Annotated in this window: 228 protein-coding genes, 6 tRNA genes, 1 other RNA gene and 1 pseudogene (2 of these 236 running past the window's edge); 163 read left to right on the top strand and 73 right to left on the bottom strand. The window is 46.6% G+C overall.

Features of this window, described 5'->3' with window-relative positions:
* The 11 genes from A1s21148_RS00270 to A1s21148_RS00320 all read left to right on the top strand — a co-directional run.
* A protein-coding gene (locus tag A1s21148_RS00270; protein WP_095670508.1) for a cytidylyltransferase domain-containing protein crosses the window boundary here: on the top strand, positions 1-305 show its 3' end. The gene continues 421 nt to the left of window position 1, outside the view; only the last 305 of its 726 coding nucleotides appear in the window; the start codon falls outside the window, past its left edge; the stop codon is at positions 303-305.
* A complete protein-coding gene (locus tag A1s21148_RS00275) occupies positions 293-973 on the top strand; it encodes a class I SAM-dependent methyltransferase (protein WP_095670509.1) in 681 nt (226 codons plus the stop codon). Before A1s21148_RS00270 ends, A1s21148_RS00275 begins: the two co-directional genes overlap by 13 nt.
* 314 nt (positions 974-1,287) lie before the next feature.
* Positions 1,288-1,989: a class I SAM-dependent methyltransferase gene (locus A1s21148_RS00280; RefSeq protein ID WP_095670510.1), complete on the top strand. Its 702-nt coding sequence runs from the start codon at positions 1,288-1,290 to the stop codon at positions 1,987-1,989.
* 147 nt (positions 1,990-2,136) lie between these two features.
* Positions 2,137-3,366, top strand: a complete 1,230-nt coding sequence (locus A1s21148_RS00285) for a class I SAM-dependent methyltransferase (protein ID WP_095670511.1) — start codon at positions 2,137-2,139, stop codon at positions 3,364-3,366.
* The gene (locus A1s21148_RS00290) at positions 3,356-4,465 is read left to right on the top strand and encodes a DegT/DnrJ/EryC1/StrS family aminotransferase (protein ID WP_095670512.1); all 1,110 of its coding nucleotides are present in this window, start codon (positions 3,356-3,358) and stop codon (positions 4,463-4,465) included. Before A1s21148_RS00285 ends, A1s21148_RS00290 begins: the two co-directional genes overlap by 11 nt.
* Positions 4,452-5,183, top strand: a complete 732-nt coding sequence (locus A1s21148_RS00295; RefSeq protein ID WP_095670513.1) for a cephalosporin hydroxylase family protein — start codon at positions 4,452-4,454, stop codon at positions 5,181-5,183. Before A1s21148_RS00290 ends, A1s21148_RS00295 begins: the two co-directional genes overlap by 14 nt.
* Before the next feature lie 18 nt (positions 5,184-5,201).
* Complete coding sequence (locus tag A1s21148_RS00300; RefSeq protein WP_190276888.1) at positions 5,202-6,182, top strand: NAD-dependent epimerase/dehydratase family protein; 981 nt, start codon at positions 5,202-5,204, stop codon at positions 6,180-6,182.
* A gap of 163 nt (positions 6,183-6,345) precedes the next feature.
* Positions 6,346-6,762: a sugar 3,4-ketoisomerase gene (locus A1s21148_RS00305; protein ID WP_190276889.1), complete on the top strand. Its 417-nt coding sequence runs from the start codon at positions 6,346-6,348 to the stop codon at positions 6,760-6,762.
* Complete coding sequence (locus tag A1s21148_RS00310) at positions 6,762-7,694, top strand: NAD-dependent epimerase/dehydratase family protein (protein ID WP_095670516.1); 933 nt, start codon at positions 6,762-6,764, stop codon at positions 7,692-7,694. The genes A1s21148_RS00305 and A1s21148_RS00310 overlap by 1 nt, the downstream gene beginning before the upstream one ends.
* Positions 7,691-8,254 (top strand): dTDP-4-dehydrorhamnose 3,5-epimerase family protein, encoded by a 564-nt coding sequence (locus tag A1s21148_RS07600; RefSeq protein WP_095670517.1) that lies wholly within the window; start codon positions 7,691-7,693, stop codon positions 8,252-8,254. The genes A1s21148_RS00310 and A1s21148_RS07600 overlap by 4 nt, the downstream gene beginning before the upstream one ends.
* Positions 8,255-8,272: 18 nt before the next feature.
* On the top strand, positions 8,273-9,346 hold the full coding sequence (locus A1s21148_RS00320) for a TIGR00180 family glycosyltransferase (RefSeq protein ID WP_095670518.1): 1,074 nt from the start codon (positions 8,273-8,275) through the stop codon (positions 9,344-9,346).
* An 86-nt stretch (positions 9,347-9,432) separates the two neighbouring features.
* On the opposite strand, the gene A1s21148_RS00325 is transcribed toward A1s21148_RS00320, so the two are convergent.
* Both A1s21148_RS00325 and rfbB read right to left on the bottom strand, forming a co-directional pair.
* Entirely contained in the window at positions 9,433-10,089 is a 657-nt protein-coding gene (locus tag A1s21148_RS00325; RefSeq protein ID WP_190276890.1) for a class I SAM-dependent methyltransferase, read from the bottom strand.
* Between the two features lie 210 nt (positions 10,090-10,299).
* Complete coding sequence (rfbB, locus tag A1s21148_RS00330) at positions 10,300-11,232, bottom strand: dTDP-glucose 4,6-dehydratase (RefSeq protein ID WP_095670520.1); 933 nt, start codon at positions 11,230-11,232, stop codon at positions 10,300-10,302.
* 17 nt (positions 11,233-11,249) lie between these two features.
* Between rfbB and A1s21148_RS00335 the strand changes: the two genes are divergently transcribed.
* The 4 genes from A1s21148_RS00335 (at position 11,250) to A1s21148_RS00350 (ending at position 14,866) form a co-directional block, all read left to right on the top strand.
* Positions 11,250-12,128: a sugar nucleotidyltransferase gene (locus A1s21148_RS00335; protein ID WP_095670521.1), complete on the top strand. Its 879-nt coding sequence runs from the start codon at positions 11,250-11,252 to the stop codon at positions 12,126-12,128.
* 2 nt (positions 12,129-12,130) lie between these two features.
* Positions 12,131-12,934 (top strand): FkbM family methyltransferase, encoded by an 804-nt coding sequence (locus tag A1s21148_RS00340; protein WP_095670522.1) that lies wholly within the window; start codon positions 12,131-12,133, stop codon positions 12,932-12,934.
* 110 nt (positions 12,935-13,044) lie between these two features.
* Positions 13,045-13,938 (top strand): hypothetical protein, encoded by an 894-nt coding sequence (locus A1s21148_RS00345; RefSeq protein ID WP_095670523.1) that lies wholly within the window; start codon positions 13,045-13,047, stop codon positions 13,936-13,938.
* Position 13,939: 1 nt separating this feature from the next.
* Positions 13,940-14,866: a glycosyltransferase family protein gene (locus A1s21148_RS00350; RefSeq protein WP_095670524.1), complete on the top strand. Its 927-nt coding sequence runs from the start codon at positions 13,940-13,942 to the stop codon at positions 14,864-14,866.
* On the opposite strand, the gene A1s21148_RS00355 is transcribed toward A1s21148_RS00350, so the two are convergent.
* A complete protein-coding gene (locus A1s21148_RS00355; protein ID WP_095670525.1) occupies positions 14,844-15,743 on the bottom strand; it encodes an O-fucosyltransferase family protein in 900 nt (299 codons plus the stop codon). The two genes, A1s21148_RS00350 and A1s21148_RS00355, sit on opposite strands and share 23 nt — an antisense overlap.
* A gap of 159 nt (positions 15,744-15,902) precedes the next feature.
* Between A1s21148_RS00355 and A1s21148_RS00360 the strand changes: the two genes are divergently transcribed.
* Positions 15,903-16,964 carry a glycosyltransferase family protein gene (locus tag A1s21148_RS00360; protein WP_095670526.1) on the top strand — a complete coding sequence of 354 codons (1,062 nt, stop codon included), beginning with the start codon at positions 15,903-15,905 and terminating at the stop codon, positions 16,962-16,964.
* On the opposite strand, the gene A1s21148_RS00365 is transcribed toward A1s21148_RS00360, so the two are convergent.
* The 3 genes from A1s21148_RS00365 to A1s21148_RS00375 are packed head-to-tail and all read right to left on the bottom strand — an operon-like array spanning position 16,961 to position 20,030.
* Positions 16,961-18,040 carry a glycosyltransferase gene (locus A1s21148_RS00365; RefSeq protein WP_095670527.1) on the bottom strand — a complete coding sequence of 360 codons (1,080 nt, stop codon included), beginning with the start codon at positions 18,038-18,040 and terminating at the stop codon, positions 16,961-16,963. The genes A1s21148_RS00360 and A1s21148_RS00365 overlap by 4 nt on opposite strands.
* Positions 18,040-18,972: a UDP-glucuronic acid decarboxylase family protein gene (locus A1s21148_RS00370; RefSeq protein ID WP_095670528.1), complete on the bottom strand. Its 933-nt coding sequence runs from the start codon at positions 18,970-18,972 to the stop codon at positions 18,040-18,042. Before A1s21148_RS00370 ends, A1s21148_RS00365 begins: the two co-directional genes overlap by 1 nt.
* A 41-nt stretch (positions 18,973-19,013) precedes the next feature.
* The gene (locus tag A1s21148_RS00375; RefSeq protein WP_190276891.1) at positions 19,014-20,030 is read right to left on the bottom strand and encodes a glycosyltransferase; all 1,017 of its coding nucleotides are present in this window, start codon (positions 20,028-20,030) and stop codon (positions 19,014-19,016) included.
* Between the two features lie 127 nt (positions 20,031-20,157).
* Between A1s21148_RS00375 and A1s21148_RS00380 the strand changes: the two genes are divergently transcribed.
* Positions 20,158-21,162 carry an NAD-dependent epimerase/dehydratase family protein gene (locus A1s21148_RS00380; protein ID WP_095670530.1) on the top strand — a complete coding sequence of 335 codons (1,005 nt, stop codon included), beginning with the start codon at positions 20,158-20,160 and terminating at the stop codon, positions 21,160-21,162.
* On the opposite strand, the gene A1s21148_RS00385 is transcribed toward A1s21148_RS00380, so the two are convergent.
* Positions 21,148-22,176: a glycosyltransferase family 4 protein gene (locus tag A1s21148_RS00385; protein ID WP_125932374.1), complete on the bottom strand. Its 1,029-nt coding sequence runs from the start codon at positions 22,174-22,176 to the stop codon at positions 21,148-21,150. The two genes, A1s21148_RS00380 and A1s21148_RS00385, sit on opposite strands and share 15 nt — an antisense overlap.
* Before the next feature lie 95 nt (positions 22,177-22,271).
* Positions 22,272-23,144: a glycosyltransferase family 4 protein gene (locus A1s21148_RS00390; protein ID WP_190276892.1), complete on the bottom strand. Its 873-nt coding sequence runs from the start codon at positions 23,142-23,144 to the stop codon at positions 22,272-22,274.
* A 468-nt stretch (positions 23,145-23,612) separates the two neighbouring features.
* Between A1s21148_RS00390 and A1s21148_RS00395 the strand changes: the two genes are divergently transcribed.
* Both A1s21148_RS00395 and A1s21148_RS07605 read left to right on the top strand, forming a co-directional pair.
* Positions 23,613-25,391: an ABC transporter ATP-binding protein gene (locus tag A1s21148_RS00395; protein WP_223299395.1), complete on the top strand. Its 1,779-nt coding sequence runs from the start codon at positions 23,613-23,615 to the stop codon at positions 25,389-25,391.
* Entirely contained in the window at positions 25,392-25,502 is a 111-nt protein-coding gene (locus tag A1s21148_RS07605; RefSeq protein ID WP_125932375.1) for an NAD-dependent epimerase/dehydratase family protein, read from the top strand.
* A gap of 73 nt (positions 25,503-25,575) precedes the next feature.
* Here the strand turns inward: A1s21148_RS07605 and A1s21148_RS00400 are convergent, their stop codons facing one another.
* Both A1s21148_RS00400 and A1s21148_RS07470 read right to left on the bottom strand, forming a co-directional pair.
* Positions 25,576-26,496 (bottom strand): hypothetical protein, encoded by a 921-nt coding sequence (locus A1s21148_RS00400; RefSeq protein ID WP_095670534.1) that lies wholly within the window; start codon positions 26,494-26,496, stop codon positions 25,576-25,578.
* Between the two features lie 24 nt (positions 26,497-26,520).
* A complete protein-coding gene (locus A1s21148_RS07470) occupies positions 26,521-28,554 on the bottom strand; it encodes a DEAD/DEAH box helicase (RefSeq protein ID WP_190276893.1) in 2,034 nt (677 codons plus the stop codon).
* A 343-nt stretch (positions 28,555-28,897) separates the two neighbouring features.
* On the opposite strand from A1s21148_RS07470, the gene A1s21148_RS00410 reads away from it, so the two are divergent.
* The 5 genes from A1s21148_RS00410 (at position 28,898) to A1s21148_RS00430 (ending at position 36,332) form a co-directional block, all read left to right on the top strand.
* Positions 28,898-29,695 carry an FkbM family methyltransferase gene (locus A1s21148_RS00410; RefSeq protein ID WP_095670535.1) on the top strand — a complete coding sequence of 266 codons (798 nt, stop codon included), beginning with the start codon at positions 28,898-28,900 and terminating at the stop codon, positions 29,693-29,695.
* A 133-nt stretch (positions 29,696-29,828) separates the two neighbouring features.
* On the top strand, positions 29,829-31,196 hold the full coding sequence (locus A1s21148_RS00415) for an RNA polymerase sigma factor (RefSeq protein WP_223299396.1): 1,368 nt from the start codon (positions 29,829-29,831) through the stop codon (positions 31,194-31,196).
* 173 nt (positions 31,197-31,369) lie between these two features.
* The gene (locus A1s21148_RS00420) at positions 31,370-33,289 is read left to right on the top strand and encodes a hypothetical protein (RefSeq protein ID WP_095670536.1); all 1,920 of its coding nucleotides are present in this window, start codon (positions 31,370-31,372) and stop codon (positions 33,287-33,289) included.
* A 125-nt stretch (positions 33,290-33,414) separates the two neighbouring features.
* Positions 33,415-35,130 (top strand): O-antigen ligase family protein, encoded by a 1,716-nt coding sequence (locus tag A1s21148_RS00425; RefSeq protein WP_095670537.1) that lies wholly within the window; start codon positions 33,415-33,417, stop codon positions 35,128-35,130.
* Positions 35,127-36,332: a nucleotide sugar dehydrogenase gene (locus A1s21148_RS00430; RefSeq protein ID WP_095670538.1), complete on the top strand. Its 1,206-nt coding sequence runs from the start codon at positions 35,127-35,129 to the stop codon at positions 36,330-36,332. Before A1s21148_RS00425 ends, A1s21148_RS00430 begins: the two co-directional genes overlap by 4 nt.
* Here A1s21148_RS00430 and A1s21148_RS00435 read toward each other — a convergent pair.
* Both A1s21148_RS00435 and A1s21148_RS00440 read right to left on the bottom strand, forming a co-directional pair.
* A complete protein-coding gene (locus A1s21148_RS00435) occupies positions 36,319-37,659 on the bottom strand; it encodes a hypothetical protein (RefSeq protein WP_095670539.1) in 1,341 nt (446 codons plus the stop codon). The genes A1s21148_RS00430 and A1s21148_RS00435 overlap by 14 nt on opposite strands.
* Before the next feature lie 25 nt (positions 37,660-37,684).
* Entirely contained in the window at positions 37,685-38,638 is a 954-nt protein-coding gene (locus A1s21148_RS00440) for an NAD-dependent epimerase/dehydratase family protein (RefSeq protein WP_095670540.1), read from the bottom strand.
* A gap of 94 nt (positions 38,639-38,732) precedes the next feature.
* Here A1s21148_RS00440 and A1s21148_RS07475 point away from each other — a divergent pair, with 94 nt between their 5' ends.
* The gene (locus A1s21148_RS07475) at positions 38,733-38,897 is read left to right on the top strand and encodes a hypothetical protein (protein ID WP_190276894.1); all 165 of its coding nucleotides are present in this window, start codon (positions 38,733-38,735) and stop codon (positions 38,895-38,897) included.
* Here the strand turns inward: A1s21148_RS07475 and A1s21148_RS00445 are convergent.
* Positions 38,871-40,622 (bottom strand): M23 family metallopeptidase, encoded by a 1,752-nt coding sequence (locus A1s21148_RS00445; protein WP_095670541.1) that lies wholly within the window; start codon positions 40,620-40,622, stop codon positions 38,871-38,873. The genes A1s21148_RS07475 and A1s21148_RS00445 overlap by 27 nt on opposite strands.
* A gap of 90 nt (positions 40,623-40,712) precedes the next feature.
* Between A1s21148_RS00445 and A1s21148_RS00450 the strand changes: the two genes are divergently transcribed.
* The 7 genes from A1s21148_RS00450 to A1s21148_RS00480 all read left to right on the top strand — a co-directional run bounded on the left by A1s21148_RS00450 (position 40,713) and on the right by A1s21148_RS00480 (position 48,249).
* Positions 40,713-41,204 (top strand): heme-degrading domain-containing protein, encoded by a 492-nt coding sequence (locus tag A1s21148_RS00450; protein WP_095670542.1) that lies wholly within the window; start codon positions 40,713-40,715, stop codon positions 41,202-41,204.
* The gene (locus tag A1s21148_RS00455) at positions 41,201-42,106 is read left to right on the top strand and encodes a carbohydrate kinase family protein (protein WP_095670543.1); all 906 of its coding nucleotides are present in this window, start codon (positions 41,201-41,203) and stop codon (positions 42,104-42,106) included. The genes A1s21148_RS00450 and A1s21148_RS00455 overlap by 4 nt, the downstream gene beginning before the upstream one ends.
* An 11-nt stretch (positions 42,107-42,117) precedes the next feature.
* Complete coding sequence (locus A1s21148_RS00460) at positions 42,118-42,882, top strand: aldose 1-epimerase (RefSeq protein WP_095670544.1); 765 nt, start codon at positions 42,118-42,120, stop codon at positions 42,880-42,882.
* A 24-nt stretch (positions 42,883-42,906) separates the two neighbouring features.
* A complete protein-coding gene (locus A1s21148_RS00465; RefSeq protein WP_095670545.1) occupies positions 42,907-44,265 on the top strand; it encodes a transaminase in 1,359 nt (452 codons plus the stop codon).
* Between the two features lie 210 nt (positions 44,266-44,475).
* A complete protein-coding gene (locus A1s21148_RS00470) occupies positions 44,476-44,898 on the top strand; it encodes a hypothetical protein (RefSeq protein WP_095670546.1) in 423 nt (140 codons plus the stop codon).
* An 84-nt stretch (positions 44,899-44,982) separates the two neighbouring features.
* Positions 44,983-46,539, top strand: coding sequence for a hypothetical protein (locus A1s21148_RS00475; protein ID WP_095670547.1), 1,557 nt, complete (start codon positions 44,983-44,985; stop codon positions 46,537-46,539).
* A gap of 3 nt (positions 46,540-46,542) precedes the next feature.
* Positions 46,543-48,249 carry a hypothetical protein gene (locus A1s21148_RS00480; protein WP_095670548.1) on the top strand — a complete coding sequence of 569 codons (1,707 nt, stop codon included), beginning with the start codon at positions 46,543-46,545 and terminating at the stop codon, positions 48,247-48,249.
* Here the strand turns inward: A1s21148_RS00480 and A1s21148_RS00485 are convergent.
* Together A1s21148_RS00485 and A1s21148_RS00490 are read right to left on the bottom strand one after the other, a co-directional pair.
* The gene (locus A1s21148_RS00485) at positions 48,246-48,719 is read right to left on the bottom strand and encodes a GNAT family N-acetyltransferase (protein WP_095670549.1); all 474 of its coding nucleotides are present in this window, start codon (positions 48,717-48,719) and stop codon (positions 48,246-48,248) included. The genes A1s21148_RS00480 and A1s21148_RS00485 overlap by 4 nt on opposite strands.
* A 5-nt stretch (positions 48,720-48,724) precedes the next feature.
* Entirely contained in the window at positions 48,725-49,438 is a 714-nt protein-coding gene (locus A1s21148_RS00490) for a response regulator transcription factor (protein ID WP_095670550.1), read from the bottom strand.
* A gap of 18 nt (positions 49,439-49,456) precedes the next feature.
* On the opposite strand from A1s21148_RS00490, the gene A1s21148_RS00495 reads away from it, so the two are divergent.
* From A1s21148_RS00495 to A1s21148_RS00535, 10 genes are all read left to right on the top strand, one after another.
* Entirely contained in the window at positions 49,457-49,870 is a 414-nt protein-coding gene (locus A1s21148_RS00495; protein WP_095670551.1) for a thioredoxin family protein, read from the top strand.
* A gap of 83 nt (positions 49,871-49,953) precedes the next feature.
* Positions 49,954-50,373, top strand: coding sequence for a DUF4395 domain-containing protein (locus A1s21148_RS00500; protein ID WP_095670552.1), 420 nt, complete (start codon positions 49,954-49,956; stop codon positions 50,371-50,373).
* 25 nt (positions 50,374-50,398) lie between these two features.
* Positions 50,399-50,806: a Fur family transcriptional regulator gene (locus A1s21148_RS00505; RefSeq protein ID WP_095670553.1), complete on the top strand. Its 408-nt coding sequence runs from the start codon at positions 50,399-50,401 to the stop codon at positions 50,804-50,806.
* Position 50,807: 1 nt separating this feature from the next.
* Positions 50,808-51,713, top strand: a complete 906-nt coding sequence (gene ygfZ / locus A1s21148_RS00510; RefSeq protein ID WP_095670554.1) for a CAF17-like 4Fe-4S cluster assembly/insertion protein YgfZ — start codon at positions 50,808-50,810, stop codon at positions 51,711-51,713.
* Positions 51,714-51,806: 93 nt separating this feature from the next.
* Positions 51,807-51,941: a hypothetical protein gene (locus tag A1s21148_RS07585; RefSeq protein ID WP_257789606.1), complete on the top strand. Its 135-nt coding sequence runs from the start codon at positions 51,807-51,809 to the stop codon at positions 51,939-51,941.
* Positions 51,942-52,442 carry a heme-binding beta-barrel domain-containing protein gene (locus tag A1s21148_RS00515; RefSeq protein WP_095670555.1) on the top strand — a complete coding sequence of 167 codons (501 nt, stop codon included), beginning with the start codon at positions 51,942-51,944 and terminating at the stop codon, positions 52,440-52,442.
* A gap of 14 nt (positions 52,443-52,456) precedes the next feature.
* Positions 52,457-53,380, top strand: a complete 924-nt coding sequence (locus A1s21148_RS00520; protein WP_095670556.1) for an asparaginase — start codon at positions 52,457-52,459, stop codon at positions 53,378-53,380.
* Positions 53,381-53,446: 66 nt separating this feature from the next.
* Complete coding sequence (mshA, locus tag A1s21148_RS00525; RefSeq protein ID WP_223299397.1) at positions 53,447-54,706, top strand: D-inositol-3-phosphate glycosyltransferase; 1,260 nt, start codon at positions 53,447-53,449, stop codon at positions 54,704-54,706.
* 2 nt (positions 54,707-54,708) lie between these two features.
* A complete protein-coding gene (locus tag A1s21148_RS00530; protein WP_095670557.1) occupies positions 54,709-55,191 on the top strand; it encodes a type III secretion system chaperone family protein in 483 nt (160 codons plus the stop codon).
* Positions 55,192-55,223: 32 nt separating this feature from the next.
* Complete coding sequence (locus A1s21148_RS00535) at positions 55,224-55,973, top strand: phosphoglyceromutase (protein WP_095670558.1); 750 nt, start codon at positions 55,224-55,226, stop codon at positions 55,971-55,973.
* Here the strand turns inward: A1s21148_RS00535 and A1s21148_RS00540 are convergent.
* Positions 55,939-56,475 (bottom strand): hypothetical protein, encoded by a 537-nt coding sequence (locus A1s21148_RS00540; RefSeq protein ID WP_095670559.1) that lies wholly within the window; start codon positions 56,473-56,475, stop codon positions 55,939-55,941. The two genes, A1s21148_RS00535 and A1s21148_RS00540, sit on opposite strands and share 35 nt — an antisense overlap.
* Positions 56,476-56,581: 106 nt before the next feature.
* Between A1s21148_RS00540 and A1s21148_RS00545 the strand changes: the two genes are divergently transcribed.
* From A1s21148_RS00545 to A1s21148_RS00575, 7 genes are read left to right on the top strand one after another with little or no spacing between them, the layout of a single operon-like run.
* Positions 56,582-57,064 (top strand): CarD family transcriptional regulator, encoded by a 483-nt coding sequence (locus tag A1s21148_RS00545; protein WP_095670560.1) that lies wholly within the window; start codon positions 56,582-56,584, stop codon positions 57,062-57,064.
* Positions 57,065-57,080: 16 nt separating this feature from the next.
* A complete protein-coding gene (gene ispD, locus A1s21148_RS00550) occupies positions 57,081-58,202 on the top strand; it encodes a 2-C-methyl-D-erythritol 4-phosphate cytidylyltransferase (RefSeq protein ID WP_095670561.1) in 1,122 nt (373 codons plus the stop codon).
* 23 nt (positions 58,203-58,225) lie between these two features.
* Positions 58,226-59,629: a cysteine--tRNA ligase gene (gene cysS, locus A1s21148_RS00555; protein WP_095670562.1), complete on the top strand. Its 1,404-nt coding sequence runs from the start codon at positions 58,226-58,228 to the stop codon at positions 59,627-59,629.
* Complete coding sequence (rlmB, locus tag A1s21148_RS00560; RefSeq protein ID WP_095670563.1) at positions 59,630-60,568, top strand: 23S rRNA (guanosine(2251)-2'-O)-methyltransferase RlmB; 939 nt, start codon at positions 59,630-59,632, stop codon at positions 60,566-60,568. It begins immediately after the preceding gene.
* Between the two features lie 13 nt (positions 60,569-60,581).
* Positions 60,582-61,358, top strand: a complete 777-nt coding sequence (locus tag A1s21148_RS00565) for an SGNH/GDSL hydrolase family protein (protein WP_095670564.1) — start codon at positions 60,582-60,584, stop codon at positions 61,356-61,358.
* 55 nt (positions 61,359-61,413) lie between these two features.
* Complete coding sequence (locus A1s21148_RS00570) at positions 61,414-63,480, top strand: RNA degradosome polyphosphate kinase (RefSeq protein WP_095670565.1); 2,067 nt, start codon at positions 61,414-61,416, stop codon at positions 63,478-63,480.
* Positions 63,477-64,382 carry an NUDIX hydrolase gene (locus tag A1s21148_RS00575; RefSeq protein WP_095670566.1) on the top strand — a complete coding sequence of 302 codons (906 nt, stop codon included), beginning with the start codon at positions 63,477-63,479 and terminating at the stop codon, positions 64,380-64,382. The genes A1s21148_RS00570 and A1s21148_RS00575 overlap by 4 nt, the downstream gene beginning before the upstream one ends.
* A gap of 42 nt (positions 64,383-64,424) precedes the next feature.
* Here the strand turns inward: A1s21148_RS00575 and A1s21148_RS00580 are convergent, their stop codons facing one another.
* On the bottom strand, positions 64,425-65,342 hold the full coding sequence (locus tag A1s21148_RS00580; RefSeq protein ID WP_095670567.1) for a Ppx/GppA family phosphatase: 918 nt from the start codon (positions 65,340-65,342) through the stop codon (positions 64,425-64,427).
* A 96-nt stretch (positions 65,343-65,438) separates the two neighbouring features.
* On the opposite strand from A1s21148_RS00580, the gene A1s21148_RS00585 reads away from it, so the two are divergent.
* Positions 65,439-65,510: transfer RNA gene (locus tag A1s21148_RS00585), tRNA-Thr, on the top strand.
* A gap of 36 nt (positions 65,511-65,546) precedes the next feature.
* Positions 65,547-66,065, top strand: coding sequence for a beta-class carbonic anhydrase (locus A1s21148_RS00590; RefSeq protein ID WP_095670568.1), 519 nt, complete (start codon positions 65,547-65,549; stop codon positions 66,063-66,065).
* Here the strand turns inward: A1s21148_RS00590 and A1s21148_RS00595 are convergent.
* Both A1s21148_RS00595 and A1s21148_RS00600 read right to left on the bottom strand, forming a co-directional pair.
* The gene (locus tag A1s21148_RS00595) at positions 66,043-66,822 is read right to left on the bottom strand and encodes an alpha/beta fold hydrolase (RefSeq protein ID WP_095670569.1); all 780 of its coding nucleotides are present in this window, start codon (positions 66,820-66,822) and stop codon (positions 66,043-66,045) included. The two genes, A1s21148_RS00590 and A1s21148_RS00595, sit on opposite strands and share 23 nt — an antisense overlap.
* Positions 66,823-66,836: 14 nt before the next feature.
* Complete coding sequence (locus tag A1s21148_RS00600; RefSeq protein ID WP_095670570.1) at positions 66,837-68,069, bottom strand: NAD(P)/FAD-dependent oxidoreductase; 1,233 nt, start codon at positions 68,067-68,069, stop codon at positions 66,837-66,839.
* A 23-nt stretch (positions 68,070-68,092) separates the two neighbouring features.
* On the opposite strand from A1s21148_RS00600, the gene A1s21148_RS00605 reads away from it, so the two are divergent.
* The 6 genes from A1s21148_RS00605 to A1s21148_RS00630 all read left to right on the top strand — a co-directional run bounded on the left by A1s21148_RS00605 (position 68,093) and on the right by A1s21148_RS00630 (position 74,159).
* On the top strand, positions 68,093-69,589 hold the full coding sequence (locus A1s21148_RS00605; RefSeq protein ID WP_095670571.1) for an SDR family oxidoreductase: 1,497 nt from the start codon (positions 68,093-68,095) through the stop codon (positions 69,587-69,589).
* Positions 69,576-70,922 (top strand): pyridoxal phosphate-dependent decarboxylase family protein, encoded by a 1,347-nt coding sequence (locus tag A1s21148_RS00610; RefSeq protein ID WP_095671777.1) that lies wholly within the window; start codon positions 69,576-69,578, stop codon positions 70,920-70,922. Before A1s21148_RS00605 ends, A1s21148_RS00610 begins: the two co-directional genes overlap by 14 nt.
* A gap of 57 nt (positions 70,923-70,979) precedes the next feature.
* The gene (locus A1s21148_RS00615; protein WP_095670572.1) at positions 70,980-71,246 is read left to right on the top strand and encodes a DUF3263 domain-containing protein; all 267 of its coding nucleotides are present in this window, start codon (positions 70,980-70,982) and stop codon (positions 71,244-71,246) included.
* A 134-nt stretch (positions 71,247-71,380) separates the two neighbouring features.
* The gene (gene groL, locus A1s21148_RS00620; RefSeq protein WP_095670573.1) at positions 71,381-73,003 is read left to right on the top strand and encodes a chaperonin GroEL; all 1,623 of its coding nucleotides are present in this window, start codon (positions 71,381-71,383) and stop codon (positions 73,001-73,003) included.
* A 5-nt stretch (positions 73,004-73,008) separates the two neighbouring features.
* A complete protein-coding gene (locus A1s21148_RS00625) occupies positions 73,009-73,680 on the top strand; it encodes a DUF3027 domain-containing protein (protein WP_095670574.1) in 672 nt (223 codons plus the stop codon).
* Between the two features lie 95 nt (positions 73,681-73,775).
* Positions 73,776-74,159: a cold-shock protein gene (locus tag A1s21148_RS00630; protein WP_095670575.1), complete on the top strand. Its 384-nt coding sequence runs from the start codon at positions 73,776-73,778 to the stop codon at positions 74,157-74,159.
* A gap of 11 nt (positions 74,160-74,170) precedes the next feature.
* On the opposite strand, the gene A1s21148_RS00635 is transcribed toward A1s21148_RS00630, so the two are convergent.
* The gene (locus tag A1s21148_RS00635; protein WP_095670576.1) at positions 74,171-74,371 is read right to left on the bottom strand and encodes a DUF2530 domain-containing protein; all 201 of its coding nucleotides are present in this window, start codon (positions 74,369-74,371) and stop codon (positions 74,171-74,173) included.
* Positions 74,372-74,389: 18 nt separating this feature from the next.
* Here A1s21148_RS00635 and A1s21148_RS00640 point away from each other — a divergent pair, with 18 nt between their 5' ends.
* Entirely contained in the window at positions 74,390-75,658 is a 1,269-nt protein-coding gene (locus tag A1s21148_RS00640; protein WP_095670577.1) for an MFS transporter, read from the top strand.
* A gap of 51 nt (positions 75,659-75,709) precedes the next feature.
* Here A1s21148_RS00640 and A1s21148_RS00645 read toward each other — a convergent pair whose 3' ends face one another.
* From A1s21148_RS00645 to pdxH, 3 genes are read right to left on the bottom strand one after another with little or no spacing between them, the layout of a single operon-like run.
* Positions 75,710-76,873, bottom strand: coding sequence for an MFS transporter (locus A1s21148_RS00645; protein WP_095670578.1), 1,164 nt, complete (start codon positions 76,871-76,873; stop codon positions 75,710-75,712).
* A 7-nt stretch (positions 76,874-76,880) separates the two neighbouring features.
* Positions 76,881-77,999: a phosphoserine transaminase gene (gene serC / locus A1s21148_RS00650; RefSeq protein WP_095670579.1), complete on the bottom strand. Its 1,119-nt coding sequence runs from the start codon at positions 77,997-77,999 to the stop codon at positions 76,881-76,883.
* 9 nt (positions 78,000-78,008) lie between these two features.
* On the bottom strand, positions 78,009-78,668 hold the full coding sequence (gene pdxH / locus A1s21148_RS00655) for a pyridoxamine 5'-phosphate oxidase (RefSeq protein WP_095670580.1): 660 nt from the start codon (positions 78,666-78,668) through the stop codon (positions 78,009-78,011).
* Between the two features lie 107 nt (positions 78,669-78,775).
* Here pdxH and A1s21148_RS00660 point away from each other — a divergent pair, with 107 nt between their 5' ends.
* Positions 78,776-79,891: a citrate synthase 2 gene (locus tag A1s21148_RS00660; RefSeq protein WP_095670581.1), complete on the top strand. Its 1,116-nt coding sequence runs from the start codon at positions 78,776-78,778 to the stop codon at positions 79,889-79,891.
* An 11-nt stretch (positions 79,892-79,902) separates the two neighbouring features.
* A complete protein-coding gene (locus A1s21148_RS00665; protein WP_095670582.1) occupies positions 79,903-81,267 on the top strand; it encodes a cryptochrome/photolyase family protein in 1,365 nt (454 codons plus the stop codon).
* Here the strand turns inward: A1s21148_RS00665 and A1s21148_RS00670 are convergent.
* The 5 genes from A1s21148_RS00670 to A1s21148_RS00690 all read right to left on the bottom strand — a co-directional run bounded on the left by A1s21148_RS00670 (position 81,236) and on the right by A1s21148_RS00690 (position 87,127).
* Positions 81,236-82,621, bottom strand: coding sequence for a GGDEF domain-containing protein (locus tag A1s21148_RS00670; RefSeq protein ID WP_095670583.1), 1,386 nt, complete (start codon positions 82,619-82,621; stop codon positions 81,236-81,238). The genes A1s21148_RS00665 and A1s21148_RS00670 overlap by 32 nt on opposite strands.
* 87 nt (positions 82,622-82,708) lie before the next feature.
* Complete coding sequence (locus A1s21148_RS00675) at positions 82,709-83,332, bottom strand: hypothetical protein (RefSeq protein WP_095670584.1); 624 nt, start codon at positions 83,330-83,332, stop codon at positions 82,709-82,711.
* 81 nt (positions 83,333-83,413) lie between these two features.
* Positions 83,414-84,178, bottom strand: a complete 765-nt coding sequence (locus tag A1s21148_RS00680; protein WP_095670585.1) for an SDR family NAD(P)-dependent oxidoreductase — start codon at positions 84,176-84,178, stop codon at positions 83,414-83,416.
* Positions 84,179-84,196: 18 nt separating this feature from the next.
* A complete protein-coding gene (locus A1s21148_RS00685; protein WP_095670586.1) occupies positions 84,197-85,870 on the bottom strand; it encodes a GMC family oxidoreductase N-terminal domain-containing protein in 1,674 nt (557 codons plus the stop codon).
* 15 nt (positions 85,871-85,885) lie between these two features.
* A complete protein-coding gene (locus tag A1s21148_RS00690) occupies positions 85,886-87,127 on the bottom strand; it encodes a saccharopine dehydrogenase family protein (protein WP_095670587.1) in 1,242 nt (413 codons plus the stop codon).
* Positions 87,128-87,231: 104 nt separating this feature from the next.
* On the opposite strand from A1s21148_RS00690, the gene A1s21148_RS00695 reads away from it, so the two are divergent.
* Positions 87,232-87,307, top strand: a tRNA-Arg gene (locus A1s21148_RS00695).
* Between the two features lie 8 nt (positions 87,308-87,315).
* Here A1s21148_RS00695 and purU read toward each other — a convergent pair.
* The 3 genes and pseudogenes from purU to A1s21148_RS00710 all read right to left on the bottom strand — a co-directional run.
* Positions 87,316-88,155, bottom strand: coding sequence for a formyltetrahydrofolate deformylase (gene purU, locus A1s21148_RS00700; RefSeq protein ID WP_095670588.1), 840 nt, complete (start codon positions 88,153-88,155; stop codon positions 87,316-87,318).
* A 36-nt stretch (positions 88,156-88,191) separates the two neighbouring features.
* Complete coding sequence (locus A1s21148_RS00705) at positions 88,192-90,300, bottom strand: MMPL family transporter (RefSeq protein ID WP_095670589.1); 2,109 nt, start codon at positions 90,298-90,300, stop codon at positions 88,192-88,194.
* Positions 90,301-90,771: 471 nt separating this feature from the next.
* A pseudogene (locus A1s21148_RS00710) lies at positions 90,772-90,975 on the bottom strand (FmdB family zinc ribbon protein); the annotation flags it as partial.
* A gap of 124 nt (positions 90,976-91,099) precedes the next feature.
* Here A1s21148_RS00710 and A1s21148_RS00715 point away from each other — a divergent pair.
* The 3 genes from A1s21148_RS00715 to A1s21148_RS00725 are packed head-to-tail and all read left to right on the top strand — an operon-like array spanning position 91,100 to position 94,628.
* Positions 91,100-91,624 carry a copper resistance CopC family protein gene (locus A1s21148_RS00715; protein WP_223299399.1) on the top strand — a complete coding sequence of 175 codons (525 nt, stop codon included), beginning with the start codon at positions 91,100-91,102 and terminating at the stop codon, positions 91,622-91,624.
* On the top strand, positions 91,621-93,474 hold the full coding sequence (locus A1s21148_RS00720; RefSeq protein WP_095670591.1) for a bifunctional copper resistance protein CopD/cytochrome c oxidase assembly protein: 1,854 nt from the start codon (positions 91,621-91,623) through the stop codon (positions 93,472-93,474). Before A1s21148_RS00715 ends, A1s21148_RS00720 begins: the two co-directional genes overlap by 4 nt.
* A gap of 2 nt (positions 93,475-93,476) precedes the next feature.
* Positions 93,477-94,628 carry an acyl-CoA dehydrogenase family protein gene (locus A1s21148_RS00725; protein ID WP_095670592.1) on the top strand — a complete coding sequence of 384 codons (1,152 nt, stop codon included), beginning with the start codon at positions 93,477-93,479 and terminating at the stop codon, positions 94,626-94,628.
* Positions 94,629-94,634: 6 nt separating this feature from the next.
* Here A1s21148_RS00725 and A1s21148_RS00730 read toward each other — a convergent pair whose 3' ends face one another.
* A complete protein-coding gene (locus A1s21148_RS00730; protein WP_095670593.1) occupies positions 94,635-95,192 on the bottom strand; it encodes a 5-formyltetrahydrofolate cyclo-ligase in 558 nt (185 codons plus the stop codon).
* Between the two features lie 45 nt (positions 95,193-95,237).
* On the opposite strand from A1s21148_RS00730, the gene A1s21148_RS00735 reads away from it, so the two are divergent.
* The 3 genes from A1s21148_RS00735 to A1s21148_RS00745 are packed head-to-tail and all read left to right on the top strand — an operon-like array spanning position 95,238 to position 97,596.
* Positions 95,238-96,164: a molybdopterin-binding protein gene (locus A1s21148_RS00735; RefSeq protein ID WP_095670594.1), complete on the top strand. Its 927-nt coding sequence runs from the start codon at positions 95,238-95,240 to the stop codon at positions 96,162-96,164.
* 20 nt (positions 96,165-96,184) lie between these two features.
* Complete coding sequence (locus A1s21148_RS00740; RefSeq protein ID WP_095670595.1) at positions 96,185-96,769, top strand: GNAT family N-acetyltransferase; 585 nt, start codon at positions 96,185-96,187, stop codon at positions 96,767-96,769.
* Between the two features lie 50 nt (positions 96,770-96,819).
* Positions 96,820-97,596, top strand: coding sequence for a hypothetical protein (locus A1s21148_RS00745; RefSeq protein ID WP_095670596.1), 777 nt, complete (start codon positions 96,820-96,822; stop codon positions 97,594-97,596).
* A 6-nt stretch (positions 97,597-97,602) separates the two neighbouring features.
* Here A1s21148_RS00745 and A1s21148_RS00750 read toward each other — a convergent pair whose 3' ends face one another.
* The gene (locus A1s21148_RS00750) at positions 97,603-98,877 is read right to left on the bottom strand and encodes a dolichyl-phosphate-mannose--protein mannosyltransferase (protein ID WP_223299400.1); all 1,275 of its coding nucleotides are present in this window, start codon (positions 98,875-98,877) and stop codon (positions 97,603-97,605) included.
* Positions 98,878-98,905: 28 nt separating this feature from the next.
* On the opposite strand from A1s21148_RS00750, the gene rsmI reads away from it, so the two are divergent.
* From rsmI to A1s21148_RS00775, 5 genes are read left to right on the top strand one after another with little or no spacing between them, the layout of a single operon-like run.
* Positions 98,906-99,748 carry a 16S rRNA (cytidine(1402)-2'-O)-methyltransferase gene (rsmI, locus tag A1s21148_RS00755; protein WP_095670598.1) on the top strand — a complete coding sequence of 281 codons (843 nt, stop codon included), beginning with the start codon at positions 98,906-98,908 and terminating at the stop codon, positions 99,746-99,748.
* The gene (metG, locus tag A1s21148_RS00760) at positions 99,745-101,307 is read left to right on the top strand and encodes a methionine--tRNA ligase (RefSeq protein ID WP_095670599.1); all 1,563 of its coding nucleotides are present in this window, start codon (positions 99,745-99,747) and stop codon (positions 101,305-101,307) included. The genes rsmI and metG overlap by 4 nt, the downstream gene beginning before the upstream one ends.
* Before the next feature lie 6 nt (positions 101,308-101,313).
* Complete coding sequence (locus tag A1s21148_RS00765) at positions 101,314-102,186, top strand: TatD family hydrolase (protein ID WP_095670600.1); 873 nt, start codon at positions 101,314-101,316, stop codon at positions 102,184-102,186.
* Positions 102,183-103,022, top strand: a complete 840-nt coding sequence (gene rsmA, locus A1s21148_RS00770) for a 16S rRNA (adenine(1518)-N(6)/adenine(1519)-N(6))-dimethyltransferase RsmA (protein ID WP_095670601.1) — start codon at positions 102,183-102,185, stop codon at positions 103,020-103,022. The genes A1s21148_RS00765 and rsmA overlap by 4 nt, the downstream gene beginning before the upstream one ends.
* A gap of 1 nt (position 103,023) precedes the next feature.
* Entirely contained in the window at positions 103,024-103,944 is a 921-nt protein-coding gene (locus A1s21148_RS00775) for a 4-(cytidine 5'-diphospho)-2-C-methyl-D-erythritol kinase (RefSeq protein ID WP_095670602.1), read from the top strand.
* On the opposite strand, the gene A1s21148_RS00780 is transcribed toward A1s21148_RS00775, so the two are convergent.
* Positions 103,941-104,435: a MarR family winged helix-turn-helix transcriptional regulator gene (locus A1s21148_RS00780; protein ID WP_095670603.1), complete on the bottom strand. Its 495-nt coding sequence runs from the start codon at positions 104,433-104,435 to the stop codon at positions 103,941-103,943. The two genes, A1s21148_RS00775 and A1s21148_RS00780, sit on opposite strands and share 4 nt — an antisense overlap.
* A 79-nt stretch (positions 104,436-104,514) precedes the next feature.
* Here A1s21148_RS00780 and A1s21148_RS00785 point away from each other — a divergent pair.
* From A1s21148_RS00785 to pth, 5 genes are all read left to right on the top strand, one after another.
* A tRNA-Gln gene (locus A1s21148_RS00785) sits at positions 104,515-104,586 on the top strand.
* A gap of 73 nt (positions 104,587-104,659) precedes the next feature.
* Positions 104,660-106,096 carry a bifunctional UDP-N-acetylglucosamine diphosphorylase/glucosamine-1-phosphate N-acetyltransferase GlmU gene (gene glmU, locus A1s21148_RS00790; protein WP_095670604.1) on the top strand — a complete coding sequence of 479 codons (1,437 nt, stop codon included), beginning with the start codon at positions 104,660-104,662 and terminating at the stop codon, positions 106,094-106,096.
* A 5-nt stretch (positions 106,097-106,101) separates the two neighbouring features.
* Positions 106,102-107,082: a ribose-phosphate diphosphokinase gene (locus A1s21148_RS00795; protein WP_095670605.1), complete on the top strand. Its 981-nt coding sequence runs from the start codon at positions 106,102-106,104 to the stop codon at positions 107,080-107,082.
* Positions 107,083-107,223: 141 nt separating this feature from the next.
* Entirely contained in the window at positions 107,224-107,844 is a 621-nt protein-coding gene (locus A1s21148_RS00800; protein WP_095670606.1) for a 50S ribosomal protein L25/general stress protein Ctc, read from the top strand.
* A gap of 17 nt (positions 107,845-107,861) precedes the next feature.
* Complete coding sequence (gene pth, locus A1s21148_RS00805; protein WP_095670607.1) at positions 107,862-108,446, top strand: aminoacyl-tRNA hydrolase; 585 nt, start codon at positions 107,862-107,864, stop codon at positions 108,444-108,446.
* A 1-nt stretch (position 108,447) separates the two neighbouring features.
* On the opposite strand, the gene ppc is transcribed toward pth, so the two are convergent.
* Entirely contained in the window at positions 108,448-111,174 is a 2,727-nt protein-coding gene (gene ppc / locus A1s21148_RS00810) for a phosphoenolpyruvate carboxylase (protein WP_095670608.1), read from the bottom strand.
* Positions 111,175-111,333: 159 nt separating this feature from the next.
* Between ppc and mfd the strand changes: the two genes are divergently transcribed.
* The 11 genes from mfd to A1s21148_RS00865 all read left to right on the top strand — a co-directional run bounded on the left by mfd (position 111,334) and on the right by A1s21148_RS00865 (position 122,265).
* Positions 111,334-114,819 carry a transcription-repair coupling factor gene (mfd, locus tag A1s21148_RS00815; protein ID WP_095670609.1) on the top strand — a complete coding sequence of 1,162 codons (3,486 nt, stop codon included), beginning with the start codon at positions 111,334-111,336 and terminating at the stop codon, positions 114,817-114,819.
* On the top strand, positions 114,816-115,421 hold the full coding sequence (locus A1s21148_RS00820) for a putative periplasmic lipoprotein (protein WP_095670610.1): 606 nt from the start codon (positions 114,816-114,818) through the stop codon (positions 115,419-115,421). The genes mfd and A1s21148_RS00820 overlap by 4 nt, the downstream gene beginning before the upstream one ends.
* Before the next feature lie 19 nt (positions 115,422-115,440).
* On the top strand, positions 115,441-116,085 hold the full coding sequence (locus A1s21148_RS00825) for a nucleoside triphosphate pyrophosphohydrolase (protein WP_095670611.1): 645 nt from the start codon (positions 115,441-115,443) through the stop codon (positions 116,083-116,085).
* Positions 116,086-116,147: 62 nt separating this feature from the next.
* Positions 116,148-117,428, top strand: coding sequence for a phosphopyruvate hydratase (gene eno / locus A1s21148_RS00830; RefSeq protein ID WP_095670612.1), 1,281 nt, complete (start codon positions 116,148-116,150; stop codon positions 117,426-117,428).
* Positions 117,429-117,441: 13 nt separating this feature from the next.
* Positions 117,442-117,882 (top strand): FtsB family cell division protein, encoded by a 441-nt coding sequence (locus A1s21148_RS00835; RefSeq protein WP_095670613.1) that lies wholly within the window; start codon positions 117,442-117,444, stop codon positions 117,880-117,882.
* A gap of 2 nt (positions 117,883-117,884) precedes the next feature.
* Positions 117,885-118,376 carry a DUF501 domain-containing protein gene (locus tag A1s21148_RS00840; protein ID WP_095670614.1) on the top strand — a complete coding sequence of 164 codons (492 nt, stop codon included), beginning with the start codon at positions 117,885-117,887 and terminating at the stop codon, positions 118,374-118,376.
* Positions 118,367-119,275: a Ppx/GppA phosphatase family protein gene (locus tag A1s21148_RS00845; RefSeq protein WP_095670615.1), complete on the top strand. Its 909-nt coding sequence runs from the start codon at positions 118,367-118,369 to the stop codon at positions 119,273-119,275. The genes A1s21148_RS00840 and A1s21148_RS00845 overlap by 10 nt, the downstream gene beginning before the upstream one ends.
* The gene (locus A1s21148_RS00850; RefSeq protein ID WP_223299402.1) at positions 119,268-119,960 is read left to right on the top strand and encodes a uracil-DNA glycosylase; all 693 of its coding nucleotides are present in this window, start codon (positions 119,268-119,270) and stop codon (positions 119,958-119,960) included. The genes A1s21148_RS00845 and A1s21148_RS00850 overlap by 8 nt, the downstream gene beginning before the upstream one ends.
* A gap of 10 nt (positions 119,961-119,970) precedes the next feature.
* Positions 119,971-120,043 (top strand) — tRNA-Leu (locus A1s21148_RS00855).
* A 326-nt stretch (positions 120,044-120,369) separates the two neighbouring features.
* Positions 120,370-121,356, top strand: coding sequence for a hypothetical protein (locus tag A1s21148_RS00860; RefSeq protein ID WP_095670616.1), 987 nt, complete (start codon positions 120,370-120,372; stop codon positions 121,354-121,356).
* Positions 121,357-121,512: 156 nt separating this feature from the next.
* A complete protein-coding gene (locus A1s21148_RS00865) occupies positions 121,513-122,265 on the top strand; it encodes a Bax inhibitor-1/YccA family protein (RefSeq protein WP_223299403.1) in 753 nt (250 codons plus the stop codon).
* Positions 122,266-122,274: 9 nt separating this feature from the next.
* Here A1s21148_RS00865 and A1s21148_RS00870 read toward each other — a convergent pair whose 3' ends face one another.
* Positions 122,275-123,495 carry an MFS transporter gene (locus A1s21148_RS00870; protein WP_095670617.1) on the bottom strand — a complete coding sequence of 407 codons (1,221 nt, stop codon included), beginning with the start codon at positions 123,493-123,495 and terminating at the stop codon, positions 122,275-122,277.
* Positions 123,496-123,569: 74 nt separating this feature from the next.
* Here A1s21148_RS00870 and A1s21148_RS00875 point away from each other — a divergent pair, with 74 nt between their 5' ends.
* Both A1s21148_RS00875 and A1s21148_RS00880 read left to right on the top strand, forming a co-directional pair.
* The gene (locus A1s21148_RS00875) at positions 123,570-124,562 is read left to right on the top strand and encodes an ATP-binding cassette domain-containing protein (RefSeq protein ID WP_095670618.1); all 993 of its coding nucleotides are present in this window, start codon (positions 123,570-123,572) and stop codon (positions 124,560-124,562) included.
* Positions 124,559-125,350: an ABC transporter permease gene (locus A1s21148_RS00880; RefSeq protein ID WP_095670619.1), complete on the top strand. Its 792-nt coding sequence runs from the start codon at positions 124,559-124,561 to the stop codon at positions 125,348-125,350. The genes A1s21148_RS00875 and A1s21148_RS00880 overlap by 4 nt, the downstream gene beginning before the upstream one ends.
* Here A1s21148_RS00880 and A1s21148_RS00885 read toward each other — a convergent pair.
* Both A1s21148_RS00885 and A1s21148_RS00890 read right to left on the bottom strand, forming a co-directional pair.
* Positions 125,347-126,099, bottom strand: coding sequence for a hypothetical protein (locus A1s21148_RS00885; protein ID WP_095670620.1), 753 nt, complete (start codon positions 126,097-126,099; stop codon positions 125,347-125,349). The genes A1s21148_RS00880 and A1s21148_RS00885 overlap by 4 nt on opposite strands.
* 119 nt (positions 126,100-126,218) lie before the next feature.
* Positions 126,219-127,925, bottom strand: coding sequence for an IlvD/Edd family dehydratase (locus tag A1s21148_RS00890; protein ID WP_095670621.1), 1,707 nt, complete (start codon positions 127,923-127,925; stop codon positions 126,219-126,221).
* 64 nt (positions 127,926-127,989) lie between these two features.
* On the opposite strand from A1s21148_RS00890, the gene A1s21148_RS00895 reads away from it, so the two are divergent.
* Both A1s21148_RS00895 and A1s21148_RS00900 read left to right on the top strand, forming a co-directional pair.
* Positions 127,990-129,006, top strand: coding sequence for a zinc-dependent alcohol dehydrogenase (locus A1s21148_RS00895; RefSeq protein WP_095670622.1), 1,017 nt, complete (start codon positions 127,990-127,992; stop codon positions 129,004-129,006).
* A gap of 9 nt (positions 129,007-129,015) precedes the next feature.
* Positions 129,016-129,777 (top strand): SDR family NAD(P)-dependent oxidoreductase, encoded by a 762-nt coding sequence (locus A1s21148_RS00900; protein ID WP_095670623.1) that lies wholly within the window; start codon positions 129,016-129,018, stop codon positions 129,775-129,777.
* Between the two features lie 3 nt (positions 129,778-129,780).
* Here the strand turns inward: A1s21148_RS00900 and A1s21148_RS00905 are convergent, their stop codons facing one another.
* The 3 genes from A1s21148_RS00905 to A1s21148_RS00915 form a co-directional block, all read right to left on the bottom strand.
* Positions 129,781-130,734, bottom strand: coding sequence for a trypsin-like serine protease (locus tag A1s21148_RS00905; protein WP_190276895.1), 954 nt, complete (start codon positions 130,732-130,734; stop codon positions 129,781-129,783).
* A gap of 112 nt (positions 130,735-130,846) precedes the next feature.
* Positions 130,847-131,323: a transcription elongation factor GreA gene (greA, locus tag A1s21148_RS00910; RefSeq protein ID WP_095670625.1), complete on the bottom strand. Its 477-nt coding sequence runs from the start codon at positions 131,321-131,323 to the stop codon at positions 130,847-130,849.
* 24 nt (positions 131,324-131,347) lie between these two features.
* Positions 131,348-131,737 carry a DUF4307 domain-containing protein gene (locus A1s21148_RS00915; RefSeq protein ID WP_095670626.1) on the bottom strand — a complete coding sequence of 130 codons (390 nt, stop codon included), beginning with the start codon at positions 131,735-131,737 and terminating at the stop codon, positions 131,348-131,350.
* A gap of 25 nt (positions 131,738-131,762) precedes the next feature.
* On the opposite strand from A1s21148_RS00915, the gene A1s21148_RS07480 reads away from it, so the two are divergent.
* From A1s21148_RS07480 to A1s21148_RS00940, 6 genes are all read left to right on the top strand, one after another.
* Complete coding sequence (locus tag A1s21148_RS07480) at positions 131,763-131,906, top strand: hypothetical protein (RefSeq protein WP_190276896.1); 144 nt, start codon at positions 131,763-131,765, stop codon at positions 131,904-131,906.
* Positions 131,884-132,600: an SURF1 family cytochrome oxidase biogenesis protein gene (locus tag A1s21148_RS00920; RefSeq protein ID WP_095670627.1), complete on the top strand. Its 717-nt coding sequence runs from the start codon at positions 131,884-131,886 to the stop codon at positions 132,598-132,600. The genes A1s21148_RS07480 and A1s21148_RS00920 overlap by 23 nt, the downstream gene beginning before the upstream one ends.
* Positions 132,597-132,896: a DUF3817 domain-containing protein gene (locus A1s21148_RS00925; protein ID WP_095670628.1), complete on the top strand. Its 300-nt coding sequence runs from the start codon at positions 132,597-132,599 to the stop codon at positions 132,894-132,896. Before A1s21148_RS00920 ends, A1s21148_RS00925 begins: the two co-directional genes overlap by 4 nt.
* The gene (uppS, locus tag A1s21148_RS00930; RefSeq protein WP_095670629.1) at positions 132,877-133,653 is read left to right on the top strand and encodes a polyprenyl diphosphate synthase; all 777 of its coding nucleotides are present in this window, start codon (positions 132,877-132,879) and stop codon (positions 133,651-133,653) included. Before A1s21148_RS00925 ends, uppS begins: the two co-directional genes overlap by 20 nt.
* A gap of 137 nt (positions 133,654-133,790) precedes the next feature.
* Positions 133,791-135,119: a PhoH family protein gene (locus A1s21148_RS00935; RefSeq protein WP_095670630.1), complete on the top strand. Its 1,329-nt coding sequence runs from the start codon at positions 133,791-133,793 to the stop codon at positions 135,117-135,119.
* Between the two features lie 242 nt (positions 135,120-135,361).
* The gene (locus A1s21148_RS00940; protein WP_095670631.1) at positions 135,362-135,970 is read left to right on the top strand and encodes an aggregation-promoting factor C-terminal-like domain-containing protein; all 609 of its coding nucleotides are present in this window, start codon (positions 135,362-135,364) and stop codon (positions 135,968-135,970) included.
* 10 nt (positions 135,971-135,980) lie between these two features.
* Here A1s21148_RS00940 and A1s21148_RS00945 read toward each other — a convergent pair whose 3' ends face one another.
* From A1s21148_RS00945 to xseA, 3 genes are read right to left on the bottom strand one after another with little or no spacing between them, the layout of a single operon-like run.
* Positions 135,981-137,639, bottom strand: a complete 1,659-nt coding sequence (locus tag A1s21148_RS00945; protein WP_095670632.1) for a fumarate hydratase — start codon at positions 137,637-137,639, stop codon at positions 135,981-135,983.
* Positions 137,639-137,842 carry an exodeoxyribonuclease VII small subunit gene (locus A1s21148_RS00950; RefSeq protein ID WP_095670633.1) on the bottom strand — a complete coding sequence of 68 codons (204 nt, stop codon included), beginning with the start codon at positions 137,840-137,842 and terminating at the stop codon, positions 137,639-137,641. Before A1s21148_RS00950 ends, A1s21148_RS00945 begins: the two co-directional genes overlap by 1 nt.
* Positions 137,843-137,851: 9 nt before the next feature.
* A complete protein-coding gene (gene xseA, locus A1s21148_RS00955; RefSeq protein WP_095670634.1) occupies positions 137,852-139,057 on the bottom strand; it encodes an exodeoxyribonuclease VII large subunit in 1,206 nt (401 codons plus the stop codon).
* Between the two features lie 26 nt (positions 139,058-139,083).
* On the opposite strand from xseA, the gene A1s21148_RS00960 reads away from it, so the two are divergent.
* Together A1s21148_RS00960 and A1s21148_RS00965 are read left to right on the top strand one after the other, a co-directional pair.
* A complete protein-coding gene (locus tag A1s21148_RS00960) occupies positions 139,084-140,037 on the top strand; it encodes a 4-hydroxy-3-methylbut-2-enyl diphosphate reductase (RefSeq protein ID WP_095670635.1) in 954 nt (317 codons plus the stop codon).
* A gap of 9 nt (positions 140,038-140,046) precedes the next feature.
* The gene (locus A1s21148_RS00965) at positions 140,047-141,543 is read left to right on the top strand and encodes a hypothetical protein (RefSeq protein ID WP_095670636.1); all 1,497 of its coding nucleotides are present in this window, start codon (positions 140,047-140,049) and stop codon (positions 141,541-141,543) included.
* On the opposite strand, the gene A1s21148_RS00970 is transcribed toward A1s21148_RS00965, so the two are convergent.
* Both A1s21148_RS00970 and A1s21148_RS00975 read right to left on the bottom strand, forming a co-directional pair.
* On the bottom strand, positions 141,540-141,953 hold the full coding sequence (locus A1s21148_RS00970; RefSeq protein WP_095670637.1) for a hypothetical protein: 414 nt from the start codon (positions 141,951-141,953) through the stop codon (positions 141,540-141,542). The two genes, A1s21148_RS00965 and A1s21148_RS00970, sit on opposite strands and share 4 nt — an antisense overlap.
* Positions 141,950-143,107 (bottom strand): DNA recombination protein RmuC, encoded by a 1,158-nt coding sequence (locus A1s21148_RS00975; RefSeq protein WP_095670638.1) that lies wholly within the window; start codon positions 143,105-143,107, stop codon positions 141,950-141,952. The genes A1s21148_RS00970 and A1s21148_RS00975 overlap by 4 nt, the downstream gene beginning before the upstream one ends.
* Positions 143,108-143,158: 51 nt before the next feature.
* Between A1s21148_RS00975 and ychF the strand changes: the two genes are divergently transcribed.
* Positions 143,159-144,232: a redox-regulated ATPase YchF gene (gene ychF / locus A1s21148_RS00980; protein ID WP_095670639.1), complete on the top strand. Its 1,074-nt coding sequence runs from the start codon at positions 143,159-143,161 to the stop codon at positions 144,230-144,232.
* Here the strand turns inward: ychF and A1s21148_RS00985 are convergent, their stop codons facing one another.
* The gene (locus A1s21148_RS00985; RefSeq protein ID WP_095670640.1) at positions 144,233-145,585 is read right to left on the bottom strand and encodes an aspartate aminotransferase family protein; all 1,353 of its coding nucleotides are present in this window, start codon (positions 145,583-145,585) and stop codon (positions 144,233-144,235) included.
* Between the two features lie 205 nt (positions 145,586-145,790).
* Between A1s21148_RS00985 and typA the strand changes: the two genes are divergently transcribed.
* The 3 genes from typA (at position 145,791) to A1s21148_RS01000 (ending at position 154,112) form a co-directional block, all read left to right on the top strand.
* Positions 145,791-147,695: a translational GTPase TypA gene (gene typA / locus A1s21148_RS00990; protein WP_095670641.1), complete on the top strand. Its 1,905-nt coding sequence runs from the start codon at positions 145,791-145,793 to the stop codon at positions 147,693-147,695.
* Between the two features lie 64 nt (positions 147,696-147,759).
* Complete coding sequence (locus tag A1s21148_RS00995; RefSeq protein ID WP_095670642.1) at positions 147,760-150,906, top strand: ATP-dependent helicase; 3,147 nt, start codon at positions 147,760-147,762, stop codon at positions 150,904-150,906.
* Complete coding sequence (locus tag A1s21148_RS01000; protein ID WP_095670643.1) at positions 150,903-154,112, top strand: ATP-dependent DNA helicase; 3,210 nt, start codon at positions 150,903-150,905, stop codon at positions 154,110-154,112. The genes A1s21148_RS00995 and A1s21148_RS01000 overlap by 4 nt, the downstream gene beginning before the upstream one ends.
* Here A1s21148_RS01000 and A1s21148_RS01005 read toward each other — a convergent pair.
* A complete protein-coding gene (locus tag A1s21148_RS01005; RefSeq protein ID WP_095670644.1) occupies positions 154,105-154,923 on the bottom strand; it encodes an endonuclease/exonuclease/phosphatase family protein in 819 nt (272 codons plus the stop codon). The genes A1s21148_RS01000 and A1s21148_RS01005 overlap by 8 nt on opposite strands.
* Positions 154,924-154,951: 28 nt before the next feature.
* Here A1s21148_RS01005 and nudC point away from each other — a divergent pair, with 28 nt between their 5' ends.
* The 7 genes from nudC (at position 154,952) to A1s21148_RS01035 (ending at position 160,672) form a co-directional block, all read left to right on the top strand.
* Positions 154,952-155,923: an NAD(+) diphosphatase gene (gene nudC, locus A1s21148_RS01010; protein ID WP_095670645.1), complete on the top strand. Its 972-nt coding sequence runs from the start codon at positions 154,952-154,954 to the stop codon at positions 155,921-155,923.
* The gene (locus A1s21148_RS01015) at positions 155,914-157,602 is read left to right on the top strand and encodes an ATP-dependent helicase (RefSeq protein ID WP_190276897.1); all 1,689 of its coding nucleotides are present in this window, start codon (positions 155,914-155,916) and stop codon (positions 157,600-157,602) included. The genes nudC and A1s21148_RS01015 overlap by 10 nt, the downstream gene beginning before the upstream one ends.
* Positions 157,603-157,708: 106 nt before the next feature.
* Positions 157,709-157,882 carry a hypothetical protein gene (locus A1s21148_RS07485; protein WP_190276898.1) on the top strand — a complete coding sequence of 58 codons (174 nt, stop codon included), beginning with the start codon at positions 157,709-157,711 and terminating at the stop codon, positions 157,880-157,882.
* Positions 157,883-158,006: 124 nt separating this feature from the next.
* A complete protein-coding gene (locus A1s21148_RS01020; protein ID WP_095670646.1) occupies positions 158,007-158,345 on the top strand; it encodes a WhiB family transcriptional regulator in 339 nt (112 codons plus the stop codon).
* Between the two features lie 145 nt (positions 158,346-158,490).
* A complete protein-coding gene (locus tag A1s21148_RS01025; protein ID WP_095670647.1) occupies positions 158,491-159,828 on the top strand; it encodes a hypothetical protein in 1,338 nt (445 codons plus the stop codon).
* 21 nt (positions 159,829-159,849) lie between these two features.
* Positions 159,850-160,245, top strand: coding sequence for a VOC family protein (locus A1s21148_RS01030; protein ID WP_095670648.1), 396 nt, complete (start codon positions 159,850-159,852; stop codon positions 160,243-160,245).
* 28 nt (positions 160,246-160,273) lie between these two features.
* Complete coding sequence (locus A1s21148_RS01035) at positions 160,274-160,672, top strand: hypothetical protein (RefSeq protein ID WP_095670649.1); 399 nt, start codon at positions 160,274-160,276, stop codon at positions 160,670-160,672.
* 7 nt (positions 160,673-160,679) lie between these two features.
* On the opposite strand, the gene A1s21148_RS01040 is transcribed toward A1s21148_RS01035, so the two are convergent.
* The 5 genes from A1s21148_RS01040 to A1s21148_RS01060 all read right to left on the bottom strand — a co-directional run bounded on the left by A1s21148_RS01040 (position 160,680) and on the right by A1s21148_RS01060 (position 165,866).
* A complete protein-coding gene (locus A1s21148_RS01040; protein WP_095670650.1) occupies positions 160,680-162,020 on the bottom strand; it encodes an ABC1 kinase family protein in 1,341 nt (446 codons plus the stop codon).
* A gap of 68 nt (positions 162,021-162,088) precedes the next feature.
* Positions 162,089-163,210, bottom strand: a complete 1,122-nt coding sequence (locus A1s21148_RS01045; RefSeq protein WP_095670651.1) for a hypothetical protein — start codon at positions 163,208-163,210, stop codon at positions 162,089-162,091.
* Positions 163,211-163,370: 160 nt separating this feature from the next.
* Positions 163,371-163,535, bottom strand: coding sequence for a DUF5679 domain-containing protein (locus A1s21148_RS07490; protein ID WP_095671782.1), 165 nt, complete (start codon positions 163,533-163,535; stop codon positions 163,371-163,373).
* Between the two features lie 85 nt (positions 163,536-163,620).
* Positions 163,621-164,214, bottom strand: a complete 594-nt coding sequence (locus A1s21148_RS01055) for a M48 metallopeptidase family protein (RefSeq protein ID WP_095670652.1) — start codon at positions 164,212-164,214, stop codon at positions 163,621-163,623.
* A 281-nt stretch (positions 164,215-164,495) separates the two neighbouring features.
* A complete protein-coding gene (locus tag A1s21148_RS01060) occupies positions 164,496-165,866 on the bottom strand; it encodes a zinc-dependent metalloprotease (RefSeq protein ID WP_095670653.1) in 1,371 nt (456 codons plus the stop codon).
* A gap of 91 nt (positions 165,867-165,957) precedes the next feature.
* On the opposite strand from A1s21148_RS01060, the gene A1s21148_RS01065 reads away from it, so the two are divergent.
* The 5 genes from A1s21148_RS01065 to A1s21148_RS01085 all read left to right on the top strand — a co-directional run bounded on the left by A1s21148_RS01065 (position 165,958) and on the right by A1s21148_RS01085 (position 170,639).
* Complete coding sequence (locus A1s21148_RS01065; protein WP_095670654.1) at positions 165,958-166,224, top strand: hypothetical protein; 267 nt, start codon at positions 165,958-165,960, stop codon at positions 166,222-166,224.
* A gap of 5 nt (positions 166,225-166,229) precedes the next feature.
* Positions 166,230-167,042 (top strand): S16 family serine protease, encoded by an 813-nt coding sequence (locus A1s21148_RS01070; protein WP_095670655.1) that lies wholly within the window; start codon positions 166,230-166,232, stop codon positions 167,040-167,042.
* Positions 167,039-169,849, top strand: coding sequence for a UPF0182 family membrane protein (locus A1s21148_RS01075; RefSeq protein WP_095670656.1), 2,811 nt, complete (start codon positions 167,039-167,041; stop codon positions 169,847-169,849). Before A1s21148_RS01070 ends, A1s21148_RS01075 begins: the two co-directional genes overlap by 4 nt.
* A gap of 78 nt (positions 169,850-169,927) precedes the next feature.
* Positions 169,928-170,001 (top strand) — tRNA-Met (locus A1s21148_RS01080).
* Positions 170,002-170,033: 32 nt separating this feature from the next.
* Entirely contained in the window at positions 170,034-170,639 is a 606-nt protein-coding gene (locus A1s21148_RS01085; protein ID WP_095670657.1) for a DUF4389 domain-containing protein, read from the top strand.
* Positions 170,640-170,644: 5 nt separating this feature from the next.
* On the opposite strand, the gene A1s21148_RS01090 is transcribed toward A1s21148_RS01085, so the two are convergent.
* From A1s21148_RS01090 to aroA, 4 genes are read right to left on the bottom strand one after another with little or no spacing between them, the layout of a single operon-like run.
* Entirely contained in the window at positions 170,645-172,984 is a 2,340-nt protein-coding gene (locus tag A1s21148_RS01090) for a heavy metal translocating P-type ATPase (protein WP_095670658.1), read from the bottom strand.
* Entirely contained in the window at positions 172,974-173,774 is an 801-nt protein-coding gene (locus tag A1s21148_RS01095; RefSeq protein ID WP_095670659.1) for an inositol monophosphatase family protein, read from the bottom strand. Before A1s21148_RS01095 ends, A1s21148_RS01090 begins: the two co-directional genes overlap by 11 nt.
* Positions 173,775-173,778: 4 nt before the next feature.
* Positions 173,779-174,810: a ribosome small subunit-dependent GTPase A gene (gene rsgA, locus A1s21148_RS01100; protein ID WP_095670660.1), complete on the bottom strand. Its 1,032-nt coding sequence runs from the start codon at positions 174,808-174,810 to the stop codon at positions 173,779-173,781.
* Positions 174,807-176,087 (bottom strand): 3-phosphoshikimate 1-carboxyvinyltransferase, encoded by a 1,281-nt coding sequence (aroA, locus tag A1s21148_RS01105; protein ID WP_095670661.1) that lies wholly within the window; start codon positions 176,085-176,087, stop codon positions 174,807-174,809. Before aroA ends, rsgA begins: the two co-directional genes overlap by 4 nt.
* A gap of 23 nt (positions 176,088-176,110) precedes the next feature.
* Here aroA and A1s21148_RS01110 point away from each other — a divergent pair, with 23 nt between their 5' ends.
* The 4 genes from A1s21148_RS01110 to A1s21148_RS01125 are packed head-to-tail and all read left to right on the top strand — an operon-like array spanning position 176,111 to position 178,360.
* On the top strand, positions 176,111-176,851 hold the full coding sequence (locus A1s21148_RS01110; protein WP_095670662.1) for an SOS response-associated peptidase: 741 nt from the start codon (positions 176,111-176,113) through the stop codon (positions 176,849-176,851).
* Between the two features lie 60 nt (positions 176,852-176,911).
* Complete coding sequence (locus A1s21148_RS01115) at positions 176,912-177,538, top strand: sigma-70 family RNA polymerase sigma factor (RefSeq protein ID WP_095670663.1); 627 nt, start codon at positions 176,912-176,914, stop codon at positions 177,536-177,538.
* The gene (locus A1s21148_RS01120) at positions 177,535-177,933 is read left to right on the top strand and encodes an anti-sigma factor family protein (RefSeq protein ID WP_095670664.1); all 399 of its coding nucleotides are present in this window, start codon (positions 177,535-177,537) and stop codon (positions 177,931-177,933) included. Before A1s21148_RS01115 ends, A1s21148_RS01120 begins: the two co-directional genes overlap by 4 nt.
* A 10-nt stretch (positions 177,934-177,943) precedes the next feature.
* Positions 177,944-178,360 (top strand): thioesterase family protein, encoded by a 417-nt coding sequence (locus A1s21148_RS01125; RefSeq protein ID WP_095670665.1) that lies wholly within the window; start codon positions 177,944-177,946, stop codon positions 178,358-178,360.
* A gap of 10 nt (positions 178,361-178,370) precedes the next feature.
* On the opposite strand, the gene sodN is transcribed toward A1s21148_RS01125, so the two are convergent.
* Positions 178,371-178,769, bottom strand: a complete 399-nt coding sequence (gene sodN, locus A1s21148_RS01130) for a superoxide dismutase, Ni (protein WP_095670666.1) — start codon at positions 178,767-178,769, stop codon at positions 178,371-178,373.
* A 67-nt stretch (positions 178,770-178,836) separates the two neighbouring features.
* Between sodN and A1s21148_RS01135 the strand changes: the two genes are divergently transcribed.
* Both A1s21148_RS01135 and A1s21148_RS01140 read left to right on the top strand, forming a co-directional pair.
* Positions 178,837-179,181, top strand: coding sequence for a S26 family signal peptidase (locus tag A1s21148_RS01135; RefSeq protein WP_095670667.1), 345 nt, complete (start codon positions 178,837-178,839; stop codon positions 179,179-179,181).
* Positions 179,182-179,231: 50 nt separating this feature from the next.
* Complete coding sequence (locus A1s21148_RS01140) at positions 179,232-180,488, top strand: hypothetical protein (protein ID WP_095670668.1); 1,257 nt, start codon at positions 179,232-179,234, stop codon at positions 180,486-180,488.
* A gap of 7 nt (positions 180,489-180,495) precedes the next feature.
* Here the strand turns inward: A1s21148_RS01140 and A1s21148_RS01145 are convergent, their stop codons facing one another.
* Entirely contained in the window at positions 180,496-184,212 is a 3,717-nt protein-coding gene (locus A1s21148_RS01145; protein ID WP_095670669.1) for a multifunctional oxoglutarate decarboxylase/oxoglutarate dehydrogenase thiamine pyrophosphate-binding subunit/dihydrolipoyllysine-residue succinyltransferase subunit, read from the bottom strand.
* A 188-nt stretch (positions 184,213-184,400) separates the two neighbouring features.
* Here A1s21148_RS01145 and A1s21148_RS01150 point away from each other — a divergent pair, with 188 nt between their 5' ends.
* Entirely contained in the window at positions 184,401-185,162 is a 762-nt protein-coding gene (locus A1s21148_RS01150) for an SDR family NAD(P)-dependent oxidoreductase (protein ID WP_095670670.1), read from the top strand.
* Positions 185,163-185,177: 15 nt separating this feature from the next.
* Here A1s21148_RS01150 and A1s21148_RS01155 read toward each other — a convergent pair whose 3' ends face one another.
* On the bottom strand, positions 185,178-185,564 hold the full coding sequence (locus A1s21148_RS01155) for a hypothetical protein (RefSeq protein ID WP_095670671.1): 387 nt from the start codon (positions 185,562-185,564) through the stop codon (positions 185,178-185,180).
* A gap of 18 nt (positions 185,565-185,582) precedes the next feature.
* On the opposite strand from A1s21148_RS01155, the gene A1s21148_RS01160 reads away from it, so the two are divergent.
* From A1s21148_RS01160 to ssrA, 14 genes are all read left to right on the top strand, one after another.
* Positions 185,583-186,017 carry a GGDEF domain-containing protein gene (locus A1s21148_RS01160; RefSeq protein WP_095670672.1) on the top strand — a complete coding sequence of 145 codons (435 nt, stop codon included), beginning with the start codon at positions 185,583-185,585 and terminating at the stop codon, positions 186,015-186,017.
* A 60-nt stretch (positions 186,018-186,077) separates the two neighbouring features.
* Positions 186,078-187,118, top strand: coding sequence for a TadA family conjugal transfer-associated ATPase (locus A1s21148_RS01165; RefSeq protein WP_095670673.1), 1,041 nt, complete (start codon positions 186,078-186,080; stop codon positions 187,116-187,118).
* A 7-nt stretch (positions 187,119-187,125) separates the two neighbouring features.
* Complete coding sequence (locus A1s21148_RS01170) at positions 187,126-187,872, top strand: type II secretion system F family protein (RefSeq protein ID WP_125932376.1); 747 nt, start codon at positions 187,126-187,128, stop codon at positions 187,870-187,872.
* Positions 187,869-188,666, top strand: coding sequence for a type II secretion system F family protein (locus A1s21148_RS01175; protein WP_095670675.1), 798 nt, complete (start codon positions 187,869-187,871; stop codon positions 188,664-188,666). Before A1s21148_RS01170 ends, A1s21148_RS01175 begins: the two co-directional genes overlap by 4 nt.
* An 87-nt stretch (positions 188,667-188,753) precedes the next feature.
* Positions 188,754-189,038, top strand: coding sequence for a hypothetical protein (locus A1s21148_RS07535; protein WP_223299404.1), 285 nt, complete (start codon positions 188,754-188,756; stop codon positions 189,036-189,038).
* A gap of 53 nt (positions 189,039-189,091) precedes the next feature.
* The gene (locus A1s21148_RS01185; RefSeq protein WP_125932377.1) at positions 189,092-189,397 is read left to right on the top strand and encodes a hypothetical protein; all 306 of its coding nucleotides are present in this window, start codon (positions 189,092-189,094) and stop codon (positions 189,395-189,397) included.
* Positions 189,394-189,798, top strand: a complete 405-nt coding sequence (locus A1s21148_RS01190) for a TadE family protein (protein ID WP_095670677.1) — start codon at positions 189,394-189,396, stop codon at positions 189,796-189,798. The genes A1s21148_RS01185 and A1s21148_RS01190 overlap by 4 nt, the downstream gene beginning before the upstream one ends.
* A gap of 56 nt (positions 189,799-189,854) precedes the next feature.
* Positions 189,855-190,343, top strand: a complete 489-nt coding sequence (locus A1s21148_RS01195; RefSeq protein ID WP_095670678.1) for a hypothetical protein — start codon at positions 189,855-189,857, stop codon at positions 190,341-190,343.
* 19 nt (positions 190,344-190,362) lie between these two features.
* Entirely contained in the window at positions 190,363-191,469 is a 1,107-nt protein-coding gene (gene prfB, locus A1s21148_RS01200) for a peptide chain release factor 2 (RefSeq protein WP_095670679.1), read from the top strand.
* A gap of 150 nt (positions 191,470-191,619) precedes the next feature.
* Positions 191,620-192,309, top strand: a complete 690-nt coding sequence (gene ftsE, locus A1s21148_RS01205; RefSeq protein WP_095671784.1) for a cell division ATP-binding protein FtsE — start codon at positions 191,620-191,622, stop codon at positions 192,307-192,309.
* Positions 192,310-192,335: 26 nt separating this feature from the next.
* Entirely contained in the window at positions 192,336-193,238 is a 903-nt protein-coding gene (gene ftsX / locus A1s21148_RS01210; protein WP_095670680.1) for a permease-like cell division protein FtsX, read from the top strand.
* 27 nt (positions 193,239-193,265) lie between these two features.
* Positions 193,266-193,745 (top strand): SsrA-binding protein SmpB, encoded by a 480-nt coding sequence (gene smpB, locus A1s21148_RS01215; RefSeq protein ID WP_095670681.1) that lies wholly within the window; start codon positions 193,266-193,268, stop codon positions 193,743-193,745.
* Positions 193,746-193,775: 30 nt separating this feature from the next.
* Positions 193,776-194,300 carry a GNAT family N-acetyltransferase gene (locus tag A1s21148_RS01220; RefSeq protein WP_223299446.1) on the top strand — a complete coding sequence of 175 codons (525 nt, stop codon included), beginning with the start codon at positions 193,776-193,778 and terminating at the stop codon, positions 194,298-194,300.
* A gap of 117 nt (positions 194,301-194,417) precedes the next feature.
* Positions 194,418-194,789, top strand: a transfer-messenger RNA (tmRNA) gene (ssrA, locus tag A1s21148_RS01225).
* A gap of 8 nt (positions 194,790-194,797) precedes the next feature.
* On the opposite strand, the gene A1s21148_RS01230 is transcribed toward ssrA, so the two are convergent.
* The 3 genes from A1s21148_RS01230 to A1s21148_RS01240 are packed head-to-tail and all read right to left on the bottom strand — an operon-like array spanning position 194,798 to position 197,129.
* Positions 194,798-195,142 (bottom strand): hypothetical protein, encoded by a 345-nt coding sequence (locus tag A1s21148_RS01230; protein WP_095670683.1) that lies wholly within the window; start codon positions 195,140-195,142, stop codon positions 194,798-194,800.
* 2 nt (positions 195,143-195,144) lie between these two features.
* Complete coding sequence (locus A1s21148_RS01235; protein ID WP_095670684.1) at positions 195,145-195,717, bottom strand: GNAT family N-acetyltransferase; 573 nt, start codon at positions 195,715-195,717, stop codon at positions 195,145-195,147.
* Between the two features lie 14 nt (positions 195,718-195,731).
* Positions 195,732-197,129, bottom strand: a complete 1,398-nt coding sequence (locus tag A1s21148_RS01240; protein ID WP_095670685.1) for an HNH endonuclease signature motif containing protein — start codon at positions 197,127-197,129, stop codon at positions 195,732-195,734.
* 133 nt (positions 197,130-197,262) lie between these two features.
* Between A1s21148_RS01240 and A1s21148_RS01245 the strand changes: the two genes are divergently transcribed.
* Both A1s21148_RS01245 and trhO read left to right on the top strand, forming a co-directional pair.
* On the top strand, positions 197,263-198,306 hold the full coding sequence (locus A1s21148_RS01245; protein ID WP_095670686.1) for a pirin family protein: 1,044 nt from the start codon (positions 197,263-197,265) through the stop codon (positions 198,304-198,306).
* A gap of 22 nt (positions 198,307-198,328) precedes the next feature.
* The gene (gene trhO / locus A1s21148_RS01250; RefSeq protein WP_095670687.1) at positions 198,329-199,237 is read left to right on the top strand and encodes an oxygen-dependent tRNA uridine(34) hydroxylase TrhO; all 909 of its coding nucleotides are present in this window, start codon (positions 198,329-198,331) and stop codon (positions 199,235-199,237) included.
* Positions 199,238-199,260: 23 nt separating this feature from the next.
* On the opposite strand, the gene A1s21148_RS01255 is transcribed toward trhO, so the two are convergent.
* From A1s21148_RS01255 to argF, 4 genes are read right to left on the bottom strand one after another with little or no spacing between them, the layout of a single operon-like run.
* Positions 199,261-200,637 carry an NAD(P)(+) transhydrogenase (Re/Si-specific) subunit beta gene (locus A1s21148_RS01255; RefSeq protein WP_095670688.1) on the bottom strand — a complete coding sequence of 459 codons (1,377 nt, stop codon included), beginning with the start codon at positions 200,635-200,637 and terminating at the stop codon, positions 199,261-199,263.
* The gene (locus tag A1s21148_RS01260; RefSeq protein ID WP_095670689.1) at positions 200,634-200,927 is read right to left on the bottom strand and encodes an NAD(P) transhydrogenase subunit alpha part 2; all 294 of its coding nucleotides are present in this window, start codon (positions 200,925-200,927) and stop codon (positions 200,634-200,636) included. Before A1s21148_RS01260 ends, A1s21148_RS01255 begins: the two co-directional genes overlap by 4 nt.
* Positions 200,927-202,063 carry a Re/Si-specific NAD(P)(+) transhydrogenase subunit alpha gene (locus A1s21148_RS01265; RefSeq protein WP_095670690.1) on the bottom strand — a complete coding sequence of 379 codons (1,137 nt, stop codon included), beginning with the start codon at positions 202,061-202,063 and terminating at the stop codon, positions 200,927-200,929. Before A1s21148_RS01265 ends, A1s21148_RS01260 begins: the two co-directional genes overlap by 1 nt.
* A 21-nt stretch (positions 202,064-202,084) precedes the next feature.
* The gene (gene argF / locus A1s21148_RS01270; protein ID WP_095670691.1) at positions 202,085-203,023 is read right to left on the bottom strand and encodes an ornithine carbamoyltransferase; all 939 of its coding nucleotides are present in this window, start codon (positions 203,021-203,023) and stop codon (positions 202,085-202,087) included.
* A gap of 36 nt (positions 203,024-203,059) precedes the next feature.
* Here argF and A1s21148_RS01275 point away from each other — a divergent pair, with 36 nt between their 5' ends.
* From A1s21148_RS01275 to A1s21148_RS01325, 11 genes are all read left to right on the top strand, one after another.
* Positions 203,060-203,329 carry a DUF3039 domain-containing protein gene (locus A1s21148_RS01275; protein ID WP_095670692.1) on the top strand — a complete coding sequence of 90 codons (270 nt, stop codon included), beginning with the start codon at positions 203,060-203,062 and terminating at the stop codon, positions 203,327-203,329.
* A complete protein-coding gene (locus A1s21148_RS01280) occupies positions 203,295-205,064 on the top strand; it encodes a glycosyl hydrolase family 18 protein (protein ID WP_095670693.1) in 1,770 nt (589 codons plus the stop codon). The genes A1s21148_RS01275 and A1s21148_RS01280 overlap by 35 nt, the downstream gene beginning before the upstream one ends.
* Positions 205,064-205,360, top strand: coding sequence for an ATP-dependent Clp protease adapter ClpS (clpS, locus tag A1s21148_RS01285; RefSeq protein ID WP_095670694.1), 297 nt, complete (start codon positions 205,064-205,066; stop codon positions 205,358-205,360). The genes A1s21148_RS01280 and clpS overlap by 1 nt, the downstream gene beginning before the upstream one ends.
* Positions 205,357-205,911 carry a DUF2017 domain-containing protein gene (locus A1s21148_RS01290; protein ID WP_095670695.1) on the top strand — a complete coding sequence of 185 codons (555 nt, stop codon included), beginning with the start codon at positions 205,357-205,359 and terminating at the stop codon, positions 205,909-205,911. The genes clpS and A1s21148_RS01290 overlap by 4 nt, the downstream gene beginning before the upstream one ends.
* A 12-nt stretch (positions 205,912-205,923) precedes the next feature.
* A complete protein-coding gene (locus A1s21148_RS01295; protein WP_095670696.1) occupies positions 205,924-206,340 on the top strand; it encodes a M67 family metallopeptidase in 417 nt (138 codons plus the stop codon).
* Between the two features lie 25 nt (positions 206,341-206,365).
* Positions 206,366-206,638 (top strand): MoaD/ThiS family protein, encoded by a 273-nt coding sequence (locus tag A1s21148_RS01300; protein WP_095670697.1) that lies wholly within the window; start codon positions 206,366-206,368, stop codon positions 206,636-206,638.
* A 1-nt stretch (position 206,639) separates the two neighbouring features.
* On the top strand, positions 206,640-207,590 hold the full coding sequence (locus A1s21148_RS01305) for a PLP-dependent cysteine synthase family protein (protein WP_095670698.1): 951 nt from the start codon (positions 206,640-206,642) through the stop codon (positions 207,588-207,590).
* A 24-nt stretch (positions 207,591-207,614) separates the two neighbouring features.
* Positions 207,615-208,418 carry a glutamate racemase gene (murI, locus tag A1s21148_RS01310; RefSeq protein WP_095670699.1) on the top strand — a complete coding sequence of 268 codons (804 nt, stop codon included), beginning with the start codon at positions 207,615-207,617 and terminating at the stop codon, positions 208,416-208,418.
* A gap of 25 nt (positions 208,419-208,443) precedes the next feature.
* A complete protein-coding gene (gene rph / locus A1s21148_RS01315) occupies positions 208,444-209,169 on the top strand; it encodes a ribonuclease PH (RefSeq protein WP_095670700.1) in 726 nt (241 codons plus the stop codon).
* A 10-nt stretch (positions 209,170-209,179) separates the two neighbouring features.
* Positions 209,180-209,812, top strand: coding sequence for an XTP/dITP diphosphatase (locus tag A1s21148_RS01320; protein WP_095670701.1), 633 nt, complete (start codon positions 209,180-209,182; stop codon positions 209,810-209,812).
* 61 nt (positions 209,813-209,873) lie between these two features.
* The gene (locus A1s21148_RS01325) at positions 209,874-210,746 is read left to right on the top strand and encodes a hypothetical protein (RefSeq protein WP_095670702.1); all 873 of its coding nucleotides are present in this window, start codon (positions 209,874-209,876) and stop codon (positions 210,744-210,746) included.
* Between the two features lie 93 nt (positions 210,747-210,839).
* On the opposite strand, the gene A1s21148_RS01330 is transcribed toward A1s21148_RS01325, so the two are convergent.
* The 4 genes from A1s21148_RS01330 to A1s21148_RS01345 are packed head-to-tail and all read right to left on the bottom strand — an operon-like array spanning position 210,840 to position 215,345.
* Positions 210,840-212,591, bottom strand: coding sequence for an acyltransferase family protein (locus A1s21148_RS01330; protein WP_095670703.1), 1,752 nt, complete (start codon positions 212,589-212,591; stop codon positions 210,840-210,842).
* Positions 212,592-212,596: 5 nt separating this feature from the next.
* On the bottom strand, positions 212,597-213,400 hold the full coding sequence (locus tag A1s21148_RS01335) for a hypothetical protein (RefSeq protein WP_095670704.1): 804 nt from the start codon (positions 213,398-213,400) through the stop codon (positions 212,597-212,599).
* A 46-nt stretch (positions 213,401-213,446) separates the two neighbouring features.
* Positions 213,447-214,115 carry a PAQR family membrane homeostasis protein TrhA gene (trhA, locus tag A1s21148_RS01340; protein ID WP_095670705.1) on the bottom strand — a complete coding sequence of 223 codons (669 nt, stop codon included), beginning with the start codon at positions 214,113-214,115 and terminating at the stop codon, positions 213,447-213,449.
* Between the two features lie 9 nt (positions 214,116-214,124).
* Complete coding sequence (locus A1s21148_RS01345; RefSeq protein ID WP_095670706.1) at positions 214,125-215,345, bottom strand: MFS transporter; 1,221 nt, start codon at positions 215,343-215,345, stop codon at positions 214,125-214,127.
* A gap of 266 nt (positions 215,346-215,611) precedes the next feature.
* On the opposite strand from A1s21148_RS01345, the gene A1s21148_RS01350 reads away from it, so the two are divergent.
* Together A1s21148_RS01350 and A1s21148_RS01355 are read left to right on the top strand one after the other, a co-directional pair.
* Complete coding sequence (locus tag A1s21148_RS01350) at positions 215,612-216,373, top strand: bacteriorhodopsin-like (protein ID WP_095670707.1); 762 nt, start codon at positions 215,612-215,614, stop codon at positions 216,371-216,373.
* A gap of 71 nt (positions 216,374-216,444) precedes the next feature.
* Complete coding sequence (locus tag A1s21148_RS01355; RefSeq protein WP_095670708.1) at positions 216,445-216,711, top strand: hypothetical protein; 267 nt, start codon at positions 216,445-216,447, stop codon at positions 216,709-216,711.
* A gap of 29 nt (positions 216,712-216,740) precedes the next feature.
* On the opposite strand, the gene A1s21148_RS01360 is transcribed toward A1s21148_RS01355, so the two are convergent.
* Both A1s21148_RS01360 and A1s21148_RS01365 read right to left on the bottom strand, forming a co-directional pair.
* Complete coding sequence (locus tag A1s21148_RS01360; protein WP_095670709.1) at positions 216,741-217,073, bottom strand: helix-hairpin-helix domain-containing protein; 333 nt, start codon at positions 217,071-217,073, stop codon at positions 216,741-216,743.
* Positions 217,074-217,111: 38 nt separating this feature from the next.
* Positions 217,112-217,193, bottom strand: a tRNA-Leu gene (locus A1s21148_RS01365).
* A gap of 130 nt (positions 217,194-217,323) precedes the next feature.
* Between A1s21148_RS01365 and xylA the strand changes: the two genes are divergently transcribed.
* From xylA to prmC, 11 genes are all read left to right on the top strand, one after another.
* Positions 217,324-218,481 carry a xylose isomerase gene (xylA, locus tag A1s21148_RS01370; protein WP_095670710.1) on the top strand — a complete coding sequence of 386 codons (1,158 nt, stop codon included), beginning with the start codon at positions 217,324-217,326 and terminating at the stop codon, positions 218,479-218,481.
* Between the two features lie 26 nt (positions 218,482-218,507).
* A complete protein-coding gene (gene argS, locus A1s21148_RS01375) occupies positions 218,508-220,172 on the top strand; it encodes an arginine--tRNA ligase (RefSeq protein ID WP_095670711.1) in 1,665 nt (554 codons plus the stop codon).
* 2 nt (positions 220,173-220,174) lie between these two features.
* A complete protein-coding gene (gene lysA / locus A1s21148_RS01380; RefSeq protein WP_095670712.1) occupies positions 220,175-221,491 on the top strand; it encodes a diaminopimelate decarboxylase in 1,317 nt (438 codons plus the stop codon).
* Positions 221,492-221,495: 4 nt separating this feature from the next.
* Positions 221,496-222,794: a homoserine dehydrogenase gene (locus tag A1s21148_RS01385; RefSeq protein ID WP_095670713.1), complete on the top strand. Its 1,299-nt coding sequence runs from the start codon at positions 221,496-221,498 to the stop codon at positions 222,792-222,794.
* Positions 222,791-223,876, top strand: a complete 1,086-nt coding sequence (gene thrC, locus A1s21148_RS01390; RefSeq protein WP_095670714.1) for a threonine synthase — start codon at positions 222,791-222,793, stop codon at positions 223,874-223,876. Before A1s21148_RS01385 ends, thrC begins: the two co-directional genes overlap by 4 nt.
* Positions 223,877-223,880: 4 nt before the next feature.
* Entirely contained in the window at positions 223,881-224,807 is a 927-nt protein-coding gene (gene thrB / locus A1s21148_RS01395; protein WP_095670715.1) for a homoserine kinase, read from the top strand.
* Between the two features lie 223 nt (positions 224,808-225,030).
* Entirely contained in the window at positions 225,031-226,548 is a 1,518-nt protein-coding gene (gene rho / locus A1s21148_RS01400) for a transcription termination factor Rho (RefSeq protein ID WP_420022008.1), read from the top strand.
* A 114-nt stretch (positions 226,549-226,662) separates the two neighbouring features.
* The gene (locus tag A1s21148_RS01405) at positions 226,663-227,055 is read left to right on the top strand and encodes a hypothetical protein (RefSeq protein ID WP_095670716.1); all 393 of its coding nucleotides are present in this window, start codon (positions 226,663-226,665) and stop codon (positions 227,053-227,055) included.
* A 166-nt stretch (positions 227,056-227,221) separates the two neighbouring features.
* Positions 227,222-227,458, top strand: a complete 237-nt coding sequence (rpmE, locus tag A1s21148_RS01410) for a 50S ribosomal protein L31 (protein ID WP_095670717.1) — start codon at positions 227,222-227,224, stop codon at positions 227,456-227,458.
* 122 nt (positions 227,459-227,580) lie between these two features.
* Positions 227,581-228,669, top strand: a complete 1,089-nt coding sequence (gene prfA / locus A1s21148_RS01415) for a peptide chain release factor 1 (protein WP_095670718.1) — start codon at positions 227,581-227,583, stop codon at positions 228,667-228,669.
* Positions 228,670-228,686: 17 nt separating this feature from the next.
* Positions 228,687-229,458, top strand: partial view of a peptide chain release factor N(5)-glutamine methyltransferase gene (gene prmC / locus A1s21148_RS01420; protein WP_095670719.1) — the 5' portion only. It continues 41 nt past the right edge of the window; the window shows 772 of its 813 coding nt (coding positions 1-772); its start codon is at positions 228,687-228,689; its stop codon lies beyond the right edge, outside the window.

Consider the following 229,458-nt stretch of genomic DNA (forward strand, 5'->3'; position numbering starts at 1 on the left):
CAATAGGCATCGGCGGGGAGTCCATGTCACGATATCTAGCAGAGAATTTATTTACAGGAAAAATGTTTGCCCTTGCAAATTTTGAGCATGTAACTTCTGATTTATATCAAACCATGCCAGAAAATTGTAAGTTTATAGAAACCTTCCCTGAAAAATACTTTGAATCCTCCTTTGACTTAACTGTAGATACTGCGGAGGATCTGAAAATGTTGAATCAATTAGTTGTTGATTTTCATATAATTCCGGGAGGGGATATTTCTGCGAGCCAATACAGAGAGATAGGAAACTTTCTATGCAAAAAATAGAGTTCGGGGACGAGTATTTTAGTAAACGAAATTTGAATGACTTAAGCCGCATGAAGTCCTTTGCCCTTGAAGCCCAGTTTATGCACAAATATGTTGACAATACTGGAATAGTCTGCGATGTTGGATGCAGCACTGGAGAATTTCTCAAATTCATTAATTGGCAAGGCAGAAAATTTGGTATTGAAATTAATTCTTATGCTGCGAAGGAAGCAAAAAAATCGTCCATTCAAATAATTGAACAGCTGCAGGATGCTATTGAAATTTTTGACGTGATTGTTCTGCGAGGAACCATTCAACACCTCCCTTCACCTTTTGAGACAATAAAAACCGCTTTCGATAAACTACGACCCGGCGGAGTCTTATTTTTAATTGCGACTCCTAACACAGACTCGATCTACTTTCGCATTTTTGGCGACTTACCTGCCTTTGATTTTCCGCGTAACTATTGGTTACCAGGTTTTAAACAGTTGAAACTTGTTTGCGAACGTGAGGGCTTCTCTTTTTCGGGAGTCCAATACCCGTACTTAAAGTCCGGTTACGCTTCGAGATGGGATTTCGTCAAGTTTATCGCAAGAATTTTCCTTAGAACACCTCGACTAGGTTGTGCATTTCCTAGAAATATGATGAATCTAGCCTTTACAAAACCTATAACCAGAGACAACGCATAGGAACCGTTTTTGTCTTGATAGAATTGAAAAATAAGGAAGAAAAAAATTTAATGGCGAACCTTGATTAAAATTAATTTTACAGAATTGTTTCTACTCCAGATTTTAGTATATTGAGTGAGCGATTTGCCAAAAAACTTCTTGTATTTTAGGAAAAGCTGAGTAAATTATTTTGAGCACCCGATCATCTCTCGACCACTAGAAACTAATTTCCATGCATCCAACTTCTCACTATGACCAAGTATGTCAAACGTAGAAACAACGAATCAAAATGTTCTTGCGGAATACAGGAAGGTTTCACGTGATATCGTCTTCCCGTGGAGATCTTTCAGGGAAAATTTGAATCACTTGAAACCGCACTTAGAGAGCAAAAATTTATTAATCCCAGTGATGCGTTTTCTACAGAAAGATGGAAGACTCGCCAGCAATTATTTTTGGATATGTCTAGAGAAGGGATCTCACCGAGACATTCAAGCCTTGTTCGTTTTTTAGAAGAGAATGAACAAATCGAAATCGTTTTAGATATTGGAGGAGGTAGTGGTTGGATTTTCCACTTACTCCGAGCGAGGATTCAAAGACCTTTAACTTACATTAATTTAGAAATTAAAGAAATTTGCGATGAATTTTCAAAAGAATTTAAAGAGACGCACCTAGTACAGTTTGTAGATTCCTGGGAACCAATCTTTCGACTAGAAAAAATCTCTCTCGTTTACTCCAATTCTACATTGCAATATATTTCTGATGAAATATTTTTTGAAAACTTCAAAAAGATTCATCATCCTCAATATCTAGTGCTTGACGATTTTATTGCTACAAGTTCACAAAGTTATTGGACGCTTCAAAACTACTATGGAAATTTTATTCCGTATTGCTTCCGAAATTTAAATGAATTCAATCAAAAACTGCTAGCACAAGGATATTCGGTTGTATCGGCGGAAGATTATCCACAAACTCTGGCATCTGGATTTGACTATGGGAGTGAAAGGATGCCCCAAACGATGGTTTACAAACTATTATGATGAGCAACTCTCCATTATGTTAAATTTGAGCATTAACTAAGAATTAGGTTGACTAACTGCCAAGTCCGAAGCGGGCATTCGAAAACCATGGGGTATATTCGGTGTCAACGATAAGCTAAAAAGCTACAAAAGAACAGGAGTTCAGAATTGCAATGCAGAATTTGTAGCAAAGACATTGAAAATGTGGTCGATTTTGGATCGATGCCGATTGCCAACAACTTCGTCAAAGAGATTGAAAGTGACAATTACAGGTTCAACCTATCTGCTTCATTCTGCCAAGATTGCCATCTCTTGCAAATAGATGAACAACCCGTTAAAGAATTAATGTTTCATGACGAATACAAGTTCTTTACTGGATTATCGGAACACATGCGAATTCACTTTCATGAAATGTTCGAGGAATATTTTAATGAAGTTCTCGCTGATTCAAAGGAAGTCTTTATTGTTGAAATTGGATGTAATGATGGAACACTTCTAGAAGCAGCAAAAAATCGCGGTTTGCGTCACTTAGGCATTGATCCATCTGCAAATGTTGTGGCAAGAGCAAGGGAACGTGGAATATCAACCGAAATTGCTTTTTTTGATTCAACTGTGGCAAAGAATGTTAAAACTAGTTATCAGAGTGCTGACTTGATATTTGCGGCAAACGTTGTGTGTCATATCCCGGATCTATTGGATTTTGCAACTGGAATCAATATGTTACTTCATGAAGACGGAAAGTTTATTTTCGAGGAACCTTATGTAGGAAGCATGATTGAAAAAACATCCTATGATCAGATTTATGATGAGCATGTTTACATTTTTGGAATCCTAGCAATTCAAAAAGTTTTCAACTTGGTTGGGTTGGAATTGATAGATGCCATTCCACAATCAACTCATGGTGGTTCAATGAGATACGTAATTGCACATCGTGATAAATTTCAAATTAGCGACAATGTGGCTAGGCTTATTGATCAGGAATTAGAACGTGGATATGACCAAGTTGAAACTTACAAGAAGTTTGGATCTGAGTGCGAATCTAGAAAGTTTGAACTTTTAAAACTGCTGAAAAAACTAAACTCACAAGGCTACAAAGTAGCTGGGTACGCGGCGACTTCAAAAAGTACAACAGTGTTAAATTACTGCAAAATTGATTCGCAATTAATTAGCTATATCTCCGATTCCACTACGGATAAACAAGGCAAGCTGTCTCCTGGAATGTATATCCCAGTGGTTTCGCATGAAACCATGCGTGCCAATCCGCCGGATTATTTAGTTCTGTTTGCATGGAATCATGAAATTGAGATCCTTCGAAAAGAGTCCATGTTGACGTCACAGGGAATGAAATGGATTAGATTTGTTCCAAAAGTTGAAGTAGTGGAATTTCATGAAAACTAAACTCTCGTTTGCTAACCCAGCTAAACAAAATGAGAAAAGCCGCCTTCAAATTTTTGAAGCGATTGAAAGAGTAGTGTATTCAGGAAATTATATCTTAGGCTCAGAAGTGCAAGACTTCGAGATTGCATTCGCTGAATATATAGGGGCCAGAAATTGCGTGGGAGTAAATTCAGGAACAGATGCCCTTATTTTGTCGTTGAGGGCGCTAGGAATCGGCCATGGAGATGAAGTCATCACTCCATCTCATACGGCGGTTGCTACCGTAGCTGCTATATGCACAACTGGCGCAAAACCTGTTTTTGTTGATGTAGATCTAGATACATTTACTTTGATTCCCGAATTGGCCGAGCGAGCCATAAACAGAAGAACAAAAGCAATAATTGCCGTGCATCTATATGGGCACCCCTGTGATATGGATCGCCTATTGGAATTGGTTGATAGGGTGGGTATTCATTTAATTGAAGATTGCTCGCAGGCGCACGGTGCTGAATGGAATGGAAAAAAAGTTGGATCATTCGGATCGGTATCGTGTTTTAGTTTCTACCCCACCAAAAACTTAGGTGCAATTGGAGATGGCGGTGCAGTTTTAACAAATAATGATGAACTGGCCGAAAGAATTCGACTTATTCGCGAATATGGCTGGGATTTAAATAGGACGTCATTAGAAATTAGCGGAGTTTCAAGATTAGACGAGATTCAAGCAGCAATTCTGAAAGTAAAGCTCGCTGATTTAAAAAAATCGATTGAACGTCGAAATGAAATTGCTATGTTGTATAGAAATGGAATAAATAATTCTGAAGTTATCTTGCCAACAACTTCAATTAACGCTATTCATGCTTTTCATTTATTTGTAATTAGAACAAACATCAGAGAAAAAATGATTAAAGATTTTAGCCGACTTGAAATATTTCCAGGAATACACTATCGGAAGCCGGTACATGCGCAACCAGCATACTTAAAGTATCAACCGATGGACGGGGACTCGTTGGCAAATACAAACCATTTAGCTGCAACCGTGCTTTCGTTACCGATGTATCCGGAATTAGATGAAAGCGATGTCAACCGAGTTATTGAAGGGATAAACAATGTTCAATCGTGAGGAATTTGAAAATGATAAAGTTATTGATATTCAGAATGCCTATTTAGACTCAGATCTTAGGAGAAAAGGTCTAGATTTCGTCATTCAGTCAGATAAGCATAAATATGGTTATTTTTGGACTTGGATGGGATTGCCGATAATTCAGATGCCAGAAGATATAGTGTTAACTCAAGAAATTATGTGGGATACCAAGCCGGATGTAATCATAGAAGCTGGTATTGCATGGGGCGGAAGTTTAGCCATGTACGCTGGATTCCAAGAACTCCAAGGATTCGGACATACGTTTGGAATTGATGTAACGATTCCCGATCACAATCGGGAAGCAATTCTAGGAATTCCAGTTGCTGATCGAATAACTTTGATTGAGGGATCATCCACTGACCCTTTAGTTTTTTCTAGAATAGCTAATGAAATTCCTGCCGACGCAAATGTAATGCTTGTTTTAGATAGCAACCATACCCATGAGCACGTCCATGCTGAATTGAAACTTTGGTCTCCATTATTAAAGAAAGGCAATTACATAATAGTTTCTGACACAATTGTAGAGAAGATTCCTCTTCAAACTCATCGTCCTAGGCCATGGGGACCGGGGAATAACCCAATGACAGGAATGCATGATTTTCTTAAAAATAATTCGAATTTTACTTTTGAAAACATGTATTCTAAGAGAGCTATAAATTCATTCAATCCAAATGGCTACTTACTTTGTACGGAATAGTTTCTAAGGGGAATGGGTTTGCCAACTCTCGATGAGAATAATTCTTCAATTAAGCGAGCTCTTGTAACTGGTTCGTCTGGAAATATCGGCAGCACTCTAGTCCCAAGATTACTTGCTGAAGGCTGGGAGGTATTTGGTGTTACAAGTCGGCCAGGTATCTCCAGCCATCCGTTATTTCATGAGATTTATTTTAATTGGCATGCCCCTAAGAAGATTTTAGTGCCTCAGATAGATGTAATTTTCCATCTCGCTTCTCAGAATAGCGCCTATGAGGCGCGAGAAAATGTGGTAAAAAATGTCACAAATACTCTTTTAAGTTTTGTGACAATTATTGAAAGCGTGAAGGAGTCTGGCTCTAGACCGGTCCTAATACAGACAGGATCGATTAGTGAATACGGACTGGAAATGCCTGCTTCTACTGATACAAGCTACCCAAATCCCCAAACTTTCTATGAGTGCAGCAAGTTAACTACGCAGGTCTATGGTGATCAATATGTAAGGGAAAATATTGTTAGCCAAAATTTTGTACTCCGCCTTTCAAATGTTTACGGAAATAATCAGAGGACAGATGGCGCTCAACGAGGTTTTCTAGACCGTTGTATCAGATTGGGAATATCTGGACAACCTCTGACTTATTTCGGAACCGGCAACTATGTTCGAGACTACATTCATATTCAAGATGTCATTAATGCACTTCTTACTTGTTATGAATATCGACGAAAACTAGAGCATCGATCTTACGATATTGGAACGAATGTGGCGACAAGTGTTTTTGAAATGCTTCAAATAGTCATTCGAGAAATAGACGATATTGCTAAAATTCGAACAAAACTTTACCAAAAAGATTTTCCAGCGAATAGCTATGATATTGAAAAGCGCAATGGATTTGTGCGGCAAACCACGTTCGGGTATGAAACAGGTTGGAAAGCAAAGATAACTCTGTCTGAAGGTATACGAGAGTCTGTATACTCGATTTTTACAAGGGACTCAAAGATTTAACTCAATCTAAGTCTGTTCGATTACTATTCTAAGAGCGGATTATCAAACCATTGAAATTGTTGGGTTAATTTTAAATCTACGAAGGAGACCCCGGTGACTTAACTTCATCGCCGGTTCCGCAGAGTTAACTTCGCCAACAAGGATAATGGTATATCTTTTACCAATGGAATACACAACTTCTTCAATTAACGATGTCTTATTGCAAGATTTAGACGTTATTAGTGATGATAGAGGTCAATTGACTGTTATAGAAATTCAAAAAACCTTCAAAATTCTGTTAAGTAGAGTTTTCTTTATTCAAACTGACGGCCTAACTACAAGGGGTGGTCACGCACACAGATTATGTAATCAAATTTTTATATGTAACTCAGGAAGCGTAAATGTTTTATGCTCCGATTCAAAAGAGATTACAAATTACTATCTACAAGATTCTACCTTTGCTCTTTTTGTTCCTAAAGGAATTTGGGTCGAACTTGAGTTTCAAAGTCCAGCACTTATCACAGTGCTTTGTGATCAACCGTATATGGAAGCCGAATATATACGAGACGTAGAATCTTTTAACTTAGAAAAGAGTATTTAATGAAAATCATTATAACAGGAGGTTTAGGTCACATAGGGTCACGACTAATTCGTGAAATACCCGAATTAATTGACGTATCTGAGATTGTAATAATTGATTCCCTAACCACTCAGCGCTATTCGTCACTCTTCGAGCTCCCATTGAAAACGAAATATACTTTCATACAAGATGATATTCGCCGACTTAACGCTTCCAGTATTGCAAGGTGTTCAGATGCTAATTTGTTAATCCATTTAGCAGCGATAAACGATCTAACTTCTGGAAAACTAACTTATGCCGACTTAGAAGCCAATAATCTGGCCGCTACCCTTGCTGCTATTTCATTGTGTGAAAAGTTTGAAATACCATTAATCTTTCCTTCAAGCACTAGCATCTATACATCAACAGGCTTAAATATTCTAGAAACTGAACCACTTGAGAGTAATCCGAACATATATGCGCGATGTAAGACAGTCGAGGAAGAGTCTGTAAATAATTTTTTCGCTCGAGGAGGGAAGGGAGTCATTTTTAGACTTGGAACGATTCATGGAAAATCTGAGGGTATGCGATTTCATACAGCAATCAATAAATTTTGTTTTCAAATTGCAATCGGAGAGCCGATAAGCATATGGAGGTCAGCGCTAACTCAAAAAAGACCCTATCTTGGACTGATTGACTTTGTGAATGCAATTTGTTTTGTTATTTCGAATAAAGCAATTTATAATGAAACTTATAATCTAGTCACCAAAAATTATTCGATCACTGATATCCTGCAGATTTTCGAAAGTGTCACAAACAAGAGCATTAATATAACTATAGAGGATAACGATCGTATGAATGATTTAGATCTTCAGGTATCAAATGAAAAATTCGTAAGCACCGGCTTCAGTTATAGAGCGTCGATTGAAAATGATATCTCTGAAACCTTAAAGTTATTGGGTGATTTAAGGTGACCACGAATGACGATTTTCAGAAGAAGTATTCCAAAGTCTGGACGCGGAAAATCAACCGATATTATGATGATAGGGGCCATTTTCTAGAGCACTTCAGACAAAATCAAGCTATAGATATTGATGTTAATTTCGTTCAAGACAGTGTCAGTTTTTCGCACAAGAACGTGCTAAGAGGTTTACATATTCAAGAGAATCAATGGCAATTATCTACTTTATTAAGGGGATCAGTAAGGTATTTCGTTCTAGATGTAGATCCGAAATCCAGTGACTATTTAAAGTTACATATACTAGATCTCTCTACTGAAGGTACATCTCAGGTCTTGGCAGCGCCTGGAGTGGCTCATGGCTTTTTTGCCGAAAGTTCAGAAGTCGTGATGGCATACAAGACCTCCACGTACTATGACGATTCATTACAGTACGGGATTAACTTCTCTAGTTTTAGTGATCTAAACATTACATTCGGCAATTCTATTAGATCAATACGCGATATGAAGTTTGTTGGACTAACAAAGATTCTTAGTAATGAAAAATTTAACGAATTTCAATCTAGAATTATCTGATCGAATCATTGATTAATTATGATGAAACCGAAGGAAGATATAACAATTTTACTATTGGTCAAAGATAGATTTGACTTTTCGAAGAGATGGTTAGACTACGCCGCTCTAACTCATCAGAAATTTCCGGTTGTGGTTGCAGACGGAAGTACAGAAGACCAACTCCGCCATGAAGTTGAAAAAATATCAGGTCTTCTTGACATTAAGTACATTTATCCAGGTCCAGATTTGAGCATTTCAGATTTTATTTCGAAAACGATTATTGCGTTGAAATCAGTTCAGACAAAATTCACATTTATGGCCTCCGATGATGACTTCTATTTTAGTGATGCACTTGAAAAATCAATGATTTTTCTCGAATCAAGAGCTGATTTTGTTTTATGTAATGGAGGTGCTTTAGATTTCGGTCTATCAGTTCGCCCTACGTCGAAAAATTCCATATTTGGCGAAATACGTTATGTCCGCAAGCTTGGCCAATTTGACTCTTATTTAGAAGACGATCCATTCAAGCGTATATCAAGCTATCGAAAGACTAAGCGTTCATACTGGCATTCTGTGATTACTACCAAATCCCTATTGAGATCATGGGAGATTGCAGCGGAATTGAAATTGACTCGCTATGACACATTAGAAGATTTCTTAAATCTATACTGGCTTACACAAGGCAAATACATGAATTTAGAAGGTGAAACATTATTGTTTCACCAAGTTCACGATACTATGATTTCTCAGACTCTCGAAAGTGATATTTCAAGAGAGAGTAATGAAGTGTGGAGAGCGGAGAATCGGAGAGTCGAGGACTATATTTCCTTGATTCTGGGTGGTAAATCGATTCAAGGGGAAGCGGCTCCGATTTTAGTTCAATCGAAGAACCCCAAGAAATTTTCTTTATTTAAGCATCTAAATCGGTCCTGCAATTTCACCTCTACGCTGCTTAAAAAAATTCAATACAAAATTAAGGAGAGGTTAAATATAGAACCAAAATTGGTTCTAACTGGACTACAAATATCAGAAAATACACTCCTTCAAATCAAAGAAATTCAAAATTTTCTCACAAATGTTAAAAAGCGGACTTTCGACCGAGACATGAGCTAATTTAGAACTGTCTTCCCATTCACATCACCCATTGGGATCCGCTGGCACTCATTTCTTTCTAAACGCATTCGGATGGACGCAAGTTGCTAAATATCTTGTCTCATGAATGATATTCCTATCCCAGCTCCTGGATACCAGTGATCTTTGGGCACCTCGCGAAAAAAAACATATTGTCTATTATTTGCGATAGAAAAATTTCGAAGCGAATCGGAAACATGAGAGTTATCTCCAAGAATAAATGATTCTTGTTTCAAACTCTTTTTGATTGTTTCATATTCGCTTCTTTCATAATCAAAATCATGATTCGAGTCATTAATAAACAAATCAATCGTAACATTAAGTTCTTTAAGCGATTGAATTGAGTCCCCATAAATTATTTCACCAAAACTTGAATAAGGCTCTGAATACATGCCCCCTGCATTCGGATCAATATCAGTTCCGTAGTAATACCCCTCAGCTCCGTCCTTTGCATTATTCATAAGAGCTAAGGACAAGATGCAGCTCCCCATTCCTTGCGCTACGCCAGTTTCTACGATTGTCGCTGGCTTCAAGATTCTTGCAATTGCATACCAACCTATCCGTCTCGCGTACTCAGCTTTTGAATCTCTAAGCTTGCTATTTTGGGCGAAATATTTCGCGATATGAGCGTGGAGACTTCCATCGTTACGAACTTCAGAGAAGTAATACATTACTAATTCATACTTAACATTAAGAATAAGTGCCAGTAACGAAGCCAAATCCATGAGATTTGATTCCTCAAGCTCATAGTAGAAATTGCTAAACTCAGTTCTACTTGATGACCAATCTTCGATCTCTTCTAATTTCTTTGAATAGTAGGTCAGCGCTCGTTTTCTTCTCGTCAAGTAGTGCTTTAAAATTAGAACGTTTCTCGGCGTAAGTCTAAACATATTCTCATCTCCAATTCATTAAGCCTATTGGATAATCGCGATCTCTCATATTTTTATGAGTCTGCGAATCTCATCGCGAATATTTAGTACAGGTGTCCAGTTAAGCTCACTACGAATTTTATTTGAGTTGATCGCATATCTAAAATCGTGGCCAAGACGATCTTGTACAAATTCGATTCTTTCTTTTCCAAAACTAAATTCATTTAATATTATCTCGACTAGTTCTAAATTAGTTAGATGTTCTACATCTCCGACATTATAAATCTCTCCCGATTTACCATGGTGGAAAACCAAATTTATCGCTTTGCAGTGGTCATCGACATGAATCCAGTCCCGCGTATTCAATCCGTTTCCATATACGGGGACTTGTTTTCCTTCTTTAAGCAATTTAATAAAAAATGGAATTATCTTCTCTGGAAACTGATTAGGACCGTAATTGTTTGAGCATCTGGTGATTACGACATCTGAGTTAAAAGTTTTTTTATATGAAAGCACAAGGAGGTCTGCAGCTGCTTTAGAAGCGCTGTATGGAGATGAGGGATCCAGTGAATCAGACTCAACTGAGTACCCATTCAAAACGCTCCCGTAGACCTCATCGGTTGATATTTGCAAATATCTTTTGGAGTATTTATGAATTGACTGAAGAATATTTGCAACCCCTAGATAATTGGTTTCGATGAATTCACGTGGTGAAGATATTGATCTATCTACATGTGTTTCTGCGGCAAAATTAATTATTCCATCTGAATTTCGAATCAAATCATCAATCACTGGAGCATCTAGAATGTTACCGTGAACGAATTTAAACCTTTTATTTTCCTCAAATCCAACTATGTTTTGATAACTTCCAGCATATGTAAGGGCATCAATTACAATGACGTCCCAGTCCTCAAACCCCGGAAGGTCGTTTTCCAATAGCAACGCAACAAAGCGTGATCCTATAAATCCAGCACCACCAGTCACAATTATTTTGGGCATGGAGGTACTATAACCTTATGAAGTCCCAAGGAATACTATTAGCTGGCGGATTAGGAACAAGACTTGGCCCTCTGACCAAGTCGGTAAATAAGCATTTTTTGCCGATATTCGATAAACCAATGATTTTCTATTCAATAAGTACGATGCTACTTGCGGGAGTAAAGAGTCTGACGCTCATAACAAATGCTGAGCATGTTGAATCGTTTCGAAACCTACTTGGCGATGGAAGTCAATGGGGCATCGAGATAAATTTCGCAATCCAGAATAGTCCAGAAGGAATTCCACAGGCTTTTTCTATAGCTGAACCGTATCTGGAAGAGAACACTCACATTATACTGGGGCTTGGAGATAATATTCTTTATGGTCTAGGTACGGGTAGAAGTCTTTCGGCGAATGTAATCCCAGAAAAAGCTTCAATATATTGTTTTTCGGTTTCTAATCCAACTGATTTTGGCGTCGTTGAAATCAATACACGCGGAATGATCATGTCTCTAGAAGAAAAACCATCTCTTCCGAAGAGTAACTTGGCAATCACCGGATTCTATTCTTTTCCTTATGATGCGATTGAAGAGAGCAAGAAACTCGTAAAATCTGCGCGAGGTGAGTTTGAGATAATTGACCTACTTAAAGTTTATGAAAGTCAAGAGAGATTGCACGCGAATGTTTTACCGCGGGGCACCGCCTGGTTGGATGCTGGATCTCAGGAGGGACTTCTTGAATCTTCAGAGTTTGTCCATGCATTACAGAAACGCCAGGGGCTACTTGTAGGGTCCCCAGATGAAGCCGCCTGGCAAATTGGAAACATAGACTCTGAACAACTAGCCCGTAACGCAACCAAATATGGAAAATCGGAGTACAGGACAGCACTTTTAGCCTTAATTGAAGGGGCAAACTAGTTTTGAGAAGATTACCAGACTGGTTATCTACAAAAATTCTTGGTCATAGCCTGAAAGAAGAGTCCGGCGATCGATTGATTAGATACGGATCTTCATATGGAGGTTGGACCATTTGTCGATGCGCCAAGCACTTTAGTGATGAAGGAATTTTGATAAGCGCTGGAATAGGCGAAGATATATCCTTTGATGTGGATTTACTCAGAACCTCAAACTTGTTGGCAATTTTGATAGATCCAACTGATAGGGCTGAGAATCATGTGAAAGCTTACCTATCATCCTCGGAACAACTTGCGGAACCCACCTACACAAATGATGGAAATCAGTTAATTTCTAACTATTTCTCAAATGATAACGTTAAGCAGCGAGTCAATCTAATAAAGAAAGCCTTATGGATAGGAAATGATGGCGTTAATCTTTATCCACCGCAAAACGATACACACGTTTCGTATAGGTTGGCCCGAAACCGAGAATCAAAGAATCACTCAAGTAAGTTTCCTTCAATTGATCTTAACACAATTATTGCTCAGAAAAAAAGTGAAAGAGACTATTTCTACGAAACTAATTTTTTCATTTTGAAAATGGATATAGAAGGTTCAGAATTCTCTGTGCTAAAGAATCTGAAAAAGACATCTACTCGACCACGGCAGATACTAGTTGAATTAGATTTTATGAGAGAAAGAAGTCCGATCCTGAAAATATTTAAATTATTTGCATTTCTCAAAGTTATGAAGAAATGTGACTATAGGCTCTCAAAAATTGAAAAACTTAACTGTCTATTTCTTGATACGCGTGATTCAACTTTATGAAAATACAAAATACAAATTTCTGCACTCATTTTTCGAGTAGCTATATTCCACAGGGTGTTACATTATTGTTGTCCGTAAGGGAGCATTACCCCGATTCAATAATCTGGGTAATGCCGTTAGACGATATCTCTAGATTGACTCTGTCCGAATTGAATATTGAAAATGTCAGGATACTCACGATAAGCCAAGCACCAGCGTTGTTCGCAAATTTCGAAAAATTTCTATCAGTCAGATCCTTTGCAGAATCAATATTTTCAATCAAGCCACAGATTATCGAACACGTAATCCAAAAATCTCCAGAAGAAGCGTTACTGTTTTATTTAGATGCCGACACCTTTATTTTTGCGCCCTTGGAATTGCAGGAGGACTTCCAAGAGAAAAGTATTTTTCTTAGCCCTCATTACTTCACCCAAATGTCTATTGGGAGTGAAAGTTCCGGCAGATATAACGCTGGACTAGTTGGCTTTAGGAATAATGATTTTGGTCGAGCTTCAATTAGGTATTGGAGTGACCTTTGTGAGGAGTGGTGTTCCGTGATACCTGAGTTGGGAAGGTACGCAGATCAAAAGTATCTAGAAGAAATCAGAAACAAATGGAATACAGATGTTGGAATTCTGGAGTACGGAAATAATTTCGGTACATGGTCTTTCGCCCAGGATCTGCAAGTTGAGAGTAGAAATCAAGATATTTACATTAATGAAAAGAAATTAACATCATTTCATTTTCACGGACTAAAGATTTCTAGATTATTAATTCGGACCGGCATTACCATGTACGGACATTTTCCGGCTGAGACGAAGATTAAAAAACTGATTTATGCTCGGTATAGAATTTATATCAACCAAGTTTTAGAACTTCTTGCTGGAATCGAGACAAAAGGAACGTATAAAAATGAGAATATTTTCCCAAAAGTAGGCGGATTACGAAATTTTCTTGCCCTTGTGCGCAGACGGGACTTCATACTTATGAAGAAGGTGCCAATTATCTTTGTGAGAAAAAATTAATATGAAACCTGCTCCTATATTGGTCCTTGGCTACAACCGGCCTGATTATTTGAAGAATCTTCTTGAATTTCTGAAAGACCAAAAGAATTTAAGGCTATACATATCCATAGATGGCCCAGTTTTGAATAATCCTCGCGATGAATTCCTAGTAAAAGAATGTCAGAAGTTGGCAATTGAATCAAAGGAATGGGCTGAAACGAAACTCTTATTCTCTGGTTCAAATAATGGTTGCTATTTAGGAGTGACAAAAGCAGTCGATTGGTTTTTCGCAAACGAAGAGTTCGGAATCATTTTGGAGGATGATCTGGTGTTTGACTCCACAGCGATTACATTCCTTACGCATGGTCTCTCACAGTTCTCAAAAAATGTGGAAATTGGTGCAATCTGTGCCTTCAGTCATTTATCCCCGCATTCGATTTCCGATGCACCAATTTCAACTCAAATGGTTTCGTTTCCATCGAGTTGGGGATGGGCAACCTGGAGAGATCGTTGGGCGAAATTAGAACGAGATTTTTCTAGCTATTCATATCCATTGTTTATTTCTAGGTCCATAAAGTATGGTGGTTTATCCGGGGTGAGAACCTGGTTACAGATTAGAAAACGCCTCGAAGATGAAAAATTGGATTCTTGGGCATACAGGTGGCTGCTTACACATTCTCGATATGGATGGAAAGTGGTTGTGCCTTCACGCAGTCTTATTACTAATATTGGATTTAGGCAAGATGCCACCCATACCAAAAACAATAAACCGATTCTAGGTATTCAGAGTTTTATCAAAGAAGTAAGCACTCCAAAATTCATTTTTAGTAACCATATAGACCAAGACTACGATAGATTCTTGTTAAGAAACATTTATGGAGTTATTCCAATAGGGGAAAAAATTATCGCCAAAATCAAAAGTGTTTTCAATAAAGGGATAAAGATATAAATTCAGAAGAATCAATTACGTTATGTCTAATATGGTTCATCGAACCGTTAGGGAGAGAAACCTTACTCGCTTTATCTTGATTTAACTTCAGAATCGCAACCCATACTGATATCTTTGAGTTTGTCCCGATGAAAGTGCCACCCGATGAAAGGTTCCGTATCGTACCCCACGGATCTTGGACAATAGGACTGATTGTGTCGAAAGGATACTTTTCGAGGAAATATTCCAAGGCTATTTCTGGAGAATCAGATGATAGATAGATAAGTCTGGAATTAGAGTCTTTCGTTTTGTATTGTTCAATCGCGGAATAAATTCTTTCAAACGACAACGGACCTTTACTTTCAAGCAACAAAAGGTCTCCAAGTCTTACGTGCACTCGCAAGACATCTAAGCTGATTGAATCTGAATTATCATCAATAAGCCAACTCTTTCCACATCGTTCCGCTCTTGATTTCATCAATAGTAGAGTTTCTTTCGAAATCGTACGATAAGAGTAATGTCCACGAATTTCAGTGGTCCAGTTACGTATTTTTTTGTACTCATGATTCGTATTCGCAGTTGCCAAGAAACCCAGTGTCCGCAAAGCAAACTTGACTAATTTAGAAATTCCGAATTTATTTATAAAGTTTTTCTTACCGGAACCATAATTTGGCCTAAACGAATTACTAAAATCATCAACAACTTCCAGTGGTAATTCTAGACTAAGAAAATCTAAATCGGATTGCCGTTTCGTTACACCAGAATTATGAAGTACTAATTTGAATTTGCGTTTCGGAAAATCATGTATCAGATCTTCAAGAAGTGCCCAAGCATATAGTTGGGAACCTAAACCACCCCAACAATGGACTCTTACGCTGGTACGTTCCTTTAGAAACATTCCGAGATTGTATGTCACTTTGTTACATTAAACCCACCTATAAGACATAGAATCGCTCTGACTCGATTTTCAATTCAGTGCGGACGTATAAGACATAATGAGATTACTGCTGGAAACTAGAGAATTAGATGTCGAGTATTGGAAAGGTTATAGGCGGCTATGGAAAATAAAGACAGATACTCATTCTTCTCGCTGGCGGGATTTTCATATTCTCGAGGTGCAGTTTATCTGAATGGAGGTGAAAGGTTATTTTCTAGTAATTCTAAATTCACAGAAGTTCCTAGCAAACTTTTGACAGACCTGCCTAGTCTGATTTCAAGAATTCGATCAGCCGCATCACAGAATTCAAAAATCGTGGTGCTTTCACCAAGTCACCTACTGGTGCCTGTCATAAAAATCATTACAGGTAAAAGCATAATCCTTGATGCAGGCTGGTCGCTCACAGAAGCAGAAATTGCTAGATGGCACGGAATCGGTAGCGTCCCGAGAATAGTAAAATGCCTAATCATTGATTTCCTGGCATTTCAACTTGCATCTAAAATTATTGTTGAAACAAATCACCAAAAATCATTCATTTCTTCAAGATTCCTGATACGAAAGAATAAAATAATTGTATTAATGACTGGCTTTGATGAAGTGAATTTTAATGAGAAAAGCAAAAAACCATTCGAGCTTGAGGACACTAATGGAACTGTGTCACAACCCATCGTGCTATTCAGGGGCTCATATACAAACGAAGCAGGATTTGAACTATTGTCTGAAGTAAGTAAGAGAATGGAAAATATAGATATTCAATTTATTATTTCAAGTAACCGAATACCAAGAGAATTAGTTTTTGGAAAGAATACAATATTGATATCAAGGCGGATATCGAATCGCGAAATGAAATACTTATACGAAATAGCAACAGTTTGTATTGGACAAATTACTAACAGGCCGCGACTGAAAAACACAATTCCGCATAAGGCATTTGAAGCGGCATTTTTTGGGAAACCTTATCTGAGCTCGGATACTTTAGGAATTCGTGAATTCTTGCCCGAGAATAATCAGTGCTATTACTTGGAAGAATCATCGGTTGCATGTTTAGAAAAAGCAATACTAGAAATCACAGCCAATGCTAAAATACAATCTGATTTGTCACTCAATATTGCCAAGCGCTACAAGGAAGTCGCTACTCAAGCGACTTTGAGCCTAAAGTTTTTTGAAATAATTTCCAATTAGATATTGTGGTCCAATTGATTGTACAAAGCTTTGATTCTATTACTCATATCTCTCGCATCAAATTTCTCTAACCTAAGGATCTGTCTTTGAACAATTGTCTTCCTTGATTGCAAAGAAAGACTGGCAAGAATTTTTTTTGATAAATCCAAATAATTTCCAGTTTCAAATAGCGTTTCGGGAAACTCACCAATCACTTCAGGAATAGCTGAGTTATTTGCGGCAATAATCGGAACTCGATTTGCCATTGCTTCAAGCAGAACCAACCCAAATCCTTCATAGCTGCTTGTCAACAGGAACAGGTCAATATTTTGCAGGTATTTATCGATATCACCTCTCTTGCCTTGCCAATCAATTTTGTTTCTAATCCCAAGCTCTTCAGCGAGTTCCTTTAGATCTCTTTCCAGTGGCCCAGATCCTACAATCGACAAAGTGGCGTTGGGAACATCCCCAACAATCAGTGCGAATGCTCGAAGTAGGGTTGGTAAGTCTTTTTGAGGCACTAATCGAGCTATGGTTCCAATCTGATAACTTTTGCTCGCATCATAAAGAATTCGTGAATTCAGAATCCTGTTCTTTTGATATCCGTAAAGGACAACTGCAGAGATAGATTTAGGCGAAATTTCATTATTTCTTTCCAGATAATTCTGTACCGCTTTTGATATTGCGATACATAAATTTGCCCTTCGAGTCACAAATCTCGATATAAGAATGGAGAAGAATCTAGGAGCACCAGGAAAGAATGGTTCTGCATTATGCCGGCTAACAACAAAGATCTGGTGAGCGACTGAGAAACGAGTAATTAGTTCGGCCCTTGGAAGGTGAGCGTGAATAATCATATTTTGATTTGAAATGTACTTCCGAATGAGAACGGTTTGTCTCAAGGGATTCAAGTTAGCAAATTGAGAAATTACTTCGACTCCCAAATTGGTAAAGTCTTCTTCTAGATCAGGATTATCTTTAAGGTAAAGAACCGAAACCTTTTCGCCGCTTGCAACTTGCTCTCCTGCGAGTACGAGAAGTTGGTTCTCTGCACCCCCACGACTGATCGTCGTAATTACATGCAAGATCGGCTTCATTATTTAATGATTGACTTAAAATGTGCGATAGTTCTCAAAAGTCCCTCTTCAATTTGTATTTTTGGCTCCCAAGACAAAACACTTTTGGCTCTTGAGATATCAGGCTTACGTTGCTGGGGGTCATCTAAAGGAAGTGGCATGAAGACAATTTTTGAAGTTGATTGGCAAAGTTTCACTACTAAGTTTGCAAGTTCAAGCATCGTAAATGTTCCAGGGTTTCCAATATTTATAGGTGCATCGAGTGGCGCTTTTAATGCAAGTGTGCCGATAATTCCCTCTACCAAATCGCTTACGTAGCAAAAAGAACGAGTCTGGGTTCCTTCCCCATAAATTGTTATGTCTTTGCCTTGAATTGCTTGGACTATAAAATTACTGACTACGCGTCCATCATTTGGAGACATATTTGGGCCGTATGTATTAAAAATACGAATCACTCTTGCATCTAAACCATATTGCCTTTGATAGTCAAAGCACAGTGTTTCTGCTGCGCGCTTTCCTTCGTCATAGCAGGATCGAATTCCAATCGGGTTTACGTTTCCCCAGTAGGTTTCCTTTTGTGGAGATTCTGTGGGGTCACCATAAACTTCGCTAGTTGATGCTTGAAGAATAATCGCACCTGATTCTTTGGCTAGGTGCAGCAGATTTATGATTCCAAGAAAATTAGTTTCAATTGTTCGAACAGGATCCAACTGATAATGAATTGGTGAAGCTGGGCAGGCAAAATTTAAAATAGCATCAATATCAGTTGTGTAAGGTTTACGCACATCATGTTTGACAAATGTAAAATCACGATGCCGTAGTAGATGTTCTATATTTTCGAGTGAACCTGTAGATAGGTCATCTAAGGCAATAACATGATGACCATCATCAATTAGCCGCTGGCTCAGATGAGAACCCAAGAAACCCGCTGCACCTGTAAGGAGAACCTTCATGTAACTACTTTACACAGCAAGATGGGAGATTCCTTGAAGAATCAATCCCGAACCAATATTTTCGATATTTGAAGGGCCCAGTTATTAAGGGAGTGTCCTTGAATAGCAACAATTCTTCTATTTTCTACCTCCCTGGTTATGTCAATCATCTGCATATTCAATATTGCTTCTAATTCATTTTCGAGTGTCAGTGAATCCAAACTTTGCTTCGACCAGGAACCAAAGATCGCGAGATATTCAGGATTTGTTGTAATAACTGGAATGCCTACAAAGGTTGCCTCAACAATCGACTTATCGAGTGATCCATTGTAAGCATGCAAAAAAGCATCGTAATTCTCTAAAGTTTTTGAAACTCCAGAGCGACGAATAGAAGGTTGAAATTTTAACCATCCTTCCTTGATTGCCTGGGCAAACTTCTGATTAGTATGTGCAAAATAAGAGTGAGCTGCCTTTGTGGTAGGCGATCCTATCTGCGTGAAGGTCAATTCAACATTTTTACAGGTTGCTATCTTTTTCACTACTTCAATAATCTCAGAAATATTCTTACTCTGATCAAATCTACCGATATGAACTAAATCATTAATGTTAGTTTTTTTCTTTTGTGAAAACCCAAAATTATCAATATTAATTGCTTGACCAACTGAAAAGACTTTATCACTTTTAATAGGGCAAGAACCCTTGGTTGAAGTAATAATCCCATTCGCAAAATAATGATTGATAGTCAGAAATATTGATTTATAAGTATGTGCATACCAAAGGAAGTGAGGTATGCGCAAAATTCTCAATGGAATAGATAACATTGCACTCTGTACTTCCGTCATATGGGAAAACACTACACAATTCCTATTTCTTCGTATGAATTTGCTCGCAAGCTTGGCAAACTTAATACCGCTTTTAATAGGCTGTCCTACAATCCAATTGCTACTAAGAATCTGGACATTCGTAGAAACCTCGTGAAGCCCGACTCTTCCCGTAATTACTGTTACTTTCTCAAAGTATTTAGAGAGTTCGTTTACAGCCTCAACTTGGTGCGACAGGAGCGGATCTTCGAGGTCCATGCAGTAATTGAAGACAAGAAGAGTTTTCCTTTGCAACATGTAGGCTTTCCTTTATTTGCGGTATCGCAGGGCTATTGTAGGAGACATAGTATCTTTACGACTCAGACTAATGGGAAGTTGGGCCTAAATGAAGATAATCGTGACAGGTGGAGCCGGTTTCATCGGATCATCGTTGTCCAAATATTTAGCGATGATGGGACATGAAGTTTTGGCCGTTGACTCCATCACTTCATACTATTCCCAAAGCTTGAAAGAGCAGCGAGTTGAATCAATTTTGCGGCCTGCAGATGTCTCATTTCAAAAACTTGCCCTTGAAGATGAGATCGGTTTCCAAAAAGTAATTTCAAAATTTGCTCCTGAAACGGTAATCCATTTGGCTGCTCAACCAGGGGTTAGAATCCCAGTAGAGAGTTCGGCAATTTACGTTCGTGATAATCTCGATGCATTCTCCAATGTGCTGATTAATGTGATTAGGAATGAAGTACCAAATTTTCTATTCGCTTCATCATCCAGTGTTTATGGCAACAACTCAAGAATCCCATACTCAGAAGATGAACTCGGGCTATCACCTGTCAGTTTTTATGGGGCAACAAAACTTTGCAATGAAATCTTATGCCGCAGCCTGATTTCGCGAACAAAAACTCGAGCGCGCGGGTTGAGATTCTTTACCGTTTACGGACCTTGGGGCCGTCCTGATATGGCTTATTTTCGACTCGCAGGTCATAAATTAGGTAAGTCTAAGTTTGTATTGAACGGTGATGGAAGTACTTTACGAGACTTTACATATATAGATGATGTGACAAGGATGATAGAAGGAATGATGACCGAAGTAAGCCACAGAGATTCTGGCTTTTTTGATGTTACAAACATAGGCGGCGGACAACCTAGGTCCATGAATGAACTTATCGACCTAGTCCTAGGCGAAGGTAATTCCTCGAGGTCACTTTCAAAGCAGTCAAACAATCCACTTGATGTAAATGCCACTGTCGCAAATGTTACATATCAAAAGAGCTTGATCTCTACCATCCCTTACATTTCGTTGGAAGATGGAATTTCGAATTTTATGGAATGGGTAGTTTCTGAGCAGGTATTAGAAAATATAGGAGACTGGATTGATTCAGTAGATCCATGATTTCGCAAGATTAGTAATGGATTCTTGATCAACCTTTAATTGACGCTCTTGATTGTAATTAGCAGTTTCTTTGGAAAGTCTTTTGTCTCTGAATTTTTCCATCAAAGCTGCTGCCTCATCAACGGTCTTAAAAAGGTAAACGGATTCGGGGAAAAGTTCCCTAGCTTCTCTAGTTCCCTTATTTTCAAGAGCGATTACAAATACACCTTGTATAATAGCCTCCCTTATCGAAAGCCCATAACCCTCCTGTGGTGCGCAGACCAATAAACAATTCAATTTTCTGTAAAATTCAACCAATTCAGAGTTTGGGATGCGCCCCTCAAAGTCTACAAATTTTTGCAATTCATTCATTGCGATATTAGATCTCAATTTAGAAGATTCAGGTCCGTCTCCGATAATCGATATACGAAAATTCAAATTTTGTGATGCCATTTTGTTGATTATTGCTAGACACAGGTCTGTCCCTCTTTCAGGGTGCAACCGGCCTATGAAGCCAATATTTAATCCTTTTACTTTTTTCAATTGGACCGGAAAGTGGGAGATTTGGACCGGGACTGGAGAAACCACAATTTTGGATCGCAAATTATTGTTTCGAGAGACCAAAGTTTCACGTAAATGCGGTGAGACTACTCGAATAGAAGTGGAATAATTTATTGCAAGACTATAAATTGATCTTCTTAAGATCATTAAAAAAAGATTTGAGCCCTTCGGCAATAATTCGCCATGAATTTGAAATTGAATTCGGTGACGTGGTTGAGATATAAAACTAACAAAAAGGCAGGAAATAAATCCACGCCATGGATCACCCGAGATCAGAATTGTAGGTTTAATTTTAAATTTCTTTAGTTTAAACGTCGATAGTATAGAAAATCCTAAGGTGCCAAGTAGATTATTTTGCAGGGAAAAAATTCTTAGATTTGGGAACGTAGATTCATTTATTTGTAAATCTTGCAACCGACTTGATGAAATAACTACCACTAGTTCTGAATATTTACCATTTGAGATTACTGCCATTTGTGTCGCGTAACGTTGGAGTCGTTTGAATACTTCGTTAATATCGACCGAATTGCCAGAGTATTTGGGTAATAAGATAACAGGACAAAGTTTTGTCACGGCGTCACCCTAGAATCATCTAATAATCCGTGTATGCGACCAAATATAGTCTTACGATCAAACTCACGTATTGTGTGCAATCTCGCGAGTACTCCAGCTTTTGTTAAATCAAATTCATTCCCGAGAACATACTGAAGTGCGTTTTCAAGAGTAAAGCCCGTCGTTACGCCACAGAGAATTCCGTCCACAAGATGATGAATGACTTGTTCACTTCCCGTACCGCAATTTGCAATTGAGGTTAGACCGGAAGACCTCGCTTCTAAAAGCGCGTATGACGTGGCCTCTATTTGACTATTTAGTACAAACACTTTCGACTGCTGATAAATCAAAGGTAGTTGCTCTTGATTTTTGAGTCCAAGAAAGGTGACATTAGCCTTTTGTTTGATGGCCAATGCTTGCAAGTCAGTAAAAAGTGGGCCATCTCCTACGATCGCTAATCTAAGCTTCAATTTTGCACAGACTGCAATCAACTCATCAATTTGCTTTACAGGAACAAGTCTAGAAACAGTGACCACATCGTAAATCTTTTCTACATTAGAGTCAGGTTGATAAAGTTTAGTGTCCACAGTATTCCCTATTTCAACAATCTTGCTTTCTTTAATACCCCATGAAAGACATAAATCCCTAAGATACGGTGCGGGAACTATTACCTTCTCAGATCTTTTTAACGATCTTGAAAAAAGATACCGAAGAAGTTTATATTTATAATTCAGATTAATTGTTTGAAAAGCAAATACATCAACTGATGTATAACCCGAACTACAAGCGCGCTCCCAAACAATATCACCAGGTATTTTCGAAAAATATTTTGCTTTTCTTGATGCAAGAAAGGAACCAAAAAAAGTTTCCAAGAATGCACCATTAGCCATCAATACATGCGAGGATCTAAAACTCTTTCCAATTTCATATGCAAGTCTAAAAGTTCTAAAAAAGATACTTGATCTCCTACTGAATAAATTGATGACTACGAATTCTGATGATCGGAATTTAAGTCTTTGATATTCATGCGTAGATATAACATTAACTCTGATTTTTCTATCGGAGAGATATCCAGCAAATGCCTCAGAAAAAGTGGCAGGACCTCCAACATCCGGAGGGTATATTCCAGATACGATAGTTATCTCCTCGGGCATAGGGAAAATTTACCGCATCAAAAGATGTAAGAGCTAAAAACATGGATTTAGACTGAAGAATGTATCCACCTACTCATCGATGTACCAAAAAGCTACTCGGCACGGTTAGAATGAAGTATGAATAAGTCTATGAACTTCACTTCTCATCTAAAACAAGTCAAATTAGATTTACGTTCGAACACAGTAATTCGTTGCCTAAGAACCTTGTCACTCAAAGATCAAAAATTGGTATTCGCGGTTTTGCTTATTCAAGTTTTCCTAAGTTTACTCGATTTGGCCGGGGTAGTGATTGTTGGCCTATTGGGATCTCTAACGATCAGCGGAGTCGGCTCAAATCAGCCTGGCGATCGTGTTATTGCTTTCTTAAAATTCTTAAGATTATCAGATAATTCTTTTCAATTTCAGGTGGGAGCACTTGGAATTCTGGCTGCAACTTTACTAACATCAAAAACACTTATTTCATTGTACTTTTCTAGACGGACACTTTATTTCTTGAGTCGTAGCGGAGCTAGACTATCTTCAATTTTACTTTCAAAATTGCTTGGGCAAAATTTATTGAAAATTCAAGAGAGATCTATCGCAGAAACCCTCTATGCAGTGACTCATGGAGTTTCAGTAATAAATATTGGCGTTATCGGAGCCGCTGTTTACTTAATATCGGATATTTCATTACTAATTATTCTAGGGGCGGGCCTGTTTGTAGTTGATACTACCATTGCAATTTCAACTCTCTTAATGTTTACGTTAGTAGCATTCACGCTGTACAAAAGAATGCATGTTTCTATGAAAAATATGGGAGTAAATTTTGCAGATATCTCAGTAGTTAGAAGTGAAAGAATTACTGAAATTATGAATTCTTACAGAGAACTTGTTGTCAAAAACCGAAGAAGTTACTATTCAAATGAAGTTGCAAGAATGCAGACGAAACTCGCTGACTTATCAGCGGGTATTTCATTTCTGTCAAACATAAGCAAGTATGTAATTGAATTGACAGTTGTTATTGGCTCATTAGTGATTGCAGCCGTCCAGTTCTCGACGCAAACAGCAACGCATGCAGTGGCTGTACTTTCAATCTTTTTGGCGGCCAGTACAAGAATAGCGCCAGCGGTCCTACGCGTACAGCAAGGATTATTACAAATGAAAGGAAGTATTGGAATTGCCGCCCCAACTCTGAAATTGCTTGAAGATTTAGGCAATGAAGAGTCGATTGAAAAAACTACAGATGAGATTGATTTCGAACATAAAGGGTTTGTTGCAAATGCATTATTGGAAAAAGTATCTCTGACCTATCCCGGTAAAGCAATGCCTGCGATATCAAATATTGATCTAAAAATAGAAGAAGGCTCAATTATTGCGTTAGTTGGCCCTTCGGGTGCCGGAAAAACCACTCTAGTTGATGTCCTACTGGGAATTTTACAGCAAGAAAGTGGGACAGTCGCTATTTCTGGAATGGAACCTTTATTGGCCATTTCCAGTTGGCCTGGAGCGCTCGGCTATGTACCTCAGGATGTTGTGATTTCAAATGGAACAATTCGTGAGAATATCTGTATGGGATACCCAATAGATATTGCGACGGATGATCTAATCATCGAGGCCCTAGATATCGCACAATTAACTAACTTTGTCAGAAGCCTTCCACTAGGACTCGATACTCCCGTTGGTGATCGTGGAACGAAGATAAGTGGTGGACAAAGGCAGAGACTTGGAATCGCCCGCGCGATGTTTACTAAACCACGCTTCCTGGTGCTGGATGAAGCTACTAGCGCTCTTGATGGAGAGACTGAAGCGAATATTGCAGATGCGATTCAAAATATGAAAGGTAAGGCGACCGTTATTATGATTGCTCACAGACTTTCTACAGTCCGCGAAGCAGACAAATTAATATATTTAGAGAATGGAAAAATAGTCGCGACGGGAACTTTTGAAGAGGTTAGACGAACCGTTCCAGATTTTGATCGACAAGCTCAGCTTATGGGGCTTTAAGTGACAAAGCGGCTAGTCACTGGAGGGGCTGGATACATAGGTTGCCACCTTGTGCGAGCAATACAATCATCAAACCTAGAAGAAGTAATTATTGAATTACAAGTTAATTGATACGATTCCTAGAGGTTGTCTTTATACACGAGTGACATTTCAAATCGTGAATTCTTAAAAATATTGAAAGGTCTTATCTGTAACTATTCGAAGCCATTAACTTTAGAATTTTTCTTATGATTGAAGACTTTCGAATTAGAAAGCGCGTATATCGTATCAATATAAAACGATTAACATTGTACGTATTCCAATACGCATTAATTAGTGCAGGATTTATATAGAGCTTAGAATCAGGAATCTTTAAATGGAGGTCAACGTGTTCGCTTACCAAAGCACCGGTTCTATCCCACGAGTCGTAGTTATGGTCAAAGAATATAGCCGACTTGTAAATCCCAAAACCACCAAATGCAGAATCTACCTGGATCCAAGGTAATGACTTCGGAATTCTTCTCATCTTTGAATAAATCGTAGACTTTCGAATTTTATTTCTATTAAGTAGAGATCTCAAATTCTTGAAAAAGAAATGCTTATTGCTTTCATTCATAAAGGCAGTTCTTTTGTTGTGTAATTCCGCGAAACAGTCGCCGTCTTGCCAATCTTTACAACGGAGTGCATAAATATCTGAATAACCACCTAATTGATTAGAAAAACATGCGTCCCAAACTATTTCATCCTGAAAGCAACTTGAAACTCCAATTTCACTGATTTTGGAATTCATTCCGTCAAGATCGGCAACTATGACGTAACTTAGGTTTTTCTTTGAATATTCTCCCCTGATGTGATTGACATAAGTATTACGGCAATACCTCAATCTTTCAATGCGGTTAGGAATGTCAGGTGAAAGCGTTCCTAAAGTTACGTAAGAAAAGTTTGGTATCGTCTTCGAAAGGGAGTTCAAAGTTTGTAATGTCGAATCTGATGAATCAGATTCGACTAAGAAAACATCGACCTCAGAAAAATACGTAAGAGCGCTTAAAACTCGCTTCAGTTCATTTTCAAGAACGGAAGCCACGTTTGAAACAGTCCCAACCAATAGAACCTTACCCGTGCTCATTTGCAAATATCCTAGAAGTATTTCTTATCTAGGACGGCGGCGACGCTCAGACGAATTAGGCCGAGGTTTTCTAGAGCCACGGGACGGTCCCTTGCTTTCTACAACTGGCGTGACATAAGGAATTCCCGAAGGTTCTTGAGCGCCAGTGATTCTCATTAAATCTTGATCTAACGGTTTAACGCCTACAAACTTAGGAGTAACTCCAGCGCGCGTGGTAAGCCCCCCAACAGATTTCTGCTGTTTAGTTGTTGCCAGAGTAACAACCGCACCGGCTTCTCCCGCACGAGCAGTACGTCCTGAACGGTGTAGATAATCTTTATGGTCGGTAGGTGCGTCAACATGTACAACAAGAGAGATGCCATCCACGTGAATACCACGCGCTGCCACATCTGTTGCTACTAGTGCAGCATTTGCCTGCTGCTTGAACAATGCAAGTGTCCGAGTACGCACTGCCTGTGACTTGCCACCGTGAAGTGCTCCTACAGGAACACCCGCATGCGCAAGTTTGTCAGCAAGACGATCTGCGCCACGTTGAGTTTTTACGAAAAGAATCGTCTTTCCATTGCGTGCTGCAATCTGATTTGTGATGTCATCTTTATCGCCAGGGTGCATCACGAGAACGTAGTGCTCCATTGTTGAAACAGATGCTCGGTCATTTTGTAGAGAATGAGTCTTAGGATTATTTAAGTACTGACGAACCAAAGCATCGACACCTCGATCAAGAGTGGCAGAGAAGAGAAGTCGCTGACCATTTGGTTTAGCTTGGTCAAGAATTTCTTTAACAACTGGCAAGAAGCCCATGTCGGCCATTTGATCGGCCTCATCGAGAACCGTGATTTCAAGGTCATCAAGTTGCACTTCGCCTTTGTTGAGCAAGTCAATTAGTCGTCCAGGAGTTGCAACGAGAATCGCTGTTGCTTTACGCATTGCAGTTATCTGTTTGGCATAAGGCATTCCACCTGCGATAACTACTGAATCATGACCGATTGCGCGGGCGAGAGGGGTTAGAACCTCATCAATTTGCTGGGCAAGTTCGCGAGTTGGTGTTAGAACTAAAGCCAATGGCCTATGTGGCTTAGCTGCTTTCCCACTGATATTTGTGAGCAAAGCAAGGCCAAAAGCAAGGGTTTTACCTGATCCGGTTTGTCCGCGGCCAAGGATGTCGTGACCGGCAAGTGCGTCAGGAAGTGTTGCAATCTGAATTGGGAATGGATTTGTGATGCCTTGGGCGTTCAGTGCATTAGCAAGTGCCGGTGCGATACCCAAATCACGGAAAGTAGTTGTTACTTCAGATAAAGGTGTTGCATCAATCAAATTAGCATCAGCTAAGTTTGCAGAGATGTAATTGTCATCTGCACCGAAATCGACAGCTGCGTTGTTATGAGTCTTGAATGCTTTGCGATCATCGCGGGCATAAGCAGGTGAATCGTTGCGGCGATCACGAACTGGCTTGGCAGGACGTTCGGCACGGTAGTTCGATGCTGAAACATCTGGTGCAGATTTATGTTTTGCAAAAGTTTGCTTTGATGGTGCCCCTGGCTTGTATTTCTCGCGCTTGCCAGGAATAAAGTTTGGACGCCCATCATCTGTGCGGGCAACACGTTCTTTAGCTGCATCGCGACGAGTTGTTGGACGAGTATCTGGTTTCTTGAATTCTGGACGTGCCGTTCGCTCGTTACGATCTGAAACAAATTTCTTTGCACGTGATTCTGGCTTAACAATTTCTTCACGAACTTCGCGTGGCTTTGATGCTGTCTTTTCTTGGTATCGCTTTGCTCGCATCTTTGAGCGTTCTGTTAAACGAGCATCTTTCTTAGAAAGAGTTGATGTGTCGATATCTGAATAACGTTTTGTTGATGGCCTGCTAGCCGGCTTAGAAGAAGCGGCTTTAAATGGTTTTGCTGCTGTGCCTTTACGTGCTGATTTTTCTGCAATTGTGTGGCGTGGCTTTGAAACTGGGGTTCCAGCAGAAGACTTCTTGGCGCGGGGCTTGCCGGCTTTGGCAGATGCTGCTCTGCGGGCTTTTCCGGGCGCGGTTGTACGTGGCTGTAGAGACATAGAAATGCATACCAATCGAGACGACAAGCGCGTCTCGGGTATGGCCTCGAATGGGCCAGGGCGGTGATAAGACTCGCAAGTAAGTGGCCATCTGGCTCACTTTGGGGGGAAGTTCATCGATGCGGGGCGCGTCGATGAACATAGGGTAGCGCAATCTATAAAGATCTCCAAAATCTCTAAAAAGTGATCATGAGAGCCAGTTTTACATGAATTGTTGCCGTGGTGCGCATCGAGATTCGCTACTTAGTGGCGAGTAGGTTTATTGGCCGTCTTGTTTTAACCTTACATAGTGGAAATCAGACCATGCAATTAAAATTTTCCCCAATTATAGGCGTAGTTGTAGATGAGTGACTTTGTGACGCTGAGTTGCCCTGCTGAGCTCCAATTTCTTCGCCCAGTAATTGTTGAAGACCTTTGCAGAGTGGGGAATTTGTCTGACGGTGGCTATGCCATGACCCTTTCTGCCATCGAAGGATGCAATCGCTTTATTTCTCTGGGTCTTGGTGAGAATTGGTCATTCGAAAAATCAGTTTCCAAGCTCAAACCGAATGCAACAATAGATATTTTTGACCATACAGTTTCCCTTACTTTCTTTGCAAGGAAGGCGTTGAAGGGATTAGTTAAATTTCTTTTATTTCAAGATTCGAAAGAGAATCTTCTGGAACGGTTTAGTAGATTGAGAAGCTATTATTTTTTTTGGATTAAGAATAATAAGAATAATCACCATAAAATTAAAATTTCGAGAAATTCTCTGGAAGAAGCTTTATCGAACTACTCAACAGCCGAAGTGTTTGGACTTAAAATTGATATTGAAGGTTCAGAATGGGAAATTTTGGATTTGATTGCCGAGAATCAAGCCAGATTTGAATTTATATTAATCGAAGTCCATGAATTTGATCGACACACTGATCAATTGAAGTCTTTTCTCAACGTTCTATCTGACAGTTTCGTTCTTGCCCATCTCCATGCCAACAATTTTGAAAATTTGGGAAGCAACGGATTTCCCAGAGTCTTTGAGATCACTTTGCTAAAGTCGCCAGGAGCCACAAATCCAGCTGGCTACCGGAGCGAACTGCCGATTCCTGGCTTGGATGTTCCGAATGCCAAAAATCGACCGGATTTCCTTATCAAGTTTCAGTAAATGCACTGTCTTGCTGGTGAAATGTCCGTTTTGTCCCTTCCCCGCTACATATAGGGCTAGGATTCGTAGAAGGCTATAGAGGCACCGACGGGTGTCGCTGAAGTACAAAACCGGTTAAGAAGGAAGTCCCAAAGTGGCATTTAAGAAGTCTGCAGCCTCTGCAGGTCCTCGTGTGTGGACCGTCGCAGAGCTCGGTGCTTTCTACACAGAGCACCGTTCAGAGCTTCTCGCCCACGCTAATCGCGTCCTAAAGGATTCCGCTAAGGCTGAAGAAATCACCCAAGATGCCTTGATTAAGTTCATGCTTGCTGCTCCAGAACTTGAATCAAAAGATCATGCACTTTCTTATTTGCACCGCACCATCGAAAACCTCTGCATCGACTTGTTCCGCCTTGAAGGTCGTCGCCCTAACCTTGTGGTTATCGACGATGCCCAGGCTGAGGTTGAAGCTGCATGGCAGGTAGACGGGGATCATTCACAAGCTATTTCTGCTGCAGAAGATGCAGCAATCATTCGTCAGGCTTTGGCACTTCTTTCTCCTGCAGAGCGCGCAGCGCTTGTTATGTGGGAAATGGAAGGCCGTTCAACAGAGGAAATCGCAGCAGAACTTGGAATCAAGGAATCTGCAGTGCGCCACACTGTTTCTCGCGCTCGCACATCACTTCGCCGCGTGCTTTCAGAGCTCGTTATCGACGAAGAGCGTGGCCTAACAGCGCTTGACATGCTTTCTACTACTTACAAGAAGGCAGCAGAGCTTGCCCAGAAATCTTCCAAGGTTGCTCTTTCACTCCTATTAGTTGTCACCGCTTTCCTTGGCTTTAACGCAATGACCGGCCGCGAAGGAGTATCGATTACTCCTTCTGCTCCATCAGAGATCGCATCTGGCCCAGTTGCTGGCTCATCTGATGCGGTTGCTCCAGTTGAGGCAAGCACTCCAACACCTTCTATTTCAATGCCAGCTAAGAAGTCCAGCACCATGGTCTCAGGCGTGGCAATCAAGTCAGCCAAGCTGGTCTTCCCAGGCTTGGACGAAAAGGGCATCCCAACAGGTTTCACTGTTGCGACCCAGGACGGCACCCCAGGCACCATCCGCGTAAATAAAAATACGCCGGTAGCCACTGAAGCCGGAACAGAGTTGACCACCCAGGCCATAACAGCGGTCGGTGGCCCAAATGTGATGATCTCTCAGAGCATCACAGTGGATGGCAACGGCACCACTTACCTCGTAAATGGGGTTTCAGCTGGTGTTGCAGGAAGCTGGACCCCACTCAACCTAGGCGCCACAACTGCCGATTTTGAGCGGATGTCCAACGGGCAGTACCTTGTGACCGTTAGAATTCTCGTAGTCTCAACCCCAACTTCAGAGTTCTATATTCCCGTGGGCAACCGCGGCTTCGACCTAACAGGTCCTATCAAGTCGATTACAACTCGACTAGTTCTTAATGCAGGCAAGACACAAATTTTGGCTCAGTCAATTCTTGTGACTGAAGACAAGAAGTAAAAGGTAAAAAGGTGAAGCACGTGAAATTTCACCTAAATAGATTTCTCCGTCGCGTCCGGATACACGGCGGGGAATTTGATACATCAGCACGTGCGATGTATCGAGAAGGAGTGACTAGTTCACTCCGAGCCGACCTACGGATCGTCCGTAGATCGACTATCGAAAGGAAACAAATGTCTACAAAGACAACTTTCAAGCGCATTGCGCTTGTAACAGTTGCTGCGATGGGCTTTGGTGTTATGTCAGTTGTGCCTTCAACGGCTGCAACTTCAGCGGACACACTAACTCTCTCATCGGCTACAGCATCAATGAAAGATAGCGAAACATCGACAGCTACAACTGCGACTCTCGCTTTCTACGGTGCATTAGCTTCTGACTCAATGTCAGTAACAGCTTACGTAACTTCATCACCAGCAGGAAGCACAGCTGTTCCACAGCTGACACTTGCTGAAACTTCAAACGCTTTTGTTGACACAGTTGCAATGACTGCGGCACAGGGCCTAGTTGGCGATGACCTTGCTCAACTTGCTTATGTTGCTCCATCTGAAGCCGTTAAGTATGTGTCTGCAAAGTTCAAAATCAACATGGTGGCATCAACTGGTTCACAAGATGCAGGTGTAAAGGTTGGAACATACGTTCTTACACTTGTCCCAGCCGTAACAGCTGGTGGCGGACTTAAGAACGCTTCCAACGCAACATTGACAATCACTGTAACAGCGGATCCTTTGACAGATACGGTTGCAACTTCTGCAACTTCAATCATCACAACATCAGCTGACACCACTGTTGCTTCAGATGCAACTGTTACTGCTGTAAAGACAGCGAAGACTGCAGCGACGTCTGCAATCTCAGCGGCATCTAACCAAGTTGCTTACATCAAAGTAACTTTGAAGAATGCTTCAGCGGTTACAACAACTGGTGAGTCTTACACAGCTATTGTTAAGTCAGGACCTGGTCTTCTAGGTTCAGGCGCAATCACAAATACTTACGCAACTAAGTCAACATTATCTGGAACAGCAGATGCACGTGGTCGTGCAATCGCTGTTGCAGCCGGCGACGCGGTAGCAGTATATGGTGATGGCTCTTCAGGAGTTTCAACAATTGAAATCCAATCAAAGGCTGGCGTTGTTCTCGCAACTGAGACAATTACATTCTTCGGTGATGCAACAACAGCAACAGCAACAGTCGAAAAGGCTGTTATTGGAGTCTCAGCTCAGGGTGCAGATGCTGTTCTTGTTAAGCTTGCTGATGCAGCAGGTACAAACATCATGACAACACCTGTTACTTTCTACGTAACTTCTTCAGATACAACAAAGATCTCAGGAAATTACACATCACAGTCAGTCGCATACGACACTACTGAAAAGGGCTACCTAGTAGACCTAACAGCAGTAGCTGCCGGAACTGCATCAATCACAATTGGTACTAAGTCATCTGCAACAGCCACTACTGGTGTAAATGCAGCAGCTGTATCAGTGCGTGTTGGTGGAGGAGCAACAGCTCTTGACGATATCAAGGTTGCATTCGACAAGACTTCATACCTTCCAGGTGAACTAGCAGTAATCTCTGTAACACCTGTTGACAAGGACGGCCTTGTTCTTGCTGATGGCGAAACCTACACAGTATTCGCAACAGGCGGAATCGTTGCTCCAGTACAACTAGGTGGCGGTTCAGCGACTATCACTGGAACACAGCTAACAGGAAGCGGCCTTGGCCTAACTTCAGGCGTACAGACCTTCAAGATCTACATGCCTGCATACCAGGGAACATTCACCTTCAAGTACACAACAGGAACATTCGCTACAACTGCTAAGTCAGCAGTAGCAAAGACTGTTTCAGCTGATGTAGTTGCGGCAGATGGTGGAGCAGCAGCTGCTGCAGCAGAAGAAGCAACAGCAGCAGCGAACGATGCTACTGATGCAGCTCTATCTGCAGCAGAGGCAGCAGAGGCAGCAACAGCTATGGCACAAGAGGCCGTAGATGCAGTTGCTGAGCTTTCAGCACAGGTCACACAGTTGATCTCAGCACTTCGTGCACAGATCACTACATTGACTAACCTCGTAGTAAAGATCCAGAAGAAGGTAAAGGCTTAATTAGCCTCGATCTTCTAAAGATCTAGAACCGAAACCCGGTTCCCTCTTCGGAGGGGCCGGGTTTCGGCTTTCTGGGGGCAAGTTTGTGGGTAATAAGTAGTTAAGTAGAAAGTAAGATTAGGCTTATGTTGAACTCGGTTGCAGAGAAGTCACTTGCCCGCCTATTGATGGTCGGCTCAACCTTTATAACCATCTTTGTAGTTTGGGGCGCCGTTACTGATCCGGTAAATGTGACCAAGCTACTTGCCCTTGGAGGGGTTGCCGGCGCAGCCATAACGCTTGCTATTTCATTTGGGGCTAGAGATCTTTGGGCAAACTACAAGGTGGCTATTGCCTTGGCTGTTGTTTTCTCATTCACTGTTATTAACTCGGTTGTGCAAAGTGATGCACCAATGTCGCAACTTGTTTATGGTGCATACGGAAGAAATACGGGTCTCGTAACTTACTTCTTACTAATTCTACTTTTTGTTTCAGCCCTTGCGTTATTCCAGAAGGCTAGCTTTCTAAAGGTCTCCTACGGCCTGCTTGCTGCTGGCGCTGTGAATGCCATTTACTCCTTATGGGTAATCACCTTCGGAGACTTTATTGGCTGGACCAACCCGTACGGAAATATTCTAGGCACGTTTGGTAATCCAAACTTTATTGGCGCATTTCTTGGGATGTTCGCAAGCGTTTTATTTGCCTTAACAATTAAACCGAATCTTGATTGGAAATTTAGAGCACCATCAATCGTATTGCTTTTGATTACATTCATTGAGATTGAGTCATCGAGTGCTATTCAGGGAATTGTCGTTGCAGCTGGTGGCATGTCCCTTGTTGGTTTCTTTTTCCTTAGATCTAAATTTGCTTCTCCACTTATCCCGAGTGTTTATTCTCTCCTCGTGTTGATTGGCGGAGTAATCGCTACGCTGGGCGCTCTTCAAAAGGGACCGCTCACAAGTTTGATTTATAAGAATTCAGTTTCACTTCGTGGAGAATATTGGCAAGCCGGATGGAATATGGCTGAGAAGTTCCCATTTTCAGGCGTTGGTATGGATACTTACGGTGATTGGTATAGAAGGCTTCGAGATGATCAAGCGCTGATAAATCCGGGGCCTAACACCATCTCTAACGCTGCACACAATGTGGTTCTTGATCAACTGGCTTATGGTGGTTGGCCAATGTTCATTGCATACATCGCAATTATTATTTTGGTCACAATCGCAATTGTTAAAGTGGTGCTGCGGAATAAATCTTACGACTTCACCTTCATAGGACTTGCAGTTGCTTGGATTTGCTATCAAGTTCAGTCGATCATCAGTATCAATCAGATCGGCTTGGCCATCTGGGGCTGGTTACTTGGCGGCACATTGATTGCTTACGAGCGCGCCACACGAATTTCTGATTCAAAAGATGGTGCGAATCAAGGTAATATTGGGTCAATAAAAAGCAAGAAGACAAAGCAGAGCGTTGGACTTTCTCCATTCATGGTCGGAGCACTTGGCGCTGTAGTTGGTTTATTGATAGCCGTTCCTCCGTATAGTTCTGATACAAAGTGGAAAGCCGCACTTAGCAGCGGAAGTGTTGAGCAAATAGAAAAGGCGCTGACGCCTGGATATTTAAATCCACAAGGTTCTTTCCGCTATGCAAATGCAACACAACTTTTTGAAGCCAATAAACTTTATGATCAAGCGTACAAATACGCGAAAATTGGAGTCGATTTTAATCCTGAATTTTTCGATGCTTGGAAAATGCTCTATTACATTCAGAAGTCAACTCCCGAAGAGAGAGAGTTAGCGAAGAAAAATTTGCTACGAATTGATCCTATGAACAAGAACATTTTTGACGTGCCAAAACAATGAAGATAGCGATCATCGGACAAGGTTATGTCGGACTTACAATCTCGGCATTCGCCTCCAAACACCATCAGGTTATCGGATTCGATAACAATCTTGAGAATGTCGAGCGGCTTAACAAAGGCATCTCTCATATAGAGGGTGTTGAATCAAAAGATATTGCTGAAGCGATTTCTCATGGAAAATATCTTGCGACAAGTAGCCCATCCGATATTTCAGGTGCAGATATCGTAGTGATAGCTGTTCCCACACCCCTAACTCAAGATAGAAAGCCAGATCTTGGATATATTGAATCTGCGTGTAAAACTATTGGCTCTTCTCTTTCGAAACAGGCACTGATTATTAATGAATCGACATCTTTCCCCGGAACACTTCGCGACTACATAAAGCCACTTGTTGAAATGTACTCAGCAAACAAAGTGGATCATTTATATGCGATATCCCCAGAACGCGTTGATCCAGGCCGTACCGATTGGAATCAAAAGAATACCCCAAGGCTCTTCGCAGGATTAACGCAAGAAGCGACCGATAAAACTAGAGAGTTTTACTCAACATTTTGTGACAACTTGGTAGAAGTTTCTTCACCAGAAGTCGCCGAAGCCGCAAAGCTTTTCGAAAATACTTTCCGGCAAGTTAATATTGCGCTTGTAAATGAATTTGCAGAGATTTCACATGCGCTTGGAATCTCAGTTCATGAAACTTTAGAAGCGGCGAACACGAAGCCCTACGGATTTATGAAATTCAACCCTAGTGCCGGTGTAGGTGGACATTGCATACCTGTTGATCCTTCTTATCTTGCCCACGTTGCGGCTGAAAAAGGTGTTCCAGCAACTTTTATTGAGCGAGCAAACGAAGTAAATCTTGAAATGCCAAAATACATAGTTGAACGCGTAAAAAGTGATAACCAAGGAACACTAAATGGTAAAAAAGTTCAAGTGGTTGGTGTTGCCTATAAACCAAATGTTGCAGATGTTCGTGAGACTCCAGCAGAACTTGTTATTCAAGCATTGAAAGCAGAGGGCGCTTTGGTGACTTGGCACGATCCGGTGGTTAAAATCTGGCGAGGCCGAGAATCTTCTGCTTTGGGCGGTGCAGAAATTGCAATTGTTGTAACTCTACATTCAGTTATTGACATCGAATCCGTAAAGAAATCGGCTCCGTATGTATTTGATACAACTGGCAAAATCAGTGGAGCTAAAGGGCTTTAGTAATTCGCTGACGGATCGCAAGTATTCCCGCTACCTGCAATAAAATACTAAGGCTCATCGTTGGAATTCTAAACCGATGATCGCCAATTGTTCCCAATGTTATTAGCCAAGCAAGTGCTATTGGTGTTAAAGCGAGCACTGCTACTTGCATTTCAAACTTCCCTCGGCGCTTAAGCGAAAAGAATCCCCAAACTAGTAGAGCTAGTTGTCCAACAAGCCAAGAGTAGGAAATGAACTTTCCAAATCCCCCTCGGACAAGATTGGCACCATCTACCGACTTCTGCATGTTCTGGACAGGTGAAATCTTTAGCCAAGGATTTCTGGCCATCGTTCCTTCGGCAACTGGACCAGACCATGGAGACCAGAAATAGAGAGATTTATTGAATGCGAGCTTAACTGTCTTTGAAGGGTTAGATAAATACCATTTCACGATACAGAGAACTAGTTCGTTTTCTGAAACTTCTGCACCAGGAGTTTTCGGTTCGCATGCAATCCCAGGGCCAATTCGGTTATAGCCACCAAGAGTATCTTCGCCAACCCCAAGATACATCGTCACACCTAAATTGGTTGAGATAGTTGCCTTATCTACAGCTTGGGCGTTTCTGAATACTAATAAAGCCGGAAGCAGGACGATTGCAATAGCACCTACAGCTATGAACTTAACATTCAGTTTTTTTCCATATAGATAAAACGTATGAATCAATAGAAATACAACCCCAACCAATAGAAATCTCGGTTGAACAAAACTGGCAAGCCCGAACCAAAGGCCAATAAAAGCAGCTATACGCAAAGATTTATTATCTTCATCAGGCTTCGTCAAAGATTTGATTGCTAGACCGAGAGCCATCATCATGCAGGATGCAACGGGAGTCTCATATCCAATGGCCAAACTTCCCAAGGCAAGAGTCGGGTTGAAGCTAATCAGTAAACTTGCTGTAAACGCCAGGTAAGAAAGAGTCGATTTTTGAATAGCTTTACTCAAAAAGTAAGTTGAATAAGCAAAGAAAAGTGATTGAACAATGCTCAACATATAGAGAAATTTGGTCAAGGAAATTGCTGCGAAAGGCCAAATCAGAATTGGATATCCGGCTGGCCAGTAAGTGAGCTTTTCTTGAGTGGAAAAGAATCCTTGATTTAATAGACCGTCAACACCGGCCAGGTAATTTTCTCCATCCGCGCCAGCCCAGCCACCGGCTTGGATATTGAAAATGACAATTAGCTTGATTAGGAGCGCGATTGCAGGGAAAACAATCAGGTATTTGTTTAATTTTCGGTCGCTCTTTGCAAGTTCAACAATAGACTTCTTTGACTTTATTTGCTTAGCCATTTCCCTACTCCTTTATGTGACTTTCTTACTTATTCATTTCAGAAGATACGTCGTCAATGATTGAATCCAAATTGTTTTCTGGTGACCAACCGATTGCGTTCATTATCTTTGTGATATCCGGAACGCGGCGCTGCATATCTTCATAGCCAGCCGTGTAAGCCTGATCGTATGGCGTGTAAGTCAGTGTTGAAGTTGATTTTGTGCGCTCGATGATCTTTTCAGCAAGTTGGTTGATTGTGGTTTCGCCAACTCCACCGATGTTGTAGACCTCACCGATTGTTGAATCGGTCTTGGCAATTGTCAGGATTGCACGGACAGCGTCCGCAACATGGCAGAAGACTCGGGATTGGGTTCCATCGCCGTAGATTGTGATTGGTTCGTTTTTGAGTGCAGACTGGATAAAGCGTGGAACAACCATTCCATAGTGGCCGGTTTGACGTGGGCCCACGGTATTGAAGAGGCGAACGGTGGTTACTTTGAGTTCCTTGGTTAGAAACAGTGCGTGAGCGATGGCTTCTTCGAGAGCTTTGGCATCTGAATAAGTCCAACGAATCTTCTGTGGAGCACCGACTACGCGGTCATCGGTTTCAGATAAAGGTTGCTTAGGGTTCTTTCCATAAACTTCAGAAGTACTTGCGATGATGATTCGCTTATTGAGTTTGGTTGCGGCATTTAGAACTACCTCAGAACCTGTGAAATTTGTTGAAACAGATTCGATTGGGTTTTCCAGGATTGTGTTAACGCCAAGAGCTGCTGCCATGTGCAGAACTAGGTCGGCAGGGGCCATCGCTTTTTCGACGAGGGCGACGTCGCGGATATCGCCTTGGTGGATTTCGATCTGGTCTTTGATGTGGGCGATATTGGCTGCAGATCCCGTGGACATGTTGTCGAGGATCGAGACCTGGTGGCCTTCTATAAGCAGGGCATCACAGAGGTGAGAACCGATAAAACCGGCTCCACCGGTGATGAAAACGCGCATAGGGTGAAGTCTATCGGGGCAAGTGTGGAAATTTAGGGGCTGGCTCTCGGGTATCGCCCAGATAGTTCACAGAGTTATAAGGCAGGCTTTGCATATGACATCGGTAGCGGGCGTTCGTAAGTATTCGAGTGCGGGCACCGATTGGGCTGCGTGGTTGTTGGGTATTGGCTTGGGGCTCACCTTGGCGTTGCAGTTAACGACGATGAGCCATAGCGATATCACATCGGTTTATTCAGCGATTGTAGGTGCGCTTTGCTGAAGTAAATGAAGTAAAGCCTGAAATTGAAGACAACGATGTATTCAACTCGAGACTCAAAGATCCATCTGCATTTACTTGAAGCGCAACCACCCCACGATCACGGCCTGTGACGATGGTGTAACCAACCGGCCAAGGAGCCATACTTCCTGGAGGATTTGTGGCAACACCAGCCGGTGGTGCATAGGAAAGTTGTGCAAGTTTGTAGACAACCATTCCACTAGCTGCTGTTAATTTATCTGGCGCAACCTGACCGGATGCAACAACAAGTACGGCTTGATCAGCATCACCCTTTGGATCGTTCCACCAACCAGATGAAAAGACCCATGCTTTGGTATCGACTTGGTGGGGCGCAATAGCAAGGTGGCTCCAGGAATAATCGTTCTTCCCAGGAACGCTTCCGCTACCCAACATTGCGGTTGCATTTTCATAATCACTGTTTAATCGACCAGCGTAACCATTTGTTCCAGCCAAGAACCAGTTTCCTGACGCTGTTCCAGCGATATCGTAATCAATCTTTCCAATGCGTGGTGAACTTGTTTTCTGGAGCTGTGCTTCCATCGCCGTTCTGATTTCACTAGTAAAGAAAGGTAAATAGTCAGCTGTGTATGGTTTCCATGTATCCAAAGTCAGATATGCCTGCGGATTCTGGAACCCTGAAAGCCAAGTTGTTCCATCAAATATGTTGAAGTCGAGCATAGTTTCGGCTTGTCGCCCAAACTCTTCGCCCGCTTTAACTTTGACATTAGCCCTTAGATATCCATTGTTACTTGCTTTCGTAGCAAGAGATGCCAGTACGCCAGTTACTTTATTCATAACCATATAGACAGAGAAAACGTTACAACCATGGTCAATTACTACTCGATGCGAATTAGGCGATCCAAGGTTTGAAACTTCGGTGATTATTCCATCTGCCGGTGAAGTTACCGGAACATAATCAGCGGCTGTGAGTTGTGATGCGGATTTCGAGAGTGACTTCAAACCTATATAAGCGTGATCAATCGGCGTTACGTGTGTCGTAATCATGTATCCATAAGGAATTGATGGGGCTAATTGATCTAGCGGAAGTATTGGAGAAGTGAACTTAATTGTTGAGGGAGAACAAGTTGGTTCTTTGGCACTTGGTCCACCAAGAATCTGCGCAAGAGTTGGATACCAATCAGGGCGTGATGTGTAACCGCTCGCTGGTGTTTTTGGAACATCGGTTGCGAGCACGTAACTAACTTTTCCATTCTTACATATTGCAGTGATTAAACCATTCCAACCTATTTCACCATTTTTGCTGCAAGAAGATCCGAGCTGACCTAATTTGAAAGAGGTGTTTTGGTTATTTCCACCGCCTCCGCCGCCTCCGCCGCTTCCGCCTCCGCCAGTTCCAGATCCACCACCACTGCCTTGTTGTGCTTGTGGTCGCCATGAACTTTTTCCATCCCCACCTTTTGTGCAATACAGAGTTGTTCCATTTGCACTCTTTGTTGGTGCGCTGCCTTCAGTGCAGAGAAAACCTTCTGAAGCGCTTTTATTGGCAGCGGGTTTGGCTGATGCAACGCCAGCGTTCCAAACCAACTTGGATCCTTTTTTCACACACGTGAATGTCTTGTCTGCGAAATTAACCTTTTGATTTAACTTCGTACAAGTGGCTCCTGCCTTCGGATTCGCTGCGACTGCTGGTGAAGTGCCGAAAACTGAAATAGTTGCGGCAAGGGCAAGGGCTAGGACTCTTTTCATGCGAAGAAGGTACTCCCGGGGGCTGGGGATGCCTAGAGGTGCTCGGTTAAAAGTTCGTTAATTAATAGGGTCAACCCTTAATCTTGGTCAATGGTCGAAACTACCGGGGGCTTTACCGGCGCAGGGCTTGCGCGCGAGGCCGAGGCTTTGATTTTGCCGTCTTTGACTCAGGCGCAAGCGATTGAAATTGGCGAGATTGGTTTTGCTAAAGCTAGTGCACGGGCGCTGCCGATAATTGTGGAAGTTCGTTTGGGCGACTGGACTGTTTTTAAAGTTGCTCTGCCAGGTTCGAAACCAGATAACGATTCTTGGGTGGCGCGTAAGGCGCGAGTTGTTATGGCGACAGGTAAGTCGACGATGCATGAGCGAGTAGCTGCTGAAGAACGCGGTGTTGATTGGTATTTGGAGACCGGTTTGAGTGAAGAGCTCCATGCAATTCACGGTGGCGGCTTGGCGTTAAATGTTGCGGGTAAAGGTTTGGCAGGAATTTTGTTGATTAGCGGATTGCCGCAAGTTGATGATCATTTGTTGGGCGTTGAAGTAATTACCGAATATTTGGCACGTCAAGGAGAGAACGCATGAGCATCTGGGTTTGCGGAGAAGTATTGATTGATTTGTTGCCGGGCACACCAGAACGTGTGGCTGTTGTTGGTGGCGGACCTGCAAATACCGCAAAGGCGCTGGCGCGACTTGGCCATGATGTTCACTTTATTGATGGAATTTCAACCGACGATTACGGGGTTTCTGCTCGTGCGGAGTTGTTGGCTGATGAAGTAAAACTAGATTTAGCTTTGACCAGTGATAAACCAACTTGTTTGGCGATTGTTTCGCTCGGCGCCGATGGTGGTGCGACATACGAATTTAAGATCGATGGCACAGCAACATTTGATTTCGATTTAAAGTGGTTGCCGGATCCTTCAGTGCATAAGCCAAATGTGCTCCATATCGGCACGCTGGTAACGATTATCGAGCCCGGGGCAAGTGTTTTATACGACTGGGCGCTGCAGGTGGCGGAGTTTGCACCGATCGTCTTTGATCCAAATATTCGCCCATCTGTAATGGGAGATCGCGATCTTTATCAGGCAGCCGTTGAAAAATGGGCGGCAATCTCAAGTGTTATCAAGGTCAGCGATGATGATCTGGCTTGGCTATTTCCTGATCAAAAGTTTGAAGACGTAGCCAAGCGCTGGGTTAAAGATGGTGCCGCACTTGTGGTTGTTACGCGTGGTGCAAATGGTTCGATCGGTTTTACTGAAGGCGGAAGCGAAGAAACACCTGGTGTGAAAGTAGAAGTTGTCGACACGGTTGGCGCTGGTGACACTGTTGGCGCGATCATCGTTGAAGCGATGATTCAAGATGGAATTATGTCTTTGCAAGGTGAAGGTTTAAAGAAAGTCTTGGCGCGCGCAGCAGCAGCTGCCGCGATCACATGTTCTCGTGCGGGGGCGCAACCTCCTTACAAGCACGAGCTCGCAAAACTCTAAGAGGGTGCGCAATGCAATATATCGATGATGCAGAATTTCAAATTGCAATTGATTTAGATAACGGCGCGCGCATTACATCGATTACTTGGCGCGATATGCAATTTGCAGTTCCTTATCGTGGAGACCCTTTAACTCACGGTTGGTATGCGATGGGTCCATGGGCTGGGCGCATACGTGATGGAATCATGTTCGGTGCGGATGGTGAAGAGATTCAGTTGCCCACAAATGTTGTGCCGCCGCATGCGATTCATGGTTATGGATTTACTTCTTCGTGGCAAGAGATTGGTCCGGGACGTTCTTTGCTTCATCTGCCAAAGCCTTACGGTGGCGCAACTATCGAACAAACTATTGAAGTTTTAGATGATGCTGTGCGCTGGTCACTTGAATACGATCCTGGTGATTGCACCTTGCCGGCATGGCTTGGAATGCATCCTTGGTTTCCGCGCGATCTCGATCGGGGCGGCAGTGCAGAGATTGAATTTAAAGCAGCAAAGATGCTCAAGCGTGATGAAGATGGAATTCCAACCGGTGAATATGTTCCACAACCTGCGGGTCCGTGGGATGACGCATTCACTGAAATACAAGGTGTTCCGGCGGTTATCTGGGAAGACTGCGCGCGCATTGATGTTGAATCCGATGCGGCTTGGTGGGTTGTCTATAACGAAGATCCCGAAGGTGTTTGTATAGAGCCACAGACGGCGCCACCTGATGCGCAGAACTTAGGCATAAGTGGTGAGCATTACATCGAAGCGCTCTTCGTATTTTCCGAAGCGTAAAAAGAGAAAACGTAGGATTGGGTTATGTCTACACAAATCGATCGTGGCCGTTTAGCGCAGCTTCGCAAAGTTGAAGAAGAGCGCTTTTTAGCAAATCACAAGAAGAGCGCGGAAGCTTTCGCTGATTCGCAGAAGGTGATGCACGAAGGTGTGCCGATGTCATGGATGGCTAAGTGGCCTGGTGCGCATCCGGTATTCGTAAAGGAAGCAAAGGGCGCGAAGTTCACCGATATTGATGGCAACACTTATATCGATTTCTGTTTAGGCGATACCGGTTCTATGACTGGCCACTCACCAGATCCAACTATTGCTGCGATTAAGCGCCAGGCAGATATCGGAATCACTTCGATGTTGCCAACCCTTGATGCAGCCGTTGTTTCAAAGGAACTTGCTTCACGTTTTGGTCTGCCAAAGTGGCAATTTACGGTTACTGCAACCGATGCCAATCGCCACGTCATTCGCTACTGCCGCCTGATTACTGGGCGTAGCAAGATCATCGTTATCGATCGCTGCTATCACGGCAGCGTTGATGAAACTTTTGCAACTTTGGATGATGCAGGAAATACAGTAAAGCGCGAAGGAAACCTCGGCGCACCTGTAGATCTTGATGTAACAACTCGCGTAGTTGAATTCAATGATTTGGCTGGCATGGAAGCGGCGCTAAAGCACGGTGATGTTGCGGCAATTTTGATGGAACCTGCGATGACCAATGTCGGCATTGTTCTGCCCGAAGATGGTTATCTATATGCGGTTCAGGATCTTGCCAAGAAGTACGGCGCACTGTTGATCATTGATGAGACTCACACAATTTCTGTTGGTCCTGGCGGAATGACGCTAGACCTTGGACTAAAGCCTGATTTCTTAACTATCGGCAAGGCCATTGCTGGCGGTATTCCAGTTGGCACATTTGGAATGACTGACGATGTCGCTAATTCAATTAAGAAGTTAGTTGAACTAGAAATTATTGACACTGGCGGAATTGGCAGCACCTTGGCAGGCAATGCAATGTCACTTGCTGCTATGCGTGCAACGTTGAGTGAAGTGTTAACAGCTGCGGCATTTAAAGAGATGATCGCACTCGGTGATCGCTGGAGCGATGGCGTTGATGCGGCGATTGCAGAGTTTGATTTGGATTGGCACTGCAACCGTTTAGGTGCGCGCGGTGAGTACATCTTTAAAGGTAAGGCGCCGCGCACTGGTCGCGATGCTGCTGAATCAGGAGATTTCGAACTCGAGCAATACATTCACTTGCGCTTGCTAAACGATGGTTTCTTGTTGACGCCATTTCACAATATGGCGCTGATGTCACCGGCAACAACCGCCGCTGACGTCGATGCGCATACTGCGGCATTTCGCGCCATGTGCGCTGAATTAGTCGGCTAGTTTCTCTAACAAAAGAGAAAGCCCCACATCACTGTGAGGCTTTCCCATCCCGCTTAAGTCATCTGATTCGCAGAATAAGACTTGAGCTTATTGATTCGAGCGATTTAGCTTTCGCCAGTGATCTCACTCCCGAACCGTTGAGAAAAGTATAAAGATCGGGGCTGTGGATCACAACCTAATTTTGTCTGTGGTGTGGACGAAGGTACGCGAATGGAAAAATTCTTAATTCGCTATAGCCAGACCTACATTTTGATTGGACAACTTGAATTGATTTTGCGTTCAAGGCTAGTTAAAACTCTCAGTACTTTTTCTGAAGAAAAAGGTTACGCAGAGTGGCATCAAGTCCTTGATTCAAAAACCACCTTCGATGTAAACAGCCCGAATCCAGGTTTTGGTCTTTGGAGAGATGTTTTATCTCAGCGAAATTTCACGCGCCTCTGGCTGCCATGCACCAGACACGCCTTCTTGGATCTGCCCTTCCCAGAATCCTTTAAGACTTATCAAAAGATCGATAACCGGATGCACTATGCGACCGGGACAAGAAATCGCGCTTGTCACTTCAATTTTGCGAATGCCCGCAACGTTAAACATGAAGAAGCCAATTTAAAGTGGTTAATAAATGCCCTGGGGTAGCGATTTCCCTAGCAATAGTGGTGCCGAGCGCATAAATTTAGCCTGAACTGGCGGACTACTGAGTAGTCATACTGAGAGGCGGAAATGAAGAAAAGTTGGAAGCTGATCCCAATCGTGGCTCTTGCCATTGGTTTGATCATTCCTGTTTCCGCACCTGCCGCTGAAGATACAGAGGCATTTTTTGCAGCGTCAATCACCAGAGAAAACCCTAGTGACAAGATATTTTCTATCAGCGATGATGTTGGAATCAATTTTTCGCAACTTGGTAACTGGCCTGACAAACTATGTAGTTCTACCAAGGATCCCAAGTGTAATTTCAACGCCGTCGATAACCGTGAAGAAAACAGAATATCTGCAACCCCAATGCTAGGCCTCTGTGAGGCAGCGGCTAATGATGACTGTATTGAAAGTATCGAAATTAGTAACGATGCAACATCATTTAGAAATCTAACTTTCGAAAGATATATGCCCGATGGATTTTCAAGTCCGCTAGATGGAAATACTTTTCCTTCTGATTATTCAAAGAACTTGCCGCGCGGTGCAAATGCATCAATCTGGGTTGATAAAGAAGATGTTTCGGTATCGCCACTGAAGTACATTGCTTACTTTTCTTACGGTATGAACTACTCACCCGCATCAGGAAAATTCGAGGTAACCGATGTAAATCTTGCGATTAGACCGTTTAAAGAGATCAACGGTTTTAGGTGGGATGCTCTTTGGACAGGTAGTGGGAAGAGTGGAATTCTTTTTGACTTTAAACCCAATTCGACATTTAGAGTGGCTGTTCACGTGTCGAATGAGACTTCAGGATGGTTTAAAGCAAGATTAAAAGACTTATCAATAGAAATCACGAAACTGAATCCTAGAAACAATCGCTTAGTAGTTGCCGGGACTTCCGTGACAGTTCCGAATTTTGGAGTCGCTCGTCAAGCGGAAGGCTTAGCAAGTAAAGAGGCTGAACTCGCGCAATATTTTGGCTATTTGAAAGGTGTAGTTAGCGCTGCACCAGGGAATGAAAGAATCTTTGAATATTTAGAGTATTGGCGTCCCATTCTGAAAGATATTGCTCCGAAGACAAACACTTTCTGGACCTTAAACTCGACGCGCTGGACGAGTTCGAATAAATGCCTGAGTGATAAAACGCGCGTCTTAGGTGTCGTATCAACCAACTCGATGGGTTATGACGGCAACGCCCCTAAGTTTGTTGACGGATTCCTAAACTATCGCGTTGCGGGACTTCACTTTGCAGCAGATGGAAAGACTCTAAATCTTGGCACCTATGACCTTGTCATGCGCAGTGATGCAGCTCGTTGTCTCTACGGATTTTCAAACGCTCCAGTTTCTGCAACAGTTTCAATTGCTGGGGCTGATGGCGCACAGAACGTTGCGACAACTGTTGTAACTGAAAAAGATGGCTGGCTAAAGATGAAAGCTGCCGGATTTACATTCAGCGAGAAGCAGATAAAGGTGAAGATAACTCAGGAGCCTTCTGCGGGTGCCACTCCTGCACCAGTTGCGTCTGCAGCCCCTGTTGCAGTTGCGAAGAAGAAATCCACGATCACTTGCGTTAAAGGCAAGACAACAAAGAAGGTAAGCGCTGTTTCGCCAAAGTGTCCGGCCGGATTTAAGAAGAAGGCTTAGTCGATGAAGAGAGCTTTGGCGGCAATAGTGATTGCCTTGTTTGCTTTGGCACATCCTACGGTTACGACCGCCGCGGGTGTTATTGATGAACAATATTCGCTTAACGGCCAAGGTGACAACAGAAATAAAGTTGGCGTGTTTTTTGAAGAAAGCGTCGATACGTTGCGTATGCCTACGTTGCTCTTCGCTAATGCTATGGATAAAGATAAACCTTCGCAGGGAATCGATTTCTGTTCAAGTTTGGAAGATCCAAAATGTAGCACTGCGCAATCTGTGCTTTATTACGCACTTCTACCGCCATGCAAATCACTTTTGGAAGCGGATTGCATCGAAAGTATTTATGCAATTGTTCCAGGTTCACCCGCTCGAATTAGGGGTGTATATCGCGAATCGGTACCAAATAAAGTTGCCAATCCATATAAGGCGGATCCTGAAAATGGTTTGCCCCAAGGTTCGGTTGCAGGTGTCTGGGAAATTCCAAATGTAAAACATGGTGGAAACACAGCAGATTATGTGGCAATAGTTTCCCGTGTAGGAGCGATTAAGCGCGAAGGAACAAAATGGGTTGCAACATCAAACGGGAAAATCTCCAGAGACGGAGATTTTAGAGCTGCGATTTTTCCAACAAAAATAATCAGAGATGCGCGCTATAAATCCAATACTGCAAAAATAAGTCCAAGGTTAGACGCCAACTTTAATAGCGTACAGATTGGCCATCCAAGTCAGCTCCCATTCGATGTATGCGCTGTAGTTGGAGATGGCGTTTGCGCAATGCGTCAAGCATTCCCAGGAAACATCAAATTTGGAATGGTAATTAGATTCTCAAAGGTGATTAATGGGTGGATGCATGGACGTATTGATTCACCTGAAATTGATTACGAACTGACTAGTTACGGAACTCGAATTGATATGAAAGGAGAAGCTACCCGAGTACCTATTTTAGCTGGTTGGGCTATTCCTAGTGATTTTTCTGAGTCTGACCGCCGCCAGCACTCATACCTAAACAATGCTGATGGTTCAGGTATTTATCCTGGCGCTAGCGGGGATTACTCAATGGATCAGTTAATCATCTGGTCGAAAGTATTGAAAGACAAGGCGGTAGCAAATCCAACACAATGGATTTTCTACGATCTTTCAGAACGTGATATTGCTAGTTCCAGCGCTTGTATAAAGTCTTCAAAAACGCTTGCAGGTTTTGTAACAACAAACTCAACGACTTATACAGCTACTCCACCGATTTATAACGAGCAAACCGGAACTCTGGACTACAAAGTAGCCTCTCCGCATTTTCTTGCCGATGGAAAAGTCTTCCAAGGAAAGTACAACCTGTATATCGATTCAAAGGTTGCACGTTGTATCTATAAATTTAGTAACGCCCCAATCTCAGCATCGGTGAGTATTACTTCCTCAGATGGAGGCCAGCAGAACGTAGCGACAACAGTTGTAAATGAAGATAACGGTTGGCTCCATTTAAGTGCGACAGGATTTACATTTTCATCACCGACTTTGAAAGTAAAGCTGACTCAAGATGGATCAATTGGAACGCCAACTCCACAACCGAGTGCGGAACCTTCGGCTAGCGCTGAACCTCAAGTAGCTGCGATTCCGGTGATGAAGAAATCCACGATCACTTGCGTCAAAGGTAAGACAACAAAGAAGGTAAGTGCTGTCTCGCCGAAGTGTCCAGCTGGATTTAAGAAGAAGGCTTAGTTAAAGCCCAGGCTTGTATAAAGCGCTAAACCTTTTTCGTTATCGGCATCGACGTAAAGCATCGAGTGCTTTAAGCCTTTTGCAACGAGGTAATTAATCGCAGCAACAGAAACTGCGCGGCCGATGCCTTGATGTGCATGATCTGGATCAACTCCGACAACGTAAAGCTCGCCAACTGGCTCTTGATTTACGAAATCTTGATGGATCTTGGTCCAGCAAAAGCCAACTACTTCTTCACCTTTTACCGCGAAGAAAAAGCCTTCGGGATCAAACCAATTTTCGGCCATGCGGTTTTCTAGATCCTGCATCGCCCAATTTCCCTGATCTGGGTGGTGGGCAAATATCTTGTTATTTAGGTCGAGCCAACGTTCTTTATCGAGTGCAGGATCAAAGGTGCGAAGTGCGTATTCGCGTTTTGCAGTTGGGAGTGGATCGGTTAACGAGCGGTGGATCTTGAGAATATGGCGCATGGTGGTTAGACCCGCTCAGTAATAGGGCTCTCTTTGCCACCGTTAGGAAGTGTGAAGCGATAACCAACGTTACGAACTGTTCCGATAATTGCTTCGAATTCTGGGCCGAGTTTGGAACGCAGGCGACGTATGTGAACGTCGACAGTGCGTGTGCCTCCGAAATAATCATAACCCCAAATTTCTTGCAACAACTGTGCGCGAGTAAATACGCGTCCTGGATGCTGTGCGAGATATTTAAGAAGTTCAAACTCTTTAAATGTTAAATCAAGTGAACGGCCCTTGATCTTTGCGGTGTAAGTGCTTTCATCAATTACAACATCGCCTGTGCGAATTTCACCGGCGGTTGGATCTGCTGCAGTTAGCGCGGCAAGGTGAGTACCAATACACATACGGATACGTGCATCGACTTCGGCAGGGCCTGCGGTATCGAGCATGACATCGTCGACGCCCCAGTCTGCGCTCATCGCAGATAGGCCACCTTCAGTTGTAATTGCAATTACAGGTGCACCAACGCCGGTTGATGTAAGTAAACGTGTGAGGTTCTTTGCAGCAGGCAGATCGCGACGCGCATCAACAAAGACGATATCCATAACTGGCGAATCGATTAGGACGCTGGCTTCAGCCGGCAAGATTTTTACTGTGTGCTGCAAGAGAGCAAGTGATGGAAGAACTTCCGCGCTCGCGCCATTGGTGTTTGTCAGTAACAACACCTTGGCCATGGGATCTAGACTACCTTTGTGAAAACATTCGTTCCACTTCTTATTGTGCTGGCTGGCGCCACTGGCTTTGGCATCTGGTTTCAGCGCACGCGTGGGGAATTTCGCAAGAAGAAGACGGTAAATGGGCCGAAGTTAACGGCTGCGATCGTGGGAACCGAGCTTGGGTCGCGGGCAACGATGGTGCAGTTTTCATCAGCGTTCTGTACTCCATGCCGGGCCACTAAGGCGTTGCTCGAAGATATGGTCAAAACGATGCCAGATGTTCGCTATGCCCACATCGATGCTGAATCGCACCTCGAATTGGTGCGTGAGTTAAATATCTTGTCGACGCCAACCACTTTGTTTCTAAATGGTGCAGGCGTTGAAGTTGGTCGCGCTATGGGCACGCCTAAGTGTGCACAAGTGCATACCGCGCTCGCTGCTATTCATTAACGCCAGTTATTGCGAAATATTCGCAAGTAGCGTTTAGCGCTGATGCTCTTTATCCTTAATGAATTCAAGTAAAGGAAGAGAATATGTCAGTACAAATAGATGCAAGAGGACCAAGATTTTCGGCGGCGATTACAACTGTGGTTTTAGCAGTCGCGCTAGTTACATCAAATATTTGGGTGGCTGCATTTCAAGCAGTTGTCTTTGCGATCGGTGCAATCCGTGGTCCGCAATTTACTCCTTACGCAGTTATCTTTAAGAAGTTAATTAAGCCGCGTCTAAAGTCAGAAACAACGTTTGAAGATGTGCGTCCTCCGCAATTTGCACAGAGCATTGGTCTTGCTTTTGCACTTGTTGCCGTGATCGCATCTGTGACCGGTGCCGATGGGCTCTTTACAATCGCAGTTGGATTTGCACTTGCCGCAGCGTTTTTAAATTCAGCATTTAACTTCTGCTTGGGCTGCCAGGTATATCTACTGCTCGTACGCGCACGCGTAGCCAAATAAATCACTTAGAAGGTAGGCTCTAGCCATGGCAGATCAACACGAACTCCGCGATAAAGGCTTGCGTTTAACACCTCAGCGCGAATTAGTTCTCTCTGCGGTACGCGAACTCGGACATGCAACTCCTGAAGAAGTTGCTGAAAAAGTCCGCACGACACATCCCGGTATCAATCTTTCAACTGTCTATCGCAACCTAGAAACCCTCGAAAACGTTGGACTTGTCCAGCACACTCACTTGGGCCACGGTGGCGCGACTTATCACGCAGCTGAAGAGTTAACTCACCTTCACTTGGTTTGCGGAACTTGCGGTTCTGTTGGCGATGCGCCAATCGATGTTGCCGCAAACTTTGTTCAGAATTTATCTGATGATTACGGCTTTAAGACAGATGTAACTCACTTTGCAATTTACGGCACCTGCGCAGCCTGCGTAAAATAACATGACTGCGGTATTTGTCGAAGATGGCGTCGATAAGGGCGCCATTTGGCATTTTGGCGAACCGAATAAAGAACAGAAGGCTCTGCTTGAAGGCAAAGCGTGGGCTGATCTTTCACACCTGCAAATAATCGCAGTCAGTGGCGTTGATCGCCTGAAGTGGTTACATGATTTAACAACCCAGCATTTATCTGAACTTCCGGTTGGCCAATGGACTTCAGCGCTGATCTTGGATCCGCAAGGCCACGTCGAATATCAATTTAACTTGGTTGATGATGGCGAAACATCTTGGTTGGTTTTAGATCCTGGTTACATCGAAACTTTGATTGCTTATCTGCAGAAGATGAAATTTATGTTGCGCGTTGATGTTCGCGATGCAACAAGTGAATACGTTGTTTTGCGCGCTCCCGGTTTGGTCAATGAAATTGGTGGACCGTTTGCACTTGTTCCACGTGCCGAACTTGGGCAGATGCAAGAAACTTTTGGTGCAACCGCGATGCAGGTTGGCACTTGGGCACTTGATGCCGAACGCGTTGCGGCAGGCCGACCACGAATTGCCTTTGAAACCGACCATAAATCAATTCCAAATGAGCTTGGCGTACTTAACAAATCAGTGCATATGAATAAAGGTTGCTACCGCGGCCAAGAAACTGTTGCGAAGATCTTTAACCTTGGAAACCCACCACGTCGTTTAGTTCTGCTGCATTTAGATGGCAGCCAAGTTGTTATGCCTGCGCCAGGAACGCCTGTTATAAATGGTGAAGTACAAGTAGGTTTTCTTGGCACAGTTGCGCGCCACTTTGAATTAGGGCCAATCGCTTTAGCAATTGTTAAGCGCAATACCCCGGTTGATGCGCAGTTAACTGTCGAGGGTGTGGCCGCTTCCCAACAAGTGATTGTGCCTGCGTAAATGGCCACGATTGCACAGGGTTTAGTTGTCTTCGCCGCGATGATGGTCATCATCTGGACGGTTAGCAAGCTTTAAAGGCCGTAAGATTAAGGCGTGGAAATCGTTAGCGCCGTCTTATTGGGTTTAATCTCATTAGCAATTGGCGTCGGACTTTTAATTTACGGTTTCCGAGGACGTCGCGAATCTCAAGCACGTGATTCGCGTACATATCGAAGGGGCAGACTCTAAGTGGCTTTTACAATTCCAGAAGGTCTGCATGCAGATTTAAATCCACTTGCCTGGTTGGTTGGCACTTGGCGCGGTAAAGGGCGCGGTGAATACCCAAATATTGAAGGCTTTGAATACGCACACGAAGTTGTCTTTAACCATGATGGTCGCCCATTTCTTAACTATTACTCACGCTCTTGGATCATCGATGCCGAAGGCGAAATCATTCGCCCGGCTGCATCTGAAACAGGTTTCTGGCGCGTTAAGCCAAACAATGTTCTAGAAGTTTTGATTTCACATAACACCGGAATCACCGAAGGTTGGGTCGGGCAGTTTGATGGTCCAAAGATTCAGTTAGTTCTTGATCAAGGTTATTCAGCGCCATCTGCAAAGATTGTTACAGCGGGCGTGCGTTTATACGGTCTTGTTGCTGGCGAACTCTTCTTTGCTTACGACATGGCCGCTGAAGGACAAGAACTTCAGGCACATATCTGGTCATCGCTCGAACGTCAGTCTGAGTAAACGGTAAATAAATTATGTTTAATGACGCTGTTTTGGCCGAATACGTTCGCGATGGATTTGTAGAGTCCGAACACCGCGGTTTCTTGGCGATGTTAAATTCTGATGGTTCACTCTTTAAATCATTGGGCGATATCGATACTCAGATCTTTCCGCGTTCGACAGTTAAATGCGCACAAGCATCAGCGATGGTGCGCCATGGTCTGCAGTTAGAACCACGTTTATTAGCACTTGCCGCGTCTAGCCATTCAGGCGCTGCAATGCACATCGAAGGTGCACGCGAAATTTTGGCGAGTGTTGGACTAGGTGAAAACGCACTGCAATGTGCACTCGATCGCCCACTTGGAGAAAACGAACGTCGTGCTTGGGGAGATAACCCACCAACTCGTATCGCCATGAACTGCAGCGGAAAACATGCGGCTATGTTGGCTACTTGTGTGAAAAATGGTTGGCCTATTGAAAGTTATTTAGAACAATCTCATCCGCTGCAAGTTGCAATCAAAGAAGAGCTTGAAAAACTAGCTGGGGAAAGAATTTCTTTTACTTCAACTGATGGCTGTGGTGCACCGTTGTTTATGCTTTCGGTAATTGGTTTAGCTCGCGCAATCCGTGCGATAACTATTTCAACGGATCCAATCCATCAAGATGTTATGGATGCAGCTCGCAAATTTCCAGAAATGGTTGGTGGCGCAGGTCGCCATAACACTGAGATGATGCAACAGGTGCCTGGCTTATTTATGAAAGATGGCGCAGAAGCGGTCAATGTCTGTTCATTGGCTGATGGGCGCACATTCGTATTTAAAGTAAGCGATGGCTCACTCCGTGCATTCCGAACGATCGTGCATGCCTGTTTAAATGAATTTGGAATCGATACACTGCTAACCCCAGAAAAAGTCATGGGCGGCCCGCGTGTAATCGGCACTATTCGCGCAACGATTTAACTAGCCATAACAAAGAGGCGTACCCTAGCAATTCCTTCGCTCGGCATACTGGCGTATCCTTCGAGTATGCAACGCCGCGTAGCCATGTTGATGGTTCACACCTGTCCGCTAGAACAAGCGGGTATTGGTGATGCTGGCGGTATGAATATTTATGTTGCTGAAAGTGCAGCACGTATGGCGGCGCAAGGTGTGGAAGTAGATATCTTCACGCGCCGCGATCACTTAGATCTTCCAGCAGTTGTTGAACTTTCACCCGGTGTAAATGTCCATCACCTAGATGCGGGCCATGATCTGCATTTAACTAAAGAGCAAGTTCCACAGTATTTTCCTGAGTTAAGTGCCGAGCTAAAGAAAGCGCTATCTGGCGATCGCCACTACGACCTGATCCATTCGCATTACTGGTTATCCGGAAAAGTAGCGATGCAAGTTGCTAAAGATTTAAAGATGCAGCTAGTCCACACCATGCACACCATGGCGCGCGTTAAGAATTTGAATCTTGCCGAAGGTGAAACCCCTGAACCAATGATCCGCGTGCAAGGTGAAACACAGATCGTTGCTGCAGCAAATGCGTTAACCGCTAATACCGATGCAGAAGCAGCGAGCCTAGTTTCGCTCTATGAAGCTTGCCCTGACATTGTTCACGTGGTTACACCTGGTGTGGATCTATATAACTTCACACCGGGTGCGGGTCGTCAGGATGCTCGTAAATCACTCGGGATTGATGCCGATGCCCAAGTAATCACTTTTGTTGGGCGTATCCAGCCACATAAGGGCCCTGAACTATTAATCCGTGCAACATCCGAGATGCTTTTGCACTCTCCACAGCTGCGTCCAAAGCTTCGCGTTTACATAGTTGGCGGAGCATCTGGTGCAAATGGCAGCGAAGTAGAACGCCTAAAAGAACTTGTTATCTGGCTTGGTATTGATGATGTTGTTAAGTTCAATCCGCCGGTTCCACGTAGCGAACTTCCTAACTGGTATCGCGCCGCTGATTTAGTCTGCGTTCCAAGTTACTCTGAAAGTTTTGGACTCGTTGCACTTGAGGCACAAGCTTGTGGCACACCGGTTGTAGCAACTGCTGTTGGCGGACTTCGCACCGCAGTTGCCGACGGCATCTCTGGCGTACTTGTAGATGGCCATGATCCACGCGCATGGTCATCTGTTTTAGCGCGTTTGCTGCAAGAACCACAGCGCCGTGTGCTGCTTTCCATGGGCGCGATTGAACATGCATCTCACTTCGGTTGGGATGCCACCGCCCGCGGCACTTTAGATATTTACGATCAAGTTATCTCTGATGCAGCGCGCTCTGCCAAGTCGATCGGTTAATAGTGGCTGCTATTGATCCACGGATTGTGATCGAAGAATTTCTTGATTCACACGATCTCGAGTTTGACCAGAAAGATCCCAATACCTTCCTGATCACCTTGCCAGGTGAGAAGAAGTTACAGACCCACTGCGCGCTAATTGTTGGTGATCATTCTTTAAGCATCAACGCATTTGTGATTCGCAAACCTGATGATAACGAGGCTGCAGTTCATGCTTGGTGCATGGCTAAGAATGCGGCCATGTACGGAATCGCATTTGCTACAAATGAACTCGGCGATATCTTTTTAGTTGGGCGTTTGCCGCTTGGCGCAGTCACCGATCGTGAGATTGATCGTTTAGTTGGCGCTGTTCTGCAATATTCAGATTCATCATTTAATCCACTGCTAGAACTTGGTTTTGCCAATTCAATTCGCCGTGAATGGGCTTGGCGGGTAAATCGTGGTGAATCACTGGCAAATCTCGACGCCTTTAAGCATCTAATTTAAATATTTGCACTCAACATGGCAAGATAAGCGCCATGTCGAACTACGAATTAATCCTTCTGCGCCATGGCGAATCCGAATGGAACGCCAAGAATCTCTTCACCGGTTGGGTAGATGTTCGTTTATCTGCAGCAGGTGAAGCCGAAGCAGCACGTGGTGGAAAGCTATTGGCAGAGCGCAACCTTCTGCCTGATGTAGTTCACACATCTCTTCTACGCCGCGCAATTCACACTTCACAGCTGGCACTTGACGCATGTGACCGCCACTGGATTCCAGTTCGTCGTTCTTGGCGTTTAAATGAACGCCACTACGGCGCACTGCAAGGCAAGGATAAGAAAGAGACGCTCGCTAAATACGGCGAAGAACAATTCAAGTTATGGCGCCGTTCTTACGATACGCCGCCTCCAGCAATTGAGGCCAACGATCCTTATAGCCAAGCAAACGATGCGCGTTATGCTGATTTAGGTTCAGATTTGCCTGCGACAGAGTGCTTAAAAGATGTAGTCACGCGCATGATGCCTTACTGGCAAGAGTCAATCGTTCCTGATCTAAAGGCTGGCAAGCGCGTACTTGTTACTGCGCACGGTAATTCACTGCGTGCGCTAGTGATGCACCTAGATGGAATTTCACAGTCAGATATTGCTGAGCTAAATATTCCTACTGGAATTCCGCTGCTCTATAACTTGGATGCAGACTTTAAGCCCGTCAAAAAAGGCGGAGAGTATCTAGATCCTGAAGCTGCGAAGGCTGCTATTGAAGCGGTTGCGAATCAGGGGAAGAAGTAGGCGCTGGCGTAGCAGCACCTGAAGTAACGTTGCGGTAATCATCGCGCTTGTCGCGAATGATTACTTCTGCAGTTACATAACCAGCGCGGGCAAAGCCAAGTGATAACTTCACATGGCGACCTGCAACAGGTGAAACACCGTAGAAGACTGCCTTAGCGTTTGCGGTATCACCTTCAAAACGAATTGGTTGATTCTTCTTTAGCGCGCTCTCGCCAGTTAAAACCGCTTGGTTTGAACCAACGGCAATTCCGAGCAATTTATCTTCAGTATCGCCTTGGTTAACAATTGTTCCAACGAGAACCGCGTCGCCTGTTTCAGTCGCAACTAAAAGCAGATTTAAAATCTCAATATCTACGCCATTATCTTTTAGCGAGAGTTCAACACCATCTGTTACTTGCTTAATCATGCGAGTTGGCGCATCTTGTCCTGGCCCACATGCAGTAAGTGTTAGCGCAAGAGAAATAGCAATAAGTGATGTAAGTGCTTTTTTAGTGCGAGGCATAGGGCATATTCTCTCATGCGTTTTAAGCGCTTATTCCCTTTGATTTATTGGGGTTTTCTCACCTTAAAATGGCTGGTAGAATTGGTCGTCTAGCGAAGGGCAACACATGACATTTAAGGTCGGCGAAACCGTTGTTTATCCCCATCACGGAGCAGCTCTTATCGAAGCGATTGAAACTCGCATCATCAAGGGCGAAGAACGTACCTACCTAGTCTTGAAAGTTGCACAAGGAGATCTCACAGTTCGCGTTCCTGCAGACAATGTAGATCTAGTCGGAGTCCGCGATGTTGTCGACAGCGCCGGCCTTGATCGCGTATTTAACGTACTTCGTCAGCCTTACACCGAAGAGCCAACAAACTGGTCACGTCGTTACAAGGCAAACCTCGAAAAACTTGCATCAGGAGATGTCATTAAGGTCGCAGAAGTTGTGCGCGATCTCTACCGTCGCGATCTCGATCGTGGACTCTCTGCTGGTGAAAAGCGCATGCTCGCCAAGGCGAAGCAGATCCTTATCTCTGAGCTAGCTCTTGCTGAGCGCACAGATGAAGAAAAGGCTGCAGTTCTCCTTGACGAGGTTCTCGCTTCTTAAGTAACAAACTCTTCTCATGATCGCCGCAATCATTGCTGCTGCAGGTAGCGGCGAAAGATTCGGCGCAGCAATTCCCAAAGCCTTAATCCAACTTGGTGATCGCACCCTTATTGAGCATGCCGTTTCTGCTATCTCTTCAGTTGCTGATCAAATAATTGTTACCGCACCTAGCGGGTATGAAAAAGAGATTCAAACCCTGGTTGGCGATGGCATAACTGTTGTAACCGGTGGCGCTACACGTTCTGAGAGCGTTCGCATCGGTTTATCTAAAGTTTCTGCAGACGCTGAGTACGTTTTGATCCACGATGCTGCTCGTGCACTTGCTTCTCCTGATTTAGCAAAGCGCGTTGTTGCAGCTCTTAAGAGTGGTGACGTCGCTGTAATTCCAGGACTTGCCCAAACAGATACCGTAAAAATTGTTGATGCCAGCGGAATTGTTACATCAACTCCAGATCGCGCTGCTATGCGTCGCGTGCAAACTCCCCAAGGCTTCACATATAAATTGATTAGCCAAGCACACGCCCAATCTGGTGAAGCAACAGATGATGCAGCCCTTGTTGAATCACTTGGTAAACCAGTTCGCGTAATCGAAGGCGAAGAACGGGCGATCAAAATTACGACTCCTGCCGATATGGCAACAGCGCTGCAGTTCTTAGGAAAATCAACGAACTTTAAATCTGGTGTTGGCGTGGATGCTCATCACTTCGAAGCCGGACGCCAACTATGGCTCGCAGGTTTGTTATGGCCAGATCAAGATGGCGTCGAAGGCCACTCTGATGGCGATGTTGCAGCGCATGCAATTTGCGATGCTTTATTTGCCGCAAGTGGACTCGGTGATTTAGGTTCAAACTTCGGCACAAATAAACCGGAATACAAGGGTGCATCTGGAACAACACTGCTTAAGGAAACTCTCGCACTAGTTGAAAAGAGCGGATACGCAATTTCACATGTATCAGTGCAAGTAATCGGCAATCGTCCAAAGATCGGTTCACGTCGCGCCGAAGCGATTGCATCGCTTTCCACGGCTTTGGGTGGTGCAGAAGTAGCGTTACTTGCAACAACTACCGATGGAATGGGCCTAACCGGTGAAGGCAAGGGCATTGCAGCCATTGCATCTGCGCTGATTTATTCTAAATAAGCCTTGCAAGATAGACTTAGCCAATGAGTTCGCTATCTTTATATGACACGCTAACGCGAACCACATCCCCATTTGTTCCGCTAAAAGCTGGCGAAGTCGGCATTTATCTCTGCGGTGCAACTGTTCAGGCACCTCCTCATATCGGCCATGTGCGCTCTGGCGTTAACTTCGACATCTTGCGTCGTTGGTTAACTAAATCTGGTTACAACGTAACTTTTATCCGCAACGTCACTGATATCGATGACAAGATTTTGCATAAGGCTGTGCACGAAAAAGCGCCTTGGTGGGCAGTCGCGATGAAATACGAACGTGCTTTCACCGAAGCTTATGCAGCGCTAAATGTGCAACCTCCAACTTACGAACCACGCGCAACTGGTCACGTCACCCAGATGATCGAGTTAATGACACTGCTTATCGAACGTGGTGCGGCATATGCACCAGGCAATGGCGATGTTTATCTTGAAGTTCGCAAACTTCAATCTTATTTAACGCTTTCTCGCCAGAAGGTTGATGATCTACAACCGGCTGCTGATGCAGATGAGACTTACAAGAAAGATCCACGTGACTTTGCGCTTTGGAAAGCGGCAAAGCCCGGAGATCCATCTTGGCCAACTCCCTGGGGAGCAGGACGCCCTGGTTGGCACCTCGAATGTTCTGCGATGGCACACACTTACTTAGGTGAAGCATTTGATATTCATGGCGGCGGACTTGATTTAATCTTCCCGCACCACGAGAACGAGATCGCGCAGTCGGAAGCTGCAGGTTACGCCTTTGCAAAGCGCTGGGTGCATAACGCTTGGGTGACCGCATCTGGTGAAAAAATGTCGAAGTCGCTTGGCAATTCGCTACAGGTCGCAGAGTTGTTAAAGACAGTGCGCGGTATTGAATTGCGTTGGTATTTAGGCAGTGCGCATTACCGTTCGATGCTTGAGTTTTCACACGAAGCACTTGCCGAATCTGCGACAGCTTTCCGTCGCATCGAAGGTTTCCTAACTCGCGCCACTGAAATCCTTGGTGCGCAGCCAACACCTGTTATTTCTCAAGGTTTTACCGATGCTATGAATGATGATTTAGCAGTGCCAACAGCGCTTGCGGGCATCTCTGAAGCGCTTCGCTTAGGCAATAGCGCAATTACTTCCGGCGATAAAGCGCAGATTTCGCAATCCGCAAATGAAATTCGCGGTGCGCTAGAAATACTTGGTTGCGATCCCTTTGATCCAGTATTTGTGACAAGTGGTGGCGCTGATTTAACAGATGCACTCGATGGCGTGATTCAATTGGCTTTGGCCCAGCGAACAGCAGCGCGCGAACGCAAAGACTTTGCCGCATCAGATCAGATTCGCGATGGATTAGCGGCACTTGGAATTATTATTGAAGACACAGCACAAGGGCCACGTTGGTCTATCTCACAGATAAGCGAGAAGTAAATGGCCGGCACTGCAAAACCTCGTGGCGCAGCTCGATCAAGTTCTAAAAAGGGACCAACTGGTGGCACTGGTGGAAAAAACAAACGTCGCTTAGAAGGTAAAGGTCCAACGCCTAAGGCAGAAGATCGTCCGTACCACGCAGCGGCAAAGCGTAAGAAGGCTGCCGAAAAGAAAGTTTCGCCGCGTACTCGCACTGGTCGAAGCGAACGACCAAAGGGAGAAATTGTTTCTGGTCGTAACGCAGTCCTTGAAGCACTTCGTGCCAGCGTTCCGGCAACCGAGTTAATCGTTGCACGCAGTATCGATGTCGATGATCGCGTCGCTGAATCATTGCAACTTGCGCTGCATCACCAACTTCCGATTCGTGAAGTACACCGTGCAGAACTTGAAGGCATCAACGCTAATAGCCAAGGAATAATCTTGGCGATTAAGCCTTACCAATACTCTTCATTCCAAGAAATTACCGAACGCGCAAACCACCCGATCTTGATTGTGGCACTCGATGGCGTAACCGATCCTCGTAACCTCGGTGCAATTGTGCGAAGCGCAGCAGCATTTGGTGCAGCAGGAGTTGTTATGACCGAACGTCGCGCAGCGGCAATGACCGCATCCGCTTGGAAATCTTCAGCTGGTGCTGCAGCGCGTCTGCCGGTTGCACAAGTAACCAATATGGCGCGCACAATTGATGATGCCAAGAAGCTGGGCTGCTTTGTTATAGGCCTAGATGGCGAATCTGATGAGACTTTGAGCGGTATGAAGGTTGCGAAAGAGAATGTAATGATCGTTGTTGGCAGTGAAGGAAAAGGTCTTTCCCGCCTAGTGCGCGAAAAGTGCGATCTTGTTGTCTCAATCCCAATGCGTGCAACTACCGAATCTCTAAACGCCAGCGTTGCAACTTCAATCGCGCTCTTCTGGGTAGACGAGCAACGTCGCAAGTAAAGGTCACAGATAGATGAAGTACACACGTTTAATTGTCTGTGGAGATTCGTACTCCGAAGGTATGTCCGATGAAATTATCAATGGGCAATATCGCGGTTGGGCCGATCGCCTTGCAGATGTAATGGCGAAGGAGGTAGATGGTTTTAGTTACGCGAATTTAGCCATCCGTGGAAAGTTGTTAAAGCAGGTAATTGATGACCAACTTCCTGTGGCGCTTTCCTATGTAACAGGGCCAGAGACGTTGCTGACTTTTCACGCAGGTGCCAATGATGCGCTTCGCCCAAGTTATAAACCTGAAGTCGCGCAAGCTTTATATGCAGACGCTGTACGTCGCGCCGCCGCATCCGGTGCAACCCTCATGCTCTTTACAGTTTTAGAACGCACGGGAAATACAGGACGTGGTTCAGATGTATGGGCAGCGCGCTTTAGCGAATTCAATAAGATCGTTCGTAAAGTTGGAGCAGAAGTTGGAGCAATTGTTATCGATGCAAATGGAGAGGCGTTCTTTAGCGATAGCCGTTTCTTAGCATTTGATCGTTTACATTTAAATGCCGAAGGCCACCACCGAGTTGCGCAAGCGTTGTTAGAAAAGTTGGGTTACCAATTCGATCCGGCTTGGCGAATTCCACTTCCACCTGCTCAGCAAACTCCCTGGTTAAAGAAGCGCGCAATATCTGCGATCTGGTTCTTTACCTTTGCACTTCCATGGGTCTGGCGCCGTCTTCGCGGAAAATCATCGGGTGATGGACGCACCGCTAAGTACCCAACCCCCACAAGCTGGCCCGTTTAGCCGCTGTCCACCTACCGATTACTCAATATTCACTTAAGCAAGAGAGACTTAGCCCATGCCTGAAGCTGCTCATTTAATTGATCGAGAGCTAAGTTGGCTCTCCTTTAACGAGCGTGTGCTCGAAATGGCTGAAGATAGTTCAATTCCAATTCTTGAACGAGTTCGCTTCCTAACAATTTTTGCATCAAATTTAGATGAGTTCTATATGGTTCGAGTTGCTTCAGTTCTTGGCAAACTTGAATCTAATCCGCACCTGGTTAACTCTGCCGGTTATACCGCAGCTGAATTAATTGCCGCAATCTCAGAGCGAGTTAAAGAGTTAACGCTGCGCCATGCAAACCTCTTTAAGAAAACGATAACCCCTGAACTTAAGAGCCACGATATCGAGATTATTCGCTGGGATGATCTATCCGATGATGAACGAAACCACGTCTCACGTATTTTTAGCGATCGCATCTTTCCGGTACTTACGCCGCTAGCCGTAGATCCATCTCACCCATTTCCATATATCTCTGGGTTATCTCTAAACCTGGCAGTTATCGTCAAGAACCCGAAGAGCTCTGAAGAGTACTTTGCGCGCGTTAAGGTTCCACCGATACTTTCGCGCTTAGTTTCAGTAAGCCCGGCAGCAAATAGCAAGCGCTTTTTACTGCTAGAAGATCTGATTTCAATTCACCTACAAGAACTCTTCCCAGGAATGTTGATTCAAGATCACTACACATTTCGTATTACGAGAAATCAAGATATTGAACTTGAAGATGAAGACACTGAAGATTTACTTGATTCACTAGAGCAAGAACTTGCCCGCCGCCGTTTTGGTCCGCCGGTTCGACTGGAAATTGAAGAAGGTATTGATAAGCACTTACTAGATAAACTCTGCCAGGAGTTAGATATAAACCCTGCAAACGTTCTTTCGCTTCCCGCGCCCTTGGATTTAACCGATTTAACAAAGATTGCAGATTTAGATCTACCAAAGTTGAAGTACCCAGCATTTAGATCAAGAACTGCCGCGGCCCTTAGTGAAGTAGATTCCGAAGAGCCAGATCTTTTCTTTGCCGCGATTCGCCAGGGTGAAATATTGCTCCACCACCCCTATGAATCCTTCACTTCTTCAGTAGTTCAGTTCTTGCAGCATGCCGCACAAGATCCGAATGTGCTTGCGATTAAGCAGACGCTCTACAGAACATCTGGTGATTCACCAATCATTGAAGCACTGATTGAAGCTGCCGAGGCGGGTAAGCAAGTTCTAGCAGTTATTGAAATTCGTGCTCGCTTTGACGAGCAGGCCAATGTGCGCTGGGCGCGAAAGTTAGAAGCAGCTGGTGTGCACGTGGTTTATGGATTGATGGGCCTTAAAACTCATGCCAAACTCTCACTCGTCGTGCGTGATGAATCGCAAGGCCTACGTCTCTACTGCCATATTGGTACTGGAAATTACAATCCAAAGACTGCGCGCTTTTATGAAGATTTAGGAATTCTTAGCGCAGATACTGTTTTAACGGAAGATCTAACAAAACTGTTCAACCAATTATCAGGTTTTGCACCTCACTCAACTTACTCAAGGCTATTAGTTGCTCCACGTACCCTTCGTACCGGCTTGTTAGAAAAAATCGAAAATGAAATCGCAAATGCGAAGGCTGGCAAGCCAGCCGGCATTCAGATGAAGCTCAATTCACTGCTTGATGAAGAATTTGTAGAAGCGCTATATCAGGCATCTTCTGCTGGTGTAAAAATCGATTTAATCATCCGCGGTATATGTGCGATCCGCCCTGGCATTAAAGGTCTATCTGAAAACATTCGAGTTCGATCAATTTTGGGAAGATTCCTTGAGCATTCTCGTATTTATCATTTTGTTAATGGCGGCGATAATGAATACTGGATCGGTAGTTCAGATTTAATGCACCGAAACCTTGATCGCCGAGTAGAAAGCTTGGTGCGTATTGAGCGCCCAGCGCATAAGAGCTCATTGCAAGAGTTAATCGATCTTTCCATCAGCGACGAAACAGCAAGCTGGCACCAGGACGCCGATTCCTGGAAGCGGGTAACGACAGATAAATCAGGTGAGCCTTTGCAAGATTTGCAGGGTATTTACGTAAAGCGTTATCGAAAGGCTAGGCCATGAGTAAAGAAGATGGCGCACCGCTAATCCAAGCCGCAGGCGCTGTTTTATGGCGTAAAAGCTCTGAATCCGAAATCGAGATTGCCGTTATTCACCGTCCTCGTTATGACGATTGGTCACTTCCTAAAGGCAAAGTAGAAAATAACGAATCACATATCGCAACTGCTTACCGTGAAGTTTTGGAAGAGACTGGCTACACATCTACTTTCGGTCCTGAAATTGGCGTAGTTGTTTACAAGCTGGAAGGTGCACCTAAAGAAGTGCGTTACTGGGCGGCGCAAGCAAGCGATATTCAAGAAGGATCTCCTAATCCAGAAGAGGTAGATCAACTCGAGTGGCTTTCACCAAAGCTAGCCAAAGAGCGTCTGACAAATAAAGATGATCGAAAGATTGTTGATTATTTCTTGGAGTTTGGAACAGATACCTTCCCAATCATTTTGTTGCGCCATGCCAAAGCGTTAAAACGTACCGAGTGGAGCGGCGATGATGGCGATCGTCCTCTCGAGCATAAAGGTCAGTTACAGGCAAAGCGCTTGCTCCCAATTTATCTTCCATACGGGATAAAAGAAGTTCACACCTCTGATGCTCTGCGCTGCACCGAAACTGTTGAACCATTGACTCGCGCTATGGAGATAATTCCAATCTTCTCTGCCGATTTATCTGAATACGGGTATGAAAAGGATAAAGAAGTCTCATTGGATTACATTCAAGATTTAATGGATCGTGGTATTCCAGCGATAGTTTGTAGCCATAACCCAATTATTCCTAAGTTGGTTAAGAAATTAGTTGGCAAAAAGTACTTTAAATCAATGGATCGCGAATTGGAGCCAGCCCAAGCAATTATCTTGCATTGCCGTACTGGAGAAGTTATTGCCTGCGATTGGATAGACGAACCCATAGTTTAAAACAAGGTCTAAAACAAGGTCTAAAACAAGGTCTAAATAAAGTTAGCGTTCCATCCAGTCTAGCCAGCGTAAAACAATACCTTCGCGCAGAGCCCAAGGGCAGATCTCAAGTTCATTGATATGCAAACGTTCCATGGTTGTTCGGGCAACAATCGCACCAGCGACAATCTGCCGTGCGCGGCTCTGTGAAACTCCGGGTAGCTCAGCACGTTCCTTATTGGACATCGCCTGAAGCTTCGGAATCATTTTTGTGAGCGAGTTAATCTTTAAATATTTTGGATTGTCATCAAACCAATGTTCGCCAAGACGAGCCAGCGTTCTAAAAGTTTTACTGGTTGCAACGAAGTGATCTGCGATATGTTCCATAATATCTTCGGGTACCGAACTCTTCACTGCCTCAATTACATAATTTTCCAAAGACTTTATCTCTTTAGAAGTGTGTGGATCCGAAGAAAGATATTCACGTGTCAGGCGTGATGCACCAAGTGGCAACGAAACAGTTGCTTCGGCGCTCTCGTCATCACCTACAGCAATTTCAAGCGATCCACCGCCAATATCTAAAACTAAAAGTCTCCCGCTCGACCAACCGAGCCAGCGGCGCACTGCTAAAAATGTCATTCGAGCTTCATCATCTCCAGAGAGCACTTGTAGATCTATATCGAACTTCTTATTGATCTGAAGCAATATTTCTTTTCCATTTTTAGCATCACGTATAGCAGATGTCGCAAATGCCAAGATTTCTTCAGTCTTAAACTCTTTAGCGTGTGAAATTGCATCGGCTATCGCAGTTTCAAGCAACTCAACGCCTTCGGGAGCTATCTCGCCAGAAATGTTTAAATACTCGTGAAGGCGTAGTTCAACTTTTTGATTAGTTGCTGGGCTTGGTCGTGCTCCTGGGTGGGCATCAACTACTTGGAGGTGGACGGTATTAGAACCCACATCTAGAACGCCCAATCGCATGCGGCCAAACCTACCTGTCTAGCGCCCTAATCTCGTTGATTTTTACATTGCGCCAATAACTGCCATAATTACGCCCGTTGCCTTAATCGGTAGCAAGCCTCTCTAGCTCAGTGGTAGAGCAGCGCACTTGTAATGCGCAGGTCGTCAGTTCAATCCTGACGGGGGGCTCTGGAAAGTTTTGACCCGATAGAAGAAGGGGTAACGATGAAAGATTATTCGTTTCCTCACGAACAATTTGATGATCTGCTCGCCGCGAATGCTGAATACACAAAGTCGTTTCAGTACTCCGAATTAACCGGTTCAGCGGCAAAAGGTTTAGCGATCGTAACCTGCATGGATTCTCGTATTAATCCGCTTTCAGTTGTGGGCATGCGATCTGGCGATGCCAAGATCCTACGCAACGCCGGGGCTCGAGTTACAGAGGACGTTATCCGCACCTTGGTGCTCGCTACATATCTTTTAAATGTAAAGCGCATCCTGGTTATGCCACATACCGATTGCGCGATGGCGCGTGGCGATGAAGCAGATATCCATGCGCTGATTGACGAGAAATTCGGCGTCGATACGCGCTCACTTGAATTTCGTACTACGCGTGATCAAAAGGCGGCGCTAGCGGTCGATGTAAACCGTATTCGCGCTTATCCACTTTTGCGTGATGGCGTCACCGTTGCCGGTGCAATTTATGATGTTAAGACCGGAACTATTGTTCCGGTTGATTGCTAACTCGCCGAATCGGCATCTTGGTTACTGGATAATTGAGATCCATTAAGAATTGATGGACAATCGCAATAAATAGCGCTGGTTTTTCCTTAGGTGCAATATGTGATGTTCCTGGAATTATCGCTAACTGGCTTAACTCGACCGCGCGATACATATCGAGGGTGTGTTCGTGAGAGAAAACATCATCATCGCCAGCAATAAAAAGCGTTGGACATTCGATTTTTGCTAATTCTGTAAGAGGGACGTCAGGCTCAGATTCCCAAATCTTTAACATTTTTTTAATTTTTTCATTTTGAGTGTGTGGAGCATCGGGTGAAGTTGCAGCATATTCAGCCTTATCTTCTTCGCTTGGTTCTACAAAAGGAAGATGAGTCACTGCTCCAGACGGGTGGTAGTTAGCCCCGACGAGAATCAGCGATTTAACTAGCTCGGGGCGAGCAATCGCAACCGACATCGCAATGATTCCGCCATCTGACCAACCAATTAAATGTGCGGGCTCTTTGACGACATCTTCTAGATAGGCAATTGCTTCACGGATTTGAAAATCAAAATGAAAAGAACCTGCTTGATCGCCCGTGTAGCCATGTCCAGTGCGATCGTAGGCAAATAAATGAAAATCAGGTTCTAGATCAGGCGTTAAGACATAATCCCAGTGCGAAGTTTGGCTTAAGCCACCGTGCAGAAGTAGAACTGCTTCACCGTTGTTCTCCCATTCGTATGAATAGGTTTGGTGTCCACGTAAATCAATGTAGTCAGGCATGGTTGCTGCTTTGGCTACAGGCTATCCATGATGTGGCGATTGCCGCGGTCGAATGTTAAATAGTTCCAGGTCCAATCGGCGATAGTGCCGATCTTGTTGCGCCCGCCAAGTAAGTAGAACAAATGCAACCACAACCAGGCATACCAAGCTGGAATTCCTGTGATCTGAATGCCTTTAAATTGCACAACTGCTTTGTGGCGACCGATCGTTGCCATTGAACCTTTATCCAAATACTTGAAATCTTGTAGCGCGTGTCCGCGCGCGGCACGCATAATCTGTTTTGCAACCCAACGTCCTTGTTGCATCGCAACTGGTGCAACCATCGGCAAGAAACCACCATCTGCGCCCTTTGCGCTAGAGATATCACCGATCGCCCAAATATGTGGGTAGTGATTAACCTGCAAGTTCTGCGCAACGCTGATGCGGGTTCCTTCAAGTGGCAAGTTAAGTAGCCCACCAGTTGGTTCACCTTTAACGCCGGCTGCCCAGATGGTTACCTCTGATGGAATTACAGATCCATCCTTAACAAGAATCTGACGTGGCTTTACTTGTTGCACAGCGGTATTGAGCAGAACCTTGACGCCAAGTTTCTCTAAATCTTTCTTAGCTCGCGCAGACAACTTTTCGCTAAACATCGGCAAGATTCTTGGCCCTGCTTCAATCAAGTAGATATCGATATGTTCTGCGGCATTTGCCTCATCGTTCTTAAGGGGACCACGTTTTAGCTCAGCAAGAGCACCAGCCATTTCAACGCCAGTTGGACCGCCGCCGACAACGCTAAGTGAAAGTCGGGTCTGATCTTCAAAGCGACAGAGATCCTCAAAACGGCGCATTACCTCAGCGCGAATACCAATTGCTTCATGCACGCTCTTCATACCAAGTGCATGCTCATTTACACCTGTAACTCCGAAATCTGCAGTTGCTGAACCGAGTGCAACGATTAAATGATCGAATTCAAGTACTTCTGATGAATCAAGCTTTACTGATTTGTTTTTGTGATCAACCGAGATTGGGGAACCCATTCGGAATTTCACGCCGCTCTTGCGCAGTGCGCCTCGGACTGGATGCGCCACATGGTCTGCAGCAAGGCCAGCAGTTGCTACCTGGTAGAGCAAAGGCAGAAATGTTTGAAAGTTGTGGCGATCAACAACGGTTACATCGGCGTCTTTCGATAGCGCCTTGGCTGCGGTTAGCCCGCCAAAGCCTGCGCCTAGAATTACGACGCGAGGTCGATTAGAAGAAGCCATGTGCAGAGTCTAGGCTCTCCACCATGAACTCGCAGAACTCAGGGCGTTTGATACTTGTAACTGGCGCATCGGGCTATGTCGGCGGCCGTTTGGTACGCGACCTCGTAAGCGATAAATGCGATGTGCGAATTTTGGTACGCGATGCGCAGAAAGTTGCCGATCAACCGTGGGCTAAGGATGTCAATATCGTTGAAGGCAACGCCACTGTAATTTCAGATTTGGATCGCGCTCTCAAGGGCGTGCATACCGCTTTCTATCTTTTGCACTCTATTAATTTAGGTAAAAACTTCGACGATATTGAATCTGAGATGGCGCGTAATTTTGCAGTTGCTGCAGAAAAGCAAGGCGTTAAGCAGATCGTTTACTTAGGTGGAATTGCTAACGATAAGAACCGTAGCCAGCACTTAGCATCTCGCATGAATACAGGTGCACAGTTAGCTTCAACATCTGTTCCTGTTTTAGAACTTCGCGCTGGAATCATTATCGGTTCGGGATCAGCTTCCTTTGAGATGTTGCGCCACCTAACTCACCGCCTGCCGATTATGACTACGCCAAAATGGGTCTCGAATTTAACGCAACCAATTTCCATCCGCGATGCGCTGTATTACTTGCGTAAAGCTGCTTCACTTGAAAAGCCGGTGGGCAAGGTTTGTGACATCGGCGGCAAAGAAGTTCTCTCTTACGCTGACATGATGCAGAAATTTGCCAAGTTATCTGGCCTGCGTAAACGTTGGATTGTTCAGGTACCAGTTTTAACCCCAAAACTTTCTTCACTATGGATCGGTTTTGTAACGCCAGTGCCAACATCGCTTGCACGCCCACTTGTTGAATCTTTGATTAGCGAAGTAGTTGCAGATCCAGCAAAGAGCATTGACGCAATTATCGCGCCACCACCAGAAGGTTTTATCGATGTCGAAGGCGCAATCACCTTGGCGCTTTCTCGTATTGCAGATCGCGATGTGATTACTCGTTGGTCTGATGCCGCATTTCCAACTGCGCCTTGGCAGAAAGCGCAAGGTGATCCCGAATGGGCGGGTGAAATGGTTCTGCGCGATCGTCGCGAATCAAATACTGAAGCAAGTGCAGCCTCCGTGTGGCAGGCAATTGAAAGTATTGGCGGCGAAAACGGTTACTACGGCGCCGATTTTCTCTGGTTCTTACGCGGTTTATTAGATCGCATCTTCGGTGGAGTCGGACTTCGCCGTGGCCGGCGCGATCCGCTAACTCTGCGCGTTGGTGACAGTTTAGATTTCTGGCGCGTTGAAGAGTTAGAACGCGGTAAGCGTTTAAAACTTTATGCCGAAATGGTTCTGCCGGGAAAAGCTTGGCTTGAATTTAGCGTTATCGATAACGGAACCGATCGCACTGTTGTACAAGAAGCTAGCTTCTCGCCACGTGGTTTAGGCGGTCAGTTGTATTGGTACTTTGTACTTCCCTTCCACATCTTTGTTTTCCCAACGATGATGCGAAATCTGATTCGAAAGGCCAATCGCACCGACCATGCCAATTCACGCCTTTAATTCAGAGGTCGAATCCCTTGCCAACGAGATCCTGGCATACAGCCTGCTGCGCTTAAAAGATGATCCACCGCTAGATGGTCCGCGTACCGCTGAAGATTTATTTCAAGAAGTTGGCAACACCATCACCGCAAAAGGTTTAGGCGGACATGAAGCACTCGAAGTATTTACAAATGTTTTAGCAAAGGCCTGTATCTCAACAGATCACCCGCGCAACTTAGCCTTTATTCCATCTGCACCAACTGAATACTCGAATCTCTTCGACCTAGTTGTTGGTGCCAGTTCACTTTATGGGGGATCTTGGCAAGAAGGTGCGGGCGCAGTCTTTGCTGAAAACCAAGCACTTCGTTGGATCGCAGATTTAGCTGGACTTCCACAATCTGCCGGTGGTGTTTTTGTGCAAGGTGGAACTATTGGAAATCTTTCTGCGCTGGTTGTGGCGCGCGCTGCAGCACGCACGAAATATCCAAATACTTCACGTTGGGCAATTGCCTGCAGTGCAGAGGCTCATTCATCAATTGCTAGCGCTGCACAAATCATGGACGTTGAACTTCTAAAGATTGAGCCAGGTGCTGATCGCAAGATGCATGGCGATGCACTTGGTGCGGCAATTGATCAATTGCATGCCACAACGCAAACCCGCGTCTTTGCTGTTGTTGCAACTGGCGGAACTACAAACCTCGGAATCATTGATGACCTAGCAACAATTGCCGAAGCAACACATGCTCGCGATATTTGGTTCCACGTTGATGGCGCTTACGGTCTTGCAGCGCTTTGTGCACCGTCTGTGCGCGCGAAATTTAACGGTGTAGAACAAGCCGACTCTTTAATCGTTGATCCACATAAGTGGCTCTTTGCGCCATTCGATGCCTGCGCACTTATCTATCGCAATCCAGATCTTGCCAAAGAAGTTCACACTCAGCACGCTTCATATTTGGAAACTTTGCATGATGACACTTGGTCACCGGCGGATTATGCAATTCACTTAACGCGTCGTGTCCGCGGATTACCTTTCTGGTTTTCACTTGCAGCACATGGCACAGATGCTTACACCGAAGCGATGGAGGAAACACTTACCGTGGCTCGCGATGCCGCCGAACTTGTTCGCCAACATCCCAATTTAGATTTGATTCACGAACCTGAACTTTCTATTGTTGCCTTTACTCGCAAAGGTTGGGCGCCAAGTGATTATCAAAAGTGGAGCGATAAATTATTGGCTGATCAGATCGGCTTTATCCCACCATCATCAGATAAAGGCCAATCAATCTTGCGCTTTGCGATAGTTAACCCTTGGACGAAGATCACAGATATATCTATGATCTTGGATACTCTTTAAAATTTAGTAAGGTGTAAATCCCACAATTTCTGCTACTGCTGGTTTAAGATTTACTCCATGTCAGCGCTCGAAAATAATGATGTGCAGGGTTCTTCACTCTCCGACCTCGAAGTACGCATCCTTGATTTCGAGAGCAATTGGTGGCGCTTTGCCGGTGCAAAAGAATCTGCAATTAAAGAGCTCTTTGACCTCACCGCTCCTCGTTACTACCAACTACTCAATGACCTGATCGACCGGGACGATGCCCTAGCGGCCTCTCCAATGCTCGTTAAGCGCCTGCGCCGCCTCCGTGAGGCTCGTATGAGTGCGCGTTCAGCCCGATAACAACCAATTCACCGCCCTCGTTTTGCGACAGGGAATAAGACCGTCTAGATTTGGCGTTAGCACTCTCGGGGTGTGAGTGATAAAACGCCCCCAAATGGCAGAAACTAAATGAGTTACAAACAAGGAGTAATTACATGGCAAAGATGATTGCCTTTAATGAAGAAGCCCGTCGCGGACTAGAACGCGGAATGAACGTTCTCGCCGATGCAGTCAAGGTAACCCTTGGACCTCGCGGACGTAACGTTGTTCTAGAGAAGAAGTGGGGCGCCCCAACAATCACCAACGATGGCGTTTCAATCGCAAAAGATATTGAACTCGATGATCCATGGGAAAAGATCGGCGCAGAACTCGTAAAGGAAGTTGCCAAGAAGACAGATGATGTCGCAGGCGACGGAACAACAACTGCAACTGTTCTAGCTCAAGCACTTGTGCGCGAGGGCTTGCGCAACGTTGCTGCCGGCTCAAACCCAATGGCGCTAAAGCGCGGCATCGAAAAGGCTGTTGCAGCGATCGTTGCAGAGCTTGCCTCGATGGCCAAGAGCGTTGATTCGAAAGAGCAGATCGCAGCTACTGCATCTATCTCAGCAGCCGATGCAACTATCGGTGACATGATCGCTGAAGCGATGGATAAGGTCGGTAAAGAAGGCGTAATCACTGTTGAAGAGTCAAATACATTCGGTCTCGAACTCGAGCTAACTGAAGGTATGCGCTTTGATAAGGGTTACATCTCTCCATATTTCGTAACCGACCAAGATCGCATGGAAGCAGTCCTTGAAGATGCTTACGTATTGATCGTTAACTCAAAGATTTCAAATATCAAGGATCTCGTACCGGTTCTTGAAAAGGTTATGCAATCAGGTAAGCCACTTGCAATCATCGCTGAAGATGTTGAAGGCGAAGCACTTGCAACTTTGGTTGTAAACAAGATTCGCGGAATCTTCCGCGCAGCAGCAGTTAAGGCACCTGGCTTCGGAGATCGTCGCAAGGCGATGTTGCAAGATATTGCAATCCTTACAGGGGCCACAGTTATCTCTGAAGAAGTTGGCTTGAAGCTCGAAACAGCTGGCCTAGAACTTCTTGGTCGCGCTCGCAAGGTTGTTATCAGCAAGGAAGAGACAACTATTGTTGAAGGCGGCGGAGATGACGCACAGATCAAGGGCCGCGTTGCTCAGATCCGTTCTGAAATCGAGAAGTCTGATTCAGATTACGACCGCGAGAAGTTGCAAGAACGTCTTGCCAAGCTCGCAGGTGGCGTTGCTGTAATCAAGGCAGGCGCTGCAACTGAGGTAGAACTCAAAGAGCGCAAGCACCGCATCGAAGATGCAGTACGTAACGCAAAGGCTGCAGTTGAAGAAGGCATCGTCGCTGGTGGTGGCGTCGCGCTCTTGCAGGCTGCTACACAAGCATTTAAGAAGTTAAAGCTTGAAGGCGAAGAAGCAGTTGGCGCAAAGATCGTAGAACTTTCGATCGAAGCTCCACTAAAGCAGATCGCAATCAATGCCGGTCTTGAAGGCGGAGTCGTTGTAGAGAAGGTACGTCACCTCGAAGTAGGTTTCGGACTTAACGCTGCAACTGGCGAATACGTCGACATGATCAAATCTGGAATCATTGATCCTGCAAAGGTAACTCGCTCTGCGTTGCAGAACGCGGCATCAATCGCTGCGCTCTTCATCACAACGGAGGCGGTAATCACCGACAAGCCAGAGAACAAGCCAGCTGCCCCAATGGGTGGCGACGGCGGCGGAATGGATTTCTAAGCTAAATGACAAAAGGGTTCGACGCAGAAGATTTAGCAAGAAGTGCTGCACTTGGCGATGCCGAAAAGCCATCGCAAGTCGGTAACTTCATCTCTGTCGAATTCGATGACGAAGATCGCGTTGCAAGTTATTTATTCGACGCAGATATTCAGGGTTATAAAGGTTGGCGCTGGTGCGTCACTGTTGCAAAGGTAGATGCATCAGCGCAACCAACCGTTTGTGATGTTGTTGTTCTTCCTGGTCCAGATTCACTTATGGCACCAGAATGGATCGAATATAAAGATCGCATCTTGCCTGAAGATATTCAGCCGGGTGTAATTGTGCCAAGCGTTCTAGATGACACTCGTTTAGTCCCTGGTGCAAACGCACTTATTCAAGATGAAGATTTAGATGCGGCGCAGATTTACGAACTTGGTTTAGCTCGTCCACGTGTACTTTCAATTGAAGGTCGCGATCAAGCAAGTAAGCGTTGGTACACAGGCGATCGCGGACCAAATACGCCGCTGGCGCAGAACGCACCAAAGCCTTGCAACTCATGCGGATTCTTTATTCCTATCGCAGGTTCGCTACGCGCCTCATTTGGCGTATGTGCAAATGCGATCGCTCCAGATGATGCCCGCGTAGTTTCAGTCGATCACGGCTGCGGCGCGCACTCTGAAGCCACGCTCCCTAATTAATAGGGGTTCCCGCCCCTCTTTGCTTGCGATAAACTTGGATCCTGCCCGCGCCCCTGCGGCTACACGAGTACTGAAATTCTTATAAGGAGAACGCCATGCCTACAGGTCGCGTTAAATGGTTTAGCCTCGAAAAGGGTTTCGGATTTATCTCAAATGATGAAGGCGAAGATGTTTATCTTGCTGCATCATCTCTTCCAGAAGGCGTTCCTTCGGTAAAGCCTGGCACAAAGGTTGAGTTCAGCATCATCGATAGCCGTAAAGGTCCACAAGCGATGTCGATCCATATCGTTGAGGCACCGGTTTCACTCGCGGAAAATTCACGAGTCAATAACGATGACCTTGCTGCGATGATCGAAGACACAATTAAGATTTTGGATAAAGTCGGAAATGGTTTGCGCCATGGACGTCATCCATCTGGCACCGATGCAGAACGCCTTGGTCGCGTTTTGCGCGGTATTGCTAGCCAGCTAGAAGCTTAAATACTTCTGATCTAAATGCCGCTGCGCGCTGCGCGGCGCTTTGAGTAACGAATACCCCATGCACCAAGTGCTGCACCTGCAACGCATGTCCAAATTAATTTGCTCTCTGCACCTGTGATCGCAAAATATAAAGCTGCGATAACCCACGCAATGGTGCCTAAAGTGATTAGAGTTACGACAGACTTGATTTCTGAATTATTGTTTAAAACCACAAAGGAAGCATACAAGCGATGGCGGTAAAAGCAGACGGTAACTGGCGTTCTTTTCGCCACCGTAATTACCGCATTCTCTTTCCGGCAAATGCCGCATCCAATATCGGCACCTGGGCACAACGCATCGCTCAAGATTGGTTGATTCTGCAGTTAACTGGCAATAGTGGAACATATCTTGGCTTGGTTACCGCGGTGCAATTTGCTCCGGTTCTCTTCTTCTCACTGCACGGTGGTGTACTCGCAGATCGAGTGAATAAACGCAAACTCCTTATTGCAACTAACTTCATCGGCGCACTTTCTTCCCTTGGTTTAGGAATTCTTGTTTTGCTCGGCCAAGTACAGATCTGGCATGTCTTTTTCTTTGCTTTAGCCCTGGGAATTTCTTCAGCGCTAGATGCGCCAATTCGCCAATCATTTACCTCAGAGATCGTTGGCCATTCCGATATCGCCAATGCGGTCAGCTTAAACTCGGCCAATTTCAACGCCGGGCGCTTAGTTGGCCCTGCGCTATCTGGCTTTCTTATCGCGCGCTTTGATACAGGTCCATCATTTGTTATCAACTCAATTACCTATGTTTTTGTCATCTTTGCCTTGATGCAGATGCGCGAATCAGAGTTCTTTATCTCAGAGAAGAAAGAGACGCTCGGGACCATCCGCGAAGGAGTTAATTACGCACTCGCACGCCCTGATCTATATGTCGTAATGCTGGTGGTCTTCTTCGTTGCCACCTTCGGTTTAAATAACCAGATCTTCAACGCACTTATGGCAACTGAAGCATTTGGTAAGGGTCCGGCATCTTTTGGTTTGCTTGGCACGTATCTAGCAATTGGTTCGTTATCAGGTGCGCTATTTTCGGCGCGCCTAGAGAAATTTCGCAAAGCCACCTTTGTTATTAAGTTAGGAATCGTTTTCTCTACCGGGGTAATCATTCTCTCTATGGCGCCAACCTTTACTTGGTATGCGATCTGGTTGCCTTTCGTTGGCTTCTGCGCACTTACCTTGTTGATCACTGCAAATTCGTTGATTCAAGTTAATTCAGATCCAGCGATCCGCGGTCGCGTTAGTGGAATTTACTTACTTATCTTTATGGGTGGAACGCCCTTTGGTTCACCAATTATCGGCTGGCTCGCTGAGGTCATCGGTATTCGTCAAACAATTGCATTATGTGGAGCCACCGCACTAACTGCTTGCCTCATAATTTGGGTTGTCTTTAGAAATAAAGTTAAAGTGCCGAAAGATATTTCGGTTGAAGGCGTACTACCTGCCACCTATGACGATCAGCGCTAATAAACCGATCAAGGTAAGTACGGTTACTAAACGGCGAGTGCGATAGTTCATTTAAATATTATTCGCGCCCAGGTGCTTCGATGGTGAAAGTGCAACCATCGTGAAACCAAGTGCAATCAGCACCGGAACCATGATGTAAGCGCGTGAAATACCGAAGTTATCGCCCAAGATTCCGAGCAATAACGGTGAGCAAGCGATTGCGATACCTGCAGCGATTGAGCTCTTGCCCATAGCCAAATCTGGACGGCCTTCGCTAAATGCCACCATGCGCAGCGTAAATAGTGGGAATTGCACTGAGATTCCAAGTCCAACCATAAATAGCGTGATTAAGCACAGCGCCAAGATGTGAGAAGACCAGAAGAGTCCGAAGGCAACAAATTGCAAAGCAAGTGCGATCTTTAACTGTTCATCCGCATGGAAACGCTTTAGAACGCGACCGGCATACCAGCGCCCTGTTCCAACGCCGGTACCAAAGGCGATTACCGCAAGCGTTGAAATAGCAGCACTTGCATCGGTGCGATCACTAATCAACGATGCTGACCAGAAAGATGTTGCAAACTCTGCACTGATCGAGATAAAGAATCCGGTAAATGAGAACCAAAAACCGCGCGATAACTTTCCGCGTTGTGGACCATCTTCATCAGGCGTATGCGAATCTGGTTCGTGCTTACGCCCCAAAATAAATAGCGCCACGATAAAGGGAATGGTGATCAACATTCCAACGCGCCATTGATCGCGGACAATATTTGCAGTTGATCCAATTACAAAGTTTCCAGTAACAAATCCTGCAATTGCCACAGCATTGATCTGTGCGACCGCAGTATGTGAACGTTCTGCGAAGGCATGAGAACCAGCTGTATTTACATTGTTAATAACAACGGAGATTCCCCAACCTGCAATAAGTGTTGCTAGCAGAGTTAGTTGTACTGGGGGAGCAAAGACGAAAAATACAATGCCGATTGAAAATACTGTTAAACCGATCCAAGTTGTATTTGAACGACCAAAGCGGTGGACCAACTTCGAATTCATACCACCGGCGATAATTGCGGCAACGCCCATTGCAGTTCCGTGAAGTCCGGCAACGCCAAGTGATGTGCCTTGATCTTCGCGAAGTAAAGCCTGTGATGGGCCAAAACCGCCAGTAAAGAAGTTAACAGTCGCTACTTGAAGTGCGAGCAGCCAGAACTGCCCGTTACGCTGAAATGTCTTTGGCATCTGAGCTTTAGAGCGCTGCTACAACGAAATCAATTGAGGCAGTTAGCGCATCAATATCACTTGGATCAACGGCCGGGAACATACCAATGCGAAGTTGGTTCTTACCTAGCTTGCGATATGGCTCGGTATCAACGATTCCGTTAGCTCGCAGGGCTGCAGCAACTGCAGTTGCATCAATTGATTCATCAAAGTTAATTGTTCCGACAACCTTTGAACGCATTGCAGGGTCTGTGACGAAAGGAGTTGTGTAAGAAGTCTTTTCTGCCCATGAGTACAACTTGGCAGAAGATTCAGCGCTACGGCCGGCTGCGAATTTAAGACCACCATTGCTGTTCATCCATTCGATCTGATCTGCAAGGAGCATCAACGTCATAAGAGCTGGCGTGTTGTAAGTCTGATCAAGGCGTGAGTTTTCAATCGCAATTCCAAGATCAAAGAACGCTGGCACCCAACGGCCACTTGCCTTGATTTTTTCAGCGCGCGCAATTGCCGCAGGGCTCATTAGCGCAAGCCAAAGCCCACCATCAGATGCAAAAGATTTCTGAGGTGCAAAGTAATAAGTATCAAATTCTTTTGCATCAACTGCGAGTCCACCTGCAGCACTTGTTGCATCAACCAGAACTAGCGCACCGTCGGTTCCGGCAGGGCGCTTGATTGGCATTGCAACGCCAGTCGAAGTTTCGTTATGTGTAAGTGCGTAAACATCAACGCCAGCTTCGGCAACTGCTTGTGGGTGTGAACCAGGTTCTGACTTAATAACAGTTGGCTCGCCAAGAAATGGTGCTTCCTTTGCAGCAGATGCAAACTTTGAAGAAAATTCACCGAAAACTAAGTGTTGTGATTTGTTTTCAATTAAACCAAATGTTGCGATATCCCAGAACGCAGTTGATCCGCCGTTTCCGAGTACAACTTCATAACCTTCTGGCAGCGTAAATAGTGAGTTAAGTCCTTCGCGCACGCGATGAACCACGTTCTTAACTGGCTTTTGGCGGTGAGATGTTCCGAGAATCGATAAACCAGATGCGCCGAGTGCAGCAAGTGCTTCCGGGCGAATCTTTGATGGACCACAACCGAAACGGCCATCACGTGGTTTGAGATTATCTGGGATCTTAATATCTGCGCTCATGGGCTAAGACTACGGGTAGTAGCGAGTGATCTCCCACTCGGTTTCGCTGTTAGCCCGCTCATAGCGCAAGCGATCATGCAGCCTTGAATAGCGCCCTTGCCAGAATTCAATACTCATCGGTGTAACGCGATAGCCGCCCCAATGTGGTGGCTTCGGAACGATGCTGCCCTCGGGCCATTTCTCAGATGCACCGGCGAAGCGTTGTTCTAGTTCTTCGCGCGATGAAAGTGGGGATGATTGCGCACTTGCCCATGCACCGATTTGGCTGGACCACGGACGCGTTGCAAAGTATTCGGCTGATTCACTTTCGGAAATCTTTTCGACAAATCCACTTATCGAAACTTGGCGTTCCATCGCAAACCAGGGAAATAAAAGTGTGACTTGCGAATTTAGCTCCATCTCCTGTGCTTTACGCGATGAGTAATTTGTAAAGAAGGTGAAGCCGCCTTCCGAGATATCTTTTAATAAAACGGTGCGCGTAGAGATATGTTCGCCAGCACCCAAGGTTGAAAGCACCATCGCGTTGGCTTCGACGATGACGGCATTTGCCGCGGCCTCATGGAGCCAGGTATTGAAAGCGGCGAATGGATCGGCGGGTAAATTCTCGAGTCCAACCTCGCCGTAAGAACGGCGCATGGCACGGATCGCTTCACGGTCGAGTTCGCTCATAGATGTATCGAACCTCACTTTTACCTCTGCGTCATCTTCTAGGACTTCCTAGTGATTTCCTGGATGGGTGGTCGTCAGCACCCCCTCGGACGGTGCAGAATTGGAGCATGTCAGATGATTTCAAACCCGGCCTGGAAGGCGTTATCGCCTTCGAATCACAAATTGCAGAACCAGATAAAGAAGGCAGCGCACTGCGTTATCGCGGCGTTGATATCGATGACCTTGTTGGTCGCGTTACCTTCGGAAACGTTTGGGGTCTACTCGTAGACGATCTCTTCAATCCAGGTTTACCAAATGCTGAACCGTTCCCACTACCTGTTCACTCAGGTGATGTGCGCGTAGATATCCAATCAGCGATTGCGATGTTGGCACCAGCATGGGGTTTCAAACCACTACTTGATATTTCAGATGAAGAAGCGCGCAGCAACCTGGCACGCACATCTGTAATGGTTCTTTCATATTTGGCACAAGCTGCTCGCGGTACTTGGCAGCCAATGGTTCCGCAATCAGAAGTTGATAAGGCGCACACAGTTGTTGAGCGCATGATGATCCGTTGGCGCGGAGAGCCTGACCCACTTCACGTTCGCGCGATCGATGCTTACTTTGTATCAGCTGCAGAGCACGGAATGAATGCATCAACATTTACCGGTCGCGTAATTGCTTCAACTGGTGCAGATGTTTGTGCAGCAATCTCTGGTGCAATCGGTGCGATGTCAGGTCCACTTCATGGTGGCGCTCCATCACGTGTATTACACATGATTGAAGAAGTAGAAAAGTCTGGCGATGCAACCGCTTACGTAAAGGGCTTACTTGATCGCAAAGAGCGCTTGATGGGATTCGGACACCGCGTTTACCGCGCCGAAGATCCACGCGCTCGCACACTTCGTCGTACTGCTAAAGAACTTAACGCACCACGTTACGCGGTTGCAGAAGCGCTTGAAAAGGCTGCTCTGCAAGAGCTTCGTGAGCGCCAACCAGATCGCGTCTTGGAGACAAACGTTGAATTCTGGGCAGCGATTATCTTGGACTTCGCACAAGTACCAGCACCACTCTTTACATCAATGTTTACTGCAGCTCGTACTGCAGGTTGGTCAGCACACATTCTCGAGCAGAAGCGCACTGGTCGTTTGATCCGTCCATCTGCACGTTATGTTGGCAAGGGCCCACGTAAACCTGAAGATGTTGATGGCTGGGATGACTCAGTCGGAATGCTCCACCTCTAAAGCGCAAAGAAATGGCTATACGTCGAAACATCGTTTGGTTTCGACGTGATCTGCGTATTTCTGATCATCCTGCTTTAGTTGCAGCGATCGAAAATAGCGATGAGATAGTTCCTGTCTTCATCCTTGATAAAGCACAGATTGCTGAAGCCGGCGAAAAACTCCTCGCTTACATGGGGCAATCACTTCGCGCGCTTGATGAATCACTTGGCAATAAGTTGCACATTATTGAAGGCGATCAAGTTGAAGTCTTAAAAGAACTTATCGAGCTATATGGCGTAACTGAAGTTCATATCTCAACTGAATACGAACGCTACGGCGCAGAACGCGATCTACGTGTTGAAAAAGCGGGCATCAATTTAATTCGTACCGGAAGTCCTTACGCAGTTGCACCGGGACGCGTTGTAAAGCCAAGCGATGGAACTCCGTATCGCGTTTACACACCGTTCTATCGCGCTTGGTGTGTTCATGGTTGGCGGGCACCTGCCAAGACTCCGAAAGAGATTAAAGCTCCAACTCCACCTGCTAAGTACCGTGCTTTTCCTGATTTTCCGATGCCAGAAGGCGTTGAAGTAATTAAGGCCGGAGAAGCTGCAGCCCTTGCACGCTTTAAAGAGTTTGTTAAGAAGGGCCTCGATAGTTACGACGAGAACCGTAACTTTGCCGGAATTGATGGCACATCCAAGATGAGTACTTACCTAAAGTTTGGCGAGATCCATCCGCGTACCTTGATCCAAAACTTAGGCGATTCCAAGGCGCACGATACTTTCCGTAAAGAGATTGCTTGGCGCGAGTTTTATGCTGATGTTCTCTTTAACAACCCGCACACCGATACCGATTACTACGCACCACAATTTAAGGCGATGCGTTATGACAAACCCGGCAAACAATTTAAAGCTTGGTGTGAAGGCAAGACCGGCTACCCATTTGTTGATGCCGCGATGCGTCAGTTGGTTCAAGAAGGTTGGATGCACAACCGCACACGAATGGTTGTGGCCTCTTTCTTGGTTAAGGATTTGCACCTTGAGTGGCAACTTGGAGAACGTTTCTTTGCCGAACATTTAGTTGATTTTGATCCCGCATCAAATGCTCATGGCTGGCAATGGACTGCCGGCACCGGCACCGATGCTTCACCTTATTACCGCGTTTTTAATCCCATCGAACAAGGTCGACGTTTTGATGAAAACGGCGATTACATTCGCAAATATGTTCCCGAACTAGCCCATTTATCTGCGGCGGAGATACACGAGCCATGGCTTTACTTAGATGGATATTCCAAGGGATATGCAGAACGAATTGTTGATCACGCTGCCGAACGTCTGGAATCTCTAGAAAGACTTAAGGAAATTAAGGCTGATAAACCGCTGCCTCCACAATAGCTACACCGCTGCGCTTTGCTTCATACATTGCCGCATCTGCACGTTGCAGTAAATCACCGTTCTTATCATTTCTTACATGGCCGATACTTACGCTAATTGAGATTTGATTTCCACCGACAGTAAATGGATAACTCAACGTTGCTCGCAAAGCATACGCAACTTCTAAAGTTGTATCGGGGCTACCGAGCACGATTACTCCAAACTCATCCCCGCCAAGTCTTGCCAGCACAGATCCCGTTGGAAGCGACCGACTAAAGCGCATCGCAACTTGTTGCAGAATTTGATCGCCCATCTCATGTCCGTATTGATCGTTAACTGGTTTAAATCCATCTAGATCCAATAAAAGTAGCGCACCTTCCACGCCACTTAGCGCGCCGATTTCAGCAACTAAACGGCGACGATTGGGTAGTCCAGTTAACTCATCTGTTCGTGCCAAGATCTTCTCTTCACCTAAATTACTGGCTTGCCTGATCACTAGAGTCATTCTTATAAAGGCCATAAACAACGTAGCGATAGTTGGAATAACAACATAGATCGGGAAGTAATCAGGACGGAGCGCAATTGCAGATAGCAGCGCCGGGCTGATAAAGATAGAGACTGCAATTAACGCTGGATGTATTTTGGTTTCAGGCTGCAGATTATTTGGCGCTTCCCATAAAGAGAAGGTGATGATGGTTATTCCGAGCAACCAACCGTTATCGCTGATCTGTCCAAATTGGTAGGAATTAGTAATTTGCGCCCAAAGAAAATAGAAATCAGTGATTGCAAAAATCATAACTCCAGAAATCAAAAGCGCTGATCTATTTGAAAATCCAGAGACAACTGCGCTAACGATGGCGATTACAACTAAGGCGATGTCGCAGACGGGATATAAAACTGCAAAGAAGGCGCTCGTGCTATCCCCAGGGATATTGGAGATAAATTGAATAAGAATCAACGCAGTAACTATTGAACTCAAGCCCAGCCCAAAGATCGCCGCATCTAGCAGCTCAAGTAAACGCAGCCGCTGCCTCCGGCCAAGAATGCGTGGAATTGCCAAGAAAGCAAAAGGATAGAAGAGCGCATATGCGATATTTGAAAACAATAAAGAATTAGCGCTGAAGTTAAAGAATTGAGCAAGGCTCGAATAGAGCGAACCGATTCCCCATGAGGCAATTGCTAGCGCAGTGAAAGAGATGGCAAATGGATCACTATGCAGCGGTGCGCGGATTAGCGAGATAATCGCGGCAACGATAATTAAGTTAAAGAGAAATAGATCTAGAACAATTCCAGCATTTATCTGCAGAATTTTGGCGACGGTATGCCCGACCAGAATTGCTGGAGCGAACCATTTCCAGATTAGATGCGTGCGCACCCACGTAAGTTAAGGCGCGCGATTAAGCAAAACGAATAGGGCTAACCTAAGGCTTGCTCAAACTAACGAACGGCTTACGTTAAAGAGTTAGAAACCCTTGCTGCAGATCAACTTGGCCATGCCAAGTGTGGTCTCAATATCGGTCTTTGAGCTCTCATATTGGCTGAGCGCTTGTTCTTTTGCTCGCTCACTGCGATCACCCTGCTTACCAACAGTTGAGTAGGCCTTAATCGCTGCTTCATAACTACGAACCGCTGCGGCGTACTTATCGATAGTCGCCTTGTTCTTAGTTAGATTTGCAGTATCTGCTCGCAGCGCAGTTAGCGCAGTGTTGATCGTTGCAATCTTTGCCTGATATTCAGGGATCAATTTATTGGCTTTCTCAGTTTCGATCGCTTGCTTGGCCATATCTGCATCTAGCTTTGCAACAGTTTCATCTGTCGCAGCTTTGATCTTTGGCAAGTTTGCAACTGCCTTGTTATAAGTATTAGCTGTGTTAAGGCAATCCAGTGACAACCAAGTTAGCTTTGAATTCTTGACCAATGGGTTCTTTGCACAACGGTATGAAGAACCGCTTACCTTTGTGGTTTGGCCAGCCTTTTTACAAGCAACGCCATTGCTGACCTTGGTTGCAGCACTTGCTGGTACTGCAGTGATAGATGCGAGTACGAGAGCGGTGGCTCCGGCTACGACGATGGCCTTACGAAACATGAAAACCTCCATTGATGATGTCGTTATTTTAGCCAATGAGTGCTTGCATATCGGGGATGCAAGCGGAGAAAAGCATGTGAATTAGCGTTGTTTGACTCGCAAATTCATTCCGACCCTGCGAACCAGTGGTCGTGGAGCCAGAGTGATGAAACCCACCAAGAGTTTGTACTGCCATCCCGGAACCGAGACTGCCTTTCCTGCCTGCGCATCCTTCCAAGCCTGTGCGACAAGTCGATCCGAGTTAAGCCACATAAACTCTGGTAATCCCGCCATCTTCATACGGCCGCGTTGATGAAACTCGGTACGAGTAAATCCCGGACAGAGCGCGGAAACTTTTATCTTGGTAGCTGCAAGTTCGGTATGCATTGATTCGCTCAAAACAGTTAGATACGACTTCGAAGCGCTGTATGCACCACCCGCAATAAAACTAGCAACCGATGAGACGTTAATTACCGTTCCAGAATTGCGTTCTTTCATTCCGGGAAGTGCAACATGCATCAAGCGCATGGGCGTGCGCACCAATACTTTGAGGACTTCTTCCTCTTTTGCTAAATCACTCATCGTGAATGCCTTATTGATTCCAAAGCCAGCGTTATTAATCAGTACTTCAATCTCATTGTTTTTAACAAACTCTTCAGCTTTGGCACATCCAGATTCAGTTGCTAAATCAGCGACGATAACAACTGATTCGGCACCGAATTTATCCTTCAACCCTTGCGCTCGTTCGTGTAGACGAGCCTCATCGCGTGCGACCAAGACCAGGTTAAAACCTTGCGCCGCAAGCAAGCGAGTAAAGCTCTCACCTATTCCGGCAGTTGCACCTGTTACTAGCGCCCACTTTTTCATTTCGCCTCCGCAACTAATTTACTTAAGAGCGCCATAAGCGCTGGCCGGAACAACTGGATCGTTAGGTCGTATTGGAGCAAGATACTTGTAAGGAGCGTTTTGTGCGGGACGCTGATCAGCCTCACCTTTATTTGGCCACAATGACATTGCGCGCTCTGCTTGTGCAGTAATTGTTAGCGATGGATTCACACCTAGGTTTGCGGTGATGGAAGCCCCGTCTACTACATGAAGAGTTGGGTAGTTATAAACGCGGTGGTACGGATCGATAACTCCAGTTTTTTCATTTGCCCCAATTACACAGCCACCAACAAAGTGAGCGGTAAATGGTGCGCTAATTAAATCCCCAATATGCCCGCCTGCGATTCCACCATATTCATTTGCGATATGTCGCACCGCTTCATTGGCCGCGGGAATATAAGTAGCATTTGGCTTATCGCTATCGTTCTTGGAAGTTAACTTAAATCCAAATAAGCCGCGCTTTCCCTTTACGGTTACGGCAGAGTCAACATCTTGCATAACAAGTGCGATTACCGTCTTCTCGCTCCAGTGGCGCACATCAATTATTCGCAAAAGCAGCGAAGGCTTGGCTAAGAACTGCTTTAACCAATCGCGGCGCCTTTCTTTTCCAGTAAACCCATCGGTCATGATCGTTTGCAGCAATCCCATGAAGTTGCTTCCTTTGCCATAACGAACAGGTTCAATATGGGTATGTTCATCAGGAAAGAAGGAAGAGGTTATAGCTGCGCCACGACTGAAATCATTGTCGTGGTTATCCATAAGTGCACCAGTGAGGGCTTCACTATTTGTTCGGGATAGCGCGCCCAGGCGATCTGAAATGAGTGGTAATTGTTTACGTTTCATCTTATGCAATAACTTCTGAGTGTTAAATGTTCCGGCAGCAACCACAAGTTGATCTGCAATAAAGGTTGGTCCGCGCGAACCATCCCAAGCTCCGGTCTTCTCTGTTTTAACTATCCATTTTCCATCGCTGCGCTCTTCGAATTCTGTAACCGTTGTCATTGGAAATACTTTTGCACCTGCGCCCTCGGCAAGTCCCAGATAATTCTTGGGCAGAGTGTTCTTTGCGTTGTGGCGACAACCGGTCATACATTCACCGCAGTTTGTGCAGCCTTTGCGATCTGGTCCTTTGCCACCAAAGTAAGGATCACTCGCTGCTACGCCTTCACCTTTTCCAAAGTAAATTCCAAGTGGTGCCATCTTAAAAGTTTGTCCAACGCCCATCTTGGTTGCCGCAGATTTCATAGCCGCATCAGATGGCGAGAAGTAAGGATTCTCTTCAACTCCCAACATGCGTCGTGCTTGTTCATACCAAGGTTCGAGTTCGCGTTTCCAATCAGTGATATCTGCCCACTGTTTATCTTGGAAGTATTTATCGCCAGGTTGGTACAAAGTATTGGCGTAGACCAGTGAACCTCCGCCAACGCCTGCGCCACAAAGGACAAGTACATCGGGGAGGATATGAATTCTTTGGATTCCGAAACAACCGAGTGCTGGCGCAAATAGAAATTTATTTACGCGCCATGAGGTCTTAGGGAAGTCCTTATCTGCAAATCTCTTTCCGGCTTCAAGGACAGCTACGGTGTAACCCTTCTCGCGCAATCGAAGCGCAGTAACGGATCCACCAAAACCGGATCCGATTACTACGACATCGAACTGCAATTCCTTCGCCATCGCAGCCTCCCGTTTTTAAACGGTTAACTCCGCGACTGAGATTCCAGCTGTTGATTCATCACGAATATGCCAACTGGTTCCATACTCTTCAAGTAGATCAAGGAAAGGCTTGGCATCAAACCATTCTGGGCCGTTTACGCCTTCTGGTTTCCAAGTTCCTTTATGCAATAACTCCATCGCAATAACTGGATTAATTGCAGTCTGCCAAACAACTGCTTGATCTCCATAGTTAGCCATCGACCATTCGTTATCTACAACGTTGTACATGTAGCACGCATATGGTTTGCCTGACTTATCAAGGCCTTTAACTAAAGTGCCGGCGCAAGTTTTTCCGCGCATACGTTCACCAAGAGTTGCTGGATCTGGAAGAGATGCGGCAAGCAGATCGCGCGGTGAAACAGGATGGCCTTGAACTTCAACTGTCTCTTTACGATCCATACCAAGCATATGAATTGTCTTGAGAGTCGTGATGAATTGCGCACCAAGTCCGTATTTGAAGTTAACTTTCTTGGCATCGACTTTCTGCGGAATCAAAACAACTTCTTCGTGCTCAACGTTTACGCACTCAACAGGCCCGATTCCTTCAGGGAAATCAAAGACCTCGAGTTCACTAAATGGTTCAGTTGTAAACCAACCGCGACCATCTTCCCAAACTAGTGGCGGATTCAAACACTCTTCAATAGTTGTCCAGATTGAAAAAGATGGAGCAAAGTCAGCGCCTTCAACTACCAAGTTAGAACCATCGAGAATAGTTACTTCATCGATTCGGCTAAAGAGATGGTCAGATGCATATTTAGCAAAGACATCGCTCATTCCTGGCTCGATACCCATACCGACTAGCGCGTAAATACCGCGTTCGCACCAGTTCCAGTCACGAGCGAATTGTTCATCGCCGAGCTTTACTCCAGTTTCAGAATTTGGGTAATGCGGATGCGGACGAGAAAGAGACATCGCCATATCCATGTAATTTGTATTTTCAATTTCACAAGCTAAGAAGATCGGCATAACAAAGCGCGGATCTACGGCGTTAATGACAATATCTGGATTGGCCTTGCGAATCAGTGCGCGAATATCCTCGAGCTCTGCGGCGTTCACCTCCGCAGCTGAAAAGCGGGGATCTTTTACTCTTGCTACTGCTTCTTCGGCGCGTGACAGGTGGCGATCTGCAATGACCATTGAGGTAATAAATGGTCGACGAGATGCGATATTTGCTATTGCCCTGCCAACTCCGCCTGCGCCGATAACGAGCGCTTTCATGGGTGGCCTTTCATTCTTTAATACACACGATTCGTTGTTGAACGCGTTAGCCCTATGTTAATCGTAGAGATAACCTTTGCCAAGCGAAGATAACTTTTACGCAGGTCCCCGTAGCTCAGTGGATAGAGCAACCGCCTCCTAAGCGGTAGGTCGCAGGTTCAACTCCCGCCGGGGACACCATAAAAACTTTAACTGAAAATTACAGTGCGATGCCCAACGATAAAGATGCGATCTTCTGCATAGAGTTTTACCGCTTTAGCAAGTACGCGACGCTCGATATCACGACCAAGTGCGATCAATTCTTCAGGTGAAGATGAATGAGTTACATGTGCAACATCTTGTTCGATGATTGGACCTTCATCTAAATCAGCAGTAACAAAGTGCGCTGTTGCACCGATGATCTTTACACCGCGATCATGGGCTTGGTGATAAGGCTTAGCGCCTTTAAATCCTGGCAAGAACGAGTGATGAATATTGATGATCTTGCCTGGAAGTGCCGCGCAGAAATCGTTAGATAGAACTTGCATGTAACGCGCTAGAACTACGAAATCAATCTTTAACTCTGCAACTTTCGCCAGCAACGCTTTCTCTTGAGCAGCCTTATTTGAGGCATCAACTGGCAGATACATAAATGTAATTCCATGAGATTCAACTAACTGCTTTAGATCTTCACGATTGGAAACAACGAGTGGTATCTCAATTGGTAGCTCGCCGAGTTCAAGCAAATACATTAGATCGCGCAGGCAGTGGCTCTCTTTAGTAACCATAACGAGCGCGCGTGGTTTCTTAGCGGTTTCACGAATATGCAGAGCTGGTGAGAATTTTCCAAGTCCATCGCCCAGGCTCTTCTCTGCAGCTGCCAGGCCTTGCGAGGTTTCAAAGCGAGTGCGCATCACAAAGGTATTTGTCGTGTGATCTGTGAACTGTTGGTTTTCAATGATGTTGCCACCGCAGTTAAGCACGGCAGTTGTCATCGCATGGACAATGCCTGGTTGGTCTGCGCATTGCAGATTTGCGATGAGATCCATGACGTAAGGGTACGCGTTAGCGGTTATAGATAGAAATTAGTGCGTCATGGTGAAGCGGCGCAGCGGCTTTGGCGCCCACCAGTTGGTCTCACCAAAGAGCCTCATCAACGCTGGAACTAACAAGGCGCGAATTAGCGTGGCATCTAGCAACACGGCGAGTGAAACTCCAAAGCCCAACATCTTGATCGATGTCACGCCGCTAGTCATAAATGCAGCGAAGACGACTGCGAGAAGGAGCGCTGCTGCAGTAATTATTCGTGCAGAACGTTGCAGTCCAGTTGCTACTGATTCGATATTGCTCTTGCCAGCCATATGTTCTTCGCGAATGCGAGAGAGCAGGAAGAGTTCATAATCCATAGAAAGTCCAAAGACAACCACTGCAACCAAAATAACGGTTCCAGAATCTAGCGTTCCGGTAACGGTGAAATCACCCACTAACCATTTGAGATTACCGTCGATAAATATCCACGTGACTGCGCCAAGAGTTGCAGTTAGCGATAGAGCATTTAGCAATACCGCTTTAATCGGCAAGATAATTGAACCGGTAAAGATAAAGATCAAGATCATTACCCAGAATGCGATCCAACCAAGTGCCAGCGGCAAAGTTCGGGAGATTCCACTTTGCGAATCTGTGAAATCGGCAGCTGCGCCACCAATAAGAGCGCCATCTGGTTTATCCAAGGCGCGAATTTCTTTAATCAATCTTTCAGCATCCATGGTGCGAGAAGATTGGCCCGGAATGACTTGAATACGTAAATCACTTCCGTAAGTTTCGATTTCGCCGACGCGTGCAATTCCGTCAACTTTGGCAACCGATGTAAGGAAATCACTTACTTGGCTTTCTCTTCCGACACCGTTGGGAATAACAACTTCGATGGGGCTACCTTCAAATCCGCTAAATCGTTCGGTGATCTTTGCTGATCCAATCGCAGCAGGATCACTAGCTGGCAGAACGCGAGAATCTACCTGTGCAAATGCAATATTTGTAATTGGCGCAGCCATTACTCCAAGCAACAGAAGTGAACCAATCACAACTGGTACTGGTCGCTTCATGACATTGCGCGCAGTGTGCGCCCAACGACCATCTTCCTTAGGAGTTATTCCACCTTTTCGTACAGCGCCCTTATCAATCTTGTGTCCAAGCAGCGCCATGATTGCAGGTAGCGGAATTAACGCACCAAGAACTGCCAAGGTAACAACGCTTACCCCGGCATAGCCAAATGACTTAAGAAAATCTAAAGGAAAGAATAAGAGCGCGCTAAGCGTTACAAGCACAGTAAGACCTGAGTAGAAGACAGTCTTACCCGCAGTGTTAATAGTTGTGCGCACCGAGTCTTCAACGCTCTTGCCAGAGTGCAACTCTTCGCGGAAGCGATTGACCATTAATAAGGCGTAATCAATACCAAGACCTAGCCCAAGACCGGTGATCAAGTTAAGGGCAAAAATGCTCACATTGGTAAAGAGGGTAATTAGATAAATAATAAAGAAGGCGCCGAGGATTGCGCTAATTCCAACTACCAGTGGCATCGCTGATGCAACGAGCGCTCCAAATACAAAGATAAGTAATAAGAAAGTCAACGGAATCGCGATGGATTCGGCAAGTAACAAATCTTGTTCAATTTTATGGTTAATCGCATAAGTGACTACACCGGCACCTGCTGCATAGATCGTCAGATCTCCGCGCTTGCCATCGAAAGCAGCTTGAATATCTTTACCAATTTGTCCGATCGAATCAAAGTCACCTACCTCGGTATTTGCATAGGCAAATAAAAATGCCGCCTTACCGTCAGTTGATTTCAAGTTAGGTGCGCCACCAGTTGACCAGAAAGATAAAGTCTTTGAAATTCCAGCAATTTGCCCGACTTCTTTCTCAACTGCAAGTGCTTCTTGTGAAATCGCAGCGGCATCAACGCTCTTGTCACCGCTATCAATAATTAAAATAGCAACAGGTTCTTCAACTTTGAACTTTTCAGATAAGTATGTTGCCGCTTTTGCAGATTCGCTATTGAGATCTGAATAGCCACCCGAATCTAATTTTCCAAAGGCGAGTGAGCCAATACCACCGGCGAGGAGAATTCCGAGAGTGAAGAGGATTAAAACACGCTTGCTGCGCTTAACAATGAAATGACCGAGGCGTTCGAACACAAGCAAACTATGTAGGATTAGCCTTAGTTAGGCAATTGAGAATTGCGTATTGAGGGGGTGAAACGCGTCATGTCACAACTGTTCCCAGAATCTTCTAAAGATGAACGCGATCCGCGTGAGGATGAAAACGAATCAAAGCGACGCGAGGAAGAGATTAAAGGTGATAAGCCGCCTCATCACGACGACTGATCTCAGCAACTATTCAGATTTGAAGAGGATTAAAACACGCTTGCTGCGCTTAACAATGAAATGACCGAGGCGTTCGAACACAAGCAAACTATGTAGGATTAGCCTTAGTTAGGCAATTGAGAATTGCGTATTGAGGGGGTGAAACGCGTCATGTCACAACTGTTCCCAGAATCTTCTAAAGATGAACGCGATCCGCGTGAGGATGAAAACGAATCAAAGCGACGCGAGGAAGAGATTAAAGGTGATAAGCCGCCTCATCACGACGACTGATCTCAGCAACTATTCAGATTTAGATGGTGTCGCAGGTTTTGGTGCTGAATCTGTTTTATAGAAACCAGATCCTTTAAATACAACGCCAACTGCAGAATAAACTTTTTTAACTTCGCCCTTACATTCTGGGCAGGAAGTTAGAGGCTCATCAGAGAAGCTCTGGAACGCCTCAAAGGCGTGCTCGCAAGCAGAACATTGATATTGATATGTAGGCACGCGCTATCACTCCTTCTCTTATTCTTTTAAATCACAGCCCCAAATCACAGGCTAGGGGCTGGTGGTTAAGTCTAAGGAAGTGAGACGATAGAGGCGAATTAAGAGGAGATTTGAGAGAGGGCAGGTGTCACAAGTGAAGCGTTTAGCGGCAGTTATTGCAGCGCTGGGATTTACCGTTCTTCTAGCAGCGCCTGCGCTTGCTAACTCTCTTGTTGCCACATCACCAATCGCTGGTTCGACTCTCAAAGTAGAGCCAAGTGCAGTGACGATCACTGTTGAAATCACACCTATGGATATGGGCAATGAAGTAACTGTCACAGATCCATCCGGTCGTCGCGTAGATGATGGCACCTTAACTGTCGCCGGAAACGATTTGATTGTTGGAATGAAACCAATTACTCAGTCAGGTGTTTATAAAGTCTCTTACAACATTATCTCCGAAATGGATCTGCCACTCGAAGGATCTTTCGTCTTTAACTTTTCAACTCCAACAATTTCCGTGCCAGAAGAAGTGGTTCCAACAACGCCTGCAAAGATAGAAGGCAGCGACTTTGGAACCAACTTATTTGTAATCGGACTGCTTGTTGCCTCACTTGCAGTTCTGATTGCACTTGCGCTCTATGCGCGAAAGATATTTAACGAGCGATGAATTTACTGGAGATAAGTAAATTCTTATCCCTAGCTGCGGGCATCACCACAATCGGTTTGCTCCTGGCCATCGCCTTCTTTTTAAATGATGTTGAGGGAAAACTTGGCGAGAGAGCCAAAGCCCTAAGAAACATAACTTCATTTGCAGCACTAGCTTGGGCGATAGCAACTGGTATTTCGATAGTTGCCACATTGGCGAATATTCTCGGAACAGATCTATCTGGGGCTTTAGATCCAACTTCAATGCGTTCCTTTATCTCGCAGATAACGCTCGGTAAATATATGTTTGCGCAACTTTGTCTGGCGCTGCTCGTTGCGACGATTGTGGCTCGCATCAAAGGCGTTGCCGGAGCAAACGCACTGCTCTTGCTAAGTCTGGCGGCGATCATCGCACCAGTCTTTGAAAGCCATTCTGCATCTAGCGGTTCACATGCACTGGCTATTGGATCTCTAGTTGTACACGTCGTCGCTATTTCACTCTGGGTTGGTGGTTTAGTAGCGATCACCTTCTTAAAGGCGCAAGATCGTGCAATGGCGCTGCCACGCTTTAGCGCTTTGGCTTTATGGGCGGCGATAGCAGTATCAGCAAGTGGAACTGCAAATGCGTGGGCCAGACTTAATTTTCAAAGCGCTTGGAGCTCAGACTATGCGCGCTTAGTTCTCCTAAAGATTTTATTAACGGCAGTACTTATCTTCTTTGGCTATTTAAACCGCCGCCAATTAAAGGGATCGCTCAAATTAGATGGCAAGCAGTTGGGCCGTTTACTTTCAGTTGAAGTCTTCATCATGGCTGTAACTACCTTCGTTGGTTCAAAACTTTCAACGATGCAGCCACCTTTGCGTTCCGAAAGTTCCGTGCTCGATCCTGGCTTGGCAGTTGCTGGAATCGCAACGCCACCACCTCCAAACCTTTGGCGCTTGATCTCGCTCTACGATCCTGATGCGTTGATGATTGGTGTATTGGTAACTGCCGTCGCACTCTATATAAGAGGAGTAATCATTCTTACGCGCCGCGGAGATAAGTGGCCAGTAGGACGAACCGTTGCCTTTGCACTTGGAATTAGCGCAATTGATTATGCGACAAGCGGTGGCTTAGGTGTTTACGCCAAGTTCTCATTCGAGTATCACATGATCGCGCACATGCTTCTCGGAATGGTTGCACCAATCGGAATCGTTTTAGGAGCACCAATTACCTTGGCGCTGCGCACTTTGCCACAAGGTCGTACGAGTGAAGAACGCGGAGTTCGTGGAACGCTAATTGCATTACTTCATTCAAAACCTGCGGCGGTATTCACAAACCCAGTCTCTGCTCTGGCCCTCTTTGATGGCTCACTCTTTGTTCTATATATGACGCCGCTCTTTGGAAATTTGATGCAGTCGCATCTCGGCCATCTTGTAATGAGCGTTCACTTCTTACTTGCCGGAATTCTTTTCTTCCACGTAATAATTGGCATTGATCCAAATCCCCGAAAAGTTCCACACATTGTGCGCATAGTTATTCTCTTTGCAGCTATGAGCATCCACGCCTTCTTTGCGGTCGCACTAATTTCCACTTCGACTCTGCTCGATCAGGGTTACTTTGCTTCGCTGCAAACACCATGGAATTTAGATTTGCTGGCAGACCAGCACGCTGGTGGTTCTGTGGCATGGGCGATGGGCGAGATCCCAATCCTGCTTGCGCTGGTTGCCACTTTTATTCAATGGATGCGCGATGACTCTCGCGAGACCAAGCGCATTGATCGAAATGAAGCGCGCTTAGCGGCCATGGGTGAACCTGATGAACTTGCTCAATACAATGCATACTTATCTAACCTTGCAGAACAAGACCGAGATAGAAAAGGCAGAGGCTAACGATGAGCGCGAACGATCTTTACGCACTTCCATCTGAGTACAACGATCTACGTGAGAGCGTTCGCGCGCTTGCTGAAAATGAGATTGCTCCACATGCTGCAGCTGTAGATGAAGACCATCGCTATCCGCAAGAAGCGGCAGATGCTCTGCTTAAGGCTGGCCTAAGCGCGGCGCATGTTCCGACTGAATTTGGTGGAGAAGGTGCAGATGCACTTGCCGTAGTAATAATTATTGAAGAAGTTGCCCGGGTTTGTGGTTCGTCATCACTTATCCCTGCAGTAAACAAACTTGGATCGCTGCCACTAATTCTGAGCGGAAGCAAAGCGCAGAAAGAAAAGTGGCTGCCACAACTTGCAAAAGGTAAAGGATTTTCTTACTGCCTCTCTGAATCTGAAGCTGGCTCAGATGCATCTGCACTTAAAACTAAGGCAGAGTTAAAAGATGGATCTTGGGTAATCAATGGAAGCAAGAAATGGATCTCTAACGCTGGCGTATCTGAGTTCTATACAGTTATTGCGCAGACCGATCCAAGTAAAGGATCTAAAGGAATAACCGCCTTTATCGTTGAAAAATCTGACCCTGGAGTTTCTTTTGGCGCCCCAGAAAAGAAGATGGGTTTTCGCGGATCTCCAACTCGCGAAGTGTATTTCGATAACGTAATAATCGGAGATGATCGCCGGATCAGCGAAGTCGGCGCAGGGTTTGCACTTGCGATGGATACTTTGGATCACACTCGCATCACCATCGCGGCACAAGCGCTGGGTATTGCACAGGGTGCGTTAGATGTTGCAACCAAGTACTCACACGAACGTAAACAATTTGGTAAAGAGATCTTTGATTTCCAAGGTGTGCAATTTATCTTGGCAGATATGGCGATGAATATTGAGGCTGCTCGTCAGTTAACTTACGCTGCTGCAGCACGTAGCGAACGAGGCGATAAAGATCTGAAATTCTTCTCTGCAGCAAGCAAGACATTCGCGAGCGATGTTGCCATGAAGGTAACAACAGACGCAGTGCAGGTTTTGGGCGGATATGGCTATGTCTCTGACTATCCAGTCGAACGCATGATGCGTGATGCCAAGTTAACTCAAATTTACGAAGGCACTAATCAGATTCAGCGAATTGTTATGGCGCGCAATCTACCTAAAGGTTAATTGAAGCTAAGAATTGAATCTAAGAATTAGATCTGGTGTTGCTGCAGCGTTTAACGGCACATCAAATTCTTCGCGAGGTAAATCAACGCTAGAAATCTCATCTGGATGAATCAATCCAATACTCCATGCAGAAAGTTTCGGAAGTGCGCGATCGTAGAAGCCGCCGCCTTGTCCTAAGCGATATCCAGATCTATCAATGCGTAGCGCTGGTACAACAATTAAATTGATCACTGAAAGATCGGTAAGCGCGGCACCGGTTGGTTCAAGAAGCTGTTTTGATAATTTGCTTGGTGCAAGTTGATCGCTCGCTCCGCTCCAACGCACCCATGCGAGATCGACTCCGTTTACTCGCGGCAGGTAAAGATCTTTGCCGCTCTTCAATAACGCTTCATTTAGCTCTTGCGTATTTGGTTCATCGCCATAAGAGATATAACTGGCGATAGCGCTTGCCTTAGAAAATTCTGAAGATGTAGCAAGGTGTGAAAAAGAGTGATCTAGATATCTTTCGTGGCGTTCAAAGCGATAGCGAGTGCGAAGTTCAGACTTCTCGCTTGTTGCACTCATCTAAATCCCCAATTATCTACTGCACTAGAAGTATTGTTTCCGATTATGTCAGACCGCACTCGTGTAGATGAGTTTCTCTCCTCTCTATTAGCGATCTGTCGACCACTCGAAGCGTTCGAGATGTCCCTGCTAGATGCGCATGGCGCAACTCTTGCCGAGGATATTTATGCCGGAGAACGTCTAGTTCTCAAATCCGGTTCCAGAATTCGTTCAACTCAGATCGGACTTGCCGCATCTATTGGGCGCGATCATTTGCCTACGCGTCCGCACCCGCGCGTTGTTGTGCTTTCAGCAGGTCCAGATTTAGTTGAACCAGGTAAAGAGTTAAAGGCCGGCGAAGAGTACGAGACTAATTCGTGGTTGCTCACTACTGCAGTACGTGAAGTTGGAGCAGTTGCATATCGCGTCCACACAATTCCTGACGACGAAGCTCAACTTCAGGCGGTTATTGAAGATCAATTAGTTCGCGCTGATTTAATTATTATCAGTGGAGAACGCCACGATGATTCATTTGATTTGATTACCCGCACACTTTCGGCAATGGGTGAAATAAACACCGTCGATATCGCTATCGAATCTAGCGGCCGCCATAACTTTGGCGTTATTGGTCCGGATAAGACTCCGGTCGTAACTCTGCCAGGTGATCCAGTCGCCGCTTACATCTCATTTGAACTTTTCATCCGGCCGATGATTCGCACAATGCTTGGTGCGGCAACAATTCATCGCCCATCGATTAAGGCAAAGCTGGAGAAAGCAATTACCTCTTCTGGCGGATATCGTTCTTATATCCGCGCAGTCTTATCTGAAGATGGAAAATCAGTTCTCCCATTGTTATCTCAAGGTTCAAGTACTCAAGATGAACAAGCCACTCTCTCTGATGCCAACGCATTTATTGCAGTTCCAGAAGGTGATCTAAATATCACCGCAGGAAGTGATGTCACAGTTGTCGTGCTCGAGCGCCGTTATATATAAGTATTGATATAGGTCTAAATATGTCTGAGCACTGGCCGATTTTCTTAACTGATGGCGAGTTGCAATTACGCCCGCTGCGAATCCGCGATCGCCGACGTTGGCTTCATGTTCGCTCTGAAAATAAAGATTGGCTCTCTGATTGGGAGGCCACCCTTCCGAAAGTTCCGGGAGAGAAGAACTCCAGCCAACTCCCTTCATTTAGCGAGATGGTGAGATGGCATCGCCGTGAAGGGCGCAACGGACGCTCATACTCATTAGCTATCTGGCAGATTAACGAGCAAGGGCGCAACCTAATCGGGCAGATAACGATGGGCGGTGTTTCATATGGAGCGATGCGCGGGGCGCATATCGGCTATTGGATAGATCGCGCATATGCCAACCGTGGATTTACAACACAAGCGGTAAATATGTTGACCCGCTTTGGCTTTGAAGAACTGGCCTTGCATCGAATCGAAATAAATATTCGCCCCGAAAATGCACCTTCGATAAAGGTCGCCGAGAAAGCTGGATATATTTTTGAAGGGCTACGTCCTAGGTATTTACATATCGATGGAAAATGGCGTGACCATCACTGTTATGTGAAAGAAAATTTCCAGGTCATTTAAGCCTCTAAATCCACAGGGTGGCAGGGGTGCTCCCCTAACCTTTACCTATCATGGCTTCTGGAATTATTTATCTTTCGATAATCGGCATGTGGGTGGCTTACTTCCTCCCACGCTGGGTGCACGATCGAAACGAGTTCTCTGGAAAAAATGTAGAGAGATATAAAAGCGCGCTTCGCATAGTTGCAGAAAATTCTCCAGGTGGAAGTTCTGGAACCGGGGTAATTCACACCGACCTAGATCGAGAAGCAAAAATTGCCCAACAACTTATGCGCCGCAGAATTATCTTCTTATTAATTATTATCGCTTTCGTAATGACGACAGTAGGTGCGATTATGCAAACTCTTGCAATTTCATTTATAGGAGTGCCAGTTGTTGGGTTAGTTCTCTACTTGGTACATGTTCGCCACCAAACAACAACCGACCGAGCGCGTCGACGTCGCGTTACTCAGATTCATCGCACAACAGTTGGTGTCTCATCAACAAATTTGGCAGATGTTGTTGCACCGAAACCTTCAACTGAACATTGGATTCCACTTTCCGAACGCGAACTTACTGGTGTAACGCTTTTGCCTAAGGGAACAGCAGCTGCTCGCGGAGAATGGCAACCAAACTCTGTGCCGGTTCCAACTTATGTAAATGCTCCTAAGGCGATTACTCCAAAGCGAGTAATTGATCTGACAACACCTGGCCAGTGGAGTGAAGAACAAGAGCGCCTAGAACGCGAAGCCCTTGCCGCGGCTGCGCCATCGCGCGATGAAATATTTGATCAACAACTTGCAGATGAAGCTGTTGAGCGCATGAAGCGCAACCGCGCCGCTAACGAATAGTTAGATTTAAACCCAGGAAGGCAGCCACATACGCGCCTGCCATGAATCGTAAGTAATCACATCTCCTGTGAAAAGCGGCAGGAAGAATATGAAGTTTATAAAGATCGCAAAGGCGATAAAACCCAAAACCAGATAGGTATTTCGCTTACTTTCAAAGTGCATGAGTAGCGCGTAGGCGCAGTAAATAACGGCGAGAATCAAGAAGGGCTGAAAGACAATTGCATAGAAGGTAAATACTGTCCGCTCTTGAAAGAAGAACCAAGGTAGATATCCAGCAGCCATTCCAGCAATAATTAAATTAAGTGGCGGCTCATAACGTTTAACGGCTATCGATCTAATCCAAAAGCCAACAACTACAGCAAGTGCGATAGTTCCCAACCACCAGAGCAGCGGAGTTCCAAGCGCTAAAACTTCTTGCGAACAATTATCTGCCCCGCAGGTCTTTGGGGTTTCGTAGTAGAAAGAGGTTGGTCTTCCCATTATCAACCAACTCCAAGGATTGGATTGGTAAGAATGTTTTTCGACTAACCCGGTGTGAAAGCCCAACATTTGGGAGTGATAGTGAAGGAATGATGTAATTATATTTTCGGAGTAATCGCGCGCCCATCCGCGGCTACTGGCAAACCAACCAGACCAAGAAGTTATATAAATTGATATTGGTAGCAACCCATATTGCGCTGCGGTCTTTACAGTCGGCTTGAATAAATCGCGCCCAGTGTTATGTGCAAATGCTCGGTAGAGCGCAACAACTGCAAATAGCGCAAGGAAATACAGCCCACTCCATTTGGTTGCAACCGCTAGACCGAGTGCGATACCAGCCCACCAGTGCCAACGCGCTAAGAAGAAATAAGTCGCAAGCAGAATGAAGAACGAGAGATAGATATCCAGTAACGCGGTACGAGAATGTACTAATGCCAATCCATCCATCGCCATAAGTGCACTTGAGGCAATTGTTAGATAGGAATTTCTAAATAAACGATTTGCGATAAGGGCGATTAAAACAATCATGGCAGAGCCAAGAAGTGCGCCCATAAAGCGCCAACCAAATTCGTTATTCCCGAATAGCTTTATACCTAGCGCTATCAGCCACTTTCCAACCGGTGGGTGAACGACAAATTCCGGGTCATCTCCAGATATTTCAACGCCGTGTGCCAAATAATCGCGCGCGCCATCTACGTAATAAACCTCGTCAAAGACGAAGCCCTTCGGAGTTCCGAGATTGAAGAGCCGCAAGGCAAGTGAGATCAAAGTGATCGCGCCAACGTAGATGCGGGTTTTCACATACCTAGCGTACTGAGAGGATGTACCCATGGCGCTCACGTTGGCAGCAACTCCTCTGGGAAATCCAGGCGATGCAAGCCCACGCCTAAAAGATGCGATCGCAAACGCTGAAGTTATTGCTGCCGAAGATTCACGCCGCTTTCATCGCTTATGTTCTGATATCGAAGTTACCTTTACTGGTCGCGTTATTTCATTCTTTGATGGCAACGAAACAGAACGCACGCAAGAGATTCTTGAATTATTACGCGCTGGTAAAAATGTATTAGTCGTATCGGATGCTGGCATGCCAACAATTAGCGATCCGGGATTTCGTTTGGCACGTGATGCGATCGCTGAAAATTTAGCGGTAACAGTAATTCCTGGACCAAGTGCCCCAGTTATGGCGCTTGCGTTATCTGGGCTTGCAACAGATCGCTTTACCTTTGAAGGGTTTGCACCGCGCGCACTTGGTGCACGTCAAGCACTCTATGAATCACTCCGCTTTGAAGAGCGCACTATGGTTTTCTTCGAAGCTCCACATCGCATAACCGAATCACTGCAAGATGCCCTTGCGGTATTTGGTAGGGATCGCAAGGCGGCGATCTGTCGCGAGATGACCAAGACTTATGAAGAAACAGTTCGCGGAACACTTGCTGAACTAGTTGCTTGGTCCACCTCAAAAGAGATTTTGGGAGAGATAACCATGGTCATCGCCGGTGCGGCTGTCGGAACGGCAGAAGTGACCGCAGAACAGATGGTTGCGCGAGTTCGTGAATTTGAGGCGGCGGGCATGGATCGTAAGGCGGCAATTGCAACTGTGGCCGATGAATTCGACCTGCCTAAGCGGATCGTTTATGCAGCGGTAGTTGATGCGAATAAGATGCGTTCGTGAAATCTTTCTACCTAACAACGCCGATTTACTATGTAAATGATGCGCCACATATTGGCCATGCATATACAACCGTTGCCGGCGATGTCTTAACTCGTTGGCATCGCCAACGCGGCGAATCTGTCTGGTTCTTAACAGGCACCGACGAGCATGGTCAGAAAGTAATGCGTACCGCTGAGCAAAATAACGTTGCTCCACAAGCTTGGGTAGATCGCTTGGTGCAAGAAGCCTGGAAGCCAAATTGGACTGCGCTAAATATCGCAAACGATGATTTCATCCGTACCACTGAAGCCCGTCACACCGAACGTGTGCAAAAGTTTTTGCAATCACTTAAAGATGCTGGGCATATTTATGCTGGTAAATATGAAGGCCCATATTGCGTTGGCTGCGAAGAATTTAAGCTGCCTGGCGATCTAATCGATGCCGATGGACAGAAGCTCTGTCCAATTCATAGCAAGCCGGTTGAACTCGTAAATGAAAATAACTGGTTCTTCCGTTTATCTGCATTTGTTGAACCTTTACTTGAGCACTACCGCAAAAATCCAGATGCCTGCCAACCAGAAAGTGCGCGCAACGAAGTTGTCTCATTCCTTGAAGGCGGCGTTTCTGATCTTTCAATTTCACGTTCTACATTTGATTGGGGAATTCCAGTTCCTTGGGATACCGATCAAGTTGTCTACGTTTGGTTCGATGCGCTCCTTAACTACGCAACTGCAGTCGGTTTAACTGATGCGCCGGAAACAGAAGGCGGCAAGAAGTTTGCACAGACTTGGCCAGCAGATGTTCACTTAGTTGGAAAAGATATTTTGCGCTTCCACGCGGTTATCTGGCCGGCGATGTTGATGGCTGCAGGTTTAGAAGTTCCTAAGAAAGTATTTGCTCACGGTTGGTTGCTAGTTGGCGGCGAGAAGATGAGTAAGAGCAAGCTCACCGGTATCGCACCTTCTGATATCACCGATCACTTCGGCGTCGATGCTTTCCGTTATTACTTCTTACGCGCTATTCCTTTCGGCAGCGACGGCTCTTTCTCTTGGGAAGATATGTCAGCTCGCTATACATCAGAGCTCGCAAATGACTTTGGCAACCTGGCTTCACGCTTGGCTGCGATGATTGAAAAATACTGCGAAGGTAAAGTGCCGGCGAAAGCTACCGATGCCGGACTTTCTGCAGCGCTAACTAGCACCGTTGAAAAAGCCGATGCTGCAATGGTCGCACTTGATTTCCAGGGCGGAATCAACGTGGTTATGGATTTCTGCAAGAAGGTAAATGGCTATGTCACCGAGAAAGAGCCATGGATCCTGGCGAAAGATCCAGTAAATAAAGCAGCGCTAGAAGAAGTTTTATATAACACCGCCGAATCACTTCGCGCACTTGCCGTCTTGTTGCATCCAGTAATGCCGGCAACAACAGAAATCTTGTGGGAATCACTTGGTGCCAATGCAACTATTGGTTCACTTGCAGATCAGCAGATCTCGAAGGTTGCACAATGGGGACAACTTCCCGAAGGAACTCTTGTAACTAAGACTCCAGTGCTATTTCCACGACTCGAGATTAAAGAGTAATTTCCTATGGCAGATCGCCACAATCGCGATATTGATCGCCCACTGGCGCCAGCGCCGAAACCACTTCCTGTTCCAACGGTAGATGCGCATGCGCATTTAGAAATCGTTACCGATGCTGCACCTGATTCGGCAGAAGTAAAGCAAGTTTTAGATGATGCAAAAGCCGCTGGCGTAGATCGCGTTGTACAAGTTGGATATTCGGCAGAACAATCAAAATGGTGTGTTGCAGCAGCCGAACACTTTAACGACCGCGTGCTTGCCGCAGTTGCGCTGCATCCCAATGAAGCGCCCGTTGTTCCTGATTTAGAAGCCGACTTAAAGATCATCGAAGAACTTGCGAGCCACCCACGCGTTCGCGCAATTGGTGAGACTGGATTAGATTATTTCCGCACTCCACCAGAACTTCGCAAACGCCAACAGGATTCATTTAAATGGCATATTGAATTAGCAAAGAAGACAAAGAAGGCGTTAGTAATCCACGATCGCGATTCACATGATGATGTCTTATCTATCTTGCTTGAAGTCGGCGCTCCCGAAAAGACTGTCTTTCACTGCTTCTCAGGCGGGGTAGATATGGCCAAGCTCTGCATTGATCGCGGATACATACTCTCTTTTGCAGGCACGCTAACTTTTAAGAACGCCCCCGAACTTCGCGATGCGGTAAAACTTGTGCCACACGATCAACTATTGGTTGAAACAGATTCACCTTTCTTATCTCCTATGCCAAATCGCGGCGCGCTAAATACTCCAGCGCAGATCGCAAATATCGTTCGCGCTATGGCTGAAGAACGTAACGAGAGCGTTGGTGCATTGGCCCAATCACTTTCCGATAACGCCGAACGCATCTTTGGATCATTTGCCGCAGGTTCTACGTTATGACCCTGCTTGGTGCTGCAGAAATTCGCGCCCTTGCTGAAAAGTTAGATTTAAAACCTGCCAAAGCACTTGGCCAGAACTTTGTAATTGATGCCAACGTTTGCCGCAAGATAGTTCGCACCGCAGGCGTTACTGCCGGCGATGTCGCACTTGAGATCGGTCCGGGCCTCGGTTCGCTAACTCTTGCGCTGATGGAAGAAGCAACCAGCGTAATTGCTGTTGAAATTGATTCACGTTTAGCTAACCAATTGCCTATAACAGCTGCGCTACATAGCGATCGCAGCGAAATTCTCACTGTCATCAATCAGGATGCCCTGCAAGTTAAATCGCTTCCAGGTGAGCCAACAGTCTTAGTTGCGAACTTGCCTTACAACGTTTCAGTTCCCGTCTTCTTACATCTTCTAGAAATTCTTCCAACTCTGCGCAGCGGCGTGGTTATGGTGCAAGCCGAAGTTGCAGATCGCTTGGCCGCAAAGCCAAATACCAAGGAATATGGAATTCCGAGCGTTAAAGCGGCATGGTGGGCAGATGTATCAGGCGCTGGTTCAGTTTCACGTTCGATCTTCTGGCCGGCGCCAAATGTGGATTCAAAGTTAGTTGGATTTAAACGTCGTGCAACACCAGGTAATGAAACTCTGCGCAAAGAAGTCTTTACGATTATCGATCTAGCATTTGCACAACGTCGCAAGATGCTCCGTGCTGCTCTTTCATCTCGCTATGGCGGTTCCGCTGCCGCTGAAGCGCACTTAATCGCAGCGGGAATCGACCCAACGTTGCGCGGTGAATCACTCGACATCCATGGCTTCTGCAAAATTGCCCAACAAGGATTAGAGTCTTAGCGTGTCCAAAACTAACCGCAACTCTGTCACCGTACGAGTTCCTGCCAAGGTAAATCTGCAATTGGCAGTTGGCCCACGTGAGGCCGATGGTTTCCATAACTTAGTTACTGTTTTTCAAGCGATCTCAATTTATGACGATGTCACAATCACAAAATCTGCACCAGGTAATGGAATAACTATTTCAATCATCGGCGATCACACTCATGGCGTGCCAGCCGATGCCACTAATTTGGCGGTAAAGGCAGCGCAGTTAATCGCCGACGACTACGACTTTGTCATTGATGCCCATATAGAAGTGAATAAATCGATCCCTGTTGCAGGTGGCATGGCCGGCGGAAGCGCCGATGCCGCAGCAGTAATTGTTGGTGTAAATGAACTTTACGAACTCGAGATGTCACGAGAAGAGATGCATGAATTCGGCTCACAGCTTGGTAGTGATGTTCCTTTTATGATTTCTGGCGGCACAGCAATTGGCCAAGGTCGAGGAGATCAATTAACGGCAGCGTTATCGCGCGGCACTTATCACTGGGTATTAGCGCTCTCAACTGTTGGTTTATCAACTCCTGCGGTTTATCAAGAGTGCGATCGACTGCGCGCTGGTTTAGATATCGCAGCGCCACAAACTAGCGATGCGCTGATGCAATCTTTACTTGCTGCAGATTCGAAAGCAGTAGGTCAGGCGCTACATAATGATCTGCAATCGGCGGCTTGTTCGCTGCGCCCGGCGCTAACTTTAGTTCTAGATGTCGGCGAAGAATATGGCGCACTTGGTTCAATTGTTTCTGGCTCTGGGCCAACAGTTGCATTCCTAGTTGCCGATGAAGATCAGGGTTTAGATCTAGCAGTTGCGTTAACTTCTAGCGGAGTTGTTGGCAGCGTTGCCCGAGCTTATGGCCCAGTGCACGGTGCGAAAGTTATTTAGTTTTCTTCCAAGTGCGCAGCGAGTGCGCTAAGCAAATCTGCCAGCGCTACTTTCTGATCACGGGTTAAGCCCTTTAACAGTTCACGTTCTTGTTCAAGCAAACCTTCTAGCGCCTTATCAACTGCGCGCATTCCGGATGCGGTTAAAGTAACGAGTGATCCACGGCCATCATCAGGATCTGGTTGGCGAGTGATTAATTTCAATTCTTCTAAGCGATCTAAACGATTTGTCATGGTGCCGCTTGTGACAAGTGTTTCTTGCATAAGTGCGCCAGGGGAGAGTTGATATGGATCGCCAGAACGACGCAGTGCAGCTAAAACATCGAAGCCCGAAGTTTCCAGGTCAGCGAAAGCATCACGACGGGCGATATCTAAATTTCGAGAGATACGTGAAATACGGCTAAGCACCGCAAAGGGGCTGATATCTAAATCGGGGCGCTCGCGCTTCCAATCCGCGATTAGGCGGTCGACTTCATCACGGTGCGCGCTCATAGGTCTAGAGGATATATCGCTTACGGGGATCGCCCTGAAATGGTCGCGAGCACACATAGATATGAGGGAGAATATGCGTTCCGCCATTGTGTAGTGGCTAGCACATGGGCCTTTGAAGCCCAGGGTCCAGGATCGATACCTGGTGGCGGAGCAATATTTATTGCCCGCCGATGGAGCTAGCGGAGCCATCAAGTAGATCAAGAGCAACCAGTTAGACTTACTACATGAGTGCAAATCTCGAAACGGTTGTTGTTCTCGCCGCCGGTGAAGGCACTCGCATGAAATCAGCAACGCCAAAGGTATTGCACGAAGTTGCCGGCCGCTCACTTGTTGGCCACGTTCTTAACGCCGTTAGCGCGCTCGCCCCAAAGCAAGTACGAGTTGTAGTTGGTGCAGGTCGTGAAGCAGTTGAAGAACATCTGCGCGAAGTCGCACCGAATGTCACAACAGTTTTCCAAGAACGTCGCGGTGGCACTGGCCATGCAACGCAGTTGGCGCTCGCAGGTACAGATATTTCAGGAACTATCTTGATCTTGGCGGGCGATACGCCGATGCTTACCGGGGAATCACTTAAGCAACTCCTTGCTACTCACCACGAAGGTGGCTTCACCGCATCGGTTTTAACTGCAGAACATCCTGACCCAACTGGTTACGGACGCATTGTTCGCGGCGATGATGGCTCACTTCTTCGTATCGTTGAAGAACGCGATGCTGATGACTTTGTTAAGGAGATCTACGAAGTCAATTCTGGGGTTTACGCATTCGATGCCAAGAAACTTGCTGGCGCAATTGGCAAGCTAACTAACGATAATTCGCAGGGTGAGCTCTATCTGACTGATGTCATCGAAATTCTGCGCAATGAAGGCGGCACAATCGCAGCGGCGCTAATTGAAGATTTCATCGAAATCTTGGGCGTTAACGATCGCGTGCAGTTAGCAGAAAGCGCTGCTTTGCTCCGTGATCGCATCAACGAAGGTTTCATGCGCGCAGGAGTAACTATTGTCGATCCGACAACAACTTGGATTGATGCAACTGCTGAAATCGCAAACGATGTAACTATCTTTCCTGGCACTGCGATCTTGGGATCTTCAAAGATCGCAACTGGCGCAGTTATTGGACCTCGCACCACGCTCGAATCTTGCAAGGTGTTTGAGGGCGCAAACATTGTTGAATCGAATTGTTTTGAAGCAACTATCGGCGCCAGTGCAAACGTTGGCCCGTACTCATATCTGCGTAAAGGCACAGTTCTTGGAACTGGCGCAAAGGCTGGCGCATTCGTTGAAATTAAGAATGCAAAAGTTGGCGATGGTTCTAAAGTTCCACATCTTTCATATGTGGGCGATGCCACCATCGGTGAAGGCTCAAATATTGGCGCAGCCACGATCTTTGTTAACTATGACGGAATAGATAAGCATCACACCACTATCGGAGATCACGTCCGCATCGGTAGCGATTCGATGTTAGTTGCACCTGTTTCAATTGGTGACGGGGCTTACACCGCGGCTGGTTCTGTAATTACTGAAGATGTTCCGGCCGGTGCCATGGGTGTCGCTAGAGGTAAGCAACGAAATGTATTAGGTTGGGTCATGCGCAAGCGATCCGGCACCAAATCAGCAATTGCTGCCGAAGCTGCCGAAAAACGCGACGAGAAGAAAGGCTAATTTCCTTGAGCGAAATTCGTTTGTCCTCAGAGAAAAAACTTCGACTCTTTTCAGGCCGCGGATTTCCTGAGCTGAGCGAAGCAGTAGCCGAAGAACTTGGTATTCCGCTAACACCAACATCTGCATATGACTTTGCCAACGGCGAAATTTTTGTTCGCTTCGAAGAATCAGTTCGTGGTTGCGATGCCTTTGTGATTCAAAGCCACTCTGCCCCAGTTAATAAGCAGATCATGGAACAACTAATCATGGTTGATGCCCTTAAGCGCGCATCTGCAAAGCGCATCACAGTGGTCGCACCTTTCTATGGTTATGCACGTCAAGATAAGAAGCACCGTGGTCGCGAGCCAATCACTGCGCGTCTGATGGCAGATCTCTACAAGGCAGCTGGCGCTGACCGCCTGATGGTTGTTGATCTTCACACTTCACAAATCCAAGGTTTCTTTGACGGACCAGTTGATCACTTATTCGCACTGCCAATGCTGGCAAATTATGTTGGCAGCAAAGTAGATCGCAGTCGCTTAACAATTGTTTCTCCTGACTCAGGCCGCGTACGCGTTGCCGAACGCTGGTCAGAACTTCTCGGTGGCTGCCCAATCGCATTTATCCATAAAACCCGCGATCCACGTATTCCAAATGAATCAGTTACTGGAAAAGTTGTTGGTGAAGTCGAAGGCCAGACATGTGTAGTAATTGACGACATGATCGATACTGCAGGAACAATTACCAAAGCAGTAGATGCCTTATTTGCAGCAGGAGCAAAAGAAGTTATCGTCGCGGCAACTCACGCAGTCTTTTCTGGCCCAGCAGTTGATCGCCTAAAGGCTTCAAAGGTCACCGAAGTTGTCGTGACCGATTCACTTCCGATCGATGAAGATAAGCGCTTTGATGGGCTGACCGTCCTCTCAATCGCGCCGCTTCTGGCTCGTGCGATCCGCGAAGTCTTCGAAGATGGGTCTGTAACAAGCCTTTTTGACGGACACAGCTAAGCCGCGCTAACCTTTGCCCAGGTTTCCGGCGAGGGTGAAAAACTCCGTAATCGACGGTAAGGATTTAACTCCTGCTGGAACTTCGTGTTAAAAAAGTAAGGCCCCGAAGTATTCAGATCAAAACAAACAGGAGTAATAAAAATGGCTGAAATCAAGATCACCGGAACAACTCGCACAGAGTTCGGTAAAGGCGCATCACGTCGCGCACGCGTTGCAGGTCTAGTTCCTGCAGTTATCTACGGCCATGGCGAGAAGCCACAGCACATCACACTTCCAGCGCGCGAACTCGGCGTTGCTTTGAAGCAATCAAACGTTCTCCTTCAAATCGATATCGATGGCAAGGATCAACTAACACTTCCAAAGGCGATTGTTCGCCATCCACTTAAGCAGATCCTTGAGCACATCGACCTCGTTGCTGTTCGTCGTGGTGAAAAAGTTACTGTTGGCGTTCCTGTTCACACAGAAGGCGAACACGATCGTGACGGAATTCTTGAGCACGTTAACCACACAATTGAAGTTGAAGTTGAAGCAACTGCTATTCCTTCATTCTTCACACTTGATCTAACAGGTCTTGCAGCTGGTCAATCACTCTATGCAGAAAACGTTGCACTTCCTGCTGGCGTTAAGTTGATCTCTGACCCACGCACAATCGTGGTTCACCTATCTGAGCGTTCAACTGCGGTTGAAGAAGTTGCAGTTGTTGCACCTGCAGCAGATGCAGCAGCGGCACCAGCAGCTGATGCAGAGAAGAAAGACGCTTAAGCCTTACTCTTTACCTCGTGAGTACATCTCCTTGGATAATTGTTGGCCTCGGTAACCCGGGCGAACAATATGAAGCCACTCGCCATAACGTTGGCCAGATGGTTATTGATGAACTCGCTAAGCGTCACAACGTAAAGCTAAGTACACATAAGTCACGCACCGACATCGCCGCCTACAAGTTAGGCGTCGGTGTCGATGCTTTTTCTGTGATCCTTTCAAAATCAAAGAGTTACATGAACGAATCTGGCGGACCGATTAAGGCTCTCGCTAACTTCTATTCAGTTGAACCACAACAAGTAATTGTTCTTCATGATGAGTTAGATATTCCCTTTGCCGCAATTCGTTCCAAGATCGCAGGCGGAGATAACGGCCATAACGGTTTGAAATCGCTCACCTCAGCATTTGGCACCGCTGAGTACTACCGCGTTCGCCTTGGCATAGGTCGCCCCATGGGACAGCAAGATCCAGCAGACTTTGTATTGAAGCAATTTAGTAAGGAAGAGAAGAAAGATTTAGGAGAATTTCTAGATCGTGGCGCAGATGTTGTTGAGTCGCTAATTACTAAAGGTCTTGATTTAACTCAATCGCAATTTAATTCTTAAATCAGCCAGTATTACGAAGGCCAGCGGCAACACCGTTAATAGTCAGCAGTAGAGCGCGAACCAACATCGCATCTGGCGCTTCTCCAGCAGTGCGCACACGGTGCAAGAGGTTTACTTGGAGCAAATGCAGTGGAGAAAGATATGCATCGCGCACCTGCAAGGTACGAGCCAGAATTGGTTGATCTCCCAGCAGCGTCTCTTTCTCAGTAAGAGCAAGGATCTCTTTAACCGTTAACTCAAATTCCTCAGTAATTGTGTCGAGGAAGTGATGAAGCTCGGTAGGAACCAGAGTTTCTACATAGCGTTTTGCAGTTACTAAATCTGTCTTAGCTAAAGTCATCTCCACATTACTAATGAAGGTATGGAAGAAGTGCCATTCCTTAAGCATCTTCTTCAAGACATCTGATTTACCAGCCTCGCGCGCAGCCTTTAGTCCAGTACCAACGCCGAACCAACCCGGCACGATCTGTCGTGATTGGGTCCAACCAAATACCCACGGAATCGCACGCAGTGAATCAAGCCCGCCTGCTGCATCTGGGCGACGCGATGGACGTGAACCTAAGAAGAGATTTCCAAGTTGTTCTACCGGTGTTGAGGCATAGAAGTAAGCAGGAAGATCTGGGTGATCAATCAACTTTCGGTAGCGCGCAAAAGAGTTATCGCTGATCAAGTTCATGCATTCATTCCACTGCGCTAAATCTGCTGGGCTTTGACGAGCCGCGCGGTTAAGAATCGTTGCCTCAAGAGATGCGGCAAGTGTTAACTCAACATTCTCGCGAGCAAGAGCTGGAAGTGCGTACTTGTCGCTAATAACTTCGCCTTGTTCAGTCATCTTGATCTGTCCATCAACTGAGCCCCATGGAAGTGCAACCAAAGCATCGTAAGTTGGTCCGCCGCCGCGACCCACAGAACCACCGCGACCATGGAAGAGACGAAGTTTCACACCGTACTTCATCGCGACATCACGAAGCGCACGTTGTGCACGGTGGATCTCCCACTGACTTGTTGCAATACCTGCATCTTTATTTGAATCTGAATATCCCAACATCACTTCTTGCACATCATCGCGCAGCCCAACGAGCGAGCGATAAGTTGGATCAGAAAGGAGTTTTTCTAGAATTTCCCCAGCAGCACGAAGTTCTGCAACTGTTTCAAGCAGTGGTGCAAAACCGATCTTGGCGATCTTCTTATCGAGATCGACTAAACCGGCAGCCTTACCAATTACCGCTGCGGCAACTAGATCATCCGCACCCTTTGTCATTGAGATGATGTAAGTCTCGATTACCTCAGGGCCAAATCTTGCGATTAGATCATCAATTGCTTTAAAGGTATCGAAAGTCTTCTTTCCGGCTGCATCTAAAGTCGTTAGATCTAGTGGACTCTTCTTCGCTAACTCTGAAATAAGTACCGGAAACTTTTCATTATGTGACAGGTCAATGTAACCCGCAGGCATTACTTGCTTTAAAAGGTTGTGGTGGGCATCAGAATGTTCGCGAACATCGAGAGTTGCATGGGTAAGACCGAAGGCGGCGATACTGCGGATTGTGCGCTCTAGAAAGCCGGTTGCGATTAGCTCGCCACGATGGGCAGCCAATGAATCGCGCATCAAAGTTAAATCTGCGATTAGTTCTGCAGAATTTGCATAGTCTCGCCCTGGAACATGTGGAGCCTGAGATGCATGGCGATTGCGTGTAAATATAAGTCGGTGCGCGATAGCAGTTGCCTTTAAGCGATACGGCTCCTGCTGATTTAAACGTAGGAAGCGTGGCTCAAACTCTGGAATATTCTTTAGATCTTCTTCAATAGAGGCTTGTAATTCAGGAGTTGTACCAACTATGCGAGTCGAAATAGAGAGCATCTGACGCAGCTCATCCATCGCTGAAATCGAAGTGCGGATCGCGTGGGCAACTTGGAGCGCAATCGCATCTTCAGTAACTTGCGCAGTGATATTTGGATTACCGTCGCGATCGCCACCGATCCAGGTACCGAAGGTAAGTGGACGGGCAGTTACTGGCAGATCGATATCAAGGCGCTTTAGTTCGCGCGCAAAATCATTTAAAACTTCTGGAACGGTATTTAAAGCAAGATCATCTAAGTAATAAAGAGCGTTCATCGCTTCATCCAGAGGTTCTGGACGATTTAAACGAAGTTCATCGGTCTGCCAAAGGAGATCTACAGTTTCTGCCAAGCGCTCGTTCTGGCGCGGATTTAAATCTTGGTCTAACAACTTTGCAACTTCACCGAGTTTATTTAGGATCGAACGGCGCGCAGCTTCGGTTGGGTGTGCGGTAAATACGGGGCGAACCATAAGTTCGCTAACCCATTGTTCTAAATCTGCGTGAGTAAAGGAATGGCCCGGAGTTTGTGCTTTATAGGCCTCTTCAATTTTATCGATTGCGCGGCTTAGCCAAGAGCCACCTACTGCGCGAGATTGCGCAAGAACACGTGCGCGGTGAACTTGTTCTGCAACATTTGCTAAATGGAAGTAAGTACTAAAGGCGCGCACCAATTGCACAGAATCTTCGACGGAGAGTTTTTCTAGTAATTCAATACCGCCGCCTTCGCGGACCGCTTTACGCACAGATTCCACGAGATCGAGAAGCTCTTGTCCTTCTTGGCGAACAAGTGATTGACCTAGAAGATCGCCAAGCTTGCGTACATCGCTACGCAAAATTGCATCATCGCTTGCGATGTTGTTGGCGTTAGCGGGGCTCTGCGTCACGGGCATATCCTCTCAGGAATACTCATGAGTTTGATACGCGATTATGCGCGTTAGACTTAACCCAACAAGCCCCCTCCCTTTTGGGAACGGGGCCTTACGGCGTTTTCTCTTGAGAAATCGCCCGTAGGGATTGCGTTTTCTCACATATTGGAAAGGGATGATCAAATGCGTGCATTAGTGCAGATGCTTGGGGCAGATACTGCCGTTGCATCCTGTATCGACGGTGCGCAAAAGATAATTTCCCCGGCCCCTACTTATCCATTTTTGCTTGCACTGCGCGCGCAGAGTAAACCGTTACTTGTAATCACTAGCTCAAGTCGTGGCGCTGAGGATTTAGCGAGCGAACTCCGAGAGTTACATCAGAACGTTCTCGAATTTCCGGCCTGGGAAACACTGCCTCACGAGCGCTTAAGCCCGCGCAGTGACACTGTTGCCAGAAGGCTGGCGACGCTATCAACGCTTGCGAGAAAAGATTTAGAGAGCCCAATAGTTGTTGCACCGATTCGCGCAGTTATACATAGATTCATCGCCAATTTAGCAACATCGCCTCTGCAAACTTTAGAAATAGGCGGCGAAGTAGATTTAACTTCGCTAGTAGAGCATTTAACACAGTTGGCATATACCCGCACCGACTTAGTTGAAAAGCGTGGTGAGTTTGCCGTGCGCGGTGGAATCGTTGATCTCTTCTTACCGCTATCGGAACATCCGATACGCATTGACTTCTTTGGCGATGAGATCGAAGAGTTAAGTTATTTCGAGGTTTCATCGCAGAGAACCACCAGCCCAGTTGTTGGAAAGCTTTCAATTCTGCCGTGCCGCGAACTTTTGCTAACTGAAGAAATTCGTTTTCGCGCAGAGAAGGCGAAGGATAAGTACCCGGCAGCGCTAGAAATTCTCGATCGCATGGCGCAAGGCATCATTTCCGAAGGAATGGAATCGCTAATTCCCATTCTCATCAATGAAACGGAGACAATTTTTCAAAGAATTCCAGTAGGCAGTGAAGTTGTATTCATTGATGACGAGCGAATTCGTATGCGCACCATGGATTTACTTGCCACAAATGAAGAGTTCTTTGAGGCAGCCTGGTCCCACGCCGCACTCGGCGCTGTTGCACCCTTACCCGTTACTGATGCGACCTATCTTTCATGGGATGCACTAAATGAAGAAGTAGTTCGTTGCGGTTTAAAGCAACGCGCCCTTAATCCATTTGGCACGGATTTAGATACCGAAGCCACCTTCTTAGATTTCAGCGCCATCGATCCGCTACGAGGAGATGCCGATCGCGCAGTTGCCGCAATGCAGGAAGCGGTAAGCCAAGGGTTCTCAATTATCTTCTCAACGGCTGGACAAGGAATGGCTGAACGCTATGCCGGCATCTTCCGCGATGCCGATCTACCCGTTTTCATTACGCCAGAACTAAAAGCAATTCCAACTAAGGCTGCCATACATATAACGCAATCATCTATTGCACATGGATTCTCTTCCCTTGAATCGCGAATTCTATTTATGACCGAACGTGATTTAACTGGAAGTAAGGCTTCAGCAAAAGACGGTGTGCGCATGCCGTCAAAACGTAAACAAGCTGTTGATCCGTTAGAACTGCGCGCAGGTGACTTTGTTGTCCACGAGCAACACGGCATCGGTCGTTATGTCGAGATGGTGCAGCGCACCATTAACGGAGTCACTCGCGAGTACTTAGTTATTGAATACGCACCTGCTAAACGCGGCCAACCCGGAGATCGCATCTTTGTTCCAACAGATACTTTGGATCAAGTTTCCAAATACGTCGGAGGCGAAGCACCTGCAGTGCACCGCATAGGTAGTGGCGAATGGCAGAAGGCAAAGGGTCGCGCCCGCAAGGCGGTTAAACAGATTGCTGGCGAGCTAATTCGTTTATATGCCGCACGTACTTCCTCACCTGGTTATACATTCTCTGCTGATACGCCATGGCAGCGCGAGCTAGAAGATGCCTTCTCTTACATTGAAACTCCTGATCAACTTTCGACTATCGAAGAAGTAAAGCGCGATATGGAGAAGCCTTACCCAATGGATCGCATCATCTGCGGCGATGTTGGTTATGGAAAGACCGAGATCGCAATTCGCGCAGCTTTTAAAGCGGTGCAAGATGGCAAGCAGGTCGCAGTTCTAGTTCCGACAACGCTTCTTGTGCAGCAGCACGCCAAGACTTTTGCAGAACGATATTCAGGTTTCCCAATTCGCGTTGCCGGAATGTCACGCTTTAACACCGCTAAAGAATCGAAAGAGATCCTTGCCGAATTAGCGGCCGGTAGCGTCGATGTTGTAATCGGCACCCATCGATTGCTTTCACAAGATGTGATCTTCAAGGATCTGGGGCTCGTCATTGTCGATGAAGAGCAACGTTTTGGCGTTGAGCAGAAAGAATCGCTTAAGAAGATGCGCACAACGGTGGATGTTTTAGCGATGTCGGCAACGCCTATTCCGCGCACCTTGGAAATGGCCGTTACTGGTATTCGCGAGATGTCCACGATTACAACGCCACCTGAAGAGCGCCATCCGATCCTTACCTACGTTGGACCAAGTGAAGATGCGCAGATTCGCGCAGCGATTCACCGCGAACTATTGCGCGACGGTCAGATTTTCTATATTCATAATCGCGTTGAATCTATCGATCGCGCGGCGGCAAAGATCCAAGAGTTAGTTCCAGAAGCACGTATCCGCATCGCACATGGGCAGATGTCCGAAGGTTCACTTGAAGATGTAATCCTGGGATTCTGGAACCGTGACTTCGATGTTCTTGTCTGCACCACGATTGTTGAAAGCGGGCTAGATATTGCAAATGCCAATACTTTAATTGTGGAGCGCGCTGAAAACTTCGGGCTTTCGCAGTTGCACCAGTTGCGTGGTCGTGTTGGTCGCGGACGCGATCGCGCTTACGCCTACTTCTTATATCCGCAAGATCAACCACTGACCGAGGTTGCACTAGATCGCTTGAAAACAATCGCCACAAATACTGACTTAGGCGCAGGTATGCGCGTTGCACTTAAAGATCTAGAAATTCGCGGCGCCGGTAACTTACTGGGCGGCGAGCAATCAGGACACATTGCCGACGTTGGATTTGATTTATACATGCGAATGGTCGGTGAAGCCGTTAATGATTACAAGACAGGCATTATTGATAAAGAAGAAGAAAGCCACGAATGTAAAGTTGAACTTCCAGTAAATGCGCATCTGGCCGAAAGTTATGTACCCGGAGAGCGTTTACGACTTGATCTCTATCGTCGTTTAGCAGATGTTGCTAAACCTGAAGATGTGCAATCAATTCGTGAAGAGTTGCTCGATAGATTCGGCGAACTCCCTGAAGAAGCGGTTGCGCTGTTGGCAGTTGCACAATTACGTGCGCTAGCTAAATCACAAGGAATCCGCGAAGTAGTAGCCACTGGAAAATTCCTACGACTTTCACCAATCTCCTTGCCCGAATCACGTCAATTACGACTTGCACGTTTGTATCCAGGGTCTATCTATAAGGGCCCAACGAATACAGCGCTGGTCACTTTGCCGAAAAACCCTGCATGGAACCCGTCTAATCCCACCGCTGAAATAGTGGATACTTCTCTCCTGACCTGGGTAACTGAGGTCGTCAACCAGCTAACGAAAGCGAGCACCACGTGAAGAAGATCCTTGTAGCCCTAACTATCGCAACAGGGTTGCTCCTTACCGGCTGCTCACAGTCCAACGAAGCAGCAACAGTTGGCGACTTTAAAATTACCCAAACTGAACTACAAAGCAGCATTGATGCAGTGATGGCAGAGCGCAAAAAAGTTGATACATCACAGATGCAGCTCGAAACTGGCGATGAGCTAAACCGCGGCCAGCTTCGCTTTAAGATTTTGATGCACACCTTTGATGAGATCGCTAAAGAGTTAGATCTTGAGATTACTTCAAGCCAAGTTGTAGCTCGTAAGCAGCAGATCTCTCAATCTCTCGGTGGCGATGCTGAACTTCCAAAGAACTTAGTTAACGCTGCGATTGCACCGCAAGATTTTGATACCTATGTGCGTGCGATTCTTATCTCTGAACGCATCACTACAGCGCTTGCACAATCTGGCGTTGCCGAAGCCGATGTAGCAACGCAGTTAGGAAAGCTACTTTCTGCAAAAGCAAAAGAGCTCGGCGTTAAAATCAATCCACGCTACGGCTTCTGGGATACCGAAGCTGGCGATGTTGTCGCAGCTGATGTAACTGGTGGCGCCGTAACTCCATCAGCTGAATAACACCAACCGCGATATTTCGATGGCCGGCTCAGAACTTCAACGCCTCGTTGAGGTAATGGATCGGTTGCGTTCTCCCGGCGGTTGCCCTTGGGATGCAGAACAAACCCACGAGTCACTCGTTAAATACTTGCTTGAAGAGTCATACGAATTTATTGATTCCGTTGATGCAAAAGATCGCGAAGGCATGCGCGAAGAACTTGGCGATGTTTTGCTGCAGGTCTATTTCCACTCACGCATCGCCGAAGATCATCCAACAGATCCATTTTCAATCGAAGATGTAGCGCGCGCAATTGCGGATAAGTTAATTCGCCGCCACCCACATGTCTTTGAAGGCCTAGAAGTATCTGGAACAGATGAAATCATCGATAACTGGGAAGAGATCAAGGCAAAAGAAAAGGGCCGTACATCAGCCCTTGATGGCGTCGCACTTGCACAGCCTGCGCTGCCACTTGTTGAAAAACTTCTCTATCGCGCCGAAAAATATAAAGTTCCAGTTGCGCTAAAGAAATATGAAAGTGATCAGCCTGCGACAAATGAAAGCGTGGGCGAGGCGCTAGCTTCAATAATTGCGTGGGCGCGAGATAACGAAATTGACCCAGAAAACGCGCTGCGCCTATATGGGCGCCAAATTGCCGAGCAAATTAAGGCTACTGAGTCGCGGTAGTATTGCCCTATACCGTTCAGCGCTGAGCGTGCTCATCACTAGTAATTCTTAGGAGACACCCAATGGCAATTATCGAAGCAATCGGCGCACGTGAAATTCTTGATTCGCGCGGAAACCCAACCGTTGAAGTTGAAATCGAACTCGAAGATGGCACACAGGCTCGCGCTGCAGTTCCAAGCGGTGCATCAACCGGAGCATTCGAAGCATCAGAACTCCGCGATGGCGATAAGAAGCGTTACCTCGGTAAAGGTGTTCTTAAGGCAATTGACTTTGTAAATAACGAGATCGCACCAGCGATTGAAGGCTTTGATGCACAGGATCAGCGCCTCATCGATAACGAGATGATCAAGCTTGATGGCACACCAAATAAATCACGTCTTGGTGCAAACTCAATTCTGGGCGTTTCACTTGCCGTTGCTAAGGCATCAGCTGAATCAGCAGATCTTTCACTCTTCCGTTATGTCGGTGGACCAAACGCACACGTTCTTCCAGTTCCAATGATGAACATTCTCAACGGTGGCGCGCATGCTGATACCAACGTTGATATCCAAGAATTTATGATCGCACCAATTGGTGCCGAGACTTTCCGCGAATCACTTCGCTGGGGCGCTGAGATCTATCACGCACTAAAAGCTGTTCTTAAGAAGCGCGGACTCGCTACATCTGTTGGCGATGAAGGTGGCTTTGCTCCAAACCTCGAAAGTAACCGCGCCGCACTTGATTTGATCCTCGAAGCAATTGAAGCTGCCGGATTTAAGCCAGGTAAGGAAATCGCACTTGCGATGGACGTTGCTGCAACTGAATTCCACGAAAACGGCAAGTACAAGTTCGAAGGCTCACTTCGCTCATCAGATGAAATGATCGCTTACTACGCAGAATTAGTTGCTGCCTACCCAATCGTTTCTATCGAAGATCCACTAAACGAAGAAGATTGGGCCGGCTGGAAGTCGATGACTTCATCACTCGGTTCAAAGATCCAGATCGTTGGCGATGATTTATTCGTAACTAACCCAATTCGTCTTGCTAAGGGAATCGAAACTGATACCGCAAACGCACTTCTAGTTAAGGTCAACCAGATCGGAACGCTTACTGAAACTCTTGATGCAGTTGATCTTGCGCACCGCGCGAACTACCGCAGCATGATGTCGCACCGTTCAGGGGAAACAGAAGATGTCACCATCGCAGACTTGGCCGTTGCAACTAACTGCGGACAGATCAAGACTGGTGCACCTTCACGCACAGAGCGCGTTGCTAAGTACAACCAACTTCTTCGCATCGAAGAAGAACTCGCAGACGGCGCTGTTTACGCAGGCCGCGCTGCCTTCCCACGTTTCAAGGGATAGTTAAGGCTTAAAGATGCGACGCGGGCGACGTAGTTATTCATCACGTCGTCCGTCTCGCCGTCTTTCTTATAACCGCCGCAAATCTCGCGCCAATGCACGTCCGTTAGCGCTTATTGCAATCATCTTTATCTTCACGCTAACTCTTGCACCACCCATCAAGAATTACTTCACGCAGCGCGCCCAGATCAGCGCTCTTAAATCTCAAGTTGTCACAGATCGCGCAGCACTTGATGCTGCACGCGCTGAACTAGAACTTTGGAAAGATCCTGATTACATCAAGTCACAAGCGCGCGAACGTCTGCACTTTGTCTTGCCCGGCGAGCGTCAGTACATCGTGACCGGCACCAAGGATGATCCAACGCTTCCCGATACAACAAAGGTAGTTTCACAATTGCCTGAAGGCGCACCTTGGTACACCAAGTTGATCGCATCCGTTACCGAATCTGGTCTTTAACAATGACCGATAAAGCAACACAGAAGGATTTAGATTGCATTGAATTACAGCTGGGCCGCACTCCGCGCGATGTACATGCCATTGCCTACCGCTGCCCTTGCGGCAACCCAGCTGTTGTTGAAACACCTCCACGCCTTAGCCATGGCGAACCATTTCCAACTTTTTACTATGCAACTTGTCCACGCTTAACAGGTGCAATATCCACTCTCGAATCAACAGGTTTGATGGCAGAAATGAATGAACGCCTTGCCGTTGATGCCGAACTTGCAGGCGCATATGCCGCAGCACATGATGATTACCTCGCAGCGCGCGCAGCGCTAAAGATGGATGTTCCTGAAGTCGAAGGAATCTCTGCCGGTGGAATGCCCAATCGCGTTAAATGTTTACATTCACTCGTTGCACATTCACTTTCTGCCGGCCCTGGTGTTAATCCACTTGGTGATGAAGCTTTAGCCAAGTTACCTGAATGGTGGAAGGACGAACCATGCGAGTAGCAGCCATCGATTGCGGTACCAACTCAATACGTCTACTTATTGCAGATATTGAAGGCACCAATTTCCGCGAAGTTACACGACTCATGGAAGTTGTCCGACTTGGGCAAGGCGTCGATAAAACTGGGCAATTCCACCCAGATGCAATCGCTCGCACACTCGCCGCAGTTGATATCTATGCAGCAGAGATTGCAAAGCGCGGAGTAGAAAAGATTCGCTTCTGTGCAACCAGCGCTACACGCGATGCCACCAACCGCGACCTCTTTATCGAAGGCGTTTTCGAACGTTTAGGAATCCGTCCAGAAGTTATCTCTGGCGATGAAGAAGCCCGTCTTTCATTTATGGGCGCAACTAAAGATCTACCAGCAGCCGACGGCCCATTCCTTGTCGTTGATATTGGTGGGGGATCTACCGAATTCGTATTCGGCACCGAAACTGTCGAATCAGCAAAGAGCGTAAACATCGGCTGTGTGCGCATGTCAGAGCGTCACTTCACCGGCGATCTTCCAGATCCTGGCCAAGTTGCTGCTGCAACTGAAGATATTGATGAAGCAATCTCTCAAGCTGCAAAGTTAGTTCCAATCACTAAAGCCAAGACACTCATCGCTGTAGCCGGAACTGCAACAACTGTTGCAGCAGCCGCGTTAGATCTTCCTGAATACGACCGTTACGCAATTCATCTTTCACATATTCCTGCAGAAAAAGTTCACCAAGTTTCACAAACGCTTATAAAGATGGCCCGCACCCAACGCGAATCACTTGGCTATATGCACCCAGGTCGCGTCGACGTTATCTCTGCAGGTTCTCTCGTCCTCTCACGCATCATGCGCGCAACTGGCGCCGCTGAATTCGTTGCCTCTGAATCAGACATTCTCGACGGAATGGCTTGGTCGCTTGTATAAATCGCTCGACCTGCTTGATTCCGCAATTGTTAAATGCAAGAAATGTCCACGCCTCGTTGATTGGCGCGAAGAAGTAGCCGTTACAAAACGCAAAGCGTATGAAAACGAAAAGTATTGGGGAAAGCCGGTACCCGGTTTCGGTCCTTCTAATGCGCAAATAGTCATCCTCGGCCTTGCACCAGGTGCACATGGCGCCAACCGCACAGGCCGCGTATTCACTGGCGATTCTTCAGGCGACTGGCTCTACAAATCTCTTCACAAAAATGGTCTAGCAAAGATCGCTACAAGCAAAAGCAAAGATGATGGCCAGAAGTTAATTAACACTCGCATCCTATGCGCCGTTCGATGTGCGCCACCGGATAACAAGCCAACAAATGAAGAGAAAAATACCTGCGCACCTTTCTACAAAGATGAGATCGCACTTCTTATGCCCACAGCCAAATCATTTCTAGCTCTTGGAAATCTTGCTTGGACAACGCTGCTTACAACTCTCCAAGAACTTGGTTGCGAGATTCCAAAGCCAAAACCAAAGTTTGGACATGGCGCTACCGCTGTATTTATTGGCCCAGATGGAATCAAACGAACCGTCATCGGCAGTTACCATCCCAGCCAACAGAACACATTTACAGGGAAATTGACCGAGAAGATGTTGGATTCGGTGATTAAAAAGGCAAGTAGACTCTGACCTTCGCATGGCCCCGATAGCCCAATGGCAGAGGCAGAGGACTTAAAATCCTCCAAGTGTGGGTTCGACCCCCACTCGGGGCACAACTTCGTGCGTAAAGTATCGCGCGCTCAGTGTAAATAATCTAGTAATGAATTATGAATGCATACATAAATGCATACACAATTAATACATAACTGTCGGAGGATTTGAAGGCGCTAATCAGGTTCTCATTTCATTTCACCCCTGATCATCTGCGCTCGAGCAAAGCTCTCACTCCTCTGCCTCTGCCATTGGGCTAAAACAGACCCCCGGTTGTTAATTTTGAGCGTGGAGGTATCTGTACTACCTCTCTAGAAATATCTCCTAACGCTTAAAATTCACTACAAGAGTATGGCTATCACTATCCCATCTACCCTACTCTTCTATTATGCAAAAAAAGATTTTGAAGGGTGTCCTTGCATCGATACTCCTAATCCCTTCAATCACTCCTGCTAATGCTGCCCTAGATGCACCGATAAATCTTGATAACCCAAGAGTTGTAGCAATGTTTGGTAATGATATTGATAAAGCGGCTTGGTCAGGTTATCTATACTCATCGCGAATTGTTTTTTCTGCCGCACACAGTCATTACAATTTCGACAGTAGCGGAAATCTCATTTATAAAGAACCAGGGATATTCACAGTCGGCAAGCCCAATTCATCCGCAAAAGATAGTAGTGGCAGAGTAAAGGTTGTGAAATTATTTTTAGCAGATTTCAAGACAATCCCAAGCGGTGGTGCTATAAATGATTTTGTCATTTACGTACTTGAAAAAGATTTAGTGCCTATGGTGCCTGGCAAGTTGATAACACCCGAGATAACTCAAGAACTTGTCGAAGCCAAGGCTGAGGTGGAATTCCACGGTTACGGTGAGTATCGGGATCGTTGTGCAGCTGGTCAATCTCCCCCTTGCAAGAAAGACTGGCAAAATCCAAACCAGATAACAAGTGAGTTTCCAAGAAAAAATGTGATGAAATTATCACCTGTATTGTCTTCTTGGATGGACTCACAAAAAATGAGCGAGATGGCCAATGAAAGATTTATTTCAGATCCTCAAGGTTGCCCTGGTGATTCAGGTGGACCAATTACAACAATTTATAAAGGTGAAAGGATTTACCTTGGAATGGGGCTAGATGCAGGCGGAGTTTACGCTTGTGGCGCCGGTGGTTCTCCTAGAAATGAACCTAATGCTTTTGGACACTTTTCACCAGTATATAAGCACTTGGATCTACTAAGAGATGCAGAGGCTTTTGTGAAACAACAAGTTTCAACAAAGTCAAAAACAGAGGTATCAATCACCTGTGTTAAAAGCAAATTAGTCAAGAAGGTTACGGCTGTTAATCCCAAATGTCCTTCTGGATATAAGAAGAAGTAACAGGCTCTCCACCTCCCAGTTTGAGAGAAATCTCCAATCCAGACCTCCCGATTGAGCGTGGTCAAGGCTTTGAAATGAAATTCTCAGGAAAGTGGTTTTAAATAGTCCTACCTACCTCGCCCCGAAGGGGGCGGGATTTCCTAGAAAGGGAAATTAGTGCGCAGTTCAAATCCAGTTCTAACTCGTTCGAACCGTGGTTTTGCTCAAATGGATCCAACTCGTTTGAGTAACGATTCACTCGAAGCAACATACGCAGCACCAGCAGCATCATCACTTCGTACCGGTCGCATGACTATGGACGATGTCGTAATGCGCACTGCAACTTTGTTTGCGGTTTTGGTTGCAGTCGGTGCATTTGCATGGGGCGCTAATAGCCCAGGGCTTGCACTTGTTGGCTTCCTCGGCGGTTTTGTTCTTGCAATGGTTAACACTTTTTCCAAGAAAGTTCGTGTACCTCTAATCGTTGCTTTTGCAGCAGCGCAAGGACTTGCACTCGGAACAATCAGCCGTATCTACAACGAAGCCTATTCAGGCATCGTTGGCCAAGCAGTCATCGGAACGCTTTGTGCATTCGGTGGAATCTTGGTTGCATACCGCAGCGGAAAGATCCGCGTAACACCTAAGTTCACTCGCATCATGGTTGGTGCGTTGATGGGTTACTTGGTCTTCTCGCTCATCACGATCTTTACAGGACGTCCAGGCGGAGCAACTGGTCTACTCGTAGCAGTAGCAGCTGTTGCACTAGCAACATTCTTCCTAGTTCTTGATTTCGATCAGATTGAAAAATCAATTGCTGCAGGCGCTCCTCAAGAAGAGTCATGGCGCATGGCATTTGGCTTGATGGTCACAATCGTTTGGTTGTACCTAGAAGTTTTGAGACTGCTCTCAATCCTTCGTAACAGTGACTAAATAAATAGATTAACTAGATTGCCCGAGATGCGAACTCCGCGTCTCGGGCAATTTTGTTGCCGCAAAGAGTGCGATAAACATTAGCCCTGCGCTAACTGCAAATGCGGGGCGGAATCCGTAATGGTCTGCGATAAAGCCAAGTGCGATAGGTGCAACCATGGCACCGGCATCACCGGACATCTGGAAGAGCGCGATTACTTGCCCGCCCTTACCTCTCATAACGTCACCCACAATTGCCGATGGAGTAGTTGATAAGAAGGCTGCTCCTACGCCAGAGATAGCCATTGATACTAGGAACATCCATGGTTGATAGGTGAAAAATAAAATTACTACTGATGAAGCGACCAGAGAAGAGCCAAGTAGTGCAGAGAATCTACGCCCTTTTTCATCAGAGAGACTTCCGGCCTTAAGCAAGAGAATTCCTTGCACGATTGATGCAATCGTAAATCCGATCCCAAGGAATCCGGCAGTTGAGTTTAGATCTTCAACCATGAAGAGCGGCAGGATAGAACGGCTCATTCCGAAGAAGATAGAAGCGCTGCAGAAAGAGATTATTAGCGCGATTAGGTATGGCTTGCTTGAAAGCGCATCGCGCAGTGGAGTCTTTACTTGTGTGCTTTTTTCAGTTGGGCGCGCTGCAAGTGTTGAGTTTCGAAGTAAGAAACCACCGGCAGCGCTGGAGATAACTAGTAGAACTGCATAGATAAATAGTGGCGCACGAAGCGAGAAGGCGGTTAAGAATCCACCGATAACCGGGCCAGCCATCATGCCCAACAAGAAACTGCCGTTGTAAAGAGATTGTGCACGTGCACGTCTGGTGTCATCGACTGCGCGCAGAACAATTGAACCGGCAGCAACTGAGAACATTGATGAGCCAAGACCACCAGCTGCGCGGTAGATCAGTAGTTGTTCGTAATTCTGTGAGAAGGCTGCAGCAAAAGATGAAAGGGCAACAAAGCCAACACCAGTTGTGTAAACGATTCTCTCACCGAATTTATCAACTAACTTTCCTGCAAATAGTCCGCTAGCAAATCTTGCAAGTGCAAAGGAAGAGATGATTAAGCCAACTTGTGCGTTATTTACACCAAAAGATTTAGCAAAGAGCGGAATTGTTGGCGCGATAATTCCAAATCCAACTGCAACGAAGAAAGATGAAAAAACTAGAACCCCAACTTCGCGTGGGAACTCAGCAAAAGGATTTGAGGGTTTAAAGCGAGCCGAAAGGTTCAAATGTTTTTACCGTATGCCTTTCAGGCGTAGCGAGAGTGTTTCAAAGTTGGGGTTGATTGCGCTAAGTTTACTCTGTGAAATCTGTTATCGCTGAAGACTTAGTTAAAACTTATCGCAATGGGGCAGTTCGTGCCTTAGATCACCTGTCACTTGATGTTGAAGAAGGCACTGTGTTGAGCGTGCTTGGTCCAAATGGCGCAGGAAAGACAACATGTGTGCGCATTCTTGCAACGCTGTTACGACCTGATTCAGGTCGCGCAATGGTCGGTGGCATCGATGTAATCAAGCATCCTGAAAAAGTGCGCGAAGTAATTGGTTTATCAGGTCAATATGCAGCCGTAGATGAGATTTTAACTGGCTGGGATAACTTAGTTATGTTTGGTCAGCTCTATCACTTAGGAAAGAAAGCATCAGTTGCTCGCGCTGAAGAGTTGCTAGAGCGATTTTCACTTACCGAAAGTGCAAAGCGCCCAATCAAGACTTACTCCGGCGGAATGCGTCGTCGCCTCGACCTAGCAGCATCCCTAATCGTTAAGCCAAAGGTTCTCTTTCTAGATGAGCCAACCACGGGCCTTGATCCACGCGGTCGTCAGGAAATGTGGAGCGTTATTGAAGAGTTAGTTAAAGGCGGAGTTACTTTGCTTTTGACTACTCAATATCTAGAAGAAGCCGATCAACTTGCAGATGAAATCGCGGTTATCGATCACGGCAAAGTAATCGCGCGCGGAACATCTGATGTATTGAAGAAGCAGGTCGGTGGCGAACGCCTTGAGATTGTTGTTGAAACACAGCACATCGCAAAGACTGTTGAAGTTGTCTCAACTGTGAGTGGCCATAAAGCAATTGTTGATGAAGGTCTGCGCATGATCTCGGCCCCAGTTTCAACTGGTGCAACTGCGCTAATCGAAACACTTCGTTCGCTCGATATTGCAGGTATTCATCCACTTGATGTCAGCCTCAAGCGCCCATCGCTTGATGATGTGTTTCTTTCACTTACCGGCCATGCCGCTGAGGAGAAGAAAGAAGAAGTTGAAACCAAGGGACGCAGAAAGAAGGCAAAGAAATGAGCGCTGTAACTGACACGCTAATCATTACGCAACGTCAGTTGCGTTTGCTAACTCGCGTTCCAGAAGTTTTAATTTTCTCGACTATTCAGCCCGTAATGTTCGTACTTCTCTTCCGCTACGTATTTGGCGGTTCAATTGATACAGGTCAACCTGGGGGATATGTACAACTTTTGATGCCGGGAATCTTCGTTCAGACCGTGGCATTTACTTTGGCCGGAACTGCATCGGGTCTTGCTGAAGATATGAAGAAGGGTTTGATCGATCGCTTTAGATCGCTACCTATCTCACAATCGGCGCTCGTTATGGGTCGAACACTTGGCGATTCGCTGCTCAATATTGTGGTTCTCGCAGTTATGGGTATTGCAGGTTACTTAGTTGGATGGCGTCCAACTTCTGGGCTACTTAGCGTTGCTATTGGCTTCTTATTTCTACTCTTCTTTGGATACGCACTTTCTTGGGTCGGAATCTATGTAGGACTTTCCGCATCTGATGCGCGCGTAGTGCAGAACGTCAGCTTCCTGGTGACTTTCCCACTTACCTTCTTATCAAATGCATTTGCGCCAACAACCGGAATGCCGCGTGCGCTGCAGTACTTTGCAGAGTGGAACCCAGTCTCAACGATGGTTGCTGCTTGTCGTGAGCTCTTTGGCCTTGAAAACCAATTCGGTGCAACCGCTGGCTCTTTCCCAAGCGAAAACCCACTGCTGACTTCATTTATCTACATGATCATCATCATGGCGATATTTATCCCAATCAGCGTTAGAAAATATCAGCGCGCTTCAGATTAGTTATTTTGGCTTTGACCGATAGCGCAAAAGCCATCGTGCCAACTCTTCTTTGCATATTTAATCGGTGCGATGTCACTTAGTTTTCTGTAATTTGCGCTAAACACATCGGCTATCTTCTTGAAATTTGAAGTGGATATTCCTACTTGATCTGTGCCAATCTTTGACAACTTCTTATTCTCGTTGCCAAATTTATCGGTACTAATTGTTGCTTTGCTCCACAACATGTTTACGACAATTCCCTTTGTTGGAAACTCCAGCGCTTTCATATCGTCATTTATTTCGAAATCAATTGCAATGTGTTTAACGAAATTATTAAAAGTATCATCATCATTTGGATAAGTTTTACCCGCACAATATACTGCTGCACTTAAACCATTGACATTATCCATTTGAGTTCCGACTAGCGATCCATGAGTTAGATCAGCATTTTCGCCGCCAATCTCAGCATTTGCAGTAATCGTTACAACCGAAAAAGCTTCATCTGATTCCACAGTAATTCCACTAATGAACTTTGAAAGAGCCTGATCGTTTATATCTACTGCAGTGCTCCAGTAATCAAGTCGAGAAACAAAGTTATCATTTAGGACCTTTATAAATTGTTCCTTGGGAGGCAGGCTGGGAGTTGGTTCCGCACTTACCTGCGACTGAGCGCTTTCTTCATATGACATAGATTCATCTGTAGAAGATGAGCATCCGGAAAGAATCAGTGCGAGGGCTATTACGGAAGTGAATGCAATTTGTTTTTTCATTCCACGATGTTAGGAGATTTACCTGCTGAAGGTCAACAGACTCACAGCAAAAAAACGAAATAATAGTTAATAGCCAGTGCATAAAAGATAACTGATTTATCGGTAGTAGGGAATTTATCTCAGTGAGATTCGCGGGATATATGTTCTCCGCTAGATCCAACTAAGAAATCGAGATCGCAACCTGTATCTGCCTGCATTACGTGGTCGATATATAACTTCTGCCATCCACGTGCAGATTTAGCGAAACCATCGACGGTTGCCGTATTTGGCTTACGCGCAGCAAGGTCAGCATCGGAAACATCTATATTTAGCGTGCGAGCTTCAACATCAAGTTCGATGAAGTCACCTGTCTGCACAAGACCAAGCGGTCCACCCGCAGCTGCCTCTGGTGCAACATGCAGAACAACAGTTCCGTAGGCAGTACCGCTCATGCGACCATCACAGATACGCACCATGTCGCGCACACCTTTATCGAGCATCTTCTGTGGCATCGGCATATTGGAAACTTCAGGCATTCCGGGATAACCCTTTGGTCCGCATCCGCGCAGAATCAAAACTGAGTTCTCATCTACATCAAGGTTCGGATCATTAATGCGCGCTTTGAAATCTTCAATGCTGTCGAAGACCATCGCTTTACCGCGGTGCTTTAACAAGTTGGCACTTGCTGCTGCTGGCTTAATAACTGCGCCAAGTGGTGCAAGATTTCCGCGCAGAACTGCAATTCCAGCACTTGGCTGCAACGGTTCTTTGCGAGAGCGGATTACATCAGTGTCATAAATTTCAGCTTCTGATAAGCCTTTAACCAAAGGAGTTCCGAGCACTGTAATTGCCTTTGGATCAAGCAGATCTTCAAGCTCTTTAAACACTGCGCGCAAACCACCAGCGCGATGGAAATCTTCCATTAAGTACTTGCCGGCAGGTTGGAGATTAACCAGCAGTGGAACGCGAGAACCCGTGCGATCGAAATCATCAAGCGTTAGATCAATACCTAAGCGGCCAGCAATCGCAAGCAAGTGCACAACCGCATTTGTTGATCCACCGATACCAGCAAGAGCCACGATGGCATTTAAGAATGAACCTTTAACCATGATGTCACTTGGCTTCAAACCTTCATGCACCATCTCAACGATGCGGCGACCAGATTCTTGTGAATACTGAAGCAAGCGGCTATCTGGTGCTGGCGTGCCAGCGATACCTGGAATAACCATGCCAAGTGCTTCAGCCATGATTCCCATAGTTGATGCTGTTCCCATGGTGTTGCAATGTCCACGGCTACGGATCATCGCGGACTCTGAATCTAAGAACTTGGCTTCACTAAGTTTCTTAGCACGCACTTCTTCACTCAACCTAAATACATCTGTGCCACAGCCAAGTGGTGTTCCTTGGAAAGTTCCGGTCAACATCGGCCCACCAGGAACAACTAGCGCTGGAATATCAACTGAAGATGCCGCCATCAACAAAGATGGAATCGTCTTATCGCAACCACCGAGAAGTACAACTCCATCGATTGGATTAGCGCGGATTAATTCTTCCGTTGCCATTGCCGCCATATTGCGCCACAACATCGCTGTAGGGCGAACTAGAGTTTCACCCAAAGATACAGCTGGCATATTTAGCGGAACGCCGCCGGCTTCCCAGATTCCGTTCTTTACATACTCCATCACTTCATTTAAGTGAGAGTTGCAGGGAGTTAAATCTGATGCGGTATTTGCAATCGCGATATGCGGGCGGCCATCAAAGGCATCTTTCGGCAAACCGCGGCGCATCCATGCGCGGTGAATGAATCCATCACGGTCTTTGCCTCCATACCAATGGGCGCTGCGCATCTTTGCTAACTCCTTTAATTCGCACCGCTATCGGTGCTGATATCGGTTTGAGTATAGTGACGGCATGAAGGCCCTGACTATAACTTCGCCAAACAATTCCATTGTTGAAGATGTTCCAGAGCCAGTAGCAGGGGATAACCAAGTCGTTGTCGATGTAACGCGCGTTGGAATCTGCGGGACTGATCAAGAGTTCTTCACCGGAGAAATGGTTTATCTCCACAGCAATCAAGCGAAGTATCCAGTTCGCATCGGCCACGAATGGTGCGGCATTGTTTCTGAAATTGGTAAAGGTGTAAATCCCAAGTGGCTTGGTCAACGCGTCACTGGTGACACGATGCTGGGATGCGGAACTTGTTACCGCTGCACATCAGGGCGCCAACATGTTTGCGATGATCGCTATGAAATCGGAGTTCGCAACGGATGGCCGGGCGCTTGCGCTGAAAAACTTCTTGTTCCAGAACGCGCGCTACACCTACTCCCAGATTCAATCGATGATGCAATCGGCGCACTAATCGAACCTGCTGGCAATTCACTTCGCGCAGTTGAAGCAGCACTTGCCGGCCCTGGAAAAGAAATCTTGATCTACGGAACTGGCACCATCGGACTTCTCTGCGCACAACTTGCCCAAGCTGCAGGTGCCAACGTGCACCTAGTAGGACGAAACGAACGAACCATAAAACTCGCTCATGAAATCGGAATCAAAAACGCAGGAACTGATTTGATAAAACCAAGAACTGGCTTTGACGGAATCATTGATGCAACCAATCACAAATCTATTCCGCACGAAATAGTTCAGGCTGTTGAACCGGGCGGGCGCGTTGTGTACATCGGCATCTCGGGAGAGCCAAGCCTCATCGATTCACGCGATCTGGCGCTGAAAGATGTAACCGCAGTCGGAATTCTCTCTGCATCTCCTGGCCTTAAAGGTGCCATTGAAATCTTTGCGCGCGGTGAAGTAGATCCTCGCCCGCTTATTGCTGCAACAATTTCACTTAATGAAGTTCACGTTGTCTTTATGGGCAAGCGTCCAAAAGGCGCCGGTGATGGCCCAAAGATCCATATCGATCCCCGGATGAAGTAAGGAATAGAAATGACCAGCACTTCATCAGTTGAATTCAACGGCCAAGTAGTCGTTATCTCAGGCGCAGCAACCGGTATCGGCAAAGCCAGCGCACAGTTAATCGCTGCACGTGGTGCAACCGTTATCGCACTCGATTTCAACGCCGCAGCACTTAATGAACTTTCAAAAGAGCTTTCACTTGCTGCAAACCAAAGCCACGTCTGCGATATTTCTAGCCAAGACCAGATTGATAAAGCGATCTCAGCAATCTTGAAGGACCACGGCAAGATCGATGCGTTAGTTAATACCGCGGGAATAGTCGGTCCATCAAATACCGTAGTTGAAGATGTTAATTGGTCAGACTTTGAAAAGGTCTTGCAAGTAAATCTCTACGGAGCAATCTGGCTTACTCAAGCGGTGATTCCTTCAATGAAAGATAAAAAGTACGGCCGCATCGTGCACCTGGCGTCAATCGCAGGTAAAGAAGGAAACCCAGGACTTTCTCCTTACAACACTTCAAAAGCAGGCATGATTGGTTTTGTTAAAGGTGTAGCGAAAGAGATTGCGCCACACGGCGTTGTTATCAATGCACTTGCACCGGCTGTAATTAGCACGCCGATGAATTCAAATACCAGCGAAGAAACCTTGAAGTACATGATCAGCCGAATCCCAATGGGGCGTGTTGGTCAGCCTGAAGAAGTCGCCGAGATCGTTGCCTTTATGGCATCCAAGGCGTGCTCATTTACAACGGGCTTTACCTTCGATGCCTCCGGCGGAAGAGCTACTTACTAATTCCTAACTAGCAGACGACTTTTTCTTGTAACCCGCAGGGCACTTTGGACTTAAATTTGAGATCTTTTTTGTGAGTTTACCTTTGATGCAGATAATGGTGATCTTCTTCGCTGCTGGCTTCACTGGCGCTTGCGTTGGCGTTGGAGCAACAGCACCCACATAACTAAAAGCTGATTCGACGAGTTCTATGTTTGCACTAGGTAAACCCTGAGTTGCGACGCAGACTATGTTGCAGGTCTTTGTGCAACCAGCACCATTACTCGAACTCTGGGAGCCAACGTAAATCAGCTTTCCGGAGACTTCTTTCAGTAGAGGAGAGCCTGAATCGCCCCCACAAATTGTCTTGTCAACTGAAATTTTAGTGACAGAGAATGTTCCTTTGACCAAGGAATCAAATTGATTGGGTACTTCCTTGCTAAATACCGTTGTTAATTGATTAGGGGTAGGGCTTGTTTCCCTGCAAGGAGGTGACTCCACTAATGCTGTGCAGCCGTAGCCAACATGCATAACTGAAGATTCCTCAGACATCCAAGTATTCACCTGCACCAAATTAGCAATCTCTAGTGTTTGAGTATTTGGGAAAGGCGATTTCAAAACGATAATTCCAAAATCATTTTGATAAGGAAAACTTGCCATTGAGAAGTTTGCGGGAATGAAATGTTTCTCACCTTGAATTCGGAGAGTCTTCGTATCTCGTAAATCTGTTCCTGGCGCAGAAATCCAAAAACTTTCAGCGGGCCTAGTAAGACAGTGCGACGCTGTCATAACTATTCGGGGAGCAACTAGGGCGCCGCTACAGCCTGCCAAGGTAGCGCTTTGAGAATTTAATAAGCCTACAACTATTGTGTTATTAGTTGCGGGAGTTCCCCCGTAGATTGCGATTGCTGGTATGCCACTTGAGACAAGCGTGAACGCAAGAAAGGCAGCGACAATTGTTGTAATTCTTGCCTTGGTCACAAAAGGATTATTGGTTTTCATGCCCAACAAGTCAATACCTGCAAGGCAGATTTCTGACTAAGCAGTACTTCGCAAAACTAGGGCCAACTGTTAATCAGTCAGGAATCACTAATTAATAAGCAGTTGCGGCTTTAATATCTACTTTGATCTCTTTGCCATTAGGTGCGGTGTAAGAAACGGTGTCACCGATCTTTGCGCCCATAACAGCTGAACCAAGTGGAGATTTCTCGCTATAAACGCTTAAGTCTCCTGATGCGATTTCGCGAGAACCGAGTAAGAATTTTTCTTCATCGCCAGCAATGATTGCGGTGATAACCATGCCAGGACCAACGGTTCCATCTTCAGAAGCTGGTGGAGTTCCGATGTGTGCGTTCTCGAGCATCTGCTTGAGTTGGCGAATACGCGCTTCCATCTTTCCTTGTTCATCGCGCGCAGCGTGATAGCCGCCGTTCTCCTTTAGATCTCCCTCTGCGCGAGCAGCCTCAATCTTTGCCGTGACTTCTTTACGGCCAACGTTCTCGAGGTTCTCGAGTTCGGCGCGTAAGCGATCAGCGGCTTCTTGGGTAAGCCAAGTTTGTGGGGTACTCATAAGGGGCAACGGTATACGAAGTAATTATTCGGCGCGACAACGAGCGATGCTGGCAGTGAACGGCGCTGAGCGTGTGGGAATGGCAGTTACTTGCTGGCTAAAGCGCTCACCTGCAGGGATAGTGTCATCAATTTGGCCAACAACGCTTTTATCTTGATCTAAAGCTTTTAGCGTGCAGATAACTACTTGATCTGAATCTGTGCGATTTATTGAATAGCGAAGAGAAATCTCTTTTTCACCTGTTACTTCAAATGAAATTAATTGGCTACTTATTGATGGATTTGCATGATGAAGTCCTGCCCAGAAAATCCACAGAAGTCCAACGATAGAAATAGCAAAGGCATATGCAACCCAACGATTTCCGCCGGCTTTACCGTAGCGATCTTCGTAGGAAAACTCCTGCGCTTCTTTCATGAGTTGATTATGGCATGATTAGGGTATGCGAGAAACTGTAGATCAAGGCTGGCCCGGATCACTTACCGTTTTATTTCTCTGTATATCAGTTGCCTTTTTGCTGCGTAGTTTCTACAAGCGTTACATGCGTATGAACGCCCGCAAAGATGAAAACCCAACCGATAATTAAAAAGTTTTTTCAAGGCGCTGCAGTAATTTCGCTGGCGCTAATTTTTATAGCCTTGGGTAATTGGCAGTTAGATCGCTCAGTAATTGTTAAAGAGTTAAATGCCGCAGCCAAAGTCATTGATCCAAAGATCTATTCACTAGGTGAACTAGCAAAACCTTCGGTAACTCTTGATTCAAGAAATGTAAATAAGAGCGTTGCAGTATCTGGGTTTTACGTTGTTAACTTCAAGGCGCCGGTCCAGAAAGATATTGATGGCCAGGTAAGTGATTGGGAAGTTGCTTTATTGCAGGTAGATGGTTCTGACCCACTATCTGGAATCTTGGTAGTTCGCGGGCTCTGGGCAGATCGTTTGAATAACCCAGAGGTTGCGATGTCGACGCGGGTTGAAGTTGTTGGCGCTCTGCAGCCGCATCAAAACGATGATCGCGCAGAGAATGTACCTGGGGTTATCTCAAGACTTGATAGCAGCGTTATCGTGGGTCTTACCGATCTTGAGTTATATGACGGATTCGTTGTCACAAAATCTGAAAAGACTAGCGCTGGCGATTTAACTCGCGATCGTGTGGTTGCCGCACCTCCTGTTTCTAAAGTGGCCGGTTATTACTGGCAACATATTTCATATGTAGCGATCTGGTGGCTCATGGCCGCAATCGTTCTTTACCTTCCCTTCTATCGCCGTAGTATTAAGCCATGAGCGGTGCGGTAAAGAGATTTCGAGTAATGGCGGTAATCGCCGGAGTTATGTCCCTGCTTCTCTGGTTTGTTGATCTGCCAGTAGCATACCTGCTTAACAATGAAGACTGGAAAGCCAAAGTCGCCTGGATTCCCTTCGTTCACGGCTGGGTCTACGCCGTCTATCTTTTAGCGGCGATCCAATTTTCCGTAAAAGCGCGCTGGGAGTTGCGCCGCGTTATCTGGCTGGCCCTAGCTGGCACTTTGCCAATTGCTTCATTTATTGCAGAGCGCAAAATTGTTAAGACCTATTCGTAACGCAATTAAATCTGCGCTCTATCCACTTTATGAGTGGCGGATTGTTAAAGATCTAGATTTCTCAAAGACCCCGCGCCACGTTGGAGTAATTCTCGATGGCAATCGCCGTTTTGCGAAAGAGAATCCAAGTCCTGTCGATCCCAAGGGCCATCGCCGTGGGGCGAGCAAGATCGTGGAATTTCTCGGCTGGTGCGATGAAGCCCAAGTAGAAGTTGTAACGCTCTGGCTTTTATCTACTGAAAACTTTAAGCGCACCCCTGAAGAGTTAGATGGCTTGCTCAAGATTATTGGCGATACTGTCGATGAACTTTGCGCAACTGGTAAGTGGAATATCAAGGCCGTTGGAGCACTCGATTTATTGCCGCCTTGGCTAAGTGAAAAGCTGGCGAGCCTGCCTCCTGTAATCGATGGCGGAGTCGAAGTAAACGTTGCAATTGGCTACGGCGGCCGACGCGAAATTGTGGATGCTGTTAAGGGATACCTGCAGGGCAAGAGCGCAACTGGCGCAACGCTAGAAAGCGCAGCCAATGAACTAAGCGCCGATGAGATCTCAAAGTTTTTATATACCGCCGGCCAACCCGACCCAGAACTTTTGATCCGCACATCCGGCGAACAACGCCTGGGCGGATTCTTGTTATGGCAGAGCGCGTTATCGGAGTTCTATTTCTGCGAAGCCTATTGGCCTGATTTCCGCCGCGTTGATTTCTTACGTGCTCTTCGCGCATATTCACAGCGCCATCGTCGTCTTGGGGCGTAGTTAAGTTTCTCAGTTAATCAAGCGTTAATAAATCGCTATGGCGTGTCGCACTTAAAAGCCGTGCTCTGCGTTCTATCTTTTTCTAGTCAGAAGCAAGTCCCATCGGATACAACTAAACAGAATGCGAGAGCTGGCCATTGGCTACTCCAGTATCTTCAAGTAAGAAAAAGAATTTAATAAAGACTTACGTCATAGATACCAGCGTTCTCCTGGCAGATCCGAACGCGCTCTCGAAATTTGAAGAGCATGAAGTCATCATCCCAATCGCAGTAATTGGTGAGCTAGAGACCAAACGCGATCACCCAGAACTTGGATACTTTGCCCGCGCCGCACTTCGCACCCTTGATGATTTACGCGTTTCACACGGCCGCCTCGATCAACCACTAGTGATTACCCCAGAAGGCGGCACCCTTTCAGTTGAGTTAAACCACACTGATTTGAGTACCTTGCCTCACGGCTTCTTGCGCGATGGCACAAATGATTCGCGCATCCTGGCTATCGCAAAGAATTTAATGTCTGATGGAAAACAAGTTGTTCTCGTTACTAAAGATTTGCCCCTTCGCGTTAAGGCATCTTCAGTTGGCGTTGAAGCGCAAGAGTATTTAGCCGAACTCGTTTCAAATAGTGGCTGGACCGGTATCGAAGAAGTCGATTGCGGTCACAACGTTATCGATGAGCTCTATGCCTCAGATCGCGCAGATCATGAAGCTGCACATCAATTACCAGTACACACCGGAATTGTTTTACATTCTGAAAAAGGTAGCGCCCTTGCCCGAGTCACCGCCGACAAGCGCCTGCAGTTGGTGCGCGGTGATCGCAACGCCTTTGGTCTTCACGGTCGCTCCGCCGAACAACGCATTGCACTCGACCTTTTATTAGATCCCGATATCGGAATCGTCTCCCTCGGTGGTCGCGCCGGAACCGGAAAGTCAGCGCTCGCGCTTTGCGCCGGCCTTGAAGCGGTTATGGAAAAGCGCCTCCATAAAAAGGTAATCATCTTCCGTCCGCTCTATCCGGTCGGCGGCCAAGAGCTTGGCTACCTGCCGGGCAGCGAAGGCGAAAAGATGTCGCCGTGGGCCCAAGCGGTCTTCGATACTTTGGGCGCTCTCGTTTCGGAAGCCGTCATCGAAGAGGTAATGGCGCGCGGGCTAATCGAAGTTCTGCCGCTGACCCATATCCGCGGACGTTCGCTCCACGACTCTTTCGTAATTGTTGACGAAGCCCAGTCGCTCGAACGCGGCGTCTTGCTCACCGTCCTGTCGCGAATCGGCCAGTCCTCACGAGTTGTGCTGACCCACGACGTCGCCCAGCGCGACAACCTGCGGGTGGGGCGCCACGATGGCGTCGTCGCGGTCGTTGAAACCCTCAAAGGCCACCCGCTCTTTGCCCACGTGACCCTGACCCGAAGCGAGCGCTCGCCGATCGCAGCTCTTGTGACCGAGATGCTCGAAGGACCTATCAGTTAGCACCCCTTTTTAAATCTCACAGTCACAATTCGGACATTACGGACTTCGCCCTAACTGAGCAGGACTTTTGCTCGTCCACAGCCAGCGACTTTCCTGAGAATTTACGCCACACGCAGGCTTTAATTTGCGACATCTCACCCACCTTGCCACCCTTAACTCATTCCCCGCAGGTCATCAACCTATTTTTAGGTCGATGCGCCACGGGCCAAGGAAGTAAACGAGAGAGAAAGGTAGGGACAGAGATGGCAGCGTTAACGGCAAAACTTTTGGGCAACTCCAAATCCCGCGCCCTTTGGACTCTGGTTGCCACTTTCATTCTGACGACCGCCGCCCAGCCAACGGCTAATGGTCTCGACTTCCCAACGACAACAAGTCTGGCCTTGCCAACTTCGGCGAAGTTGATGAAATCAGTTAACTTTAATAACGAGGTCGATCTTTCAGAAGGCGCCGCTCTTTACACCCAGCTCGATGAGAAGGCTGATCTCTTTGCTTCGCAGATGGCGCTCGCCGCCGCAGTGAGCCAGCAAGTTGAAGCCGCTCGCACAATCATCGGCGCCAAGAAGGTTGCCAAGGCGATCGCGCTAACTGAATATGCCTGGGGCGAAGATCAGTACCTCTGCCTAAACCGTCTTTGGACTAAAGAGAGCCACTGGAATTACAAGGCTCGCAACAGGGTCTCTGGCGCACATGGAATTCCGCAGGCTCTGCCGGCATCACGTATGGATGTTGTTTCAACCGATTGGCGAACAAACCCGGTAACTCAAATCCGTTGGGGACTTCGCTATATCGAGGCGCGCTATGACAACCCATGTAAAGCATGGGCTAAGTTCAAGCGCAGCAATTACTACTAAAAGCTAAGAATTAAACTTCTGATCTCTTGCCGATAGATAAAGGCTTCGAAGTCTCAGCGAAGAAATCATTGCCCTTATCGTCGACAACGATGAATGCTGGGAAGTCCACGACATCGATTTTGTAGACTGCTTCCATTCCGAGATCTTCAAAATCCAAGACTTCAACTTTCTTAATGCAATCCTGGGCAAGGCGCGCAGCTGGTCCGCCGATTGAACCTAAGTAAAAACCACCGTGTGATTTACATGCATCTGTTACAGCCTTTGAACGATTTCCTTTAGCGAGCATTACAAATGATCCGCCAGCTGCTTGGAATTGTTCGACATAAGAATCCATACGACCTGCAGTTGTTGGACCGAAAGATCCGGATGCAAAACCTGTTGGAGTCTTGGCAGGACCTGCGTAATAAACGGCGTAATCCTTCATATATTGCGGCAAGCCTTTGCCGGCATCAAGGCCCTCTTTGATTCGGGCATGTGCCAAGTCGCGAGCAACAACGATTGTGCCGGTTAGTGAAACACGAGTCTTAACTGGGTGCTTAGAAAGTTCGGCGCGCACCGCATCCATTGGCTGATTCAAATCAATCTTCACAACGTTATCGTCCAAGTGTGAATCAGTTGTTTCAGGTAAGAAATGCGCTGGATCGCGCTCTAACTCTTCCAGGAAGATGCCATCTTTGGTGATCTTCGCCTTTGCTTGGCGGTCAGCAGAACAAGAAACTGCAATAGCAATCGGCAGAGATGCACCGTGGCGAGGCAAGCGCACAACGCGAACATCGTGGCAGAAGTACTTGCCACCAAACTGTGCGCCAATTCCTAGCGTGCGAGTTAGTTCTAGAACCTCTTTTTCAAGTTCAATATCGCGGAAACCATGGCCGGTTGCGGCATCTCCTGATGTTGGAAGTGAATCTAAATACTTAGTACTGGCGAGCTTTGCAGTCTTAACTGTGTGCTCGGCACTTGTTCCGCCGATGACAATTGCCAAGTGATACGGCGGGCATGCTGCAGTACCGATAGAACGGAGCTTTTCATCGAGCCAAGTCATAAATGACTTGGGGTTTAGCACCGCTTTAGTCTCTTGATATAAGAATGATTTATTAGCGCTGCCGCCGCCTTTGGCGATAAACATAAAGTTGTACTCGTCTTGGTGATCTGAGTCAGCAAAGATTTCGATCTGGGCAGGCAAGTTATTGCCGGTGTTCTTCTCATCCCATGTGGTGACTGGGGCCATCTGCGAATAACGCAGATTTAACTTTGTGTAGGCGTCGTAAATTCCTTGCGAGATCGCAACTTCATCTTTTGCGGTAGTCAATACATATTGACCCTTCTTGCCCATGACAAGTGCGGTGCCAGTGTCTTGGCACATTGGCAGAATTCCGCCAGCAGAAATGTTGGCGTTCTTCAATAGATCCAGCGCCACAAAGCGATCGTTAGGTGAGGCTTCAGGGTCTTTCAAAATGTTTGCTAGTTGCTGCAAGTGTTCTGCGCGCAGGTAATGCGAGATATCGTGGATCGCAGTTTCGGTAAGTAAAGTTAAAGCCTCTGGCGCAACTTGCAAGAATTCGCGATCACCAAGTTTGATGACGCTTACGCCATCTTTACCTATGTTGCGGTACTTAGTTTTATCTTCGCCAATTGGCAGCAAATCAGAGTATGAAAATTGTGGAGCCATTATTGCGCCGGCTTCTTCGCAGCATCTAACTTCTTCTTAGCTCCGTCCAACCATTCTTGGCAGATCTTGGCTAACTCTTCGCCGCGTTCCCAAAGCTTTAACGATTCTTCTAAAGTGGCGCTGCCATCTTCAAGTGATTCAACGATTTCAGCGAGCTCATCGCGAGCTTCTTCATATGAAGGTTTTCCATCTTTAGCAGCCATGGGTTAAATCTACTCTTCTCCCAGAACGCTTGCGCGAGCTTCGCCTTTGGCGGCCCGGATACGCAGCATAGCGCCAGCCTTTAACTTTGTGGCATCGCGCACAATCTTTCCGTCATCGCTTTGGACCACTGAATATCCGCGGTCCATCGTTGATTGTGGTGAAAGCGAACGCAGGTGAGCGATAACGCCCTTGATCTCTTTCTTCTCAATATCAAGCAGCGCTTTGAATCCGCGGTGCGAGCGATCGCGCAAAGCGTTTAACTCTTCCACGCGAACTTTGACCATAACGCTTGGGTCTTTCATCACCGGGCGATTGCGCAGTTGAGATATCTGGTTTAACTCGTAATCGATCGTTGAAACTAGGCGGCGATATATGCGATCGCGGATCTTATTTATATCGGTGATCTCTTGCTCGATATCTGGCACCACACGCTTTGCCGCATCAGTCGGTGTTGATGCGCGGTAATCGGCGACTAAATCAAGGAGCGGTGAATCTTTCTCGTGGCCAATTGCGCTAACAATTGGTGTTTCACAACTTGCGGCAAGGCGAACCAGACTCTCATCGCTAAATGGCAATAGATCTTCAAAGGATCCGCCGCCACGAGTAATGATGATGACATCAACATCTTCGATACTTTCTAATTCGCGCAGCGCCTCGGACACTTCAACAACCGCTGCGGCGCCTTGCACTGCAACTTCGCGGATCTCAAATTGAACTGCCGGCCAACGACGTCGTGCGTTTTCAACAACATCTTTCTCGGCATCGGTATTGCGACCGCAGATCAAACCAACTTTGCGTGGCAAGAGCGGAAGAGCGACTTTGCGATCTGCGCTAAACAAACCTTCAGCCGCCAGCACGCCCTTGAGCGCTTCAAGGCGTGCAAGTAGTTCACCAACGCCAACTTGGCGAATCTCTTTTGCTGACATTGTGAGCGAACCATTTTTAGTAAACCAAGATGCTTTCGCGTGAATAACAACGCGTGCATTTGCCGGCAGCGGTTGAACAGCAGCCAAAACGTTTTTGTAACACATCACTGAAAGGCTCATATCAACTGATGTATCGCGCAGGCGCATAAAGGCCATTCCGCCGCTGCGTTCGTTGAGTTCGGAGATCTCGCCTTCAATCCATATTGGTCCGAGGCGTTCTACATATTCTTTGATCGCCTCTGAAACCACCCGTACTGGCGCGGGGGATTCGCTTGAAGTTTCGAACATGGGGCGAGCCTAATAGACTCACCCACATGGCTAAGAGAGTTCTCCTTGCAGCGCCACGCGGATATTGCGCCGGCGTAGACCGTGCGGTCATTACCGTGGAAAAGTCCCTCGAACTCTATGGCGCTCCAATTTATGTCCGCAAAGAGATCGTCCACAACAAGCATGTGGTCTCTACCCTCGAAGCCCGCGGAGTTATCTTCGTTAACGAGACCGATGAAGTTCCAGAAGGTTCAACAGTTGTCTTCTCGGCACATGGAGTCTCTCCTGCAGTTCACGAACAAGCGGCAGCGCGCAATCTAAAAACTATTGATGCAACTTGTCCTTTGGTAACAAAGGTTCACAACGAGGTAAAACGTTTTGCTGATGATGAAACTGAAATTCTCTTAATTGGTCACAATGGCCACGAAGAAGTTGAAGGTACCGCTGGAGAAGCTCCAGGCAAGGTGCGCATCGTCGATGGTCTTGATGAAGCGCGCACAATCGTCCCAACGCCAGGAAAGAAATTGGTTTGGCTTACTCAAACAACGTTGAGCGTTGATGAGACTATGCAATCTGTTGCAATCCTTAAAGAGCGATTCCCAGAGATCGCTAATCCACCATCTGATGACATTTGTTATGCAACGCAGAACCGTCAAGAAGCGATTAAGCAGATTGCCCCACAAGCAGAATTAGTAATCGTGGTTGGTTCAACCAACTCTTCAAACTCAGTTCGCTTAGTAGAAGTTGCTAAAGAATATGGCGCAGCAAACGCTTATCTAATCGATTTTGCTGAAGAGGCCGATGATGCATGGCTAAATGGCGTTGAGACTATTGGCGTTACAAGCGGTGCATCAGTGCCTGAGATTTTGGTTCGCGATCTATTGGCTTGGCTCGCAGAACGTGGCTTTGGCAGCGTTGAAGAAGTGACTGCTACACAAGAGACGCTTCTTTTTGCACTTCCTCCTGAGCTACGTAAAGAGTTAAAGACCGCCGGTAAGTAAGGATCTAAAGTGAAAAAGATCGGATTATTGTTTTCGATCTTGGCGTTAGTTCTATCCTCAACACAAGCGATAGCTGCTGAAAACGTCTCAGTAAGTATTGGCGTGGATAATCAGAACGATAACGTTTATGAATCTGAGATAAAGAAAGTTAACTGGGTTGGGATTAATAATGGCTTGCCCTACATGTATGGTCTCCAAAAGTGTGAAAGTTTCAACGATTTAGATTGCCTTAATTCCAATCCGGTCGGAATCGTGGCTACAACTATTCTGCCGCTCTGCAATGCGGAGAATAAATCCAATTGCCTTCTACTTCTACGAATAGGCATCGCTGGTGGCGATAAAGTTGAAGCCAGTTATTTGGGCTCCGCTGACGGAAACACGTTTCCTAGCGATGCTGCCAATGGAATTTCGGCAGGATCTACTTCGAGCATTTTTTTAGTAAAGGATAAAGACGGCGTCCAGCGATACTTTGCATTGACAGCACAGATACAACAATTAAAGTCTCGTAAATTACCTGTTGGGTATCGCGACGTACAGGTTCCATACTTTAGCGTTGACATTAAAGAGATTAATTTAAATTCACTAGGGCAATGCCTATTCTTGTTTAAAGATAAATGTGTAACTCATAAAACCACTGGAACATTTTCTGCAGAAGTTAAATTACGCCTCAGTAATGATCCACCAAAGTGGCTCGCGGGAAGAATGGCAGATCCAACAATTAAGTTCACCAAGTTAGCTCAGGGCAAGGAAGTAGTTATCTCCGGCGCAAGTGTTGCTGTGCCACTAATCGAAGGTAGCGTCCCTACATCATTATTCGCTAAATACCCAAGAGGCATAACTAGCCAAATTGTAAACACTGCCGCGCAAAATGGAACAAATGTAGAAATCGATTCAGGACTTGCAATTATGTATGCCACAGATGTGTTTACTGCGCTAAAAGAGAAATCAACTAAAGTTGTGAATTTCTGGAATATAAATGGATCTTCTCCGTTTACCGCTTTTTGTGCCGAGGATCTACAAGTTGACTGTCTTCAAGGTGGTAGCGGACCCTGCGTTGAGCAATCTAAAGACTTTGTTGGATTGCTTGCCACGAATGCCCTTATATTCAATAGAAACCCACCTCGTTTAATTGGCGATGAAATACAGTTTTTACTCGCATCCCCACACTTGTTGCCGAACTCCCAAGCCACAGTTGGAAACTTCAATTTAGAAGCGTCATCGAGCATGCTCCGATGTATTTATGGGCTGCCCGATCTACCGCTCTTTGCTGAAATCTCAGTGGTAAATGATGCAGGTATAGAGAAAATTGCCACTAAGTCGTTCTTGGAGAAAAAAGGAGTCTCATATATTTCCGTGAATAACTTTTCGTTTTCAGTGCCGAAAATTAAGATCAAGCTGTATCAATCAAAGAAGCGAGTAACAATTAACTGCGTTAAGGGAAAAGTTAAGAAGTCAGTTAGCGGAGTAAAGCCAACCTGCCCAAAGGGCTATAAAAAAGTTGCTTAACCGCGTGGCTTTGGTTTACGCGCTTTTGCTTTCTCGTTAAGAAATACAAACCAGCCATAAAGTGCGCTAACCATTAGGTATGGAGCGATGCTGGCAAGAGATGCGATGAAATCAATTCCTAAACGAGATGGCTTAAATCCAACAGAGAGAATTAGATAGAGCAAGACTGTTGCTGCATATGCCAAAGGCGGCGTAACAACAGAGACGTATGTTGTGCCTTTGCGCCCAAAGCGAAGACCTCCGTAGAGAACAAAGCAGATGATCAGGCCTGAGACGATGCCGGCGCCGCTGCGGATAAGAAGTTCAAGGCCGGCAAAGAGCGCGATAAATAAAGTTTGCAGAACGACTACGCCTTCTTTCTTTAGGCCAGGGCCTTTGATCAAAGGTTTTGTATCTACATTTGTGCTCATTCTTCATCCTTTACTTCTTCTGCATCAATGAAATCTTCTTCGCCGCCGAGTTCGGAGTTCTTTAACTCACGCACTTCAGCAGGCGCATCTGGGTAGGTAAGTGAGAGTTTATCTTTATCTCCCGAGACTCCAAAGCTAATGATCTTGGCTGCGGCGCGCTTAACAGTTGATTCGGCAGTTGGAATTAACTCGCCATACGCCTTGGAGAGTGAATTAAGTGCTGTACCGACCTTGATGATCTTGGTGTGGAGCAGCGTTAAATCTTTCATAAAGAGACCGGCAGATTTAGCAATGTTTTCAGCATTTAGCGCTACAGAGTTGCGCGAGTAAACATTGCCGATAGTGCGCAGCAGAGCCATCATCGAAGTAGGTGTTGCGATGGTTACGTTTTGCTTAAAGGCAGTGTCAAGAAATAGCGGATCAACGCGAAGCGCCTCGGTGAGCAGTGATTCAAATGGAACAAAGAGGATTACAAAATCTGGTGAATCTTGTGACTCGTGATAACCGCGCTTGGCAAGAGCGGTAACGTGGCTGGCGAGATCTTTCTTATGTTCAAGGAATAAACGTTCGCGCTCGGCGCCATCTTCAACTTCGTGGGCTTCAATGAAGCGATCAAATGGAAACTTGGAGTCGATAAATAATTTGGTGCCACCAGGCATGCGCACGGTGATGTCGGGGATACCGGATGAGTCATCATCAGTTGTGGAACGCTGCGCGGTGTATTCGATGCCCTTATGAAGACCTGCATCCTCTAGCATGAGTTCTAGTTGTGCTTCGCCGAATTTTCCGCGCTTCTGTGAATGTGAAAGCGCACCTGCAATTGCCTTGGTCTGCGCAACAAGTGATTCGTTGTGGTTAGACATCGCCTTTACTTGAGTGCGGATATCGGATTCTGCTTCGATGCGACGACGATCGGCATCAGATGCTTCCTTCTGCAATTTCTCCATCGCACTTTTCATCGCTTCAATTTCTGTTGCCAGCTTTGATCCCGCCATTGCGTTATCGCGTTCGGATTTATATAAATCTCGTTCGGCGCGCACTGATGCAAACTCTGCAGCAGAGACGCCATCTTTCGAGGTGCGCCTGCTTGCGATGAAATAACCGAGAACGAGCCCGATAACGAGTGTAAGAATGGCCACTGCTGCGCTTGACATGGGCCTATCGTGGCAGGAAGCACCGACAATGGCGCGTAGGCTCTACTCCTTATGAGCCTGTCAATTGGAATCGTCGGACTGCCAAACGTTGGAAAGTCGACCCTCTTTAATGCGCTCACCAAAAATAACGTCCTCGCCGCTAACTATCCCTTCGCCACCATCGAGCCAAACGTCGGCGTCGTAGGCGTACCGGATGAGCGTTTAGCCAAACTGGCGACAATCTTTAGCTCTGAGAAGTTGCTTCCAGCGGCCCTATCTTTCGTAGATATCGCAGGCATTGTTAAGGGCGCATCAGAAGGTGCTGGCCTTGGAAATAAATTCTTAGCCAATATCCGCGAAACCGATGCGATCTGTCAGGTAATCCGCGTCTTCACCGATGGCGATGTTGTGCACGTTGACGGGCGCATCGATCCGGGTAGCGATATGGAAACGATTAATACAGAACTGGCGCTCGCTGATTTACAGACAATTGAGAAAGCGCTGCCCCGTCTTGAAAAAGAAGCACGTACCAATAAAGAGATTGCGCCAGTTGTAGAAGCAGTTAAGAAAGCTGAAGCGCACTTGCAGAGCGGAAAGCCACTTTCATCATCAGGTCTTGATCTAGAACTTCTTCGCGATCTTCACTTGTTAACTGCAAAGCCATTCTTATATGTATTTAACGTTGATGCCGCAGAACTTAACGATGGCGATCTGCGTAAGAAGTTGGCTGATCTTGTCGCACCAGCAGAGGCGATCTTCCTTGATGCTAAGACTGAAGCAGAGCTTGCTGAACTCAGTGATGAAGATGCTTTAGAACTCTTGCAATCAATCGGAATGAAAGAGCCGGGCCTTGCAACTCTGGCCCGCGTTGGATTTAGCGTTCTTGGACTACAGACTTATTTAACTGCTGGTCCAAAAGAAGCGCGCGCTTGGACAATTCATAAAGGTGACACGGCTCCAATGGCGGCCGGTGTTATCCATACCGATTTCCAAAAAGGATTTATCAAAGCCGAAATTGTTAGCTTTGAAGATCTAATTGCCGCAGGATCAATGGCTGAAGCGAAAGCTAAAGGCAAGGTCCGTATGGAAGGCAAGGAATATGTGATGGCCGATGGAGACGTTGTGGAGTTTAGATTTAACGTTTGATTACGCGCCGGTGTAGTGCTTCGCAATCTCACCAAGTGATTTATCAATAATCTCTAAGCCAAGTTTCGCATCTGCTTCACTGATATTGCATGGTGGGCATAAGTGAATACGGTTGAAGTTATTAAATGGCATTAGCCCGTTCTTCTTACAGGCCGCTACTAATTCATTCATCGCAGGACTTGAAGCGCCATAAGGTGCAAGTGGTGCACGTGTTGCGCGATCTGTAACTAGATCAACACCCCAGAAGACGCCCATGCCGCGAATATCGCCGATTAACTTATGTTTCTTCGCCATTTCGTGAAGCCCAGGGCCAAGAATCTTTTCACCGATAGTCGCTGCATTCTCGACCATCTTCTCTTCCTTCATTACTTGAATCGTTGCAACGGCAGTTGCAGTGGCAAGTGGGTGGCCCATATAAGTGAGTCCACCTGGGAAAACGGTTTCATCAAAAGTCTTTGCAACATCGCCGCTGATTACAACGCCACCAAGCGGGATGTAACCGGATGTAACGCCCTTCGCGAAGGTAATTAGATCTGGCGTAGCTGCTGAGTGCTGGAATCCAAACCATTTACCAGTGCGACCAAAGCCAGCCATAACTTCATCTGCAATCCAAAGAATCTTGTACTTATCGCAGAGCGCGCGAACGCCTTCGAGATAACCCTTAGGTGGAACTAATACACCGGCAGTTCCGGGAATTGATTCGATCAAAATTGCGGCAATTGTGTTTGGACCTTCAAAGATAATTGTCTGCTCGAGATGCTCTAAAGCGCGTGCACATTCTTGCGCTTCATCAGTTGCCCAGAATGAAGTGCGGTAAAGGTAAGGCCCCCAGAAGTGAACATGTCCGAAGGCAAATTCATTTGGGAAGCGGCGTGGATCGCCAGTTGCATTAATAGCAGCGCCAGTATTGCCGTGATAAGAACGGTAAGTAGATAGAACTTTATGTTTGCGAGTATGTAAACGCGCCATGCGAATTGCGTTTTCAATCGCGTCGGCACCGGCTGTTGTGAAAAATACTTTTGCGAACTTATCGCCGGCTAATTCAACGATGTCGCGTGCTGCCTGGTTACGAACTTCGCTGGCATGTTGTGGCGCCATAGTTGTAATAATTGCGGCTTGCTCTTGAATCGCCTTAACAACCTTTGGATGTTGGTGACCAATATTGGTAAAGACAAGTTGTGAAGAGAAATCTAGGTAAGTGTTTCCTTCGTAATCCCAGAAACGTGATCCAGCGCTTCCTGAAATTGGAAGTGGCTTAATTGCGCCCTGCGCAGACCATGAGTGAAAGACAAATTCATGATCATCAGCTGAAATCGCTGCGCTCTTTGCTGGATCGTTAACTGCTTGTGACATCTTCCAACCTCTTCATTATTGGGTTCGTACTTGAATCTTATTTGGATCCAGTAGGCATTTAGTATGTAGTAAATCACTCAAATAATGAAGAATTCTCATCGCCTCTACGCGGGTAATTAGTCCTTATGCAGAGCCTTTAGTACGATCGCCTCTTGTCTGAATGAGATTTCCTTATTCCTAGTGATGCCTAACGAAAGTTGCTCCTTTGTCTAAGAAACAAGCCCACCTAAAAGATCTGCCAGTTAAAAAGCGCGAAGATTTGCGTAACGTAGCGATCATCGCTCACGTTGACCACGGCAAGACCACTCTGGTCGATGCCATGCTTTGGCAATCCGGTGCATTTGCAGCACACAAGGTTCAGGGCGAAGGCCAAGATCGCATGATGGATTCAATGGATCTAGAACGCGAAAAGGGAATTACGATCCTTGCCAAGAACACTGCGGTAAAGCGCGGCAACACAATCGTTAACATTATTGATACTCCAGGCCACGCTGACTTCGGTGGCGAAGTAGAACGCGGACTTGAAATGGTCGACGGCGTAATTTTGCTAGTTGATGCTTCTGAAGGCCCACTTCCACAGACTCGTTTCGTATTGCGTAAAGCGCTAGAAAAGAATTTGCCAGTTATTTTGTTGATCAACAAGGTCGACCGTCCCGATTCACGTATCGCTGAAGTTGTCGATGAAGCCTACGAACTCTTCCTTGATCTTGGCGCAACTGAAGAACAGATTGAATTTCCGGTTGTATACGCATCTGCCAAAGCAGGTCGTGCATCGCTTAAGCGTCCTGCTGATGGCGGAATGCCAGAAGAAGAGAACCTCGATGTTTTATTCGACACTATCTTCTCTGCAATTCCTGCGCCTGTTTATCACGAAGGTGCACCACTACAAGCGCACGTTACAAACCTTGACTCTTCACCATTCTTGGGACGTCTTGCACTATGTCGCGTCCGCGAAGGTGTAATTAAAAAGGGCCAGACCGTTACTTGGATTAAGACAGATGGAACTCAAGAGCGCGTAAAGATTTCAGAACTACTAATTACTGAAGCGCTAGAACGCGTTCCAGCACTTGAGGCTCATCCCGGCGATATCATCGCTGTTGCAGGTATCGAAACAATTACCTTGGGCGAAACCCTTGCTGATAATGAGAGCCCGCATGCGCTTCCACTGATCATCGTGGATGAACCATCTATCTCAATGACAATTGGTATCAATACTTCTCCACTTGCTGGCAAAAGCGGAAAAATGCTTACTGCGCGCCAAGTTAAGGGCCGCCTTGATGCAGAACTAGTGGGTAACGTTTCGCTGCGTGTTCTAAATACTGAACGTCCTGATACTTGGGAAGTACAAGGTCGCGGAGAACTTCAGCTTGCAGTACTTGTTGAAATCATGAAGCGCGAAGGCTTCGAACTAACTGTTGGTAAGCCACAGGTAGTTATCAAGAAGATCGACGGAAAAATTCACGAACCGATGGAGCGTTTAACAATTGATGCACCTGAAGAATATCTCGGTGTACTTACTCAGTTGATGGCGCTTCGCAAGGGCCGCATGGAACAAATGGTTAACCACGGAACCGGTTGGATCCGTCTTGATTACAAGGTTCCATCACGTGGCTTGATCGGTTTCCGTACCGAGTTCTTAACTGAAACTCGCGGTACAGGTTTGCTCCACCACGTCTTTGATGGTTACGAGCCTTGGTACGGCGATATCCGTACACGTGCAACCGGATCGCTTGTTTCAGACCGTATGGGAACAGTTACTTCTTACGCACTTTACGGAACACAAGATCGCGGAACAATATTTGTTGAGCCAGGCGATGAAGTTTACGAAGGCATGGTTATCGGCGAGAACTCTCGCAGCGATGACATGGACGTTAACTGTGTTCGCGAAAAGAAACTTACAAATATGCGCGCATCAGGAACTGACGAATCAGAGCGCTTGATTCCGCCAAAGAAGTTAAATATGGAAGGCGCTCTCGAATTCTGTCGCGAAGATGAATGCGTAGAAGTAACGCCTGCTGTAGTACGTATCCGCAAGGTGACTTTAAATGGTGACGAGCGCGCACGTGCGACTTCTCGCCAGAAGAAAGCCAACCTGGCTGCAGATAGTTAAGCCTGCACGCTTTAAAAGCGTGTAATTGGAATAAAAGTCAGTGGTCTGGGGTTCAATACCTCATATGACCACGCCATCCATAAAGCTCACTCGCGCACCCGCTGCGCCTGCGCTTTTGGAGCTAGATGCCACACAGGCAATGGCGGCAGCACATCGTGGATCACCACTTTTAATTGCAGGTGGACCGGGCACAGGTAAAACTTCTGTATTAATCGAAGCTGCGTTATCGCGCATTGCGGCAGGGCAAGATCCAGATTCAATTCTGCTGATTACCTACGGCCGCGAACGCGCATCCGAACTCCGCGATGCCATTGCACTTCGCACAACGGTGACGATGCACGAACCGCTGGCTCGTACATTTCACTCACTTGCTTACTCGATTTTAAAGATGGACTCAGGCGATAACTACCACGAACCAATTTTGTTATCTGGCCCCGAACAAGAAAACTTTATCGGCCAACTGCTTGAAGGCGATGTCATCGACGGTTATCGAAAATGGCCAACTGATCTACACGATGGCGAAGATAAGAAAGGCAATCCGCTTTTAACCCAGGGCTTTATCCGCGAACTCCGCGATTTAATTATGCGCGCCAATGAACGCGGTATTACCCCTGACGAGCTTGCTAATCGCGGAGAACGAGTAAATGAAAAATACTGGGCGCCAGCTGCAGATTTCTGGAAGCGCTACAAAGAAGTTATGGCGATCCGCGAAGACACCGCCGGCGATGCCAAGATGCGTATCGATCCTTCAGAATTGATTAATGTGGCAATTGCTTATCTGCAGAAAAATGAAAAGCTGCGTGCACAGTTGCAGGCGCGTTTTGCCACGATCATGGTTGATGAATACCAGGAAAGCGATCCTGCACAGCGCAAACTTCTCGATCTCTTATCTGGCCCTGATCTTGTAATTGCCTATGACGCCGATTCATCGGTTGGTCGCTTCCGAGGTGCAGATCCCGATGGTCTTAAACAGGTTGTTGATTCATACCTTGAAAAGGGTGCAACCCAAATACTTTTGCAGAACTCTTATCGCTGCCGCCCCGAGATTTTTGAGATCGGCCAGAAAGTTACAGCGGCCTTCCGCGCACCGTCTAGTACTCGTTCTCGCACCTGCACAAATAGCGCCAAACCAGCGCTAGATAACCCTTTCACCACTGCACGACTTAATTCACAATCTGAAGAAGCGCAATACATCGCCTACCTTTTCAAGCGCGCACATTTAATGCACGGCATTCCTTATTCGCAGATGGCAGTTATCTTGCGTTCTGCGGGCACGCAAGCAAGTGCACTACGACGCGCCTTTGCTCAAGTTTCAATTCCAGTTGCCGGAGATCTCGAAGCGCTCTCCACCAATCCTGCGATTGCGCCATTTATTCTCATCGCGCGAGTTGCAACTGGTGATCAACCGCTAAACCTCGATACTTGCGAGCGTTTATTGCTCGCGGAATTCGGGGGATCGGATTCAATCTCTTTGCGCCGAATTCGTACAGCGCTTTTAGCGGCGCGCGATGATGCCACCGACACTCGTGGCGGAACACAGCTCTTAATCGATGCCATTGATAAAGGTGAGATCAACATTGAAGAAAGCGCTGGACTCACCCGTGTTCACGAACTATTGCTCGCTGCCCGTAAAGTATTAACATCGATCGATGCTCGCCCCGAAGATTTGCTATGGGCTATTTGGGATAACGCAAAAACTAGCGATAATGAAAAGCTAAGCACCGCTTGGCGTAACACCGCACTTCGTGGCGGCAATCGTGGGGCAGCAGCTGATCGCGACCTCGATGCGATGATCCAACTCTTTGATTCGGCACAGCGCTTCTCGGAGCGCTTCCCATATTCCAAACCATCAGCGTTTCTTGACGAGCTTTCCCGCGAATCAATTGTCGGTGACATCATCACTGCACAAGGCGTTCGCCCCGATGTTGTTGAAATCCTTACCGTGCACTCTGCCAAGGGGCGCCAGTGGGAAGTCGTTGCAGTTGCCGGTTTACAAGAGGGTGTTTGGCCAAACTTGCGTCAGCGCAGTTCGCTACTTGGTAGCGAAAGACTTGTAGAACGCGAACGCCACGGTGACTTAGCGCGCTTAGAACTTGATTTAATCGCAGCTGGTGCGCTGGCTGAAGATGAGCGTCGTTTGCTCCATGTGGCTGTAACCCGCGCCCGCCAGGCTTTAATCGTCACCGCAGTGCAGCGTGAAGATGACGAACCATCTGCCTATTTCGAAGAACTAGATAACACCGGAGATCTCGATGCTCCCGTGATTACTAAAGTGCCACGTCCTCTTACAACGTCTGCACTTGTCGCAACGCTGCGCCAGAATTTAAGTGGAGATTCGGCAGAAACCGCCGCTTCGATTTTAAAGACCCTTTCCCAATCACAAATCACTTCAGCAGATCCAGCACACTGGACTGGATCACTTCCAATCTCTTCAACAGAGACCGTTGTTGCTGCAGATGAGTTAGTACCTGTTTCACCATCAGGTGCTGAAAACTTTACCGAGTGCGGAGTTAAGTGGTTCCTCGAACGCAGCGGTGGAACAAATGGAGATTCAACAGCGCAGATTCTTGGTTCAGCAATTCACGAATTCGCACGGATCAAAGTAGAAGATCCATCTATCTCTGAAACCGATTTGATTGCAAAGCTCGAAGCGTCTTGGTCTTTGATTGATCCAACTGAAGGCTGGATCAGCAACTCATCCCTTAAGCGCGCAGTAAAGATGCTCGAGCGCTTTAGCCGCTATCACGCCGCCACAACTCGCGATGTAGTTGGCGCCGAACTTAACTTTAAGATCCAAGTCGGTCGCGCTGAAATTCGCGGAAGCGTCGACCGCATCGAAGTCGATTCAGATGGCAACCATTACGTAATTGATTTCAAAACTGGCAAGACTCAGATCACCGCCGAAAAAGCGAAAGAGAATTTGCAACTTGCCTGCTACCAATTAGCAGTTGCTCTCGATGGCTTCGAAAAGAAGTTAACAACAACCTCTTCATCAGGTGCTGAACTCGTTTACCTTGCAAAAGATTCAGTAAAGGTCACAACTCGTCAGCAATACAAGATCGATGAAGTCGAAGTTAAGGCGAAGATCGAAGAAATCGCTGAAGGCATGGGAGCCGAAACTTTCCAGGCGCGTATCAACACTATGTGCGAAAACTGCGTCGTTAAGGCCTGTTGTCCGATCCAGAGCCAGGGCCGGACGGTGATCGAATGATCGAGAAGTACTCACCGCAAGATATCGCAGCCGCGCTGCAGAAAGTTGGCGCCAAGGTTTACAAACCAACTGATGAACAAAGCGCAATTATTTCTATCGCATCTAATCCGCTCGAACCTGCCGTTGTTATCGCGGGCGCTGGTTCAGGTAAGACTGAAACGATGGCAGCGCGCGTGATTTATTTAGTTGCCAATGGTTTTGCGCGACCTGATCAAATACTTGGTCTGACATTTACTCGTAAAGCTTCCGGGGAACTCGCGATCCGTATCCGCACCAGACTGCGCCAACTTCGCGCCGCCAAGTTAATCCCAGAGGACACACCACTTGAAGTTGCCGTTACTACTTATCACTCTTATGCCGCGCGTTTACTTTCCGAGCACTCAATTCGCTTTGGTATCGATGCCGATATCCAACCGATGGGCGATGCTGCGATGTGGCAACTCGCCAATGACATTGTGCGTAATTGGGAAGATGCTTCGTACTCAAATGAATCTGCCGTTGGCACAGTTGTGGAAGATTTACTTGGCCTAACCAAGTTGATGCTCGAACATCAGGTTTCTCCCGAAGCAATCGCTGCAGCAGATAACGAAGTCCTTGAGCAATTGGCACAGATGTCTGGTGCAACAAATCCAGAGGTACGTAAAGTTGCAAAAGTCTTAAGTCAACGTACCGCTTTACTTCCAATGGTCGAACGCTTTATCCAACGCCGCCAAGAATCCGGTCAACTCTCATTCGATGATCAGATGTCACTTGCGGCAGATATCTCGGTTAAGTTTTCCGATATCGGCGAGCTAGAACGCGCAAAGTATTCCGTTGTATTACTTGATGAATATCAAGACACTTCGCAATCACAGGTGCGAATGCTGTCATCACTCTTTGGCGGGGGACATCCCGTTATGGCAGTTGGGGATCCATGCCAGGCTATTTACACATGGCGCGGAGCCTCTGCCGGCACTATTAATTCATTCGGAAAGTACTTTCCAAAGGCCGCCGGCCACACTGGTGCTGAACGTTATTCACTACTCACAACTTTCCGAAATGATAAGACAATCCTTGAACTTGCAAACGTTGTCTCCGAAAAGATTCGCCGTGAAAGCGGCGCAGATGTTCCACCACTTACTCCGCGTCCAGGTGCTGGCGATGGCGAGATAGTCTGCGGAGTCTTCGAAAATCTAGATCTCGAAGCAACCGCGATTGCAGAATACTTCACCTCACTTTGGTTTGATAAAGGACGGCTAGCAAAACCTGCCGAAAAGCGTTCTACCTTTGCAGTTCTAGTTCGTAAACGCTCTCAAATTGCAACTATCGAAGGTGCGCTACGCGCCGCTGATATCCCAGTCGAAGTTCTTGGACTTGGTGGACTTATCCATGTTCCTGAAGTCGCCGATATTGTTTCGATGCTCCGCGTAATCGCAGATCCTGATTCTGGTGCAGCACTGATGCGCCACTTAGTCGGACCACGAATTAACTTGGGTGCAAAAGATTTAGCAGCGCTCGGTGCTTACTCACGTAATCGCACTAAAGGCTCACGCGCCGAAAGTAAGTCATTAATCAAGAAGATCGCCGCCGGCAATCCCGAACAAGCCGAAGCCGATGATCAGTTCTTAGGTTCACTTATCGATACCCTTGATGAAATTGGTGGCGCAGATAAATCAACCTTTACCGAGATCGGTTATGTGCGCTTAGTTAACTTTGCATCTGACCTGCGACGTCTACGCTCTCGCGCTGGCGGCACCATCACCGATTTAATTAACGAGATCGAAAGTTACTTGAGTCTAGAAACTGAAGTAATGCTTCGCGATGGCACAGGCTCTGGTCGTCGCCACATCGATCGCTTCTTAGATGAAGCTGGAAAATTCGCACGCAGTGGCGGCACTTTAAATTCATTCCTGCAGTGGCTCGATATCGCCGGAAAGGAAGAAGGAGGCCTGAAATCAGCGGCCCCAGAGGTCCGCAGCGATGTCGTGCAGATCCTCACCGTTCACATGTCTAAGGGCGCCGAATGGGATGTGGTTGCAGTTCCAGGTCTTGCTGAAGGAACTTTCCCTGGTCTAAATAAGAACGATCCAGATAACTGGATTACAAATGAACGACATATTCCATTTCATCTGCGCGGCGATCATCTGGAACTTCCACGCTTCTCATTTAACGGTGCCACTAAAAACTCTGATGCCGGCAAAGAGATTACAAAGTATGCAGATATCTGTAAGGCCACAAAGACCCGTGAAGAAATTCGTTTGGGCTACGTCGCATTTACGCGTGCTCGCACCCACTTGATTGCAACAACCTCTTGGTATCGCGATGGCAAGGATTGGGTCGAGCCTTCTACGATCTTTGAACAAGTCGCTTTAGTTGCACAAGAACACGGCAAGATCATCAGCGAGGTTCCACGTCCAGATAAAGATGCCAAGAACCCAGCGCTCGAAAATCCGCTGACCGGTATCTGGCCGCGCGACCCACTTGGCGACACTCGCTCTGCATTTACCGCCAAGGTAGAACTTGTTAAGAACGCGGCGCCACTTGATCTAGCTACTGCGCAATCAGTTGATATCGAAACCTCATCATGGATTGAAGATGCTCGTGCGCTAATTCAAGAGCGCGCACTTGGTGTTAACGGAGTTCTCGAAATTCCAATGCCACCACGACTTTCTACTTCGACGCTCGTTGCACTGCATAAAGATCCCGAAGAGCTAGCGCTTACGATTCGCCGCCCAATGCCGCGCCCACAAGATCAATACTCTCGTCGCGGTACTGCATTCCACTTGTGGATCGAACATCACTTCAACGCAGCAACCTTGTTTGATGATGAAGATTTGGATTTCCTTGACCCACTTGAACCAGATCAGACTCTCGAATCTCTTAAGCAAACTTGGTTGGCATCCGAATGGGGTAACCGCTCTCCGGTTGCAGTAGAAGTTCCATTTGAGGCTGTTTTAGGTGGGGTTTTGATCCGCGGTCGCATCGATGCGGTCTATGAGATTAACGGTCGCTTTGAAGTTATCGACTGGAAGACCGGTGCAACAACGCTCGGTGAATCAGCGGCAGTGCAGCTGGCGGTCTATCGCTTAGCTTGGGCGAAGTTAAAGGGAATTGATCCAGCGCTAGTTTCAGCAGCTTTCCATTATGTGCCGATTAGCAAAACCGATCGTCCAGCAGATCTCTTGAGCGAAGCCCAGTTGATCGCGCTAATTACCGGTGCTAGTTAATCTTTGCGCGCAGCGGCAAGTGATCGCTGATGCCAGTTGCAATTGTTCCTAAATCTTTGAATTGATTCTCTGCCCCATGAGTTAACAAGTAATCAAATTGAATCTTGGCTCCCCATGAAGGATAAGTATTTTGCTGGATCAATGACTTCCAATCAGAGCCTACAACTGGCAGATTCTTTGGCAGATTTAAATCGCCAAGTATCAACGGTTTGGTATTTGTCTCTTGCGAAATCTTGAGCGCCCAACGCTTTAACTTCTTCAACTGAAATAAATTCACACCCGGCACAAATGAGAGATGGGTGTTAAAGATCGTCCAGCCATTTGCAAGCGTTGCACCGAGTGCTAAACGGGGCTCATCGTGAACATAGATCGCCCGGATCTTCGGTTTGCTACTTGTCTCACTTTCAGTCGGAACAACTAGCGGCATCCCGATGACTGAATTTCCTAAATCAAGGCGATGCCATTTCACAACCGGAATCGTTGAAGCAATTGCGATCCCATAACTTCCTTCGAGAGAGTTATTCTCACCGCTCACTATCCGCGGATCTAAGCTATTTAACTTCCGCCATTTCTCACCTGGTGTTCCGATGATGCTTGGTGCAAAGGCCCAATCTTTAGCGCCGATTGCATCTGCGATATCTGAAACCTGATTGCGCATTTTTGATCGCGGTAATTTGTAATCAACTTCTTGAACTGCAATGACCTCGCTCTCGAGCTGGCGCACCGCGGCAGCAAGGGATTCCTGGCTGGGCCCGGCCGAAAGTGGCGGGATTGGCTGGCCGTGGAGCAGATTCCACGAGGTGATGCGCATATGGCCAAGGCTAGTAGCGTTCACCCTTATGAGCGCGGTCAACGGACAGGTATCGAAGATGGACCGCGCCGGCCACCTGCGCACAAACCAGACCGCTCTCGATCAGATGTGGCAGCGCGCCAAGATTATTCACGTCGCGGATTCTCGTTTAGCCGTCGAAGCAGGCGGAACCAAACTCCGCTACTTAACTGCTAGCCAAGTGCAATCGCTGATTTCATCTAATGACTACAAGTCAGGCGAAAAGTATTTCCTTGGTTTAGATGCGTTAGATCACGAGCCATTTTTTGCCTGGAGCGCTTCCACTGTAGAACCACAAGGCGAGAAAACGCCGGATGGATATTTAACCCTTCGCGAAATTGGCGGGTTGATTTCCGAATTCGAAATGGAAGTTTCTCTGCATACCGTGGCCTTGGCTAACTGGCATAGGTCGCATACTCATTGTGCGCGATGTGGTGCGCCAACTTCAGTTGCTCAAGGCGGCGCAATCCGCACCTGCGATAAAGATAAGAGCGAACACTATCCGCGCACAGATTCAGCAGTAATTGTCTTAGTTCGCGATCACGATGATCGGATTCTGCTTGGCCACCAACCAGTTTGGCCCGAAGGTCGCTTTTCATGCTTTGCAGGTTTTCTAGAACCAGGTGAAACTTTTGAACAATGCGTGCACCGTGAAGTTCTTGAAGAATCAGGCGTTGCCGTGCGCGAAATAGATTATTTAGGTTCACAACCTTGGCCATTCCCAGCATCGATCATGATCTCATTTGATGCTGTTACAGATTTTCCAGAAGTCGCCCGCCCCGATGGCCAAGAGATCACCGAAGTTAAATGGTTCTCGCGCGCTGAAGTTAAGGCGCAATCAGATGCCGGAACTTTATTGTTGCCACCGAATATGTCAGTTGCGCGCAAGATGATCGATCGTTGGTTTGCAAGTGGCGCAGAGGGTCAAGATAAAGAAGGAAATGGTGGCGCCAAACTTATCGGTGGTGAAACGTGGCGCTAGATGGTTCTTCTGGCGATATTCGCGCCGAAGAAATTCTCGCCGCACTTGATGACGATCAACGCGCTGTAGCCCTTGCTACTCGTGGACCAGTCTGTGTAATTGCAGGCGCCGGCACCGGTAAAACCCGCGCGATCACACATCGCATTGCCTACGCCGCAGCTATTGGCACGATGGATCCGCAGAAAGTATTGGCGCTAACTTTTACCTCGCGTGCCGCAGGTGAAATGCGCACCCGCCTTCGCTCGCTAGGCGTTCCAACCGTTGCCGCACGCACGATTCACTCAGCAGCGCTCAAGCAATTGATCTACTTCTGGCCCACCGTATTCGGTGGCCGCGTACCTGAACTCATGACCGCTAAGGCAGGTTTTATTGGTGAAGCAATTAATCGCGCAGGTTTATCTGGTGAACTTCGTGCCACATCGCGCGAGCTAATGCGCGATATCGCAAGCGAAATTGAATGGGCGAAGGTTTCACAAGTTGCACCCGAAGATTTTGTAACTGAAATCGATAAGCGAACTCAGAAGCCACGCGTTAGCGCTGAAAAGTTAGCAAAGGTTTACACCGCTTATGAAAGCGTGAAGAAACAAGAACTAGCGATCGACTTTGAAGATGTGCTTCTTTTGACCGCCGCAATGCTCGAAGAAGAGCGCACTGTTCGCGAACGCGTGCAAGATCAATACCGTTACTTCACCATCGATGAATATCAGGATATTTCACCGGTACAACAACGATTGATTAACGCTTGGCTGGGTACTCGCCAAGATATCTGTGTCGTGGGAGATCCGGCACAAACTATTTACTCATTCGCGGGCGCAACGCCGGTTTTCCTAAATAGCTTTACCAATCGTTTTCCCGATGCTGAAGTAATTCGCTTAAGCACTGGATATCGCTCAACTCCTGAAATCACCTTTGCCGCAAACTCTCTATTGCGTCACGGTGCAATGGGGCAAGAGTTGGTTGCCCTTAACGATCATGGCACCAAGCCTTCTGTAGATGGCTATGCCAATGAAGATGCCGAGATAGCTGGCGTACTTTGCGAAATCACCGCGCTTCTACAAAGCGGCACTCAAGCGCAAGAAATTGCGATCTTGGCTCGCACCAATAACCAACTTAACGGTGTTGAGAGATCGATGAATAAGTTGGGTCTGCCATATCAAGTGCGCAGCACCGAAAGATTCTTTGATCGCCAAGATGTCCGCGATTATTTAAAGGAAGTACGTCGCGCATCTGTGCTGCCAACGGAAGGCGTTTCTTGGATCGATGAACTTCGCACAATTGCACAACCATTCTTAACTGGCGAAAGCATCGATGGCATTGCCGCACTACTGCATTTAGCGCGCGAACTAGATGCCGATGCCGGATTTAGCCCAAAGACGCTGCGCAGTTATTTACGCGAGATCGAAGATCGCGTTCAGCAGAATAATCCGCCAACGATGCCGGTCGTAACGCTGGCAACTCTGCATGCGGCGAAAGGTTTGGAATGGGAACGCGTATTTTTGATCGGCGCATCTGAAGGAATTCTGCCGCTGGAATCTGGGGTTACTGGCCAGTCCGATGCGGTGATAGATGAAGAACGCCGCTTGTTCTACGTTGGAATGACGCGTGCGAAGGTGGATCTACATATCAGCCATCGCCAGAATCCAAGCCGATTCCTGCGTGAAGCGGGCCTTCTCAGCTGAGCAATTTATAGCTAGATTTAATTAGGTTGCGCAGATCACTATCTGTGGTTTACCCTTGCCTTTCACCAAGTTGGTGAAAAGCTCATTAGGCGAAGGAGAATGCAAGATGTTTACATCTAAGTCATTCACCACAGCACGCGTTACACGCGGTGCTGCTAATTCGCCTGCCAATTTCCATGCGACTACTAAGAAGCATACGAATTGGCCCGCAGCATCAAAGCCAGCGTTTTACGCCGCTTTTTATGCCGTGGATGAGGCCACAGGAGGTTCGATCGGATAAAGCCGATATACGAGCCCAACCCAAGGCCTCAACTCCACAAAGGAGTTGAAGGCCTTTTTTTATTACAAAAAACATAAACCAATCCAGAGAAAGAAAACGAGAGAGAAGAAAGTGGGTGAGAACGATGAGCGTTCTCTACAGCGAACTACAGGTACCAGGCTGGGCAGAAACAGGCGAGAAGATCGGTCTCTATGAAGTAACCGGTACGTATGACTCGGCGATCGCCTTTACCTTGCCATGCCATAACGCTGATCCCGAGCTCTTCTTCTCGGAAAGCGACGAAGGCATCGCGCAAGCTAAAGCGCTCTGCGGTGGATGCCCCGTGCGCAATAAGTGTTTAGACGGTGCTCTGTCACGCGAAGAACCATGCGGTGTTTGGGGCGGACAGCTAATCGAAGATGGCGTAATTATCGAACGCAAGCGTCGTGCGGGTCGTCCGCCGCGTATTGCAGCGTTCGTTTAATTCGTTCTGTCTAGAAGGATCCGTCAATAGATCAACCCCGAGTTTGTGTTTTTATCTAGGAACTCAGACTCGGGGTTGATCTAACTCATTACAAACTTTAGGTATTTCCCTAGGTAATTCGACGTAGTTAGAAGATAATTTCCTCATGAAGAAAAGTGCAGTAGTGGTTCTTGCTCTAACTCTTCTTGGCCAACAAAGTGCCACATTGATATCTCCGGCACAAGCCGCAGATGTTCTCAACCGAATATCGATAGATCCATCCATCCCGCAGAAATCACCATTGATTAGATGTATCTCGCCAAAGCAACTTGATTGTGTAGAAAAAGTGGTAGTTGAACACAGCGACGCGTCTGTAGAAGAGGCAGTATTTGTAGACACAAGGCTGGTTGATTTGCCTTCCGAAAGTGGGCAGAAAGTTCAATACGGTGACATTCTGTTTGATTTTCGTAGCGGTAAGAAAAATGGACCGATAAAGAGACTTCGGCTTTCTACCCACGTCATTAGCCCCACCGGATTCTTTAACGGAAAGAAAGCTGGTGCATATTGGATTATGTTGCAAAGAGAATTGCTTTCAACTGAACCAGCGCAGCAAAGCAAAAACGGAATCTGTTCCGTGAGCACTCCATTGCAATGTGCGAATTACCCAGCGCTAGATACCGAAGATGTATTCCATGTTTATTTGCGAACGAGCTGGCTGGCCCCTGTTTCAGCCTCAGGATCTGGCAAAAACTTCAACATCGACTACCGAAAAATTAATGGTGGATTTCAGTGGAAGTTAAGTGGCAGTGAATACCTTCAACCCATGTTTAGTGATACTTCAAAGTTGACTGAGTCTGTAAAGCCAGGTAATGAAAATATGATCCCGGATCGGCTTAACCCAACTTTGTACTTTGCGCTTGACCACGGTGGGAAAGACTTAAGTGACTCCTATTGGGATCCAAGATGTATGGATAAAGGGTTTACTAGAACGATGTGGAATGCACCTCTAGCGGGGCAGTTATTTTGGGATAGTGGAACTCAGAGTTTGAATTTCAATATGTATGCACCGCACACTGATCCATTTGGTAAAGAGTATCTTGGGGTATTCCGCACTAAGTTTCAAAAGGCCTGGCTTGATTGCAGATTCCCTGACAATAATTTGTCGACGGCTACAAAACTTGAAGTTCAGGTTCTTGATATAAATGGCGTACCGCAAGTGGCAACCTCAGCTGTGTCTATGAATAACGGCGTTATTGACATTTCGGTGACCGGTTTTCACTTCTCCTCCCCAAAAATTGTTGCCAAGCGTGCCTTAGATTCAGGCTCGACTGCGAAATTAACCTCGAACTTTGGTGATGACTGGTCGGAGAATCAATTACAACCGGTTAATGCGGTAGCACCAAACGTTCCAAAGAAAACAACTGTTACCTGTATAAAGGGCAAAAAGATCAAGAAGGTGACAGCAGTAAAGCCTCTTTGCCCAATAGGCTACAAGAAACGATGATTCAGTAAGTATTATTGATTCATGACGATTGCACATCTTGCATACACCGCACTTGATTGCGATAACCCCGTTGAGTTAGCGCACTTTTACTCGAAGATCACGGGATATAAAGTGCAGCCCTTCGATGAAGGAGAAACTGCAGAAACGTGCGAATGGCTAGAGCTGATTGATGAAGCAGACTTTACGGCGATGGCTTTTCAGAAGATTGAAAAATACCAAAGACCAACTTGGCCAACAGGCGGTCTGCCACAGCAGGCACATATGGATTTCCACGCAAAAGATTTAGATATTGCAGAAAAAGCTCTTCTAGAAATAGGGGCGGTCAAAGCGGAGTTTCAACCAAAACCACATCGCTTCCGTATTTATCTAGATCCGGCAGGACATCCATTTTGTATGGTGCAGAACGCACACGATTAATTTTTGAGATCAGGAGTACTCTTTACTTATGGCAACTACAGCGAAGAAGACAGCAGCTAAGAAAAAATCAGCGACCAAGACTGTGGCGAAGAAGAGCGCGGTTAAGGAAGAAGTTGCGCACCAAGGCGTTGATTGGCGTTCTCTGTATCTATACGCGGTTAGCCTGATAACTCTTCTTGTCTGCCTCTTCACTGTAATTAGCCTTATCAATCGCGGGCTTGATCTGATCGTTCCTGATGCTGGTTATGTGGATCCATATGCTGCGCAGAACGATCCTAAAATTGATCCAGAAGTTATCAAACAAGCCAATATCGATCAGAATCGTCGCAACGCAATTAGGGGAATAACTAGTTCGCTAGTAACGCTTCTAGTAACAGTGCCGGTTTATCTGTACCACTGGAAGATGGTTCGCAAGATAGCTCGCTAATCAGTAATTAAGCGTTTGCCGGTGCGATCTCGGGGAACCAAGAGAGCGCTTCATCACGGAAATTTCCTTCAGCTTCTAACTGGCAAAAGATCCCAGTTGTTCCCAAAGTAACGCGGTGAATCAACACGTATTCAGCAGGCAAATTAAGTTGGAAACCGATCTTCGCAGTTGGATTGCGAGGATCGCCAACGCGGGCGCTCTGATCACGCAACCATTCGCGTGAATATTTAAAGGTCTCGGTGCGCAGTGGTTCGACAAGTGGAACCAAGAAATCTAGAACTAGGTTCGGATCTACATCAACCTCAGGCAAGATAAATCCATCTTTCTTAAATCCATCGTATAAAGCCTGGGCATCATCATCGAGTGCATGCTTCAAGAGATTCTTAAATGGTTCTGGGAAACCATTTGGCAGACGGTTGCAAGCGCCAAAATCGAGAACACCAATGCGGCCATCTGCGAGCAAGCGGAAATTTCCAGGATGTGGATCTGCATGCAGCAAACCTGCGCGCTCAGGTGCGGTGAAGTGGAAACGCGCCAAACGCATTCCGGCGTTATTGCGCTGCTCTTGTGTTCCTTCAGTGATGATCTTGGAAAGCGGAGTTCCTTCTAACCATTCTGAAACTAAAACCTTGTCCGATGACATAACAACTTTTGGAATCGCAACGTCAGGATCATTTTCATACGCGCGCCAGCAAGCTTCTTGCGCCTCTGCTTCATATTTGTAATCAACTTCTTCAATGATGCGCGCGCGAAGTTCTTCAAGAAGTGGCTTCATATCAAGGCCCGGTAGAACTAGTTGGAAGATCTTGGCAAAGCGTTGAATCTGATTTAAGTCAGAGATCAGCGCTTCTGCCGCGCCCGGATATTGAATCTTTACTGCAACTGGGCGTCCATCTTTCCAAACACCTTTATGTACTTGCCCGATAGATGCCGAAGCAGTTGCTTTATCTTCAAATGATGTGAAGTTATCGCGCCAATCTTCACCGAGCTCTTTCGCCAATACCTTATGAACAACGCGGGTTGGAAGCGGAGGAGCAGACTCTTGCAACTTAGTAAGAGTTTCGCGATAAGGCTTTGCAATGTTTTCCGGAAGCGCTGCTTCAAAAACGGAAAGTGCTTGGCCGAACTTCATCGCGCCACCCTTGAGTTCGCCAAGAACTTTAAAGAGTTGCTCTGCAGTCTTCTCTTGAATATCTGTGATGACTACAGAAGATGATTGGCCAACGAGTTGTTTACCAAGACCTAAAACACCGCGACCTGCCAAACCGACGGGGATCGAAACCATCTTTGCCGAACGAGCGGCGGTGGATTTCGGAATCTCCGTTTCGATCTGATCTTTCTTGGCCATGCCCGTATTGTTCAGAAAAAGCGGTTATCGCGCTATTCGAAAATGTTAGAAATCAGTTGGAAAGGGCCCTACCAGCTACAGCCACACATGGGATGGCGGGTAATTGTGATGTGTTCTGTATTACAGAGATCGGTTAGGTCGATCGCAATCGCATCGCGCGTTAAAACGGCGCTACCGGTGTCGATTATTGAGAGCAGTTGCGCAGCGATAATCGCAGATAGGTAATGCGCGCCAACTACCGGAATTTCATCACGTGTTTTCGGATATTCGATAACTTCGCAATTTCCTTGATCGTTAATAGTTAGCTCTAAACAGCGGGTACAAGGCGTTAAACCTGGTTTAACTAAATGCGAAATAGTTAAACGGGCGCCACTTATCTCGCTTACTAAAACATGCTCTTGCCCAGCTGCCATCCAGAGCGCATGAATTGCTGGATCAATTTCTCCAAAGTGCACCTTGATAACGTTTTCGGCGAAGTTATTGGGTATCTCTTCTGCGCTCTCATTAGCGGCTGGAAAGAGCGAAAGACTTTTAGCAATGGCAGTGCTGCTCTTAGTGAAAATCTGTCCGTTATCTGTAGCTGATAGATATCCACCAGTTACATCAAGATCGCCAATTGTTTCAGCGCCTCGGCGAAAATTTGGAGCAAATTGCGTATCGGTGACACCACTTGCAATTAATTGTGCATATAGATGTTGAACGGCGCGAGAGTTTCCTGAGATTTCGATGTGCGCACTTTGTCGTGCGCTAACTTTATTTACACCGGAGTCGGTAACGCCTGGCAACCAACGAGTCAGCGTTAACTCAGCGCCGATGCGATTACTCATTTGAGAGAAGGCGGCATCTTTACTCCGATCACCAAACTTCTCTGCCCGCTCTGTAATCTGCGAGATAAATCTTTGCGAGATCTGAATCGCACTGTTTTCGGTCTGCAAGAGTTCGTGCGCAGCGAGCTCTGCTAGCAACTCTTCAAAGCTTTCATGCGAGATCGATAAGTTGGCGCAGATTTCGTTGCGGCTGGCGCCGGCCTTAAGCGCCGAGTAAAGCGCGGGGGCATCGCTGGAATAAATCGCAACCTGCGAGCGCGAGTTTCCGATGAGAAAGCCGTTGGCCACATGGCTCTGGCGGTATAACGCAGCGCCGTCTTTAAGTTTTGGGTTCTGATTAGTTAGGTTCTTGGTAATTGTCATCTGCGAAGGATTGGCGCTCGGGCCAAGCAGGCGCGGTGAGGCTGTGTGTCAGGGCCAGATACGCGCGCCAATCTTTACGCAGGGGATAAAAATAAATTCACCCCGTGCTCGCCAACGTGCGGCGAACAACGGGGTGAATCTTTAATTTTTTGGGTTTGTGTTACTGAGCCTTGCCAAGAATTCTGTTGACCTTGGTGCCACAGACTGGGCAGATGCCCTGTGCCATGCGACGACCAGAGTCTGAGATCTTCACAGTGCCTTCGAAGTCACGCTTCTCTTTGCACTTAACGCAGTAAGCGTCACCCTTGTATGTCTCTGCTGTCATGATTTGCCTCCAATCGCCGCCTGAGCTCTGAGCGCCCACGCGTGCAAGCATGACGATACCCCTGTCCACGCTCAAATACGCTTAACTAACCCCTAGTTGTGCGGAGTTTTTTTAGCTCAACAGGCTCAGCCAGGGCGCGTTCTGCCGCCTCATACCCATCTAGATAGGCGCTGGCCAGCTCTGAGTCCTCAAATCGGGCCAAGACCTCGGTAAAGGCTGGGCCATGATCAAAGTGCTCCAGATGGATCGCCTCATGGAAGAGGACATAGTCGAGAGCGTAATCCGGGGCGAGCTTTAGTCGATCTGAGATCCGAATCGTGCGGTCAACGCTGGTGCAAGAGCCCCAGCGCTCGCGCATAGGCCGCCAGTTGATCGATGCAGGACGTGCCGTGATCTCTGGGGCTAGGGATGCCATTAGTTCGTGGGTGCGCTCTATAAGGCGTTCTTCGCTCGGAGTTCGTTCTGATTCTTGGCTTCGAATCTTGGCGATCATCTCGGGCACGATCGCGTGTTCATCTGCCTTACTCATCCGCGCAGGGATTGAGACGATGATGCGACCGCCTTGGCGATATGCCGAGATATTTCGTTTGCGACGGGCGGAACGAATAACGAGAATCTCACCCTCTGAAATTCCCGGAAGGGTTAGATCATCTTCGCCAGCAATGTCATCAAAGGCCATTTTGAAACTCCATATGGAAAAAGTACTCCTTCGATTCGAATTTAACTTATCTATCCGCGAAATCTAAAGTACGTGTTGAGAGATTTGCGATGAGTTAAACGCTCATTACAAGGTAATTAATGGGTGTGTCAAATCTCTATTTATTTGATTCTCGGCACTTTTGGTCATAAGTTGCGCTTACGAAGTCCTCGGATAACCGTTCTATATCTGCAAGGGGAAGGCAGATATATGAATGTGCGCCCGGGGACTTCGCTTTTCTTTTCTTAACTAATTCTGAAGTACTAGAGCAAACCCGAGAGATCATCTGGAATAGAAGTGCTTGTCAGGAACTTCTCAGGATCTAACAAATCATCAGCTGTTGGAAGAAAGCCGCTCCAGATTTGATCGCGCTCGCCAACGCTCTTTACTTCACGGATCTTTTTCCAGAAAGTGCTTGCCTCGCGAGTTAGCTTTGGCGAAACTTGCAGACCAAGCATCGATGAGAATAACTGTTGCGCAGGAGATGAAGAAGCGCGACGACGTCGATGTGATTCGCGGAGTTGTTCGATACTCGGAATTCGATCTCCAGCAGCAAGTGAAACGACTTCATCAGTCCAACCATCGATTAGCGCCAAAACAGTTTCCAGTTTTAACAGCGCACTCTTCTGCGCCGGTGATTCTTCAGGTGTAAAAATTCCATTATCTAAAGCAAAGGAAATCGCTTCTCCTTCGCCAGCGCCTTCAGGCATATTTGCTTGCATACCTTCAAAAGCCTCTTGCGCCTGGCGTTGAATGGCATCGATATCGATATGAATACCTTTTCCATATTCCACAACCGCGCTTTGAATATATGAAACTAGCCAAGGGTTATGCGCAAATAAACGAGCTACTGCGCCTTCGCGTAGAGCGTGAAAGATAAAGACTTCAGATTTAGCGATCTCTAAATCAACTGCCCAATTCTCAATATTTTCTGGAATAACAATGGCGCGGGCGGGATCTAGTAGCGGCAGGCCAACGTCGTGGGCGCCGGTAACGCTGGTGGCTAAGGTGCCAATCGACTGCCCCAGTTGAGTTGCGATCATGGTGCCGATAAAGGAGCGCAACATCGCAGTGATCATCTCGATCGGCGGCTGGCCCTGCTCCGGATCGGCAGCCTGTGCGTTCATCGCTTGATCCATTAGATCGGAAATTGCTGAAGATAAACCAGCAGCAAGCGGCTCAATGGTCTTATGCCAACCTGGCATAGTTTCAAGAACCCAATCCATTCGGCTCACTGCAATTGGTGCGTGAGTGGATGCCGGAAAGGCAGTCGCTTCATTTAGCCAGAGCTCTGAAATTTCAAAGGCGTTTTCAACTACCGAAACATCTTTCGTTCCTAGTGGTTTTAACCCTTGCACTTTTACAAATTTAGTAGCGGTATCCCTTGCCGTTGCAATTGAAAGAACTTCTTCTTTTCCATTAGCACCGCTATTGGTTTTTCCAACTTGCGAAAAGAGAGAAGTGAAAGGATTTACAAACCCTGCAGGATTGATTCCAAGTTGTTCAAATTGCGCCTTCATCTGTTCTTGCATCTGGCGCATCATCGCTTCGAAATCTGTACCGCCCTCATTTCCAGAGTTATTGGAGTTATCGGGATCGTTGGGATCATCGGGAGTAAAACCAAAACCGGCCACAATCCGACTCCATTCTCTGTTACTTCTATCTTGTTTTACCTACAACACCTTGGGTGCGAAATTCCTTCCCGCAGGCGCTAGGCTATCTAACATGTCCAACGCTTTCACGGCTCTCATCTGGTGGGTAATTCCGCTCGCAGGCCTGCTTGGCGCACTTGGCTATGTCGTATGGGTTACCCAATTTAAATCAAAGTTTGAATCTGAAACCACCCGCTCTGTCGGCCAATTTCAACGCTTTCAAGACTCCTTCCGCGCCGCTGAGATAACTACAAACACTGCAGCGAACACTGATGAATTAGATGAATTAACTGACCCATCTACCGATGGCGCACCTGCGGGCTCAAGTACCAGCGACTAAATCTCGTGACCGTTCGACTTCCTCGCACCACATCCCTTGTTCTAGCCATTTTCTTCGGTACCGCCTTTCTTGCCCCCCTTCCATTTGTAGTTTTGATGCCTGGTAATGCGCAGAATGTTTTAGATCAAAGCGCTAAAGAAAAGACGATCGCTCTTTCTAAGTCGGCGCCGGCATCGCTGCAGATTTATCCCAGCGATGGAAACCTTTATCTACTCTCAATTTTGATCACCAACCCATCGGCATATGTAACTGGCGTTGAACTTATTTACTCCTGGATGAAGAGTGAAAATGCTGTAATGCCGAGATCGCTATTTTATAAAGATGGTCGAAGTGCAGAAGCAGAGAAGGCGATTGCAAAGACTGAGATGGTTGATTCGCAGGTTGTTGCTAAATCGGTGGCGCTGGAATATCTCAAAGCGAATTACTCGCAATCTTCAGCAGTTGTTATCAAACCAAGTGATCTGGAAATTTCACTTGCTAAGACCGGTGGTCCAAGTGGCGGACTCGCCTTTGCAATCGGAATAATCGAGCTACTTACGAGCGAGAACATTTTGCAGGGCAAGAGCGTTGCAGTGACAGGAACAATTGATAGCGCTGGAAAAGTGGGAAGTATCGGGGGAGTTGCTGAGAAAATTTTGGCGGCAAAGAAGGCTGGTGCAACTCTCATCCTTGTTCCAGAGGCCAATTGCAAAGACCTTGCACCAAATCTTGCGACAATTCCATCTGGGATTAAAATCGCAGCGGTTAGCAGCCTAAAAGAGGCTATGGCCGCGTTCAATTCGGAAGACCCGCGAGGGTGCGCTAACTTAGGAGCATGATGAAAAAGCCAAGCCCGCTAGCAATTACCCTAACTATTCTGGCAGTTATCACTGGCGCACTTGTTGCGTTAAGTGGTTTCTATGTTGATTGGCTCTGGTTCAACTCAGTTGGCTTCACTGGCGTATGGTCAACTGTCCTAACAACGAAGGTCGCGCTCTTTGTAATCGCCGGTCTTCTAACATCTTTAATTATTTCGCTAAATATTTTTCTAGCATTTCGTCGTCGCCCCTTTTATGTTCCAACCTCGGTTGAAGCCGACAACCTAGAGCGCTACCGCGCAACGATCGATCCAATCCGCAAACTAGTCTTTGCCGGAATTGTTTTAGTTCTCTTCTACTTCGGTGGAACAAGTGCTTCAAATCTTTGGGGCTCATGGTTGCTCTTTAGCAACTCAACCGAGTTTGGTGTCCAAGATCCGCAATTCGGCCTTGATATCTCCTTCTTCGCATTCCGCCTACCGTTCTTTCAAACACTTATCGGCTGGGGAATCTCAACTTTAATTTTGGCAACTCTGGCAAGTGCTGCAGTGCATTACCTCTACGGTGGAATTCGTCCGCAGGTTCCACAAGAGCGCACAACAGTTGCTGCTCGCGTTCAGCTTTCAGTTCTACTTGGCTTAATCGTTCTCTTGAAGGCGGTTGCTTACTACTTCGATCGCTTTGCACTCGCACTTAAAGAGAGCAGATTGATCACCGGCCTTACCTACACAGATGTAAATGCAACTCTTCCGGCAAAATCAATTTTGGCAGCGATTGCAGTTATCTGTTCACTTCTCTTCTTTGCAAATATCGTCCGCAAATCATGGCTACTTCCTGCAGCAGGTACCGCGCTTATGGTTGGCGCTTCAGTTCTTATCGCAGGCGTTTACCCAGGTGCGGTTCAACAGTTCCAAGTAAAGCCATCTGAATCATCTAAGGAAGCCCCTTATATTCAGCGCAATATCGATGCCACCCGCGATGCCTACGGCATTGCCGGCGTTGAGATGAAGGATTACCAAGCAACTGTTTCAACGAATTCAGGTCAGCTAGCAAATGATGCAGCGACAATTGCAAATATTCGTTTGATGGATCCAAACGTTCTCTCTGCAACGTTCCGTCAACTACAGCAGATCAAGCCTTACTACTCATTCCCAGAATCACTCGATATCGATCGTTACACAGTTAACGGCGTGCAACGCGATGCGGTTGTTGCAGTTCGCGAACTAAATATCGAAGGTAACCCAAGCCGTAACTGGATTAACGATCACTTGGTTTACACCCACGGTTTCGGTTTTGTATCTGCATTTGGAAATACCGTTGATGCCGATGGCAAGCCAAACTTCCTAGTTGGAGATCTTCCTCCAACAACCGGTCTTGGAAAGTTCCAACCACGCGTTTACTTCGGTGAGAACGTTCCTGATTACTCAATCATCGGTGGACCAAAGACCGATACTCCTGTTGAATTCGACTATCCAGATGATGCTTCAGCAAATGGACAGAAGAACTACACATATACAGGTAAGGGCGGCGTCCCAATGGGCGGCCTCTTTAAGAAATTGCTCTTTGCAATTCAATACCAAGAACAGCGAATCGTTCTTTCAAGTTTGATCAACTCAGAATCAAAGATACTCTACAACCGTTCACCACGTGATCGCGTTGCCAAGGTTGCGCCATGGCTAACTATTGATGGAGATCCATACCCAGCAATTGTTGATGGCAAGATTCAGTGGATCATCGACGGATATACAACCAGCTCTGGTTACCCATATTCACAGACCACAGCACTTGGAGCAGCGACTACAGATGCTCTAACCACAAATTCTGGAGCAGTTACTGCGCAGCGAAATCAGAACATTAACTACATCCGTAACTCGGTTAAGGCCACTGTTGACGCCTATGACGGCACAGTTGTTCTATACCAATGGGATGAGAAGGATCCAGTCCTAAAGACCTGGATGAAGGCCTTCCCAAATACAGTTACTCCAAAGAGCAAGATGTCTAAAGAACTTCTCGAGCACATCCGCTATCCGGAAGATATGTTCCGTGTACAACGCGATGTACTTAGCTCGTATCACGTACAAACTGCCGCTGCGTTCTACGGTGGACAAGATTTCTGGCGCGTGCCACGTGATCCTTCTACATTCGGAGCAAACGCTGGAGCACAACCTCCGTACTACATGACTCTAGAAATGCCAGGTACTGATAAACCAACATTTACTTTAACGACGCCATTCGTTCCACGTGGTGGACGTGAAAACCTTTCCGCATTCGCCGTTGTTGATTCAAATAACGGACCAAATTACGGCAAGATCACAGTTCTGCAATTACCACGAAGCACAAACGTGGCAGGTCCATCACAGGTTGCCTCTAACTTCGAAGCAAAACCTGAAGTTGCTAACTCGCTCTCCTTGCTCCGCCAAGGTGGATCAGATGTTGTACTTGGAAACTTGTTAACACTGCCAGTCGGTGGCGGCCTTCTCTACGTACAACCTGTCTATGTGCGAGCAACTTCAAACACTGCGGCATATCCATTGCTACAGAAAGTTCTCGTATCTTTCGGTGATGTAATTGGATTCGATAGCTCACTTAAGGGCGCACTCGATCAAGTATTTGGTGGTAACTCTGGAACTTCTTCATCCGGATCACCAGTTACATCAACAACCAATAACGCATCTGATGATCTAAAGTCAGCGTTGCAAAACGCAAGACAAGCACTTGCCGACGGTAATGCTGCACTCGCTAAGGGTGATTTCGCTGCCTACGGTCGCGCACAAGATCGCTTAAAAGCTGCACTTGCCGCTGCTATCGCTGCTGAAGGACGTAAGTAATTTTCTTATCGCTTTAATTAACCATTAATTAGGCGGATTTGGCTATTACTTGCCCACCCTTTAGACTGACACTTCCGACGCGGGGTGGAGCAGCTCGGTAGCTCGCTGGGCTCATAACCCAGAGGTCGTAGGTTCAAATCCTGCCCCCGCTACTAGAAGTACAAATGAAATCTGAGGTCTCATTATGAGTAACCAAGTAAAGACGCTCGTCAAGATCAAACATAAAGATCGCAACCGCAAGACTGTTTTCTTCCGCGGAATTATCGCCTTCCCAGCGATCATCTTCGTAGCGACCTTTGCGCAATCATCCTTTAGCGAGAGCGAAAGCTGGGCTGCAGGAACTGCAGGAGTAGTCGCACTGCCAACTTTGCTAGCCCTGGTATTTCGCGGAAAATATCCAAGTTACGTTCTCACCTTTAACCACGCGGTAGTTGAGCTATCAACTCGTTTGGCTGCCTACGTATTGATCTTGAATGACAAGTACCCATCAATTGAAGCTAATTCAAAGGTTGCCGTTCTCTTCCCTGATGTTGAAGGCGGCAAAAAGTTAAATCGCGTTTTGCCTTTAGTTAAATGGTTCTTGGCTATCCCGCATTACATCGTTGGCGCGATCTACCTTGTAATTTCTCTGGTTGTTACAGTCATTGCCTGGGTGCAGACTTCGATTACTGGAAGATATCCTGAATGGGCCGGTGAAATCGTGCTCGGCACAATCGCATACTGGAACCGCGTTCAGGGTTATATGTTGTTACTTGTTACAGACAAGTACCCAACTTTTCGCCTTAAGTAATCTAACTATCTAATAGTTAAAGAGTTAGTTACTACAAATAGCGAGCTAATCGCCATCGCACCCGCTGCATACATAGGAGTTAACGCTCCTGCTGCAGCAATTGGAATACCAATCACGTTGTAGGCGAAGGCCCATCCCAGGTTAACTTTGATTGTTTTCAGTGTGCGCTTGGATAAATTGAGCGCATCTACAACGCTCATTAACTCAGGGCGCATTAAAGTTATATCTGCAGATGAGATCGCAGAATCTGTACCAGTTCCCATCGCCATACTTAAATCTGCTGCCGCAAGTGCTGCCGCATCGTTAATGCCATCACCGATCATCAAAACAGTCTGGCCGGCTGACTTTAGAGCGTTGATTCGATCAAGTTTCTCCTCAGGTAGCGCGCGGGCAATTACATGCTCGCCCTTAATTCCTACAGCGCGCGCAATTGCGCCAGCGCTCTCCTCGTTATCTCCAGTTATTAACCAAGGGGTAATTCCCTTATCAATAAGTGCGCTGATAGTTGCAGCGGCATCTGCTTTAACCTGATCACCAGTTGCAAAGACTGCGATTGCAACGCCATCCCAGGCAAGTACTGAAACGCTGTGGCCAGATTCTTCGCCGCGGGCAATTGCAGCTTCAATTCCAGGATCAAAAGTTGTTGCGCTATGGGCGATTGCCTTTGGTGTTCCGATTAAAACCACTGGAGAGATTGCACCGATCAAAACTCTGCCGGCAACGCCGGCGCCAGGTGTCTGGGTAAATTCGATAACATCTTTACGCACTGCGCCATTGGCAAGCGCGTGAGATGCGATTGCTTGTGCGATCGGATGGTCATTGGCTAGTTCAAGCGATAACGCAGTCGAAAGAATTGTCTTCTCATTTAAAAATTCAGCATAGGTAGCGCCTAGAACTTTGTGAGCGCTGGTTGGAATAGTTGTCTCATGCACCTTCATGACGCCAGTTGTGAGCGTTCCTGTCTTATCAAGAACAACAACATCTACCTTGCGTGCCAGTTCCAATGCACGTGGCTGACGCAACACGATTCCGCGAGCCGCGCCGCGACCTGATGCAACAAGTAAAGCAACTGGAGTTGCTAAACCAAGTGCGCATGGGCAGGCGATAACTAAGACGGTGATCGCAATTTGAATTGAACCAGCGAGTGAACTTCCTTCGCCACCGTTACCTAGGTAATACCAAGCGAAGAAGGTTCCAATCGCTAGCGTTGTAACAACGGGAACAAAGATTGCGGAAATTCGATCGGCTAAGCGCTGAATTGGCGCCTTATTTCCTTGGGCTTGAACGACCATTGAAGTGATGCGCGCTAGCTCGGTATCGCTTCCGATGCGGGTAGCGCGCACAATGATGCGGCCATTGTTATTTAGCGATGCCCCGATAACGCGAGATCCGGGTCCAACTTCAACAGGAGTTGATTCACCGGTCATCATCGCGTTATTTACCGTTGAGATTCCTGAGATAACTAATCCATCAGTTGGAATTCGCGCACCAGGTTTTACAACAAAATCATCACCGATCTGCAACTCTGAAATTGGGACGATTACTTCAAGCCCTTTACGGAGAACAATTACCTCTTTTGAGCCGAGTGCGAGAAGCGCAGCAAGGGCGCTACTAGCACGACGCTTGGCGCGTGATTCAAGATGGCGACCGAGAATCACAAATAACAAAACTCCGGCAGCGACTTCGGTATAGACATCACCCTGTCCTGTTGCATTTGAATATATCGACCAACCGAATGCGCTAAATGAACCGAGCGAGATAAGTGAATCCATTGTTGGGTGAAAGAAATTACGGATCGCCGCGCGGTGAATCGGCAAGGCAACTAGCAAAATCAGCGGCGTAGTTAGACCGATTGCCAGCCAAGCAGTTGGTGAATACAGCGGCGGCAAGATATTGAAGTAATCGAGAGTTAGGAGAATCTCGGTATCAATTGTCTCGCGCCATTGTTCGACCATGGAAACCAAGATCGCAGGCACTGCGAAGATAATTGCGAAGAAGAGCGCAATTCCAGACTTTTTGCTATGTAGCGCAGGGCCGGCACCATCTTCAACCAAAACTGCACCGTATCCAGAACCCTTAATCTTCTTAATCAAATCTGCAGTCTTTACTTCAGCAGGTGCCAAGATATGAACAGTTTCAGTTGCAAAGTTAACGCTGGCGCTGACCCCGCTCATCGCGTTAAGTGATTTCTCAACAGTGTTCACGCATGAAGAACAAGTCATGCCCGAAACCGAAAACGTTCGAGTTGTGAGCGAACTCTTGCTTAAATCAATTGTTTTACCTGGCTTTTCTGGCTCCACACTGGCTGGGCGAGAAAGTTCGATCTTAATATCTTCAGTTCCCATTTAATTTGTCCACAATCTTCTGATGAATCGCAGAGTTTGTAGAAAGCCCACTTCCACCGAGGCTGCCATCGACGCCGGCTACATTGGTAAATCTTCCGCCTGCTTCGCGCACAATAATGTCGAGCGCGGCCATATCCCACAACGCCAGAGATGGTTCTATTGCAACGTCTACCGCACCTTCGGCAACCAACATATGTGACCAGAAATCTCCGATACCGCGGGTGCGCCAAGCAGATGACATTAACTCTTGGAAGGGCGCGAGTCTTTCGCCCCAACCAATAAAGTCAGAGTAAGAAATTGAGGCATCTTTAACTTCGCTTACCTGCGAAACGCTGATGCGTTGTGGGGCTGCTTTATTTACCGAAACAAATGCGCCGTGGCCTTCGCTGGCATGCCAACGACGAAATAGTGCAGGAGCGCTAACTACGCCAACGACCACAACTTCGCGGCCATCGCTCTGCTTTTCAATTAAACCGATCAAAGTAGCCCATGTTGGAACTCCACGCAAAAAATTCTTGGTGCCATCAATTGGATCAATAACCCAGTAACGCTCTGCACTACCTGCATCATTTCCAAATTCTTCACCAACGATTCCATCATCTGGGCGGTGGTTCTTAAGTAGCGCGCGCAAAGCTTCTTCAGTTGCCTTATCGGCATCTGTGACAGGTGTGTTATCTGGCTTAGTTGTAACAACTAAATCAATAGATTGGTAGCGCGCTAAGGTAATTGAATCTGCTGCATCTGCCAGGCGAATAGCCAGCGCTAAATCATTGCCGCGCGAAAAGGACATGTTGTCAGTCTATCGCGGGCGGGTTTGAATCTTTAAGCTCTAAAAGTGATCTCAGACTTGCAACTCGTGCGCTTCGCTCAGCGTTTACAACGCCATCTGGGTTAGCCCATTCATTTAAGCGACAGCCGATTTCATGGTGTGAACAATTTGGCATGCAGGTTTGTGTGACCTCATAGAGATCGTTAAATGCAGCGACGATCCGATTGGAATCAAGGTGAGCCAGCCCAAAGGCGCGGATTCCCGGAGTATCGATAATCCAGCCTTGTGAAGGAGATAGATCGGGAGATAACGGCAGCGCAATTGCACTTGATGAGGTGTGGCGACCGCGTCCGGTTACATCGTTTACATCTCCAGTAACGCGATCAGCGTGCGGCACAAGTGCGTTAATTAAAGTTGATTTACCAACGCCAGAGTGGCCAACTAAGACCGAAGTCTTGCCATTCAGTAGTGAAAATAAATTAGCCAAATCTCTTTCGCGGGTTTCAGATTTAATCGCGGCAGTAGCAATCTCTACCCCAAGAGTTTCATATTCATGCAAGAAATCTGGGACAGCTGCAACATCAGTCTTGGTAACAAGCAAAATAGGTTTAATGTTCTCGTGGAAGGCGCAGACCAAGAAGCGATCAATTAGTCCACGGCGAGGTTCTGGATTTGCCGCGGCAACGACAATTACCAACTGATCAATATTGGAAACGATAGTGCGCTCCATCTTGGCGGCATCATCAACGGTTCTGCTCAAACTATTGCGGCGAGGTGCGATTGAAACTATTCGTGCCAGAGTTCCTTCGGTTCCCGAAACATCTCCAACAAGATTTACCAAATCACCAACGACAACTGATTTGGGACCCATTTCGCGCGCCTTCATCGCGGTGACAATGACGCCACCATCTGTAATACAAGTTGTGCGACCGCGATCTACAGTTGTAACTAAAGCTTGAATTGCATCAGCGTGAGCGGGGCGATCTTTACTTCTTGGGCGGGTGCGCCGCGCAGGGCGAATCCGCGCATCTGATTCATCAAATTCGCGCGGTGTCATAAGACCAAACTCTGCCAAAGCCCTGGAAAATCGGGCAAGGTCTTACGGGTTGTAGCAACGTTTTCAATTTCAACGCCAGGAACCACTAATCCAATAACTGCGCCAGCTGTTGCTAGTCGGTGATCTTCGTAAGTGTGGAATGTGCCGCCATGTAAACCTTTACCCATTGCGCCGTGCGGAGTTATATGGAGTGAAGTTTCATCTTCAACGACGTTGCCACCAAGTGAGTTAACTTCGCGGGTAAGAGCGGCTAAACGATCGGTTTCGTGAAGACGTAGGTGCCCGATACCGCGTAGATGCGAAGGTGAATCCGCAAGCGCTGCGAGAGCTGCAATAGCAGGAGTTAGCTCGCCAACATCGTGCAGATCGATATCGATTCCGTGGATGCTTTCTCCACCGGTAATCGTTAAGCCATCTTTTCCGCGCGAAATAGTTGCGCCCATGGCGGTCAAAATCTCGCGCAGCTGATCACCAGGCTGAGTTGTTACTTCTGGCCAATCTGCAATCGTGATTGATCCACCGCAAACCATTGCGATAGAAAGAAATGGCGCAGCATTTGAAAGATCTGGTTCGATTACTAAATCTTGGCCTTGCAGCGCTCCTGCAGAAACGCTCCAACTATTGGCCGATTTATCAACGCTTACCTGTGCACCGAAATCGCGGAGCATCTGAACAGTCATATCGATATGTGGCATTGATGGAAGCGGTCCACCTTTATGTGTTGCAACAATTCCATCACGCGTACTTGGCGCAATTAACAGAAGAGCGGATAAGAATTGACTTGATGCGCTGGCATCAATCGTTAACGCACCGCCAGGAATTTCGCCTTTGCTCTTAACAACCATCGGCAAGCTATAACGACCACCGTGTTCGATTTCGATTCCGAGATCTTCTAGCGCTGCAATAACTGGGCCAAGCGGGCGCTCGTAAGAACGGGGATCTCCATCAAATGAGATATCGCCATGTGCCAGCGCAGAAAGTGGCGGCAAGAAGCGCATAACGGTTCCGGCATTTCCAACATCTACCTTGGCGGGACCGCGAAGTGGCGCAGGAGTTATCTCCCATGCCCAATCGGTTTCTTTTATGGATATACCCATCGCGCGAAGCCCGGCCACCATTAACTCGGTATCGCGTGAGATAAGTGGGCGCTTTAAAAGTGAGGGGCTCTTCGCCTGCGCAGCGAGAATTAGCGCGCGGTTAGTCACCGATTTTGATCCCGGGATTACTACTCGCGCGCTGACTTTCTTATCTCCACGAAATGGAGCGGGCCAGAGCATAAGCAACAGTCTACTCTCTACCTATGTGCGGTCGTTATGCCAGAGCGCAGGAGATGGACGAGATCATCGGGGAATTTAACCTCGATGGATCAACCCTTGATGCATCTCTGCCGTTAAATTGGAATATCGCACCGACCAATGAGATTTACATAATTCGCGATACGCCAGGAAACACCAATTCTTTAGAGAGAATATTGGATAGTGCATCATGGGGAATTATCGCGCCGTGGCAGAAGAACTTTGCCGAAGCGCGCGCCTCGCAATCACATGCAATTAATGCGCGTAGCGAATCAATTCATGAGAAGCCAACATTTCGCCAAGCCTTTCGCACAACACGATGTTTAATTCCAGCAACCGGTTATTACGAATGGGCGACATCTTTAGGTCAGTACCCACCAAAACAACCTTTCTACATAACTTCTGCAGAACCCAAAAAATCACTTTCGATCGCTGGAATCTGGAGCACTTGGAAGAATGAGAAAGGCGAAGAGATTCAATCTGCCGCGATTATTACTCGCGAAGCAGTTGGCGAGTTAGCAACTATCCATAGCCGGATGCCAGTCTTTATGGAGCGCAATAAGTGGAGCGATTGGTTAGATCCAAAGAATCGTGAGATCGAAGATTTAATTGCGTTAATGCAGAACCCAGATCCAGCCGCTGGGTTGGTAACTAGACCGGTTTCATCGCAGGTAAATCTGGTGGCAAATAACGGCCCCGAATTAATTGCTGAGATCGAACTGGGAGAGGCGCAGACGCTCTTTTAAGGTTCGGCGTTAAGCGGGCATAAAGAGCGATTTCTACGACTTTGGGATAGTGTGTAAGAGATGGCATCTAAAGATCTAGTCCTAGAGAGCGCTTCCGATCGCAATACTCGGTTCGAGCGCGATGCCATTGTGTTTATGGACCAGTTATATGCAGCAGCGCTTCGTTATACAAAGAACCCCGAAGATGCGCGCGATTTAGTTCAAGATACTTATCTAAAAGCCTTTAACTCATTCCACCAATTTGAAGAAGGCACTAACTTACGTGCCTGGCTCTATCGCGTTTTAACAACCACATTTATTAACTCTTATCGTAAAGATCAACGCCGCCCACAACTTGCAGCTGGGGAACTCGAAGATTGGCAGTTAGCTGAGGCGCAATCACATACGAGCGATCTCGGAAAATCTGCAGAAGTAGAAGCGCTAGAGAATTTGCCAGATAGCGATATCAAACGCGCGCTGCAAGACATCCCCGAAGAATTTCGCATCGCCGTTTACTTGGCTGATGTTGAGGGTTTTTCCTACAAAGAGATCGCAGATATCGTCGATGTTCCTGCCGGCACTGTGATGTCACGTCTGCACCGCGGACGTAAGTTACTGCGCGAAAAATTAGCCGACTATGCAAAAGAACTTGGTTACTCCACCGATGCCAAGCCGGCAAATAAGAGCGGAAAGGGGGAGAAGGCATGAGCCATCTCGAAGAGATTCCATGTATTGAGGTTCTCTCCTCCGTTGTCTTTATCATCGAAGGCGTTGTTGAAGAGACCCATAACCCACAAGCGATTGAATCTCACCTAAATACTTGCGCTGCTTGTCGCGCAGAAGTTGAGCACGAGCAAGCAATGCATACCCTCTTGCAGGATGTGCTGCGTCGTTCTTGCGATGAGAAGGCCCCGGAAGATTTGCATCGCAGCATCCACGAAGAGCTTCTCCGCCAAGCAAGTGGTACTGGCGTTACTGAAGTCGTAACGCAATACAGCATGACCGAAATTTCAATTGAAATCGATGAGTTCGGTAACGTAGAACATCGCGAAATTCAGATTGAACAAACTCATGTTCAGCACTTCATAGACGACGAGAAGTAATTAACTATTTATGCGCCCAGCAGATGAGGTAATCGGAGCAGTCGGTTTCTCGGTAATGACCGTTCGCCCCGGTGATACCTGTCTAGCAATGGGAATCTCTGATCTACCAATTCTTGCGCCGGGCCATTTAATGAGCGTGATGGAGAGCGCATGCGTTGCAGCGCTGAGCGAGTATTTAGAAACTGGTGAGACAACGATCGTTGATAAATTTGATATCTCGGTAATTGATTCAGTTGGAATTGGCTCTGAAATTCGCGGAGCCGCGCGCTGTACCGAGATGGATGGGCGCTCGATGATCTTTGAATGCGATATTTACGAAGGTGAGCGCCATATCGCTTTTGCCATAATAGAAAGAACGGCGGTGGAGCGAGTATCTTTCCTCGCCCGCACCGCCGCGCAATCTTTAATTAAATCTTCAGAGAATTAAGCAATTCTTATTAGGCTTTTTTAGTGGCCCAGAAGATCTCAGCAATTTCATCGATCTTTGCGATCAACTTATCTGCAACTGCAATGTCCTGAGTTCCCTTTGTGCCGGCAGCTCCAGCCAACTTTGTCGCCTCGTTAAAGAGTGAGTGAAGTTGTGGGTATGCCTCAAAGTGTGGCGCCTTAAAGTAATCAGTCCAGAGAACCCAGAGGTGCTCTTTAACTTGATGTGAACGCTCTTCTTTAATCGCAACTGAACGTGAGCGGAAATCTGCATCTGGGTTAGCTGCATACTTTTCCATGCATGCCTTAACTGAGAGCGCTTCGATCTTTGCCTGTGCTGGATCGTAAACTCCACATGGCAGATCGCAGTGTGCGTGGACAGTTACCTTTGGTGTGAAGAACTTCTTCATTTTCTCTCCCTTTATCTTTATATTTCTTATCTTTATTTCAAAACCTGTATGTGTGAGACTACCGCCCATGGGCTTCTTTGGCATCTTCGGCCGTGTGATCGTCGATGGCACCTCAATGCAGCCGACCTATAACCCTCTGGATTGGCTACTTGTTCACTACGGCTTCTTAGGCAAAAAATACCTGTTTCTGCGCCTCGGCGATGTCGTTGTCGTAGAGCGCGAAACCCAGCCTGGCATCTTCTATGTAAAGCGGATCGCAGAAATTTCTATTGATAACTCAGGAGAGAGAAAGGGCAAGAAGAGTTACTACGTATTGTCCGATAACGAAGCTGGAAGTGATTCTCGCAAATGGGGTTTCTTAAGCGAGGCTGAAATTGTTGGAAAGGTTATTACGCGGATTAAGCGTCACTAGATTCCTGCATAAAAATGAGGTTAAATCTCGGTTAGGGCAGTGGAGGAAAAATGAAAATATCAACCAGTTCGAAGTTATTAGCTTTAGCCGTAACTAGTCTGCTGATTGGCGCATTAAGTCCATACGCTGCCACTGCTGTCCCATCTGCGAAGATTTCTGAAGTTACTTTGAACAAGAAATCCTTCGCTCCGGGAGAGAAAATAGTCCTTAGTTACTCCGTTACCTCAACTGACTTGAATTCATCTCATGTGAATCAGGTAAGTATTGTGGAGGAGAGCGAACCGGATGACTGTGAAGGGCGCTGCTCTCTAGCAACAAAACCCAAACTAGTATCAGGAAATATTGCATCAGGCTTCTGGCAAGCCGAGTTAACCATTCCAAAGAATTTTTATGGTGGAAATTACAATCTCTTTGTTGGGTATATAAAGTTAAGTAATGGATCTTTGAGCGTCACTCCAATTACAATTTCGGGACCACCAATTCCGCGCCCGTTGATTCCAACAGCAAACATAACTTCTTTTATGCTGAATAAAGAAACTTTCGTTTCTGGAGAAAAAGTCATACTTGATTTTCAAATAAAGACTCAGGATCTCCCAGCGGGCTCAATTCCAATAGCCCAAATAACGAATGAAAACGAAAGCGATGATTGCGAAAATTACTGTTCTATATCGGTTAAACCAGTTTTATTAAAGGGAAACATTCAAGACGGATCTTGGAGGGCAACCTTTTCGCTCTCAAAAAGCTTTTATGGAGGATCGTATAAAGTATATTTTGGCTTTGTAAAGATTCGTGGTGAATCCTTAAAATTCTTACGTATTGAAGTTGATGGCTCGCCAGCGCCGGTAAAGCCACTTGAGGCCTTTCTAGATGATCTTTATTACGAAATCACTGATATGAAAATTACCTCAGCACGTGCTTCTCAAGGTGGAACCGCAACTGGAACTTTCAATCTTGATACCAATGACCCAACAGTTCGTAGCCCTGAATGTATGTTGAAAGATGCTACTGATTGGAGGGATTCGGTACGAACCAGTGGCACCTACATGTCTGGCGCTTGGAAATGTTCGATAGCGATCCCTTCAAAGCTACCAATTGGGACTTACATACTGCATGTTGCCGTCGTTGGTTACGCGAATAACGAAAAGAATGAAACTCGTGAGGACATTGGAGAAATCACAGTTACAGCGAAATCCACTTCAAATAGTTTGAAATCAACAACTTCGGGATCAATTCTGTGTGGCAAGTCAGGAACCTTTAAGTACTTCCCTAAGGTTAAAACTTGTCCCGAAGGTTGGGTAAAGAAGTAGAGAAGTCCTAACGCGTAAATGCTTCATACATCAACGCTTTAGCCTCTTCCTCATGCAAATGGTGGTTACCAGTTGCAGGAGATGCTGATGCGCGACGTGAAATTCTGCGAAGTACGCGACCATCGACGGCTGTACCACCGATAGCTTCGGTAGTACTTAGCGCAACGTGTGGCCATGGACCTTGGTTAGCGGGTTCATCTTGTACCCAGAGCAAGTTGGCATTTGGATGCTTCTTCGCTTCAACTTCCATCTGTGCAACAGGAAGTGGATATAAACGCTCAACGCGAACAATTGCAGTGCTACTGTCATTTAACTTAGTTCGCTCTGCAACCAGGTCGTGATAAATCTTTCCTGAACAGTAGATCAAACGTGATGCGTTGTTAACTGTGACATCACCAATTACTGGCAAGAATGTTCCGGATGTGAAATCACTAATTGATGAAGCAGCTGCACGCAGACGGAGCATCGACTTCGGTGTGAAGACAACCATCGGGCGGCGCTTTGGATTTGCAGCGTGGAAGCGCAACAAGTGGAAGTAAGAAGCCGGAGTTGATGGCTGTGCGATCGTCATATTCTTTTCTGCAGCAAGTGATAAGAAGCGTTCAATGCGCGCAGATGAGTGATCTGGGCCTTGTCCTTCATAGCCATGAGGAAGAAGTAAGACAACAGATGAACGCTCGCCCCACTTTTGAAGTGCTGATGAGATGAATTCGTCGATAACTGTTTGCGCACCGTTGGCGAAGTCACCGAACTGACCTTCCCAAAGCACAAGCGCTTCTGGGCGAGCTACCGAATAGCCATATTCAAAGCCCATCGCAGCATATTCAGATAAGAGCGAATCGACTACAAAGAACTGACTTTCATCGGCAATTAGCGAACGAAGCGGGAACCAGTCAGAACCATTCTCTTTATCGACAACAACTGCATGGCGATTGCTAAATGTTCCGCGACGTGAATCTTGTCCCGCTAAACGAACTGGGCGACCTTCTTTGAGAAGTGAACCGAAGGCGAGCATTTCACCAGTTGACCAGTCGATGGTGCCATCGTTGATTGATTCCGCACGCTTTTGCAGCTGTGGAAGCATCTTAGGATGGATGTGGAAACCTTCTGGGATCGCAAGTTGTGTCGCTGCAATTTCGCGAACCAATTGTTCTGAGATAAATGTTGGGACATCTTCAGCATTTGGAACAATTGGAGGCTGGAAGTTTGGATCGTGCTCTTCTTCATAATTAGCAACGGATGCATAAACTTCTTCAAGTTGTGTCTGGTAGTCGCGCGCTAACTGCTCGGCTTCTTCCGGAGTGATATCTCCGCGACCGATAAGTGATTCGGTATACAAGGTACGAGTTGAGCGCTTGGCATCAATTAATTTGTACATCATTGGTTGTGTGAAGCTTGGCTCATCGCCTTCATTGTGGCCACGACGACGGTAGCAAACCATGTCAATGACAACATCTTTATTAAATTTTTGGCGGTATTCGAAGGCTAAGCGAGCTACGCGAACACATGCTTCTGGGTCATCGCCATTTACATGGAAGACCGGCGCCTCGATAGCTTTGGCAACATCTGTTGAGTAACGAGATGTACGTGATGCATGAGGTGAAGTTGTGAAGCCAACTTGGTTATTTACAACGATATGGATAGTTCCACCGGTGCGGTAGCCCTTTAGTTGAGATAACTGCAGAGTTTCAAAGTTAATACCTTGTCCCGCAAATGAAGCATCTCCATGGAGCAAGATAGGCAGAACTGAGTACAGATCCTTAACATTTAACTTATCTTGCTTAGCGCGAACAATGCCTTCTAGTACTGGGTTTACCGCTTCAAGGTGTGAAGGGTTGGCAGCGAGATAAATCTTGGTCTGCGCACCAGATTCTGCGGTGAAGACTCCTTCAGTACCTAAGTGGTACTTAACATCGCCCGAACCGTGTACTTCATTCTCTTTGTAATGTCCTTGGAACTCTTGGAAAATTTGTCCGTATGACTTGCCAGCGATATTTGCCAGAACATTTAGGCGACCGCGGTGTGGCATACCGATACAGACTTCATCTAAATTCTTTTCGGCAGCAGATGAGATAACTGCATCAAGAATTGGAATTACAGATTCGCCGCCTTCGAGTGAGAAGCGCTTCTGTCCAACGAACTTAGTCTGCAAGAAAGTTTCAAATGCTTCTGCGCTATTTAGTTTGCGCAAGATGCGGATCTGTTCTTCGCGATCTGGCTTGGTAAAGCCGATTTCAACGTGTTGCTGAATCCACTTACGCTCTTCTGGATTTGAAATATACATGTATTCAACTGCAACAGAGCGGCAATATGAATCGCGCAGAATTCCGAGGATCTTGCGTAGCTTCATAAACTTCTCGCCACCAAAGCCACCAGTTGCAAATTCGCGATCGAGATCCCACAAAGTAAGTCCGTGAGTTACGACATCAAGATCTGGGTGTGAGCGCTGTACATATTTGAGCGGATCGGTATCTGCCATCAAGTGGCCGTAGGTGCGGTAAGCCTGAATTAACTGCTGAACGCGCGCAGTTTTGTTGATCTCTTCATCTTTAGAGAATTCAAAGTCAGATGCCCAACGAATTGGCTCGTATGGAATACGAAGTGCTGCAAAGATTTCATCGTAGAAGTTTTCGGCACCGAGCAAGATTTCATGAATGCGGCGAAGGAAATCACCAGATTGCGCGCCTTGAATAACGCGGTGATCGTAAGTACTTGTAAGAGTTATTACCTTGCTTATCGCCATCCGGGCCAAGGTCTCTTCACTTGCACCTTGGAATTCGGCTGGATAATCCATCGCGCCAACGCCAACGATTAGGCCTTGTCCTTGCACCAAACGTGGCACAGAGTGAACTGTGCCGATTGTGCCTGGGTTTGTTAGCGAGACAGTTGTTCCTGCGTAATCTTCAACGGTAAGTGCCCCAGCGCGGGCCTTCTTAACGATCTCTTCGTATGCAACCCAGAACTGACCGAAATCTAACTCTTCGCAACCCTTAATTGATGGAACAAGTAGTTGCCGGGTTCCATCGGGCTTTGCCAAGTCGATCGCAATACCAAGGTTGATATGTTCTGGCTTTCCAAGTGCAGGCTTGCCATCTACCTCGCCATAGAAAGCGTTCATCTCTGGCATCGCACGAAGCGCCTTGATCATGGCATAAGCGATGATGTGAGTGAATGAAACTTTTCCACCACGTGTGCGCTTTAAATGATTTGTAATAACGGTGCGGTTATCAATCATCAACTTGGCAGGAATTGCGCGCACACTTGTTGCAGTCGGAACTGTTAGCGATGCTTCCATCGATGCAACAACGCGACCGGCAACTCCGCGAAGTGGTTCCATAGTTGCCGCACTCGGTGTAATCAAAACTGGTACTGGCTTTACAGGTGCCTGTGCTGGAGCTGGTGTTGAAACGACAGGGGCGGCAGCAACAGGTGCCGGTGTTGAAACGACAGGGGCGGCAGCAACAGGTGCTGGCGCAGAAACCGGAGTAGATGTAACAGGTGCTGCCAAGGTTGATGGTGCAGGTGTTAAAACTTGTTGTGTCGCTTTTGGAATTGGTGGAACTGGTGGAGTTCCAACTTTTGGCGCGCTTGTTGTTGCAGCTGCACCTGGGTTATAAGTCTTAAAGAATTCAATCCATGAAGGTTCGACGGAAGTTGGATCGGCTTGGTAACGCTCGTACATCTCTTCGACGAGCCAATCATTGGCTCCGAAATCTGCCGACACTGGCAACTCCTTCTTCGCGATTAACCTTGAGCATTACAGTGGTAATTAACGCTTAATACGTGGCTAAGACTATCGGCTGAGCCGAGCCTGAATAAATCCCGTAGCGCCGACCCCAAGCGCGATATTGACCACAATCGCGCCCCGAAACTCAGCGCGACAAGGGGCCAGAGGATTGGCAGAGTTGGCGCATGAACTCAGGAGCTCCGATGCGACCACTGGCCATTGTCAGCGGTGGAAGCCGTGGGCTGGGCTTTGAAACTGCGCGGGGGTTGGCAGCGCGTGGCTATGACTTAGCGATGATCGCCAAAGATCCAGCACGTTTGAATTCAGCGAGAGAAGAACTGATCGCTGAGTATTCGCCAACCCAATCTGGTTTAAGCATTACAACGCATGCGGCAGATTTAGAGAACCAAGAAGCTACTCGCAAAGCCGCTGAAGAGATCACCGCGTCACTTCCAACTCCACAAGTACTGGTTCTGGCACATGGCGTGATGAGCGAGAAGATGTCAAAGACTCTGCGCACAACTGATGCCGAATGGAATCGCGTAATGGCGATTAACTTGGATTCAGTTTTCACTTTAGTAAATGTGATTGCACCTGCCATGGCCGATGCACGCAATGGACGATTAGTTGTTTACTCAGCATGTTTAGGAAGAATGTCCGGACCAGGAAATGCCGGGGGACTTGCACCGTATCGAATTAGCAAAGCTGGAGTTAACGCACTCGTTAGAAACTTGGCACATGAAACAGGGTTAGGCGCTCGCGGATTCTATGTTGATGCAATCTGCCCTAATCATTCGCGCACAGATATGGGCGGCCCCGATGCACCACGTAGCGCCGAAGAAGGTGCCGAGACCGCTATCTGGCTTGCAACTGCAGATATTTCAGAACGTGGAACCGATCAAGTAACTGGTCTACTTTGGGAAGATAGAAAGATCGTACCTTTTTAACCGACTATTTTTTGATTAGGGTTTCTTTCGCTCTTCGGGAATTATCGTTACCGCAAAATAGAGCACTGGGATTGCAAGCAACAACAATGGAATTGCGCCGATTAAGAAACCACCTTCGAATTGATATTTAACAACGCCCAACACAATTAAGTTTGCCAACACCGCTGGCCCGCGGCCCCAATTCTTCTTTTGCGCATAAGCGCGACCACACGCCAAGAGACCGAGGCCACCTAACAATGAGAAGAGCAGCACTCCAGCCAATGGCGGGATCTCCCTATCTTCATGGGTTATTCCCATTACGCCGACCCAGATGCCTAGGGATAACACGACTGCACCTTCTATATAGAGAAGGGCTGACGCGATGGAGCGCTTACGCGCTTGCTTGGCAGGATCGGCGCTCATAGACAGGAAGGGTAGCGCATGGTTTTTTCGCACGACGGTTTACGTGACTCATTAACGCGCGTAGCTGCGCCACCTTTCTTCTATGAGAGTTTAAAAAGAGAGATCTCGCTTTCCGAGCGGAGTGAAAGCACAATTACTGCGGTTACGTTCAGATTGATTTCAGAGCAACCGATTTATGACTATCCGCTAGTTGCCTTCTCCGAAATTGCTGGGAGAGCGCTCCGCTTAGAAGATCACATAGCGCGTATGGGCATAAACAATTTTGTCATTTTAATTACTGGGGATAACGATGTAGCCGAACAAATCTGCGCTCGAATTTCTTCACAGTGGACCTTGGAAGGAGTTCCTGGGATCTGCCTACATTACGCATGGATTTCTCATGAAGTAGGCGAGAGCGCCCTAGATTTCTTAAATCGCCTTGATGGGCAAGAGTTGAAAACCACATCTTTCTAATTCATCCACAGGCTTCTGCCGGCTCTTATTTAGTAATTTGGATAGTTCTATCTTCGCGCCATGGAAATGGATGTCGCCTTTGGGCCTATTGCAGAGTTCATTTCTGATAAAACCATTGAAGAAATCTGGATAAATTCACCACAAAGAATATTCATCGCCCGAGCAGGAAAGAGCGAGTTAACAAATTTAATTCTCTCACCTGAAGAAGTCTCTCAACTAGTAGATCGCCTACTTATCTGGAGCGGTAGACGTCTTGATCTTTCACACCCATTCGTTGATGCACGACTTCCAGATGGAAGTCGCCTCCACGTGGTGATTCCTGAAATCACCGCTGAACACTGGACGGTTAACATCAGAAAACATCTAATGCGCCATTTGTCGTTACAAGATTTAGCTCAACACGGCGCCTTAACCGCTTCTATGGCGGTGGCGTTAACCAATTCCGTCCGCGCTGGGTTGAACATTTTAGTAAGTGGCGGAACCCAATCTGGAAAAACAACAATGCTCAATGCACTTGTATCGGCAACTCCTTTGGGACAGCGAGTTATCACGATTGAGGAAGTCTTCGAACTAAAGCCGGTATTACCTGACTTGGTTGCGATGCAGACTCGCAGTGAAAATCTCCAAGGAGAAGGAGCTATTCCACTTAGAAAACTAATTAAGGAAGCGCTACGAATGCGACCTTCGCGCATAGTTATTGGAGAAGTTCGCGAGGCCGAAGCGTTAGATCTATTAATTGCCCTTAACTCCGGGCTCGCCGGAATGGGAACCTTGCATGCAAATTCCGCTAGAGATGCGATTATCAAATTACAAACCCTGCCGTTATTAGCCGGCGAAAACATCTCACACAAATTTATTGCGCCGACAGTGGCATCGGCTATTGATCTAGTTGTACAAGTTGGACTTGCCAGCGACGGTACGCGAAGAATTCAAGAGATCGCCGCAGTCACAGGTCGCTTTGAAAATGATCGCGCTGAAATCGAAACCCTCTGGAAATGGGATGGCAGTCAATACATCCGCGGCGTTGGCTCTATCGGTAGTGAAGAGAAATTCTCGGCTGCTGGAATTCCACTTGCCGATTGGTGGAGCAAAGATGAGTAGAAAACAGATGAGTCCGCCAAGAAACCTCTCGCTAAATGTTCGCAAAAATCAATACCTGAAAGTAGCAAGTTCTTTCGTAGCTTCATTCTTTATGGTCTATCTACTCTCTGCATCCATTGTTATCGCTCTAATCTTCGGCTTTTTACTCTCCATAATTACCTTGTTAATTTCAAAGAAGAAATCTGATAAAGATGCCGCCGCTATAAGTGCTGCATGGCCGGAAGTGATTGATCACCTGGTAAGCGGAATCCAGTCAGGTCTTTCGATAACTGAATCTCTAATTGGTTTAACGACGAGAGGTCCGTTAATTCTCCGGCCATACTTTGCAGAATTTGAGATCAAGATGCGCACGCACGGTGATTTCAATCTAGCGATTTCGGAGTTGAAGCAGCGATGTGCCCAACACAGCAGCGATCAAATCTTTGAAGCAATTGCAATTTCCAAAACCTTAGGCGGATCCGAACTGCTTAACATTTTGCGCACCGTGGGAACCTTCCTGCGTCAAGATTTAGCGCTACGTCGTGAGATTGAAGTTAAACACGGCTGGATTAAGAACTCCGCTCATCTTTCTGCCGCCGCTCCTTGGCTTCTTCTGCTCTTACTATCGACACAGCCAGCAACATCTCGCGCGTTCTCTACACCTACAGGCGTGCTAATTCTTCTAATCGGTTTGTCCATGACAGCGATCGCATATGTATGGATGAACCGTTTGGGTCGCCTTCCCGAGATACCGCGTGTTTTTGGTAGCGCATGAAGTATTCCGTTGGAATTCCAGTTCTCTTTGCCGCCTTGGGTTCGCTAACCCTGATCTTAAGTTCGAGTCCTAGAAGTGCGTTAAATAGCCACATAGCAAATTCCAAGGACCGAGGGTCGATTCAAAATCGCCTCCGTGAAATAGGAAAAGACTCTCCAGAAAGTTTCTTTGAATTTAGAAGTAAGCAACTTGCAAACTCATCTCTTGTTGGTGCAGCTATAACCTTGATTTTGATCTTTGTAGGGAAGTCACCTTTTTCTATATTCCTCCTCGGTTCTCTTGCAGCGATATCCACATATATCTATGTGGACCGTAGTTTGAGCAGACAAGTTAATTATCATAAGTTACGGGTTGAGTCAGAATTTCCCGCGGTCATTGAAATGTATTCGTTAGCGATGTCAGCAGGCGAAACGCCTTTGGCAGCGATGGAGCGGATAGGAAAAACGGCCACTGGTTCAATGGCCATTGAATTCAACAAGGTAGTAGCACTCGTTAAATCTGGAAAACCATTCCATGTTGCTCTAGATGCGATGGGAAGAGATTTAGATTCCATTGCAATCAGGCGTTTTGTTGACTCACTAATTATCGCAACCCTACGTGGTGCACCACTAATCGATGTGCTTCAACGCCATGCGCAAGAGGCTCGCGAACTCCAAAGGAACCGAGTTTTGGGAGCAGCCGCTAAGGCTGAGATATCGATGATGGTTCCGGTGGTCTTTCTCATTCTTCCAATCTCTATCCTTTTTGCGCTTTGGCCTTCGCTAGCCAACTTAAATCTCTTCAGCAGTGCCTAGAAAAGATAAAACTTTAGAAATATTGAAAACAATTAAGACCAACCCGATTCATACCGTATGGATGGGTAAGAGAGAACGGAAAAAGAGATGGTAAAAGTTAAATCTAAGGCCCTAGAGCCAGCAGAATCTGCAGAGTTAGTTCAAGCAAATACTGGTGGATTAAATAAAGTGATAATTGATAGGTACCTATCTCTGCAACAGATTCAAAGCCGATACAAATCGGCGCTTGCATCCGAGAGAGGTGATGTTCCTGGTTGGGTGCTTGTAGTTCTAATGACTACCGGTTTAGTCACAGCGATATGGACAATTGCCGCACCTCGCTTGACTAGCATCCTTAAGAATTCATTAGATGCGATGAACGGTATCCGTTGATGTATTCACTGAGGCGATTCACCGCATCCGAAAGGGGAAGCGCGGAGAGCGCAATGGTCTTGATTCCCCTGCTCTTTCTCTTTCTCTGCGGTGCGCAGTTAACTTCAACGGTCTTCATTAGAAATTTTGAATTTGCGAAGGTACAGAGTGAGGCATCAACAAGGTCGATATCTAATGAGTTGCAGAGCAGTGACTCAGTAATTGAAATAGATACGCCTGACCGCTTTCAAAAATTGCGTCTACTAGTTGTTAGAAAGCAAAGAGATCTTCCAATTATGGTTCCAGGCTTGGCCAGTTTCTTAGGCGGTTCACTAAAAAGTGAGGTCACAGGTATCTCTGTCATGGAGGTTGTCCCATGAAAAGTGTTATCAGATGCGAAAGAGGTAGCGCTACAGTCGAATTTGTTGCGCTTGCCCTTCCGCTATTTGTGCCGATTATCTTCTTTCTGCATCAATTCGCGTCAGTAAGTGGCCAAGAAGAAATTGCGCGGACATTAGCGCGTGAAGGTGCACGGGCCTTTGTAACTAGTTCCAATCAATCAAGTGCGGCTGCGGCTATGAACGCAGTAATTTTTAGAGCTGGACGAGAACTTGGCTTAAAGGAAGATGAATTTGAACTAATGGCGATAAATCTCGAATGCAGCAGTTCGCCTTGTTATTCGCCAAATGGAAAAATTGTTGTCACTGTTCACTTTGGTGCGTCCAAAGAATCCCGCGCGGTCACCGCTTCAGCACAGGAATACATCTCGCCATGGAGTTAAGGCGCAGCCCCATAAAACTTCTTCGCAGTGAATCGGGATCCATCTCACTGGTGGTGATGGCTCTATTTATAGTTTCACTTTCATCGATCTTAGTAGTAACGGATGTTGCAGCTGTCGCAATTGCAAAGCGCTCCTTAACCCAAGCAAGTGAAGCAGCAGCACAACGTGGAGTTCGTAATCTTGATAAAACCTCTTACTACCGTGGTGAATTTGATCTGACTACACAAGCTCAAAATCTATTTGGGGTTGGACCATCGGATCCAGGTGTTCCGATTGATTGCTCTAAAGCTTTAGGGGATGCGGAAGGCGCACTGGCCGATTGGAGTAGTGGTCCAAATAGCTTGCGAAGAGTTGAGATTACTAATTTAAAGATAAGTCGAATTGAGTGTGACGGTTTTGGAATTCAACTTGTTACCCAAGCAATCGCACAACTTCCTTTAGTACTTCCATTTTTCAATCTTGACTCTGTTGAAATATCATCAAATGTCTCGGCCACTAACACAAGAGCGAAAGGCTTTTCGCCCTTCGGTATAAGGATTTTCTAACACTCGCTATCCTTAACCCATGGCCCGCGAATACGATCTAGAGATTGCAGCAATTGGTGCAACGCTTCTCTCTATCGAAAAGGTCTTGGATCTTCCTAAGTTAGAGGCCGAAGCTGTGGAACTTGAAGCGGCTGCCGGTGTTCCAAATCTTTGGGATGACCCAGAAGCGGCGCAGAAGGTAACAAGTAAGTTATCTCGAGTTCAGAGCACTATTGCACGATTAAAAACACTTCGTCGCAGAGTTGAAGATTTGCCGATCTTGTTTGAACTCGCAGGCTCTGAACCAGATGGTTCTGGATTAGCAGATGCGGAACTCGAATTAGATTCTGCAGTCAAGGCGATTAGCGAGTTAGAAGTTACGACTCTTCTCAATGGTGAATACGACGACCGCGATGCTTTGATAACTATTCGTTCAGAAGCCGGTGGTGTTGAAGCCGCCGATTGGGCGGAAATGTTGATGCGTATGTATCTGCGCTACTGCGAACGCCATGAATTCAAAGTGGATGTACTTGAAACTTCTTACGCCGAAGAAGCGGGAATTAAATCAACAACCTTCCGCGTTGGTGCGCCTTATGCCTACGGCACATTGTCTGTAGAGCAAGGCACTCACCGTTTAGTACGTATTTCTCCTTTTGATTCCCAATCACGCCGCCACACATCATTTGCTGGCGTTGAAGTTGTGCCTGTTGTAGAACAAAGCGATCACATTGAAATTGATGAGAAAGAAATCCGTGTAGATGTATATCGTTCATCTGGCCCTGGTGGACAAGGCGTAAATACAACAGACTCTGCTGTTCGCTTAACCCATATCCCAACGGGAATTGTTGTTTCATGTCAGAACGAGCGCTCACAGATTCAGAACAAAGCAACAGCAATGGCTGTCTTGCAATCAAAATTATTGGAACGTCGTCGCCAAGAAGAACAAGCCAAGATCAATGCTTTGAAGGGCGATAATTCAGGCTCTTGGGGTAACCAGATGCGCTCTTATGTATTAGCGCCGTATCAAATGGTTAAAGATCTTCGTAATAACCACGAAACTGGAAATACTTCAGCAGTATTAAATGGTGAAATCGATGATTTCATTGAAGCGGGAATTCGCTGGCGCCGTTCTAGTTCCAGTAATTAAATTCACAAGTAAGCGTGTAATTTGCCTGAGAATCCACGCAATTTGCGCCGATATCAGGCGCTTTTTGCAGATCTATACCTAAACTAGGGCTCAGTACGGCAGCCAATTTCCCCCATATCCATGGCGCCCAATGAGAACGAAGGAGTTCGTGTGATTCGTTTTGAGAATGTGACGAAGCTTTACTCAGGTCAAGAACGACCTGCGCTAGAGACAGTCAGCCTAGAAATTGTTAAGGGTGAATTCGTCTTCCTTGTTGGTCTTTCAGGTTCTGGTAAATCAACTTTCCTTCGTTTGATCCTGCGTGAAGAGCGCCCATCTCAGGGCGTCATCCACGTTGCTGGAAAAGATTTAGGGCAACTTCCAAACCATAAGATTCCTGATCTACGTCGCCAAGTTGGAACTGTCTTCCAAGATTTCCGTTTGCTTCAGAATAAAACTATTTCAGAGAACGTGGCCTTTACTTTGCACGTACTTGGATATTCCAAGAAAGAGATTGCCCGCGAAGTTCCAGAAGTTCTTGAACTCGTAGGTTTGGAAGATAAGGCAGATCGCATGCCGACTGAGATTTCAGGTGGAGAACAACAGCGCGTCGCAATTGCCCGCGCATATGTAAGCCGCCCGGCGATCATCATCGCCGATGAGCCAACCGGAAACCTTGATCCAGCAACATCTGTGGGAATCATGAAATTGCTAGACCGCATCAACCGCGAAGGCACCACTGTTTTGATGGCTACCCACGATGCGGGAATTGTGGATCAGATGCGCAAGCGCGTTATTGAATTAGATGCAGGCCACGTTATTCGTGACCAGGTTCGCGGCGTCTATGGTTACACAGGCTAAGAAGTATCAGGGGATAGGGTAAAGACATGCGCGCAGGATTCTTATTAAGCGAAGTCCGTATTGGGCTACGCCGTAACTTAACAATGACCTTTGCGGTCATTGTTACTACTGCGATCTCACTTTCCCTGCTTGGTATTGGTCTTCTTTCAAACGCTCAAGTTAATGCGATGAAAGATTATTGGTATGACAAGATCGAAGTCTCTGTTTACCTCTGTGGTTCTTTATCTGAATCACCAAGCTGCTCTGGTGGAGTAATTACTCCAGAACAACGCCTTGCGATTAAATCAGATCTAGATGCACTTCCTGTTGTCCAGAGTACTTTCTACGAGTCACAATCTGAGGCTTACACACGTTTCCAAGAACGCTTTAAGGATTCTGCGATTGCCCAGAACGTAACTGCAGATCAATTGCCAGAGTCATTCCGCGTTAAGTTAAAGGACCCAACTCAGTTTGCAGTTGTTGTTAGCGCATTCTCAGGGAGACCTGGCGTAGATGTTGTTCAGGATCAGCGCACTATCTTGGAGAAGTTCTTTAAACTTCTAAATGTATTGCGTAACGGCGCACTTCTAGTTGGTCTCTTCTCAGTACTAACTGCTGGTCTTTTGATCTCAAATACTTTGCGTATTGCAGCATTTAACCGCCGCCGCGAAACTGGTGTTATGAAACTCGTTGGTGCATCTTCTTGGTCTATCCAACTTCCATTCTTACTTGAAGGTATTTTCTCAGCGTTAATCGGTTGGGGATTTGCTACTGGCCTATTGGCAGGGCTTAAAGCCGTAGTCGATTCCAAAGTTGCTCCACTTCTTACCTTCACCAACTTCTTTGGTTGGAATGAAGTCTGGATCGCATCTGCTTGGTTATTACTAGCAGGATTCACCGTTTCTACTATTGCCTCGCTGATCACGCTCCGCCGTTACCTCAAGGTCTAAAAGGTAAATGTCTAATCGGTACCTGCCGTGGTGAAAGAAGTTGGCCGCAAACTCATCGCGCAGAACAAGAAAGCGCGTCATGACTATTCAATTGAAGATGTCTTTGAATGCGGCATTGTCCTAACTGGTACTGAAGTTAAATCACTGCGCGCTGGGCGCGCTTCCCTTATCGATGGATATGCAACCGTTGAAAATGGAGAACTTTGGTTAGCCGGCGTTCATATCCCGGAATACACCCAAGGAACTTGGACTAATCACGATGTGCGCCGCAAACGAAAACTGCTTGTACATTTGCAGGAGATCAAGAAACTGCATATAAAAATTAAAGAGGGTGGAGTAACCCTTATTCCGTTACAGCTTTACTTCAATAATGGCAAAGCCAAGATCGAAATTGCTGTTGCGCGCGGAAAGAAAGCGCACGATAAGCGTGACTCACTTATGGAGCGCCAAGCAAACCGCGAAGTTGAACGCGAGATTTCTCGTCGCCGTTCTGGAAAAGACCAGTAGTAATTGTCTCTTCGTATTGAAACAGATCGGTTGATCCTTCGGCCAATGCTTCTGACAGATGTTGATGATCTACTGGAGTATCAATCTAATCCCGAGATCGTTCGCTACATCCCTTGGCCACAAAGAACTATGGAACAAGTTAAAAAAGCGGCAGAAGCTGTTATAAAAACTTGTACTTTTCAACTCAATGAAAATAAGGATTTCATAGTTCTTGTTTGGGAGTTAAAGAGCTCTGGAAAAGTAATTGGCCAATCAAATATGATGCTAGTTTCAAAAGAGAATAAATGCGCAAATATTGGGTGGGTGACTCACCAAGATTTCCAACGACAGGGTTATGCCTTTGAAGCAACAAAAGCGCTTTTAGATTATGCCTTTACCAATACCGATGTGCACCGAATCATCGCTGATATAGATACACGTGTTCACGAATCGGCAGCACTTGCTGAAAAGTTAGGTATGCGTCGCGAAGCAACGTACTTAGATGGAGAGTTCTTTAAAGGCGAATGGTGCGATATGTGGCTATATGCGATTTTAAAGAGAGAATATCAGGCTTAGTTCTCAACACTTCCCACGCTTGATTTCTATTGATTAACAGGGGAATTTCTCACTTGTCGTTGGCGTTCCGTACAATAAGAACACAACTAAATAGTGGAAATAGCTTTCCACACCCATGGGGGTGAACGGTCTCGACTTTGGTTGTTGAGGCAGGGGAAGCGGGCCGAGGAAGCCAGGATGATCTCGTTAACCAAAAACCTGTGCAAAAAATAATCGTCAGTACAACTGCCGATGATCTCACTCTTGCTGCCTAAGCAAGCTCTGTGATCCGTTAGCCCAGACTCGCCTTCGATCTGGAATCTAGCGCCGATAGAGGGCTCTTCACGGTTGTGGCGTTGCGAACGCGACCGGAGAACAGTTTCGCAAATGAGTTTGTCGAATACTTGTGTGCAAGAGATTCGGAACTGAGAAAACGATAGCCACACTACGCCCGTAGAAGCCCTGTTTTAATTCCGAAGGACCCGGGTTCGATTCCCGGCACCTCCACTTATCTTTATTTAACGCTGCCCTGCCGGACCATTGGCATCGCCAGATTGCATCTTAAAGAGCGAACGCCAAGGAATGTTTCTTACAAATTCGCGCTTTAACGCAATTGTGTTTAGTCCAAACCCAATAAAGGAGAGAGCTTTAACTCCTGACGGAATTTGGTTAAAGATAAAAACCATCTGAACCGGCATGCCAATTAAAGCAATTGCGGCAACGGCTAATCTGCGAATCCACCATATTGCCTTATTTCTCTTGGTGAATTCCCAAAAGAGTTTGCTCGTAAGTAGCAGCGCAATTGGGCCAGTAAAGAGAACCAACGCAACTAAAGCAGCGACTACAAGTACCAACGATTCCATTTTTACTTTAACTCTTCCCATTCGCTAGCAAGGACTGCGAGTTCAACCATATCTATCTGTCTTCCGTCAGAGCGTGTAACGCGCTGGCGGAGAATTCCTTCTTTGGTGTAACCAGCGCTCATTAAAAGCTTTTGCGAAGCAGAGTTATCTACATCAACTGCTGCTTCAATGCGGCGAAAGCCCATCGTTAGAAATCCATAGTTGGTAATCATCTTGGCAGCGATTGTGCCAATCCCTTTTCCCCGCATTGGGGCGTGCATCCAGTACCCAATTTCAGCACGGTGGTTATCTAGGCTGATTGTGTGGAGCGAGACAACGCCTGCAAATTCCTTGTCATCCCCGACGCCAAATTCAATTACGAACGGGAACTCACGATGCAGTTCAAGAGAAGCTGGCACTCGTTGAACATAATCGAGGGCGTGAGCCATGGTGTATTCGGCCGGGACGGTGGTGAATCGGGGGATTAGTGGATCTTGGCAGGCTTCAAATATTTGCTCAACATCAGATTCTGCTGGCGGACGCAGGGTGACGCGACCATATTGGAGAGTAGGAATCTCACTTGGCCACCAAATCATGGCCTAAGTATCTCTTAAACGGCGTCATGAATTGAGCGCGCCGGGGTGAAGAACTTCTTGCCCAGCGGGGATAACCATGTACAAGATCCGTCAGGGTTGCTAGTCACGCTCCAGCCGTCGTGAGTCTTCAATCTATGGTGGCGTCTACATAGCGCACCTAAATTTTCTGCCGAAGTAGAACCACCTTCTTCCCAACTTTGCGCATGATCTAAATCTGAGAGCGCTGCCGATCTTCGACATCCTGGGAATCGGCAAGTGCGATCTCGAGCAATTAAGAAATCTTTCAGCGCTTGCGGTGGTTCATAACTTTCCCGACCGTAATCCAAGAGATTTCCCGTTTGTGGATCGGTTATAAATCGAATCCATTTTCCATCGGAAGCTAATTCGCGAGCAATCGACGCTGGAATAGCCCCGTAACCATTCAACTGTCCAGGGTTTTCAGCAAGACCGAGCAGCGTTGGAAGATCGATTGTGACGTTGATTGATATCGGACGGCGATGAGGTGTAACAGGAGAAGCAGAAAGTGAGGCTGCAGCGATTGCTGTGAGTGCATCTGCGCGCTTCATATCCGTGCTTCTTGCATCTTTAGCGCTAATAGTTCCATCTCTATTTTCAATATCTGCGCTGGCTAAACGGATGAAGCTCTCGATCGCGTTCATTACAACTTGCGCATCTGCAGCAGGCAGGATTGCTACGACTGTCGACATTCCATCGCTATCGTTGTAGCAAGAAACTCGACGAGTATCTCGGGCACGAGCGACTGTATCTTCAAATGTTTCTGGAGCAATCCGCGCCAATGAGGTTCGCACTTGGCTAGCAACTTGGGCTGGAGTATGGAATTCCGCATGGGCAATGGCGCGCTGTTCTACTTCAAAAATCTGAAACTCAGTTAGTCCATCACGGATCGCAGCTGCCGTCTCTTTCGCAATTACATTTGCATGGGCAAGGGAAATATCGCCGGTTGCTAAAGCCGAGCAAGTGTTAGGTAAGTGATTTACCAAAGTTCGCGCAACATCAATACGAGATTGCGCAGTTCCTGCGGAAAGGCGCAACGCGGTAGAAACATCTTCACGTTCTGCTTCATCAACGCCAAAGAATGGTTCTTGACCGTTTGCAACGCTTGGATCATTTCCAGCGACAGCAATGATTGCCCGTTGCATCAGAGCCTGAAGCCAAGCGGTTTGGCGTTCTAACGCCGTTAAATAATCGATACGCGAACTCGGAGAAAGTTTGCCAGGATCGATGGCAACTAATTCGGAGAGAGTCTTAATCCCTGGCATGGAATTTAAAAGTTCAGCAACTTTGCTTGTTAAATCTAGGTTCGAAGCTAGAGCCTGAGATTGGTAGTCCTGCTCAAATGTTTTTTCATCCAGCGGCCCAGTAGACGTTGCGATCTCGGCGGCGGTTGACATGGCCAGATAATCGTTCGCAGGGCTGACAAAGTTGGGCTCATTGAGCGCTTTATCCACATAATTGTGAAGATAACTTTAAGTTGCAGGTAGTTGAAAGTTCAACTAAAATCAGGCTCATACATAAGGAGCAAAAATGCCAGCAGTTACCGTAAGTGACATCACCGTCCTACCTCGCGTTACCGATGCGCCAAATTCACGCGCCCGTCGCGTAAAGAGCATCACGACCGCGCCACAAGGTTTCGAAGGTGAAGGCTTTCCGGTTCGTCGCGCATTCGCCGGCGTTGACTTGGCAGAACTCGATCCATTTATTCACTTAGATCAAATGGGCGAAGTTGAATACGCACCCGGTGAACCAAAGGGAACTCCATGGCACCCACATCGCGGATTCGAAACAGTTACATACATTATTGATGGAATCTTTGATCATAAAGATAGCAACGGCGGCGGCGGAACAATTTCAAACGGTGACACACAATGGATGACTGCCGGCGGCGGAATTCTTCACATTGAAACTCCACCAGAGCATTTAGTAATGAGCGGTGGTTTATTCCACGGTTTCCAACTCTGGGTAAATCTTCCTGCAGAAAAGAAATGGTTACCGCCTGCCTATCAAGATGTGCGTGCAAATGATGTTGCACTTTTATCTAGCGCAGATGGTGGATCACTTATTCGCGTTATCGCAGGTGAACTCGATGGACATGTTGGTCCTGGAACAACGCAGACACCAATTACTTTAATTCACGCAACGGTTGCACCGGGTGCAGAACTTCGCTTGCCATGGCGCAAGGATTACAACGCACTTGTTTACACAATCTCTGGACATGGTTTTGTAGGCGATGAAAGCCGTCCAGTGCAGATGGGTCAGCTAACTGTCTTCGGCGATGGTGATTCAATCGTTGTGCGCGCTGCAAATAACCAGGAAACTCGTTCACCAAACCTTGAACTATTTATTCTCGGTGGCCAACCAATCAAGGAACCTGTTGCTTGGATGGGCCCATTTGTAATGAATACGAAGCGCGAAGTTCTGCAAGCATTTGAAGATTTCCAGAAGGGTTTACTTGGCTCAATCCCTGCGATTTATAAGGAAGATGCCAAGCGCCCTGTGAACCGCACCGACAAACTCAGCGGCGATGTCCTGGACGTTCATAACGCTCCAACTGACCTTCAAGAGAGCTAATTTTTCGCGTTAGAATAACGCTATGAATCCGCAGAAAGTCCTTCTTTATTATGGCTTCACACCCATAGCTGACCCTGTCGCGATTCAACTCTGGCAGAAAAATCTCTGCGAAGCGCTAAACCTTAAGGGCCGCATTTTGATTTCTCCAACTGGAATCAACGGCACAGTTGGTGGCGACATTGATGATCTTCGCAAATATGTGAAGTACACCAAGAAGTATCCGGGCTTTAAGAAGATCGGATTTAAGTGGTCGCAGGGCACCGGCAATGAATTCCCAAAACTCTACGTTGCAGTGAAGAAAGAACTCGTCGCCTTCGATAACCCTGATGAAATTAAAGTTGATGAAAAGGGCGTTGTCGGTGGCGGTCAGCATCTTCGCCCAGAACAAGTTCACGAGCTAGTTAAAGAACGCGGTGATGATGTTGTCTTCTTTGATGGTCGCAATCAATTTGAGGCCAAGATCGGCAAGTTTAAAAACGCAATTGTTCCTGATGTTGATACCTCACGTGATTTCGTGCGCGAGATTGAAAGTGGAAAGTACGACCACTTGAAGGAAAAGCCAGTCGTTACTTACTGCACCGGCGGAATCCGCTGTGAAATCTTGTCTGTTGTTATGAAAAACCGTGGCTTTAAAGAGGTTTACCAAATTGATGGTGGCATAGTTAAATATGGTGAGAAGTTTGCTGACGACGGCCTCTGGGAAGGCTCGCTCTACACCTTTGATTCACGTATGGCGATCGATTTCTCAACCAAGACCAAGGTCATCGGTGAATGCGAGATCTGCCAGGCGCCAAGCAAGATCTTCCGCAACTGCCGCACCAAGACATGTCACGAACTGATTCTGCTCTGCGATTCTTGCAACGACCTGCCAGCAAGCAGCAAGTGCACGCACGACCCATCTAAAGTGCGTGACTCCGAGATGGTTGGCTAACTCTTTTAACTAAAAAGTTTTGTTTAGAGCGCCTTGAGCGCGCTAACAACTTTAGTTAGTGAAGCCTTCGCATCACCAAAGAGCAACATTGTCTTTGGATCATAGAGAAGTTCATTTTCAATTCCCGCAAAGCCCGGACGCATCGAACGCTTCAAGAAAATTACGTTTGCAGCGTTGGAAACCTCCAAGATAGGCATTCCGTAAATTGGGCAACCAGGTGTTGTTTGCGCTGCAGGGTTTACGACGTCATTTGCACCGATAACGATTGCAACATCTGTCTGACCGAAGGTTGGGTTTACTTCATCCATTTCAGCCAATTGATCGTAAGGAACATTTGCTTCAGCGAGAAGTACGTTCATATGTCCTGGCATACGACCTGCAACTGGGTGGATTCCGTAGGCAACATCGATGCCCTTAGAGATCATCAAATCAGCGAGTTCGCGCACAGTGTGCTGTGCTTGTGCAACAGCTAAACCGAAACCAGGAACGATAACCACGCGACGTGCGTAGTTAAGAAGAATAGCTACGTCATCCGGTGAACCAGAACGCACTGGACGTTCTTCGCCTGCAGCAGAGACATCTTGTGGCTTGGCGGTAAAAGCACCGAAGAGAGTTCCAAAGAGCGAACGACCCATCGCATCTGCCATCAAGCGCGTCAAGATTGTTCCGGATGCACCAACGAGCGTTCCAGCAATAATCAGAAGTGTTGAATCAAGAACATATCCGCTGGCCGCAACTGTTAGACCAGTAAAGGCGTTAAGTAGCGAGATAACGATCGGCACATCTGCGCCACCAACTGGAAGCACGAAGAGAACACCGAATAGCAGTGAAAGTGCAGCCAAAACCAAGAGCGGGGTAGTGCCGAGTTCAACTACAACCCAACCTGAAACCCCGAATACTGCGGCCAGCGTTGCGGCAATAACAAATCTTCCACCAGGGAAAACAACTGGTCGAGTTGTCATCAACTCTTGTAGCTTTAAGAAGGTGATTATCGAACCGCTGAAAGAGACGCAACCAACTACTACGGTGAAGACGGTAAAGATAACGACTGCTGTTGAAGCGTCAGCGCCAAGGGCGAGATATTCAACAATTGCAACGAGCGCTGCGGCACCGCCGCCAACACCATTAAATAACGCAACCAGTTGTGGCATTTGAGTCATCTGAACCTTGCGCGCTGCCGGCACACCAATTAGCGAACCGACTGCGATTGCACCGATGATCCAACCAAGGTTATTAAGTGGTGCGTTATAGGCAAAGACAACCAAGGTTGAAATCGTTGCGCCGAGTGCACCAATTAGATTTCCGCGACGGGCGGTCTTTGGGTGAGATAAACCTTTGAGAGCAAGGATGAAGCAGACACCGGCTGCGAGACCGATTAAGTCATACATAGTGCGGTTCATTTATCTGCTCCCTTCTTATTTCCCTTAAACATTTCGAGCATGCGATCGGTAACGACAAAGCCGCCGATCATGTTGATGGTTGCAAGGATTATTGCGACTACAGAAAGAGATAGTTCGAGCGTTGTTTTGCTGTGATCGGCGACGATGATCGCACCGACCAAGATAACGCCGTGAATCGCGTTGGCACCTGACATAAGAGGTGTGTGAAGTGTTGAGGAAACCTTTGAAACAACTTCAAATCCCACAAATACTGCGAGTACGAAGATTGAGACGATCGCCATTGCATCCATTACTTGGCTCCTCCGGCACTTGGGTCGCGTCGCTGGCCACCATGAGTAACCGCCGATGCATTGATGATTTCGTCTGCAAAATCAAGATTTAACGCAACTGGTGCGCCATCTTTTGTTCCAGTCGTCATCAAAGTTAACAAGTTAACGACATTTCGTGAGTACAAACTTGATGCGTGGAATGGCAGTTGGCTCGGTACATCTTTACCGCCCCAGATACGAACGCCGCCGCTAGTAACAACTACTTCGCCAGGCTTTGAACCTTCAACGTTTCCACCAGTCTCGGCAGCTAAATCAACAATCACTGTGCCAGGTTCCATGGCATCGATCATCGCTTGCGTCATCAAACGAGGCGCAGTACGTCCAGGAACTGCAGCAGTTGTAATAACAACATGTGACTTTGCGATGTAAGGAGTTAGAAGCTCACGTTGCTTTGCAGCGCGTTCTTCAGTCATCTCGCGCGCATAACCGCCGGCGCCTTCGAGTGATTCAAGTTCGAGTTGGATAAATGTTGCGCCCATTGATTTAACTTCATCTGCTGAAGATGGTCGAACATCGTATGCAGAAACAACTGCGCCTAAACGACGAGCAGTGGCAATCGCTTGCAGACCAGCAACGCCAGCACCAAGTACTAAGACCTGTGCTGGTGTAACGGTTCCGGCTGCAGTCATCAAGAGTGGGAAGAATCGTGGTGACATCTCTGCGCCAACAAGAACTGCGCGATATCCAGCGCACAAAGCTTGTGAAGTAAGCGCATCCATTGACTGGGCACGTGAGATACGTGGAACTAATTCGAGAGAAAATGCGGTGACGCCGGCTTTGATTGCAGCGTCAATTGAATCTACAGCGGTGACAGTAGATAGGAATGAAATTGTGATTGCACCACTCTTTAGCGTTGCCATCTGCGCTGGTGTTAGCGGCTGAACAGAGAGAACTACATCTGCTCCGGCAAGGACATCGCCTTTAACTACAGATGCACCTGCTGCGGCATATGCAGCATCGGTTCCCTGCGAGTTATCTCCTGCGCCAGATTGGATAACTACTTCATATCCAAGGCGAGTTAACTTATTGATGATGTCAGGAACTAGCGCTACGCGCTTTTCTCCAGCTTTAACTTCTAATGGGACGGCTACACGCATGGACAAACCATACTTGCTGATCTAATTACCTGCGAGTTCTCCACGGGTGAGGTGATAGAGCAGGGCTTGGATAGTTGTGCGGCGGTGATAGGCCTCGCGCCAAATGACCGACTTCGGGCCATCGATCACGGAAGCTGCTACTTCTTCACCGCGGTGCGCTGGCAAGCAGTGCATAAAGATGGAATCTTTTTCAGTCAACGCCATCAAATTATCTGTAACTGCAAATGGTGCCAGCACCTTAATCTTCTCTGCGCGCTCTGCCTCGGGATCTCCCATAGACATCCAAACATCGGTATATAAAACGCTTGCACCTTTTGCAGCTGATTCTGGATCGTTGGTTACTTCAATCGTTGCGCCAGTTTTTTCGGCGATCTTTTTCGCTTGTGCAACAACATCAGCACTTGGCGCCCATTTTCCATCGGGAGTTGCAGCAACTACATGTGCGCCCATAATCGCACCCATCGTTAACCAGGCATGAGACATATTGTTTCCATCGCCGAGGTAAACAAATTTTCGATCTTTGATATCGCTTCCAAATGTTTCGCGGATCGTTAACCAGTCAGCAAGCAACTGAGTTGGATGATCGTCATCAGTTAGCGCATTGATTACAGGAATTGAAGCGTTGGCTCCAAGTTCATCGACATCAGATTGCGCAAAAGTTCTGATAATCAAAGCATCGCAATATCCGCTAATTATCTTTGCGGTATCCGCAATAGTTTCACCGCGTCCTAATTGCAGCTCATCTCCGCGAATAAATATTGGAGTACCGCCAAGGTGGGCAACTGCTGTTTCAGATGAGAGGCGAGTGCGAGTTGAAGGCTTTGTCATATAAATCGCAACGGATTTGTTCTTTAGACAATCCTGAGAACGAAGTGGGTTCTTGGCGAATTCGGCTGCAGTGTTTAGCAGCAAATCAACATCGGCTCGCGATAAATCAGCCGTGCGCAGCAAGTCCTTCATCTTCAAATTCTACCTGCTGCCACTATCCTTTCGGACATGGGTATTTTCCGTAAGAACTCTCCTGATTTAGAGGGAGATACAGATCTTCTTACCCGTCCCGATCTTCAAGAAGATGATGGGGGCCACGATCGCTTTGCGCACTATGTAAAGAAGGAAAAGATCGTTGAATCCGCGGTTACCGGTAAAGCGGTACGAGCGCTCTGCGGCAAGAAATGGATCCCATCACGCGATCCCGAAAAATATCCAGTCTGTCCAGTCTGTAAAGAAATCTATGACGGCCTCCCGCGTAAAACGCCTGATAAGTAAATCTTTAGTCGTTGTATTCGCTCTAAGCGTTGTTTTTTCACCGCAAGCACATAGCGCTAATCAGCCTCGCAAAATCCTAACTGGGTGGATTCCTTACTACTCAATGAAGACCTCGCTACCAGCTGCGCTAAATAATGCAGATTTAATTAAAGAGGTAATGCCATTTTGGTACACCTTGAAATACAACGGAAAGACTAAATCAGCGTATGTCAGCGATCTATATGTCAGTGGTAATCCAAGTATTCCAATGGCAACTCCGCTTGCTGCAATGCGTGCCGCCGGTTTTCAGATTATTCCAACAATCACCGACGGGACAGATAAGTTAGTTCTATCCAATTTGCTTGCCAATCCAACGAGCAGAACCCAAATTGCCAAAACGCTAAATGACTATGTGATGGCTAATAACTTCGATGGTATTGATCTAGATTTTGAAGGTTTCGCATTTGTTGATGGAAATACCACTTGGGCAAAGACCGCGCCATCTTGGGTTGCTTTAGTTAAGGAGTTGTCAGGGTTATTGCGCGCAAATAATAAATTGCTCTCAGTTTCAACCCCTTACAACTTTAACCCTGCTGAAAGACAGAAGGGTTATACGGTTTACGCCTGGCCGCAGATCGCTCCATTTATTGATCGTTTAAGAATCATGACCTATGACTATTCAGTTTCTAAAGTTGGTCCAATCGGGCCACTTGCTTGGACAGAGAAAACAGTTGCCTATGCCGCTTCAATTATGCCGGCGTCAAAGGTGTATCTCGGCCTTGCAGGTTACGGCCGTGACTGGGTAACCAAGGTAGATGGCGTATGTCCTGCGCCTTTTGCAAATGCGATAAAAGTTGGCGCAAAGGCTGCAACTTTTGTGATGCGTGATGCTGCAGCACTTGCCGCAAGTTACCAAGTTACGCCGGTTTTCGATGCCAAATTTGGTGAGGCAACTTTTACTTATACAAAGTCTTATGAAGGAACCACTGCAGACGGGCGCTCCACAATTTGTACTGCAACGCGCACAGCTTGGTATCAGAATGCACAGAGCTATAAGTTAAGAAGCGAATTAGTTGCTAAATATAAATTAGGTGGCGTTACCGCTTGGACTTTGGGCATGGAAGAGCCACTTGCCATGGAGGCAATTCGCCAGACTGCACTAGGTATCGCACCCGTAAAAGTAATTAGCGCTTTAACAGCAGATAAGACTGCGGCGCTTTATGGAAATTCAGTTTCGATATCTGCGCAATTGAACTTAGAAGATAAATCACCGGCCGCTAACCTTCCGCTAAGAATTGAAGGCAAGAGTGCAAACGATGCGACTTGGCGCGTACTTGGAACAGCAGTGACTGGTGTAGATGGAAGATTTACTACGCCAATTCTCTTAGGCAAATCAACGGCTATTCGTATTGCAACTGATGGCACATGGGAACGCGCAGAATCCTTAAGTAATGAGATCTCAATATTGATTGATCGCACAATTTCTATTTCGGCTCCCGGCACAGTAAAAGCCAATTCTTTATTTGCAATCGATGGGGTAGTTCGCCCAAGAAGTGCTGGTGCTCAAGTCTCGCTCATGAAATTTAGCGCGGGCGCATGGAAGAAAGTTGCGATCGCGACCACCAATGAACAAGGCGTCTTTGCCTTTGCCATAGAGAAAGAGCCGCGACAGGTAGCGCGCTATCAAATAATTGTCGAAGGCGATCAACTTTGGCGTCAGATAGCTGCTCCAGAGTTCTCTATCATTATCCGGTGATGGTTAAGACTGATACTCAAATCGAAGAGCAGATTCGCGCAATCTTCTCTGGCGATACTCCTTGGGTCACCATCGTTTGGGATGACCCAGTAAATCTCATGACCTATGTAACTTACGTTTTGATGGAACTCTTTGGTTTCTCTAAAGAGAAAGCCCACGAGTTAATGATGAAAGTGCACACTGAAGGAAAAGCGATTGTTTCAACAGGAAGTCGTGAAGAGATGGAGCACGATGTGGCTCGCCTTCATGAATATGGACTATGGGCAACGCTGCAACGCGGGGACCAAGCGCTATGACATCAGAAGGATTCAAACGCCACGGCAGTAATTCTTACGTCGCTGAATTTGCTGAGAATGAACGCGAGATTTTAATTAATTTAGCCGAACAAATCATTGAACTACTTGCCGAACGCGTAGACCATGGACATGAAGATCCACTCGCCGCGATGGTCGGCATAACATCGCACGATGCGCCACCTGAAGATGAAGTACTTCATCGCCTCTTGCCGAATGCATATCAAGATCAAGTGGATTCGGCAGAGTTTCGCAGATACACCGAATCAACGCTTCGCAGTAAAAAGCAGGCCCACGCCATGGCGATGCGAATGTATTTAAAGAGTGCTAAAGATGGAACGGTAGATCTCGATCACGATAGCGCCAATGCCTGGCTTGGCGGAGTTAACGATATGCGTTTAGCTCTCGGTGTTCGCTTAAATGTTCAAGAACGCACTAGCGATGAGTTAGAACTCTTAGCACCTGATGATCCACTTCGTGGCGTCTATATTGTTTATGGATGGCTCGGATGGTTGCAAGAAGGTTTGTTAGCAGCGCTTATGGATGAGAGTTAGGATACGACTCTTATGTCACTAACTATTTCTAGAGCTTTCGTTGATGCAATTATTGAGCAATCTCGTGCTGAATATCCAGATGAATGCTGTGGCGTAATTCTTGGGCCAATTGGTAAGGGCTCGCCAGAACGGCTAAAGCCGATGATTAATGCGGCGCACTCACCAACTTTCTACGAATTTGATCCAAAGGATTTATTGGCGCTCTATCGTGAAGTAGACGATAACGATGAGGAAATTGTCGTCATTTATCACTCACACACTGAGACCGAAGCCTTTCCATCCCGCACGGATATCGCATATGCCGGCGAACCTGGTGCGCACTATGTTTTGGTCTCTAGTCGCAAAGAGATTGCACCTGCAATTGAATTCCGTTCTTTCCGAATAATCGATGGAGTTGTAACCGAGGAAGAAGTTTCAATTACCGATTAACGCAAATCTTGGCCATAATAAGGGCATGAGCATCGATGTACGTATCCCAACAATTCTTCGTCCATTTACCAAGGATCAAAAAGCAGTAACTGCAACCGGTACAACGCTTAGCGCGGTTATCTCAGATCTCGATGCGCAATACCCAGGAATTGGCGATCGCCTCCTTGAAAATGGTGCGCTTCGCCGCTTTATTAATATCTATGTAAATGATGAAGATGTGCGCTTTCTCGGAAGTTTAGAAGCGCCAGTTAAAGATGGTGATTCAGTAACAATTCTTCCTGCTGTCGCTGGCGGTTAAATTGTCGCGTTACGAATCACTTGAGGCATCGGTAGGAAATACTCCGCTAATCGGTCTACCTCGACTTTCTCCTGCGCCAAACGTTCGCCTTTGGGCGAAGATGGAAGATCGCAATCCAACGGGATCGATTAAAGATAGAACAGCGATCTCAATGATTAACGAAGCTGAAAAAAGTGGCCAGTTGAAACCTGGCGCAACAATTTTGGAACCAACTAGCGGTAACACTGGTATCTCACTTGCGATGGCAGCAAAGGTTCGCGGATATAAATTAATTTGCGTAATGCCAGAGAACACGAGTCCAGAGCGTCGCCAACTCCTTGAGATGTGGGGCGCAAAGATAATTTCATCTCCTGCTGCCGGAGGTTCTAACGAAGCGGTGCGCGTTGCCAAAGAGTTAGCGGCGCAAAATCCTGAATGGGTTTTTCTCTATCAATATGGAAACCCAGCAAATACCAAGGCGCATTACGAAGGCACTGGTCCGGAAATATTTAAAGATCTACCAACTGTTACGCACTTTGTGGCAGGACTTGGAACAACCGGAACTTTGATGGGCGCAGGTCGCTATCTACGTGAGCAGAACCCCGATGTACAAATCATCGCGGCAGAACCACGTTACGGAGAAGTTGTTTACGGGCTAAGAAATATTGATGAAGGTTTTGTTCCAGAGCTATATGACGCATCTGTTCTGACTCGTCGCTTTTCAGTAGGAGCAGAAGATTCAGTTCGTCGCGTGCGCGAGCTACTTGAGGTCGAAGGAATTTTCGCCGGTATATCAACGGGTGCAATTTTGCATGCAGCGATTGCGATGGCTAATGAAGCCCTTGCTGCAGGACGTGATGCAGATATTGCATTTATCGTCTGTGATGCGGGCTGGAAATATCTTTCAACTGGTATTTATGGTTCAGAGATAGAAGAAGCAACCGAAGGGCTCGACGGCACGCTCTGGGCTTAAGGTGCGAGGCGGTAGTCTTGCCCTGTGAGCGATGCACCAATCGGAATATTCGATTCAGGGGTCGGCGGTTTAACCGTCGCACGTGCAATTCTCGACCAACTTCCAAATGAATCTACGCTCTATGTTGGTGATACTGCGCGCGGTCCATACGGTCCAAGACCGCTAGCTGAGGTTCGCACCTTTGCACTTGAAACTCTTGATTATTTAGTTGAGCAAGGTGTAAAAGCTTTGGTAATTGCTTGCAACACTGCAAGCGCTGCGATGTTACGTGATGCGCGTGAGCGTTACTCCGTTCCAGTAATTGAAGTGATTCAACCTGCGGTACGCCGCGCAGTTGCAGCAAGTCGAACTGGTCGCATCGGTGTAATTGGTACACGTGCAACTATTGATTCAAAGGCTTACCTAGATGCGTTCGCAGCCGCTCCGCAGTTGGAGATAACTTCTATCGCCTGCCCACTATTTGTGGAGTTTGTAGAGCGCGGTGAAACTTCTGGCGAAGCAATTACCAAGGTCGCTCGCGAATATTTGAAGCCAGTTATGGATGCCGATGTCGACACCTTAGTTTTAGGTTGCACTCACTATCCGCTATTAACAGGCGTAATTTCCTATGTAATGGGCAATAACGTCTCACTTGTATCTAGCGCCGAAGAGACTGCAAAAGATCTCTATAGAACTCTGGTTGAAAACTCATTACTTCGCGCACCTTCTTCTACGCCGGCAACACATCGTTTCTTGGCAACGGGGGATTCAGCTGCCTTTGAAGTTCTAGCTCGTCGTTTCCTGGGACCTGAAGTGGGTTCTGTTCAACATATAAATAGCCTCAAATAAATCCAAATAAATAGAATGGAAGTACATGGCACGCAACGACGGAAGAAGTAATGACCAACTTCGCGAAATTAAAATCACTCGCAAGTGGTTAGATCATGCCGAAGGTTCAGTGCTCGTTGAATTTGGAAAGACTCGCGTTCTCTGCGTCGCCTCATTTACTCCAGGCGTTCCACGTTGGTTAAAGGATTCTGGAAAGGGCTGGGTAACTTCGGAATATGCGATGTTGCCACGTGCAACTCACACACGCTCTGATCGCGAAAGCGTTAAGGGCAAGCTCGGCGGACGCACTCAAGAAATTTCTCGTCTAGTAGGTCGCTCACTTCGTGCGATTGTAGATATGAAGGAACTTGGCGAAAATACAATTGTTATCGACTGCGATGTTCTACAGGCAGATGGTGGAACACGCACTGCTGCAATTACCGGTGCATATGTGGCACTTGCTGATGCAATTTCTTGGGCGAAGTCACAAGGCCATATCAAGGCAGATTCCAAACCACTTAGCGATTCTGTTGCTGCGGTCTCTGTCGGAATCATCGATGGAGTTCCAATGCTCGATCTTTGCTACGAAGAAGATGTTCGCGCAGATACCGATATGAATGTGGTCTGCAGTGGAGATGGACGCTTCATTGAAGTTCAGGGAACTGCAGAAGGCGTGCCATTTGATCGCAACTTACTTGATTCACTTCTTGATCTCGCAGTCGCTGGCTGTGTAGCACTAGGTGAAATACAGAAAGCTGCTTTAGCAAAGTGAATTTATTCAAGTGAGTTCTAACCAAACTCCCCATAAATTACTTCTGGCTACACGCAATAAAGGCAAGATCGAAGAGTTTCGTCGCATCCTGGAAGATATTGCTGCAGGGCAGATTGAATTAGTTGGCCTTGATCAATTTCCTAACCTTCATGATGTTGATGAAACCGGTTCAACCTTTGAAGAAAATGCTTTATTAAAAGCGCGCGAGATGTGTGAAGCATCAGGAATTCCAGCGATCGCAGATGACAGCGGGCTTTGTGTTGATTACTTAAACGGTGATCCCGGAATTTTCTCGGCTCGCTGGGCGGGAAGCCACGGTGATGACAAAGCAAACACTGCAAAGGTATTGGCCTCACTTGCAGATGTTCCAGATGAGAAACGCAGCGCGCACTTCACTTGCGTTGCTGCCCTTGCCTTGCCCGATGGCCGTACCCATGTTGAAGAAGGAAAATTCGAAGGTTGGATTCTGCGTGAGCCGATTGGGGATCAGGGATTTGGCTACGATCCAATTTTCCGCCCCGATGGTTATTCAATATCTAGCGCGCAAATGAGCGCGGAGGAGAAGGATGCGATAAGCCATCGCGGAAAATCACTCCGCGCTATCGCACCTCATGTCATCAATTTGCTCAACTCCCTAGGCTAAACTTGGCCTATACGAGTTAGTTCAAACCCTGATCGTTTCCAATTTTCAAAGGAGTCACATCGTGGCAGTAAAGAAGAAAGCACCGGCTAAGAAGAAGGCCGCAGCTAAAAAAGTTGTTAAGAAGGTAGCGAAGAAGGCTCCAGCGAAGAAGAAGGCCGCTGCTAAAAAGGTTGTAAAGAAGGCGGCGAAGAAAGCGCCTGCTAAGAAGAAGGCCGCTGCTAAAAAGGTTGTAAAGAAAGCGGCGAAGAAGGCTCCTGCGCGCAAGAAGAGTGCAGTAAAGAAATCTGCAGCCAAGAAGTCATCTTCTGCAAATAGTTTAGTTATTCCTCCAGTACCAGTTGGTGGCGTAAAGCGTCCATCAGCGGTAAATGTTTCTACAACACCAGTTGCTAAGCCAGCACCAGCGGCTAAGCCAAGTGCAGCGCCAAAGCAATCAACTTCACCACGCGTTTTGATCGCAGCAATGATCGGTATCGCACTTCTAGCAATCGTTGTTATCTCACGTCCAGCATCAGATGGCGATGACGTTGCACCTGTTGCATCAGCATCAGCTACTGCAACGGAGTCAGCAGCGCCAGAGATGTCTGAAGAGGCAACACCAGAAGCAACTGAGTCAGCTGCAACAGGTGAAGCAGTTTCTGTAGTTGAAGCGCCAGGTCGCTTTATCGGAAACTGGAAAGATTCATCTAAATCAGTAATGGTTATTACATGGAAAGCGCCAGCAGCAACTGCTGGTCTAACTGGTTACAAGTTTGAAGTTCGTTCAGGAATGGGCGAATGGAAAGAATCAGGTGTGCTTCCAGCAGATCAACTATCAATTGAATTCACAAAAGGTTCAACTGATGGTTCAACATCATTCCGAGTTTCATCAATGTACTCAGATGGTCAGATCGCAACTGCCAAGGCATTTGGATTCGCCGGTCAGTTCGAATAATTCCAATCAAATAATTACTGGAGAAAATAACCCTCACCAATTCGGTGGGGGTTATTTTTTTATCCCTATTAATTATGTATTACTAAAGTATTACTAGAGTTGAGTTTCGATAGCTGCTACATAGGCGCGAACACCGGCTGGCACAAGGTGCACACCATCGGGAGCGAAGTACTCGGTTCGGCCTTGAGATATCTGATCCCATGGAATTACCGAGATATTTGGATAGTTAGCTGCGACTTCGCTAATCAAAGCGTTATTAGCCTCTTTCCAAGGCCGTGGAACTGCTGTGTTAACCACGATTGCCTTGGGTGCAGATTTAACAGCTTCAAAGATCTCGACGACTTGTTCGCGAGTCAACGAATTGTTATTTCCCAGATTGAAGATAACCGTTGAGTTCAAAACCTTTGGACCATCAACCTTCATCACATCAAGCAGTTCAGGTGCTTGGCGCCCAACCCGCGCATTTATCAGCGCTATCGGGTGCTTATCTTCGATCTCAGATCTAATTCCTAGAATTACCGAATCGCCTGTTACCCATAGGCCAGGTTCAGAACTATCTACAACAGTCGTAATCGGTTTATTGGCATCCTTAAGTAACTGCGCTAAATCTTTATTCTTATTATCAATTTCTACAAGGGCGTTAACAGAGACAGTTGCAGAGAGAAGCAGTATTAAAGATGAGATTAACCAGACGCCGATCTTCTGCCTTCTGCGCACATAAGGAGTGCGGTACTTCATGCCTTTAAACCAATAGGCAACTGCGCCACTTCTAATTGGTAGTTCTACTAGGCGCAAAGAGATGTCGGCTAAGGCGAGTACGACCAAGATGCGCAAGGTAAAGAGCGCCCAATCTTCTCCATCTAGATCAACTTGTGGGCGCGAGATTTGGAAGATTACCCAGTGCCATAAATAGATTGCATATGAGCGCTCACCTATCCAAAGGAGAACACGATTACGCAAGAGGGGTGCAAAGCGAGATGCGGGATGCACAATAGAAATCAGAATTGCGGTGCCAAAGATTCCCGCTAAAGGAAAAGCGATTCGGTAAAGGGCAGGTTTTGATTCATCAATAAGTAAGAATGTTGCCAAGATTCCGAGGAATCCAAAGACTCCGATTCCGTCGATAAAATCTTGCGCTCTACGACTAACTTCAGGACGGAAATTCTGGGGGATCCAACTAACAGCAAGTGCTGCACCTAAGAAGAGGCCGATGCTGTGGGTATCGGTACCAAAGTAGATATGGCTTACCTTTGAAGTATTTGTGGCATCTACTTGGAAAGAGACCAACATCAAGACGATTCCTGAAGTCATGGCAATTACTAGCGCTGCAATGGAAATCAATTTCTTACCGAAGAAGCGCAGTACCAAGAGCAGAATTAGCGGCCAGATTAAGTAGAACTGAGCCTCAACTGCCAGCGACCACGTGTGTTGAAGAAGTGGTGGACGTCCACTGCTTTCAAAGTAATCCTGCTCGTTAAAGACGAGCCACCAGTTCATGCCCCCGAAGATCGAGAACGGGGCATCGGTTAAGAATTTCTTAGTTGTATCTGGCGCCCAAAGCCCAACGACAATTGAGGTCACGATCAACATGAATAAAAGAGGCGGTAGCAATCGGCGAATACGCGCCATGTAAAAATCGCGCAGATCTAAACCACCGCGCTGCTGAATTGAATCAAGAAGTAAACGAGTAATTACATAGCCTGAGATAACAAAGAAGAGATCTACTCCAAGAAATCCACCAGGTATCCATTCGATCCCAAGGTGATAAAGCATTACCGCAATTACTGCGACAGCGCGCAGACCATCAATTGCAGGGATGTACTGGATACCGCGTTTGGTAGCCATATTAATTACCGACGCTTGGCTGGTTTTTTCTTAGTAGCGCGCTTTTTAGGTGCAGATTTCTTAGCCGGTGCAGCAAGCGCCGGTTTAGTTCGCTGGCTAATAACTTTCTTTGGACCAGTATCAATTACTGTGTTATCTGCATTTAAGTTTTCATTTACGCTCTTGTGAAGATTGGCAAGTCTTTCAAATGCTGAATCTAAGCGAGTGCGGCTCTGTGCGATCGCTTGTTCGGCAGAATCTAAGGATTGGGTCTGGATTTTGTAGAGGCGCTCTGCTTCAGCGATAACGCCACTTAACCATTGGCGATATTCAGCGACTTCACCAGTTGCCGCAACGATGATGCGCTCACCTTCGCGACGCGCTGCTTGGGCTAGAGCTGCTGCTTCGCGACGTTTTTCATCAAAGATTGATTGTGCTTCGCGCTCGACTGAAGAAAGTCTTTCTGCCGCTTCTGCTTCTGCCGCAGTGATGTACTTACGTCCGCGAGCTTCTGCGCCAGATAAAATTGTGCGCGCTTTAGTTTCGGCGCCTTCGATGGCATCTTTTGCCTGACGAGTTGCTTCAAGAACAACGCGCTCTGATGATGCAAAGGCTTTTGACTCGCGAGCTTGCGCTGACTTGATCATCGACATCGCAGTCTCGGTTGCGAGAATTTCAAACTCTTCCTTGCTTAAGGAAGTGATATCGCGACGTGAGCGAAGGTCATTGAGTTGTGATTCGAGTTCGCGGATGCGATCTACCGAACTTGGAGCAGAGCTTTCGCTCTCTTTAAATCCAACCCAATTAAGGAACGAGTTTTTCTCAGCCATGTGCCTAGATTAGGGCAAAGGGTGGAAAGTTTAAAAGTGGGGTGACTTAGTCGCGGTATATCGCGAAGGAGACGGCGAGGTACTGCGAGACCCAAGCGGCGAGCACGAATATATGGAAAAGCTCATGGAAACCAAAGTACGTTGCGGCTCTGCCCGGACGCTTTAGCGCATAGAAGATCGCTCCAATTGAATAGAGCAATCCACCGATGATTATCGGAAGTAGAACCCAGAGGCCACCTTCTTTATAGAGCTGCGGCGTATAGATAATGGCAACCCAGCCCAGGAGCAGATAGTTGGCAACATATAACCAACGGGGCGCACCAACCCAGAAGATGCGTAGTGCAACGCCCAATAGCGCGCCAACCCAGACAACGCTAAGCAAGATTATTTGATCGTTTCCTTCAAGTAGCGTGACCGCGAAGGGAGTGTAAGAGCCTGCGATCAACAAGTTGATGTTGGCATGATCCCAACGACGCCAAATCTTTTTCTTGGCAGGTGACCAAGGAACGCGGTGATAAATCGCGGAAACGCTAAAGAGCATAATCGCGGTGATTGAATAGAGAGCAACCGCAAATTTTAGTGAGTTCTTACTTAATATAAATAAAACTAGCGAAGCGATAATTACTACAGGGGTCGCGGCTAAGTGGAACCAGCCACGTAACTTCGGTGGCGCTACTGCCGCTAACTTCTCGCGCTCGCTAGCTTCTTTACTCATGTATCAACACTACGCTTTGCGAACGAGTTTTAGGTCTCGCACCGATTTAACGGAAAGCGCGGCCAGGGCTGCGGTCAAAGTTAACGCTCCAGTTATGTAGAGCATTGTGCTAACTCCAAAAAGTTCTGCCAAAGGGCCTGCCGCTGCAATTCCTAGAGGAGATAGACCAAAGGAGCCAAATGCGTCATAAGCCACAACGCGTGAGTATGACTCTTCTGGGATATGAGATTGCAGTGAAGTATTCCAAACAACCATAAAGATATCGATTGCGATTCCGGCAAGAAATGCGCAAATCAGCGAGATCCAAAGGGGAGTGCTCAGCGCGAGCGAGAAATCCCAAATTGCCGTTGCCGAGATAATCAACATCGCAAAGAGCAGCGGACGGCCGAAGTGAACTTTAAGGGAAATCACGCTCCCGATAAGCATGCCTGTAGTTAGAGCAGCAAGGTTAAATGACCAGAATTGCGGCCCATTATCGAACTTGGAGAAATTCAATGGCCCTAAAATCTGCAATAGAGATTCATATGCAACATTAATAATGGCAAAAGCAACCACAACAGTAACTACCCATGAGCGGGAGATAAATTCACGCCAGCCTGATTTGAGATCTTGGAAAACAGTATTCACATTCTGGCGCACGATCGTTGGTAGATCTAGATTCCAAACAATAATCCCGGCGATAAAGAAGGAGATTGCATCAACCAAAAGCGCCCAACCCGAACCAAAAGCGGTAACTAAAATTCCACCTAAGAGCGCACCTGCTACATAACCAATATTTGTGGTTAGCGCGATTACTGCATTGCCGTGCTGCAACTTCTCTTTCGGTAACACTTCTGGAAGGACTCCTGACATGGCTGGCCACCAGAGGGCGTTTAAAACTCCGAAGAGTGCGCCCATCAACGCTAAAAGTAGGACGCTAGAGCTATTAACAATTAATGAGATTGCGCTAATTGCCGCGAAGGCGCTTCCAATAACATCGGCGCCACCGACAATCCGGTTTCGTTTAAATCGGTCGCCAACAACTCCGCCAAATAGCATTAAGGCGATCATCGGAAACATGCGCGCGGCCATCACGATGCTTAGATCTTTTGCTGTGGCACCTGGCAGGGCTAAGACCCCGAAGGCCAGTGCGACCGGCGAAATGCCATTTCCCACATTTGAGATAAAGCGCGAGGCGGCCAAGGCGGTAAAGCCCGGATGGGAGTGGAGGTCTTGTAGCTCGCGGCGCATCTGGCAAGCCTAACTGTGAGGGGGCTGGGGAGTAGTTGTTCGGGTGATTGCCCCAGTTGAGGTCCAAATTGAGCGTGATTTTCCGAATTTTTTGGAAAAAACCTGAAAAATACCGCCGAGTATTGATGCAAATCGCTCGCAGTAGGTTCAGACTATTACCACCAGAGTGAGTGGATGTGGTTCCTCGAGGACTTCATCGATTTAGCACTGGCTTCTCGGGCCGAATGGTCCTTGAAGTATTAAGCACCCCATGGAGGCTTATTTACATGTTAACCCTAACCGCAAATCAGTGGAACCTGGTCTATAACGTATTCTCGTTTGGACTTGTTTCAATGCTTGCTTGCACAATTTATACCCTTGTTTCACAGGCTCGCGTACTGCCTAAGTACCGCAATGCTCTCGTTATGTCATCAATGGTTACATTCATTGCTGGCTACCACTACTGGAGAATCTTTAACTCATTCTCAGAATCATCTGAAGGAATGGCAGTTAAGGTTTCTGGAGACCAGGGTGCATTCAATGAGGCATACCGTTATGTTGACTGGCTACTAACTGTTCCTCTACTTCTTGTTGAAGTAATTGCAGTGCTTGCACTTGCAAAGGAAGTTTCAAAGTCACTCATCATGCGTTTGGTTCCAGCATCAGCTGCGATGATCGCACTTGGCTACCCAGGTGAAATCTCAAACGACCAGAACACACAGATCCTTTACGGTGTTCTTTCAACACTTCCATTCCTCTACATCCTCTATGTCTTGTTCGTAGAGCTTGGTAAGTCACTTGATCGCCAACCAGAAGGCGTTGCAGCAACCGTTGGTCGCTTGCGTCTCCTTCTTATCGCGACATGGGGCGTATACCCAGTTTCATACATTCTTGGTATGGGCGAAGGTATGGCATCAGCAGATCAGTTCGTTGGCGTACAGGTTGGTTACACAATCGCTGACGTTCTAGCTAAGTGCGTATTCGGTCTAACAATCTTGAAGATCGCTCGCATGAAGTCAATGGCTGAAGGCATGAAGGACGATCACTAATCGTCTGAAATAGTTAAAATTAGAGGGGCGTCGGGAAACCGGCGCCCCTTTAATATTTGTAGGATAGATACATGACAAATTCACCCATCTCAAAGTACGCGCTAAATAATTACCGAATGGCGAGTTATCTACTCTTCGCTATCGGGCTAATTAATTTGCGTTATCAAACAGGTAAAGATGGAGTTTTGGTAAATAGCGCAGCGGTTTTCATTCCGGGATTTATCGCGCTCTCACTAACCTTTATTAAGGGCGCACATGGGTTCTTGGCTAAGCGCGAAGTAATGGTGGCGCTAGGAGTAATTGGTGGAGTCTTGGTTGCTTGGGCCATTACTAACTAGCCCATAGTTTCCAAGTTATTTACGACTAGTTACCTTCTGAAGGAGATATCGCTCTTCTTCATCGCGGTAATCAATATGCGAATCGCATTTGGTCCCATGCCATGCAAATCCTTTATCGCATCTAGCGAGTATTTTCTTAGATCACTTACCTTGTAAAGACCCTCATCAATTAACGCTCTGCGGGCTGGGGCGGCTAACCCAAGTTCGCGCCATGCTCCGTCAACTTCGGCATACGCATCTAAATCAACTTCTCCGCCGGTCACGCCACAACGGTTCTGCGCTTTTTCAGCCTTTCGTTGGGCGGCTGCGCGCATAGCTTCGCCCCGCAGCTTCTTTATCTTTGCTGGAGATTGCTTAGCCATAAATAAATGGACCTTCTTTAAATCTTAAATAAAAACTCTGGTGCGGGAGGCGGGACTTGAACCCGCACGCCGAAGCACAAGTTCCTAAGACTTGCGTGTCTGCCATTTCACCACTCCCGCTGGAGCGTCATGAGAATGTTACAAAAAACTCATGTACTGGAACATAGGTTAGAGGTAAGTTCGCCTTATACAAAATTTCGGGTTTTCGCCCGTACAGCGCGCTCATGCAGCGAAGAAGTGAGGAAGTTACATGTCATTGACTCCAACCCCTGCGGATAAGTTCACCTTCGGACTTTGGACCGTCGGCTGGCAAGCGCGCGATCCATTCGGTGATGCCACTCGTGGTGCGCTCGACCCGGTTCGCACAGTTAATGAACTCGCAGCACGCGGTGCGTATGGAGTTACTTTTCATGATGATGATTTGATTCCATTCGGCAGTGATGATGCATCACGTCGCGGTCACATAGATCGTTTTAAGAAGGCGCTTGCCGAAACTGGAATGCAAGTTCCAATGGCGACAACTAACCTCTTCTCACATCCAGTATTTAAAGATGGCGCATTTACCAGCAACGATCGCGATATTCGTCGTTACGCACTTCGTAAAGCGATGCGCAATATCGAGCTCGCTGTCGAACTTGGTGCGCATACTTATGTTTGTTGGGGCGGACGCGAAGGCGCTGAATCAGATGCAGCAAAGGATGCCTACGTTGCACACGAGCGCATGCGCGAAGCATTTAACGTGCTTAGCCAATATGTTTTAGATAATGGTTACAAGATTAAATTTGCGATCGAACCAAAGCCAAATGAACCGCGTGGCGATATTTTCTTGCCAACAATTGGCCACGCACTTGCATTTATCTACACTCTTGATCACCCAGAACTTGTTGGCCTTAACCCAGAAGTTGGCCACGAACAAATGGCGGGACTTAACTTTGTTCACGGAATCGCGCAGGCGCTCTGGCAGAAGAAGTTATTCCATATTGATCTAAATGGTCAGCACGGTCCAAAGTTCGATCAAGATTTGGTATTTGGCCATGGCGATCTAAAGTCAGCGTTCTTCCTTGTTGAACTGCTTGAGCGCTACAAGTACGACGGTCCAAAGCACTTTGATTACAAGCCAGGTCGCACCGAAGATGACAAGGGCGTTTGGGATTCTGCAACCGCAAATATGCGCACATATTTAGCGCTAAAGGATCGCGCAACTGCCTACCGCAACGATCCACGCGTTATCGCTGCACAGAAAGATTCCAACATTCCAGGGCTTACTGAAAACACTATGGGCGCTGGTGAAAGTTGGAAGGATCTTTCTAAAGATTCATTCGATGTTGAAGCAGCCGGCGCACGTGGTTATCAGTACGAAGCCCTTAATCAGCTCGCTCTAGAGCACCTAATGGGGTTCGGAAAGTAATTCGCTGCGCAGGGTAACCTTGCCCTGTGAGTTCACATTCGGATCTACTAGCTGCCCAAATTCAGGCGGCAATCTCGCACGCCATTGAGCGTGGAGATTTGATCGGAACTGTTCCTGCCACCATCCCTTTGGAGCGACCAAAGAATCGCGACCATGGTGATTACGCATCTTCTATTGCGCTGCAACTAGCCAAGCCCGCCGGAAAGAACCCGCGCGAAGTCGCAGAGTTACTTAAGAAAGATTTAGAGAAACTTCCTGAAGTTTCCTCCGTTGATATTGCAGGTCCTGGCTTTATCAACATCAAATTAAATCGCGCCAGCCAAGCAGATTTAGTGCGCACAATTTTGAGCGCAAAAGAAAGTTATGGAAAAGGCACAGCGCTTGCGGGCGTAAAGATCAACCTCGAATTTATCTCTGCCAATCCCACTGGCCCACTGCACTTAGGGCACACACGTTGGGCAGCAGTTGGCGATGCACTTGGTCGCGTATTAAGTGCAGCAGGTGCAGAAGTAGTTCGTGAATTTTATATAAATGACCGCGGAAACCAGATGGATCTCTTCGGACAATCTGTGCAAGCTGCAGCTCTTGGCCAACCAATTCCCGAAGATGGTTACCAAGGTGAATACATCGCAGATTTGGCTAAGGAAGTTCTGGCTGAGAACCCTGAGATAATTAAATTAGAGGGCGAATCACGTTTAGTTGCATTCCGCGAAGCTGCTTACAAATTACAACTTAAGGACCAGCAGCGAGTTCTAGATACATTTAACACTCACTTTGATGTCTGGTTCTCAGAACGCAGCTTGCACGATGGTGGAAGCGTCGAACATGGTCTAGAAAAATTACGCGCCCAAGGACATGTCTTTGAATTAGATGGTGCAACATGGCTGCGAACAACTGACTTTGGCGACGATAAAGATCGAGTACTAGTTAAGGCAAATGGCGATCTAACTTACTTCTCATCAGATACCGCTTATTACATCAATAAGCGCGAACGCGGTTTCGATATCTGCATCTACATGCTGGGCGCAGATCACCACGGCTATATCCATCGCCTAAAGGCAACGGCAGCTTGTGCTGGCGACAACCCTGAATACAACATCGATGTCTTAATTGGTCAGTTGGTAAAGATCATGGAAGGCGGCGAAGAAGTAAAACTCTCTAAGCGCGCTGGAACAATTATTACTCTGGAAGAGCTTGTAGAAAAAGTTGGCGTTGATGCAGCTCGTTACACGCTGATTCGCTACCCAGTTGATACTCCGATGGTTATGGATCTCGATATTTTAAAGCGAAATACAAACGAGAACCCGGTTTATTACGTGCAGTATGCCCACGCGCGTATTGCTGCTGTTCTGCGCAACGCTGCCGAACTAAATATTGCCAGCGGTTTAGATAACTTTGATCCGGCACAACTTTCCCATGATCGCGAGAACGAACTTCTTGGATCGCTCGCCGAATTCCCACGAATCGTCGCTAGCGCCGCCGAACTCCGCGAACCACATCGCATCGCACGTTACCTTGAAGAGTTAGCTGGGGTTTATCACGGCTTCTACGCAGATTGCCGGGTATTGCCAATGGGGGATGAGCCAGCTACTGCGCTGCATAGCGCCCGACTTAATTTATGTGCGGCAACTCTGCAAGTACTGAAGAATGGTCTTCTCTTACTTGGCGTTAGCGCGCCGGAGCGGATGTAGCTATGTGGTCGAAGAATGTTTCTTTCACAAATGGAGAACTTCACTTATCAGGCATCCCTGCAACAAAGTTGGCGCAAGATTTCGGTACACCAGCATTCTTTATTGATGAAGATGATTTCCGCACTCGCGCAAGCGCTTGGAATAACGCGCTACGCGATGAGTTTGGTTCGCACGCAGGCACTGTTTACTACGCAGCAAAGGCCTTTATCTCTACAGCAGTAGCGACTTGGGTTAAGGAGTGCGGAATCGGAATCGATGTCTGCACTGGTGGCGAATTAGCGGTTGCACTCGCTGGTGGTATTGATCCACAGAAGATTGAAGTACATGGAAACAATAAATCGGTTTCAGAGATAGATCGCGCAGTAAGCGTGGGCGTTAAGACAATTGTTATGGATTCAATCCATGAAATTGATCGCGTGGCCACCGTTGCCCGCAGCCATAAGAAAGTACAAGGCGTCATGTTGCGCCTTACTCCAGGTATTCAGGCACATACCCACGAATCAATCTCTACCGCCCATGAAGATGTGAAGTTTGGTTTCTCTATCGCCAGCGGCGCTGCTTGGGCGGCGGTCGAAAAAGTCTTAAGCCACCCAGAACTTGAACTCCGTGGCTTCCATTCTCATATTGGTTCTCAGATATTTGGCACTGATTCATTCCAGTTGGCTGCAGATCGTTTGATCTCGCTGCTGGCTAAGTACCGCGATGTTTATGGCAGAGAACTTCCTGAACTAGATCTTGGTGGCGGTTACGGAATTGCATATTTGCCAGGCGATGAAACTCTAGAACCCGGTGAGGTAATGCCAGCGCTACGTAGCGCAGTTACTGCATCATGTGAAAAACATAAGTTGAATATTCCAATTATCTCAATAGAACCTGGGCGCGCCATTGTTGGCCCAACAACTTTTACTCTTTATGAAGTTGGCACGACTAAAGATGTGGTTCTCGAAGATGGAAAGACACGTCGTTACATTTCCGTAGATGGGGGAATGAGTGACAATATTCGTCCATCACTTTATGACGCTGAATATCATGCAGTAATTGCCCATCGCGCATCGTCTGCATCGACAGTTAATTCACGCGTTGTCGGCAAGCATTGCGAAACCGGCGACATCGTTATCCGCGAGATTAATTTGCCAAGCGATATCGCACCTGGTGATTTGATTGCGATTCCGGCTACTGGCGCATATGGCCGCAGCATGGCCAGCAATTACAACCATGTGCCGCGCCCACCTGTAGTTGCAGTAAAAGATGGAAAAGCCCGCGTAATTGTCCGCCGTGAAAATGAGGAAGATCTGCTCGCACTTGATGTGAAAGAATAGGCAGATGAGCCCAGCAGATAAACCAGTACGTATCGGCATGCTCGGATGTGGCGTGGTCGGCAGTTCTGTCGCGCGCTTATTGCTAGCCGACACCGCCGAGTTGTCTACTCGCGCCGGTGTAAAGATGGAGCTCTCACGCATCGCAGTTCGCACAATTAAGCCTTACGAGGGTATTAACCCAAGCCTCTTCACAACAGATCCATTCTCGATCGTTAACGATCCTGAGATTGATCTAATCATTGAAGTAATGGGCGGTATCGAGCCTGCGCGCGAATTAATTATGACTGCGATCGAAAATCGTAAATCTGTTGTTACCGCCAACAAAGCGCTACTTGCTAGCCATGGCGCTGAAATGTTTACCGCTGCCTATGCCAAAGGTGAAGATATTTACTACGAAGCATCTGTCGCTGGTGCGATCCCAATTATTCGTCCGATGCGTGACTCACTTGCTGGCGATTTCGTAACTCGTTTAATGGGAATCGTAAATGGAACAACAAATTACATCTTGACCAAGATGCATGAAGATGACCGTGAATTCGCTGATGTTTTGAAAGAAGCGCAAGCACTTGGTTATGCCGAAGCGGATCCAACTGCAGATGTTGAAGGCTTTGATGCGGCAGCAAAGGCAGCGATCTTGTCTGGTCTGGCATTCCACACTCGCGTGACTGTTGACGATGTTTACCGCGAAGGTATTTCCAAGATCACTTTGGAAGATGTAAAGATCGCAAAATCCATGGATCACGTAATTAAGTTACTTGCGATCGCAGAGTTAACTCCTGCTGATGAGATTTCTGTACGCGTGCACCCAGTTATGTTGCATAAGAGTCATCCTTTGGCTTCAGTGCGCGATGCTTACAACGCAGTATTTGTCGAAGCTGAATCTGCTGGATCTTTGATGTTCTACGGTCGCGGCGCAGGTGGTGCACCAACTGCCTCAGCAATCTTGGGAGATGTGGTTGCAGTTGCTCGCCACATCGCACTTAACTCAGTAGGCCAGCGCGAAACTGATTATGCAGACCGCGATATCGCACCAATCGAATCAACAAAAACTAAGTTCTTAATCCGCCTAGAAGTTGCTGATAAAGCAGGTGTTTTGGCATCTATCGCCACAACATTTGCAAACCACGGGGTTTCTATTCAGACCGTTAATCAAGCAGGGCGCAATGACGATGCTGAAGTCACAATCGTTACCCACTTAGCTACTGAAGGCGAACTTAAGGCAACAGTTGAGTCTTTGAAGAAGATGGACGCTGTTCAAAATATTTCAAGTGTTATCCGCGTAGAAGGAGCAACAAGCGCATGAGCCTTTTCAAATCGAAGAAATCTGGCGCACATCAATGGCGTGGAGTAATCGAGGAATACCGCGATCGCTTGCCAGTTTCTGCAAAGACCCCCGTTGTCTCACTACGCGAAGGCGGCACACCACTTATCTACGCGTGCTATTTATCTGAACTTCTCGGCAACGATGTCTGGTTAAAGTACGAAGGCATCAACCCAACTGGTTCATTTAAAGATCGCGGCATGACCATGGCTATCTCAAAGGCTGCCGAAGATGGCGCAAAGGCAGTTATCTGCGCATCAACTGGAAATACTTCAGCTAGCGCTGCCGCATATGCAACAAAGGCCGGAATGATCTCTGCAGTACTTATTCCAGCCGGAAAGATTGCAACAGGAAAACTTGCCCAAGCAGTTATTCATGGCGCACAAATTTTGCAGGTAGATGGCAACTTCGATGATTGCCTAACTCTGGCGCGTGATCTTTCAGATAATTACCCAGTTGCACTTGTTAACTCAGTAAATCCATATCGCATTGAAGGACAGAAGACCGCTGCCTTTGAAGTAATCGATATGTTGGGTTACGCCCCAGATATTCACGCACTTCCAGTTGGTAACGCAGGAAATATCACTGCTTACTGGAAGGGCTATAACGAATACCGTAAAGATGGAATCTCAAATTCCTTGCCTCAGATGTATGGCTTCCAAGCAGCTGGTTCTGCACCACTTGTTAAGGGAAAGCCAGTTCTTAAGCCTGAAACAATCGCAACAGCGATTCGCATTGGCAATCCAGCATCTTGGGATCAAGCGATTGAGGCGCGCGATAAATCAGGCGGCGTAATTGATTCAGTTACAGATAAAGAGATCTTGGCGGCATATGCACTTGTTGCTGGAAAAGAAGGCGTATTTGTTGAGCCTTCATCTGCCGCAGGTATCGCAGGCTTAATTAAATATAAGAAGGCTGGCAAATTACCTAAGGGTAAGAAGATCGTAATTACTGTTACTGGCCACGGACTAAAAGATATTTCTTGGGCGCTGGAAAAGTTTGCAAAGCCAAAGATCGTAAAGGTAAACGCTGTAGCTGCTGCAAAGGCGCTAGGACTTAAGTAAAGCCATGGCTAAACCAACTTTTAAAGCCAATCCAATTCAGGTGCAGGTTCCTGCAACTAGCGCCAACCTGGGTCCGGGATTTGATTCATTTGGTTTAGCGCTCGGCATGCACGATCGCTACGTTGCACAAATTCTTGATGATGCCGGACTTGATATCGATGTAACCGGTGAAGGCGCCGATGATGTTCCACGCACAGATAAGAACTTACTTGTTAAGGCGATGTATAAAGGTTTTGATTTCCTTGGCGGAAAGCCAAAGGGCGTTGCCGTTCGCGCACTTAATGTAATTCCACATGGTCGCGGCCTTGGTTCTTCTGCAAGTGCAATCGTTGGCGGACTTTCTCTTGCCCGCGCGCTAGTTCTAACTGGCTCTGACAAGATGAGCGATGAGAAGTTGTTACAGATCGCAACAGAGATGGAAGGCCATCCCGATAACGTTGCAGCAGCCCTCTATGGAAATGCGGTCGTTGCCTGGAAGGAAGAGCAACACGGTAAAGATGTTGCACAAGCGATTTCTTTAAGCGTTGATACTCGCATCCGTGCAATTGCATTTATTCCTGCAACCGCCGTTGCAACTTCAAAGGCGCGCAAAATGCTGCCTGAGACGATTCCACATCGCGATGCGGCGCGTAATTCTGCAAACTCTGCGCTACTGGTACACGCACTTACTTTGCGCCCAGATCTGCTCTATCGCGCAACTGAAGATTTCCTGCATCAGTCTTATCGCGCAGAAGCGATGCCAGCATCATTTGCCTTATTAACTAAGTTGCGCGCTGCAGGAGTTGCCTCATTTATCTCTGGCGCGGGCCCAACTGTCCTTGCCTTGCACACTGGCACCGAGGCAGATGTTGCTGAATTAAGTAGAGCTGCAGGTTCGAAATTTGAGGCGAAATCCCTAGAGATTTCGCGTACTGGAGCAACGATCCTCTAAGCCAAGTGAGTTTTGCCGCTCGTAGCCGTATGGTGCTATGGTTATCCCACTTGCTAGTGCCGGAAGTTACGGTGAAAGTCGGCAGGTAATAAATCCAAATCAACAGGCTTTTTGCTGTTACGAACTCAAACTCGTAATCGAAGCCCCAAATGAAAAGATAGAGATGACAGATCAAGATCAGGAAGTAACGCCAGTACGCTCAAATTCACCAGAGCTTGCCGCGATGAGTCTTCCAAAGTTAAAAGAAGTTGCTGCACAGCTCGGTATCGATGGCGCTGCAAAGTTAAAGAAGGATGCGCTCGTAACCGCAATCGCTGATCTACAGGCAGCAAACCGCGAAGCCGCAAAGGCCGAACGCGAAGCCCGCCGCGAAGCGCGCAATGCAAAGAAGAATTCCAATCGTGAAAACGCGAACAACTCATCAAACTCAGCTAACGATTCAGATGACGATGGCGAAGAAAACGTGAACGATAACGGACCACGCGATAACGATCGTGGCTTTGGTGGACGCGACCGCGGTCGTGGCCGTGATCGCAACCGTGGCCGTGATCGCAACCGTGATCGTGGACAACGCGAAGAGCGCGAGCCTGTAATTGGCGAAGATGATGTTCTAGTTCCTGTTGGCGGCCTAGTCGACATCATGGATAACTATTCATTTATCCGCACCGGTGGCTACCTACCTGGTCCAAACGATGTCTATGTTTCACAGCAGCAAGTACGCAAGTACGGGCTTCGCAAGGGCGATGTTGTTACAGGCCAAGTGCGTCAGGCGCGCGAAGGCGAACAACGCCAGAAGTACAACCCACTAATTACCCTTGAAACAATAAATGGAGTAACTCCTGAAGAAGCGCGCGGACGCGTTGAATTCGGCAAGTTAGTTCCGTTATACCCACAAGAGCGTCTGCGTCTTGAGACCGAACCAAACATTCTTACTACTCGCGTTATCGATCTGATTGCGCCAATCGGTAAAGGCCAGCGCGGACTTATCGTTTCGCCTCCAAAGGCCGGTAAGACCATGGTCTTGCAATCAATTGCAAATGCGATCACTACAAATAATCCAGAGTGTCACTTAATGGTTGTTCTAGTTGATGAGCGCCCAGAAGAAGTTACCGATATGCAGCGCTCTGTTAAGGGTGAAGTAATCGCATCAACATTCGATCGTCCAGCCGATGATCACACCACAATTGCAGAGCTCGCTATTGAGCGCGCAAAGCGTTTGGTTGAACTCGGTCACGATGTAGTCGTTCTCCTTGACTCTATTACTCGTCTAGGTCGCGCCTACAACATCGCAGCACCTGCATCAGGTCGCATCCTTTCGGGTGGTGTTGATTCAGCTGCTCTATATCCACCAAAGAAGTTCTTCGGTGCCGCACGTAATATTGAAGATGGCGGATCGCTAACAATTCTTGCAACTGCACTTGTTGATACCGGTTCACGTATGGACGAAGTTATCTTCGAAGAGTTCAAGGGCACCGGAAATATGGAGCTCATCCTCGATCGCAAGATGGCCGATAAGCGCATCTTCCCTGCTGTTAACGTTGTTGCATCAGGTACTCGTAAGGAAGAAATTCTTATGGGAACTGAAGAACTCAACATTGTCTGGAAGTTACGCCGCGTGCTTCATGCACTTGAACCACAAGCAGCGCTTGAGTTGTTGCTTGAGAAGATGAAGGGCACTAAGTCCAACGTCGAGTTCTTGATGCAGATCCAGAAGACCACTTCTGGTCCAAACGAGGGCTAATTTCTTAACTTTCACCGCCTGACCGCAAGGCTTTCACAAAGCCTTCACAAGGTGGCAGCGCAATATCTCCATATCAGCCAAAGCCACACGGGCCGGCGAATACGGAGGCAGTCAATGTTTACTTCAAAGAAGATTCTCGCAGGCGCACTAGTAGCGGCTTCACTTTTTGGTGGAGTTTCATCAGCAACAGCAGCAGATACAAAAGATGCTGCAGTTGCACGTGCGCAAGCACAAGCAACATTTAGAGCGCAGATGGATACCTATGTAACCGCTCATCGCGCAATCATTGATGCCCGTCGTGCAGCCGGTGCAAAAGCTCTTGCAGATTTCCAAGCAGCGCTTGCAAACGTCACAACTGATGCACAACTCCAAGCAGCAAAAGATGCGCGCAAGAGTGCAAACGCTGCAGCAGATGCAACAGCAAAGGCAGCGATCGCAGCGCTAGTAAAGCCAGTTAAACCTGCTAAGCCAGTGAAGGCTTCACCAACAGCGGCTCCAAAGGCCTAACTCTTTCCCCCGAAAGGGTGGAAGCCGCAAAATCCGTGCTGCGTGCGCACGGATTTTGCGGTTTTCTCTTTTCGCGAGAGTATTAGCGCCTAGCCATACCGAATGGCATAAGTGGCCCTGGTTCACCGTTTATCGCGGACCCAGACATAGATGAAGGAATATAAAAATGAAGAAAGATATTCACCCAGAATATAAAGAGACCCAAGTAACTTGTGGTTGCGGCGAAAAGTTTGTTACTCGCTCAACAGTTGCCAGCGGATCTATCTACGTTGAAGTTTGTTCAGTCTGCCACCCGTTCTACACAGGCAAGCAGCGCATACTCGATACTGGTGGACGCGTCGCTAAGTTCGAAGAGCGTTTCGGTAATAACTCTAAATCAAAGAACGCCGCGCCTTCCAAGTAGCTTTCTTAAAAGACCGCATCGCAACCCAATGAGGTTGCGGCGCGGTCTTTTTATTTCTTAAAGTTATTTACTACTAGCAAAACTAGAAATACAACGAAGACAACGAAGAAAGGAGAAGCCAAATGGCAAAAGATAACGATCGCTTTGCATCAGCACATGAAATGGTGCGAGAGTATCAAGAGTTAGAAAAGCAGATGGCTGATCCTTCTATCCACGAAGATCAGGGCAAAGCGCGCCAACTTGGTCGCCGCTATGCCCAACTTGGACCAGTCGTTGCCGGCTTTAACGCTTGGAAGACTGCCGCCGATGATTTAGAAGCGGCGCGCGAGATGGCGCAAGAAGATGAATCATTTGCTTCCGAACTTCCAGTAATGGAGACCGCTGTTGAAGCAGCAGCGGATAAATTAGAAGAGCTCTTGCTGCCCCGTGATCCCAACGATGATCGCGATGTGATTATTGAAGTTAAGGCAGGAGCCGGCGGAGATGAATCAGCGCTCTTTGCAGGTGACTTGGTCCGTATGTATCAACGCTATGCCGAAAAGCGCAATTGGAAAGTTGAGATCATCGATATGACCGAGTCCGATCTCGGCGGCTATAAAGATATTTCGATGGCGATTAAATCCAAGGGAACTCCAGAACCCGGAACAACTCCTTATGCGCGCTTAAAGTTTGAAGGCGGCGTACACCGCGTGCAACGCGTTCCAGAAACTGAAAGCCAAGGACGCATTCACACATCTGCGGCGGGCGTACTTGTCTTGCCAGAAGCAGAAGAGGTAGATGTAGAGCTAAATATGAACGATGTGCGCGTAGATGTTTATCGTTCATCAGGCCCTGGAGGACAGTCGGTTAACACCACTGACTCTGCTGTGCGCCTGACCCACGTACCAACTGGAATTGTAGTTTCATGTCAGAACGAGAAGTCACAGCTACAGAATAAAGAATCTGCTTTGCGTATCTTGCGCGCGCGCTTGCTCGCTGATGCTCAAGAAAAGGCAGAAGCAGCAGCGATGGCAGAACGTAAGAGCCAGGTTCGCACTGTTGATCGTTCCGAGCGAATTCGTACATATAACTACCCAGAAAATCGCCTCAGCGATCACCGCGTAAATTACAAATCAAATAACTTAGATTCAGTTTTAAATGGCGAGTTAGATGATGTTGTCCAAGCCTTACTTGATGCCGATAAGGCAGCAAAGCTTTCTTCAACTAACTAAGTTCATCCGAATTGATTATGAGCGAGATTAAGAGCCTGCTTCGATCAGCTAAAGAGAAGTTAGCTGCGGCCGATATTGCCGAAATTGATGCTGAACATTTATTTGCATATGTCATCGGCATCTCCCGAATGGATCTCCATAATTCGGTTAAGTTGGATGCAACCCTTAAATCACTTGGCGACTTTGGCGTAATTGAAGATACCTTCGCAAAGTTGATTTCTCGTCGCGCAGGACATGAACCTCTGCAATATCTAACTGGCACCGCTTACTTCCGACATCTGGAAATCGAAGTTGGCCCAGGCGTATTGGTACCACGTCCGGAAAGCGAACTACTGGTTGAAGCCGTACTCACACATGTTAAAAACTTAGAAGAAAAAGTCACGGGAGAGATTTCAGTAATTGATCTTGGATCAGGCTCTGGCGCGCTAGCACTTGCAATTGCAACCGAAGCGCCAAGAACCAGAGTCATCGCAGTAGAAAAAAGTCCTGAAGCTACTGAGTGGCTGAAGAAGAATGTGGCGAAGATTTCCGAGAACGTACGCGTTGTTGAAGGCGATGTGGCTGATGTATTGCCGGGCGTTAAATGCGACATCGTTATAGCTAATCCACCATATATTCCTAACACTCAATCGCTTCCTCGCGATGTTGCCGAGCATGAGCCACATATCGCGCTCTTTGGCGGTGAAACTGGGATGGAACTCCCAAAACGTTTTATCGATGCCGCCGCTCGATTGTTAAAGAGCGGAGGAGTCTTAGCGATCGAACATACTGATGAACAAGGCGCCGCCA

This window comes from Candidatus Planktophila lacus (genome assembly GCF_002287925.1).
In the GTDB taxonomy this organism is placed as follows: Bacteria; Actinomycetota; Actinomycetes; order Nanopelagicales; family Nanopelagicaceae; genus Planktophila; species Planktophila lacus.

What these genes read in the sequence shown, in the direction of transcription:
- A1s21148_RS00400 (WP_095670534.1), bottom strand. Translation starts at nt 26,496, where the DNA reads ATGAGCACGGGTAAGGTTCTATTGGTTGGGACTGTTTCAAACGTGGCT.
- A1s21148_RS01115 (WP_095670663.1), top strand. Translation starts at nt 176,912, where the DNA reads ATGGCATCTAAAGATCTAGTCCTAGAGAGCGCTTCCGATCGCAATACT.
- A1s21148_RS00450 (WP_095670542.1), top strand. Translation starts at nt 40,713, where the DNA reads ATGGTCGAAACTACCGGGGGCTTTACCGGCGCAGGGCTTGCGCGCGAG.
- A1s21148_RS07485 (WP_190276898.1), top strand. Translation starts at nt 157,709, where the DNA reads ATGTTTACATCTAAGTCATTCACCACAGCACGCGTTACACGCGGTGCT.
- A1s21148_RS01275 (WP_095670692.1), top strand. Translation starts at nt 203,060, where the DNA reads ATGGGTATTTTCCGTAAGAACTCTCCTGATTTAGAGGGAGATACAGAT.
- A1s21148_RS00730 (WP_095670593.1), bottom strand. Translation starts at nt 95,192, where the DNA reads ATGAGTGCAACAAGCGAGAAGTCTGAACTTCGCACTCGCTATCGCTTT.
- A1s21148_RS01055 (WP_095670652.1), bottom strand. Translation starts at nt 164,214, where the DNA reads ATGGCCTTTGATGACATTGCTGGCGAAGATGATCTAACCCTTCCGGGA.
- A1s21148_RS00275 (WP_095670509.1), top strand. Translation starts at nt 293, where the DNA reads ATGCAAAAAATAGAGTTCGGGGACGAGTATTTTAGTAAACGAAATTTG.
- prfA (WP_095670718.1), top strand. Translation starts at nt 227,581, where the DNA reads ATGGCAAAAGATAACGATCGCTTTGCATCAGCACATGAAATGGTGCGA.
- glmU (WP_095670604.1), top strand. Translation starts at nt 104,660, where the DNA reads ATGAGTGCAAATCTCGAAACGGTTGTTGTTCTCGCCGCCGGTGAAGGC.
- A1s21148_RS01125 (WP_095670665.1), top strand. Translation starts at nt 177,944, where the DNA reads ATGCGCCCAGCAGATGAGGTAATCGGAGCAGTCGGTTTCTCGGTAATG.
- A1s21148_RS00490 (WP_095670550.1), bottom strand. Translation starts at nt 49,438, where the DNA reads ATGGCCAAGGTGTTGTTACTGACAAACACCAATGGCGCGAGCGCGGAA.
- serC (WP_095670579.1), bottom strand. Translation starts at nt 77,999, where the DNA reads ATGAGCGCAGATATTAAGATCCCAGATAATCTCAAACCACGTGATGGC.
- A1s21148_RS00920 (WP_095670627.1), top strand. Translation starts at nt 131,884, where the DNA reads ATGAAAACCCAACCGATAATTAAAAAGTTTTTTCAAGGCGCTGCAGTA.
- rsmA (WP_095670601.1), top strand. Translation starts at nt 102,183, where the DNA reads ATGACCCTGCTTGGTGCTGCAGAAATTCGCGCCCTTGCTGAAAAGTTA.
- A1s21148_RS00320 (WP_095670518.1), top strand. Translation starts at nt 8,273, where the DNA reads ATGATGAAACCGAAGGAAGATATAACAATTTTACTATTGGTCAAAGAT.
- A1s21148_RS00845 (WP_095670615.1), top strand. Translation starts at nt 118,367, where the DNA reads ATGCGAGTAGCAGCCATCGATTGCGGTACCAACTCAATACGTCTACTT.
- A1s21148_RS01170 (WP_125932376.1), top strand. Translation starts at nt 187,126, where the DNA reads ATGAGTCCGCCAAGAAACCTCTCGCTAAATGTTCGCAAAAATCAATAC.
- A1s21148_RS01245 (WP_095670686.1), top strand. Translation starts at nt 197,263, where the DNA reads ATGCCAGCAGTTACCGTAAGTGACATCACCGTCCTACCTCGCGTTACC.
- A1s21148_RS00625 (WP_095670574.1), top strand. Translation starts at nt 73,009, where the DNA reads ATGACAAAAGGGTTCGACGCAGAAGATTTAGCAAGAAGTGCTGCACTT.
- A1s21148_RS01005 (WP_095670644.1), bottom strand. Translation starts at nt 154,923, where the DNA reads ATGCGCATCACCTCGTGGAATCTGCTCCACGGCCAGCCAATCCCGCCA.
- A1s21148_RS01140 (WP_095670668.1), top strand. Translation starts at nt 179,232, where the DNA reads ATGAAAATATCAACCAGTTCGAAGTTATTAGCTTTAGCCGTAACTAGT.
- A1s21148_RS01120 (WP_095670664.1), top strand. Translation starts at nt 177,535, where the DNA reads ATGAGCCATCTCGAAGAGATTCCATGTATTGAGGTTCTCTCCTCCGTT.
- thrB (WP_095670715.1), top strand. Translation starts at nt 223,881, where the DNA reads ATGGCTAAACCAACTTTTAAAGCCAATCCAATTCAGGTGCAGGTTCCT.
- A1s21148_RS00410 (WP_095670535.1), top strand. Translation starts at nt 28,898, where the DNA reads ATGAGTGACTTTGTGACGCTGAGTTGCCCTGCTGAGCTCCAATTTCTT.
- rph (WP_095670700.1), top strand. Translation starts at nt 208,444, where the DNA reads ATGGCACGCAACGACGGAAGAAGTAATGACCAACTTCGCGAAATTAAA.
- A1s21148_RS00425 (WP_095670537.1), top strand. Translation starts at nt 33,415, where the DNA reads ATGTTGAACTCGGTTGCAGAGAAGTCACTTGCCCGCCTATTGATGGTC.
- A1s21148_RS01095 (WP_095670659.1), bottom strand. Translation starts at nt 173,774, where the DNA reads ATGTCCTTTTCGCGCGGCAATGATTTAGCGCTGGCTATTCGCCTGGCA.
- A1s21148_RS01405 (WP_095670716.1), top strand. Translation starts at nt 226,663, where the DNA reads ATGTTTACTTCAAAGAAGATTCTCGCAGGCGCACTAGTAGCGGCTTCA.
- A1s21148_RS01000 (WP_095670643.1), top strand. Translation starts at nt 150,903, where the DNA reads ATGATCGAGAAGTACTCACCGCAAGATATCGCAGCCGCGCTGCAGAAA.
- A1s21148_RS00295 (WP_095670513.1), top strand. Translation starts at nt 4,452, where the DNA reads ATGTTCAATCGTGAGGAATTTGAAAATGATAAAGTTATTGATATTCAG.
- A1s21148_RS00430 (WP_095670538.1), top strand. Translation starts at nt 35,127, where the DNA reads ATGAAGATAGCGATCATCGGACAAGGTTATGTCGGACTTACAATCTCG.
- A1s21148_RS01175 (WP_095670675.1), top strand. Translation starts at nt 187,869, where the DNA reads ATGAAGTATTCCGTTGGAATTCCAGTTCTCTTTGCCGCCTTGGGTTCG.
- A1s21148_RS00420 (WP_095670536.1), top strand. Translation starts at nt 31,370, where the DNA reads ATGTCTACAAAGACAACTTTCAAGCGCATTGCGCTTGTAACAGTTGCT.
- A1s21148_RS00570 (WP_095670565.1), top strand. Translation starts at nt 61,414, where the DNA reads ATGCCTGAAGCTGCTCATTTAATTGATCGAGAGCTAAGTTGGCTCTCC.
- A1s21148_RS00995 (WP_095670642.1), top strand. Translation starts at nt 147,760, where the DNA reads ATGACCACGCCATCCATAAAGCTCACTCGCGCACCCGCTGCGCCTGCG.
- A1s21148_RS00500 (WP_095670552.1), top strand. Translation starts at nt 49,954, where the DNA reads ATGTCAGTACAAATAGATGCAAGAGGACCAAGATTTTCGGCGGCGATT.
- A1s21148_RS01185 (WP_125932377.1), top strand. Translation starts at nt 189,092, where the DNA reads ATGGTCTTGATTCCCCTGCTCTTTCTCTTTCTCTGCGGTGCGCAGTTA.
- A1s21148_RS00535 (WP_095670558.1), top strand. Translation starts at nt 55,224, where the DNA reads ATGTCGAACTACGAATTAATCCTTCTGCGCCATGGCGAATCCGAATGG.
- A1s21148_RS00885 (WP_095670620.1), bottom strand. Translation starts at nt 126,099, where the DNA reads ATGAAAAAACAAATTGCATTCACTTCCGTAATAGCCCTCGCACTGATT.
- A1s21148_RS01355 (WP_095670708.1), top strand. Translation starts at nt 216,445, where the DNA reads ATGACAAATTCACCCATCTCAAAGTACGCGCTAAATAATTACCGAATG.
- A1s21148_RS00915 (WP_095670626.1), bottom strand. Translation starts at nt 131,737, where the DNA reads ATGAAAGAAGCGCAGGAGTTTTCCTACGAAGATCGCTACGGTAAAGCC.
- A1s21148_RS00365 (WP_095670527.1), bottom strand. Translation starts at nt 18,040, where the DNA reads ATGAAGCCGATCTTGCATGTAATTACGACGATCAGTCGTGGGGGTGCA.
- A1s21148_RS01075 (WP_095670656.1), top strand. Translation starts at nt 167,039, where the DNA reads ATGATGAAAAAGCCAAGCCCGCTAGCAATTACCCTAACTATTCTGGCA.
- A1s21148_RS00960 (WP_095670635.1), top strand. Translation starts at nt 139,084, where the DNA reads ATGGCTAAGAGAGTTCTCCTTGCAGCGCCACGCGGATATTGCGCCGGC.
- nudC (WP_095670645.1), top strand. Translation starts at nt 154,952, where the DNA reads ATGAGCGCGGTCAACGGACAGGTATCGAAGATGGACCGCGCCGGCCAC.
- prfB (WP_095670679.1), top strand. Translation starts at nt 190,363, where the DNA reads ATGGCCCGCGAATACGATCTAGAGATTGCAGCAATTGGTGCAACGCTT.
- xylA (WP_095670710.1), top strand. Translation starts at nt 217,324, where the DNA reads ATGTCATTGACTCCAACCCCTGCGGATAAGTTCACCTTCGGACTTTGG.
- A1s21148_RS01090 (WP_095670658.1), bottom strand. Translation starts at nt 172,984, where the DNA reads ATGGGAACTGAAGATATTAAGATCGAACTTTCTCGCCCAGCCAGTGTG.
- A1s21148_RS01020 (WP_095670646.1), top strand. Translation starts at nt 158,007, where the DNA reads ATGAGCGTTCTCTACAGCGAACTACAGGTACCAGGCTGGGCAGAAACA.
- A1s21148_RS00290 (WP_095670512.1), top strand. Translation starts at nt 3,356, where the DNA reads ATGAAAACTAAACTCTCGTTTGCTAACCCAGCTAAACAAAATGAGAAA.
- A1s21148_RS00780 (WP_095670603.1), bottom strand. Translation starts at nt 104,435, where the DNA reads ATGAGCGCGCACCGTGATGAAGTCGACCGCCTAATCGCGGATTGGAAG.
- A1s21148_RS00455 (WP_095670543.1), top strand. Translation starts at nt 41,201, where the DNA reads ATGAGCATCTGGGTTTGCGGAGAAGTATTGATTGATTTGTTGCCGGGC.
- purU (WP_095670588.1), bottom strand. Translation starts at nt 88,155, where the DNA reads ATGGATCTCATCGCAAATCTGCAATGCGCAGACCAACCAGGCATTGTC.
- rho (WP_420022008.1), top strand. Translation starts at nt 225,031, where the DNA reads ATGAGTCTTCCAAAGTTAAAAGAAGTTGCTGCACAGCTCGGTATCGAT.
- A1s21148_RS00575 (WP_095670566.1), top strand. Translation starts at nt 63,477, where the DNA reads ATGAGTAAAGAAGATGGCGCACCGCTAATCCAAGCCGCAGGCGCTGTT.
- A1s21148_RS01085 (WP_095670657.1), top strand. Translation starts at nt 170,034, where the DNA reads ATGAGTAACCAAGTAAAGACGCTCGTCAAGATCAAACATAAAGATCGC.
- trhA (WP_095670705.1), bottom strand. Translation starts at nt 214,115, where the DNA reads ATGAGTAAAGAAGCTAGCGAGCGCGAGAAGTTAGCGGCAGTAGCGCCA.
- A1s21148_RS00370 (WP_095670528.1), bottom strand. Translation starts at nt 18,972, where the DNA reads ATGAAGGTTCTCCTTACAGGTGCAGCGGGTTTCTTGGGTTCTCATCTG.
- lysA (WP_095670712.1), top strand. Translation starts at nt 220,175, where the DNA reads ATGTGGTCGAAGAATGTTTCTTTCACAAATGGAGAACTTCACTTATCA.
- A1s21148_RS00675 (WP_095670584.1), bottom strand. Translation starts at nt 83,332, where the DNA reads ATGTTTCGTAAGGCCATCGTCGTAGCCGGAGCCACCGCTCTCGTACTC.
- A1s21148_RS07535 (WP_223299404.1), top strand. Translation starts at nt 188,754, where the DNA reads ATGGTAAAAGTTAAATCTAAGGCCCTAGAGCCAGCAGAATCTGCAGAG.
- A1s21148_RS01135 (WP_095670667.1), top strand. Translation starts at nt 178,837, where the DNA reads ATGGGCTTCTTTGGCATCTTCGGCCGTGTGATCGTCGATGGCACCTCA.
- A1s21148_RS00380 (WP_095670530.1), top strand. Translation starts at nt 20,158, where the DNA reads ATGAAGATAATCGTGACAGGTGGAGCCGGTTTCATCGGATCATCGTTG.
- A1s21148_RS00985 (WP_095670640.1), bottom strand. Translation starts at nt 145,585, where the DNA reads ATGTCACAAGCAGTTAACGATCCAGCAAAGAGCGCAGCGATTTCAGCT.
- A1s21148_RS01235 (WP_095670684.1), bottom strand. Translation starts at nt 195,717, where the DNA reads ATGATTTGGTGGCCAAGTGAGATTCCTACTCTCCAATATGGTCGCGTC.
- A1s21148_RS01155 (WP_095670671.1), bottom strand. Translation starts at nt 185,564, where the DNA reads ATGAGCGCCGATCCTGCCAAGCAAGCGCGTAAGCGCTCCATCGCGTCA.
- A1s21148_RS00685 (WP_095670586.1), bottom strand. Translation starts at nt 85,870, where the DNA reads ATGGCGAAGGAATTGCAGTTCGATGTCGTAGTAATCGGATCCGGTTTT.
- eno (WP_095670612.1), top strand. Translation starts at nt 116,148, where the DNA reads ATGGCAATTATCGAAGCAATCGGCGCACGTGAAATTCTTGATTCGCGC.
- A1s21148_RS00590 (WP_095670568.1), top strand. Translation starts at nt 65,547, where the DNA reads ATGAAAGATTATTCGTTTCCTCACGAACAATTTGATGATCTGCTCGCC.
- A1s21148_RS00665 (WP_095670582.1), top strand. Translation starts at nt 79,903, where the DNA reads ATGGCTATACGTCGAAACATCGTTTGGTTTCGACGTGATCTGCGTATT.
- A1s21148_RS01255 (WP_095670688.1), bottom strand. Translation starts at nt 200,637, where the DNA reads ATGAACCGCACTATGTATGACTTAATCGGTCTCGCAGCCGGTGTCTGC.
- A1s21148_RS00615 (WP_095670572.1), top strand. Translation starts at nt 70,980, where the DNA reads ATGTCAGCGCTCGAAAATAATGATGTGCAGGGTTCTTCACTCTCCGAC.
- A1s21148_RS00445 (WP_095670541.1), bottom strand. Translation starts at nt 40,622, where the DNA reads ATGAAAAGAGTCCTAGCCCTTGCCCTTGCCGCAACTATTTCAGTTTTC.
- clpS (WP_095670694.1), top strand. Translation starts at nt 205,064, where the DNA reads ATGGTTAAGACTGATACTCAAATCGAAGAGCAGATTCGCGCAATCTTC.
- A1s21148_RS01330 (WP_095670703.1), bottom strand. Translation starts at nt 212,591, where the DNA reads ATGGCTACCAAACGCGGTATCCAGTACATCCCTGCAATTGATGGTCTG.
- cysS (WP_095670562.1), top strand. Translation starts at nt 58,226, where the DNA reads ATGAGTTCGCTATCTTTATATGACACGCTAACGCGAACCACATCCCCA.
- A1s21148_RS01345 (WP_095670706.1), bottom strand. Translation starts at nt 215,345, where the DNA reads ATGCGCCGCGAGCTACAAGACCTCCACTCCCATCCGGGCTTTACCGCC.
- ispD (WP_095670561.1), top strand. Translation starts at nt 57,081, where the DNA reads ATGATCGCCGCAATCATTGCTGCTGCAGGTAGCGGCGAAAGATTCGGC.
- A1s21148_RS00545 (WP_095670560.1), top strand. Translation starts at nt 56,582, where the DNA reads ATGACATTTAAGGTCGGCGAAACCGTTGTTTATCCCCATCACGGAGCA.
- A1s21148_RS01190 (WP_095670677.1), top strand. Translation starts at nt 189,394, where the DNA reads ATGAAAAGTGTTATCAGATGCGAAAGAGGTAGCGCTACAGTCGAATTT.
- A1s21148_RS00765 (WP_095670600.1), top strand. Translation starts at nt 101,314, where the DNA reads ATGGCAGATCGCCACAATCGCGATATTGATCGCCCACTGGCGCCAGCG.
- trhO (WP_095670687.1), top strand. Translation starts at nt 198,329, where the DNA reads ATGAATCCGCAGAAAGTCCTTCTTTATTATGGCTTCACACCCATAGCT.
- A1s21148_RS00680 (WP_095670585.1), bottom strand. Translation starts at nt 84,178, where the DNA reads ATGAAAAAGTGGGCGCTAGTAACAGGTGCAACTGCCGGAATAGGTGAG.
- A1s21148_RS00440 (WP_095670540.1), bottom strand. Translation starts at nt 38,638, where the DNA reads ATGCGCGTTTTCATCACCGGTGGAGCCGGTTTTATCGGTTCTCACCTC.
- mfd (WP_095670609.1), top strand. Translation starts at nt 111,334, where the DNA reads ATGCGTGCATTAGTGCAGATGCTTGGGGCAGATACTGCCGTTGCATCC.
- A1s21148_RS07480 (WP_190276896.1), top strand. Translation starts at nt 131,763, where the DNA reads ATGCGAGAAACTGTAGATCAAGGCTGGCCCGGATCACTTACCGTTTTA.
- ychF (WP_095670639.1), top strand. Translation starts at nt 143,159, where the DNA reads ATGAGCCTGTCAATTGGAATCGTCGGACTGCCAAACGTTGGAAAGTCG.
- groL (WP_095670573.1), top strand. Translation starts at nt 71,381, where the DNA reads ATGGCAAAGATGATTGCCTTTAATGAAGAAGCCCGTCGCGGACTAGAA.
- A1s21148_RS01335 (WP_095670704.1), bottom strand. Translation starts at nt 213,400, where the DNA reads ATGGCTGAGAAAAACTCGTTCCTTAATTGGGTTGGATTTAAAGAGAGC.
- A1s21148_RS00485 (WP_095670549.1), bottom strand. Translation starts at nt 48,719, where the DNA reads ATGCGCCATATTCTCAAGATCCACCGCTCGTTAACCGATCCACTCCCA.
- A1s21148_RS01290 (WP_095670695.1), top strand. Translation starts at nt 205,357, where the DNA reads ATGACATCAGAAGGATTCAAACGCCACGGCAGTAATTCTTACGTCGCT.
- rlmB (WP_095670563.1), top strand. Translation starts at nt 59,630, where the DNA reads ATGGCCGGCACTGCAAAACCTCGTGGCGCAGCTCGATCAAGTTCTAAA.
- A1s21148_RS00860 (WP_095670616.1), top strand. Translation starts at nt 120,370, where the DNA reads ATGCAAAAAAAGATTTTGAAGGGTGTCCTTGCATCGATACTCCTAATC.
- A1s21148_RS00640 (WP_095670577.1), top strand. Translation starts at nt 74,390, where the DNA reads ATGGCGGTAAAAGCAGACGGTAACTGGCGTTCTTTTCGCCACCGTAAT.
- A1s21148_RS07470 (WP_190276893.1), bottom strand. Translation starts at nt 28,554, where the DNA reads ATGTCTCTACAGCCACGTACAACCGCGCCCGGAAAAGCCCGCAGAGCA.
- rsgA (WP_095670660.1), bottom strand. Translation starts at nt 174,810, where the DNA reads ATGACACCGCGCGAATTTGATGAATCAGATGCGCGGATTCGCCCTGCG.
- rsmI (WP_095670598.1), top strand. Translation starts at nt 98,906, where the DNA reads ATGGCGCTCACGTTGGCAGCAACTCCTCTGGGAAATCCAGGCGATGCA.
- A1s21148_RS00880 (WP_095670619.1), top strand. Translation starts at nt 124,559, where the DNA reads ATGAGCGCTGTAACTGACACGCTAATCATTACGCAACGTCAGTTGCGT.
- A1s21148_RS00390 (WP_190276892.1), bottom strand. Translation starts at nt 23,144, where the DNA reads ATGGCTAATGGTGCATTCTTGGAAACTTTTTTTGGTTCCTTTCTTGCA.
- A1s21148_RS00725 (WP_095670592.1), top strand. Translation starts at nt 93,477, where the DNA reads ATGAGCGCGAACGATCTTTACGCACTTCCATCTGAGTACAACGATCTA.
- A1s21148_RS00465 (WP_095670545.1), top strand. Translation starts at nt 42,907, where the DNA reads ATGTCTACACAAATCGATCGTGGCCGTTTAGCGCAGCTTCGCAAAGTT.
- A1s21148_RS07475 (WP_190276894.1), top strand. Translation starts at nt 38,733, where the DNA reads ATGACATCGGTAGCGGGCGTTCGTAAGTATTCGAGTGCGGGCACCGAT.
- A1s21148_RS00565 (WP_095670564.1), top strand. Translation starts at nt 60,582, where the DNA reads ATGAAGTACACACGTTTAATTGTCTGTGGAGATTCGTACTCCGAAGGT.
- A1s21148_RS00540 (WP_095670559.1), bottom strand. Translation starts at nt 56,475, where the DNA reads ATGCCTCGCACTAAAAAAGCACTTACATCACTTATTGCTATTTCTCTT.
- A1s21148_RS01280 (WP_095670693.1), top strand. Translation starts at nt 203,295, where the DNA reads ATGACGGCCTCCCGCGTAAAACGCCTGATAAGTAAATCTTTAGTCGTT.
- A1s21148_RS00825 (WP_095670611.1), top strand. Translation starts at nt 115,441, where the DNA reads ATGGCCGGCTCAGAACTTCAACGCCTCGTTGAGGTAATGGATCGGTTG.
- A1s21148_RS00740 (WP_095670595.1), top strand. Translation starts at nt 96,185, where the DNA reads ATGTCTGAGCACTGGCCGATTTTCTTAACTGATGGCGAGTTGCAATTA.
- A1s21148_RS00310 (WP_095670516.1), top strand. Translation starts at nt 6,762, where the DNA reads ATGAAAATCATTATAACAGGAGGTTTAGGTCACATAGGGTCACGACTA.
- A1s21148_RS01035 (WP_095670649.1), top strand. Translation starts at nt 160,274, where the DNA reads ATGGCAACTACAGCGAAGAAGACAGCAGCTAAGAAAAAATCAGCGACC.
- A1s21148_RS00460 (WP_095670544.1), top strand. Translation starts at nt 42,118, where the DNA reads ATGCAATATATCGATGATGCAGAATTTCAAATTGCAATTGATTTAGAT.
- A1s21148_RS01195 (WP_095670678.1), top strand. Translation starts at nt 189,855, where the DNA reads ATGGCTCTATTTATAGTTTCACTTTCATCGATCTTAGTAGTAACGGAT.
- A1s21148_RS00435 (WP_095670539.1), bottom strand. Translation starts at nt 37,659, where the DNA reads ATGGCTAAGCAAATAAAGTCAAAGAAGTCTATTGTTGAACTTGCAAAG.
- A1s21148_RS01160 (WP_095670672.1), top strand. Translation starts at nt 185,583, where the DNA reads ATGGTTTTTTCGCACGACGGTTTACGTGACTCATTAACGCGCGTAGCT.
- A1s21148_RS00325 (WP_190276890.1), bottom strand. Translation starts at nt 10,089, where the DNA reads ATGGATTTGGCTTCGTTACTGGCACTTATTCTTAATGTTAAGTATGAA.
- A1s21148_RS00690 (WP_095670587.1), bottom strand. Translation starts at nt 87,127, where the DNA reads ATGAAAGCGCTCGTTATCGGCGCAGGCGGAGTTGGCAGGGCAATAGCA.
- argF (WP_095670691.1), bottom strand. Translation starts at nt 203,023, where the DNA reads ATGAAGGACTTGCTGCGCACGGCTGATTTATCGCGAGCCGATGTTGAT.
- A1s21148_RS00900 (WP_095670623.1), top strand. Translation starts at nt 129,016, where the DNA reads ATGACCAGCACTTCATCAGTTGAATTCAACGGCCAAGTAGTCGTTATC.
- A1s21148_RS01030 (WP_095670648.1), top strand. Translation starts at nt 159,850, where the DNA reads ATGACGATTGCACATCTTGCATACACCGCACTTGATTGCGATAACCCC.
- xseA (WP_095670634.1), bottom strand. Translation starts at nt 139,057, where the DNA reads ATGTTCGAAACTTCAAGCGAATCCCCCGCGCCAGTACGGGTGGTTTCA.
- A1s21148_RS01045 (WP_095670651.1), bottom strand. Translation starts at nt 163,210, where the DNA reads ATGACAATTACCAAGAACCTAACTAATCAGAACCCAAAACTTAAAGAC.
- A1s21148_RS01230 (WP_095670683.1), bottom strand. Translation starts at nt 195,142, where the DNA reads ATGGAATCGTTGGTACTTGTAGTCGCTGCTTTAGTTGCGTTGGTTCTC.
- A1s21148_RS00595 (WP_095670569.1), bottom strand. Translation starts at nt 66,822, where the DNA reads ATGCCTGACTACATTGATTTACGTGGACACCAAACCTATTCATACGAA.
- A1s21148_RS00895 (WP_095670622.1), top strand. Translation starts at nt 127,990, where the DNA reads ATGAAGGCCCTGACTATAACTTCGCCAAACAATTCCATTGTTGAAGAT.
- A1s21148_RS00345 (WP_095670523.1), top strand. Translation starts at nt 13,045, where the DNA reads ATGCCGTTAGACGATATCTCTAGATTGACTCTGTCCGAATTGAATATT.
- ppc (WP_095670608.1), bottom strand. Translation starts at nt 111,174, where the DNA reads ATGCCCGTGACGCAGAGCCCCGCTAACGCCAACAACATCGCAAGCGAT.
- A1s21148_RS01260 (WP_095670689.1), bottom strand. Translation starts at nt 200,927, where the DNA reads ATGGATGCAATGGCGATCGTCTCAATCTTCGTACTCGCAGTATTTGTG.
- A1s21148_RS00840 (WP_095670614.1), top strand. Translation starts at nt 117,885, where the DNA reads ATGACCGATAAAGCAACACAGAAGGATTTAGATTGCATTGAATTACAG.
- A1s21148_RS00350 (WP_095670524.1), top strand. Translation starts at nt 13,940, where the DNA reads ATGAAACCTGCTCCTATATTGGTCCTTGGCTACAACCGGCCTGATTAT.
- A1s21148_RS00925 (WP_095670628.1), top strand. Translation starts at nt 132,597, where the DNA reads ATGAGCGGTGCGGTAAAGAGATTTCGAGTAATGGCGGTAATCGCCGGA.
- A1s21148_RS01300 (WP_095670697.1), top strand. Translation starts at nt 206,366, where the DNA reads ATGAGCATCGATGTACGTATCCCAACAATTCTTCGTCCATTTACCAAG.
- A1s21148_RS01240 (WP_095670685.1), bottom strand. Translation starts at nt 197,129, where the DNA reads ATGTCAACCGCCGCCGAGATCGCAACGTCTACTGGGCCGCTGGATGAA.
- aroA (WP_095670661.1), bottom strand. Translation starts at nt 176,087, where the DNA reads ATGCTCTGGCCCGCTCCATTTCGTGGAGATAAGAAAGTCAGCGCGCGA.
- A1s21148_RS00940 (WP_095670631.1), top strand. Translation starts at nt 135,362, where the DNA reads ATGGCAGCGTTAACGGCAAAACTTTTGGGCAACTCCAAATCCCGCGCC.
- thrC (WP_095670714.1), top strand. Translation starts at nt 222,791, where the DNA reads ATGAGCCTTTTCAAATCGAAGAAATCTGGCGCACATCAATGGCGTGGA.
- A1s21148_RS01385 (WP_095670713.1), top strand. Translation starts at nt 221,496, where the DNA reads ATGAGCCCAGCAGATAAACCAGTACGTATCGGCATGCTCGGATGTGGC.
- A1s21148_RS00475 (WP_095670547.1), top strand. Translation starts at nt 44,983, where the DNA reads ATGAAGAAAAGTTGGAAGCTGATCCCAATCGTGGCTCTTGCCATTGGT.
- A1s21148_RS00950 (WP_095670633.1), bottom strand. Translation starts at nt 137,842, where the DNA reads ATGGCTGCTAAAGATGGAAAACCTTCATATGAAGAAGCTCGCGATGAG.
- A1s21148_RS00645 (WP_095670578.1), bottom strand. Translation starts at nt 76,873, where the DNA reads ATGCCAAAGACATTTCAGCGTAACGGGCAGTTCTGGCTGCTCGCACTT.
- A1s21148_RS00835 (WP_095670613.1), top strand. Translation starts at nt 117,442, where the DNA reads ATGCGACGCGGGCGACGTAGTTATTCATCACGTCGTCCGTCTCGCCGT.
- ftsX (WP_095670680.1), top strand. Translation starts at nt 192,336, where the DNA reads ATGCGCGCAGGATTCTTATTAAGCGAAGTCCGTATTGGGCTACGCCGT.
- A1s21148_RS00970 (WP_095670637.1), bottom strand. Translation starts at nt 141,953, where the DNA reads ATGAGCACAAATGTAGATACAAAACCTTTGATCAAAGGCCCTGGCCTA.
- A1s21148_RS00975 (WP_095670638.1), bottom strand. Translation starts at nt 143,107, where the DNA reads ATGTCAAGCGCAGCAGTGGCCATTCTTACACTCGTTATCGGGCTCGTT.
- A1s21148_RS00385 (WP_125932374.1), bottom strand. Translation starts at nt 22,176, where the DNA reads ATGGCAGTAATCTCAAATGGTAAATATTCAGAACTAGTGGTAGTTATT.
- greA (WP_095670625.1), bottom strand. Translation starts at nt 131,323, where the DNA reads ATGAGTACCCCACAAACTTGGCTTACCCAAGAAGCCGCTGATCGCTTA.
- A1s21148_RS00945 (WP_095670632.1), bottom strand. Translation starts at nt 137,639, where the DNA reads ATGGCTCCACAATTTTCATACTCTGATTTGCTGCCAATTGGCGAAGAT.
- A1s21148_RS01040 (WP_095670650.1), bottom strand. Translation starts at nt 162,020, where the DNA reads ATGGCCAAGAAAGATCAGATCGAAACGGAGATTCCGAAATCCACCGCC.
- A1s21148_RS01295 (WP_095670696.1), top strand. Translation starts at nt 205,924, where the DNA reads ATGTCACTAACTATTTCTAGAGCTTTCGTTGATGCAATTATTGAGCAA.
- rfbB (WP_095670520.1), bottom strand. Translation starts at nt 11,232, where the DNA reads ATGCCCAAAATAATTGTGACTGGTGGTGCTGGATTTATAGGATCACGC.
- A1s21148_RS01065 (WP_095670654.1), top strand. Translation starts at nt 165,958, where the DNA reads ATGTCCAACGCTTTCACGGCTCTCATCTGGTGGGTAATTCCGCTCGCA.
- A1s21148_RS00890 (WP_095670621.1), bottom strand. Translation starts at nt 127,925, where the DNA reads ATGCGCAGCGCCCATTGGTATGGAGGCAAAGACCGTGATGGATTCATT.
- A1s21148_RS00520 (WP_095670556.1), top strand. Translation starts at nt 52,457, where the DNA reads ATGTTTAATGACGCTGTTTTGGCCGAATACGTTCGCGATGGATTTGTA.
- A1s21148_RS00660 (WP_095670581.1), top strand. Translation starts at nt 78,776, where the DNA reads ATGTCAGATGATTTCAAACCCGGCCTGGAAGGCGTTATCGCCTTCGAA.
- A1s21148_RS01360 (WP_095670709.1), bottom strand. Translation starts at nt 217,073, where the DNA reads ATGGCTAAGCAATCTCCAGCAAAGATAAAGAAGCTGCGGGGCGAAGCT.
- sodN (WP_095670666.1), bottom strand. Translation starts at nt 178,769, where the DNA reads ATGAAGAAGTTCTTCACACCAAAGGTAACTGTCCACGCACACTGCGAT.
- A1s21148_RS00375 (WP_190276891.1), bottom strand. Translation starts at nt 20,030, where the DNA reads ATGGACCTCGAAGATCCGCTCCTGTCGCACCAAGTTGAGGCTGTAAAC.
- pdxH (WP_095670580.1), bottom strand. Translation starts at nt 78,668, where the DNA reads ATGAGCGAACTCGACCGTGAAGCGATCCGTGCCATGCGCCGTTCTTAC.
- A1s21148_RS00580 (WP_095670567.1), bottom strand. Translation starts at nt 65,342, where the DNA reads ATGCGATTGGGCGTTCTAGATGTGGGTTCTAATACCGTCCACCTCCAA.
- A1s21148_RS00800 (WP_095670606.1), top strand. Translation starts at nt 107,224, where the DNA reads ATGGCTGAAATCAAGATCACCGGAACAACTCGCACAGAGTTCGGTAAA.
- A1s21148_RS00735 (WP_095670594.1), top strand. Translation starts at nt 95,238, where the DNA reads ATGTCAGACCGCACTCGTGTAGATGAGTTTCTCTCCTCTCTATTAGCG.
- A1s21148_RS01265 (WP_095670690.1), bottom strand. Translation starts at nt 202,063, where the DNA reads ATGCGTGTAGCCGTCCCATTAGAAGTTAAAGCTGGAGAAAAGCGCGTA.
- A1s21148_RS07490 (WP_095671782.1), bottom strand. Translation starts at nt 163,535, where the DNA reads ATGACAGCAGAGACATACAAGGGTGACGCTTACTGCGTTAAGTGCAAA.
- A1s21148_RS00470 (WP_095670546.1), top strand. Translation starts at nt 44,476, where the DNA reads ATGGAAAAATTCTTAATTCGCTATAGCCAGACCTACATTTTGATTGGA.
- A1s21148_RS00745 (WP_095670596.1), top strand. Translation starts at nt 96,820, where the DNA reads ATGGCTTCTGGAATTATTTATCTTTCGATAATCGGCATGTGGGTGGCT.
- mshA (WP_223299397.1), top strand. Translation starts at nt 53,447, where the DNA reads ATGCAACGCCGCGTAGCCATGTTGATGGTTCACACCTGTCCGCTAGAA.
- A1s21148_RS00630 (WP_095670575.1), top strand. Translation starts at nt 73,776, where the DNA reads ATGCCTACAGGTCGCGTTAAATGGTTTAGCCTCGAAAAGGGTTTCGGA.
- rpmE (WP_095670717.1), top strand. Translation starts at nt 227,222, where the DNA reads ATGAAGAAAGATATTCACCCAGAATATAAAGAGACCCAAGTAACTTGT.
- A1s21148_RS01150 (WP_095670670.1), top strand. Translation starts at nt 184,401, where the DNA reads ATGAACTCAGGAGCTCCGATGCGACCACTGGCCATTGTCAGCGGTGGA.
- A1s21148_RS01165 (WP_095670673.1), top strand. Translation starts at nt 186,078, where the DNA reads ATGGAAATGGATGTCGCCTTTGGGCCTATTGCAGAGTTCATTTCTGAT.
- A1s21148_RS00505 (WP_095670553.1), top strand. Translation starts at nt 50,399, where the DNA reads ATGGCAGATCAACACGAACTCCGCGATAAAGGCTTGCGTTTAACACCT.
- A1s21148_RS00600 (WP_095670570.1), bottom strand. Translation starts at nt 68,069, where the DNA reads ATGGCTTCTTCTAATCGACCTCGCGTCGTAATTCTAGGCGCAGGCTTT.
- A1s21148_RS00605 (WP_095670571.1), top strand. Translation starts at nt 68,093, where the DNA reads ATGAACTCGCAGAACTCAGGGCGTTTGATACTTGTAACTGGCGCATCG.
- A1s21148_RS00720 (WP_095670591.1), top strand. Translation starts at nt 91,621, where the DNA reads ATGAATTTACTGGAGATAAGTAAATTCTTATCCCTAGCTGCGGGCATC.
- A1s21148_RS00360 (WP_095670526.1), top strand. Translation starts at nt 15,903, where the DNA reads ATGGAAAATAAAGACAGATACTCATTCTTCTCGCTGGCGGGATTTTCA.
- A1s21148_RS01350 (WP_095670707.1), top strand. Translation starts at nt 215,612, where the DNA reads ATGTTAACCCTAACCGCAAATCAGTGGAACCTGGTCTATAACGTATTC.
- A1s21148_RS00355 (WP_095670525.1), bottom strand. Translation starts at nt 15,743, where the DNA reads ATGTTTCTAAAGGAACGTACCAGCGTAAGAGTCCATTGTTGGGGTGGT.
- A1s21148_RS01025 (WP_095670647.1), top strand. Translation starts at nt 158,491, where the DNA reads ATGAAGAAAAGTGCAGTAGTGGTTCTTGCTCTAACTCTTCTTGGCCAA.
- A1s21148_RS00335 (WP_095670521.1), top strand. Translation starts at nt 11,250, where the DNA reads ATGAAGTCCCAAGGAATACTATTAGCTGGCGGATTAGGAACAAGACTT.
- A1s21148_RS00305 (WP_190276889.1), top strand. Translation starts at nt 6,346, where the DNA reads ATGGAATACACAACTTCTTCAATTAACGATGTCTTATTGCAAGATTTA.
- A1s21148_RS00480 (WP_095670548.1), top strand. Translation starts at nt 46,543, where the DNA reads ATGAAGAGAGCTTTGGCGGCAATAGTGATTGCCTTGTTTGCTTTGGCA.
- A1s21148_RS01110 (WP_095670662.1), top strand. Translation starts at nt 176,111, where the DNA reads ATGTGCGGTCGTTATGCCAGAGCGCAGGAGATGGACGAGATCATCGGG.
- ygfZ (WP_095670554.1), top strand. Translation starts at nt 50,808, where the DNA reads ATGACTGCGGTATTTGTCGAAGATGGCGTCGATAAGGGCGCCATTTGG.